The sequence below is a fragment of the Sporomusa aerivorans genome (assembly GCF_041428895.1).
Lineage (GTDB): Bacteria > Bacillota > Negativicutes > Sporomusales > Sporomusaceae > Sporomusa > Sporomusa aerivorans.
The window spans coordinates 130,172-360,857 of the sequence record NZ_CP156926.1 but is presented as its reverse complement, the minus strand read 5'-3'; the positions used below and the strand labels follow the sequence as shown (position 1 = coordinate 360,857).

At 49.7% G+C, this 230,686-nt stretch carries 206 protein-coding genes and 2 tRNA genes (2 of these 208 cut by a window edge); 37 read left to right on the top strand and 171 right to left on the bottom strand.

Features of this window, described 5'->3' with window-relative positions:
• Positions 1-1,105: the 3' portion of an ATP-binding protein gene (locus SATMO3_RS01565; protein WP_371376561.1), read on the top strand. It extends 686 nt beyond the left edge of the window; only the last 1,105 of its 1,791 coding nucleotides appear in the window; its start codon lies off the left edge, out of view; the stop codon is at positions 1,103-1,105.
• Between the two features lie 191 nt (positions 1,106-1,296).
• Here the strand turns inward: SATMO3_RS01565 and phoU are convergent, their stop codons facing one another.
• The 10 genes from phoU to SATMO3_RS01515 all read right to left on the bottom strand — a co-directional run bounded on the left by phoU (position 1,297) and on the right by SATMO3_RS01515 (position 12,286).
• Positions 1,297-1,953: a phosphate signaling complex protein PhoU gene (gene phoU / locus SATMO3_RS01560; protein ID WP_371376558.1), complete on the bottom strand. Its 657-nt coding sequence runs from the start codon at positions 1,951-1,953 to the stop codon at positions 1,297-1,299.
• A 15-nt stretch (positions 1,954-1,968) separates the two neighbouring features.
• The gene (gene pstB / locus SATMO3_RS01555) at positions 1,969-2,724 is read right to left on the bottom strand and encodes a phosphate ABC transporter ATP-binding protein PstB (RefSeq protein ID WP_371376554.1); all 756 of its coding nucleotides are present in this window, start codon (positions 2,722-2,724) and stop codon (positions 1,969-1,971) included.
• A 330-nt stretch (positions 2,725-3,054) separates the two neighbouring features.
• Complete coding sequence (locus SATMO3_RS01550; protein WP_371376552.1) at positions 3,055-3,747, bottom strand: response regulator; 693 nt, start codon at positions 3,745-3,747, stop codon at positions 3,055-3,057.
• A gap of 133 nt (positions 3,748-3,880) precedes the next feature.
• Positions 3,881-4,156 (bottom strand): HU family DNA-binding protein, encoded by a 276-nt coding sequence (locus SATMO3_RS01545; protein WP_371376550.1) that lies wholly within the window; start codon positions 4,154-4,156, stop codon positions 3,881-3,883.
• A 95-nt stretch (positions 4,157-4,251) separates the two neighbouring features.
• Complete coding sequence (gene mazG, locus SATMO3_RS01540) at positions 4,252-5,721, bottom strand: nucleoside triphosphate pyrophosphohydrolase (RefSeq protein ID WP_371376547.1); 1,470 nt, start codon at positions 5,719-5,721, stop codon at positions 4,252-4,254.
• A 1-nt stretch (position 5,722) separates the two neighbouring features.
• Positions 5,723-7,324: a polysaccharide biosynthesis C-terminal domain-containing protein gene (locus SATMO3_RS01535; RefSeq protein WP_371376545.1), complete on the bottom strand. Its 1,602-nt coding sequence runs from the start codon at positions 7,322-7,324 to the stop codon at positions 5,723-5,725.
• A gap of 143 nt (positions 7,325-7,467) precedes the next feature.
• Complete coding sequence (gene spoVT / locus SATMO3_RS01530; protein WP_371376542.1) at positions 7,468-8,034, bottom strand: stage V sporulation protein T; 567 nt, start codon at positions 8,032-8,034, stop codon at positions 7,468-7,470.
• A 139-nt stretch (positions 8,035-8,173) separates the two neighbouring features.
• Positions 8,174-11,512, bottom strand: a complete 3,339-nt coding sequence (gene mfd, locus SATMO3_RS01525; RefSeq protein ID WP_371376539.1) for a transcription-repair coupling factor — start codon at positions 11,510-11,512, stop codon at positions 8,174-8,176.
• Between the two features lie 106 nt (positions 11,513-11,618).
• The gene (locus SATMO3_RS01520; RefSeq protein ID WP_371376536.1) at positions 11,619-11,867 is read right to left on the bottom strand and encodes an anti-sigma-F factor Fin; all 249 of its coding nucleotides are present in this window, start codon (positions 11,865-11,867) and stop codon (positions 11,619-11,621) included.
• Positions 11,864-12,286: a hypothetical protein gene (locus SATMO3_RS01515; protein ID WP_371376533.1), complete on the bottom strand. Its 423-nt coding sequence runs from the start codon at positions 12,284-12,286 to the stop codon at positions 11,864-11,866. Before SATMO3_RS01515 ends, SATMO3_RS01520 begins: the two co-directional genes overlap by 4 nt.
• Before the next feature lie 172 nt (positions 12,287-12,458).
• Here SATMO3_RS01515 and SATMO3_RS01510 point away from each other — a divergent pair, with 172 nt between their 5' ends.
• Positions 12,459-13,397 (top strand): bifunctional UDP-sugar hydrolase/5'-nucleotidase, encoded by a 939-nt coding sequence (locus SATMO3_RS01510; protein WP_371376530.1) that lies wholly within the window; start codon positions 12,459-12,461, stop codon positions 13,395-13,397.
• Positions 13,398-13,564: 167 nt separating this feature from the next.
• Here SATMO3_RS01510 and SATMO3_RS01505 read toward each other — a convergent pair whose 3' ends face one another.
• The 5 genes from SATMO3_RS01505 to SATMO3_RS01485 form a co-directional block, all read right to left on the bottom strand.
• Positions 13,565-14,617 carry a peptidoglycan DD-metalloendopeptidase family protein gene (locus SATMO3_RS01505; protein WP_371376528.1) on the bottom strand — a complete coding sequence of 351 codons (1,053 nt, stop codon included), beginning with the start codon at positions 14,615-14,617 and terminating at the stop codon, positions 13,565-13,567.
• 293 nt (positions 14,618-14,910) lie between these two features.
• Positions 14,911-15,876, bottom strand: a complete 966-nt coding sequence (glpX, locus tag SATMO3_RS01500) for a class II fructose-bisphosphatase (protein WP_371376525.1) — start codon at positions 15,874-15,876, stop codon at positions 14,911-14,913.
• A 273-nt stretch (positions 15,877-16,149) separates the two neighbouring features.
• Positions 16,150-16,794 carry a fructose-6-phosphate aldolase gene (gene fsa / locus SATMO3_RS01495; protein ID WP_371376522.1) on the bottom strand — a complete coding sequence of 215 codons (645 nt, stop codon included), beginning with the start codon at positions 16,792-16,794 and terminating at the stop codon, positions 16,150-16,152.
• A 43-nt stretch (positions 16,795-16,837) separates the two neighbouring features.
• Positions 16,838-17,473, bottom strand: coding sequence for a hypothetical protein (locus tag SATMO3_RS01490; RefSeq protein ID WP_371376519.1), 636 nt, complete (start codon positions 17,471-17,473; stop codon positions 16,838-16,840).
• Between the two features lie 137 nt (positions 17,474-17,610).
• Positions 17,611-18,015 carry a response regulator gene (locus SATMO3_RS01485; RefSeq protein WP_371376516.1) on the bottom strand — a complete coding sequence of 135 codons (405 nt, stop codon included), beginning with the start codon at positions 18,013-18,015 and terminating at the stop codon, positions 17,611-17,613.
• 212 nt (positions 18,016-18,227) lie between these two features.
• Here SATMO3_RS01485 and SATMO3_RS01480 point away from each other — a divergent pair, with 212 nt between their 5' ends.
• Positions 18,228-19,976, top strand: a complete 1,749-nt coding sequence (locus SATMO3_RS01480; RefSeq protein WP_371376514.1) for a DUF6044 family protein — start codon at positions 18,228-18,230, stop codon at positions 19,974-19,976.
• Here SATMO3_RS01480 and SATMO3_RS01475 read toward each other — a convergent pair.
• The 9 genes from SATMO3_RS01475 to SATMO3_RS01435 all read right to left on the bottom strand — a co-directional run bounded on the left by SATMO3_RS01475 (position 19,973) and on the right by SATMO3_RS01435 (position 29,169).
• Entirely contained in the window at positions 19,973-20,554 is a 582-nt protein-coding gene (locus tag SATMO3_RS01475) for a Yip1 family protein (RefSeq protein WP_371376511.1), read from the bottom strand. The genes SATMO3_RS01480 and SATMO3_RS01475 overlap by 4 nt on opposite strands.
• Before the next feature lie 11 nt (positions 20,555-20,565).
• Positions 20,566-21,492, bottom strand: coding sequence for a signal peptide peptidase SppA (gene sppA / locus SATMO3_RS01470; RefSeq protein WP_371376508.1), 927 nt, complete (start codon positions 21,490-21,492; stop codon positions 20,566-20,568).
• Positions 21,493-21,552: 60 nt separating this feature from the next.
• Positions 21,553-23,169, bottom strand: coding sequence for a CTP synthase (locus tag SATMO3_RS01465; RefSeq protein ID WP_371376505.1), 1,617 nt, complete (start codon positions 23,167-23,169; stop codon positions 21,553-21,555).
• A gap of 177 nt (positions 23,170-23,346) precedes the next feature.
• Positions 23,347-23,775 (bottom strand): DNA-directed RNA polymerase subunit delta, encoded by a 429-nt coding sequence (gene rpoE, locus SATMO3_RS01460; RefSeq protein ID WP_371376502.1) that lies wholly within the window; start codon positions 23,773-23,775, stop codon positions 23,347-23,349.
• Positions 23,776-23,864: 89 nt separating this feature from the next.
• On the bottom strand, positions 23,865-25,532 hold the full coding sequence (gene argS, locus SATMO3_RS01455) for an arginine--tRNA ligase (RefSeq protein WP_371376499.1): 1,668 nt from the start codon (positions 25,530-25,532) through the stop codon (positions 23,865-23,867).
• Positions 25,522-26,010, bottom strand: a complete 489-nt coding sequence (locus SATMO3_RS01450; RefSeq protein ID WP_371376496.1) for a DUF1934 domain-containing protein — start codon at positions 26,008-26,010, stop codon at positions 25,522-25,524. Before SATMO3_RS01450 ends, argS begins: the two co-directional genes overlap by 11 nt.
• A gap of 203 nt (positions 26,011-26,213) precedes the next feature.
• Positions 26,214-27,080 carry a methyl-accepting chemotaxis protein gene (locus SATMO3_RS01445; protein ID WP_371376493.1) on the bottom strand — a complete coding sequence of 289 codons (867 nt, stop codon included), beginning with the start codon at positions 27,078-27,080 and terminating at the stop codon, positions 26,214-26,216.
• Between the two features lie 199 nt (positions 27,081-27,279).
• Positions 27,280-28,296: a SpoIID/LytB domain-containing protein gene (locus SATMO3_RS01440; protein ID WP_371376490.1), complete on the bottom strand. Its 1,017-nt coding sequence runs from the start codon at positions 28,294-28,296 to the stop codon at positions 27,280-27,282.
• A gap of 42 nt (positions 28,297-28,338) precedes the next feature.
• Positions 28,339-29,169, bottom strand: coding sequence for a VanW family protein (locus SATMO3_RS01435; RefSeq protein ID WP_371376487.1), 831 nt, complete (start codon positions 29,167-29,169; stop codon positions 28,339-28,341).
• 82 nt (positions 29,170-29,251) lie between these two features.
• Between SATMO3_RS01435 and SATMO3_RS01430 the strand changes: the two genes are divergently transcribed.
• Positions 29,252-30,745 carry a Mur ligase family protein gene (locus tag SATMO3_RS01430; protein ID WP_371376483.1) on the top strand — a complete coding sequence of 498 codons (1,494 nt, stop codon included), beginning with the start codon at positions 29,252-29,254 and terminating at the stop codon, positions 30,743-30,745.
• 4 nt (positions 30,746-30,749) lie between these two features.
• On the opposite strand, the gene SATMO3_RS01425 is transcribed toward SATMO3_RS01430, so the two are convergent.
• The 3 genes from SATMO3_RS01425 to SATMO3_RS01415 form a co-directional block, all read right to left on the bottom strand.
• Entirely contained in the window at positions 30,750-31,343 is a 594-nt protein-coding gene (locus SATMO3_RS01425) for a cytochrome b/b6 domain-containing protein (protein ID WP_371376480.1), read from the bottom strand.
• A gap of 35 nt (positions 31,344-31,378) precedes the next feature.
• Positions 31,379-32,227 (bottom strand): adenosylmethionine decarboxylase, encoded by an 849-nt coding sequence (gene speD, locus SATMO3_RS01420; protein ID WP_371376477.1) that lies wholly within the window; start codon positions 32,225-32,227, stop codon positions 31,379-31,381.
• A gap of 195 nt (positions 32,228-32,422) precedes the next feature.
• The gene (locus SATMO3_RS01415; RefSeq protein WP_371381651.1) at positions 32,423-33,292 is read right to left on the bottom strand and encodes a DUF2156 domain-containing protein; all 870 of its coding nucleotides are present in this window, start codon (positions 33,290-33,292) and stop codon (positions 32,423-32,425) included.
• Between the two features lie 141 nt (positions 33,293-33,433).
• Here SATMO3_RS01415 and SATMO3_RS01410 point away from each other — a divergent pair, with 141 nt between their 5' ends.
• Positions 33,434-33,655 (top strand): hypothetical protein, encoded by a 222-nt coding sequence (locus tag SATMO3_RS01410; RefSeq protein WP_371376474.1) that lies wholly within the window; start codon positions 33,434-33,436, stop codon positions 33,653-33,655.
• A 102-nt stretch (positions 33,656-33,757) separates the two neighbouring features.
• Here the strand turns inward: SATMO3_RS01410 and SATMO3_RS01405 are convergent, their stop codons facing one another.
• The 7 genes from SATMO3_RS01405 to SATMO3_RS01375 all read right to left on the bottom strand — a co-directional run bounded on the left by SATMO3_RS01405 (position 33,758) and on the right by SATMO3_RS01375 (position 43,155).
• Positions 33,758-34,126, bottom strand: a complete 369-nt coding sequence (locus tag SATMO3_RS01405) for a VOC family protein (protein WP_371376472.1) — start codon at positions 34,124-34,126, stop codon at positions 33,758-33,760.
• 3 nt (positions 34,127-34,129) lie between these two features.
• Positions 34,130-35,908 (bottom strand): ATP-binding protein, encoded by a 1,779-nt coding sequence (locus tag SATMO3_RS01400; protein ID WP_371376468.1) that lies wholly within the window; start codon positions 35,906-35,908, stop codon positions 34,130-34,132.
• Positions 35,909-35,927: 19 nt separating this feature from the next.
• Complete coding sequence (locus SATMO3_RS01395) at positions 35,928-37,058, bottom strand: ABC transporter substrate-binding protein (protein ID WP_371376465.1); 1,131 nt, start codon at positions 37,056-37,058, stop codon at positions 35,928-35,930.
• Between the two features lie 68 nt (positions 37,059-37,126).
• Complete coding sequence (locus SATMO3_RS01390) at positions 37,127-40,903, bottom strand: phosphoribosylformylglycinamidine synthase (RefSeq protein ID WP_371376462.1); 3,777 nt, start codon at positions 40,901-40,903, stop codon at positions 37,127-37,129.
• 177 nt (positions 40,904-41,080) lie between these two features.
• Positions 41,081-42,073 carry an anion permease gene (locus tag SATMO3_RS01385; RefSeq protein ID WP_371376459.1) on the bottom strand — a complete coding sequence of 331 codons (993 nt, stop codon included), beginning with the start codon at positions 42,071-42,073 and terminating at the stop codon, positions 41,081-41,083.
• Complete coding sequence (locus SATMO3_RS01380; protein ID WP_371376456.1) at positions 42,066-42,701, bottom strand: DUF47 domain-containing protein; 636 nt, start codon at positions 42,699-42,701, stop codon at positions 42,066-42,068. Before SATMO3_RS01380 ends, SATMO3_RS01385 begins: the two co-directional genes overlap by 8 nt.
• Before the next feature lie 109 nt (positions 42,702-42,810).
• Complete coding sequence (locus SATMO3_RS01375; RefSeq protein WP_371376453.1) at positions 42,811-43,155, bottom strand: SMR family transporter; 345 nt, start codon at positions 43,153-43,155, stop codon at positions 42,811-42,813.
• 336 nt (positions 43,156-43,491) lie between these two features.
• On the opposite strand from SATMO3_RS01375, the gene SATMO3_RS01370 reads away from it, so the two are divergent.
• A complete protein-coding gene (locus tag SATMO3_RS01370; RefSeq protein WP_371376450.1) occupies positions 43,492-44,193 on the top strand; it encodes a heparan-alpha-glucosaminide N-acetyltransferase in 702 nt (233 codons plus the stop codon).
• A gap of 93 nt (positions 44,194-44,286) precedes the next feature.
• Positions 44,287-44,859, top strand: a complete 573-nt coding sequence (locus SATMO3_RS01365) for a hypothetical protein (protein ID WP_371376448.1) — start codon at positions 44,287-44,289, stop codon at positions 44,857-44,859.
• Between the two features lie 368 nt (positions 44,860-45,227).
• Here SATMO3_RS01365 and gltA read toward each other — a convergent pair whose 3' ends face one another.
• From gltA to SATMO3_RS01345, 4 genes are all read right to left on the bottom strand, one after another.
• Positions 45,228-46,619, bottom strand: a complete 1,392-nt coding sequence (gltA, locus tag SATMO3_RS01360) for an NADPH-dependent glutamate synthase (RefSeq protein WP_371376446.1) — start codon at positions 46,617-46,619, stop codon at positions 45,228-45,230.
• Entirely contained in the window at positions 46,619-47,497 is an 879-nt protein-coding gene (locus tag SATMO3_RS01355) for a sulfide/dihydroorotate dehydrogenase-like FAD/NAD-binding protein (RefSeq protein WP_371376443.1), read from the bottom strand. Before SATMO3_RS01355 ends, gltA begins: the two co-directional genes overlap by 1 nt.
• Positions 47,498-47,616: 119 nt before the next feature.
• The gene (locus tag SATMO3_RS01350) at positions 47,617-48,285 is read right to left on the bottom strand and encodes a hypothetical protein (protein ID WP_371376440.1); all 669 of its coding nucleotides are present in this window, start codon (positions 48,283-48,285) and stop codon (positions 47,617-47,619) included.
• A gap of 14 nt (positions 48,286-48,299) precedes the next feature.
• The gene (locus SATMO3_RS01345; protein WP_371376437.1) at positions 48,300-49,268 is read right to left on the bottom strand and encodes a DUF1858 domain-containing protein; all 969 of its coding nucleotides are present in this window, start codon (positions 49,266-49,268) and stop codon (positions 48,300-48,302) included.
• 446 nt (positions 49,269-49,714) lie between these two features.
• Between SATMO3_RS01345 and SATMO3_RS01340 the strand changes: the two genes are divergently transcribed.
• Positions 49,715-49,939, top strand: a complete 225-nt coding sequence (locus SATMO3_RS01340; RefSeq protein WP_371376434.1) for a DUF1450 domain-containing protein — start codon at positions 49,715-49,717, stop codon at positions 49,937-49,939.
• Between the two features lie 105 nt (positions 49,940-50,044).
• Here SATMO3_RS01340 and SATMO3_RS01335 read toward each other — a convergent pair whose 3' ends face one another.
• The 14 genes from SATMO3_RS01335 to SATMO3_RS01270 all read right to left on the bottom strand — a co-directional run bounded on the left by SATMO3_RS01335 (position 50,045) and on the right by SATMO3_RS01270 (position 64,047).
• Positions 50,045-51,448 carry a DASS family sodium-coupled anion symporter gene (locus SATMO3_RS01335; RefSeq protein ID WP_371376430.1) on the bottom strand — a complete coding sequence of 468 codons (1,404 nt, stop codon included), beginning with the start codon at positions 51,446-51,448 and terminating at the stop codon, positions 50,045-50,047.
• A 153-nt stretch (positions 51,449-51,601) separates the two neighbouring features.
• A complete protein-coding gene (locus SATMO3_RS01330; protein WP_371376427.1) occupies positions 51,602-52,384 on the bottom strand; it encodes a LytR/AlgR family response regulator transcription factor in 783 nt (260 codons plus the stop codon).
• Positions 52,347-54,119: a LytS/YhcK type 5TM receptor domain-containing protein gene (locus SATMO3_RS01325; RefSeq protein WP_371376424.1), complete on the bottom strand. Its 1,773-nt coding sequence runs from the start codon at positions 54,117-54,119 to the stop codon at positions 52,347-52,349. Before SATMO3_RS01325 ends, SATMO3_RS01330 begins: the two co-directional genes overlap by 38 nt.
• An 85-nt stretch (positions 54,120-54,204) precedes the next feature.
• Positions 54,205-54,726 carry a 2-oxoacid:acceptor oxidoreductase family protein gene (locus SATMO3_RS01320; protein ID WP_371376421.1) on the bottom strand — a complete coding sequence of 174 codons (522 nt, stop codon included), beginning with the start codon at positions 54,724-54,726 and terminating at the stop codon, positions 54,205-54,207.
• On the bottom strand, positions 54,723-55,547 hold the full coding sequence (locus SATMO3_RS01315; RefSeq protein ID WP_371376418.1) for a 2-oxoacid:ferredoxin oxidoreductase subunit beta: 825 nt from the start codon (positions 55,545-55,547) through the stop codon (positions 54,723-54,725). The genes SATMO3_RS01320 and SATMO3_RS01315 overlap by 4 nt, the downstream gene beginning before the upstream one ends.
• Before the next feature lie 30 nt (positions 55,548-55,577).
• Positions 55,578-56,711, bottom strand: a complete 1,134-nt coding sequence (locus SATMO3_RS01310; protein WP_371376415.1) for a 2-oxoacid:acceptor oxidoreductase subunit alpha — start codon at positions 56,709-56,711, stop codon at positions 55,578-55,580.
• A 26-nt stretch (positions 56,712-56,737) separates the two neighbouring features.
• Entirely contained in the window at positions 56,738-56,923 is a 186-nt protein-coding gene (locus tag SATMO3_RS01305) for a 4Fe-4S binding protein (RefSeq protein ID WP_371376411.1), read from the bottom strand.
• Between the two features lie 32 nt (positions 56,924-56,955).
• Positions 56,956-58,332, bottom strand: a complete 1,377-nt coding sequence (locus tag SATMO3_RS01300; protein WP_371376408.1) for an FAD-binding oxidoreductase — start codon at positions 58,330-58,332, stop codon at positions 56,956-56,958.
• Positions 58,333-58,344: 12 nt separating this feature from the next.
• Complete coding sequence (locus SATMO3_RS01295; RefSeq protein WP_371376406.1) at positions 58,345-59,613, bottom strand: (Fe-S)-binding protein; 1,269 nt, start codon at positions 59,611-59,613, stop codon at positions 58,345-58,347.
• Complete coding sequence (locus SATMO3_RS01290; protein WP_371376403.1) at positions 59,613-60,776, bottom strand: FAD-binding oxidoreductase; 1,164 nt, start codon at positions 60,774-60,776, stop codon at positions 59,613-59,615. The genes SATMO3_RS01295 and SATMO3_RS01290 overlap by 1 nt, the downstream gene beginning before the upstream one ends.
• Before the next feature lie 237 nt (positions 60,777-61,013).
• Positions 61,014-62,597 (bottom strand): phosphoglycerate dehydrogenase, encoded by a 1,584-nt coding sequence (gene serA, locus SATMO3_RS01285; RefSeq protein ID WP_371376401.1) that lies wholly within the window; start codon positions 62,595-62,597, stop codon positions 61,014-61,016.
• Positions 62,598-62,802: 205 nt separating this feature from the next.
• On the bottom strand, positions 62,803-62,958 hold the full coding sequence (locus SATMO3_RS01280) for a hypothetical protein (RefSeq protein WP_371376398.1): 156 nt from the start codon (positions 62,956-62,958) through the stop codon (positions 62,803-62,805).
• A gap of 149 nt (positions 62,959-63,107) precedes the next feature.
• Complete coding sequence (locus SATMO3_RS01275) at positions 63,108-63,791, bottom strand: Crp/Fnr family transcriptional regulator (RefSeq protein ID WP_371376395.1); 684 nt, start codon at positions 63,789-63,791, stop codon at positions 63,108-63,110.
• A gap of 82 nt (positions 63,792-63,873) precedes the next feature.
• The gene (locus SATMO3_RS01270) at positions 63,874-64,047 is read right to left on the bottom strand and encodes a DUF362 domain-containing protein (protein ID WP_371376392.1); all 174 of its coding nucleotides are present in this window, start codon (positions 64,045-64,047) and stop codon (positions 63,874-63,876) included.
• Between the two features lie 200 nt (positions 64,048-64,247).
• Between SATMO3_RS01270 and SATMO3_RS01265 the strand changes: the two genes are divergently transcribed.
• Positions 64,248-65,804: a glycoside hydrolase family 26 protein gene (locus SATMO3_RS01265; RefSeq protein WP_371376389.1), complete on the top strand. Its 1,557-nt coding sequence runs from the start codon at positions 64,248-64,250 to the stop codon at positions 65,802-65,804.
• A 1-nt stretch (position 65,805) separates the two neighbouring features.
• Here the strand turns inward: SATMO3_RS01265 and SATMO3_RS01260 are convergent, their stop codons facing one another.
• Positions 65,806-67,470, bottom strand: a complete 1,665-nt coding sequence (locus SATMO3_RS01260; RefSeq protein ID WP_371376386.1) for a diguanylate cyclase domain-containing protein — start codon at positions 67,468-67,470, stop codon at positions 65,806-65,808.
• Positions 67,471-67,489: 19 nt separating this feature from the next.
• Positions 67,490-69,019, bottom strand: a complete 1,530-nt coding sequence (locus SATMO3_RS01255; protein ID WP_371376383.1) for a GGDEF domain-containing protein — start codon at positions 69,017-69,019, stop codon at positions 67,490-67,492.
• 119 nt (positions 69,020-69,138) lie between these two features.
• Here SATMO3_RS01255 and SATMO3_RS01250 point away from each other — a divergent pair, with 119 nt between their 5' ends.
• Complete coding sequence (locus tag SATMO3_RS01250; RefSeq protein ID WP_371376379.1) at positions 69,139-69,738, top strand: ferritin family protein; 600 nt, start codon at positions 69,139-69,141, stop codon at positions 69,736-69,738.
• Between the two features lie 95 nt (positions 69,739-69,833).
• Here SATMO3_RS01250 and SATMO3_RS01245 read toward each other — a convergent pair whose 3' ends face one another.
• The 17 genes from SATMO3_RS01245 to SATMO3_RS01165 form a co-directional block, all read right to left on the bottom strand.
• A complete protein-coding gene (locus tag SATMO3_RS01245; protein WP_371376376.1) occupies positions 69,834-70,184 on the bottom strand; it encodes a hypothetical protein in 351 nt (116 codons plus the stop codon).
• 4 nt (positions 70,185-70,188) lie between these two features.
• Positions 70,189-70,848, bottom strand: a complete 660-nt coding sequence (locus SATMO3_RS01240; RefSeq protein WP_371376373.1) for a hypothetical protein — start codon at positions 70,846-70,848, stop codon at positions 70,189-70,191.
• Between the two features lie 211 nt (positions 70,849-71,059).
• Positions 71,060-71,194: a hypothetical protein gene (locus SATMO3_RS01235; RefSeq protein WP_371376371.1), complete on the bottom strand. Its 135-nt coding sequence runs from the start codon at positions 71,192-71,194 to the stop codon at positions 71,060-71,062.
• A gap of 396 nt (positions 71,195-71,590) precedes the next feature.
• On the bottom strand, positions 71,591-72,814 hold the full coding sequence (locus SATMO3_RS01230; protein WP_371376368.1) for a radical SAM protein: 1,224 nt from the start codon (positions 72,812-72,814) through the stop codon (positions 71,591-71,593).
• 4 nt (positions 72,815-72,818) lie between these two features.
• Positions 72,819-73,379 carry an aminoacyl-tRNA hydrolase gene (gene pth, locus SATMO3_RS01225; RefSeq protein ID WP_371376365.1) on the bottom strand — a complete coding sequence of 187 codons (561 nt, stop codon included), beginning with the start codon at positions 73,377-73,379 and terminating at the stop codon, positions 72,819-72,821.
• Positions 73,380-74,198, bottom strand: coding sequence for a polysaccharide deacetylase family protein (locus tag SATMO3_RS01220; RefSeq protein ID WP_371376362.1), 819 nt, complete (start codon positions 74,196-74,198; stop codon positions 73,380-73,382). It lies immediately after the preceding gene.
• Positions 74,192-74,848 (bottom strand): GNAT family N-acetyltransferase, encoded by a 657-nt coding sequence (locus SATMO3_RS01215; protein WP_371376359.1) that lies wholly within the window; start codon positions 74,846-74,848, stop codon positions 74,192-74,194. Before SATMO3_RS01215 ends, SATMO3_RS01220 begins: the two co-directional genes overlap by 7 nt.
• A gap of 90 nt (positions 74,849-74,938) precedes the next feature.
• Entirely contained in the window at positions 74,939-75,886 is a 948-nt protein-coding gene (locus tag SATMO3_RS01210; protein WP_371376356.1) for a ribose-phosphate diphosphokinase, read from the bottom strand.
• A 5-nt stretch (positions 75,887-75,891) separates the two neighbouring features.
• Positions 75,892-77,259 (bottom strand): bifunctional UDP-N-acetylglucosamine diphosphorylase/glucosamine-1-phosphate N-acetyltransferase GlmU, encoded by a 1,368-nt coding sequence (gene glmU, locus SATMO3_RS01205; RefSeq protein ID WP_371376353.1) that lies wholly within the window; start codon positions 77,257-77,259, stop codon positions 75,892-75,894.
• Between the two features lie 248 nt (positions 77,260-77,507).
• Positions 77,508-78,728 (bottom strand): threonine ammonia-lyase, encoded by a 1,221-nt coding sequence (ilvA, locus tag SATMO3_RS01200; protein WP_371376349.1) that lies wholly within the window; start codon positions 78,726-78,728, stop codon positions 77,508-77,510.
• 54 nt (positions 78,729-78,782) lie between these two features.
• Complete coding sequence (purR, locus tag SATMO3_RS01195) at positions 78,783-79,601, bottom strand: pur operon repressor (RefSeq protein ID WP_371376347.1); 819 nt, start codon at positions 79,599-79,601, stop codon at positions 78,783-78,785.
• Positions 79,602-79,854: 253 nt separating this feature from the next.
• Positions 79,855-80,613, bottom strand: coding sequence for a nucleotidyltransferase family protein (locus SATMO3_RS01190; protein ID WP_371376344.1), 759 nt, complete (start codon positions 80,611-80,613; stop codon positions 79,855-79,857).
• A 20-nt stretch (positions 80,614-80,633) separates the two neighbouring features.
• Positions 80,634-81,317 carry a GntR family transcriptional regulator gene (locus tag SATMO3_RS01185; protein ID WP_371376342.1) on the bottom strand — a complete coding sequence of 228 codons (684 nt, stop codon included), beginning with the start codon at positions 81,315-81,317 and terminating at the stop codon, positions 80,634-80,636.
• 9 nt (positions 81,318-81,326) lie between these two features.
• Positions 81,327-82,187 carry a 4-(cytidine 5'-diphospho)-2-C-methyl-D-erythritol kinase gene (gene ispE, locus SATMO3_RS01180; RefSeq protein WP_371376339.1) on the bottom strand — a complete coding sequence of 287 codons (861 nt, stop codon included), beginning with the start codon at positions 82,185-82,187 and terminating at the stop codon, positions 81,327-81,329.
• 10 nt (positions 82,188-82,197) lie between these two features.
• Complete coding sequence (locus SATMO3_RS01175; RefSeq protein WP_371376336.1) at positions 82,198-82,671, bottom strand: chemotaxis protein CheW; 474 nt, start codon at positions 82,669-82,671, stop codon at positions 82,198-82,200.
• Positions 82,672-82,763: 92 nt separating this feature from the next.
• Positions 82,764-85,430, bottom strand: coding sequence for a cyanophycin synthetase (gene cphA / locus SATMO3_RS01170; RefSeq protein ID WP_371376333.1), 2,667 nt, complete (start codon positions 85,428-85,430; stop codon positions 82,764-82,766).
• Between the two features lie 16 nt (positions 85,431-85,446).
• The gene (locus tag SATMO3_RS01165) at positions 85,447-86,280 is read right to left on the bottom strand and encodes a cyanophycinase (RefSeq protein WP_371376330.1); all 834 of its coding nucleotides are present in this window, start codon (positions 86,278-86,280) and stop codon (positions 85,447-85,449) included.
• Between the two features lie 143 nt (positions 86,281-86,423).
• Here SATMO3_RS01165 and SATMO3_RS01160 point away from each other — a divergent pair, with 143 nt between their 5' ends.
• On the top strand, positions 86,424-86,909 hold the full coding sequence (locus SATMO3_RS01160; RefSeq protein ID WP_371376327.1) for a L,D-transpeptidase: 486 nt from the start codon (positions 86,424-86,426) through the stop codon (positions 86,907-86,909).
• On the opposite strand, the gene SATMO3_RS01155 is transcribed toward SATMO3_RS01160, so the two are convergent.
• From SATMO3_RS01155 to SATMO3_RS01145, 3 genes are all read right to left on the bottom strand, one after another.
• The gene (locus tag SATMO3_RS01155; RefSeq protein WP_371376324.1) at positions 86,871-87,674 is read right to left on the bottom strand and encodes a HipA family kinase; all 804 of its coding nucleotides are present in this window, start codon (positions 87,672-87,674) and stop codon (positions 86,871-86,873) included. The genes SATMO3_RS01160 and SATMO3_RS01155 overlap by 39 nt on opposite strands.
• Positions 87,675-87,895: 221 nt before the next feature.
• Entirely contained in the window at positions 87,896-88,855 is a 960-nt protein-coding gene (locus SATMO3_RS01150; protein WP_371376321.1) for an SPOCS domain-containing protein, read from the bottom strand.
• A 36-nt stretch (positions 88,856-88,891) separates the two neighbouring features.
• Positions 88,892-89,542, bottom strand: a complete 651-nt coding sequence (locus tag SATMO3_RS01145; RefSeq protein WP_371376318.1) for a DUF3794 domain-containing protein — start codon at positions 89,540-89,542, stop codon at positions 88,892-88,894.
• 445 nt (positions 89,543-89,987) lie between these two features.
• Here SATMO3_RS01145 and SATMO3_RS01140 point away from each other — a divergent pair, with 445 nt between their 5' ends.
• The 4 genes from SATMO3_RS01140 to SATMO3_RS01125 all read left to right on the top strand — a co-directional run bounded on the left by SATMO3_RS01140 (position 89,988) and on the right by SATMO3_RS01125 (position 91,911).
• Positions 89,988-90,284 carry a hypothetical protein gene (locus SATMO3_RS01140; RefSeq protein WP_371376315.1) on the top strand — a complete coding sequence of 99 codons (297 nt, stop codon included), beginning with the start codon at positions 89,988-89,990 and terminating at the stop codon, positions 90,282-90,284.
• A gap of 107 nt (positions 90,285-90,391) precedes the next feature.
• A complete protein-coding gene (locus SATMO3_RS01135; protein ID WP_371376313.1) occupies positions 90,392-90,706 on the top strand; it encodes a hypothetical protein in 315 nt (104 codons plus the stop codon).
• Positions 90,703-91,560: an IS3 family transposase gene (locus SATMO3_RS01130; RefSeq protein ID WP_371376310.1), complete on the top strand. Its 858-nt coding sequence runs from the start codon at positions 90,703-90,705 to the stop codon at positions 91,558-91,560. The genes SATMO3_RS01135 and SATMO3_RS01130 overlap by 4 nt, the downstream gene beginning before the upstream one ends.
• Positions 91,561-91,743: 183 nt before the next feature.
• Complete coding sequence (locus SATMO3_RS01125) at positions 91,744-91,911, top strand: hypothetical protein (protein WP_371376307.1); 168 nt, start codon at positions 91,744-91,746, stop codon at positions 91,909-91,911.
• 26 nt (positions 91,912-91,937) lie between these two features.
• On the opposite strand, the gene SATMO3_RS01120 is transcribed toward SATMO3_RS01125, so the two are convergent.
• Positions 91,938-93,743 (bottom strand): Eco57I restriction-modification methylase domain-containing protein, encoded by a 1,806-nt coding sequence (locus tag SATMO3_RS01120; RefSeq protein WP_371376304.1) that lies wholly within the window; start codon positions 93,741-93,743, stop codon positions 91,938-91,940.
• Positions 93,744-93,931: 188 nt separating this feature from the next.
• The gene (yabG, locus tag SATMO3_RS01115) at positions 93,932-94,819 is read right to left on the bottom strand and encodes a sporulation peptidase YabG (RefSeq protein WP_371376302.1); all 888 of its coding nucleotides are present in this window, start codon (positions 94,817-94,819) and stop codon (positions 93,932-93,934) included.
• Positions 94,820-95,003: 184 nt separating this feature from the next.
• Between yabG and SATMO3_RS01110 the strand changes: the two genes are divergently transcribed.
• The gene (locus tag SATMO3_RS01110; RefSeq protein WP_371376299.1) at positions 95,004-95,804 is read left to right on the top strand and encodes a glycosyltransferase family 2 protein; all 801 of its coding nucleotides are present in this window, start codon (positions 95,004-95,006) and stop codon (positions 95,802-95,804) included.
• A gap of 39 nt (positions 95,805-95,843) precedes the next feature.
• On the opposite strand, the gene rsmA is transcribed toward SATMO3_RS01110, so the two are convergent.
• The 6 genes from rsmA to metG form a co-directional block, all read right to left on the bottom strand.
• Entirely contained in the window at positions 95,844-96,704 is an 861-nt protein-coding gene (gene rsmA, locus SATMO3_RS01105; RefSeq protein WP_371376297.1) for a 16S rRNA (adenine(1518)-N(6)/adenine(1519)-N(6))-dimethyltransferase RsmA, read from the bottom strand.
• On the bottom strand, positions 96,694-97,275 hold the full coding sequence (gene rnmV / locus SATMO3_RS01100) for a ribonuclease M5 (RefSeq protein WP_371376294.1): 582 nt from the start codon (positions 97,273-97,275) through the stop codon (positions 96,694-96,696). Before rnmV ends, rsmA begins: the two co-directional genes overlap by 11 nt.
• Positions 97,276-97,468: 193 nt before the next feature.
• A complete protein-coding gene (locus SATMO3_RS01095; protein ID WP_371376291.1) occupies positions 97,469-99,187 on the bottom strand; it encodes an ABC transporter ATP-binding protein/permease in 1,719 nt (572 codons plus the stop codon).
• Positions 99,188-99,326: 139 nt separating this feature from the next.
• The gene (locus SATMO3_RS01090) at positions 99,327-100,316 is read right to left on the bottom strand and encodes a 3D domain-containing protein (protein WP_371376288.1); all 990 of its coding nucleotides are present in this window, start codon (positions 100,314-100,316) and stop codon (positions 99,327-99,329) included.
• Positions 100,317-100,592: 276 nt separating this feature from the next.
• A complete protein-coding gene (locus SATMO3_RS01085; RefSeq protein WP_371376286.1) occupies positions 100,593-101,360 on the bottom strand; it encodes a TatD family hydrolase in 768 nt (255 codons plus the stop codon).
• A gap of 1 nt (position 101,361) precedes the next feature.
• Positions 101,362-103,287, bottom strand: a complete 1,926-nt coding sequence (gene metG / locus SATMO3_RS01080) for a methionine--tRNA ligase (protein ID WP_371376284.1) — start codon at positions 103,285-103,287, stop codon at positions 101,362-101,364.
• A 280-nt stretch (positions 103,288-103,567) separates the two neighbouring features.
• Between metG and SATMO3_RS01075 the strand changes: the two genes are divergently transcribed.
• Positions 103,568-103,816 (top strand): AbrB/MazE/SpoVT family DNA-binding domain-containing protein, encoded by a 249-nt coding sequence (locus SATMO3_RS01075; protein ID WP_371376281.1) that lies wholly within the window; start codon positions 103,568-103,570, stop codon positions 103,814-103,816.
• A gap of 3 nt (positions 103,817-103,819) precedes the next feature.
• Here SATMO3_RS01075 and rsmI read toward each other — a convergent pair whose 3' ends face one another.
• From rsmI to SATMO3_RS01040, 7 genes are all read right to left on the bottom strand, one after another.
• Positions 103,820-104,674, bottom strand: coding sequence for a 16S rRNA (cytidine(1402)-2'-O)-methyltransferase (rsmI, locus tag SATMO3_RS01070; protein ID WP_371381650.1), 855 nt, complete (start codon positions 104,672-104,674; stop codon positions 103,820-103,822).
• An 8-nt stretch (positions 104,675-104,682) separates the two neighbouring features.
• Positions 104,683-105,432 (bottom strand): tRNA1(Val) (adenine(37)-N6)-methyltransferase, encoded by a 750-nt coding sequence (locus SATMO3_RS01065; RefSeq protein ID WP_371376277.1) that lies wholly within the window; start codon positions 105,430-105,432, stop codon positions 104,683-104,685.
• Positions 105,432-106,241 (bottom strand): stage 0 sporulation family protein, encoded by an 810-nt coding sequence (locus SATMO3_RS01060; protein WP_371376275.1) that lies wholly within the window; start codon positions 106,239-106,241, stop codon positions 105,432-105,434. The genes SATMO3_RS01065 and SATMO3_RS01060 overlap by 1 nt, the downstream gene beginning before the upstream one ends.
• A gap of 1 nt (position 106,242) precedes the next feature.
• On the bottom strand, positions 106,243-107,238 hold the full coding sequence (gene holB, locus SATMO3_RS01055) for a DNA polymerase III subunit delta' (protein ID WP_371376273.1): 996 nt from the start codon (positions 107,236-107,238) through the stop codon (positions 106,243-106,245).
• Positions 107,238-107,684 (bottom strand): YaaR family protein, encoded by a 447-nt coding sequence (locus SATMO3_RS01050; RefSeq protein WP_371381649.1) that lies wholly within the window; start codon positions 107,682-107,684, stop codon positions 107,238-107,240. Before SATMO3_RS01050 ends, holB begins: the two co-directional genes overlap by 1 nt.
• 218 nt (positions 107,685-107,902) lie before the next feature.
• A complete protein-coding gene (locus SATMO3_RS01045) occupies positions 107,903-108,583 on the bottom strand; it encodes a dTMP kinase (RefSeq protein WP_371376270.1) in 681 nt (226 codons plus the stop codon).
• A gap of 10 nt (positions 108,584-108,593) precedes the next feature.
• On the bottom strand, positions 108,594-110,066 hold the full coding sequence (locus SATMO3_RS01040; RefSeq protein WP_371381648.1) for an aminotransferase class I/II-fold pyridoxal phosphate-dependent enzyme: 1,473 nt from the start codon (positions 110,064-110,066) through the stop codon (positions 108,594-108,596).
• A gap of 266 nt (positions 110,067-110,332) precedes the next feature.
• Between SATMO3_RS01040 and SATMO3_RS01035 the strand changes: the two genes are divergently transcribed.
• A complete protein-coding gene (locus SATMO3_RS01035; protein ID WP_371376268.1) occupies positions 110,333-111,058 on the top strand; it encodes a polysaccharide deacetylase family protein in 726 nt (241 codons plus the stop codon).
• Between the two features lie 95 nt (positions 111,059-111,153).
• Here the strand turns inward: SATMO3_RS01035 and SATMO3_RS01030 are convergent, their stop codons facing one another.
• The 8 genes from SATMO3_RS01030 to SATMO3_RS00995 all read right to left on the bottom strand — a co-directional run bounded on the left by SATMO3_RS01030 (position 111,154) and on the right by SATMO3_RS00995 (position 118,271).
• On the bottom strand, positions 111,154-111,588 hold the full coding sequence (locus SATMO3_RS01030; RefSeq protein WP_371376266.1) for a HutP family protein: 435 nt from the start codon (positions 111,586-111,588) through the stop codon (positions 111,154-111,156).
• 120 nt (positions 111,589-111,708) lie between these two features.
• Positions 111,709-113,325 (bottom strand): diguanylate cyclase domain-containing protein, encoded by a 1,617-nt coding sequence (locus tag SATMO3_RS01025; RefSeq protein WP_371376263.1) that lies wholly within the window; start codon positions 113,323-113,325, stop codon positions 111,709-111,711.
• On the bottom strand, positions 113,325-115,202 hold the full coding sequence (locus tag SATMO3_RS01020) for a SpoIIE family protein phosphatase (RefSeq protein WP_371376260.1): 1,878 nt from the start codon (positions 115,200-115,202) through the stop codon (positions 113,325-113,327). The genes SATMO3_RS01025 and SATMO3_RS01020 overlap by 1 nt, the downstream gene beginning before the upstream one ends.
• The gene (locus tag SATMO3_RS01015; RefSeq protein ID WP_371376258.1) at positions 115,195-115,590 is read right to left on the bottom strand and encodes a DUF1987 domain-containing protein; all 396 of its coding nucleotides are present in this window, start codon (positions 115,588-115,590) and stop codon (positions 115,195-115,197) included. The genes SATMO3_RS01020 and SATMO3_RS01015 overlap by 8 nt, the downstream gene beginning before the upstream one ends.
• A gap of 10 nt (positions 115,591-115,600) precedes the next feature.
• Positions 115,601-116,146, bottom strand: coding sequence for a SiaB family protein kinase (locus SATMO3_RS01010; RefSeq protein WP_371376256.1), 546 nt, complete (start codon positions 116,144-116,146; stop codon positions 115,601-115,603).
• A 445-nt stretch (positions 116,147-116,591) separates the two neighbouring features.
• Positions 116,592-116,957: a zinc-ribbon domain-containing protein gene (locus tag SATMO3_RS01005; RefSeq protein ID WP_371376254.1), complete on the bottom strand. Its 366-nt coding sequence runs from the start codon at positions 116,955-116,957 to the stop codon at positions 116,592-116,594.
• Between the two features lie 69 nt (positions 116,958-117,026).
• Positions 117,027-117,902 carry an MBL fold metallo-hydrolase gene (locus SATMO3_RS01000; protein ID WP_371376252.1) on the bottom strand — a complete coding sequence of 292 codons (876 nt, stop codon included), beginning with the start codon at positions 117,900-117,902 and terminating at the stop codon, positions 117,027-117,029.
• Positions 117,903-117,932: 30 nt separating this feature from the next.
• Entirely contained in the window at positions 117,933-118,271 is a 339-nt protein-coding gene (locus SATMO3_RS00995) for a winged helix-turn-helix transcriptional regulator (protein ID WP_371376250.1), read from the bottom strand.
• A gap of 115 nt (positions 118,272-118,386) precedes the next feature.
• On the opposite strand from SATMO3_RS00995, the gene SATMO3_RS00990 reads away from it, so the two are divergent.
• Positions 118,387-119,043, top strand: a complete 657-nt coding sequence (locus tag SATMO3_RS00990) for a flavodoxin family protein (protein WP_371376247.1) — start codon at positions 118,387-118,389, stop codon at positions 119,041-119,043.
• Between the two features lie 64 nt (positions 119,044-119,107).
• Here SATMO3_RS00990 and SATMO3_RS00985 read toward each other — a convergent pair whose 3' ends face one another.
• The 9 genes from SATMO3_RS00985 to SATMO3_RS00945 form a co-directional block, all read right to left on the bottom strand.
• On the bottom strand, positions 119,108-120,367 hold the full coding sequence (locus SATMO3_RS00985) for a saccharopine dehydrogenase family protein (protein WP_371376244.1): 1,260 nt from the start codon (positions 120,365-120,367) through the stop codon (positions 119,108-119,110).
• A gap of 29 nt (positions 120,368-120,396) precedes the next feature.
• Positions 120,397-121,500 (bottom strand): carboxynorspermidine decarboxylase, encoded by a 1,104-nt coding sequence (nspC, locus tag SATMO3_RS00980; protein ID WP_371376241.1) that lies wholly within the window; start codon positions 121,498-121,500, stop codon positions 120,397-120,399.
• A 512-nt stretch (positions 121,501-122,012) separates the two neighbouring features.
• Positions 122,013-123,083: a hypothetical protein gene (locus tag SATMO3_RS00975; RefSeq protein WP_371376238.1), complete on the bottom strand. Its 1,071-nt coding sequence runs from the start codon at positions 123,081-123,083 to the stop codon at positions 122,013-122,015.
• Between the two features lie 141 nt (positions 123,084-123,224).
• Positions 123,225-124,358, bottom strand: coding sequence for a sensor histidine kinase (locus SATMO3_RS00970; RefSeq protein WP_371376235.1), 1,134 nt, complete (start codon positions 124,356-124,358; stop codon positions 123,225-123,227).
• Positions 124,359-124,436: 78 nt separating this feature from the next.
• Positions 124,437-125,648 carry a response regulator gene (locus SATMO3_RS00965; protein WP_371376232.1) on the bottom strand — a complete coding sequence of 404 codons (1,212 nt, stop codon included), beginning with the start codon at positions 125,646-125,648 and terminating at the stop codon, positions 124,437-124,439.
• A 157-nt stretch (positions 125,649-125,805) separates the two neighbouring features.
• Positions 125,806-126,876, bottom strand: coding sequence for a magnesium/cobalt transporter CorA (gene corA / locus SATMO3_RS00960; RefSeq protein WP_371376229.1), 1,071 nt, complete (start codon positions 126,874-126,876; stop codon positions 125,806-125,808).
• 60 nt (positions 126,877-126,936) lie between these two features.
• Positions 126,937-127,533 carry a DJ-1/PfpI family protein gene (locus SATMO3_RS00955; protein ID WP_371376226.1) on the bottom strand — a complete coding sequence of 199 codons (597 nt, stop codon included), beginning with the start codon at positions 127,531-127,533 and terminating at the stop codon, positions 126,937-126,939.
• A 241-nt stretch (positions 127,534-127,774) separates the two neighbouring features.
• Complete coding sequence (locus tag SATMO3_RS00950) at positions 127,775-129,544, bottom strand: sigma 54-interacting transcriptional regulator (RefSeq protein WP_371376223.1); 1,770 nt, start codon at positions 129,542-129,544, stop codon at positions 127,775-127,777.
• 209 nt (positions 129,545-129,753) lie between these two features.
• The gene (locus SATMO3_RS00945; protein WP_371376221.1) at positions 129,754-130,494 is read right to left on the bottom strand and encodes a beta-ketoacyl-ACP reductase; all 741 of its coding nucleotides are present in this window, start codon (positions 130,492-130,494) and stop codon (positions 129,754-129,756) included.
• Positions 130,495-131,079: 585 nt separating this feature from the next.
• Between SATMO3_RS00945 and SATMO3_RS00940 the strand changes: the two genes are divergently transcribed.
• From SATMO3_RS00940 to SATMO3_RS00895, 10 genes are all read left to right on the top strand, one after another.
• Complete coding sequence (locus tag SATMO3_RS00940; RefSeq protein WP_371376218.1) at positions 131,080-132,480, top strand: GntP family permease; 1,401 nt, start codon at positions 131,080-131,082, stop codon at positions 132,478-132,480.
• 93 nt (positions 132,481-132,573) lie between these two features.
• Positions 132,574-133,407: a methyl-accepting chemotaxis protein gene (locus SATMO3_RS00935; RefSeq protein WP_371376215.1), complete on the top strand. Its 834-nt coding sequence runs from the start codon at positions 132,574-132,576 to the stop codon at positions 133,405-133,407.
• 191 nt (positions 133,408-133,598) lie between these two features.
• The gene (locus SATMO3_RS00930; protein WP_371376213.1) at positions 133,599-135,152 is read left to right on the top strand and encodes an acyl CoA:acetate/3-ketoacid CoA transferase; all 1,554 of its coding nucleotides are present in this window, start codon (positions 133,599-133,601) and stop codon (positions 135,150-135,152) included.
• Positions 135,153-135,201: 49 nt separating this feature from the next.
• Complete coding sequence (locus SATMO3_RS00925; RefSeq protein WP_371376211.1) at positions 135,202-136,383, top strand: acetyl-CoA C-acetyltransferase; 1,182 nt, start codon at positions 135,202-135,204, stop codon at positions 136,381-136,383.
• 85 nt (positions 136,384-136,468) lie between these two features.
• Positions 136,469-137,608, top strand: coding sequence for an acyl-CoA dehydrogenase (locus SATMO3_RS00920; RefSeq protein ID WP_371376208.1), 1,140 nt, complete (start codon positions 136,469-136,471; stop codon positions 137,606-137,608).
• A 43-nt stretch (positions 137,609-137,651) separates the two neighbouring features.
• The gene (locus tag SATMO3_RS00915; protein WP_371376206.1) at positions 137,652-138,269 is read left to right on the top strand and encodes a hypothetical protein; all 618 of its coding nucleotides are present in this window, start codon (positions 137,652-137,654) and stop codon (positions 138,267-138,269) included.
• A 121-nt stretch (positions 138,270-138,390) separates the two neighbouring features.
• Positions 138,391-139,176 carry an electron transfer flavoprotein subunit beta gene (locus tag SATMO3_RS00910; RefSeq protein ID WP_371376204.1) on the top strand — a complete coding sequence of 262 codons (786 nt, stop codon included), beginning with the start codon at positions 138,391-138,393 and terminating at the stop codon, positions 139,174-139,176.
• Positions 139,177-139,192: 16 nt separating this feature from the next.
• Positions 139,193-140,392 (top strand): FAD-binding protein, encoded by a 1,200-nt coding sequence (locus SATMO3_RS00905; protein WP_371376201.1) that lies wholly within the window; start codon positions 139,193-139,195, stop codon positions 140,390-140,392.
• Between the two features lie 34 nt (positions 140,393-140,426).
• On the top strand, positions 140,427-140,846 hold the full coding sequence (locus SATMO3_RS00900; protein ID WP_371376199.1) for a MaoC family dehydratase: 420 nt from the start codon (positions 140,427-140,429) through the stop codon (positions 140,844-140,846).
• A gap of 87 nt (positions 140,847-140,933) precedes the next feature.
• The gene (locus SATMO3_RS00895; protein WP_371376197.1) at positions 140,934-141,791 is read left to right on the top strand and encodes a 3-hydroxybutyryl-CoA dehydrogenase; all 858 of its coding nucleotides are present in this window, start codon (positions 140,934-140,936) and stop codon (positions 141,789-141,791) included.
• Between the two features lie 98 nt (positions 141,792-141,889).
• On the opposite strand, the gene SATMO3_RS00890 is transcribed toward SATMO3_RS00895, so the two are convergent.
• From SATMO3_RS00890 to SATMO3_RS00880, 3 genes are all read right to left on the bottom strand, one after another.
• Positions 141,890-143,053 carry a type III PLP-dependent enzyme gene (locus SATMO3_RS00890; RefSeq protein ID WP_371376195.1) on the bottom strand — a complete coding sequence of 388 codons (1,164 nt, stop codon included), beginning with the start codon at positions 143,051-143,053 and terminating at the stop codon, positions 141,890-141,892.
• A 223-nt stretch (positions 143,054-143,276) separates the two neighbouring features.
• Entirely contained in the window at positions 143,277-143,903 is a 627-nt protein-coding gene (locus SATMO3_RS00885; RefSeq protein ID WP_371376192.1) for a DUF3793 family protein, read from the bottom strand.
• Positions 143,904-144,258: 355 nt separating this feature from the next.
• Positions 144,259-145,431 (bottom strand): M20 family metallopeptidase, encoded by a 1,173-nt coding sequence (locus tag SATMO3_RS00880; protein ID WP_371376190.1) that lies wholly within the window; start codon positions 145,429-145,431, stop codon positions 144,259-144,261.
• A gap of 147 nt (positions 145,432-145,578) precedes the next feature.
• On the opposite strand from SATMO3_RS00880, the gene SATMO3_RS00875 reads away from it, so the two are divergent.
• A complete protein-coding gene (locus tag SATMO3_RS00875) occupies positions 145,579-146,082 on the top strand; it encodes a flavin reductase family protein (RefSeq protein ID WP_371376187.1) in 504 nt (167 codons plus the stop codon).
• Between the two features lie 131 nt (positions 146,083-146,213).
• On the top strand, positions 146,214-146,951 hold the full coding sequence (locus SATMO3_RS00870) for a sulfite exporter TauE/SafE family protein (protein WP_371376185.1): 738 nt from the start codon (positions 146,214-146,216) through the stop codon (positions 146,949-146,951).
• A gap of 121 nt (positions 146,952-147,072) precedes the next feature.
• On the opposite strand, the gene SATMO3_RS00865 is transcribed toward SATMO3_RS00870, so the two are convergent.
• The 4 genes from SATMO3_RS00865 to SATMO3_RS00850 form a co-directional block, all read right to left on the bottom strand.
• Positions 147,073-147,774 carry a DUF2225 domain-containing protein gene (locus SATMO3_RS00865; protein ID WP_371376183.1) on the bottom strand — a complete coding sequence of 234 codons (702 nt, stop codon included), beginning with the start codon at positions 147,772-147,774 and terminating at the stop codon, positions 147,073-147,075.
• Between the two features lie 44 nt (positions 147,775-147,818).
• Positions 147,819-149,546: a thiol reductant ABC exporter subunit CydC gene (gene cydC, locus SATMO3_RS00860; protein WP_371376181.1), complete on the bottom strand. Its 1,728-nt coding sequence runs from the start codon at positions 149,544-149,546 to the stop codon at positions 147,819-147,821.
• Positions 149,539-151,278 carry a thiol reductant ABC exporter subunit CydD gene (gene cydD / locus SATMO3_RS00855; RefSeq protein ID WP_371376179.1) on the bottom strand — a complete coding sequence of 580 codons (1,740 nt, stop codon included), beginning with the start codon at positions 151,276-151,278 and terminating at the stop codon, positions 149,539-149,541. The genes cydC and cydD overlap by 8 nt, the downstream gene beginning before the upstream one ends.
• A gap of 236 nt (positions 151,279-151,514) precedes the next feature.
• Complete coding sequence (locus SATMO3_RS00850; RefSeq protein WP_371376176.1) at positions 151,515-151,712, bottom strand: H-type small acid-soluble spore protein; 198 nt, start codon at positions 151,710-151,712, stop codon at positions 151,515-151,517.
• 351 nt (positions 151,713-152,063) lie between these two features.
• Between SATMO3_RS00850 and SATMO3_RS00845 the strand changes: the two genes are divergently transcribed.
• Positions 152,064-152,246 carry a hypothetical protein gene (locus SATMO3_RS00845; protein WP_371376173.1) on the top strand — a complete coding sequence of 61 codons (183 nt, stop codon included), beginning with the start codon at positions 152,064-152,066 and terminating at the stop codon, positions 152,244-152,246.
• A gap of 110 nt (positions 152,247-152,356) precedes the next feature.
• Here the strand turns inward: SATMO3_RS00845 and SATMO3_RS00840 are convergent, their stop codons facing one another.
• From SATMO3_RS00840 to SATMO3_RS00710, 27 genes are all read right to left on the bottom strand, one after another.
• Positions 152,357-152,761, bottom strand: a complete 405-nt coding sequence (locus tag SATMO3_RS00840) for a heme-binding protein (protein ID WP_371376171.1) — start codon at positions 152,759-152,761, stop codon at positions 152,357-152,359.
• A gap of 22 nt (positions 152,762-152,783) precedes the next feature.
• Entirely contained in the window at positions 152,784-153,317 is a 534-nt protein-coding gene (locus tag SATMO3_RS00835) for a GNAT family N-acetyltransferase (RefSeq protein WP_371376168.1), read from the bottom strand.
• Positions 153,318-153,486: 169 nt separating this feature from the next.
• Positions 153,487-154,113 carry a 4Fe-4S single cluster domain-containing protein gene (locus tag SATMO3_RS00830; RefSeq protein WP_371376165.1) on the bottom strand — a complete coding sequence of 209 codons (627 nt, stop codon included), beginning with the start codon at positions 154,111-154,113 and terminating at the stop codon, positions 153,487-153,489.
• Positions 154,110-154,310, bottom strand: coding sequence for a DUF2997 domain-containing protein (locus SATMO3_RS00825; protein WP_371376162.1), 201 nt, complete (start codon positions 154,308-154,310; stop codon positions 154,110-154,112). Before SATMO3_RS00825 ends, SATMO3_RS00830 begins: the two co-directional genes overlap by 4 nt.
• 16 nt (positions 154,311-154,326) lie before the next feature.
• Positions 154,327-155,874 carry an AAA family ATPase gene (locus SATMO3_RS00820; RefSeq protein ID WP_371376159.1) on the bottom strand — a complete coding sequence of 516 codons (1,548 nt, stop codon included), beginning with the start codon at positions 155,872-155,874 and terminating at the stop codon, positions 154,327-154,329.
• Positions 155,875-155,886: 12 nt separating this feature from the next.
• Complete coding sequence (locus tag SATMO3_RS00815; protein ID WP_371376156.1) at positions 155,887-156,267, bottom strand: DUF1257 domain-containing protein; 381 nt, start codon at positions 156,265-156,267, stop codon at positions 155,887-155,889.
• 15 nt (positions 156,268-156,282) lie between these two features.
• A complete protein-coding gene (locus SATMO3_RS00810) occupies positions 156,283-157,587 on the bottom strand; it encodes a hypothetical protein (RefSeq protein ID WP_371376154.1) in 1,305 nt (434 codons plus the stop codon).
• Between the two features lie 19 nt (positions 157,588-157,606).
• Positions 157,607-159,706 carry a WD40 repeat domain-containing protein gene (locus SATMO3_RS00805; RefSeq protein ID WP_371376151.1) on the bottom strand — a complete coding sequence of 700 codons (2,100 nt, stop codon included), beginning with the start codon at positions 159,704-159,706 and terminating at the stop codon, positions 157,607-157,609.
• Positions 159,707-159,729: 23 nt separating this feature from the next.
• Complete coding sequence (cydB, locus tag SATMO3_RS00800) at positions 159,730-160,734, bottom strand: cytochrome d ubiquinol oxidase subunit II (RefSeq protein WP_371376149.1); 1,005 nt, start codon at positions 160,732-160,734, stop codon at positions 159,730-159,732.
• Positions 160,725-162,110 carry a cytochrome ubiquinol oxidase subunit I gene (locus SATMO3_RS00795; protein ID WP_371376146.1) on the bottom strand — a complete coding sequence of 462 codons (1,386 nt, stop codon included), beginning with the start codon at positions 162,108-162,110 and terminating at the stop codon, positions 160,725-160,727. The genes cydB and SATMO3_RS00795 overlap by 10 nt, the downstream gene beginning before the upstream one ends.
• An 11-nt stretch (positions 162,111-162,121) precedes the next feature.
• Positions 162,122-162,541 carry an Rrf2 family transcriptional regulator gene (locus tag SATMO3_RS00790; protein ID WP_371376142.1) on the bottom strand — a complete coding sequence of 140 codons (420 nt, stop codon included), beginning with the start codon at positions 162,539-162,541 and terminating at the stop codon, positions 162,122-162,124.
• A gap of 309 nt (positions 162,542-162,850) precedes the next feature.
• The gene (locus tag SATMO3_RS00785; RefSeq protein ID WP_371376140.1) at positions 162,851-164,335 is read right to left on the bottom strand and encodes a sigma-54-dependent transcriptional regulator; all 1,485 of its coding nucleotides are present in this window, start codon (positions 164,333-164,335) and stop codon (positions 162,851-162,853) included.
• Between the two features lie 12 nt (positions 164,336-164,347).
• Positions 164,348-167,254 (bottom strand): PAS domain S-box protein, encoded by a 2,907-nt coding sequence (locus tag SATMO3_RS00780; protein ID WP_371376137.1) that lies wholly within the window; start codon positions 167,252-167,254, stop codon positions 164,348-164,350.
• A gap of 131 nt (positions 167,255-167,385) precedes the next feature.
• On the bottom strand, positions 167,386-169,083 hold the full coding sequence (locus SATMO3_RS00775; RefSeq protein WP_371376135.1) for a methyl-accepting chemotaxis protein: 1,698 nt from the start codon (positions 169,081-169,083) through the stop codon (positions 167,386-167,388).
• A 77-nt stretch (positions 169,084-169,160) separates the two neighbouring features.
• On the bottom strand, positions 169,161-169,520 hold the full coding sequence (locus tag SATMO3_RS00770; RefSeq protein WP_371376133.1) for a response regulator: 360 nt from the start codon (positions 169,518-169,520) through the stop codon (positions 169,161-169,163).
• Between the two features lie 216 nt (positions 169,521-169,736).
• Positions 169,737-170,192, bottom strand: coding sequence for a chemotaxis protein CheW (locus SATMO3_RS00765; RefSeq protein ID WP_371376130.1), 456 nt, complete (start codon positions 170,190-170,192; stop codon positions 169,737-169,739).
• A 26-nt stretch (positions 170,193-170,218) separates the two neighbouring features.
• Positions 170,219-171,934: a methyl-accepting chemotaxis protein gene (locus tag SATMO3_RS00760; protein ID WP_371376127.1), complete on the bottom strand. Its 1,716-nt coding sequence runs from the start codon at positions 171,932-171,934 to the stop codon at positions 170,219-170,221.
• A 369-nt stretch (positions 171,935-172,303) separates the two neighbouring features.
• Positions 172,304-173,782 (bottom strand): sigma-54-dependent transcriptional regulator, encoded by a 1,479-nt coding sequence (locus SATMO3_RS00755; RefSeq protein ID WP_371376125.1) that lies wholly within the window; start codon positions 173,780-173,782, stop codon positions 172,304-172,306.
• Between the two features lie 3 nt (positions 173,783-173,785).
• Positions 173,786-174,955: a sensor histidine kinase gene (locus SATMO3_RS00750; RefSeq protein WP_371376122.1), complete on the bottom strand. Its 1,170-nt coding sequence runs from the start codon at positions 174,953-174,955 to the stop codon at positions 173,786-173,788.
• Positions 174,955-177,342: a response regulator gene (locus SATMO3_RS00745; protein ID WP_371376119.1), complete on the bottom strand. Its 2,388-nt coding sequence runs from the start codon at positions 177,340-177,342 to the stop codon at positions 174,955-174,957. Before SATMO3_RS00745 ends, SATMO3_RS00750 begins: the two co-directional genes overlap by 1 nt.
• Positions 177,343-177,529: 187 nt before the next feature.
• Entirely contained in the window at positions 177,530-181,036 is a 3,507-nt protein-coding gene (locus SATMO3_RS00740; RefSeq protein ID WP_371376117.1) for a bifunctional glycogen debranching protein GlgX/4-alpha-glucanotransferase, read from the bottom strand.
• Between the two features lie 18 nt (positions 181,037-181,054).
• Complete coding sequence (locus SATMO3_RS00735) at positions 181,055-183,496, bottom strand: glycogen/starch/alpha-glucan phosphorylase (protein WP_371376114.1); 2,442 nt, start codon at positions 183,494-183,496, stop codon at positions 181,055-181,057.
• Positions 183,497-183,568: 72 nt separating this feature from the next.
• Positions 183,569-185,005: a glycogen synthase GlgA gene (glgA, locus tag SATMO3_RS00730; protein WP_371376111.1), complete on the bottom strand. Its 1,437-nt coding sequence runs from the start codon at positions 185,003-185,005 to the stop codon at positions 183,569-183,571.
• 1 nt (position 185,006) lies between these two features.
• Positions 185,007-186,128 carry a glucose-1-phosphate adenylyltransferase subunit GlgD gene (glgD, locus tag SATMO3_RS00725; protein ID WP_371376108.1) on the bottom strand — a complete coding sequence of 374 codons (1,122 nt, stop codon included), beginning with the start codon at positions 186,126-186,128 and terminating at the stop codon, positions 185,007-185,009.
• Positions 186,129-186,170: 42 nt separating this feature from the next.
• On the bottom strand, positions 186,171-187,373 hold the full coding sequence (locus SATMO3_RS00720) for a glucose-1-phosphate adenylyltransferase (RefSeq protein ID WP_371376105.1): 1,203 nt from the start codon (positions 187,371-187,373) through the stop codon (positions 186,171-186,173).
• On the bottom strand, positions 187,363-189,342 hold the full coding sequence (gene glgB / locus SATMO3_RS00715) for a 1,4-alpha-glucan branching protein GlgB (RefSeq protein ID WP_371376102.1): 1,980 nt from the start codon (positions 189,340-189,342) through the stop codon (positions 187,363-187,365). Before glgB ends, SATMO3_RS00720 begins: the two co-directional genes overlap by 11 nt.
• A 127-nt stretch (positions 189,343-189,469) precedes the next feature.
• Positions 189,470-190,633: a glucose-1-phosphate adenylyltransferase gene (locus tag SATMO3_RS00710; protein WP_371376099.1), complete on the bottom strand. Its 1,164-nt coding sequence runs from the start codon at positions 190,631-190,633 to the stop codon at positions 189,470-189,472.
• Between the two features lie 142 nt (positions 190,634-190,775).
• Here SATMO3_RS00710 and SATMO3_RS00705 point away from each other — a divergent pair, with 142 nt between their 5' ends.
• Positions 190,776-191,165 (top strand): hypothetical protein, encoded by a 390-nt coding sequence (locus tag SATMO3_RS00705; protein ID WP_371376096.1) that lies wholly within the window; start codon positions 190,776-190,778, stop codon positions 191,163-191,165.
• Here the strand turns inward: SATMO3_RS00705 and SATMO3_RS00700 are convergent, their stop codons facing one another.
• Positions 191,166-191,882: a polysaccharide deacetylase family protein gene (locus SATMO3_RS00700; protein WP_371376093.1), complete on the bottom strand. Its 717-nt coding sequence runs from the start codon at positions 191,880-191,882 to the stop codon at positions 191,166-191,168. It lies immediately after the preceding gene.
• A 55-nt stretch (positions 191,883-191,937) separates the two neighbouring features.
• Here SATMO3_RS00700 and SATMO3_RS00695 point away from each other — a divergent pair, with 55 nt between their 5' ends.
• Positions 191,938-193,167, top strand: a complete 1,230-nt coding sequence (locus SATMO3_RS00695; protein WP_371376090.1) for a D-alanyl-D-alanine carboxypeptidase family protein — start codon at positions 191,938-191,940, stop codon at positions 193,165-193,167.
• A gap of 10 nt (positions 193,168-193,177) precedes the next feature.
• Here SATMO3_RS00695 and SATMO3_RS00690 read toward each other — a convergent pair whose 3' ends face one another.
• The 18 genes from SATMO3_RS00690 to hypA form a co-directional block, all read right to left on the bottom strand.
• Positions 193,178-193,957, bottom strand: coding sequence for a protein-glutamate O-methyltransferase CheR (locus SATMO3_RS00690; RefSeq protein ID WP_371376087.1), 780 nt, complete (start codon positions 193,955-193,957; stop codon positions 193,178-193,180).
• A 240-nt stretch (positions 193,958-194,197) separates the two neighbouring features.
• Positions 194,198-195,460, bottom strand: coding sequence for an exo-beta-N-acetylmuramidase NamZ domain-containing protein (locus SATMO3_RS00685; RefSeq protein ID WP_371376085.1), 1,263 nt, complete (start codon positions 195,458-195,460; stop codon positions 194,198-194,200).
• A 46-nt stretch (positions 195,461-195,506) separates the two neighbouring features.
• On the bottom strand, positions 195,507-195,773 hold the full coding sequence (locus SATMO3_RS00680) for an HPr family phosphocarrier protein (protein WP_371376082.1): 267 nt from the start codon (positions 195,771-195,773) through the stop codon (positions 195,507-195,509).
• 11 nt (positions 195,774-195,784) lie between these two features.
• Positions 195,785-196,948 (bottom strand): anhydro-N-acetylmuramic acid kinase, encoded by a 1,164-nt coding sequence (locus SATMO3_RS00675; RefSeq protein ID WP_371376079.1) that lies wholly within the window; start codon positions 196,946-196,948, stop codon positions 195,785-195,787.
• Between the two features lies 1 nt (position 196,949).
• Positions 196,950-197,705 carry a carbohydrate deacetylase gene (locus SATMO3_RS00670; RefSeq protein ID WP_371376076.1) on the bottom strand — a complete coding sequence of 252 codons (756 nt, stop codon included), beginning with the start codon at positions 197,703-197,705 and terminating at the stop codon, positions 196,950-196,952.
• A gap of 14 nt (positions 197,706-197,719) precedes the next feature.
• Positions 197,720-199,033, bottom strand: coding sequence for a 6-phospho-beta-glucosidase (locus tag SATMO3_RS00665; protein WP_371376074.1), 1,314 nt, complete (start codon positions 199,031-199,033; stop codon positions 197,720-197,722).
• A complete protein-coding gene (locus SATMO3_RS00660) occupies positions 199,021-199,362 on the bottom strand; it encodes a PTS lactose/cellobiose transporter subunit IIA (RefSeq protein ID WP_371376071.1) in 342 nt (113 codons plus the stop codon). The genes SATMO3_RS00665 and SATMO3_RS00660 overlap by 13 nt, the downstream gene beginning before the upstream one ends.
• The gene (locus SATMO3_RS00655; protein WP_371376068.1) at positions 199,359-200,627 is read right to left on the bottom strand and encodes a PTS sugar transporter subunit IIC; all 1,269 of its coding nucleotides are present in this window, start codon (positions 200,625-200,627) and stop codon (positions 199,359-199,361) included. The genes SATMO3_RS00660 and SATMO3_RS00655 overlap by 4 nt, the downstream gene beginning before the upstream one ends.
• A gap of 18 nt (positions 200,628-200,645) precedes the next feature.
• Positions 200,646-200,951 (bottom strand): PTS sugar transporter subunit IIB, encoded by a 306-nt coding sequence (locus SATMO3_RS00650; RefSeq protein ID WP_371376065.1) that lies wholly within the window; start codon positions 200,949-200,951, stop codon positions 200,646-200,648.
• A complete protein-coding gene (murQ, locus tag SATMO3_RS00645) occupies positions 200,948-201,868 on the bottom strand; it encodes an N-acetylmuramic acid 6-phosphate etherase (protein WP_371376062.1) in 921 nt (306 codons plus the stop codon). The genes SATMO3_RS00650 and murQ overlap by 4 nt, the downstream gene beginning before the upstream one ends.
• On the bottom strand, positions 201,807-202,802 hold the full coding sequence (locus SATMO3_RS00640) for an N-acetylglucosamine kinase (protein ID WP_371376059.1): 996 nt from the start codon (positions 202,800-202,802) through the stop codon (positions 201,807-201,809). Before SATMO3_RS00640 ends, murQ begins: the two co-directional genes overlap by 62 nt.
• Before the next feature lie 325 nt (positions 202,803-203,127).
• Positions 203,128-204,243, bottom strand: a complete 1,116-nt coding sequence (gene ald, locus SATMO3_RS00635) for an alanine dehydrogenase (RefSeq protein ID WP_371376057.1) — start codon at positions 204,241-204,243, stop codon at positions 203,128-203,130.
• Positions 204,244-204,518: 275 nt separating this feature from the next.
• On the bottom strand, positions 204,519-205,919 hold the full coding sequence (locus tag SATMO3_RS00630; RefSeq protein ID WP_371376054.1) for an amino acid permease: 1,401 nt from the start codon (positions 205,917-205,919) through the stop codon (positions 204,519-204,521).
• A gap of 375 nt (positions 205,920-206,294) precedes the next feature.
• Complete coding sequence (alr, locus tag SATMO3_RS00625) at positions 206,295-207,407, bottom strand: alanine racemase (RefSeq protein WP_371376051.1); 1,113 nt, start codon at positions 207,405-207,407, stop codon at positions 206,295-206,297.
• 34 nt (positions 207,408-207,441) lie between these two features.
• On the bottom strand, positions 207,442-208,800 hold the full coding sequence (locus SATMO3_RS00620) for an amino acid permease (protein WP_371376048.1): 1,359 nt from the start codon (positions 208,798-208,800) through the stop codon (positions 207,442-207,444).
• 67 nt (positions 208,801-208,867) lie between these two features.
• On the bottom strand, positions 208,868-209,062 hold the full coding sequence (locus SATMO3_RS00615; protein WP_371376045.1) for an aspartyl-phosphate phosphatase Spo0E family protein: 195 nt from the start codon (positions 209,060-209,062) through the stop codon (positions 208,868-208,870).
• Between the two features lie 11 nt (positions 209,063-209,073).
• Entirely contained in the window at positions 209,074-209,745 is a 672-nt protein-coding gene (gene hypB, locus SATMO3_RS00610) for a hydrogenase nickel incorporation protein HypB (RefSeq protein ID WP_371376043.1), read from the bottom strand.
• A 2-nt stretch (positions 209,746-209,747) separates the two neighbouring features.
• Complete coding sequence (gene hypA, locus SATMO3_RS00605; protein ID WP_371376040.1) at positions 209,748-210,089, bottom strand: hydrogenase maturation nickel metallochaperone HypA; 342 nt, start codon at positions 210,087-210,089, stop codon at positions 209,748-209,750.
• Between the two features lie 213 nt (positions 210,090-210,302).
• On the opposite strand from hypA, the gene SATMO3_RS00600 reads away from it, so the two are divergent.
• On the top strand, positions 210,303-210,596 hold the full coding sequence (locus SATMO3_RS00600) for a small, acid-soluble spore protein, alpha/beta type (protein ID WP_371376037.1): 294 nt from the start codon (positions 210,303-210,305) through the stop codon (positions 210,594-210,596).
• Between the two features lie 61 nt (positions 210,597-210,657).
• Here the strand turns inward: SATMO3_RS00600 and polX are convergent, their stop codons facing one another.
• The 4 genes from polX to SATMO3_RS00580 all read right to left on the bottom strand — a co-directional run bounded on the left by polX (position 210,658) and on the right by SATMO3_RS00580 (position 216,864).
• Positions 210,658-212,376: a DNA polymerase/3'-5' exonuclease PolX gene (gene polX, locus SATMO3_RS00595; RefSeq protein WP_371376035.1), complete on the bottom strand. Its 1,719-nt coding sequence runs from the start codon at positions 212,374-212,376 to the stop codon at positions 210,658-210,660.
• A 10-nt stretch (positions 212,377-212,386) separates the two neighbouring features.
• Complete coding sequence (locus SATMO3_RS00590; RefSeq protein ID WP_371376032.1) at positions 212,387-214,369, bottom strand: penicillin-binding protein; 1,983 nt, start codon at positions 214,367-214,369, stop codon at positions 212,387-212,389.
• Positions 214,370-214,794: 425 nt separating this feature from the next.
• Positions 214,795-215,484 carry a TerC family protein gene (locus SATMO3_RS00585; RefSeq protein WP_371376029.1) on the bottom strand — a complete coding sequence of 230 codons (690 nt, stop codon included), beginning with the start codon at positions 215,482-215,484 and terminating at the stop codon, positions 214,795-214,797.
• Positions 215,485-215,922: 438 nt separating this feature from the next.
• Complete coding sequence (locus tag SATMO3_RS00580; protein ID WP_371376026.1) at positions 215,923-216,864, bottom strand: dipeptidase; 942 nt, start codon at positions 216,862-216,864, stop codon at positions 215,923-215,925.
• Positions 216,865-217,027: 163 nt separating this feature from the next.
• Between SATMO3_RS00580 and SATMO3_RS00575 the strand changes: the two genes are divergently transcribed.
• Positions 217,028-217,801, top strand: coding sequence for an alpha/beta hydrolase (locus SATMO3_RS00575; protein WP_371376023.1), 774 nt, complete (start codon positions 217,028-217,030; stop codon positions 217,799-217,801).
• Here SATMO3_RS00575 and SATMO3_RS00570 read toward each other — a convergent pair.
• The 5 genes from SATMO3_RS00570 to SATMO3_RS00550 all read right to left on the bottom strand — a co-directional run bounded on the left by SATMO3_RS00570 (position 217,745) and on the right by SATMO3_RS00550 (position 220,757).
• Positions 217,745-218,359 (bottom strand): LysE family translocator, encoded by a 615-nt coding sequence (locus SATMO3_RS00570; protein WP_371376020.1) that lies wholly within the window; start codon positions 218,357-218,359, stop codon positions 217,745-217,747. The two genes, SATMO3_RS00575 and SATMO3_RS00570, sit on opposite strands and share 57 nt — an antisense overlap.
• A gap of 9 nt (positions 218,360-218,368) precedes the next feature.
• Entirely contained in the window at positions 218,369-218,824 is a 456-nt protein-coding gene (locus SATMO3_RS00565; RefSeq protein ID WP_371376017.1) for an Lrp/AsnC family transcriptional regulator, read from the bottom strand.
• A gap of 302 nt (positions 218,825-219,126) precedes the next feature.
• Positions 219,127-219,879, bottom strand: a complete 753-nt coding sequence (aroD, locus tag SATMO3_RS00560; protein WP_371376014.1) for a type I 3-dehydroquinate dehydratase — start codon at positions 219,877-219,879, stop codon at positions 219,127-219,129.
• Positions 219,880-220,514: 635 nt separating this feature from the next.
• Positions 220,515-220,605 (bottom strand) — tRNA-Ser (locus SATMO3_RS00555).
• Between the two features lie 63 nt (positions 220,606-220,668).
• A tRNA-Ser gene (locus SATMO3_RS00550) sits at positions 220,669-220,757 on the bottom strand.
• A gap of 629 nt (positions 220,758-221,386) precedes the next feature.
• Between SATMO3_RS00550 and SATMO3_RS00545 the strand changes: the two genes are divergently transcribed.
• Entirely contained in the window at positions 221,387-222,337 is a 951-nt protein-coding gene (locus tag SATMO3_RS00545) for a magnesium transporter CorA family protein (RefSeq protein WP_371376011.1), read from the top strand.
• Between the two features lie 61 nt (positions 222,338-222,398).
• On the opposite strand, the gene addA is transcribed toward SATMO3_RS00545, so the two are convergent.
• The 3 genes in view from addA to SATMO3_RS00530 are tightly spaced (each overlapping or abutting the next) and all read right to left on the bottom strand, a layout consistent with a single transcriptional unit that may run on beyond the window.
• Positions 222,399-226,154: a helicase-exonuclease AddAB subunit AddA gene (gene addA, locus SATMO3_RS00540; protein WP_371376009.1), complete on the bottom strand. Its 3,756-nt coding sequence runs from the start codon at positions 226,152-226,154 to the stop codon at positions 222,399-222,401.
• Positions 226,154-229,630, bottom strand: a complete 3,477-nt coding sequence (gene addB / locus SATMO3_RS00535; RefSeq protein ID WP_371376006.1) for a helicase-exonuclease AddAB subunit AddB — start codon at positions 229,628-229,630, stop codon at positions 226,154-226,156. Before addB ends, addA begins: the two co-directional genes overlap by 1 nt.
• A protein-coding gene (locus tag SATMO3_RS00530; protein ID WP_371376003.1) for an HD domain-containing phosphohydrolase crosses the window boundary here: on the bottom strand, positions 229,627-230,686 show its 3' portion. It continues 539 nt past the right edge of the window; the window shows 1,060 of its 1,599 coding nt (coding positions 540-1,599); its start codon lies beyond the right edge, outside the window; it ends in the stop codon at positions 229,627-229,629. Before SATMO3_RS00530 ends, addB begins: the two co-directional genes overlap by 4 nt.

The following is a 230,686-nucleotide window of genomic DNA, read 5'->3' as shown; positions in this document are numbered from 1 at the left end:
TCATGCCATTAACAATCTGACCTCAAGTCTTGAGGATAAAGTAAATGATATTGTTGCCCAGAACCGTAAGCTGGAGCTTATACTGGAAAACATGGGCGATGCCGTCATCTTGATGGACCGGTTCGGCAGGGTCACTACCGCCAATAAGACAGCCGTTGCCGTTTTCGGTATAACTGAGGAAATGCTGGGCATGCATAATATTCAAGTAATCGGCAATAGCCTGCTGGACCAGGCCGTTCAGGCTGCCATCAACCGGAAAGAAGGCCGGCTCATCGACCTCAAGACCAATATTCATGGCATGAAACGGGTATTTCAGGTGTTTCTGGCGCCTATAACCGCTGCAGAAAAGGACATCTCCGGCGTACTGGGCGTCTTCCACGATATTACCACACTGCAGAATCTGCATGACCGCCAGGCTGATTTTGTCGCCAATGCGTCCCACGAACTGGCTACTCCCCTTACTGCCATTAAAGGATTTGCCGAAACCCTCTTAGATGGGGCTTTAGCCCAACCTGAACTGAGTGAAAAATTCGTCCGCATTATTTATGACGAGGCCGACCGCATGCACCGCCTTATCCAGGATTTACTGCAATTAGCCCGTCTTAATGCCCAGGAATACCGCGAACAAATTAAACTGGAGCAAGTGCTTGTCGAACCTGTTCTCACAGCCGCCAAACAGGACATGGCGCCCCGCTGGCAGCAGAAGAACCAGTTGGTTAGCATAGCGTCCGATCAGGACGATCTTGCTGCCATCGCGCATCCGGACTGGCTCAAACAGGTTATTGCCAACCTGCTGGAAAATAGTATTAAATATACCCCGGCAGGCGGTAAAATAACCCTGCAGGCCTGGCACAGCAATGATCAGGTTAAAATTTCGGTAAAAGACTCGGGAATCGGCATTCCGGCCAAAGACCTGCCTCTCATATTTGACCGCTTTTACCGCGTAGACAGAGCCCGGGCCCGCACAGCTGGCGGCACCGGGTTAGGTCTGGCCATCGCCAAGTTCATTGTCGAAATGCTGGGTGGACGGATTGAAGTTGAGAGCGTTGTAGATGTGGGGACGACATTCATTATTACCCTGCCCGCTAGCGAAAAACGCTCATAGCACCTCGTACAGATTGCGTACTAATTCTACAGGGAGCGTCTTGCTTGCGCTGTAGGGTAGGTCACAATGAAATCAGAACGCTGCATCTGGGGCACTCTGAGCGTTTTTCGGCTTGTCGGCGTAGCTCCGTAAAAGCGGGATTGCCTGCTGCGATATGTATCGCAAGCAGGCAGTCCCGCTTTTTTGCGGTTCTATTTTTTCCGCCGGCGCTGGCCTGTCACAAGATAGATGGTCCATTCGGCAATATTAGTCGCATGATCGGCAATACGTTCCAGGTAGCGGGCGACAAAAATGAGCTGCGTGGCCTGCGAAATGGTTGACGGATCCTCCATCATATAAGTCAGCAATTCACGAAATACCTGATAATAGATATGGTCAACCTCATCATCATTCAAGCAAACCTGCTCAGCCAGAGAAATATCCAGGGTGGTATACGCCTCCAGTGAATCCTTTAACATTTTCTGCGCCAGCTGCGCCATGCGGGGAATATCCACAAGGGGTTTGATCAGCGGCTGATTGGCCAGGGTCAGGGTAATCTTGGCGATATCATACGCATGATCGCCCATTCGCTCCAAATCAGTCGTAATTTTAAGGCCTGTACCGATTACGCGCAGGTCGCGGGCGATGGGCTGCTGTCTGGCGATTAGCACCATACACTTGTCTTCAATCTCCACTTCCATCTGATCGATCCGGTCATCAAATTCCATGACCTTGCCGGCCAGTTCGGCGTCCTGCCTGGCCAGTGAAGTCACCGCATCCTCAATCGCCCCGGCAACTGCGTTGCCCATATCCAGCAAGTTCTGGCGCAAATGCTCCAGCTCCTGGTCATAACTATGCCTCATCGTCATTTTGCGTTGTCCTCCTTAACCGAAGCGGCCTGTAATATAGTCTTCCGTCCGTTTATCCTGCGGACGGGTAAAGATGGTATCGGTCTTATCATGTTCTACCAGATCCCCATTGAGAAAAAAGCCGGTATAGTCCGACACCCTGGCGGCCTGCTGCATATTATGGGTAACCATAACGATAGTATATCTTGCTTTCAATTCTGTAACCAATTCTTCAATCTTCATAGTCGAAATCGGGTCCAGCGCAGAACACGGCTCATCCATCAGGAGAACTTCCGGCTCGACGGCCAGCAGTCTGGCGATACACAGCCGCTGCTGCTGACCGCCTGACAGTCCCATCGCCGAAGTATGCAGACGGTCTTTGACCTCTTCCCATAGCGCCGAACCAGTCAGACTCTTTTCCACTATGGTATCAAGCACGCTTCGGTTGGTTTGACCATGAATCCGCGGGCCATAAGCAATATTATCATAGATTGACATAGGAAACGGGTTGGGACGCTGAAATACCATCCCCACCCTTTTTCTCAGCATAACCGTATCTATTTTAGGATGATATATATTTTCGCCGTCAAGCAGCACTTCGCCCTCGATTTTCACACTATCAACCAAATCATTCATACGGTTCAGAGTTTTAAGAAAGGTTGACTTACCGCAGCCTGACGGTCCGATTAGAGCCAGCACCCCATTTTCAGCAATATCAATGGATATTTTTTTCAGAGCCAGAACATCGCCGTAATATAATTTAAGTTTATTAACCTGGATTTTATAGTTCATAAGCCAGTCTAATCCTCCTGTCGTTTCTTATATGCAATATAACATAAAAATAGCGGTCTGAATGTTAATATCTTGTTAAAATTGTTTTATCGGCTAAGGGTGCAAGCCGGGCATAAACAGTACTGAGGCCCGGGCGGCCGTCATGCATAAGCGAAGGTTAAGCGCCAGCGGCGAAGCGTTGTATGACGGCCGCCTGGGCCGGATTTTGTATTTGACGCCCCTTGTTTGATTACTCCTGGGGCGACTCCCGAAACTTTCCGGTAACTAAAAAAAAGATTGCCGCATTGGAAGCGACAATCTCATTATAACCCTTTATGGAATTTTTAATTATTACAAATCCTTGAACCGGTAACCAACACCCCGCACAGTCTCAATGGCTTCAGCTACCTCATTGTCCTCCCCTAATTTAACGCGCAGATGCCGCACATGCACATCAACCGTTCTGGTATCGCCAAAATATTCATAACCCCAGACCTTCTCCAGCAGTTGCTCTCTGGTAAACACCTTACCTGTATTGGTTACGAATAGTTTAAGCATCTCATATTCTTTAGGAGTAAGCTCCAGTTTGGCGGAGCCCAGATAGGCTTCATAGCGGCTAAAATTAAGCCGAAGTTTCCCTAAGGTTAATTCGCCGCCTATGGTGCTGTCTTTTTGACTGCGCCTAAGCACAGCCTTAATTCTGGCTAAGAGTTCCCGCGGGCTGAATGGTTTAGTCAGATAGTCGTCGGCGCCCAGTTCGAGGCCGATAACCTTATCAATCTCTTCATTCTTGGCAGTCAGCATAATAATGGGGATGGCAGCTGTTTCGCGGGAGTTTTTGATAATGCGGCACACTTCAAGACCATCCAGACCTGGCAGCATAAGATCAAGCACAACAAGATCCGGTTTCTCCGTTCTTGCCATCGTAACCGCCGTCTGCCCGTCTGCCGTCTCCAAAACTTTATAGCCGGCTTTCTCCACATTAAACTTTATCAGTTCGCGAATATTAAGCTCATCATCAACAATTAATATTTTTCCATTCATGAATGATGTTCTCCTCATTACAGTCTCGAAAAGCAAATTGACAAAAATTTACTTTCCCGGCACCACTACCACAAAATGCTTATAAGCAAAAACCAGGTTTAGAAACCTGGTTTACAGTCTGTCCATATTGCAATTAGGCGTTTACAGTATCTTTTAACCCTTTACCTGCTTTAAATACAGGATTCTTGGAAGCGGGAATGGTAATTTCCTTGCCGGTTTGCGGGTTGCGTCCCTTACGCTCTTCACGGGTTTTGACTTCAAAAGTACCAAATCCAATAATTTGTACTTTATCATCTTTGGCTAAAGCTTCCTCAATGGCAACAAAAACTGCATTGATGGCTTTTTCTGCATCTTTCTGGGTCATATCAGCCTTTTGGGCTACTGCTTTGACAAGGTCGGTTTTATTCACAATCTTGCTCCCCCTAACGTAAATCGATTACGATTAGCTTTATTCGCTATGGATTTTTTTATTCCTGCTTTTATTAAAAAAAATGGTAAAAAAACTCAAGTTTGACCCTCTTTTTCTTTGGCTTCCTCCCATAGGGCATCAAGTCCGGCCAAATCCAAGTCTCCCCAGCGGCAATTTTGCTCCTTAATTTTGGCCTCGATATAATTAAACCGCCTGCGAAATTTGTTATTGGTGGCATTAAGGGCCGTTTCCGGATCAATTCCCATAAACCGCGCTAAGTTTACAACAGCAAACAAAACATCCCCTAACTCTTCTTCGGTTCTCGCGCCGCGAACATCGTCCGGCAGGGCTGCAGCTTCCTTTAGTTCAGCCAATTCCTCGGCGACCTTGTCCCATACCGGGCCAATATTATCCCAGTCAAAACCCACTTTAGCCGCTTTGGCCTGCAGCTTATAAGCCGTCATAAGGCTGGGTAAGCCGATGGGAATACCATCAAGCACACAAGTTCGTTCGCCTGCTTTTTCCCGCTTTTTTATCTGCTCCCAGTTCAGGACAACCTCCGCGGCATCCCGCACGGTTATTTGGCCAAATACGTGCGGATGGCGGCGCACCATCTTTTCCGTAACAGTATCAATAATATCCTGCATGGAAAAACCGCCGCTCTCTTCGGCGATGCGGGCATGGAAAACGATTTGCAGCAGCAGGTCGCCTAGCTCTTCGCATAGCTTTACGCCGTCGGCAAGCTCAATGGCCTCAAGGACTTCATATACTTCCTCGACAATGTAGCGGCGCAGGCTTTGGTGAGTCTGCTCAATGTCCCAGACACAGCCGCCCGGCGATCGCAGCCGGGCCATAACGTCAACTACCGGATCAAGAGAAAAGACCTTGCTCCGTGCCTGGCGGGCCGGTACATACACGCTGGTAAGATGATCAATAACCGCCAGTCTGTCAAGTTCAAACAGCATAACTGTGGTTATTTCCTCGTCAGGCATTCCCAGATTGCGGACAACCGTTACCTGATATTCATCACCGTAGTAATCCATAAGCGTCAACTTCGCATCGGAGGCCACCTGCCGGCTGTATACCTGGGTGATAACAAGCCCGGTAGCCAGATCAGGCGGCAGAACGGCCAAATCGGCGGCATCCACAATGGTTACGCCGGTTATGGGATCAATCCCCAGCCGGGTATAAAGCACTTCCAGAAAACTCATGGCCGGAATGACGTTCAGGCTTATTCCGGCTGCTCTTGCCTTACTACAGATCAGTTCTACAGTTTTTTCAGCTACCAAAGGGCTGCCAGGTACGGCATAGACGATTTCCCGGCCTTGCCGGGCCTCGCCAATAACGGCACTGGCGATCTGCTGATACAAATCGTCAAAACTGTCCGCCTGCTCGTAGAGATGATCAAAACTTGTAAAAACCACACCGCGCTCCTTGAGCCCCTCGACACAGGGATGTTTGGCCGTTCTAAGCAACAGCGTGCCGGCGCCGGTTAACAATTCCCAGGTTTCCAGCGTAATCTGCTTAAAGCTGCCAGGACCAAGCCCGGCAATCGTTATTCCCATATTATCTCCTCAACAGTCTTAATTTAGTCAACATAGCGGCCAGCTTACCGCCTACTTTGGGTATTTGCTCGATATCACGGGCCTGCACACCGCCTACCAGGAGCATAACAATGCCAAACACCGCACCTCCGGCCATAATCGACCCCAGTGTCGCCAGTGTGTTGTGCAAGGTATGGCTCATAAGGGAATCATACGCCAGCAGTACAACAGCGCCCATAACGGCTGACGCTACCACAGCCTTCATTGTATCCTTGACATCAAGACTAAACCTTACATAGCGGTAGACGAAAAACATATTCAGAAGGGCGGCTACCCCGAAATCAGCTACAGTGGCCCAGGCCGCGCCCATAATGCCCAGCGCCGGCATAGCGGTAAGCACCCAGCTCATAATAATTTTCACAACAGCCGAAAGCGCCATATTGATAACCGGAATGGCCGTATGCCCCAACCCCTGCAGTACACCGGTTGTAACCTGATGAATGCCTAACAGGAAAATACCCACCGCCAGGATTGCAATTGATGTACCCGCGTTAGGCGTACCGTACAGCATTAAGGAAATAGGCGTGGCTAGCAGCCACATCCCCACAAAGCTCGGGATGGTAATCAGATTGGAGATGCGCATGGCTGTCGCCGTGCGCTGATAAATCCGTTCCTTGTTGCCTAGTGTATAAGCCTCCGATACTGCCGGCACCAGGCCGACGGCCAGCGAAGCCGTAAGAATGGTTGCCAGGTTAACCAGCGGTACTGCCATGCCGGTAAGATAGCCAAACAGTTCGGTAGCCTGTTCAACAGTATAACCGGCCACTTCCAGTCTGGCCGGCACAATTAAAAGGTCAATATTGGAGACCACCGGCAGCATGATATTTGCTAATGATACCGGCAATGCCAGTTTGACGATTCTCGTAATAATACTTACACTGGATTCCTGGTTAATTTGCGGCTGAGTTTCCATCTGGTGTTTAAATCCGGGCCGGTGGCGCCAATAAAAATACAATAATACTAAAAGACCGGCAGCAGCACCCGGTCCGGCGCCAAAACTGGCGCCGGCGGCTGCGAATTCAAGGCCGCGCGGTAAGAGGATATAAGCAAAAGCAATCATGGTAATAACCCGGAACAGTTGCTCAAAAATCTGCGAAACAGCAGTTGGCGTCATCATCTGCAGACCTTGAAAATAGCCGCGGTAACTGGATAATACCGTGACAAAAAAGATAGCCGGCGCTAATGCGGCAATAGCATAGTAAGCCCGGGCGTCACGCACAAAGTGATTTTCAATCAGCCAGCCGGCGCCATAGTATAAAAGAAAGGTAAACAAAAGACCGGTGGCTGCCAGCACACCCAGCGATATGCGAAAAACCCGGTTGGCTCCCCGGTAATCCCTCAGCGCCAGCTTCTCGGCGACAATTATGGAAATAGCAACCGGAATGCCGGCTGAAGAAACGCTGAGCGCCAATAGATATATAGGATAAGCCATCTGATACAGGCCTACCCCTTCTCCCCCTAACAAACGGGACAAAAGAATACGGTTTACCGAACCGATAATTTTAACCACAATACCGGCAACCGTCAGAATAAGTGCACCTTTTAAAAATGTATCTTTACTCAACCGAGTCATTCCTCTCCAAAATTTGGCTTAATTGGCCACTTTTACTATTATAACAAAATCTCACTGCCAATAAAACATTAAATAAAAGTAGCGAACTTAACAAATTGTTATTGTCCGCTACTTACGCCATGAATGCTGTGATATTATTGAGCCATTTGTTTTGCCAGGAATCCTGCTGCTGTTTCGGCTAGTTTGATTTCCATGTCAGCCATTTGGACGCCAGGCTCTTTGGAACAGATAATTACAGCGCCGATAGCATCACCTTCAACAATAATGGGAGCAATGACTTCTGAGGTGAATTTGCAGGTTTCGTCGTCTTCGCACTGGGAGGCGCAGCCCTTACAATGTTTGTATTCACCCGGATTGCTAATAAGAACGGATTTGCGTTCCTCCATGACTTTCTCGACAGCTGGACCTAGGGGTTTGCTTAAAAATTCTTTCTTCGAGGCGCCGGCAACAGCTACTACATTATCGCGGTCAGCAATGAGAACTATATGACCGATAGCTTCATACAGCGAATCGGCATACTCTTTTGCAAAATCACCCAGTTCGCCGACCGGGGAGTACTTTTTGAGAATTACCTCCCCTTCACGATCAACGTATATCTCTAATGGATCCCCTTCACGGATTCTCAAGGTTCGTCTGATTTCCTTGGGTATTACAACCCGACCTAAATCATCAATTCTGCGTACAATTCCAGTTGCTTTCACCAGTATCCCCCTTTCTACAGCTTTAGCCAATGAATTTAGAATGAACAGCTAAGCGAATCGAAACAATGCGAAACTAAGTCATTGCTTAGGAAATATCCTAATCATTCATTGATAGTAGTATATATCCAGCAGGTAGGATTTATTCATTTTTCTGGCGCTGAAAAGAGGGATAAGTTAACACTTTTTCTTTATCGGTTAACATGGCTAGGGCTAAAAACAATTTCGTCAGGGCATCCACTACCGGAATAGTAAGGCGGGTGGTAACGAGCCGCATAGACTCCGGCGGTCCGGGCACAAAGGCCAGTTTGCCGGGAAACAAACTCTTGGCAGTAACAAGTCCGCCCTCAGCCACATGGGGATTGTCGCCAAAAACAATTTCCACGCGCCCGCCCCGTTCGGCAATCAGACGGATACCAATTCGCCGCGCCAGGTTCTTGATACGGGCCACTGCCAGGAGGTTGGTTACCGGCAACGGCGGCTCGCCAAAGCGGTCAATCAATTCGTCGGTCAGGTCGGCCAGGTGTTCTTCCTGGCGAACAGCGGCAATCCGCTGGTAGATTTCAATCTTATGCATAGCGTCGCTAATATATTCACCGGTAAGATAAGCGTCGATATTAAGTTCAATAATAGGTTCAGGCGGCGGTACGAATACCTTGCCTGTCTTAAGTTCTTCCACCGCTTCATCCAGCAGGCGGCAGTACATTTCAAAGCCGACACTGACAATATGACCGTGCTGCTCACGGCCCAGAATATTACCGGCACCTCTGATTTCCAGGTCGCGCATGGCTATTTTAAAGCCTGAGCCTAGTTCAGCAAACTCCTTAATAGCCTGCAGGCGCTTCTCGGCGACTTCGGTAAGCACTTTATCACGCCGGTAGGTAAAATACGCATACGCCATCCGGTGCGATCGGCCCACCCGCCCGCGCATCTGATACAATTGCGACAAGCCAAAGTGATCGGCATCATAGACAATAATGGTATTGGCATTAGGTACATCCAGCCCATTTTCGATAATACTGGTGCAAATCAAAACATCATCCCGGTTTTCATAAAAGTCCAGCATAACCTGTTCCAATAACTCTTCCGGCATCTGCCCATGACCTGTTTTGATGGTGGCATCCGGTAAAATCTCGCTCAGCCGCTGACGTACTTTATCAATAGTTTGCACACGGTTATAAACAAAATACACTTGGCCGCCGCGTTTTAATTCGCGAACAATGGCCTCCCGGATGATTTCCTCATTGTATTCAACCACATAGCTCTGTACCGGGAACCGGTCTTCCGGCGGCGTTTCTATAATGCTCATATCCCGCGCGCCTACCAGCGACATGTGCAAGGTGCGCGGGATGGGAGTGGCGCTTAAGGTCAGCACGTCAAGGTTAGCCCGCCAGCGTTTCATCTTTTCCTTTTGCGCCACACCAAACCGCTGCTCTTCATCCACAATTAAGAGGCCCAGGTCCTTAAAAACTACATCGGACTGAAGAATACGGTGCGTGCCGATAAGCACATCCACCTGGCCGAGAGCTAGTTTTTGCAAAGTGGCTTTCTGCTCCTTGGCGCTTCTAAACCGGCTGACAACGTCGACGACCGTGCCAAAACCGTTGAAACGTGAGCTAAAAGTCTGATAGTGCTGTTGAGCCAATACCGTAGTGGGCACCAATACAGCCACCTGCTTGCCGCTCATGACGGCTTTAAAGGCCGCCCGGATAGCCACCTCCGTCTTGCCAAAGCCAACATCACCGCACAATAGCCGATCCATAGGACGAGGCTGCTCCATATCGCGCTTGACTTCGCCGATGGCCTGCAGTTGGTCGGGTGTCTCCTCAAAGGGAAAGGCATCCTCAAACTCACGCTGCCAGGGCGTATCAGACTGAAAAGCATAACCTACCTGCAGCTGGCGCTCGGCATACAGTTCGATAAGCTCTTTGGCCATATCGGCCACGGCTGCTTTTGCCTTGGTCTTTACTTTGAGCCAGTCGCTCCCGCCCATTTTGCTAAGCCTGGGCACTTCGCCTTCTGCGCCGATATATTTCTGCAGCAAACCTACCTGATCTGTCGGTACGTATAACTTGTCATCACCGGCATAGCGAATATGCAGATAATCTTTATGAACCCCGCCGACTTCAAGGGTTTCTACACCAACATACTTGCCGATACCATGATTTACGTGAACGACATAGTCACCGAGATTGATATCACGGAAATAAGTAATTTGCTGATCTTTACCGACACGGGGCCGGCGTTTCTTCTTCTGCCGCCCGAAAATGTCGAGCTCGGTGAGGACAACCAGCTTAGCCTGAGGGAACTCAAAACCGCCTGACAAGACACCCGTGGATACAACCAGGGCCCCCGCGATAAGCGGCATATGACCTTCGCCGGCCATAATGGCGGTTATGCCTTCCTGGGCCAGGTTCTGCTGAATACTAACCGCTTTGTCCTGGTTAGGCATAAATAAAACAATGGTATATTTTTTATCCTGCCAGCCTTTAATCTCGGTAATCAGCATGTCAATTTGCCGGTGAAACGGTGCAATGCCCTTGGCGGTAACGCTGATGATCTCGGTTGGCTGAACATTGGGTATTTTTTGCAATAAAAGCGACAAATACACTACATTATATGCCTGACAGGCCGCTGTCAGGTCATTCCAGGCAAATACCCGCTTTTTAATATCGGGATTCTCTTTAACCAGCTTGGCCAGTTGTTCTCTGAACCGCGCCGGTTCATCGAACACAAGGGTGGCGCCCGGCGGCAGATAGGACACGAATACGGCAGGTTTGCCGCTATACTCCGGCTCAGTTAACGGCATAATATCGGCTAACTTAATATCCTGCACAGAACGTTGGCTGGCAGGCTCAAATTCCCGCAGGGAGTCAATGTCGTCGCCAAATAGTTCCGCCCGGAGCGGCAAACTCCGGTTAACAGCAAAAATATCAATAATGCCGCCCCGCACGCTAAACTGACCGGCGCTGTCTACCTGATCAACGCGCTCATAGCCAAAATCGACCAGCGAGTGAATGAGACTCTCACGATTGACCAAGCCGCCGCTAGTCAGCGTTATGCGGCTATTTAAAAATTCCTGTTTAGGCAACACCTTCTGCATGGCGGCTTCGGCAGTGGCCAGCACAATGATAGTTTCCCCCCGCGCCATGCGGCTTAAAATATCCATGCGTCTGGCCGCCAGCTCGACGCTCTTGGCGTCCGCTGAAAAAGTTACAATATCAATAGCCGGCAGTTCCAGCACCGTAACATCAGGCAGGAGCGTGGCAAGATCGGCTCTAAGTAATTCACTGCTCTCATGGCTGGCTGTCATAATGACAGTCGGCCGGGCGGCCTTCTGAAACGCGGCTGCCATCAGCACAGTCTTTTGTGCGCCTGTTACGCCATATACCAGACTTTGGGCGTTAGCAGCGGCCGCAAATGCAGCCTGCGCCTGTCGCAAGGCGGTATCGTCATGTAAAGCTGCAAAAAGTGTAAGCATAGTTTTCTCTCCCATACAAAAACCTCATCCCGGATAGTACCAAAAGGGCTTTAGCCTAGGCTAAAGCCCTTACATTATTCAGGTTCATCCAGACACAGAATCATTGCTAATGAGTATAGCCTTTATTAACGGCCGTCATCCCCAGCGCAACATTATCATCCAAACCCATAGCTGTTATACAATAGTCGCAGAGTGATTTCACATAGATGGCATTTTGCGCAGCATCAGTCTTAATTATATCCTGGCGTTCCTGGGCAGTCAAGCAATCAAAGCCAAACTTAGCCTCATCAACCTGATCTACTTCTAATGTATCAATAGGATCACCGCAATATTCACAGGTATAGAATATTTTCATGACTTATCCCTCCTTCCTCGGTTGCGGGCGCCTTTCTCGGCCAGCATTCTGACAACTGCCACATTATAGGCCAGATGCACCATAGTACCTGCCGCTAAGCCAAACCATATAATGCCGGTAAAATCCAGTATACCGGCAGTTACCGTTCCAAACAGGGCATGTCCGGCAATACTCAAAAGGGGCGCCAGCAACTGGCGGCTTTTACCGTCCTGGCACCAGTCATAGACGGCCTCAATTACACCAAATATCGCATGTACGGCAACAATTCCGGTTCCCATATAGTAAGCTAACAGCGTTTTGGCTGCTTCTTCCGCGAACGGACCGATACTAATGACAGTAACCGGTCCAACTGTCCGCATAAAAAACCGGTTAAGCAAAAAACTCAGACTGGCCATGAGCAGAGCAATGATATAGGCCATTATTTATCCTCGCAATCGTTCTGCGTGCATATATTATTCCCCGTAAGATCCGTACTGTATACTCCAGCCAAGATTCACAGTATTTTTCCGCCATAGCCGACAGGAAAAATTTGCTTACATGGCGAAATTAATTATTTTAAAGACAGATGACACATATTTTGGAGGGATAGTTTTGTACAAGTCTTGCAAACCGCTATTGCGCCTGACAGCCTTGGCACTTGCCGCTATCTGGTGCCTGCTGCCGTCTTTGGCCCTGGCTAAATCTAAGCAACCTGCCGCCCCGCCGGCTCCAGTTAAAGTGACCGTACTGGCTACAGCCGGAGTTAACGGGCAAATTATCAACTGGGATTATCAGTTTCCCCGCACCGCCGAATTCGGCCTTGTGCGCATTGCCAGCCTGGTAAAAAAAGAACGCCAGAATAATCCGTACACCTTATTGGTTGATGGCGGCAATATGCTCTCCGGTTCTGCCCTGACCAATTATTTTGCTCAGGAAACCACCAAGCTGCCTATACCTATGGTTACTATGTACAACGCATTGGGTTATGATGCCATGGTACTCGGCGACGGCGAATTCGACTACGGACCAGCTTACTTGTCCAAGGCGCTGACGCTGGCTAAGTTTCCCGTATTGGCTGCCAATACTTCTTCCGCGGATAAAACCTGGGCAAAGATTAAACCTTATACAATCAAGGAGTTTGATGTAGGTAAGGAGAAGAAGAAAAAGGAATTTATCCGGATTGGCATTATTGGCATATCCGCCATGGACGCACAAACCGATCCGCAAAGTCACACCGGCCTAACCTTTACCGATCAGGCGGCTGCTATTGACGCCGCTACTAAAAAATTACAAAAAAGCGTGGATGCCATTATTGTCGTAAAAAACAACGGCTTGGAAGTTAATGGCGTAGCTGCGGCAGTTCCTGGAAAATTTGGCAGCAGCCTGAGTAAGACCGATCTAACCTTTGAAAAAATAGGCAAGAAATGGGTAGTTACGCAAACCGATACTTCCAGTATCTTTGCTGTCACCGCTCCTCCCGACAAGGCTATGACGGATGCAGCGTGGCCTTATCATGATGCTACTTTGCAACACTTGGCCAAACGCCCATAGCGCCCCACCTGCTTCGTTGTCAGTCCGGCGCTTGCTAACGTACTTCCCAGTACGCCGCGCTGCACGTCCTCCTTCCGCCTCGCATCTGGGGCACTCTGGACGTTTGCGGCAATCCATAATAGACATGAAAAAGTCACGTCGCATGCGACGTGACTTTTTTCCTGTTACTATGGCAATAACCCCATCGGATCTACCGGCTGACCGTCTTTTTGAACTTCAAAATGCAGGTGCGGTCCGGTCGAATTACCGGTGTTGCCCATGGAGGCAATGCGTTGTCCGGCCCGGACGTATTGACCGACTTCAACAAAAAAGTCGCTAAGGTGCCCATACAGACTGACATAGCCACCGCCATGATCAATCATAACCGTATAGCCGTAACCGCCGCGCCACCCGGCCCAGATGATTCGTCCGGCTCTGGCGGCCATAACGTGGGTGCCAATATCATTGGCAAGATCAACACCGGCGTGGAGTCGCCCCCACCGCCAGCCAAACGGCGACGAAATCTCGCCCCGGGTTGGCCAAATAAAGCGGCTGAAAGAACCGCGCGCTACCTTGGTATCGGCTCTGGCCCAGCGCGCGCCTGGAATAAACAATTTCTCACCAACGTCAATGGTATCGGTTTCTTTACCATTGGCGGTTTTTATTGCATCTACCTGTATACCATATGCACGGGCAATATCCCATAAGGTATCGCCGCTATTCACCTGATGAATAACTCCCTTATTCGGTAAAATAATCAGCTCGTCGCCGGGATGAATAAGGTCGTCAATGCCAGGGTTGGCTGTCGTAAGTGTTTCAAGGTCAATGCCATATTGCTCAGCGATAGCCGATAAGGTGTCACCGGCTGCCACCACATGCTTGCGGACGGTTTGCAGACTCTGCTGAGGTCCGGCGGCTGCTTGCTCCGTTATTTGTTTCTCGGCAGCAGGTAATGCTGCAATAACCTCAGGCACAGCCTCCGGCGGCCTGCCCGGCGTCATCCATACTCCCGCCAAAATGGCAACCCCGCTCAAATAAGCCCATTGCTTAGCTTTGACTTTCGGCAGATTCAATGCCCTCACCTCGCTTACTGGTTTATTCATGGTTATCAGACTTAAGACAGCACATGGCTTGCCTGCTGCTTTGGCATTAAAGCAAAGCGCTGTTGCTGTACCGGACCAATGGCACATTCGCCCGGTCAGGTTTAGTCTGTTAACCGAAATGATCCCCAGTATTAGCATAAGCATTAAACCAGGAAAATATGCATAACTTGGATTATTTTACTGACAACTTACATATTGTGTGCCATCTTTATTAATTTATCCATAAAGAAAACACGGCTTGCGCCGAGCCTTGGGCGAAAGCGGAAGCCGATGTTGCCCTTATCCAGGCGAAAGTTATACTTTCTATCAGGACAAAAAAAAAGAGATCGTTTTATCATCTGCTCATATAGCCTTCTGCGCGAAGGTTATAATAAGAAGCTGACGAAACAATCTCTTCACCGGTTCTAAAAAGGCATCTGCAAATTTTTCTACTAGGCCCGTTTAATCGGCATAGGTTTCTTATCAAATTTATGAATGGCGTCGACAAACCGCACAGTACCGGTGGAAGCGCGCATCACAATAGAATGAGTACGGGCCCCGCCGCCAAAATAACGCACACCGTTTAACAAGTCTCCCTGAGTAATGGCAGTGGCCGCAAACATTACTTCATCGCCTTTAACCAGGTCGTCTAATGTAAATACTTTATTAATATCGGTAATACCCATGTTCCGGGCCCGTTCAATATCATTGTCATTTTCCGGCCAGAGCTTGGCCTGCATATCGCCGCCCAGGCACTTGATGGCGGCTGCCGCCAGGACGCCCTCCGGTGCACCGCCGATCCCCAGCAGCATATGCACGGCTGTTCCATCAATCGCCGCGTTGATAGCCGGGGAAACATCCCCGTCTGTTATGAGCTTTATTCTGGCTCCGGCGTCACGCGCTTCTTTAATTATAGACGCGTGACGGGGACGGTCAAGAATAACAACAACCATGTCTTCCACTCTGCGATCCAGCGCAGCCGCTACTGACTTGAGGTTTTCTCTTACCGGTGCGTTTATGTCAATTTTACCTCTGGCCCGCGGACCAACTGCAATTTTGTCCATATACATGTCAGGCGCATGCAAAAGACAGCCGCTGGGGGCGATCGCCAGAACAGCAATGGAACCGGGCAAACCTTTGGCCACCAGATTTGTACCTTCCAAAGGATCAACGGCAATATCCACCTCGCGTCCGCCGTGGCCTACCTTTTCACCAATATATAACATCGGCGCTTCGTCCATTTCCCCTTCGCCGATAACTACGCAACCACTGATATTGACTGTGTCAAAAGCAGCCCTCATCGCATCTACAGCCGCCTGATCTGCGGCAATCTTTTCACCACGGCCCATCCAACGGCCGCAGGCAATCGCAGCCGCCTCAGTCACCCGTACAAACTCCAGTGCTAATTCACGTTCCATAATGCTACATCTCCTTAATTCTTGATGGGGGGATAAAGAAAACACGGCTTGCGCCGAGCCTTTGGCGAAAGCGGAAACCGATGTTGCCCTTATCCAGGCGAAAGTTATACTTTCTATCAGGATAAAGAACACACGGCCGTAGCCGGGCCTTTGGCAAAGGCGGAAGACGATGCCGCCCTTATACTAAAAGATATTTGTACTTTCTTTCAGTAAAAATTATGCCGGGCACTCCGCCCGGCCTCCTCTATCTTCTGGAACTCATGACTCACAGTCTCACATGTTGGCTTTCTGCCAGTCCTCCAGAAAACGCTTAATGCCGGCATCGGTCAACGGGTGATTTAACAGCGATGACAATACCTTGGCCGGCACGGTTGCGATATGAGCTCCGGCCAGCGCCGCCTGCGTAACATGCAGCGGATGACGAATACTGGCAGCGATGATTTCAGTCTCAATACCATGTATGGCAAAGATATCAGCTGTTTCTTTTATAAGCGCAATACCATCCTGGCTAACATCATCCAGACGGCCGACAAACGGACTAACATAAGCAGCCCCGGCCCGTGCGGCCAGCAAGGCCTGGTTTGCGGAAAAAATAAGAGTCACGTTGGTTTTAATGCCTTCCGCTGCCAAAGCATGTACTGCTTTTAAGCCGTCTATTGTCACGGGTACCTTTATTACCACGTTCTCGCCAAGTTTAGCTAACTGGCGCGCTTCGGGCAGCATCTCTTCAAAACGGGTACTGATTACCTCGGCACTGACCGATCCGGTTGTAAGGGCGGCAATCTCTTTGATGACTGCCATAATATCTTGCTTTTCTTTGGCGATGAGTGAGGGGTTAGTAGTTATGCCAGCCACGACACCCATAGGAAGAATTTCTTTGATTTCGCCAATATTAGCTGTATCTAAAAAAAACTTCATGGATACTTCACTCGCCTTTTCTTGATAGTCCCGTCCCCGTCGGTTATTTACGGCTGGTACGCCGTAAGGGCGCCAGTTCAATAATCCCCGTTACCGAGATTCGGGCCAGATCCTGTTCATCCTTTGCCGATATGAGCAATCGTCCCTCACATTGGCTGCAGGACAATTCAACCGCGTCGACAAGTACATCAACATCAACGTCGGTATTGCCACAAGAGCAGTATACCCCTCCCTGTTCGGCAATATCATGAATTTTATTTAAAATCTCAAGTAAAATTTGCGAGTTTTCGATTCCTTGATCATCTGCCTGCTCATCCATTTCACTGGCCAGACTAGCTACCTCTTGCTTATGTCTCGCAATGGTCTCGGCAATAGCGTCAGGGTTGCCTACAAAACCAAGTTCCAGGTTAGACTGGGCACAATATATTTTGCTTGCCTTGGGCTGCCTAAACAGCTTGCTGTCAAGAAAAATCAGATGGTTTGTTTCGCAAACAACACACGGAATATCTAAGAGATACTGATGGCGACCAGCACCGGCGATACTCCCCTGTACTTGACCACAACTGCAGGCAAGCTGGCATTCAGAGTTATGAATAGCAAACCGGGAGACATTATGCAGTTCAATTTTGCCGCAGCGCGAACAATACAGCGCTAACGTCGAAACAGCGCTAATGACCAATTGATATCCCCCCTTGCTTTTTATATTTCGCCGCAGGCACAAAAAATCCTGCCTGGGCGTTGTCAAGTTGGCAGCATAAGGTAAAGAAAGGCAGTCAATAAGGAACCCGGGACTTTTGCCCCGGGTCTTACTGTCAATCAGCCAATCAATAACCGGCGATCCTCACTAAAGCGGTTGCCAATATTCGCTTCAATAATTTGACACAGAGACATAATATCAAAGGGTTTTGTTATATAATCACGCATGCCGGCCTCACGGGCCTCGTTAACCATATCCAGCTCGCCGTAGGCGGTCATCATAATAACCTGATCACCCTGCCCCTGTCGTTTCAGCTTTTTTAACGCTTCTATTCCGTCCATACCCGGCATTTTCATGTCCATCAAAATTACATTGGGGTGAACTTCCTGCGCAGCCTGTATGCCTTCATAGCCATTCGCTGCCGTAACGACTCTATACCCCTCATCCTGGAGAACCTCGGTAAGCAATCTCCGAATTCCAGGTTGATCATCAATCACAAGAATAGTTGCTTGAGAATTGCTCATATAATTTTGCACCTTGCTTTCTCCGTAGTATGTTTAAGAAACCCGTTTCTTTTTCCTAATATAACCATATTCGCAATGAATTAAAATTATCCTGCTAATTTTTGGAAGAAAATAGAAATTTCTTTAACTTTTTCTAATTTTAGTTAAATTATTTTAATTATCGCCAGATCTATGCTAAAATTTGTAATGAAATCTAAGCTACGAGGTAAATCATGGAATCCAAGAACTTTCTTCACCAACTCCTTCATTATAATAGGAATCGCAAGGCCGCATTATTTTTTACCGCAATAGTAGCGGCTTATCTGGCCCCTTTTGTAATCCTGCGGCAAAACGCCCATTTTACCATAAATGACAATCTCGACTGGATAACGGCCTGGATTGTGCTGGCAAAAAGCGGTAAGGTTTTTGCTTTGACAGGGACGGTTAATCAAATGCTGGGCGAATTGCCGCGCAGTTGTCTTCCCAGCGGCTTTAATGTCATTACCTGGCTGTATATGATTTTGCCACCCTTTCGCGCTTACCTGGTCAATATGCTGCTCGTACATATCACGGCCTTTATCGGCATGTATTTGCTGCTGAAGAACTACATCATTGCCGATAAACAACAGTCATGGCTTAGTTGGGCCGGCGCCGCCTCCTTCGCCACAATCCCGTTTTATACAGTTTATGGCTTGTCGATTGCCGGTCAGCCTCTACTATTTTATGCTATGCTGAACGCATTTTATGACAAAGGGCACCTGTCTATAAACGTCCTGATCATTTTCTTGTTCGCCCTATACTCATCTTTACCGCTGGTCGGCGTTTTCCTGCTGGCAGCGCTCGGGCTTGCCGCCAGCTACGATTATTGGCGCCATCGGATCACGCGTCCCAAGTTTTGGGCTGCGGTTGTCCTTTTAGCCTGCTCTTATACTATAACGGAAATTTGGCTGATATATAATGCATTCTTAAGCCCCGGCTTTGTCTCAAGCCGGGAAGAGATTAACCGGATTCTTTTAGGACAGGCCCGAGACTTTAGCGGCGTGCAGGCGCTCATTATGGAGAACTGGGTAAATGGACAATATCATGCGGTCAGCCTGCACAAGTATATACTCATGATCGCCGTGCCGTTAGCCCTGCTCGTTGGCTGGCGGCAGAAGCGGGAGTATAAACTCATCCTGCTGCTACTCACGATTGCATCGGTGCTATCGGTTCTCTACGGATTTCGCTATTGGGAGCCGTTCATGTCCGCCACTGCCGGCATCGGCTTTTTAAACTCCTTTCAAATTCAGCGTTTTCACTGGCTGCATCCGCTCTTGTGGTACACCGTCTTTGCATTATGCCTGGCGGTAATTGCCCGGCTCCGCTATGTGGGCAGGCTGCTGGCGGCGCTCTTAATCGCGCTGCAGCTTGGTTATCTGTTTGGCAACAATATTGAGTACCATTTAATTCTAAAAAAGCAAACAGACGTCTCGGTTATGGAGAACGCCTGGCTGTATGAAGACATAAGTTTTGGAGAATTTTTTGCCGACAGTCTGTTTAAGCAGGTCGACGAATATATTGGCCGTCCCAAGGAAGACTATCGGATTGCCGGTATCGGCTTCTATCCGGCCATTACTCAATATCATGGCTTTTATACCCTGGACGGTCGGCTTAATATTTACCCGCTGGCCTATAAACATGCTTTCCGGCAGATTATGGCCGGTGAGCTCGCTAAGAATCCGTTTTGGCAACGATATTTTGACAATTGGGGCATCACCTGCTATATCTTCCCGGCCGAGCTTGAATATTATCAGGTACGGCGGGCCTATAACCTAAAGCTCAACCAGCTTGAGCTGGATATTCAGGCGTTTAAAAACTTAGGCGGCGAATATATCCTATCCGCCGCCGAGATAACCAACTACCGGGAAAATGGCCTGGAATTCTTACATCGCTTTAACGATGGCTGGTCTGTATGGGAAATTTACTTATACCGGGTGCGCTAAATATGAAACGGTAAATTCATCAGCGTTGAACCGAGGAAAATAATAACAGCGGCGACAGCAGCAAGCATGGTTAACAGCGGCGCCACCAGCACCAGCACAGCTTTGGCCGCCGATAAACCGTGCGCGCCCCGGATGGCTGCAACATGCAACGATAAAGTCCAGGTAACTGCCAGCAGGCCGATTATCCCCAGCGCCAGGCCGCGCAGGCCATCAGGCAGTAAGGCGGCGATCACCCACAGCGGCATCACAGCTACCCTCGGTATATGAGCAAAGCCGAGCGCAGCAAACAATCCCACCGCGGTTCCCCGGCCTCCAGCCAGCTCGGCCACAAAGCTCAGCACAGCCGCACCAAGCACCCAAAAAACAAAACTACCGATAAAATGCAGGATGAACAGGAAGCCTAGGGCCGGAACGCCGGCTGGTTCCCTGATTCCTGTATATAACGCCCATACCGGAACAAGCATGCCGATAGTAAACATCGCCAGTGCCTGTCCGGTTAGTTTTTTTTCGGCAATATACTGCATGGCAGTGTTCGGCTTAAACAACACATCGTAGATGGTTTCCAAAAAATTGCCCATTACTCCACCCCCTAATAGCTCTGGGGTCTGGCGGCAGGATTGGCCGATATAATATCGGCAAGACGTTTAAGCAGTATTGGCCCCGAATCCAGGCTATCCTGGGCTCCGAATATTGCTTCCAGGGCATTCAATTTACCGTATTCCACAACACTCGGTTTACCTTGAATACCGGCCATAGCCGCCGCACCGTCTATAGCATCATACATGTTGCCCAGTTCATCCACCAGTCCAAGTTCTTTGGCCTGCCGGCCTGTGTAGATGCGTCCGTCTGCCAGCTGCCGGACTTTAGCCTGGTCAAGATGCCGCCCCTCGGCTATTACCTCCACAAACTGGTTGTACATGTCATCAACCATCTCTTGCAGGATGGCCCGCTCCTCATTTGTGAGCTCACGATCCGGTGATAAGATATCTTTATGCGGGCCGCTCTTGATTTTTTCCTGCCGGACACCAATTTTTTTGTAAAGTTCCTCCCAATTGGAATACGGCATATAAACCCCCAGACTGCCTGTTATGGTGGAAGGATTGGCATATATTTTATCCGTGCAGGCTGCCAGCCAGTAGCCGCCCGAAGCTGCCATATCGGCCATGGAAGTAATAACCGGTTTGCCGGTAGCCCGGATTTTTTTCAGTTCTTCCCCCACTTCCTGCGAAGCAGGTACAGTCCCCCCGGGGCTGTTAATTCTAAGGATGATGGCCTTGACGGCTGCATCGTCACGGGCGGCATGAAGCTGGCGGATCAGGCCGTCGGTGCCCCCGCCTTCGGAAAACAGGCCAACCTGTCCCCGGCCGCCGATGATCATACCGTCAACATAGATGACGGCAATTTTATCGCCGCCTGTCAGTTTACTCTGTTTGACTTTGGGAGCGATGAGCAGCCCGCCAAGCATCGATAAGCCAATCAGCAAGGCTAAAACGATAACTACCGATCTTTTAAACATAATTCCCTCCTTAGGTGCATTGAAAAGAAAACTGTTGGAGGTTATCCAACAGTTCTTTGACTATAGCTTGCCCTGTTTGCGCACCAGTGATGCCTTGACAAAATCCCGGAAAAGCGGGTGCGGATTTGTCGGGCGCGATTTGAATTCCGGATGGAATTGGGTACCAACAAACCAGGGATGATCCTTTATTTCCACAATTTCAACAAGGCGTCCGTTCGGCAGTGTGCCGCTGATGACAAGTCCGGCGGCGGCTAATTGTTCCCGGTACGCATTGTTAAACTCAAACCGGTGCCGGTGCCGTTCATAAATAATCTCATCCTCGTAAGCCTTATATGTCAGAGTATTCTCCATGACTTTGCAAGGGTACACGCCAAGCCGCATAGTGCCGCCCTTGTCCTCCACCGCAGCCTGTTCCGGCATTAAATCGATAACCGGATGCGGGGTATCGGGATTAAATTCCGAACTATGTGCGTCAGTCAGGCCGCAGACATTACGGGCAAATTCAATAACAGCCGTTTGCATTCCCAAACAAAGTCCAAAGAATGGCACTCGCTTCTCACGGGCATAGCGAATGGCTTTAAGTTTTCCTTCCACACCCCGGTCACCAAAACCGCCGGGAACTAAAATACCGTCTACATCACCCAGATAAGCATCCAGGTCGGCCTCAGCATCCTCAATGTCCTCGGCGTGAATCCACTTGATTTCAATGGCCGTATGATTGGCAATCCCGGCATGGCGCAAGGCTTCTGACACACTCATGTAGGCATCCTGCAACGCGACATATTTACCAACAATGCCAATACGCACCGTGTCGGAAGGGTTTAATATCTTATCAACCATATGCCGCCATTCAATCATATCAGCGCCGGTATCCTCAAGGTTAAGCTTTTCCAGAACAATTCGGTCCAGTCCTTCATTTTCCAGCATAAGCGGCACCTGATAGATGCTGGCGGCATTTTTGTTCTGAATAACGGCATCGCCGTCAATATCGCAGAAAAGCGCCAGTTTCTCTTTCATCTCCGGTGAAATTTCATGTTCTGTACGGCATACAATGATGTCCGGATGAATACCAATGCTCCTCAGCTCTTTGACACTATGCTGGGTCGGTTTGGTCTTAAGCTCACCGGCCGCCGAAATGTAGGGCACCAGCGTAACATGAATATAGAGCGAACCGCCTTTACCCACTTCCTTCTTAACCTGGCGGATAGCCTCCAGGAAAGGCAAACTCTCAATATCACCGACAGTACCGCCAATTTCGGTTATAACAACATCCGCGTTATCCTCTTTGCCTACCCGGTAAATGCGCTCTTTAATTTCATTGGTAATATGAGGTATTACCTGAACAGTACTGCCAAGGTAATCGCCCTTGCGTTCTTTATTGATTACAGACCAGTAGATTTTACCGGCAGTAACATTTGAGCTTTTGCTCAAATTAATATCAATAAAACGCTCGTAATGGCCGAGATCAAGATCTGTCTCACCGCCATCTTCGGTGACAAACACCTCGCCATGCTGGTAAGGGCTCATGGTACCCGGATCGAAGTTAATGTAAGGGTCGAACTTCTGAATTGTTACCTTGAGTCCACGGCTTTTTAAAAGTCGCCCCAGCGAAGCTGCCGTGATACCCTTTCCCAGGGAAGAAACCACGCCTCCGGTAACAAAAATATATTTAGCCATTTAAAAATCCTCCTACTGACTCTCCATGGTGGTTACTCATCCCGTTTTTACAATCCTAATTATGCCAAACAACAGCTATTTTTATTTATCCTGATAGAAAGTATAACTTTCGCCCGGATAAGGGCAACATCGGCTTTCACCTTCGCCAAAGGCCCGACGCAAGCCCTGCTCACTGTATTAGTTGGTTTCAAGCTCTTCTTCTTCTTGCTCAAACTCGCCATCGCCTTCCAGCAGAGTGGCGGTGTCAGATTCGCTGTCATTATCATCATGCTCAAAATCCTGCTGGATTGCAGCCAGCAGCTTTTCCCGCCGCACATCATCCTGGCTGGCAGCCGCCGTTTCTTCCGCTTCACGCAAATTAATCCGCTGCGGCGACCATTCGGTTAACCCCCACATGCTTTTCCCGGTATGAACAAACCGGCTGTCCAAATTAATTCTGGTATGAATCTCCGCAATAGTATGGGCCGACGGCCGGGATATACCGCCTTTTTCGGCAACAACCCGGTCAATTAACTCACGGTAATATAACGGATGGCCTGCTGTCTTTAAAATCTGATACGCTAGATTAACTTCATCAACATTGTTTTTTAATATATTATTTGACATAAATTCAACCTCCGCACTTAACAATCCGCGTTTTATATTCAACGTGCAGAGGTAAATTCCTCCCCGGCGTTATAAAACTTGCGCACAAATCACATTTTATCAGGCGCTGCTACTCCCAAAATTCCCAGTGACTGCTTAATGGTGGTCCGCACTGCCGTTACCAGCGCCAGCCGCGCACTTTGCAAGGCAGGATCTACACCGATAATCCGGCACTGATTATAGAAGGTATGAAACATACCGGCCAATTCATGCGCATAGCGGGCTATCCGGTGCGGCGCACGTTCCCTGGCCGCAGCGGCCACCTCTTCGGGAAACCCAGCCAGCTTCTTAATCAAGTCAGTCTCGGCCTGTTCTGTCAACAGTTCAAGCTTGACTCCATTCCAATCGTCAGGCACCGGAATGCCAGCGTCGGCAACCTGCCGGAAAATGCTGGCAATACGTGCATGCGCGTATTGGATATAATAAACCGGGTTGTCATTTGAGCTTGATTTAGCTAAATCCAGATCAAAATCAAGCTGACTGTCTATCGAACGCATAATGAAGAAAAATCTGGCCGCATCCCGGCCAACTTCTTCGATTAACTCACCGAGAGTAACGCCCTGGCCTGTCCTTTTGGACATTTTGACAAGTTCCCCGTTCTGGTAGAGACTGACCATCTGCAAAATAAGCACTTCCAGATTGTCAGGATTATAATCCATAGCCGCAATAGCCGCCTTAACCCGGCTGATATAGCCATGGTGGTCGGCTCCCCAGATGTTGATGACCCGGTTAAAGCCACGATCAAATTTATCGCGGTGGTAGGCAATATCTGCGGCAAGATAGGTAGGCACACCATTGTCGCGGATAACCACCCGGTCTTTATCATCACCATAGACAGTAGATTTGAGCCAGAGTGCCCCGTCTTTTTCATATATGCTGCCATTGTTTTTAAGAAACTGGCAGGTGGCTTCCACAGCCCCGGTATTATGCAGGGTGCGTTCACTAAACCATATGTCGAAATAGACGCCGAACTCTGCCAAATCTTCTTTCAAAGCAGCCAGCTTTTCGGTCAGGGCCAGTTCTTTGAATACGGCTAGCCGTTCAGTTTCTGGCATGGCAAGATATTTATCGCCATGGCGGTCAACAATGCGCTGCGCCGTGTCGATGATATCCCGCCCGTGATAGCCGTCCTCAGGGAATTGACAGGCCTGTCCTAAGAGTTCAAGATAGCGGGCATTGACGGAAGCGGCCAGATTATCGATCTGGTTACCGGCATCATTTATATAAAATTCCGCTTCAACCTGATAACCGGCCATCCGCAGCAAATTAACCAAAGCGCTGCCAAATGCCGCCCCGCGCCCATGACCAACATGCAATGGTCCGGTTGGATTGGCGCTGACAAACTCAACCTGAACACGTTCCCCCTGACCGGATGCGCCCCGGCCATAATCAGCACCGGCTGCCAAAATGCCGGCCAATTGCTGATATAATACATCTGATTTAAGATAAAAGTTAATAAAACCCGGGCCGGCAATTACGGCTTTGTCCAGCCAGGTTTCGTTAAGCCGCTCGATAATGGCCTGAGCAATACTGCGCGGATTCATTTTGGCCGCCTTGGCCGACTGCATAGCAAAGTTGGTGGCAAAATCGCCAAATTCCTTTTGCGGCGGTATCTCCAGCGCAATTTCCGGTAGTTTTTCGACTGTAAACACGCCGGCAGCAATGGCCGCTGCGGCAGCCTTACTAATGGCGGCAATTAACGCTTCCTTAATGTCCATTGTTTCTATCCCCCTGTACAGTGACCTTAAGCGTGTTGGCACTTTGCCACTGTCCGTCAATTTCGAGCTCGTACTCAATATTTATTCCGGTCACAGATTCTTCTCCCTGGGTCCGGCTGACTTCCAGCCGGGTTGTCCGCACACTCATATCAAGGACCCCATAAGGTGTACTATAGCTGGAAAAACTGCGTTCGCCAGTTCGAAATTCCTGACGTTGTTCCACAGCGCCCATACGCACCAGAATAACATGATCTTTATATATTTTTAAGAGCGTAGTGGCACCATCCATGCCGCTAATCTCGGTTTCCTGATAGGTTATGTAGAAAACACCGTTTTTCGTATAACGGCGCCCAGGGGTAACCAGCTTAATATTGTTTTCTTCACCTTGCGCATCACGTTGCGAACCGAGCACGGTTATCAGTACACTGTCAATAGCTGCATTGCCGTTTGGCGACTTGATGAGACTCAATCCCTTCATAGAACCTTAACTTTATTATTATAGCGTAGACAAGGACGGTTGCCAATATTCACTGTAAAAAAGTTGGTAAAAAAATTATAAAAAAAACAAAAACAGACTCTGGCATACCAAAAACTTCATGTATACCGGTGTCTGTGTTTTTATTATGTATTTGCCCGTAGCATAAGAATTACTCTTATCTTTACTTGCCAGCCAAGCATTTCTTATTTTCTAAAAGTTTGTACCAGCGCATTTGTCGATCCCTGCACAGATTCTACCATCTGAATGATTTCCTGCATGGCCCTGGCCTGTTCGGCGGACGCGGCTGCAGACTGGTTAATGCCCTCAATTACTGTCTTAATCGAGGCTTGAATTTCCCCTAAAATTGCATTAATGCTTTCGGTAGCCTCTGCGCTTAGCTGGGATAGCTTCTGCATCTCCTGGGCTACCACGGCAAACCCCCGCCCGTGTAAGCCGGCACGCGCGGCCTCAATAGAAGCATTCAGACTGAGTAGTTTAGTCTGAGTGGCGATACTGCGGCTCATATCAATAATTTTAGTTGTCTCCCGGACTTTTTTTACGGTATCGTCCGAAATTTTCGCCACCCTGTCGGTAGTCGATGCCATCTCTTGGGATGAAGCAGACATTTCTTCAATAGCAGCGGCTGCCTGTTCTACATTCGCCGATACCTGTCCCGCCACCTGCGCAACCTGTGCCGCGTCAGTAAGCGCCTTTAGCCTCGCGCTAAACAAAGCTGTCACTACCTTGGCGATAGGCTGCGTGTATTCCAGCTTGCCGGCAATCCCAAAAGTGCCGACGCGTACTCCATTCACAACAACCGGATAGTTTTGCCCTTCTTTCAAATCGGGGTTTTGGGCAACATCGCCGGCGCTGACAAATACGGCATCAACCTCCCCCCGCAAAATCCGTACTGCCCCGCTGTGGGTTATCCCCAGCCGGGTCCCGGCCGAATCGCCGATAATTACGGCATCCTGATCGCAAACAATGGTGTGATAACCCGTCTGGTCATATACAAACCGTGTTAGTTCACCGGCAAGTTCCCGGGTGATTCTATACTCTGCCACGTGCATATTCCTCCAGTAAAAGGGGTTTTATAATTATCTGATTTATTCGACATTTGCGGTCAAAATCCCTTTCCCGCGGGAAAATAAATCGCGCCGCCTGTCCGTGCGTACCAGACAGGCGGCGCAGTCCCCGGGAGGTAGCCGCCATACTACCTCGCGTAATTAATGTATGCAAAATTTAATTTAAAATTCACCTGATCTTATTCTATTGCCACAATTTTTTAACTTCGGCGCCAGGATAGTAATACCTGATTATATCCTCGGCCTGCTTGCCTTCTTTGGCAAACGTATAGGCTCCCCACTGGCATAAGCCGACCCCGTTGCCCCAGCCTAATCCTTGGAAGACAAAATTGCCGCCTTCATAGGTCATTTGGGTTACCAGTGTTGACTTGAGCCGGTCATACCCTACCGCCCGGCGAAAATCTGAACCGTACATTTTTTTATCACCGGCGCCAATATAAAGAATACGGCCGGAAGGGCCCTTCTCCAGTATTTTAATGTCGCCAGGATTGCCACTATAGCCAATAGCGGAGGCTACCTGCGATGCCGGAATTTTTACTGTCCAGGATTTAATGTTCTCAGGCGCATATTTAAAACAATCATCCTTAACCGGCTGAAAGTAGGGAGTATCGTGAGTTATCTCCTTAGGAAAACTCTCTTCCCTGGTCGCGCCTATCTGCCCGTTGCAGGAGCTGTAAATAGCATTAACAAGACCGCCGGCATATAACAAAACTTCGCCACGGGTGCGGGCGACCGCTTGCCGTACACTGTCATTAACCTTTTGCGGCGCAAAGGCTTGCAGTTCTTCTTTGGAAGTGCTTACATCCGCATTATGAAGTTTCTTGATCGTGCCGGCCTCGATAGCGCTGATAGTCAGCGTCCGCGAGGCGATGGCCTGGGCTGCCAGGGCTTCCAGGGGCCAGTCCGGTTCCATCTCCTGGGCTATGACCCCTTCAATGTACTTTTCCAGCGGCATGGTCTCAATCGAGCCCTTATCGGCCATGTATACCCTAACTTGCGGTTCACTCGGATACTTGGCAGCGTCAAAAGCCGGAACACCGGCAATGGGCTGCGGCGCCGGCGAGGGCGCCTGCTCGGCAGGTGCCGTTGGTGCCGGTGGTGCCGGTTTTTGGGCGGGAGGCTTGAGTACTGTATAAGCTCCCGTGATGAACAGCAGCAAAACGCCTATGACTAGTGCGGTATTCCATGTTTTATTTTTCATGCACTCCCACCTCACTGTTAGTATGTCTGGCCAAATATAAACTTATTCGTCCGGCAGCGCCCACAACTCGGCAGTTAATTCAGTATCGGCCCCATCTGTAAAGATACGGGTAATAATCCTTCTGCGGGTATTATTAACGAAACGAAAATCCTTGTCAGTATAGGTCGTGGCATCCTTCCCCGGCGCCACATAGTTTACCGGCTGAGAATGCGGATGCCGTTCCGTAACGTTAAGACCGGCCGCCAAAACGGCATTGTATAAAGTTGAACTTACCTGACACATCCCGCCGCCCAGTCCCTCTTCCTTTTCTCCGTTGTCGCCAAATACCGCCGCTTTCTGAAATCCCCTGGCGCTTGTCGGTTCCCCGGTTGCGTTGTTAAAAGAAAATTCCTGTCCGGGCGCAATAAGAGAATTATTGGTTAGTTTCGCGGTCAGCCGGATATTGACTGTCCTACCCGGACTTCTATCCAAAATAGGGGTGGTAAAACTACCCAGTCTGTGACTTTTTAGCAGGATGTCCCGGGTGATCTCAGGGCGAAACGGCTGATACACCGGCTTAATGCTGCTGCCGGCCGGTGCTGCTAATAAAGCACTCAGTGTGTCCGGCACGTTAATTCGCTGACCTGGCCGCTCCGGTACAACCTGCCCGCCAACCGGATCATAGCCGGCGTTTACGGCTGGCACATCTTTGACCTCGGCTAAATTGTTCAGCACCCTGCCGGCTTCCTCCGCCGTAAGATTCCCGACCGGCAAGCCCTCTATCGTTACATCCTCCGCTACTTGCCGGACTTGCTGCGGCTTGGGCGCCGGACTGTTTAATCCGCAACCGGTACTTAACTGCAAACCGCAAATTAGCAGTATCGCCAATTTCAAAATAAGATTTTTTATTCTAATTCACCCCCCGCTTATTGTGTGAATACCATAGATTATCTTATTTGCAAGAGGAGGAACGGCCATGTATTCGGTAGATGAACTAACCGGCAGGGCTACCGGAATTACTTGCCACTCGGATAAGGTGCAGCCAGGTTCTATTTTTGTGGCCATTCGCGGCCGGCTCACAGACGGTAACCGGTTTGCCCAGATTGCAACTGCCAGGGGAGCGTTGGCCATTGTCAGCGACAGTCCGCAGTCTATAGCACCTGTGAGCATCCCTGTTATTGCCGTTGATGATGCCAGACTGGCCCTGGCCCAGCTAGCTGCAGGCTTTTATAATAATCCGTCCCGCCAGTTAAACCTTACCGGTATAACCGGCTCTAACGGTAAAACCACCATTGCCTGTATGCTGGAACACATTTTTGCCCAGGCAGGCCTGATTGCCGGCCTGATAGGCACAGTGCGGGTCAATACAGGCAAAACTTGTGTTCCCAGCGCTCTGACAACGCCGGATGCCATCAGCCTCCAGCAATATCTGGCGCAAATGGTAAAAAACAAGGTAACGCACGCCGCTATGGAAGTATCGGCTCAGGGAATCGAAATGCACCGGGTTGCCCATGTACGGTTCGCCACCGGCGTACTCACAAATGTATGCGCCGACCATCTAGACTTCCACGGTAGCTTTGCCGCCTATCTGGAAGCCAAAGCCGGGTTTTTGAACTTGTTGGGCCCGGCAACGCCGCTTATTGTCAATATGGCTGACCCTTATTGCCAAGCCATAGCCAATCGTTTTAACGGCCAACTGATTTCTGCCGCCGTCAGCAGCCCGGCCGATATCGTTGCCCATATCGGCCACCTTTCTGCTTATGGCAGTTCGTTTACTTTGACAATCGGCAAACCGCTGACTACTGTCCATAATCAAGTATTGGCGGCAGACCGGTATGTCATAAACTTAGCCCTCCCTGGCCGTCATAATATTGAGAATGCCATGCTGGCGGCAATTGCCGCCTTAGTGCAGGGCATTAGACCGGAGACAATTGTACAGGCTCTTGGCAGCTTTCGGGGTGTGGAGCGACGGATGAATATCTTCCATGCTGCAGGGTTGACCATTATCGATGATACAGCCCTTAATCCAGGCAGTATCGACGCTGTCTTCGACACCATTGCCGCTTTCCGCTATAACCGGCTTATCGTCGTCAACGCCCTTCGCGGTCAACGCGGGCCAGCCATTAATACGGCTAATGCAACGGCACTTGCCCTGTGGCGCCACAAGCTCCCCTTTGAACTCATTGTAACCGCCGGTACCGATCAGGTTGGTCCGGCCGACATTGTAAGCAAACAGGAGCGGGAGGCTTTCTTAACAACACTTGCTACCCACCAGGCAGATTATAAGTACACAGATACTCTGGCGGCGGCTGTTGCTGCGGCTCTCGAGCTTTCTGTGCCCGGTGATTTACTTGTGCTGATTGGAGCGCAGGGGATGGATAACGGCCGGCAAGTACTGACTTCACTGTTAAAATTGCCGCTGAATTGCCGTCAGAATGTCTGGTACTATCCTCAAATTCACCTGGGCTAACAGGCTATTCCTGGCCCGGCTTGCATTTGGGTTCTTTTTTTACATAACCGGAAAACATGGCCTGAAGTTTGGCAGGCTCTTCTGTAAAAGCCAGGTATAAATGAAGGGGAATGGTCGCCAGAAAGAACATCATTATCCCATAGAAAACAATCCGGGTGCCCATTAGCCCGCCAAAAGGACGACCAAGCCAGGAAGCGTATTCGGAAAATACATACGGTAAAGCAGCCATGCCTGAGAGGATGACAGCCAGAGCCCACATGGTAAACAGCGCCTTTTGCCCGGGGTTATACCGGCCATAATTGGGATGATGTTCGGTAATGAACAGCGCATACCTGGAGAAGCTGCGTAAATTCGGCCAGTCATGCCTGGTAAGTATTATTTCGGTATACTTGCCGGTAGCCAGGTAATAGTATATCTGTCCCAGGAAATTCAATAGCAGGATAATGCCGGCAAGAGTATGGGTCTTGCGCACGACCCCGTAAGGCAGTCCGCTCCAGGGATCATGCAGGTATAGGCCTGTGGCGACCAGATACGATACGGAAAAAAACATAATCCAGTGAAAGATGCGTACAGGTAGAGGATGAAGTAATAGTTTCATAAAAATAAAATCCCCCATCCGGGGGATTTTCATGTCTACAATTTCAAATTCACTTTAGGAATGTTTTTCCCGTAAAAGATTTCGGCCATCTCTTTTTTCAGACGCTGCTTAATTTTTTTCTTTTCACCGGCCATGAGCTCTTTTTTTGCTGTACCAAACAGGTAGTTATCCAGATCAAATTCCTTCAGCAGCATCTTAGTATGAAAAATATTCTCCTGGTACACATTTACATCAATCATCTGGTACATATCACGATTTTCACTGGATATATAATTTTGAATCGAATTGATCTTATGATCGATAAAAAACTTTTTGCCATTTACGTCACGGGTAAAACCTCGTACCCGATAGTCCATCACGGCAATATCCGGATGGAAGGTATTAATAAGAAAGTTCAAGGCTTTAAGCGGTGAAATCTGACCACAGGTCGAAACATCGATATCGGCTCTGAAGGTGCTGATACCCTCGTCCGGATGACTTTCCGGATAGGTGTGAACAGTAATATGGCTTTTGTCCAGGTGGCAGACAACGGCATCCGGCAGTGGTTCGTTAAGTTCGCATTCTCCGCATTCTTCGCTGTTTAGTCCTGCCGCTTCTCCCGGTTGATGCATGGACTCCTCGGAAATCAGCATGGTTACACTGGCCCCCTGCGGATCATAATCCTGCTTGGCGATATTTAAGATATTAGCGCCAATCATATTGGCCACTTCTGTCAGGATATTGGTTAAACGCTCAGCACTATATTCTTCATCAATATACTCGATATAAGAATGGCGATGCTGCGGCGTTTTTGCATAGCAGATGTCATACATGTTAAAACTGAGACTTTTAGTCAGATTATTAAAACCATAAAGTTTTAATTTTTTAATTGACTTTATTTCCATCGTGCTTGTCCTTCTCCTCACAGATAGAGTAAAAATTAACCGGACCAGCGGACATAACAGCCGCCACTGACAATCCAACCAAAATCCTTTAAAAATTATACCACAATCAAACAAAAAGTATAGGTGTTTGCAAAAATTTAGGAATCCAGTCAGCCATTGCGCAATTACATGCAGTCTACCCGGAAACACTACCCGCTACTTGGGCTTTACATTAAACTTCTCCACCATTTTAGCCGGATAGTAGGATTCTTTAGCCTTGCGCAGCCCTTCAATCCCCATGTCTTCTTCCCTGTTGACGCTGGTCAGGTGCTGCCAGGCGTTCTCACAAAACTTCTGGTTAATGACCGGATATACGCCGCGAATGTCGGGGTTTCCCTTTTCCACGTGGATAACGGCTGTATCGGCGTTTAACTTTTCGCCAAAAGTGAAGGCTTCAACCTTGCCGCCGATGGTAATTAACCCGCCGGTCAACTTAAGCTCATCCCAATGGCTGAGGACTTCAATAATAGCGTCCCGTTCACTGCGAAGAGTGGGATCGTCGTCACAGCCTTTTTTTACACACCATTCATGTTGGTTTTCGATACAGCGGGCCGTCCACTCGGTTGTCAGCGGCCAATATTGATAATTACTGTAATTACGGTAAAAGCTGTTAATATGATTTTTCTTACTGTGGTATTTACGACCTTTTAATTCAATCAGATCCTTGGTATTATAAACATAGTCAAAGTTGTCACGATCGCTGGAAACAGCAAACTGCCCGGGGCGCCAGGTTTCCAGAATGCCGATCATGAATTTTTCGATGCCGCGCAGCTGAAACGTCAGATCGTGAGCCGTAAAATAAGCGGCCATTTCGTCGAGAGCCTTTGCTACGCCTTCATCAGGACCGATCGGCTGCAGCATAAACTGTCTGTTGCCGCTACCTGCCTTTATAAACAGGTACCCCTGGCTTTCAGCCCACTTGATTGAGTATATATTGCGCCACATAAATAAATTTGTAAAATTAAAATGAGCATTTTCATAACGGCGCTGACCAAAGTATTTATCAAATACTGGTTTCTGCGCCAGCGTAATATCTTGGAAATTGATACTAAGACCCCCTACTTAATTCTTACTACCTGCTGGCACTAAAAGGCAGCCGGTGTATTGTAGTACTTATTATTATATGCCCGGCGTTCAGAGCATGCAATATATTCAGGAGGTGAACTCATGCCCAGACGTGCGCCTACTATATTATATGGCGATTGCCCCCATCTTAACAAAAGGCACAGTATTATTGCCGTTTACGGGGAAACCCGGAAACCCGGCGAGGCAGTACCTCACTATCAGGTCGAAGAGATTGAATGCGATTTTAGCGACGAGTGCAGACTGAAAAAATGCCCCCTGGCCGAAAACGCACCCAAGCATCCTCCCGGTATAGGGTTTGCTTAACTAAGGGAAGCGGGGACGGTTTGTGAATGAAATGCGCCAACGCATTTAACTCACAAACCGTCCCTTATTTTACCGTAATTTTTCGCCCACTGTCCTGCCGCGCTATACCTTTTGCACGAATTCCAGCCGCTCGCCGTCAGGGCCTGTAAAGAACATAATCCTTTTGTTCCCTGTCAGCTTGGGCTGATCAAACAGCAAGGGCACATTAAACTGCTGCAGTCTGGCTATCTCCCTGTCGATATCCTGCACTAAAAAGGCAATATGGTCTACAAAACCAAAGCCCCGTGAGCCGGCAGGATCTTGTTTGTATTGGATTAACTCGATAGTTTGCTGGCCCGACTTAATAAATTCAAGCCGGATGCGGTCGTCCTGATAGCTTTCCTCCCGCTGGCAATCTAGTACGGTAGTATAAAAATTTACGGATTTGTCTATATCCTTGACGACAACGCCAATATGCGCAACTTCGTGCATATGCTACTCCTCCCTCCATACTTTAGGCCAGGCAAAAATAAATTTTGCTCCTTGGCCGGCAGACGACAATATGCGAATCCAGCCTCCCTGACTATCCACGATCTTCTTTACAAGCGCCAGCCCTACACCGGTACTTTCCTTGATATCACGGGACTGCAGCGTCTGGAACATTTCAAAAATTTTGCGGTGGTATTCCGGAGCAATCCCCGGCCCGTCATCGGCGACAGTAAATTCATAGAGCCCGTCACTATCCCGGACAGTGACAATGACTTGTCCTGCCGGTTTATCGTGGTGTTTTACGGCATTGCCGATCAGATTGGCAAAAACCTGCCTGAGCCGCAGCCGTTCGGTATACACGTCAGGCATTTCCGGTCCGATTACAATCTGAAAGCCTCCCGGCACAGTCAAATCTTCCACTACTTCAGCGATAAGTTCCCTGACATTAACCAGTTCCGCAGTTGTTTTAATCCTGCCAATGCGCGAATACTCTAAAATCCCCTCAATCAGGCTTTCCATACGCCGTACCCGGCCGCGCAGCAATTCCAGCTTGCGCTTTACATCAGCATCCAGTGTACCCTGGAAATCTTCCTCAAGCCATTGCGACAGATTGGCAATAGCCCTTAGCGGCGCTTTGAGGTCATGGGAAACAACATAAGCAAACTGATCCAGCTCCCGATTGCTGCGTCTGAGTGTCTGGGCGTACCTGGATAATTCCCGCTGCTTGCGGCGCAACTCCTCCTCACGACGGCGCACCGCCTCAAGCATGGCAAAAAAATGTTCGGACAGCTCATTGAGTTCAATATAGTCATAGCTTTTAAGCGGCAAATTATAATTACCGGCTGCAACCTGTCTTGTTTCTCCGGTTAGTTCACTTAACGGCGTAAATATTTTTTTCAGAATGCGCATGGCCATTAGCACAGCCAAAGCCAACGCCACGACGCAGCCAATGATAAATATGTTCCGGGTACCGCTCACCGGGGCAAAGGCCATGTCGGTATGCTGGGCAGCCAGCACCAGCCAACCGGTCGGCTGAGCAACAGTGAACGAAACCAGATACTCACGGCCGCCGTTCTTGACAGTAAGCGTGCCGGACTTTTCGTTCAGCGCCGCAGCAAGAAGTTCTTCATCTCCCAGGCTTTCCCGCTGATAAACCAGCCTTCTGTCAGAATGGCCGATGAAAGTGCCTTCGGTATCAACAATAGCAGTCCAGCATTCCGGGCTGATATTGCCTTCCGCCGCAATGTCATTCAGTTTACTTAAGTTGATATAGCCAATAACCATCCCATGCCGGGTCGGCTTGGTTACGGTCAGCGTCGGCTGGCCTGTGTGCTGGGATATAAAAGTATTTGACCAATACGTTCGTCCTGTTTCCCGGGTGTTGGCAACAAAAGGCTGACGGGAAAAATCCAAAGTTGCGTAACTGTGATGATAAGGCGCAGCAAATACTGACAAGCCGTTGTTATCCAGAATATGAATTGCCTCCAGATAAAGATGACTGGCCATGAGCGTATCCAGGTAATTCTGCATCTGTGCATCATTCAGTCCGCCGGTATCAACCATGGTTGCCGCCTGGCTCATCATGGCGTCTGCCGTTAACAGAAAGTCTTGCGTAGCGGTTGCCAAACCGCCGGACAGCTGAGTGTTATGCCGGATAACTTGCTCACCCATACTCCGGTTCAGCAATGTTACGGTAATAACGCTGATTACTATGATAGGCAATGTAACTGCTACTATGATGTTCAGCGTCATGAAGGTCTTAAGGCTGTCCATAAGCCTGTTCATATGCATCATTTCGCCTTACTCATTTCATTGTTATAAACTGACCGTTTTTTACAGTTATCGTCCGGCAGATACGTGTAACGTCGCCTGTGGCGTTAATGGCAATGTCGCCGCGCAGTCCCGAAAACTTCCCATGGGCGAGAATGGCTTTTTTTACAGCGAGGGGCGTGGCAGTGCCGGCTTTTTCGATACCGGTCAGTATGATTTGCGCCGCCTCATAGCCGTAGGCGGCAGCATAATTAGGCTGCATGCCGAACCGTTCCTGATACCTGCGCACAAACTGGCTATTGGCCGGACTGCTGTCATCCGGAGTAAACGGACTGCTAAATAAAACTCCTTCCACCGCCTGGCCGCCATGCTGGATAAAATCGGCGGTCATGGCCCAGCTACTGGAAAACAGGGGTATGTCGGGCTTGTTCTTTTTCAGCCATTGAACCAGCATGGCCGCATCCACGGCCCCGGCTACCAATAGTACACCTTCGGGCTGAAAACCGGCTGCTTCATTAGCCAGATTTTCGTACTCCACCTTGTTGCCGGATACAAAAGAAAGGGTTCTGACAATCCTGCCACCCAGTTGCTGGTAGGCTGCAGAAAACGATCTTACCCAATTTTGGCTGTACTCAGGATTGGATGTGTCATAGATGACCGCCATGCGTTTAACGGCAAATTGGTTAACGGCCGTAACAGCTTGTGCTTCGGCCATAACCCGGACCGGCGACATCACGGTAATCAGCATGTCATCGCGTTTTGTCAAGGCGTCCGCGGTGGCTGTCGGGGTAATAATTACGGCCTTGCCGCTATCGGCAACCGGCAGTGCGGCTACGGCGGTAACACTGGTCATATGGCCGATAATGGTTGTTACACCGCCATCTATCAGCCCTTCGTCAATCGACCGGACAAGCGCCGGGTCATTGCGGTCATCCTTAACAATGAGTTCTACCGGCCGGCCGCCGAGCCCGCCGGACTTATTCCTTTCCTCCACTGCCAAAATGGCGCCATTCCGCCCGGCAACGCCAAGGTCCGACTGGCGTCCTGTCAGACCGGCGACAAAACCGATTTTATAGGGGGCACGAAGGCTAAAGCTGGCTATAAGGAGCAAGCCAGTAATCAAGCTAACAATAATAATAAGCTGACGGTGGTTCGCAAGTGTCACATTCTCCCTCCATCCGACTTTATTTTATGTAATAATTAGTCGCCGGAGGGAGAATTTCCTTTTTTTCTTTATTTAAAGTAATTTACACCGGCGAGGAACAGACGCTGGTCTTTGCCGCCCGGGATATTCCTCGCCACATTGTCGCCAATTCGTTCCGAGTGACCCATTTTGCCCAGCACTCGCCCGTCCGGACTGGTTATAGCCTCAATAGCCTGGAACGAGCCGTTGGGATTAAAGGCAATGTCATAAGTCGGGCGGCCGGTAAAGTCCACATACTGGGTGGCAATTTGGCCATTGGCGGCCAGCCTTTCTATTTCAGCTGCCGTGGCGTAAAAACGGCCTTCACCGTGTGATGCCGGAATGGCAAATACTTCGCCGACCTCTACATTGCTCAGCCAGGGCGACAGGGTTGAAATTACCTTGGTATTAACCATAGAGGAAATATGTCGGCCAATTTTGTTGAAGGTTAGCGTGGGACTGGTATCTGTCAGATCGCGGATTTCCCCGTAAGGAACGAGGCCCAGCTTAATGAGCGCCTGGAAACCGTTGCAAATGCCAAGCATTAACCCGTCACGACGCTCAAGCAGGTCGGTTACAGCCTCCTTCACCCGGGGATTGCGAAACACAGTAGCAATAAACTTACCTGATCCGTCAGGCTCGTCACCGGCACTAAAGCCACCCGGCAGCATCACAATTTGGGCGGCGGCGATTTTTGCGGCCAGCGCGGCCATGGATTCTTCAATATGAACCGGGGTCAGATTGCGGATAACCAGTATTTCCGGGCTGGCGCCGGCTTCGGCAAATGCCTTGTACGAATCATACTCGCAGTTTGTGCCGGGGAATACCGGAATAAGTACCCGCGGCTTAACCGTACTGACTGCTGGACGGCTGCCGTTGCGTTTTGTGTAATACGCGAAGCTTGCAGGCTCATTATCAATGAGATTAGGCCTGGCCGGAAAAACTTCTTCCAGCGGCTGCCGCCAGGCTGCCAACGCTTCCGTTAAAGCAATGTGCTGGCCATTAACGCCGATAACAGGTTGAGCGGTTGTCCGGCCAATACATTTATAGTGAAGGCCGGCAAGCGCCTGCTCAAGTTCAAATTCTGCAGCAACCTCAAGAATCAGTGAACCGTAATCAGGCGCAAATAAAGCAGTATCCTTGACCTCGGCTGCCATCTCTATGCCGATTCGGTTGCCAAAGGCCATCTTTGTAACCGCCTCGGCGATTCCGCCCAGCTTAACGGTATGGGCGGCCAGTACCTTGCCGTCCTGGACGAGCCGGTAAACACAGTCGTACAGCTTGCCGGCAGCCGCAAAATCAGGCAATTCATCCTCGCCGCGCGGCAGGCTGAGCAGCACAACCTGGCTGCCCGCCTGTTTAAACTCTTGCGAGACTACCTTGCTGACATCGGCTGAGGTAACGGCAAACGCGACCAATGTGGGCGGCACAGTGATATCATTAAAGGTACCGGACATGCTATCCTTGCCGCCAATTGCAGGAATGCCCAGCTGCTGCTGCGCATAGAAGGCCCCCAGCAATGCACTGAAGGGTTTACCCCATTTGCCGCTGTCTTGTCCAAGTTTTTCAAAGTACTCCTGCAGTGTCAAACGGACAGTACGGAAATTGCCCCCCAAAGCAACCACCTTGGCGACGGCCTCGACAATAGCGTAAACGGCTCCGTGAAACGGGCTCCAGCTCGACAGGCCGGGATTAAAACCATAGGTCATGATGGTGCCGGTTGTTGTATTGCCGGCCAATACCGGCAGCTTGGCTACCATCCCCTCTGCGGGAGTATCCTGATACTTGCCGCCAAAAGGCATAAGCACAGTGCCGGCGCCAATGCTGCTGTCAAAACGTTCGACAAGCCCTTTCTGGCTGCCGATATTCAGATTTTGCAGCATATGAAGCCATGCGTCCTTGATATCCTGAGGGCCGCCGGCGACTTTCGATCCGGCAAAATAGCTTTCCCCGGCCGGAACCGCCACTGCCACGTCAGTGCGCTGCTTCACGCCGTTGGTGTTTAAAAACTCCCGGCTGATACTGACAATAGCTTTACTTCGCCACAGCATGGTCAGCCGCTCATCGGCGGTAACCTCAGCAACAACGGTCGCCTCCAGGTTTTCCTCATCCGCATAGCGAATGAAATCCCGGGCATTAGCCGCCGCTACAACAACGGCCATCCGCTCCTGCGACTCAGAAATAGCCAGTTCAGTCCCATCCAGACCTTCATATTTTTTGGGTATGGCATCCAGATTAATGGTAAGACCGTCCGTCAGTTCGCCGATAGCTACGGAAACGCCGCCGGCGCCGAAATCGTTGCAACGTTTAATCATGGTACTTACTTCTCTTTTACGGAACAGACGCTGGATTTTGCGTTCTGTCGGCGGATTGCCTTTTTGCACCTCAGCCCCACAGCTCTCCAGGGATTCTTCAGTGTGAGCCTTAGAGGAGCCGGTTGCCCCACCGCAGCCGTCACGGCCTGTACGGCCACCTACTAAGATAACAACATCCCCTGCCGCAGGCACAGCCCGGATCACATTCTGTCTGGGGGCTGCCGCCATAACGGCGCCAATCTCCATGCGTTTGGCGATATAACCCTCGTCATAGATTTCAGCAACCTGACCGGTTGCCAGACCGATCTGGTTGCCGTAGGAACTGTAACCGGCGGCCGCACTGGTAGTAATCTTACGCTGCGGCAGTTTGCCAGGCAGTGTGGCTGCAAGCGGTGCACGGGGATCGCCGCTGCCTGTGACACGCATAGCCTGATATACATAGGCCCGGCCGGAAAGCGGATCCCGGATACAGCCGCCCAGACAAGTGGCTGCGCCGCCAAACGGCTCGATTTCCGTCGGATGATTGTGCGTTTCATTTTTAAACATAACCAGCCATTCTTCGGCCCGGCCATCTACCTCGGCCTGGACAACAATGCTGCAGGCGTTAATTTCTTCCGATTCATCCAGGTCCTTAAGCCGGCCCTGCTTTTTTAACTTTTTCATGGCGGCAGTGGCAATATCCATTAAACTAACATCCCGGCTGCCCGCTTTATCACCATACACAAATTGCCGTGATGCCTGATAGGCCTGCCAGGCGGTGGCTACCGGCCGGGTAAAGCGGCTGTCTTCAATCGCTACCTGTTCAATCTTGGTGTGAAAGGTTGTGTGCCGGCAGTGATCAGACCAGTAAGTATCAATGACCTTAATCTCGGTAAGCGTTGGATCCCTTTTTTCGGTATCCCGGAAGTAGACTTGACAAAACGCTAAATCTTCCAGGCCCATAGCCAGTCCCCGTTCTGCCAAAAATCCGGCCAGTTCTTCTTGGTTCATACTGATAAAGCCTGGAAGCACGGCGACATCAGGCGGCATTTCGGCAGGCAGTGCAAGTGTCTCGGGTTTCGCCATCTGCGCTTCCCGGGCCTCAACCGGATTAATACAGTACTCCCTAGCTTTGTCAAGGTCGGCCTCTGAAAGCTCCCCTTCCAGCACCAGGACTTTGGCGGTGCGGATTACAGGCTGCTCCTTTTGGGTAAGAATCTGCACAGACTGAGCCGCCCAATCGGCTCGCTGGTCATATTGCCCCGGCAAATATTCCATGGCAAATACTTTGGCCTCAGCCGGCAGGGGAAAATGTTCAAGGTAAACAACATCAACCGGCGGTTCAGAAAATATTGTATGCAAGGAGTCGTTGAGCTCGGCGTCACTGATGCCGCTCACATCATAGCGGTGCAGAATACGCAGGCCTGTCAAACCTGTTATCCCCAGATGGTGCTTTAAATCCGAAAATACTCCTTCCGCCTCAACGGCAAAACCGGGTTTCTTTTCCACAAATATACGGCGAACAGCGCTCAAAACAAAATACCTCCTTAAATATTACAGGCAGGAGTAGGCCCTGCCCCTGAAATTCGTAAAATTAAGAGCAGAATATTATTATCATTATAATGAGTTACCCAAAGAATGGCAAGGTTAGCAAAAAGCAGCCCTTTGCTTACGCTGAGCTGCTATGAAATATCTATGTACTTTTTTATATTACATAAAAATTTTTAAAAATTTATACATAAGTGCACTGGTAGCGGCACTGAAAGGAATTGTCAATACCCAGGCAAACAGCATTTGTTGGGCGACACCCCAGCGCACAGCCGAAACTCGTTTGGATGAGCCAACGCCCATAATGGAACCGGATACCACGTGAGTAGTACTTACCGGCAGGTGAAGATTGGTAGCTGCAAAAATAACAAGTGAGGAATTCAGGTCAGCTGCAAAACCGCTAATCGGCTCCAGCTTAAATATTTTTCCGCCCATGGTCTTAATGATTTTCCAGCCGCCGGCCGCTGTTCCAAAAGCCATTGCCGTAGCGCAGGAAACCTTTACCCACAGGGGAACTTCCAGTGAAGATATATGTCCGGAGCTTAACAGGGCCAGGGTAATAATACCCATTGCCTTTTGGGCATCATTGGACCCGTGGGAAAAAGACATCATACTGGCCGACAAAAGCTGCATCTTTTTAAAACCGGAATTAAGCTTAACCGGTTCTTGCCGGCGAAAAATCCACATCAGGGCAATCATTATCAGATAACCGCCAGCCATAGCAATCACTGGAGACAGCACCAGGGAGAGGATTATTTTCTGAACACCGGCAACATTAATGGCATCAAAGCCCGCGCCCACGATTACCGCGCCAAGGACACCGCCGACCAGAGCATGGGAGGAACTGCTGGGAATACCAAACCACCAGGTGATTAAGTTCCAGACAATAGCCCCAAACAAGGCTGAAATGATAACCGGCTGGTTAACCTGGGAAGCTGCCTTTACAAGATCCCCGCCAATGGTTTTGGCCACTCCGGTACTATAGAGGGCACCGGCGAAATTGAGAATAGCGGCCAGAACGACGGCATACTGCGGCTCCAAAGCCCGGGTGGATACCGATGTGGCAATTGCGTTGGCCGTATCGTGAAAACCATTAATATAATCAAACGCCAGCGCAAAAAAAACCACAACATAAACCAGCGTAAAATCAGGCATATTTCACGACTACTCCCTTTAATAAATTGGCAATATCCTCACAGATGTCCAGAGTTTCCTCCAGATGAAGCAGGATTTCCTTCCACTTGATAATCTCGATAGGATCATTGCACTCTCTAAATAATTTGGCCATCTCCTGACGGTACAGCCTGTCACCCAAGGATTCGCATTCAATAATCCGGGCACAGCGTTCCTCAAGCTTGTCTCGCTGCTTTTTGATTTCAGGCAGAAGCGCGAAGGCTTTGTCAATATGTTTGGCGCTTTTGCCGACAAGTACGGCCAGTTCTTTGGCACCTTCGGACGCAGTGCCGGCATTGTATAATTCCATACGTTCAATTACACCCTGTATGCAGTCAATAACATCATCAAGCTTGTGGGCAATACTATAAATATCCTCACGGTCAAGCGGTGTGATGAATGTCTTATGCAACAGGCCGACAATTTTGGCCGTGTTAGTGTCAGCCGTTTTTTCCAGCTCGTCGATTTGAATCATTAATTCGGATAAGGATGAGTCACCATTTCTGTTTAACGCCTCTTGCAGTACATCCGCCGCATCACGAATAATTTTAGTATTGTCCAGCAGATAACTATAAAATTTTTCTTCGCGCGGCTTCAAGCCAAATCCCATACTCAGCCTCCTCAATTTGTCGGATTCAAACTGATTATAGCATATCATCACACTCTTTGTTAACTAACTGTAAAAAAATGTTAAGATTCGGTTAATTTGGTATTAACTATTAAGACTTAGCAACAAGAATAATTCCGCTCAGGATCAGCGCCATTCCTCCCAGCCGCAGCGGACCTATAGACTCATGAAACAAAAAGTACGAAGCCATAAAAACCAGAACATAGCCCAGACTGATAAGCGGATAGGCATAACTCAGCTCGACAGAGCGCAAGGCATAGATCCATAACAGTGTACTTATACCATAGAGAACCAGGCCGGCGCCTATCGGCCAGGCTGCCATCGCCTTATCTAAAAGCGGGCCTGCCTCCGGAATGCGCATAGCGCCAATTTTGAAGGCAATTTGCCCAACCGCGCCAAGCAGCACAGACACCAGTATTATGTAGATCGCTTTCACATCGACACCATCCTATTTGCATTACAGGCTCTGATCTAAAGGACAAGCCCGTCTGGTAGTATATTCCCCCCGTCCGCTGGTATTCCTGCCGGGCTAACTAAAGAGCTGGATAAATGCCCGGCTATTTTATTAATACCGGCCGTACCATAACAAAACAACACGACTATAGTGTGCCTGGAATCGTCGTATTCTTTCCTCCTTCCCAAAAATAAAATGAGTAGGAAATTAATTCAGCGGAACTGAATGCCGCAGCCTGGAATTGGGCGGCTTGACGGCAGGCAGCTGCCGTTATATTGTTTAGTCAGGGAAAATTCACCAAGGAGGGTTCTATATACTGTGCAGGCTGTCCGTATTGACGAAATCGATGTTCTCCGGGGAATTGCCGTTATTCTTATGATTATTTTTCATACCGTATTCGACCTGGCTTACTTTTATAACTGGCAGCTTGATTATCTAACCGGCTTTTGGTATTACCAGGGTAAAGCCTCGGCAGTGCTGTTTATGCTGGTATCCGGCATCAGTTCTCACCTTAGCCGCAATCCGGTGCGCCGTGGCTTTCTTGTACTGGGGGCGGGGCTTTTGATTACAGCCATTACTTATTTGGCAAGCCCGGCAGTCTATATCCGTTTCGGCATTCTGCACTTATTGGGAGTGGGTATGATCTGCACTCCCCTGCTGGCCCGGCTGAGCTCCCTATTGCTTATGCTGACCGGAACACTGCTGCTGGCACTTAATAATGTCCTCGCCGCATTCACGGTTACTACCTCCGTGTTTATTCCGGTTGGCCTGATACCGCCGGAATTTTCCTCACTTGATTATTACCCGATAATCCCCTGGCTGGGCGTAGTTGTCTATGGGATGACGGCAGGCAGGCTGCTTTATCGCCGCAAACGGCCGTTATGGCCGCAACTGAGTAAGCAAGCCGGTATCCAGCCTTTGACCTGGCTGGGACGCCGGTCGCTATTCCTTTATCTTATGCACCAGCCCCTGATCCTGACCGTACTGTACGCCATACATAAACTATTTTTCCCAAACTGATCAGATCAATCTCCGGCGTTTCTCGCAACGAATTCCATTATGTGCTAAAATTAATTATAATATACATTTTTACAGCAAAGGGAGCTGAGCCAAGTGAAAATGCTAAAAAAGCTATTGTTGGGCTATTTGTTTCTGTCCCTGACAATGGCAGTTTTGCCTGCTTATGCGATCACCCCTCAGGTAGTTGCGGTTTTACCGGTGATAAATACTGCAAGATACAGGTATCCGGAAGATCTGGCAGTAATTCAAAACACAATAATAAAGCCGTTTAAATACCCTTATTATACTTTGCTGCCGCTGAACACAACTGCTGATGCCGCCAGCATGTTTTTACAGAATAGCAGGGGACGCAAACTGTCTGAGCAAAAAGTTATGGCGGAACTTGCCGATGCGTTATCAGCCGATATTGTAGTTGTGGTTGAGCTATCCAGGATCAGGCTTGACAGGATTTATTCACGCAATTATGATGACACCTATATCTGCTCCGATGTATCACTAACAGGGTTCACATATGCGAAAGCGACAAAAAAATATGACCGGCTGACTGCTGTAAAATCTGAGTTGGAGTCGGAAAGTATCGATACAAACGCACCGGCGGTTTTGCAGGAACTGACAGAGGAAATTTTGGTCAAAATGCCTTACAAACGGATTCCTGTTTCCCGGTAACGGCGAAAGTGCAAGCCGCTGCTGCCTGATCCTATAGGGAATTATATTCTCTATCTTCCGGCAGCGAAAAATAACCACCGCCAATGAGCGGTGGTTACGTATTTAGCAGCGGCTAAGGGGCTCTTGGCCCCTTAACCTACTGCCAGGGATAGGAAACTCTATCAAAGTAAGCGACTGCCAACAGACATATACCAATTACAACCAATACCACAATTGCTATAGTCATTGCATCGGCCTCCTTTGCTGATACAGATAAGTTAAACTATCCCCATTCGTTAGTCTTTTGATTTAGAAATTATTTATGTGTGGCGGGGTATGGAAAAAAGTTGTCAGGGACAAAGCCCCTGACAACTTTTAGTTAAAAGAGATTATCTGGTTTCACCCGATAACATCTCATCAATAGCCTTAGCCGCCTTTTTACCTGCTCCCATAGCCAGAATAACGGTAGCTGCACCGGTTACGGCATCACCACCGGCATATACGCGTTTCCGGCTGGTAAGACCGGATTCCTCGTCGGCGACAATGCACTGCCATTTATTGATTTCAAGTCCCTGGGTTGTTGAAGAAATGAGCGGGTTGGGCGAAGTGCCCAGCGACATAATTACAGTATCGACGACCATAACAAATTCGGAGCTTGGCACCTCGACCGGTTTCCGCCGGCCGGATGCATCCGGTTCGCCAAGTTCCATCCGGATGCACTTTAAACCGGTTACCCAGCCTTTGTCATCCACAAGAATTTCCACCGGGTTTGTCAGTACATCAAAAATGATGCCCTCTTCCTTGGCATGGTGCACTTCTTCAACTCGGGCCGGCAGTTCAGCTTCCGACCGGCGATAAACAATATGGGTTTCGGCGCCAAGACGGGCTGCTGTTCTGGCCGCGTCCATAGCAACATTGCCGCCGCCGACGACCGCTACTTTTTCACCCACCTTAATGGGAGTTGAATATTCCTCTTTAAAGGCTTTCATAAGATTGTTGCGGGTTAAAAATTCGTTGGCCGAAAACACACCATTGGCATTTTCCCCGGCAATTCCCATAAATTTAGGCAGTCCGGCGCCTGAACCGATAAATACGGCGTCAAAGCCTTCCTCGCCAAGCAACTGATCAATGGTCAGCGTTTTACCAATGACAACATTTGTTTCTATTTGTACGCCCATCTTTTTCAGATTGGCAATCTCGCTTTTTACTACGGTGTCCTTAGGCAGCCGGAACTCGGGAATCCCGTACACCAAAACGCCGCCTGGCTCGTGCAGGGCTTCAAAAATTGTGACGGCATACCCTTTACGGGCCAAATCGCCGGCACAGGTTAACCCGGCCGGGCCGCTGCCGATCACAGCCACCTTTTTACCGTTTTGGGGCGCCGCTTCCGCGATATCAACCGGATTTTCCCGGGCCCAGTCGGCTACAAACCGTTCGAGTTTGCCGATGGCTACAGCATCCCCTTTTATACCGAGAATACATTTGCCTTCACACTGGCTTTCCTGTGGACAGACGCGGCCGCAAACGGCCGGCAGGGCGCTCGCCTGAGCAATAACTTTAGCAGCTTCGGCGATATCGCCTTTTTTTACATGTGAGATGAAGGCGGGAATATCGATAGCAACCGGGCAATCCCCAATACATTTGGCATTTTTGCAGCCTAAGCAGCGGGCAGCCTCGGCGACGGCTTCTTCCAGCGAATATCCCAGGCATACTTCGCTAAAGTTGCTTACCCGCTCCCGGGGACATTGCTCCCGTACAGGAACTCTGACTGCTTTGCTCATTATGACGCACCTCCGCAGCAACCGCCGGCATGGTTATTCTTTTCCATCGCCAGCAAATACTTGCCTTCTTCCGATTTATACATAGCCTGACGGCGCATCGCCTCATCAAAGTCAACCAGATGGCCGTCAAATTCGGGACCATCCACACAGGCGAACTTAATTTCTCCGCCGACAGACACGCGGCAGGCGCCACACATCCCCGTACCGTCAACCATAATCGGATTGAGGCTGATCGTGGTCCTGATATTATATTCTTTAGTCAGTCTGGCAACAAATTTCATCATAATCATGGGGCCGATAGCAATTACATGGTCATAACGGGTACCGTTGTCCACAAGTTCTTTCAGCACATCGGTAACAAGCCCCTTGCGGCTGTACGAGCCGTCATCGGTAGTAACATAGACATTGGCTCCAAGGGCTTTCATTTCTGCCTCCAGGATTACATGATCCCCGGAGCGCGCCCCGATGATAACGTCCACTTGAACGCCCCGCTGCTGCAGCCATTTTACCTGGGGATATACAGGTGCTGTGCCCACGCCGCCGGCAACAAAAACCAGCCGCTGCTCTTTCAGCGATTCAATGTCTTCATGAATAAACTCCGACGCTTCCCCAAGCGGTCCGGCAAAATCACTGAAGGAATCGCCTGTTTCTAGACTGGCCATCTCCATGGTTGACTGTCCCAGTGTCTGGAACACTATGGTAACCGTCCCCCTGGCAGCATCGTAATCACAGATGGTAAGCGGAATTCTCTCGCCTTTTTCGTCCATCTTCACAATAACAAACTGACCGGGCTTGGCTGATTTAGCCACCCGTGGTGCGGCCACATCCATCAAGTAAATCTGTGGCGCCAATTGCCGTTTTGCGACTATCTGGTACATCGTAATCTCCCCTTTTTGCATCGACATGTTCTGACAAAATTACACCATGAGAATTATATCACACTAGCCCGTGATTGGGAATAGAGAGGCCGCAGCCTTGACAGGCTGCGGCCTCAGGGTTAGACCCGGGTAATTTCGTAACGGTTAACGGCAGCTCCCGCATGGGTGTCGGCTGCTTGCCTGAAGGCAAAGCCCGGGTTGAGAACGCTGATAAAGGCGGTAAGCCATTCATTATACAGCTTTTTCATCATTTTACCGTCAGCCCCGGCCCGTTTCCAGTTAGGCTCCTGCAGGCAAACCTCACTTTCCCAGACCATGCGGTCAGCTGTGCTTTCCAGCACGGCATCGGCCTGATCGCAAGGCATACCGTTCAGGTAATAGTCATTGATGGCTTTATATAGTCCGAGTGCGCTCGCGGTATCATATTTTCCCTGGGAATCTGCGTGGCGGGCGGCATGTGCGCCGTGCTCCCGGAATGCCTTTTGGGCTACATCAATAGCGGCGTCACCGCAATTGTCAACCAAAGCCTGCACAAAAGCCGCTTCCCGGCTCTCGGCAATGTTTATCTGGCGCTGCAGCCAGCCATGAATATTGCTTTGATCAATATGTTCCTTCAAATCGGCATCCGGCAAGGGCTCACCATAGCTTTGCCAAGCCTGGGCACGCGCTTCTTCCGCGGTACCGCCGCAAAGCTCGCTGGCGGCTTCAAAAATCATTTGCTCACGCTCAATAACGTGGCGGATTTTGTTATATAACCAGTAATGGATAGGCGCTAAAAAGGCGCTCATTGTGTCTTCCCCCTTTATTTATTTGCTGGCACTACCTTATTCAAGGCAGCGATCAGTTCGGTTAAATTAAGCCCATGAATCTCGGCTGCCTGGGAAACTGGTTCGCCTGCCGAGGACGGGCAACCCAGACATCCCATGCCGAAAGAGCGGAATACCGGAATCGTCTGCGGATAAACCCGGATAATGTCACTAATAACACTGTCAGCTGTGATTGCATCACCAAACACCAAATTTCCTTCTGTCAGCCCGCCTGGCAGGGGTACAATTTTATCCCCGGCGTCTGACTGCGGTACTTGGGGTGCGGTGTCTGCGCTTTTCTCTCCATAGAATTCGGCCAGAACATCGGTCTTAAACTTGGCGAAACCTATTCTCTCAATAAATTGTCCGATACGTTCAATATCGGCATGCTTTTGGTAATAACGCATAACAATATCGATAATTCTTAGCGTATCATCATAATCCAGGCTTTCAATCAATCTATCCGCCAGCCGCGGATGAGAACCGGCGCTGCCGCCGACATAGACGTCCCAGCCGGCGTCAGTGCCAATGACCCCAACGTCCTTGACAACAGACTCGCCGCACGAGTTCGGGCAGGCAGAGACTCCCATTTTAATCCGGCTGGGCATCTCTTTTTTAATATAGCGCCGGTCCAGTTCCAGTCCCAGCTTAATACTGTCCTGTTTACCCCGTTTACAGAAAGCGTTGCCGGGACACACTTTAACGCTGCGGACACAATTGGCGAACCCCAGAGCCGGCTGCATGCCAAGCTCTTCCCAGATACTTTCAATGTCCTCGGCCTTGAGGCCGGTAATCATAATCCGCTGGGCTGATGTCAGCTTCATAGTACCACCGTATTTTTTGGTTACATCCACATATTTCTGCATTACATCGGGTTTGATAAATCCTCCGGGCACATGCGGAGTTATCGCATAAGTACGTTTGCCGTCACGAATTTTTTGCAGGTTTGCTCCTTTGGGCAGCATGCTGCCACCTCCTTAATCTTATTACATTATTTTTTACTGAAACAGGGGCTGTTATGAAAATTCTTTACTGCGAAATATATAGTAAGAATTTGTTTACAAATGCCTAAGTTCCTGCTCAGTGTTATCTCTTGTTACTATTGTAATATAATCCTTGCTGCCATTCGTTGGCAAATATCACAGACCGCCGTGATATTTGTCACGTTTTAAGGTTGTCACGGTACTAATAGCTTGTCAGCCCTAATCCAGTGAATACTGACGGTCTATTTTCCACACCCCTTCGTTGTCGTCAGTCAGCAAACGTCCGGTATGCCTCCTTCCTCCGCCTTGGTTTGCGAAAAATAGCCTCGCCATTATTCTACTGTTTTAGAACTGACAAGCTACTAGCTTACATAAATTGCCGGTATCCGGCTGAAACTAATGGCTGTAACAAAGAAGGAGGTAAAATTATGAATTCTGTGCAGTTCTGTGAAAACAACCTAAAGCACGAGGGTATGGAAGAACTTGTGGAAAAGTGCCGGGCTGAGCTTAAAAATGCTGAGATATCGGTAGAGCCCTGTTTGGGCGAATGCGGTGACTGTGCCGAAATGTATATTGCCAAAGTAAATGATAACTTAGTTACCGGCGATACTACCCATTATTTATACGAAGAAATTGCCAACCTGCTTGCCTAGCGCAACAGTAAGGCCATCGAAAGCTACGCATGCTTTCGATGGCCTCTCGCATTTTATCTATGCCTACACGCCGGATCCTGCCGGTTGCTCTTAAGGAACCTTCTATTACTGCACCACACCCAGCCAATTCCAATATGTTACTACCATAATGCTCATAACAACAGCCGCCAGGATGCTCATCACGGCGCCGGTTTTGATAATTTCGCCGGAAGTTACATGGCCGGTGCCAATGGCAATTGCGTTTGGCATATTGCTGACCGGCAGCAGATACTGATGCTGCATATTCATGCCTAAAATCAGCGCAAATGTCAGGGGATTGGCGCCAATGGCAGCCGCATGGGCAATAACAATAGGGGTCAGCGCCGTGGTTTTGGGACCGCCCCCGGTAAAGAATATCTGCAGCGCAGTTGCAATCCAGATAAGAACGATCATCTGCATGGAGTAAGACATTGAGGCTATAGGTCCAAGCATAGTGCCCGCCAGCCATTTGGCAGCTCCGGAACTTACCAGCGCAGTCCCCATGGAGAGACCGGCGCCATAGAGCACAAATATATTCCAGGGCACTTTTTGCTGGGCCTCTTTCCAGGCCATAATTCCTGATCCGGGCCATAACAGCAAGACAACAGAAACCATACCCACCAGCACAACATTTATCTTATGTACCGAGTCAGTAGCCCACAGCGCCAGGGTGATCAAAAATACCACCAGTGTGTATTTTTCCTGAGAACTAAGTTTGCCCAGCGCCTGCAATTCCTTATGTACATAATCCTGTCCCTGCCCCAGGCTTTTAACTTCCGGCACCCATATTTTTTGCAAGACAAATACCGAGATACCTGCCAGTAAAAAAGCGGGCGGCGCGCCGATTCTGAACCACTCGGCCCAGGAAATGCTTTGTTGGGTGGCTGCTTCAATCAAGCCCACCGTGATAGGGTTGCCTACATGGGCGGTAAGAATGCCGGCACTCATCATCGTCCCGCTCATGGCCACAATAAAGAGAAGTGCTTTAACAATATTGCTTTGTCCCTGCTTAGCGCCAAATGCCTGGCCGATACCCACGATGATCGGCAACATTAACAGCGTCCTGGCGGTAATGGATGGCACCAGGAAACTGGTGATTACCATAACCAGAGCTACGGCCCAATATACTTTTACAGCTGATCCCCGGGCCGAATTTACCAGGATGAGGGCAATTCGTTTGGACAAACCGGACTTTTCCATACACCCTGCCATTATAAAACCGATAACGATTAACCAGACTGCTGTATTGGCATAGCCGCTGAATGCATCGCCCAGTTTAGTTGCCCCCATAGCCGCCAGTAAAAACACAATAACAAGTCCGCTGATAGCATCATCCAGCGCCTGCGATACCCATACAATAATAGCAAAAATAGCAACGCCAATTGATTTTTTCCCGGCCATGCTGAGGCCTTTTATCTCCGGCGTCAGCCAGACTACCCCAAAAAGGCAGGCAAAGGCCGCCAGAAGATACAACCATTTCTGTTTACTCATACTCACCCTCCGTATTAAATATATATTGGGAAGCTTGACTAAATTCTAAATATTACAGCAACGGAGAGCTATTTTATTCTGACCAACAACACAAAAACGATTACCAGCGGATTATAGCAGCAACAAACAACGCATATGCAGGACTGGGTCCGTTCACAGCTCGATATACTCACGCAGCCGGGCTGCATATGCCCTGCCGACCGGAACCTCCATTCCTTTGCCGGCAGCCGTTTTTTGTAAAATCAGGAGATAGCCTTTGTTAAACCAATTGGCTATTTCCTTAATTTGATTGACATTAACAATATAATTGCGGTGACAGCGAAAAAAGCGTTCGGCCGGCAATTTTCCCTCAAATTCCTGCAGTGTAAGCTTAGTCCGGTAAATCTCACCATCGAGGGTTCTGATATATACCAACCGGTCTTTGGCAAAAACCAGCTCTATATTATCACTGCTAATAATCTCCATACGGTCGCCCTTTTCCACTGTGAACTTGCGGACTCCGGCAGCCTTAGGGCAATCACGCTGACTGCCGGCCTTGGTTTTTACACTGGCCCTGGCCAACATTTTCTCGAACTTTTTCATAACCCGTTCAACGTCGGCTTCATCATACGGTTTCAAAATATAGTCGATGGCGTTGACCGAAAATGCCGTTAACGCATACTCATCATAGGCAGTGGCAAAAACAATAGCCGGGGGATCTTCACAAGTCATCAGCCGCTCGGCAACCTCCAGGCCGGTCATGCCCGGCATTTGAATATCCAAAAAGAGTATATCCGGTTTATGGGCTTTGGCCAGTTTCAACACAGCTTCACCATCATGAGCCACTCCCGCAATACAAAGGTCAGGATACAGTTCAAGCAGCACGGAGCATAGTTCTGCCGCCATCGGTTTTTCGTCATCAGCAAGAATAATTTTGACATCCTTCAGTTGTGTCACTTTGTATCTCCTCCCGCCAGGGCAATCGAATGGATACGCAGGTCCCCCTTGCCGGGCTGCTCTCAATTCTTATGCCAAATTCATTGCCAAACAACCGCTGAATCCGGGCATGCACATTATTAAGCCCAATACCAACACCGCCGGTTAACCCAGCATCAGACTGCGGGTCTAACAGCAAGTCGATCTTATCAGAGGCAATGCCGACACCGTTATCTTTTACCATAATCTGCAGGATGCTGTCATCCCTCAGCACATGGATTTCGATGATGCCACCCTCAATTTTTGGAGAAAGCCCATGCTTAACGGCATTTTCGACAAGCACCTGTACTGAAAAAACCGGTACCTCCTGCTCATAAACTACCGGATCGACCACCTTGATAATACGGATGCGTTCCCCAAACCGGGCCTGTTCCAAAAAGATATATTTATCAATGAACTCAAATTCTTCCCGGATTGAATTCATCTCTTTTCCCGGGCGGATGTGCCGCCTGATAATCACCGACAGATCCTTTATCAAGGCCCTGGCCTGCTTGGGGTCTGTCCGGATAGTGGCCCGGATTGTACCCAGAATATTAAAAATAAAGTGGGGATGAATTTGAGCACGCAGTGAGTTATATTCCGCCTGAGCCAATAGCAGCGTCTTGGCTTCAAGTTCACCATGCAGCAGCTGTAAGCTCAGAAAGTCGGCAATACCCTGCACCAGCTCAGCCTCATAGGGAAGAATGATGCCTGTACCTGTTTTGTATACTTTAATACTGCCTGCAAAACGGTTATCGACAATTAACGGCGCATCGATGACCGCCGTAAGCGGGCAGGACGGAACCGGGCAGCCAATGCCGGCCTTATCGTTGGTTATGACTGTCTGCCGGCTTTGTATAGCGCGCTTGGTTGCCTGGGTAATGATAGGCTGACCGACAATATGATGATCGTCACCGTACCCGATAAAAGCCAGTACTGTGTCTGTATCGGTAACAGCGACGGCATCGGCGGCGATCTCCGCATAGATAGTCTTAGCCGCTTTTTGGGCTGAAACCGTGTTAAGACCGTTCCAGAAAATCCCGTTTGTCTTTTGAATAACCCGCATGGCCTGCTGGGCCGACTCAGCCTGAACCTTTTCCTGTTCCTGGTATACATCGCGAACTATGTATACAAACAGCATCACACCCAGACAATTGGCAAACGTCGTCGGGATGGCTATCACCCGTTCTAACTCCCAGGCGGCTTCCAATGAGCTGGAAAAAGTCAGGATCAGTACTTTCAAAATTACTTCGGCGCCGAACGACACTATCAGCGCCACTTTTACGCCAATATTGCGAACCCCGTAGCGATTGTAAACCAACCCGCTGAGATAGCCGACAATGATATTGGCCGCAATGCTGGGGAGGACGGTATACCCTCCTAAAAAATAGCGGGGAATTGCGCCAAGAATACCGGCCCCCAGACCAACAATCGGGCCTCCCAAGAGTCCGCCGGCCACGGCGCCGACAATGCGTGTATTGGCCAAAGCCCCCATTACCGGAATGCTAAGGTAGTTACCAATACCGGAAAATAAGCCGAAAATACAGATCAATACCAATTTATCCCTGAGCCGGTATTGCGACTGACTTAGCGCCCGGCGGAAAGGCGGCAGCTGGGTTGTCAGGTAGGCGGCTACCCCCAGGACCGCAATGTTTTTGATTACGTCACCCAGCAAACCAAGATACATTGTATCACCTCTAATAAAACTTGCAGACACAGGATTATATCCACCGGGCACAGTGTATTGGCAGCACGAAACATAACAACCCCTGGCAGATTAAAAGCCAGAGGTTGTTGTTGTATTATACTGCCTGATAACCTATCTGCAGAGCAAGTTTGTTCATTTCTTCAGTTCCTTTTGGCACACGGGCCAGAACGGCTTTCTCAAGAGCTGCAAAGCTGACAGAGTTGGTAAGTTTGGTGATTGTCCCCAGAGCCACAATGTTGGCAAATAATTCACGGCCGCATTTTTCTTTAGCCAACTGGGTGATAGGCACAGCATGGACATTTTTATATTTTTCCGGTACTTCCCGGACAAAAGTTGTATCAATAACCAGCAAACCGTCTTCCTGTAAATCGGTGCCGTATTTGTTCAGCGCCTCCTGCGTCATAGCCAGCAGAAGATCAGGATTTGTTACTTTAGGATAATGAATTTGATGATCGCTGATGATCACCTCGGATTTACTGGAACCGCCGCGGGCCTCCGGGCCGTATGACTGGGACTGGACTGCTTCCTTGCCGTCGGCAATGGCAGCTTCAGCAAGAATGATGCCGGCGAGAATGAGTCCTTGGCCGCCTGAACCACTTAATCTGACTTCCATCATATTACCGCCCCCCCTCCCATGGCTTGTTTGATAACTTTGGTATATTCGGCCGTATATTCAGGCGCTTCTTCCTGGTGCAGTAAGCCAATCTGGATTTTGCCGGCCAGTTGTTCGGGTTTTAGCTTAGCAGCCGCTTCAACCGGAACGGTGTTATCCCGCTGCCAGGCCAAGAGTGCAGCCGGTTTGGACAGTTTGTTCTGCCTGCCAAAAGATATCGGACAGCCGGTCAGGGCTTCCACAACGGCAAAGCCTTCATGTGTGATCGCCTTGGCGACAAGCTCGGAAAGCTGTTTGGCATGGTAAGTGGTGGATCTGGCAACAAAGGTTGCACCGGCGCCTTTAGCCAGCTGGGCTAAGTCAAACGCACGGTCCACATTGCCGTAAGGCGCAGTAGTTGCCTTGGCCATATGCGGCGTTAACGGTGAATACTGGCCGCCGGTCATACCGTAAATATTATTGTTATAGATAATAACAGTAAGATCAATATTGCGTCTGGCCGCGTGGATAAAGTGATTGCCGCCAATAGCCGAGGCGTCACCGTCACCGCTGATAACAATAACCTTGTGGTCCGGCTTGGCCAGTTTGATACCGGTAGCAAACGGCAGTGCCCGGCCATGAGCCGTGTGCAGGGTGTCAAAGTTCATGTAGCCGGGAGCGCGTGACGAGCAGCCGATACCTGAAACGATTGTTGTTTTGTCCTGGTCGAGTCCCAATTTATCAATGGCCTTAACAATGGCCGATGTTACAATGCCATTACCACAGCCCGGGCACCAAATATGAGGCAGCTTGGCGCGATAATATTTTTCCAGTAATTGTTCCATGGTTTTCCCTCCTTATTGGGCTAATCTCCGTTATTTAACTGCTGCTTTAATGGCTGCGGCCATTTCTGCAGGGGTAATCGGGTCATTATTCCACTTGGCCAGGGAAACCACGTTCGCCTGTCCGGCAACAATACGCTGCACTTCACCCACATACTGGCCGTAATTAAGTTCAGCCACAATGATGGTTTTAACTTTTTTCGCCAACGCTGTGATTTGTTTTTCCGGCGAAGGCCAGATGGTGATGGGACGGAACAGACCGGCTTTAATACCCTGTTGCCGGGCTGCTTCAATAGCAGCATAGGCAGTACGGGCTGTACCGCCGAAAGCAATGACAGCCACCTCGGCATCTGTGAGGTTCTGCTCCTCATAGGTAACAATATCATCAACATGATCATAGATTTTGGTGTGCAGCCGGGCAATCAGTTCCTGCGAAGTACTGTTGGTGCCACTGGGAAAACCGGTATAGTCATGAGCCAGTCCAGTAACGTGGAAACGGTAACCGTCCCCATAGGCCGGCATCGGCGGTACACCGTCCTCATCCGGCTTATAGGGCAGAAACTCGCCGGGTGGCAAAGCGGGCTTTTTCCGATTGACTATTGTCAGGCTGTCCTGGTCGGGGATCTCAATTTTTTCCCGCATATGGCCAATAATTTCATCAAGCAGCAGCACCACCGGTGTCCGGTACTTCTCGGCCAAGTTGAAGGCTTCTACTGTCAGTGTAAAACATTCGGGCACACTGGCCGGACTAAGCGCAATAACGCCCCGGTCGCCATGCGACCCCCAACGGGCCTGCATAACGTCGGCCTGGGCCGGTGAGGTCGGCTGACCCGTGCTGGGACCAACCCGCTGCACATTGACGATGACACAGGGAACCTCTGCCATAGAGGCATAGCCAATTAATTCCTGCTTCAGGGAAAATCCCGGACCGCTGGTAGCTGTCAGAGATTTAACCCCGGTCAGCGCCGCACCGATGGTAGCCGCCATACCGGCAATTTCGTCTTCCATCTGAATAAAACTGCCACCAACCTGCGGTAACCGTTTGGCCAATAGCTCAGCCACCTCAGTAGAAGGTGTTATCGGATAGCCGGCGAAAAACCTGGCTCCGGCGGCAAGCGCGCCTTCTGCACAAGCATGATTCCCCTGCATAAGTACTGCTTTTGCCATGAATACATTCCTCCGTTCGTTATAACTTATTTATCGGCAACTACGTAAATTGCATAGTCCGGGCATCTGAGTTCGCATTGTCCGCAGGCTATACAAGCGTCAGCGTCAGCAACCTCTATCTTACCCAGGTCGTCGAGTTTCAGTACTTTCTTGGGACAAAACTCGATACAGATTCCACAGCCTTTACAAAAGCGAGGCACGGTTTTTAGCATTTTTGTTCCTCCTATATCTTTTACCGGTAAGCTTATGCATTAAATAATTTACCGGGATTTAATAACCCATGTTGATCCATAACCTGTTTTAGTTTCTGCCCGGCGGCAAAACCGGTTTCCCCTGTCTCCCATTTTAAAAACGGCGCTTTCATATAGCCAATACCATGTTCACCCGACAGCGTGCCGCCGAGGTCTAAAGCCGCCTTGAAAAGCTCTTCCACGGCCTGTTCAACCCGCTCCATTTCAGCATGATCATGTTTATTGCTTAGTATATTGGGATGAAGATTGCCGTCACCGGCGTGCCCGAAAATAACCATTTTCAAATCATACTTTTTGGCTATTTCCCGCAGGCGGCGCACCATCGAGGGAATTTGACTACGGGGTACGGTCGCGTCTTCGGAAATCTTGGTCGGATTTATCTTGCCGCAGGCCGGCGAAATAGCCCGGCGGGCCTGCCATAGCTTGTCGATATCCTCCGGGGTAGAAGCAGCCTTAATCTCGGTAGCCCCACACTCTCTGCAAACCTTCATGACATGCTCGGCCTGTTTGGCAATAGCGGCCGCACTGCCGTCGACTTCAATCAGCAAAATGGCTTCGGCGCTGACCGGCAGTCCCACCTTAAGGTAATCCTCCACCGCCCGGATAGTCAGATTATCCATTATTTCCAAGGTTGTCGGAATAGTACCGGAGGCAATCATTTCACTGACAGTATGAGCGGCATCATCCAGGCTGCTGAAAATAGCCAGCAGCGTTTGCTTGGCGGCGGGCTTATCAACAAGTTTCAGATAAATCTTGGTAACGATGCCCAGCGTGCCTTCAGAGCCGACCAGCAGCATGGTCCAGTCCGGGCCGGCCATTTCACCATCAAATTTATTGCCAAGCTCAACAACGCTCCCGTCAGGCAGCACGACCTCCAGCCCCAGTACATAATCTCTGGTAATACCGTATTTAACCCCACGGGGGCCTCCGGCGCACTCGGCGATATTGCCGCCAATGGTAGACGTTTTGGCACTGGCAGGGTCAGGAGGATAGAATAAACCGGTCTGGGAAACGGCGTTTACAAAGTTCTCGGTTATAACGCCGGTTTCGACTACAGCTACCCGGTTAGCCGTATCAATCTCAATAATTTTGTTAAGCCGGGTTAAAACTAGGCTGATCCCGCCCTTTACCGGTACCGACCCTCCGGACAAACCTGTAGCCGCCCCTCTGGCGGTAACCGGAACATTATACTGAACAGCCAGCTTAACAATGGCAACAATTTCGTCAACACTACCCGGTTTAACGACCACATCCGGGGGAAAGTCCCGAAAGGTGGCATCGAATGAATAACAAATCCGATCTTCCAGCTGGTCCATTACATAACTTGCGCCAACCAACCGTTTTAATTCCGCGATCATTTGCTTTTCCAATTCTCGCACCTCCTAATCCAGACCGTAAGCTCTGGCAATAATTTCGGCAGTGTGTAACACCTTCATATTACTGCTTCTTTGCGCCAGGCCGTCAGTAATGTGCATGAGACATGCCGAACAGCCGGTTGCCAGGATGGAGGCACCCGTTTTTTCCGCATTATCCAATTTCCAGTCATTGATGGTCCGGGAAAGGTCATAGTAGGCCAGACTGAAAGTACCACCGGCCCCACAGCATTTGGCAGCATCTTTCATTTCGGCATATTCCACGCCGGGAATGGCCCTGAGGAGCTGCCGGGGCTCTTGGGAAATCCCCATGCCCCTGACAAGATGACAAGGGTCATGATAGGTTATTTTAGCTCTTACCTCCCGTAAATCCTGCTTGATTCCCCTATCTACAACAAATTGTGTAATATCTTTTACTTTTCCGGCTAAATTTTCCCAGGACTGTTTCACAGCCGGGTCTTCGATTATTGTCCCATACTCGTGCTTTAAAGCAGCGCCGCAGGATGCACAGCCGGTAATGATAGCATCATAATTTCCGGCAGCCAGAAGCTTAACATTTTCTTCTGCCAGATACCGTCCTATCCGGTAATCGCCGGAGGTAAACGCCGGAGTGCCGCAACAACTTTGCTTAGCCGGGATGACGACCTCGACATTATGCGCCTTTAAAATTCTAACAATGGCTTCACCTGCTTCAGGGTAGATATAATTCAGCATACAGCCTGTATAAAATGCCACCCGGGCTGTGGGTGAAGCTACTCGTGATACTTCCGGCAGCCGGGTCCTTAGAGGCGTGTCGGCCAGCGGCGGAATAATCCGCCGCTGGCTAAGCCCGGCACTGGGCATAGCCAGCCGCGCTACTTTCCCCCTGCCATTAGGGGCATCCTTAAATACTATCCCCTGGAAAACAGATCCCATTTTGAGTCCCAAATCAAATAACTTACGATAAGCAAGCCCGGTAAATGCCAGTTTTTTGGCCAAGGGCAGGCCATTTTTGTCCGCCAGGACCCGTCGGGCGCTTAAAAACAGTTCATCGGTTCTCACCCCGGACGGGCACCCCGGCACACAGGCTTTACATAGCAGACACTTGGACATTCGGGCCTGCAAGGCCGGTGTCAGTTCTAGCTTTCCCTCGCTAACCGCTTCTAACAGCTTCACCTTGCCGCGGGCGGTGGTATTTTCATTATCCGCTGCCTGAAATACCGGGCAAACAGATCGGCAGGTACCACAGCGGATGCACTTAACCAGTTGTTTTTGCCATTCATGGTGCTTATTCTCCATTATTTCACCTCCGCTGCCGCCGGGCGATTCAATATCTCTCGGGGATCAAACGCCGCTTTGGCCCGCTGCTCCAGAGCGGCCAGGACTCCGGCTGGCTTTTTGCCTGCCAGTCTGTCATATTTACCGGCACATATCCCGCCCGCCTTGCCAACCGCCGCAGCAACTTCCGCCAGGAAGCCTTCCGGCGGAAGAGCTGCATCCAGGGCAATACTCAGCTTACCTTCAGATACCTGGCCAAAAAGACCGGCTTTGAGGCCGCTTCGCTCTGCGGTTTGGTAAAAAGCCCTGATAAATTCTCCCTGGGCTGTAAAGGCCATTTTATATTCGTCGGTCAGTATATATTTGTCGGTTGGGCGATACAGTATGCTCCACCTTGCAGCGGTCTGCCCGCTGCCGTCCATTTCCTCCCGTACTGTCCCGCCATGCTTTTTAATAAGAATTGTGGCGATTTGGCCCTGTTCCGCGGTTTCTTCCTGTAAGCCGTCAAATTCCAGCAGCGCAAGCTGCCCCGCCACGGCGTCCTGAAAAATAGCTTGCACAACATCATCCACCCATACTTGATAAGCCGGAACCACCCGGCTGTCTTTCAGGTCCCTGGCAAAGGCCAGCAAGGCGTCCACCCCCGGAAAAACGACGGCTAACGCCCGGCGGGTCTCCGGCAGGGGTAATAATTTCAGCAAAAATTTAGCTGTAATACCGAAATCGGTGAACGGCGCATTAAAGAACCGGGTAAAATCATAGCCGGTGACATTCTTAACCGTTTTCCCTCCGGTAGTAAGCAGTTCACCGGTTGGCAACACCACCTCCGACCCCATTAAGAAATGCTTGGTACTGCCGTATTTTAGGCTGGATAAATTTGCACAGCCTTGATAAAATAACTCTCCTACCGTCCTGTCATGGTAAAACGGGGTATCTGCCGGTATGAACCTGAGTTTTTGTTCTGCCAGCATAGCAGCCAGTTTACCTAGTTTGACACCGGGACCGACGGTGGCGACAAGGTTGGCTGCGTCAATCTCCATTACTGCATCCAGCTTCGCTAAATCGACAGTTACTCCCTCGTGGCGGCCCTGGCGATAGACATTCAGCGGACTGCCGCCGGCGTGCGCTGTCCGCAGTAAGTGCTGTAACTCCTCGATAGTCTGAGGGGATACGGTTTGGCTCACTTTCGAATACCTCCTTCAAAAACCAGTTCTAATAGTATCCTAACGATTTACGTCTTATCAGCACATTGATTTCTGACCAAACGCAGGAATTAACAGACGAACCCCTGGAATCCGTCCACAAAAGGCGGTCCTTAAGCAGAAAAACACTCCTGAAGAGTGCTTTTCTTATCCTGGTACAGTTGCCGGCGCGGCCGCCATGCCAACACCCCTTGAGGACAGCCACGCCCGCGGGAAAAATTATAATTTTACAAAACGGACCCGCAAAATTCCTTCCACGCCGCCAAGGAATTGCAAAGTATCTTTCGAAACCTCCGAGTCGACAGCCAGTACCATCATAGCCTGCTGTTCGGTAAGTTTACGGCCAAGCTGCATTGTGGCAATATTTACTTTGCCAACGCCCAGTAAGGTCCCCATTTGGCCAACCACCCCCGGTTTATCTGTGTTTTCGGCAATGATCATGTACGGGGTAGGATTAATATCAAATTCATAGCCATTAATCTCAACAATTCTCAGTTCACCTTTGCCAAACGTAGTCCCGCTGATAGTAAACTCCTTGCCGTCATGGGATGTTACCTTAAGAGTAATCAGGGTCAAATAATTATTAGCCGAGGATTTTTTGCTTTCGGTTACCGCCACGCCTCTGCTTTCCGCAATAACATTGGCATTTACGTAATTAATTCTTTCCTTCAGAACCGGCTCGAATAAGCCTTTCAGGATGGCCAGCGATACGACTGAGGTTTCGAGAGCCGCGACTTCGCCCCGATACATGATTTCCACCTTTTCGACGGCGTCTTTTTCCAGTTGATAATACATTTTTCCCAAAGTCTCGCCCAGTTTTAAGTAAGCCTTAATCGCGTCTAATTCCTGGACAGGCAGGGTAGGCAGATTAACTGCATTAGGCACCATTTCGCCTCTTAAGGCCGAAATAACTTCCTGGGCCACGGTTATACCGACATTATCCTGGGCTTCGACGGTATCGGCGCCGGCATGCGGCGTTACAATGACATTGTCATAGTCTAAGAGCGGGGAAGTAGCATGCGGCTCTCCTTCCAAAACATCGATTCCGGCCCGTTTGACAATGTTGTTCTTGATGGCTTCCATCAGCGCTTCTTCGTTTATAATCCCCGCCCGGGCGCAGTTGATGACGGTTAAGCCTTTTTTAGCGGCTTTAAACTGTTCCTTGCCGATCATGCCATAAGTCTCCTCAGTCTTGGGGGTATGGACTGTTAAAATATCGCACTGGGCCATCAATTCTTCCAGTTTGTTTTTCCTCTCGACTCCGAGATTTTTAAACCGGCTGTCACTGATATACGGATCATACGCAATGATGTTCATACCGAAGGATTTTAACCGGGTAGCTACTAATGACCCAATCCGGCCCAGACCAACGATACCTACCGTTTTACCAAGCAGTTCCATGCCTTTTAAACCGGCGCGGTCCCATACCCGTTCTTTTAGCCGGTTGTGCAACTGCGGAATATTGCGGCAGGTCGCAAACAATAGACCGATGGTCAGTTCAGCTGCCGAGACAACATTGGACTCCGGGGTGTTAACAACAATAATGCCGCGTCTGGTGGCGCCTTCCATTTCAATATTGTCCACGCCGTTGCCGGCCCGGCCCACTACCTTCAGCCTGGCAGCCTTCTGATATAAGTCCTCGTTGACTTTGGTATTGCTGCGCACAATTAGAGCATCATACTCGCCAATGACGTCAAGCAATTCCTGACGCGTCAGGCTGGTCTTTACGTCGACGACGGCTCCTTCCTGCGTAAGTTTTTCCAGACCTTTTTGGGCTATAGGCTCCGATACTAATACCTTCATTTTTTTTACCCTCCGTTTTTTTAATCTGTGATAGCAGCCGGTCCGGCCGCATTCGAATCGATTTTGTCAAAAATTTGAGTAATAAAAAAACTCACCCCATACGATTGGGGCGAGTTTTTACCCGCGTTGCCACCCAGCTTAGACCGGAAAAGGTACAAATAGGCTGCAAAATAAAAAAAGCTCTCTATCCCTATAGGGACGAGAACTATTCCCGCGTTGCCACCCATGTTGCCTTCCGGCCAACTTTAGCCGCTATATTGGGCGGATCCCAGTCTGATTCATCACCAGCCACTCCCAGGCGGAACCTTATTGTCGGGTGTACCGGCTCACACCAGCCGCCGGCTCTCTGAACACCTTCCATTAGGCTTCCTGTTCATTATGTTTAAACTATGAACTTAGATCAAATTATACTGTGTACACAGCTATAAGTCAAGTGTCCATTTAATAAGATTTAATTATTTTATTTTGAAATATTTTTTTCATAAAACATGCATCAACTGTAACATCGTATTAGAATTCGCGATATCTTGCCAAACGATTCTCATCTAAAATAACTATCTGTTGCTCGGCAAAATCAATCACTTTATCTTTCTTCATAGAACTCAGCACCCGGCTGACAGTCTCCCTGGTCGTTCCAACTAAATTAGCCAGATCCTGGCGGGTCATGTCAATATCAATCTGGACTCCCCCGGGGACCGGCCGGCCGTATTGCTGGGACAACCGGCTTAAAATTTGCGCCGTGCGGGCCAGGGTGTCCGATAAGGCCAAGGTTTTTATCTTCAACTGCGCATGCAGCAGCTTCTTGCTCATAACCCTGATAATATGCAGGGCAATACGCGAGTTTTCCGCTACTACATTTTCCAAATCGTTATTTTTTATTATGCCGATAACCGAGTCTTCCATTGCAACCGAGGTGGCTGGATAAGGTCCGCGGTTAAATAGCAGCACTTCAGCAAAAACCTCACCTGGCCCTAAAATATTAATAATATGCTCGCGACCATCCTGAGCCATCTTCACAATTTTTACTTTGCCGCTTTTAACATAGTGAAAACCCTCGCCAGGTTCGCCTTCCATGAAGATAATCATGTTTTTTCTGTAGCGCCGTTCAATTGTAACCTGACTAATAGCCGCTAAATCAGCGGGCGCTAACTCCTCAAAGATAGGTATGTGCTTTAAGTATTCCAATTCCAGCATAAATACTCCTCCACCCATAAGCCGTTACATCATATATAGGTAAAAGTCCAGCCCGCAAGCTGGACTTATAGTCCCCAACAGGCTATTCACCCGGGCTGATAGCGCCAACCGGGCAGACGGCCGCACAGGCGCCGCAGTCAATACATAGTTTAGGATCAATTACGTATTGAATATCACCTTCAGAAATTGCTTCCACCGGACAAACCGATGCACACGCACCACATTTTACACATTCAGAGTTAATATTATAGGCCATTGTTTTTCCTCCCTTTGCAATTGTTGCTTGTAATATTTTACCTGTATACCTTCGTTTGCTGTGCAAATCAGGTTGTACAGGTCAGGCTTGTATATTAGTATTTGCACTTTACCGGCTTTTAGGTGGCTTTATGCTGAGGAAATTGTTGCTTTTTATGATATAATTGAGATGTTTTTCAGCTTGCAGTTAAGAGGGGATATATGATGTGTTATTTTTATCGTCTGCTAGCAGCCTTGTTGCTGGCCGCGCAATTAGCGGCGCCTGTCAGTGCCGATTCCATTATAAATGGCGAATATACCACCTATGCTCCCGGTCCCGACGACGATGTAAAAGTCACTTGCTATGTTGATGAAAACTATGACCGTTTTACCGACTATGCCAATGGCTATTCTCTAAATATTCCTCATGAGCTTACGGTAGATGCCTCCCGCTCGCCGGTGGTTACCGTCCTGGCAAACCAGAATCTGCGCATGGAAATCTTCTACGATAATTTTAAGGGTACACCGGCAACCGTTGAGGACTACATCCATTATAGCAACAAATTTATTGATAACACCAGGGACCATACCCTGCTGCATGACGAAACCTACCGGCAAAACGGCTTCAAAGTCCACCTTTTAAACTGGACACGCCCCAAGCTTGTCCATGTGCCTGACGACAAAAATTTTTACAGCAGTATTGAATTAATTAAAAACACCAATGAAGTGTATACCGTTATCATCAAATCTGCCAAGCCGATTACCAATGCCCAAGAAATTGCCGCCAGTTTTACGCTCACGGAACGCCGCGGCGCACCGCGCTTCAATCTGCCGGTAAAACAAAGCCATACGAGATTAAATAGCGAGACTCAAGCCTTCTATGAAAAATTCTTTGGTGTGAAAAGTCCCCTGCGCTGGGGTATTTTTGAGCCGGCCGCTCCCCAGACATTTGAAAAGCTGGATATCTTAGAGCAGCAGCTAAATTATACCTTTCCGGTACTCCTTCGTTATCAGTCCTTTGATGAGAACCTGCCGGTCATGGCCCTGAATGCAGCTTATGATCACGGCCGCGTTGTCGAGCTGACACTGCAGACTACCTACAATTTTCAGGATAACTCGGGCGCTATATATGACATCCTGACTGGAAAGTATGATGACTATTTTGCTTTGTACGCCAAACAGCTAAAGGAGTTTGGCCACCCTGTGCTGTTTCGCTTAAATAACGAAATGAACGGCGACTGGTGCTGGTACTCAGCCCATCACTACAGCAAGGACGCCGAGCTGTATAAGGCTATGTGGCTGTACATCCACAAAGTTTTTGATGAGAACGAAGTCGACAATGTGCTGTGGGTCTGGAATCCCCATGATTTATCTTTTCCGGATTTTAAATGGAACCATTATCTCATGTATTATCCCGGCGATGAATACGTGGATATTATTGGTTTGACAGGCTATAATACCGGTACCTATTTCGCTGGTGAGAACTGGCGGGAATTTGACCGCATATATCCTTCCGTCTATACCGAATATGACAAGTATTTTGCCAAGCCGTTCATGATAACCGAGTTCGGTTCCAACTCGGTCGGTGGCGATAAGTCAGCCTGGCTGTCCAGGATGTTTGCGCAAATCGGCAAGCTTGACAAAATAAAGGTAGCCATCTGGTGGAACGGTATCGACTACGACTCTGCCGGCAGGCCTGGCCGGGTTTATATTCTCGACGAAACCGAGGAAACAACAGCCGCTTTCCGGCAAGGACTGCAAAAATTCTCCCGGAATTAAATTACGAACGACCTTTGGCACGTTTGATAGACCACATAATAAACTTTCGCGCTTCCACGCGGTTCATGTTTTTATGCTTTTCCATGTCACGCCTGGCTTTATGCCAAACTTCCCGGAGACTTCCCCCCCGGTCCAAATTCGCCGCGCCGATGGTAATACTGAGCGGCAGCCCGGACTGGCGCAGATTATGGAGATCAATATAGTATTTAATATCTTTTTTGACATCTTCGATGCCGGCGGCAAAATCCGGCACCAACAGGACAAAGTGGTCACCGTCTGTCCGCGCCGCTGTACAGGCAGGTCCGCCTACGGCCTTAATAATATCGGCCGTGGCAAGAATAACAGCATCCCCTGCCGGCTCGCCCAAATAATCGTTGATGACTTTCATACCGTCAATACTTAGCGTTATAATTGCATCACCTGGCTGTCCATTGCGGGCAGCCAGTATTTTTTCGAAACCCGCTTGCACAAGTAAACCGGTAAGAGTATCTGTCTCAGGCTCAGGTTGCCCGGCCGCCGGTTCTTCGGCCGGCTCCGGGTGCAATGGCGGCTTTGCTGCCCGGAGACCGTTTAGAGGTTCCGGCATCTTAGCATCCGCCTCTATTGCCCGGATAGCCTGCTTGTCACCGCGCCGGGCCACAGCATTAAACTTGGAACCGGCAGGAATTTCTTCACGTACAGGCGTTTCTTGCCTTACAGCCGAGTCCTGCCTGGCTGCTTTATAAGCTGCCGTTGCCAGTACTCTGTCAATAACGACAGCCGGCGTAGGTTCAGGAGCCGGATCCGGTTGAAGCTGTACTTGCTGATGTTCTCTGACCGCGGCGATAGCCGCCTGTATCCCGGCCGTATCCTCATCCTGCTCAGCTGTTTTTATCTCCGGCTCGTAAACAAAGGCCGCGGCCTGCTCATAGGCCCGGGGTGCTGTCTGCCGTTTGTTACCAACATGTTTCTTGCGCACCGGCAGAGGTGATACCTGGTGAGCAGCAGCCGGTTCAAAGCCGCGGCGCACAAAATAAACCATAAATAAGAGCGGTATTACACCCAGTAGATAAACTCCGCCCAGCCAGGCAAACCAGCGTTCAATTCCCGGCTCACCGGCAGCATCGGGTATCAGTTCAATCGCCGCAACTTCGCTGGTTTCCTTAGGAATAACACCGTACACAATTCCGGTTGGCTCACCCTGAACAGATACAGGCACGGCAATCACAGTGACCGCTTTACCTAACTGCCAGTCGGCCGCCGGCGCCTCACCGACATATTCCCGCCCAGCCAGGGCCTCTAAAAAAAAGGGCATATCGCCAATATAGCGGCCGCCTGTCCCGTTATTTTCCACGCGAATCCGCCCGTCATGCCCGGCATAGCCTAACACGGCAAAGCCAGTACCTGCGTCAAGAAATGCCTGCAACTCTGCAGCCGCACTCTCCGTGTCACCGGTACTAATGCCTTTTAATTTGGCCATTCCCCGGACATACGCCGTTTGGTTTGAAAGCAAGGCGGCCGTAGCGTCGCCACGAAGTTTCGCCAGTGCATCCGCATGCGCCTGGCTGCTATGATTGACCTGCTGGATTTCGACGTAGGCAACCTCGGCAATAAAAATAACCGGCAGTAATATGGCTGCCCCCAACAGCATGTATATGTATTTTCTAAATTTATTTAAATGCAGCATGCCTTCCCTCCGCCAGATACTACTCAAGCCGTATTTTTGCAGCAGGACGTTGTTGAATTGCTTTTAGTACATACTCCCGGCTGCTTTTGCCATGAAGTTCCTTATCATGGTACATACGGCTGTCAGCTTCTTTAAAAATCTCCAGTATTCTCACTGGTTTAGCGCTGGCCGCCCAGCCAATGGACATTCCGACCGGAATGTCCGGCAGTCCGGCATTATAACCAGCCAACGCATTTTTCAGACGCTCGCCGGTTTCGCCGGCGGCATTTACCGGGCCCTCAGTCACAATAACTGCAAACTCATCGCCGCCAATACGGGCGGCAACGGCATTTGCCGGCACTGTTTCCTTTATGAGCCGGGCAGCCGCTAGAATAAACTGATCGCCGGCATCATGCCCCCAATTGTCATTTATCATCTTAAGTCCGTCTAAATCGCACACAATAATACCGGCAGGAAACCTTTGCGCTTTTTCAATCCTCTGGATTTCTTTTTCAAAATAGGCCCGGTTATAAAGACTGGTAAGCTGATCATGAAAGCTTAAGTACTCTAAATGCAATTTCAGGCGGGTATTATCAATGGCCGATGATGTTTGCATGGCAAAGATCTCAAGCATCTGAATCTTTTCCAGAATAATCTCGCTATCATTATTAATCTCAATAACGGCCGTAATGTTGCCGAAACAATTTAACGGCATAAGCAAGCGACGCTGGTTTTCCGCAAGTACATACTGCTTGGATGCAATTACTTTAGCAATAAGAGGATCGGTGATGGCTGTCAGGTCACCCAGCTTAAGTTCCCCATTCTGAAGACTGGCCCGCTGCATTTCACACTCTGACAGAATATACAGCGCGCCTTCCCGGAAGTCAAATCCCAGTGAGGAAGAAAGTGTTTGCAGGTACTTGGCGAGAACATCATAATAATTGCCGGCATCATGGATGGCTTTGGTAACGTAGTGCAGCATAACAAACTGGTCCAGTTGCCTTCCCAACAGTTCCTGGAAATGCCGCAGCTTTTCGTTTAGCATAATATTCTCGATGATAGCGGCAGTTTGTCTGACATAGACATCCAGTAGCTGTATATCCTCAAAAAAAATGCCCGCAGGTTTTTCGGCCAATAGAATGGCTTTGAGTCCGCCTGCTTTACCGATAATCGGCACGGCCGCCTTCAGATTGTCGGGAGTAGTCACTGAAGCTTTGACTTCTATGGCCTGACAGATATACCCGTCTGGTACAACAGCGGCTTCCCGGGCAAATTTCCCGTCTGCCAGCGACAGTTTGGCAGAAAACCGGTCGTTGTCATCAGGCAACAGCACAGCAACATTCTCATAGTTAAAACCGCAGTCACTCAGGTTATGCAAATATGTCTCCCATAACTCATCTGTGCTGTGGCAACCCTGAATATTGCTGGTAAGATAGTGGAGCATCAAGTAATTGTTATTTACTTCCGCTATTTTTTGCTGGGTCCCCTTCAACCGGTTGTTCTCCGACTGAAGCGCTTCCAGTTTAGCCGAAAGCTCCGCAATCAGTTGCCTGGTTTGTTGTTCGTCCATCGGCCCGCCTCTTCTTAAAGATATTCATGGTTTTATTTGACACTTTTGGCAAATATCCTGCCATGGTTAACGTCTCTTCCTCTACCGTCATATAATATAAGAGTAATGGAGGTGGAAGTATGGCTTTTCCGCGCGCATACAAAAAACGGCCTAAAGCCAAGACGCTTACCGCAGCTGAGCTTGCATGCTCGTCAGAAGCTTGTCCCAATGATCCGGACCTGTTGCTTTTGAGGGATGCTGCCGCCGATGAGCGCATTGCGATTGCCTTTTATCTGGAAGCCGCAAAAGGCTCCTGTCTGACCGATCTATTTCTTGGAGTTGCCGAAGATGAAATGCGGCACTACGTAGAAATCATGCGGGAAATATCCCGGTTAGATCCGGTACAGGCACAAATATTTAGAGACGCAGGGCTTGATTCGCTGGTAATGGCCCGACCGGCATTTGAGCCCAAACTCAATGCGGATATTATCCGCGAAACCACTGCTGAGGTGCAAATAACCCCACCCAGCCGTAAAGATATGCCGACAGTAGTTTTCTTGACCAAAGCCATAAGTGATGAACTTATGGCAATCAATAAGTATCAACGTTATATGCAGATGGCGGAGAATGCCTCCGTCCAGAGGTTATTTTGCCGTCTAATGAATGAAGAAAAGGAACATCTCGCCGAGTTTACTGCAGCCCTGTTCGATCTTACCCACGAACCGATATTGCCAGAATAAAACGCGGCTCGCGCCGGGCCAATGGCGACAAGCACAAACCGTTGTTGTCCTTCCGGCAAAAACAACCTCAACTAAAAGGATAGGGTCCCAACAACCTATCCTTTTAGTTTCCCCCCACGGTGTACAGGCTGTTTCCCCGCCGGCTCTTTAACTTTGGCGGGGACGGCTGCAAGCAGCACTTGATTGCCCTGGCAGGAAACTTTTATCTGATAGTCAACGACACCCTCTTTGTACATATTAAGTTTGAGTTCCAATAATGCTTTTCCTACCGCTGCCTTCAGTTCGGGGGTTAAATAGGCGCTGTTAATGTCCTCAGCCGGATCCTTGCGCAATGCTTTGACCGGCGGCCGAACCGGCTCATCCTCCGGTTCGGTTTCAAAAGTCGGCTGTTCCTGCCAGCCTTGAAGCATCTCGGCGTCACTTAAATTTTTCCTGATTCTACTCATACAATTACCTCCTGGAAAACATACCACTAAACTCTGCAACTACATCGGCAAAAATACAAATGATATCTTCGCGGTGATGTTCTCTAAGCGTCCGCGCTATTTCCACCTGAAAAGCGTTGTAGTTTTTTCCGTAGCCCGGATAATGCCGCCCTTCCCCCCAGCGGTGTGCCGCCAGGGAAGGATTGCCAACCCAGTGTTTATCAAAAATCACTCGTACCTCCGGCAAAGCCTGGCGCACCTTGTCCTTCAGCGTTTCGCCAAACCATTTTTTTACCCGCAGCGAACATGTCCGGCCGTAAATGGTACCTATTTCGATACAGAGCGGTCCGTGAATCTGATCTCTCATACCGTGAATGCCGACATGCAGATACGGCCTTGCCAGCTTACAGCTGTCAGGTGCTAATAAGCCCATATTATAAAGAAACTGACCGATAACCTCCCTGTATTCCCACACGGCTTCATCATTGTCCTGGTTAGGCGGACGGTTGAGATCGGCAATCGTGCGGGAAACGGTGCCGATAATGCCGGCGCAGCCTGTTCTTTCCATAATTCCGGCCACAATTTCATCGGTAAACCGGTCAGCTTTTGGTGAAGCGGCATGTACAGCGTCAACGTGACAGCAACGATGGCCATAGGCATATTTAATATAATTGCCTTTTTTCAAATTCCCGCCCCCCGCAAATTCTTTTCACCCTGTCGGGCGTAAGTGCAAGGATATTTTTTGCATTATCAGAAACTATATCCCTGTTTGAACAGCAACACGATCCGGTACTTAGTGGCAGCCGAATAAATTTAAATTCTTTACCTTTACCGGCAAATCCTGCAAAAAAACCAGCCGGAATTCCAGGTAAACTGAAATTCCGGCGATATTTACGTTATACAGCGCCTGATAAGCGTATTAGATTTTGGTCAACATCAGGATCGAGACTGCCTAATTCATTAAAATCTCCCGGATGGATATTCTCTTTGCCGGGTTTTGGCTCCACAATTCCCTGAACTTTTTCTGGCATAGCCACACCGCCTTTTTATACATTTACAAATTTACACTTAATATTGTATTCATTTATTTTTAATACATCATATAACTACATTTGTTCCGTGTCAAGATATAAGTTCATGAAAAAGACATCTGTTATATACATCCCCGCATTATGGATAAAATATAAGCAAACATGAGTTGCCAACACTTTGCTCCGGCAAAAATTGCGCACCGGTGTCACTGTTAAGGATAAGACGCCTGTGCCTGCTTAAAGCCAAAGACGTTCCGTACAATAGTACGAAACGTCTTTTCTGTATTTCCCGCTATAAAAGGAGAGCCGTCCGGCTCTCCTTTTATCCGATCCACTACCTTCAGATGGGGTTAAAACCTCGCCTGAAGCTAAGTCTACTTATTGCAGTTTTCATAGTCATAAGCTTTCGGTAAAGCTGCCTACCTTTATAGCCGGAAATCTGTCATGAATCCTGCGGATAAATTCTCCGATACCCGCCGGCCGCCCGCCTGCCGGCATAGCCGCCAGAAACGCATCAGGGTCAAAGTTAAGATTTCTCAGCTGGATCATGTCGACGCCCGTTTCTTCCAGAAAAGCATGCCAGGCCGCCTGTTCCTCGCCACGGTCGTTAAGTCCCGGGAATAATAACAGGTTCAGCGATACATACACTCCGCGCCGTTTGGCGTAGGCAATCGAGCTTTTTACATCTTCAAGACTGTACTTAGCCTGATAATAGGCCTGGTATGTTGCCGGCAGGGCACTGATTATACTGACCCGCATGCTGGTTAGCCCTGCATCAACAATGGTTTTAATGCCCTGTGTAAAACCGGCATTGGTATTAATATTAATCTGGCCGCGGGCCGTTTTCTTACGAATAAGGGCAATACCGGCGGCAATGGCGTCTGCGGCCAGGGACGGTTCCCCTTCACAGCCCTGGCCAAAGCTAATGATCGGGTCAGGAGCGTGTGTCAGATGATAGCTGCCAACAACAGCAATCTCCTCGGCGCCAGGCGCAAAAGCGATCCGGTTCTGCGGCGAAGGACAGCACTCGGCCGGCTGAAGAGAAATACAACCAAGACAATTGGCATTACAGGCGGGAGAAACCGGAATCCCTGCCTCCCAACGGCGGTAAAACAGATTCTGCGCCGTGCAGCAATGCCAACTGAGCGAACAGTTGGCCAGATGCTCCACCAAACGGTTATCAGGCAAATCCCGTTTGACTCTGGCAACCCGTTTTTTCAAATCAGGCGTATTGTAGCGGTAAGGATGCCATTTTGTATTGTCGGCCGATTTTACGGCAGCCACGTAAATTTCATCGTTATAGAGCGCGGCTGCCGTATACCCGTATAGCGGCAATTGCGGCGACTGGGGACGGCATTCATAAGCAGGCAGCATAGTTCGGGTATAGCCAACAGGCAGTATGGCCGCCACTGCCAGCCGCCCTTTTAGTTTACGGGGGACACCGCCATCCAGATAGAGCGCGTCCCGTCCGGGAAGAAACATCAGCTCGGCTCCATCCGGCAACGGAATCATGTCCTCGGGCTTAATAGCCTTAAAACTATCCCCCAGCCGCCCCAGGGCCTGACACCCGGGGGCATCATAGATTTCGCCGTTCTTATCGGCATAGAGCATTGTTATCATAGCATTACCCTTTGTTGAATTTATTCATGGCTTTGGCAAAGCCCTCTTTTACTACACATTCGACAGCATCGGCCGCCTTGGCAATGGCCAGTTCAATAACCGGAGCTTCTTCCTGTGAAAATCGCCCTAACACGTAATTCGCGGTTTCCCAGCCTTGCGGCGGACGGCCGATACCAATGCGTATCCGGGTAAACTCATCTTTACCGGACTCATAAAGCAGGGATTCGATTCCCCGGTGGCCGCCGGAACCGCCTTTGAGCCTGAGCCTGAGCCGGCCTGTTGGCAAGTCCAGATCATCATAAATAACAATAATATCCTCATAAGGCACTTTGTAAAATGCCGCCAGCGGCACAACGGCTCTGCCGCTCAGATTCATATAGGTCTGCGGTTTAACTAAGAGTACGGTTTCATCGCCCCGGTATTCGGCTACCAGCGCATTGTACCGTTCACGCCAGGAAGCAACCCCCCAGCGCTCCGCCAGCTTATCTACCGCCAAAAAACCGATATTGTGGCGTGACGCGCAGTATTCCTGCCCGGGATTACCCAGACCGACAATAATTTTCATTTAATCCTCCGGAACTTTAAGAATTTCATCAACGGTAACAAACATATAGCCTTCGGCCAGCAACCTGTCGATAATGATACGGGTCGCCGCCACCGTTTGGGACCGCGGCGCCGCAGCGGCAATACCGTCACCGTCATGCAGCAGTATAATCGAGCCGTTTTTGACCTGTTTCAATGTCCGCTCCGCAATCACTTCGGCTCCCGGATTGACCCAGTCACGGCTGGATACCGACCACTCAACCACCTTTAACCGGTACTCAGCCATGGTATCCATGACAACGGCATCCCGAAAACCATGCGGCGGACGAATTACATGCGGCGCATAGCCGACAATGCCGGCAATTACCTTGCTGGTTTTCTCAACCTCCTGGATAATCCCCTGACGATCAGCCTTTAGAAGGTCGACATGGCTATACGTATGATTTCCCAGCTGATGGCCCTCGCTGACAATCCGCCGCACAAGTTCAGGGTGTTTCGCGGCATTCTGGCCGATGACAAAAAAAGTCGCCGGTATTTGCCGTTCCTTCAGTATATCGAGTATCTGCCCGGTGTACGGCGGGTATGGCCCATCGTCAAAGGTAAGCGCAACTAGCTTTTGATTTGTTTTAATCTCGGAAAAAACAGGACCATAAAAATGATTGGCAGGCAGAACTGCATTCAGTGTAAGTACAAAACCGGCAACAATACCAAGCATGGCTATACTGAGACCAAGTCGCACGGGTCGCCGGAGTACCCGGAAATAATCCAGAACCAAACTGATAATGACCACAATTGTAATCAATCCCAGCATACTGATAAGCCGGACTTTGATGTCTAGCATGGTTTGTTAACCCCGTTTCCGCTAATTTCTTTGAACATAATCAGCCAGGGCCCTTGGGAATCATAGGTGGTACCGCCGGGATAATACCCCAGTTTTTTATAGACTTTGATAGCCGGGTAGTTGTCCGGGCGAACTTCCAGCCGTACCCGCTGAACCTGATTGGCACGAAAATACCTGTCGGCTTCGCTCATCAGGGCGCTGGCAATCCCCTGCCCGCGTGCGTCCGCCGCGACGGCAATGGATAATATCCGGGCGTTGGCAGCTTTGCCGGGCGCGGCTGCCGAACGAAGAAAGGCCAGCTTGTTAAGAATAATAACCTTGACCGGATGCAACCCGAACCCATATTGACCTGACAGCCAACGCCACGCCCATTTTACAAGGTGTCCGCCGGTAATGGCTTTTAGCCATAGACGTGGGATACGCACAGGCGCAAAGCAGTAGCCAATCAGCCGTCCTGCCGCATCTTTGGCAATAAGGGCCGCCTCTGGCTCGGCGGCATACACCAGGGTGAAGACATCCTGCATCGCCAAGGGTTTAGGCAACCGTCCGCCGCAATGGTGCAGCACACTTTCCAGAAAGCTTTCGGTAAACAAGTCGGCAATAGCGGCGATATCCGCTGTTTCCGCCCGGGTAATTCGAATATTGTCCATATAAAAGTTAATTCGCAAATAGGGCGCGAAGATCGCGCCCTATTTCACTACCTCCGTTATACGTCTTCAGTACCCGGTGAAAACCGGATTTTAGTCGTCAAACAATTTGCTGACGGACAACTCGCCAAAGATCCTGATAATGGCTTCGCCCAATAACGGCGCAACCGATAACACTTTAATTTTGGGAGTACATTTGGCTTCCGGCATAGGGATGGTATTTGTAACAATAAGTTCGGTAATATTGGATTTTTCAATCCGCTCAACGGCGGGGTCGCTTAAAACGGCATGCGTACAGCAGGCATATACCGCTTTGGCCCCCATTCTGGCAAGAGCGTTGGCTCCCTCGGTCAGCGAACCGGCGGTGTCAACAATATCGTCAACAATGACCGCTGTTTTTCCTTCCACACTGCCGATTAAGTTCATAACTTCAGCTACGCCCGGTGCCGGACGACGTTTTTCTATGATTGCGATCGGCGCATGCACACGATCGGCAAACAGGCGGGCTCTGGACACCCCGCCCAGATCAGGCGATACAACAACCAGATCCTCCAGATTCAAAGACATAACATATTCAGCCAGGGTTGGCACACCTGGCAAATTATCCACCGGAATATCAAAGAAGCCCTGAATCTGTCCGGCGTGAAGGTCCATGGTAACAACCCTGGTTGCACCGGCAACAGTCAAAAGGTTCGCCATCAGCTTAGCTGAGATAGGTTCCCGGCCACGTGTTTTCCTGTCCTGACGGGCATATGCATAGTAAGGAATAACAGCGGTGATATTTCTGGCCGAAGCCCGTTTAACGGCATCAATCATAATTAAGAGTTCCATCATATTATCATTGACAGGATAGCTGGTCGGCTGAATGATGAACACATCGGTACCGCGCACGCTTTCATCAATCATGACTTGTATTTCGCCGTTATTGAATCTGCCGACAAAAGCATCCCCTACTGTCAAGCCAAGATAAGCGGCAATTTCCTGAGCCAGAAGGGGATTGGCGTTACCGCTGAATATTCGTAGTCTTTTTGTGTCTTCCATTTTTCTTACCTCCGCTGTTTTTCCGCCCAGCCCTCGATATTGTTTTGCCGGGCGCGAGCTACGCCCAGTGAGCCAGGGGGAACGTTTTTGGTAATTGTTGAACCTGCCGCCACATAGGAACCGCGGCCAACCGTAACCGGTGCCACTAAATTGGTATTACAGCCGATAAAGGCGTTATCTTCAATGGTAGTGCGATGTTTATGAACACCGTCATAATTCACAGTAATTGTACCGGAACCAATGTTGACACCGGCGCCCATATCGGTGTCGCCGATGTAACTAAGATGAGGTATTTTACTTTTTTCACCGACAACGGTGTTTTTTACTTCGACAAAATTGCCGATTTTGACCCCGTCGGCAAGCACTGTCTGAGGCCTTAAATGCACATAAGGACCGACTGTTACCTGATTGCCGATAACACAGTCATGCGCATAGGTAAAATGAATGGTAGCCTGCGCCCCCACAACCGTGTCGGACAGCCGGCTGCTGGGTCCGATCACCGAGTTTGCGCCAATCTTGCTTTGGCCCTGAATCCAGGTGAAAGGATAAATAACAGTATCCGGCCCAATCTCCACCTGAGCATCAATGAAGGTGCTGTTCGGATCCATGATGGTAACGCCATTTTCCATAAGGATTTCCAGTTTGCGGCGCCTGATGATTCCCTCCGCCTCAGCCAGTTGCACCCGGGAATTTATACCCAGTGTCTCCCGGTAATCATCGGCGTTTACCGCCCACACTTTTTCTCCCTGATTGTTCAATATGGCAATAACGTCGGTAAGGTAGTACTCCCCCTGCGAGTTATTGCAAGTCAGGCTATCCAGCGCTTTAAGCAGAAGTCCCGCCGCAAAGCAATAGATGCCGGTGTTGATTTCCCGCACGGCCAGTTCAGCCGGACTGGCATCCTTATGCTCGACGATCTTAACAACCTGGCCGTCAGTATTGCGAATCACCCGTCCATAACCGGCCGGATCGGGCATAACGGCTGTCAGCACGGTTGCCGCCGCCTGCGCCTTAGTATGCTCACGATAAAGTTTTTGTAGAAGTTCACCTGTCAACAGCGGCGTATCGCCGCACAGCACCATAACCGTACCGTTAAAATTGGCCAATTGCGGTTTAGCCTGCATAACGGCGTGCCCTGTTCCCAATTGTTCAGCCTGAACGGCGAATTCCGCCTGTCCGGTCAAAGCCTCGGTAACGCTTTCCGCGCCAAAACCGACAATGACAACACTTTTGGCGGCACCGGCAAAATTCGCTGCTCCAAGCACATGCTGAACCATGGGCTTGCCGCCTACCCTATGCAGTACTTTAGGCAAAGTCGACTTCATCCTTGTTCCTTTACCCGCTGCCAGGATAACGGCCATCAGTTGTGACATCAAATATACCTCCATTCGCGATTGCCGTGTGCAATCTCTGGTTAGGTCAGTTGTAACCAAATAACTACTACCCTTTCGACAATAACGTCAAAAATCCTTTATAAATGAACATTTTTTTCGTTATTATCCTGGTAGCCAATAAAGATTTATTAATCAGTGTATTAGATAAAGCTGCGGTTAAACGTTAGCGCCAAGCGTTGCTAACACATTTTTAGAAGAAAATCTTTAGCGGCTTTCACCAGGGAGTATTAAATTATCCGTACATTATATCCTTCTTGACGCATTGATGCCATTATATGTTCGGTATGAAGAACATCGCGGGTTTCGAGCCCTATTTCAACAACTGCCTGCCCAAGAGGTACATGCCGTTCAACACGGTCATGGGATACATACAGCACATTGGCCTGTACCCGGGCAATAACAGCTAACAGACGCTGTAAGCTGCCAGGTCTGTCGACAACAACAGTCTGCAGGCGAACGCGCCGGCCAGCCTTTACTAACCCGCGTTCGATGATCCGCGATATAAAGTTGACATCCACATTCCCGCCGGATATGACACTGGCGATTTTTCCTTTTGCCGGTATTTTATCATGCAGAATTGCAGCCAGACTGGTTGCTCCGGCTCCCTCAACCATAAGCTTGGCCCGCTCCAGCAACATCAGAATGGTACTGGCAATCGCCTCATCGTCGATAACAACAATGTCATCGACATATTTATCAATCAGGGAGAATGTAATATCTCCCGGTACTTTGACAGCAATTCCATCGGCAAAAGTTTCGGCGTCCCGAGTAGTTTTTATGGTGTGCGCTTTTTTCGACATATACATGGCCGGCGCACCCTGCGCCTGAACTCCGTATATCTTGACATGCGGCGCCATTTCTTTTACGGCTACCGCAATACCGGCAATCATCCCGCCGCCGCCAATTGGTACGACAATAGCGTCTACATCCTCAAGATCTTTGAGGATTTCCAAGCCGATGGTACCCTGGCCGGCAATAACATAAGGGTCGTTAAAAGCATGGATAAAGGTCTGCCCGGTTTCGGCCTGAATCTCTACGGCTTTATTATAGGCCTCATCATATACGCCACCGGCCAAAACGACCTCGGCTCCATAGCCCCGGGTAGCCGTAATTTTGGACAGGGGAGCAATCTCCGGCATGACAATGGTAGCCTTAATTCCGGCCTGACTGGCGCCATAAGCCACCCCCTGGGCATGATTGCCGGCAGAAGCGGCGATAACCCCGTGAGCTCTCTCCTCAGGGGTTAGATTGTTTATTTTATTATAAGCGCCCCGGATTTTAAATGACCCGGTTTTTTGCAGATTTTCCAACTTTAAAAAAACTTCACAGCCAGTCAGCGAGCTAAATGTACTGCTTTTATCCAGTGTAGTATGATGAATAACACCCTGTAAGGCCTCACGGGCTTTTTCTATATCTGTTAGGGTTACAGCCTCTGTAGTAGCAAACACACTTTTTCCCCCTTACAAAATGGTAGTAGGGTAACTGTCTCACCCTGCGCAATATCAGCCGGTCGTTAAAACAGGCCTGATGTCTGTTACTTTAGTATGTTCATCAACAGCATGTAAAATGAGCAGCGCCAGATAGTCTTCCACCAATTTGTGTTCAGGCTCGGCAGTGGCCACCAGTACACCAATACCTGTTACCTCAGCGCCTACCTCGTGGGCAAGATCAACCATCCCCCGCGCCGTACCGCCTGCTTTCATAAAATCGTCGATGATGAGTACCCGTGCGCCACCCGGCAAAGCCCGTTTGGGCAGCGACATGGTTTGAATGCGCCGGGACGAGCCTGTCACATAGTTAATGCTGACAGCAGAGCCTTCGGTTACCTTGCTGCCGCGCCGTACTGTAATCAGCGGTAAATCAAAGGCCCGGGCCGTCATGAAAGCCAACGGTATCCCTTTGGTCTCAACAGTTAATATGTAGTCAGGCGACAAGTGGGCCAGCCGGTCCATAAAAATTTCTCCCACTTTGACCATAAGATGAGGCGTAAACAGTAAGTCTGACATATATAAGAAACCGCCGGGAATTACACGGTCGGGCTCGGCCAGCCGGCGGGCCATTTCATGCAGGATGCCGTCAGTTTCAGCGGGAGATGCCGTAGGGATGAAACGAACGCCGCCGGCAGCCCCGGCAACCGTCTCAATGATACCTAGACCAAAATGCCCCATGGTCTCTTTTATCGTAGTAATATCTTCGCAGACAGTTGATTTAGCAGCACCAAATAATTCACTGAAGTAGCTAAGTGAAAATAAATGCCGGGGGCGGTCTGCCATAATCTTGGTTAATGCAGCGACCCGTTCCATTTTCCGTACTTTATCCATGTTTACTGCCTCCACAATCAGGGAAATACCGAATATTTTCTCCTAAATATAGTTTTTTATTCACATTCTCTACAGATACTGCAATTCCTGCCATAGGCAAAAATTTTTATATATAGGAAATCCAATAAAACCTTTCTTCCGAGCAGGATATGGACTCCGCCGCCGACGCTTAACCTGCCCTTTACCAATACCCTGCCTGGTAAATCTTTATAGGTTACTATATATGCAAAAAACGCGGAAAACCCGCGTTTCGTCAACAACCTTGCGTAAAACAATTTCGAACTAACTCCAAATCACTCGGTTTATCAACATCAATTCCCAGTTCGGCATACTGGGAACGGATAACTGCACCCTTGATTCCCAGTATATCGCTTACGCGTTTTTCCACCTGATCAAGTTTAAGCAAACCAAAAATAAACTGTACAACAAAAGTCCAGCCTAACTGACAGCATAGTTTAAACGGATTTTTACGATTGGCAATAATACGCTCAGCAACCTGCATGCATTGGGGAACAATCCGGGGATTAACCAAAAAGATATTGCCGCCGGTAAACGTTCCTTCCTGCAAACGCACATAGGTTCGTTTGTTTCCCGGGAAACGCCGTTCGTTATCGGCTTTCGTAACGATAGGATAATACAAATCGGCACTGACACTGGCGCACTGATCTAAAAAATCATTGATAGCCGCCGGTGTCAGAAGCGGAATATCCGCCGTTACAACCAGCGCCAAATTTTCATGTCCTAATGCTTCCATACCTATACTGATGGTCTCCATGATTGTCCGGCCTCCGGTCAGAATGATAGTTTTAACCGGAAACGAACATTTAGCCAACTCCTCCGCCGGACCGGCTACAAAAATGCGGGAGACATGCGGACTGGCCGCTAGCGCCCAGGCCACAAACTCCACCATAGGCTTACCCGCTATATCAATCATAGCTTCATACGGCTGGGATGTATAGCGGGTTAAAGGCTCATTGTTTTCGCCACCAGCCAGGATTATGGCATCATACATTATGTACACTCCTTTGGGTACTAAGCGTGACGGCGTTCGTTCAAGTCCTGCAGCAGTGTCTGTTCCGAATTTTCCATGTGCTCACGGGCTATTTGCTGCGCCAGATCGGTATCGCGGCTGGCAATAGCCTCTACCAGACGCCGGTGCTCTTCCACCGATTTTTGCATCCGGCCTGGATACTGAATGGATATCGAGCGAAAACGGGTAAATTGCTCTCTTAGATTATTAATAATACCCACAAGTCGGTCATTACGGCTGGCCCGGTATAACACATCATGGAACTGGCTGTCGACTTCAACAATTTTATCGGTGTCATCGGTATCAAGCAATTCACCAATTTCAACCAGAAGCCGTTCGAGCTGCTCAAGCTCGTCTTCGGTAATCCGCTCCACAGCCAGTCCGGCTGCCAGCACATCAAGCGCCGTACGTATTTCAAAAACCTCGTTAATATCTTTTATGGATAAATCCGCCACATAGGTACCACGCCGCGGGAGCATGACAACAAAGCCTTCCAGCTCCAGTTTGCGGATAGCTTCCCGCACCGGCGTCCGGCTTACGCCCAATTCCTCGGCCAGCTGAATTTCCATTAAGCGCTCACCAGGGTTCAGTGTGCCATTGACAATGGCTTCCCGTAACGTTTCAGCCACCACTTCTCTGAGTGGTTTATAGCTGTCTAATTTGATAGGTACTAATCGCCTCTCCACAATTACTGATCACTCCATCTTCCAAACAGTTTCTGCCACAAATATCTCAGGCACTTTTTCGGCTTTAAGGCGGCTGGCAATAACTTCCGCCTGATCCTGACTGCCGGCAAGACCAAATACCGTAGGTCCGCTGCCTGACATCAGGGCTGCCATAGCACCGGCCTCAAGCATACATTCTTTGATCCGGGCAATTTCCGGATGAGCCGGAATTGTAACATTCTCGAGCACGTTAGCCAGTTTACCGGCCACACCGGCAAGACTGCCCTGTTCAAGCTCTTTACACATACCCGCGATGTCAGGCCGTACTGCAACCCGGTCAGCCTTAAACTGCTGATATACCCAGGCTGTCGGCACCTCTACCGGCGGCTTGGCAAGAACAACATAACAGGCTGGCATTGGCGGCAGCGGCGATAGGATCTCTCCCCGCCCGGTAGCCAGCATAGTGCCGTTACACAGGCAAAAAGGCACGTCAGAACCGAGCCTGGCGGCCAGTCTGCTGAGTTCCTCCCCGCTAAGCCCAAGATCCCAAAGGATATTAAGACCTTTGAGCACAGCAGCAGCATCCGCACTGCCGCCGGCTAAACCGGCGGCCAAGGGAATCTGCTTGTCCAGCGTAATGCAAGCCCCTTGCCGGCAACCAGTATATTCTTTAAGCAAGGCTGCCGCCCGGTAGGCTAAATTGCTGGCATCTGCCGGCAAATCAGCCCGACTCACGGTAAGGATAATTTCACCGGGATAACTGGTTAAACTTACCGTATCGCAAAGACTTACGGCCTGCATAACCATAGCTACTTCATGAAATCCGTCAGATCTTTTATAGAGAACATCCAGTGCTAAATTAATTTTGGCATAGGCTTTCAGTGTCAGCACGTCCGGGTTCCTACGCACTGAGCTGCCTTAATGCAATAGTTTCTTGCGAAGTGAGAATTTGATCAATCTCCAGCAAAATGAGCAGCCGTCCATCCAGCTTACCCACACCCTGGATATACTTGGCATCCAGGATAAATGTCGGCGGCGGCGGTTCTACGCTCGCGGCCGACAGCCTTACCACCTCGGCGACAGCGTCGACAATTATACCGACAGTCTGCCCGTTTACTTCTACGATAATAATCCTGCTATCGTCGTCATAGTCGGAAACCTCGAGCCCAAAACGCTTTCTAAGATCGACCACAGGAATAATACGCCCGCGCAAGTTGATAATTCCTTCCATAAACACCGGTGTTTGCGGGAGCTTAGTAATAGGAACCAGACGGTTAATTTCTTGTACTTTGGTAATAGGCAGGCCATATTCTTCCTGGGCCAGCCGGAATATTACCAATTGCAGTTCCTGATCGGCAGTTGTATTGATTTCCATCCGGAACACCTCCACAGACAATCTATATTACTATATTCTACCTGTTCAGACCATTGCCTGCAACTGTCAACCAGGTTTTAGCAATTTTTTCGTTAACCTTCCGCCCTTACACCCGCAACAACCAATTCCTGATAGGGAGGTATTGGCCCGGTATTGCCAGGCCTTTGTTCCATAAACTCGTTTATCGTACCCATAACCGTTTCGTACTGCTCGAAGAACACGGCAATCAAGTCGCCTGCCTGCGCCTGCTTAAGAGCGGCAGCCACAGCGTCCCGTTCATTAAGCACTGTGATAATATGATCGGGGGCCAGCCCGGCTTCCCGCACTCCTTGCATTAACAAAGCTGCAGTCTCTCCGGGCTTTCGTCCGCGTAAATCATAATCCTCTTTAATGTAGACAATGTCAAAGCCCCGGCCTGCGGACCTTCCCAGGCTCACAATAACATCATCGCGCCGGTCACCCGGTGCGGCAATCACTCCGACCAGCCGGCCGGGATTAAAACGCTGCAAAGTGCTGACAAGCGCCTGGCAACCGGCAGGATTATGCGCATAATCAACGCAAACCTGAAAATCATTTACATCCATAAGCATCAGTCTGCCGGGATTCTCACAGAAACTTATCAAACCTTTGCAGATAATTTCCCGTCCTATTCCCTGCGACCAACAGGCAGCAGCGGCAATTACCGTGTTTTGAATATTATGCTGCGCATACCCCTCAAGCGTCAGAGGCACATCCACTATTTTAATAATGGCTTGTTCACGATTGCCATCGGCGAAATAGATCATGCCATTCTTTACAAAACAAGCCTTGCCGCCTTCCCCCAGATGGCGTCTGACAATTATATTGTCTGGCCGGATACTGAAATATACAATCTTAGCTTTCGCTCTTGGTCTGAGGGCGGCAACCCGGCTATCATCCGCATTTAGCAGCACACAACCATCCGGCAGCACGGTTTCAATCACCAGAGACTTTACATAGGCCAAGTCTTCCATGTCCTCTATGCCATCCTGGCCAATATGATCTTCGGTTATATTGGTAATTATACCAACATTGGCGTTGTCATAGCCCAGTCCACCCCGGATAATGCCGCCGCGGGCCACCTCCAGAATGGCCGCCTCTACAGCAGGATCTGCCAGAACAATAGCTGCGCTGGCCGGACCGGAGGTATCGCCATGAGCCACACATTCCTGATCAACATAGATACCGTCAGAACTAGTCATGCCGGTCTTATACCCTGCTTGTCGAAAAATATGTGTAATAAGCCGGGTAACGGTTGTTTTACCATTTGTACCGGTAACGGCTATAATGGGAATCCGCCCGTCAGAGCCGGCGGGAAACAGATAATCAACAATCGCCGCGCCAACATCGCGGGCTGTTCCTATGCTTGGATATTGATGCATTCTTAAGCCCGGGGCGGCATTAATTTCAATGATAGCCCCATTGCCGTCAGCAAGCGGCTGAGAAATATCAGGGATAACCAAGTCAACACCGGCCACGTCCAGATCAATCAGCCGCACGGCTCTTTCAACCTGTTGTACCGTTTCCGCGTGGATAAAGTCTGTGACGTCTTGTGCCGTAGCACCTGCGCTCAGGTTGGCGTTGTCACGGATATAAACGGTTTGGCCAGCGTTTGGCACAGAATGCTGAGTCAGCCTTTGTTTGGCCAGCGTCAGGTTAGCGGCATCATTGATTTCCAGCCTGGTTAGCGGGCGGCTGTGGCCGCAGCCGCGGGCCGGATCCTGGTTGACGATAGCTACGAGTTCGGCAATGGTATGCCGGCCATCGCCGATAACATGCGCCGGTATCCGCTCAGCGCCTGCCGCTAATCTCCCATTAACAACACATAACCGGTATTGACGACCGGTTACATATTCTTCCACAAGGACCCGGCCGTCATATTCCGCAGCTAACGCAAAGGCCTGTTCAAGCTCGTTTTGAGAAAGAATATTTAACGTAACTCCCTTGCCATGATTCCCGCCTGCCGGCTTGACCACAACAGGTGGGCCAATATCGGCAAAGGCCGCAATAGCCTCGTCCTTAGTGCCAACAACTACTCCCGCCGGCACCGGCACGGCATTTTGCCGCAGAATCTTATTCGTTAAGAATTTGTCACCGGCCAGGTCAACGGCCACCGAGCTTGTCCGACTGGTAGTAGAGGCCCATATTCGCTCCTGCTTGCTGCCGTAACCTAACAGGAGAAAATTGGTGTCATAATCCGGGCGAAAAACCGGAATGCCACGTCGCCGGGCCGCCTCGTAAATTGCCTGTGTACTTGGTCCCAGCTTTGCATCATCGCCAGTTTTTTTTAGCCGGGCAATCCATTCGGAAACATTAAAAGCCTGGCCGGCAAGTACCGCCGTAAGCAACTGGTAGGCGCCTTCGGCGGCAGCCAGTCCAACCGGGCCCGATCTGGAGCCGAATACAATATTATAGACCCCCCGGCGGCCTGCGCCGCGTGTCTTGCCAAAGCCTGACACGTACTCGTCTCCAGCCATTGCCTGCATTTCCAGCGCCACGTGTTCAAAAATATGCGCCATATAGGTACCCTCCTGCAGGCGTTCCACAAAACCACCCGGGTATCCCCGCGAACAGGCGTGCTGGGACAATCCCGGCAGTAATAATAATAACCGATTGACAAAGCCAACAATGGCATTGCTCGCTATTTCATCATAGACACCGATATCAAGTATCACCTTAATGACTGGCCGGTAGCTATAGATATTTGGACCGGTGATATGGCGGGCAGCAAGTAATTGCATGATAAATCCCCCTAAGTTAGTTGGAATCAAACTCGATAGGCAGCCTCAGATTGAGATCAAAGCCAAAACCTGAAGGTAAAATATGCAGCAGAACATTGGATATTGCCAAAGGCTGACTGCGGTTAGACTCGGAAATATTAGAGTAAATTATATGTTTGCCGTCAAGAATAGTCACCGACTGTGAACCAATGACCGAGCATACCAGATCAGGGCCGACCACCAAGGCCGTATCTTCATCAATCCCAATCCCCAGAACGTGTGGATTCTGAGCTACAGCGGCTAAAAGACGGTTAATCCGTCCTCGCTGGGCAAAATGCTGATCAATAACAGCCTCACTCAGAAATCCCATACCATGAGCCATACTCAGCGAAGACTTTTTCGGAGAATCATTAGAATGGCCACCGACAATCATAGTCTCACTCATGACTGACGCTCCCGCGCTTGTGCCGGCAATAACGGCTCCCTGCCTGTAGACAGCACGAAGAGCGGCGTCTACTGCCGAGCCTCCCAAAATACTTGTCAGCCGCAGTTGGTCGCCGCCTGTAAAGAATATGCCGCTAGCATTTTTTATTATCTCGGCCTGTTCCTTTTGATTGGCCGTTTCCCGGTTGGCAACCGCCATGATTTGAACGGCTGAAGCACCCATGGAAGAAAATAACTCCCGGTATTCATTACCAACCGTACGCGGTTGACCGGTTGCCGTGGCGATAACCACAATGCGGCTGTCCCGGCCGCCGGCCATATCGATAAAGCGCCTTAGAATCAGACAAGCACCGGATTTATCTTCATGCCCCCCAATAATCAGCAGACTACCTGATACAGTATTATTTGTTTCTGTTTTTTCAGCCATTTTCTCTTAGAGCTCCTGTTTTTTACCTTTACTCCTATTTTTACCAAGAATATACACTCTTTATACAACAGGTTTGCTAACCAATTTAATGAGCACAGAATATAATGAAGCAGAAATTAGGATAAAACGGAGGTTGGAGCGCTATGAAAGTCAGGACAATATATTTACCCGGTTCTTTAAGCAGACTCACTTTTGCCGAAGGTGAGAATTATGTAACATATTGCCAGAGTCAGCCAGCCAGTACAATGGAGGTAACCCCTGTCCCCACAACTGCCAGAGCGAACTTTACCCTGTCGCGGGCAAACATTTTACTGGTAAAATCACAACGCCAGCTTACTTTATTTGATGGCAACAGCCCGGTCCGTCAATACCCTGTCGCAATTGGCAAGCCTGCTACGCCAACCCCGGTGGGCAATTATGCCATCGCCACAAAGATTTCCAATCCCGGCGGCGTCCTGGGCACGCGCTGGATGGGACTGAATTATGACGCTTACGGCGTTCATGGTACCAACGCTCCCTGGCTAATTGGAAAAATGGTTTCTAACGGCTGTATACGAATGCACAATGCCCATGCAGAAGAGTTGTTCACATTAGTGAATATTGGAACGCCGATTTATATCAGGGATTAGCTCAGATAACTTTTCGGCCACCCAATAAGCTTTGTCGCTCCGGGCGGTAATATACTCGAGCAACGCCTGGCGTTCCTCCTGCTCGGGGAGCCATTCCCTGGGAATATCCTGAACAAACTGCGAAAAAAGTTCCCGGGGAATCTCGGTAACTTTCTTGGCATACTGCAGAAACTGTGCGGAATGCAAATAATATTTCAGCAGTACGCCATAAGAGCGGCGGTGATTTATCGTAATTGTATCTGTCAGTTCCCGCAGCATACCGATAGTCCATTTGCCGCGGCGAAATAAATGAGAATTATCAATAGCATACAGTTTATACCCATCCCGCTCCCTTCGTATAAGAAGGTTCTTGCGGTTTATGGTACGGTCGGGGTTATGGAACAAGTGGTCAAACAGCATGACGCCGGCCATTTGTTCTTTATTTGTTGCCCGATGCAAATTATATTTATTTACATAGCCCGCCCTGCTTAAATATTCACAGCCAAAATGCAGCCCCGGTTTGACGCCCGCGGCCGTCAAACGCCGGCTTTTTTTCATAACTTCCGCCGGTATTTCAATAATTCCGCCTGCCGGGAAACACAATGTCAGCCACTGGCCAAACCTCGCAGCCAGTAATTCATTAACCAGCACCTTATAACCAAGCCGGTTGGCAGACAGCTTAACTACGCAGACTTTTCTCTCACCGCCGGCGGTTTCCGCCCGGAACAACTGGGGCGATGTAGCTCCCAGACCGACCGGGCCTAAGTATTCCAAAGCTCGAAACATGGAGTCCACTCCTCTCTTCCTAACTCTAAAGAAACGGTCATGTCCACCGAACACAGGCCGATCCGAAAATAGCGTCCAAAAGTATTTCCCAGAAAGCATAGCCAGTGCCGGACCTCCTGGCAGAGCCGCAAGCTCAAACCGGTATTGCGATTATTTTTATTCAGGAAAACAATACCCAGGGATTTTCGCTATCCCTGGGTCGTTTCTTTTACCCTTATTGATTAACCAGCCGCACCAGTTACCAGCCAGCTGGCGATCCAGCCGGTAGTTGAACCATCGGGTAATACCACTTTGTACCAGCCAAAAGCCTGTTCCTTAACTGTTAATGTATCATTTCTTTTCACCTTGGCGACTACCGGGAAATTTGTACCCGGACCTGTGCGGACATTAACCACATTACCGCTGACAGTTACTGCGCCGCTGACACCGGTAGGCTTGCCTGCCGTTGGCGTCATGGGGCCTGTAACGAGGAGATTTTCCTCACCGAAAGCTTCTATGTTGCCGCCTCCCGTCTCAGCGGCCGATACAGTCTCATCACTAAATTTGCTGGCACTGGCATGATCTGAACTGGAGGTACTGGCCGTAGTATTCTCTATAATGCCGACTTCATCAATAGGGCTCAGGGCATAAACATCCATTTCGGTGGTAGTTACCACTCTGACCCAAACTTTTAATACAATGGTAATGTGTACTTTTCGCCTGTCATGGTGGCAATGAAAATCATAGTCGACAAATTCCACCACTACGTCGGCTGTTGCCTTCATATCCGGCTCGGCGCCGTCAACTTCAATATCCCGGGTCCAGCGGATGTGTTTCTTCTCATAGGCGTGAACCGGTTCATCCGGCAAATCAGCCACATACATGACCTTGACTTCTAAATCGCCGCGTACAATAACCTTATCCCGGATTACATCAATCTTCTTTATTTCCAGGTCTTTTACATAAACGTCAATAACCTGTTGAATATCTGGTTCTCCTGCGGGGACGAACATATCCAGCTCGACGACCCGTTGCGCCATTTCCGCACCTAAGACCTGCTCAACCTCAATTGTTTCCGGTCCAGGTTCCGGGCAGCCGCATATCAGTTCAGCACTCTCAACCGTGGTAGAACCTGTTACAACTTTCGTCGTTGTATTTAACGTATCGGTTGAGGCCGAAACCACTCTTGTTTTTTCGTCCATTGTCTCCCCCCCCTTTTTGTGATAATGCTATTTCGTTTAGCCTTTCGGTTTGGTCGGCAGAGTACCGGTTCCGATTGTTACTTCCCGGTCGGTCATAACTTTGGCGGTGACTTTGAGGATAACCGATACATCAAACTCGCGGCAAATATGGTGGTGATGGTGGTGGTGATGATGGTCGTCGCAGTCCTCATCTTCGGAATCGCTGTCATGGTCATGGCAGTCGTGGTGATCGTCATCATCTTCTTCATCACAATCAATGGGATCAAAATTCTTATACTTGTAGGCCCGATAATGATCATCCACATCATAATCAACAAACTCGACAACCACACTGGCTTCGGCATCCATGCCGCGGCGTGCTCCTGGAATGTCAATATCCTGTGTCCACTTGTAATGCTTGATATGGACGGCATGAACAGGTCGATTCGGCAGATCTGCCACATAGATGGCCTTGATTTCAAATTCTCCCCGTACAATAACTTTATCCGTAATAACGTCAATGCTATTTACTTCCACATCTTTAACAAACACATCGACAATTTGTTCAATTGAAGGCTTATTTTCCGGCACAGTTATATGAATATCCAGAGCTTTTTGCTTCTCTTTTTCTCCCACTATCTGCCGGACAATAATCGTACCTGTTTGCGCTCCCAGGGTGCACTTGTCGTTAATGGCTCTATCGCTCATGCAGATTCCCCCCTTTGTATATTCTAGTTATATATATGCCTGCACTAATTTTTATGTGACAACAAATCAAAAAATGGCAGAAGGCGGTACATCCTTAAGACTATTCCTCCTACAGGCAATTTCTAAATTATAACTATGATTCTTTGCAGCAAAACATGACTTAAGAAAGCGGTATATTGGCAAAAATAATCGTCCAATACCGCAAAGCCAGTGCCTGTCTGCCGAATTTTGCTAAAGAAAACACCGCTTCCGTCCCAGCCCTGGCAAAACCAAGAGCTATATTGTTCTGATGCTAAAAGAAATGTACAGTCTTTCAGCAAAAAGTTAGGACCGGGTTGGAAAACTACATAACACTTTTCCGGTACTTTTCATAGGATATAACAGATACTTTCCTCTTCCGGGTGAAAGTCTGCTACTTAGTTAATATAAGGAGGTACTGTGATTGATGAAGGCTTACAAAAAGTCTCCCTATTGGAAGCATGATGACAACTATTCCAAATATGGCTGCATGGACAAATACGGTGACATGGACAAATGCGATACCGACGATTGCCAGGATATGGATATGTCCTGCTGCGTTCCCCAAATGGAGTGCCAGCCAACAAAAGAATGCGTAAAAACCTTCAAATGCTATTACAAGCTTTATAGACTCTGCACTTACCGGCTATATAAAATCTGTCCTTGCTGCGGCCATGAATTCGATTATCACCTCCATCGTGGCGGCTGCCCGAAGTGCATGTAAAAGCAAAAATGAAAAACCCGCGTTCCTGTGAAGTGAACCAATAAAAACGGACATTGCAAAAATACCCCCAGTTGTAGAATAATCAATCTATGACTGGGGGTATTAGTATGTCAGGAAAAAAAGGCACAAAGCATTTTGGAGAAGCGATTATAAAAGATGTTCTTCAAATGAAAAGTGAGGGCAAAACAAATAGAGAAATTAGCGAGTATTATAAGTTCAAGGATAAGTATGTAATCAAACAGCTCATAGCCAGAAATAACCGAAAGGAAAAAATGATCCAGGTAGGTATTGTTCCGCGGCGAAAAGGTAGACCACCGAAAGGCTATATAGCCACAGCCGATGAGAAAGATAATGAAATTAAACGCTTGAAGATGGAAAATGAACTATTGCGTTCTTTTCTTCAAATCGTTGGAAGGAAGTGAGGCCATCAACAAAATACCTGGCCATTTATAAAAACAAAAGCAAATACTCCATTGCAGTATTGTGTACATTTTTCGGAGTATCTCGCAGTGGATACTATGGTTATGTAAATCGTATGGGTAAGCCTGATCGGAATGAAAAATTAGTAGCAGAAATTGCATCATGTCAGAAACAATCCAATAGAACGTATGGATATCGTCGAGTTTATTTGTGGCTGCAGCAAAAGAGAAGTCTTTATCTCAATCCTAAGACAGTTCTTCACTTGATGAATAAATACAATTTATTATCGCAGATACGTAGACGTAAAAAGTATAAGCAAATGGGGCAACAACTTCATAAATATGAAAATCTACTCAACCGCAACTTCGAAGCAACTGCACCGAATCAGAAATGGGTTACTGATATCTCGTACATTTGCACCAAACAAGGTGTCCTGTACTTATCTATGATACGAGATGCATTCGATCGAAGTATTGTGTCATACAAAACAGGAACAGAGCAAACAGTAAACTTGGTTCTTGAGACCGTTAAAGCGGCTATGAGAAAGGAAAAGGTCACTACGGAGCTGCAACTCCATAGTGACCAAGGGTTCCAATACACTTCTCATGGGTATTTTAACCTAACTAAAGAATATGGCATTACGCCGTCTATGTCAAGGCGTGGAAATTGTTATGATAATGCATTGGCTGAAAACTTCTTTAGCATCTTGAAGTCAGAATGCATCTACAGAGTACGGCCAAAGACGTTTAATGAAGCTAAAGAACTTATCGATGAATACATCTATTTTTATAATTATGAGCGTATTCAACTAAAAACGAAACTGACACCCTATGAAAAACGATGTCAGTTTGCGTAATTTAAAGCTTTTCTACTTCTGGGGGTTCTATTTTCTGTACGTTTCTTCTGGTTCTGTTCACTGAACGCGGGTTTTTCATTTTTGCAGCAGCTATTTATTTGCCAATAAACGCCTGAACAACATAGACAAAACTAAATTTGCCAGCGCTGAATGGGGCACACTAGCAACCAGGAGGTGATTAGTATGGGCAACATTTACGACAATAATCAAAAATCCCCCCATGGCCCTTCGGGTCAGCCGCAGAATCAACAAGGACCGTACGGCGGCAAAGACACCGATAGCCTGACTAGTAAAAAAGCTGCTGCCGTAATGCCCCCAACGAAGGATATCAAGGCCCGGCCCAAACAATAATAGGACGACAAAAACGGGAGAGGACGTCATATCTGACGTCCTCTGCGTTTTTGTCGTCCCAAAAGCATGCCTGCTTCCCCATTGTTATACAGGTGTTCAATATGGGCAATATCACTAGCCGGTAATCCATATATTTCATAAATCACCTGATTCATCTGATTGTATACCTCAGTAAACTCTGTCAACAAACGGCAGCTATCCGGAGTTTTCTCTGCGTATGGCGTGAGACCGGCTGTAAGAGTTTCTAACTGCCCGCCTATCCGGGTCAGCTTGCCGTGCTGCCCGGGATTAATTACAAGCGGCAGCTTTTCCACTGTCTCAATATCAACCTGCGCCATGGGGCGGCCTTTTTCCAGCGTCACAGTATGGTAATAAAAATTCAGGAGCCGGGAATTCAGGAGACAAACCAGGTATTCCAGGCTAATACCAGCCTGTAAGACGGCAATCGAATGAATATTATTCAAATGATATAAGCCAGAGCAGTCCACCGCGGCAATCAGGCAATCCCCTGTTTGCCGCAAAAAAATCTTATTGCCGGCCATAACAGTTGCATCCCAGCCACCTTTGTTTAGTTTCGCCGGGTTAACATCAAGCCAATCCTCCTGATACACCAGGCCGAATGGTATAATTTGCGCCGATGACGTAAGCCCCGGCCGCCAGGTATCTCCCAGTTTATTTTTACTTTTTATATCTGCTTGCACGCTAAGCGAGCGCATGCCTGTCCTGATTTTGGTTAAGTCTCCAAACCGCCGGGGCGCTTGTTCCATCTTTTCGACAATAGCTTTGTCCTGCGCGCTAAAAAACAGTCGAAACCGTTTATATACCTGTTCTGAAAAATAGTTCTGACTGTATTGAAAAGAAATGACCGGCCGGTCACTATCAGCCAGTTTTGTTATTAAAACTGTGTCTGCCGGTTTAGCTGGCACGGCAGTGTTTTTCCGTAAAATCGTAATAGCCGGAACACCGACCAGTACCCCATTAAATACCTTGTCGGCAACTAACGTAAGTTCCTGTATCGAACAAGTAGCCAAGATATACTCGCGAATTTTGGAATAGTATCGCCCTAAGAGGTAACTGTCAGGGGTAATAAAACCCAAGAAACCTCCGGACTTTAGCGCCGTAATGCCTCTTTCCAAAAAAAGGGCGTAATAACTCAGCTTGTACTGGGCCGAATACGGATACTTCGCCCGCAAGTAAGCAGAGTGATCGGCAGTCATTTTACCGACCCGGTTCAAACCGAAACTGACATAGGGCGGATTGCCAATAACACAATCATACTGCCGAGTCCAAAATTCGGCCAGGCGATGCTGCACAGCGCCTGCAGCATCCTTCCGGGAGACATCTCGTGGGTTTTCCCAGCGGACCAAACTATCACAGACGATAAGATTGTTACTTGCCAATTCGCACCAGCGGCCGACATCTTTTTCCCCAAGCCTGCGCTCAGCCTGCCGTACAGCCTGCTCATCCACATCGGCCCCGAACAGACAGTGGCTGATAATATGATAATGCAGGTTTTCCCGGCGCCAGTAACGCCGGCCGTCAAGCGACGCGATGTCTGAACCGCTGCGAATCCGATATTGCCGGGCGGCATACCGATCTTGCAATACCGGCAAGTTATCGGTCAGTTTGGCAAGCAACATATCATAAGCCCGCACTAAAAAATTTCCTGAGCCACAGGCAGGGTCCAGCACCTTAGGCGCCGGGTTCTGCACTATATCATGCTTTGCCAATGTCCGCTCCAAAATATAGTCGACGATATGAGTCGGCGTGTAAAAAACGCCTGCGGCTTTGCGGGCACTGCGACAGAGGGTGGGATTATTTCCTGCTGGCAATTCGAAGCCTCCTGACACCAAAACTATAAAAAAATAGTTCGCCACAATTCCATTTGTTCCTGTTAGTGCTAATGCCGAGAAATAAAATGGTTTGCGCCGAGGCTTGAACGAGAGCAAAAAAAAGACTTGGCTGGTGCCAAGTCTTCACGCCGGCGGAAACCTTAGTTGTTCTTATATAACGCAGTTGCTTATTTAATCGGGGTTTTGGGCATTCCCAGCCGGAATTTCCCCCTGGTTTCAAGACCGCCCACGCCGTCAACCCCTGTTACGGATGCTGTGATAGCGTCACTCACGTCGACGGTTTTATTAATGGGGGTGAAAGCGACTTTCTCAGCAATAAAAACCGGGTCATAGGCGTGGATAAAAATACGGTTGGGCGAACTGGCAAAATTAGCTCCAGATGATAAAATAGCCTCAAAATGAGACTGACAGGCACCTGCAAAAATAACCAAGTCATCACGGGAGGGCTCAAATGTACGGGCTTTTTTCACTGCTGCAACAAAATGCTTGGAATTGCGGTAGTTGTTAATGTCGCTAATATCTTTCTCCTTCTCCTTCTTTCCATTTCCCGCCAGGGCATCATGACCGGTAAGTACTAAAATATCCGGCCGGATTTCTTCCAATAAGCCGATAACTACTTCAGGCTGTTTGGATTCTTCAACCCAGCGCCCCTCAGCCTCAATATTAAGCTGACTATACGTCTTCAGGCACATTCTCATATATTCTTCGTCGCCGTCCAAATGCAGCACCCGGCCGGGCAAATCGAAAAAAGAGAATTTTTTAGTGGATTCCGCTCGCCTTAATTCCAGTTGCTCGCGTTCACGGCTCCGGCGAACCATAACCCGGCGCAGGGTTTCATTATGAATGCTCTCCATACGGATAATTTCATTCCGCAAATGCTCAGCCTCTATTCTTTCCAGATCATCTATGGGCGAATCAGCCATTAACCTTAGGTGCAGGCCTTTTAAAACACAGTGGGTTTGCTGTGTATTGTCAACAAAGATATCAGCAACCTTAAAAACAATATCGCCGCCATGCGACTTCCTGATGACTAGGTCACCTACTTGAATGTCCACTTGGTTTCCCCCCTCAGCTAGCCTATAACTATTACATCCTATGTAGCGGCTGACTATTATGCCACAAAATTACTATTGCAGGCGGGTGTCAAACCTCTTATCTCCACTATATACTATAGTGAGCCCCCATGAGACTGCTTTCATTGTGGCATATTACACGCATTCTTACTCCGAGGTGATGGACGTGATTTGCGTGGTCGTTCCGGCCAAAAATGAGGGAGGGCGCATTACCACCGTTCTGCAAAATTTGGGAACTTTGCCTATTGACCACATCATCTTGGTAGCCAATGGTTCCAAGGACAGCACAATGCGTGAGGTTTTAGCAATGCGTCTCCCTAAACTACAGATTATCTATTTTCACGAATGTTTAGGAATTGATATTCCCCGCGCGATCGGCGCTAAGGTGGCTCTTGCTCTAGGCAGCGATGTCGTAGCTTTTGTTGACGGCGACATGGTTGGAACATTCAACGAGAATTTGATGGAGCTGGTTGACGGTGTACTGTTAAAGCATCTGGACATGGCACTAACCAACTGTTACCCTTCCCCGCCGCGTCATATCGAACGGTATAACCCCACTTTTCAGTGGCGGCTTACGCTAAACAAGGAACTGGGGCTGGATAAAAAAATCAGCCTGGCCAGCCCGGCCCATGGTCCCCACGCAGTGTCCCGCCGTCTTCTGGAAACAATCTCATTGCGCGAGTTGGCTGTTCCCCCGGTCACTATGGCGCTGGCGCGTCTGCACAAGTTAAAAATAGATGTAGCAACAACAATCCCCCATTACCGTCTGGGTTCATCAGTAAAAAATCAAATTCATACCAACAAAATTATTGATACCATCGTCGGCGACTGTCTGGAGGCGATTGCGGCTTTTCATGACCAGAGCCGCAATCGCCAATGGCAGAGCAAAACTTATTTAGGTTATCATATTGACCGCCGTTTTGATTTATTAGACCTGTTTTTGAACGAAAAGCCCTGCTCCAAATGAGCAGGGCTTTTGTCTTATTCATAAAATAAGCTCGCATTATTACGAACTCGCCAGATCGCTCCAGGCATTGGCAACAGCAGCAAATTCCTCGAGCGAAAGTTGTTCGCCGCGACGAATACCATCAACTCCGGCCTGACCGAGTACCTGATCAAGGGCATCCTTACCCAGGCCGCCGGCTTTAAGTGCATTGGCCAGTGTCTTGCGCCGCTGGGCAAAGGCTGCTTTAACCACGCGGAAAAACATCTTTTCACTGGTCACCTGCACAGGCGGCTCGTTGCGCACAGTACACCGGATAACGGCCGATTCTACCGCCGGTGGCGGAATAAAGGCGGTTGGCGGTACAATAAACATAATTTCCGGCACAGTATAATACTGGACAGCAACTGATAATGCCCCGTAGTCTTTACCGCCCGGCTTGGCTACCATCCGTTCGGCGACTTCTTTTTGAACCATGGTAACTAAGAGTTCGACAGGCAGTCGCTCTTCCAGGAACTTCATGATAATAGGTGTCGTAATATAGTAGGGCAAATTAGCGACAACTTTGTAGTTTGCTTGACCTATTTCCCGGGAAATGTCAATTTTTAAAATATCCCCATGTACAACTTTGACATTATTATACCCTTCCAGCGTTTTGGCAAGCACACTGAGCAAACGGCGATCCAGTTCCACTGTCGTCACCGCAGCGCCACTTTCGGCCAATCCTTGGGTTAAGGTGCCAATTCCCGGTCCTATTTCCAAAACGGTATCGCCCTGTTCAACTTGTGCCGCGGCTACAATACCATCAACAACATTACCGTCAATCAGAAAATTCTGTCCTAGCTTTTTGCTCATGTGGATGCCAAAAGTCTTCAGGATGTGTAAAGTCACATCTTTTTGGGCAATACGCGGCTTAATCGCCATAAGCTGGTTCCTCCGCATCTGTACTTGGGCTAATTGCTCCATCCAGGCTATGTAATGCTTGCTCAAATTCTTTACGGGTAATGCCATAATGATTCAGCCGGTATAAAAAACTCTTAGCATTGGCATAGCCAATGCCTAATTTTTCACCCAGTGCGGCACGGCGGACCGTTGCATCAGGCACGCCGTTCAGACTGGCAGCCATAATATCCTGCCAGTCAAACTCACTGGCAGGCTGCCATTCATGCAGCCTGACTTTACTCAGTGCATTTTTGATAGCAGCCGGACTGGCCTGCTCAATGCCGATATCATTGTTAGCATTTGCTTGCTCTCTCGGAACAAAGGCATGTTTGGCGTCAGGGAAGCGGGTAGTTAAATATTTTCGAATACGTTCACCGGCGCTATCCGGATCTGTAAGGATGATAATTCCCCGGCGCTTATAAGCGTCCTCAATCCTGCTCAAGGTCCGCGGCAGGAGGTTAAAACCTTCAGTAGCAATACATTCGGCATCCACTGCCCGTTTGACAGCGGCAATATCCTGCTTGCCCTCTACGACAATTACTTCTCTAATCATGATACACTCCAAATAGTAACTTCATGCAATATGAATATATTACCACACTTACTTGCTTTTTATCTACTTTATATAAAGAAAACACAGCCTAAACCAGCCCTTGGGCGAATGCAAAAGACTATGTTGTTTTAACCCTGGAGGAGTTAAAACAACATCGGCGCCAAACTGCACCAGGCATTTGTATTGATTATATCTATAGATTAAGAATCGTCCAGCGCCCAGTTCCGTCCAGGGTCAATTTCTTGCTATGATATTGATTTAGTGTTCCCCTGTGGCCAACGCTGATCATGGTCGTACCCGGCAGCCGTTCCCGCAGCAGGGTATATAAGGCCCGCTCGGTTGGTTCATCCAGAGCCGATGTCGCCTCGTCCATAAACAGCCATTCCGGCTGCTGAATAAGAGCCCTTACAAAAGCAATACGCTGCTGCTCACCTAAAGACAGCACATGTGACCAGTCGGCAACTGTGTCAAGCCGTTTCTGTAACCGCTCCAGCTTGCAAAGCGACATTGCAGTACAAATTTCCTCGTCGGTAACCGAACTGTTTGTGCTGGGATACAGCAGCACATCCCGCAGCGTTCCCAGCGGCAAATAAGATTTCTGCGGCAAAAATAAGCAATCCTGGTTTGCGGGTATCTCAATTGACCCCTGAGCATACGGCCATAAACCGGACAGCGTTCTAAGCAGCGTACTTTTGCCGCTGCCTGACGGTCCGGCCACCAGCAGCGAATCACCGGCCGTCAGCTTCAAAGTAAGGCCGGACAGCAGCTCATGTCCATCAGGCAGGTGGATGCTAATGTCTGTAACAGTCAGAGCCGGAGCAGATGCTTTCGTAACAACAGAACCGGCATCAGGCAGCTCTCTGACCTTATTCATATTGCCGGTAAAACCGCTAAGACGGTCGACGACCGATTTCCATTCGGCCAAAAGCGGATAACTGTCAACAAAGAAGGATAAAGCATCCTGTACCTTGCCAAAAGCCTGCACAACCTGCAGCAAACCGCCAAGCTGAATTTCTTTGGCGAAATATCTCGGAGCACCTACGAGGAATGGAAAAATTATAGCGATTTGCCCGTAGCCGGAGGTAAACCAGGTCAGTTGTTTCTGCCGTTGCATGATCTGCCAGAAATTCCTTAAAACGCGATCGAAACGATCCATAAATCCTTGACCTTCTTTGGCCTCACCGCCGTAAAAGGCAATACTTTCACTGTTCTCTCTGAGCCGTACCAGACTGAAACGAAAATCAGCCTCAAAACGCTGCTGGTCAAAATTAAGCCTGGTCAACGGCTTGCCGATTTTATGTGTGAGCCAGGTACCGACAATGGCGTACAGAATAGCCACCCACACCATGTAGCCGCTGATTGTGATTTCTTTTCCACCGAGCGGAATAGTCAGCGACCCGGATAGTTCCCACAAAATAGCAATAAAAGAAACCAGCGTAACAACAGCCTTTAACAGCCCCAGTGACAATCTCAGGGTATAATTAGTAAACAGGCGCAGATCCTCACTGATACGTTGATCAGGGTTATCTGTTTTATCACCGGTAAGCTGCAACCGGTAGTAAGTCCGGTCCTGCAGCCAATTGTCCAGATACTTTTTGGTCAGCCAGCGCCGCCATTTTATTTCCAGCATCTGCTGCAGGTAAAGCTGGTATACGGCCACAATAATATAGATAGTGGCCAGTATGGCAAATTCCCCCTGGGCACTGAAAAATTCATCCAGGTCCAAATTCTGCAGAGAGTTATAAAAACGGTTATACCATTTGTTGATTAGTACCAGTATGTAAACATAAGCTAAGTTAAGGGTCACAATGACCGCGGTAAGACCCCGGGCGCGCCACTTTTCCTCCGAATACCAGTAATCAATAATGAGCGCCCAGCTGCTTTTCAAAAAATCGAGATTGAAATTGGCCAATAATACCAGTCCCCTCGCCACTGATTATATTGTGGATAGTTCGCTGCCGCTTCAAGCGACTCCTTCCATAGGTTTCAAAAATAAGCACTGCCCGGATGAAGAAAAAGTGGCAGGGCCGTTGCCCTGTCACTTTTCTTCTTTACTCAGCCAGCTCATACACTTTTACTGTCCTGCGGCCAAACCGCCAGGCTTCACTGGCATTTTCCATACACAAGTCAATCTTCTCCCCTACAATGGCTCCGCCGGTATCGGCAGCAAGACCTAAGCCATAGCCGGGAATAAATACCCGGGTTCCAAGGGGAATTACATCCGGATCAACGGCAACAATACCGCGCCGGGCAGCAATCCCGGTAGCCGTCAGTCCCTGCGCAGATCCATCAGTCGGCAGGTAGGCCGAAGCTTCCATATAACGGACGTTGCGAAATCGCATGGTTCCGCGCGAAGTATCGATTGTATCCCGCGTACCAACCCGAATAATCTGTGGTTTGGAACTAACGGCGACAATCTCGGAAAGCACATCGGCACTAACCCGGGAGCCATCCTCAAACCGGACACGAACAGTCGCCTTCTTGACACCGTTCTCACCGGCTTGAACAGTTTCTTCCACGCCCTTTTCCAGGGTCGGATCAGGCTGACGGATAACCTGGTACAAATCAGGAACTTCTTGCTCTTCGATTTTTTCCGATAACGCGACGGCCTTGACAACCATGCCGCTTACCGGCCTGGAATCCTCTGCCGGCGTAAGCCGGACTTTGTCCCGAGGTATACCCGCCTGATCGGCAACCTCACGTATAGTAGGCTTGCCTGTAACCAAATTAATGGATTTTCCTTGATAATTGACCGTTACCGGTACTGCGCGAAATACTTCAATTACTGTTCCAGTAGTTACGCTGGCTGTTGATAACCTGAATTCGTCGTCAGGGTTTAGCGTAATTCCGGCTTGTTTTAAAATTTTATACGGACTTTTGTACAAGGTATTAACTGTATAGCTTTGACCGTCTGTAATAACCTGTACCTTTTCATGCGCCCAAACAAATCCGGTTGCCAGCAGTGATGCCAGTAGCAGTGCGACAATCAGCATTGCTCTGCCTTTGCCATGTTTCTCCAACATGGAATTTCCATCACTCATGAATACCCCCCTTTCTCTGAGCCTAGCAATTATACCATAACATGGTTATATAGTCAAACAATCCCTTTATTTTTCCCATGATTATCCATTTGTTAATAACAGTATTTCCAATATATGTAATTATTATACAGCAGCAATTACAGTTGTCTGGTCCGAACAGGTAATTTTGACCAACAAAAAAATTCAGCGAACATTACATTACTGTAAAATATTCGCCGAATTTCCATTTTATTCCTTGTTGAGCTCTGTTTTATTTCCATAAAGGAAACTTGAACTTTATTCAGGTATACTAAACAACCGCTTCGTATTGGCTGTAGCCGCCGCTGCCAGAACGCCAAAATCCATCCCCCTCGCCCGCGCAACTTCCTCGGCGGTATAACGTACGTAAGCCGGTTCATTGCGCCGGCCACGGTATGGCTGGGGTGTCAGATAAGGGCAGTCAGTTTCCACAAGCAAGCGTTCCAGCGGTATGTTTGCCGCCACTTCTTTGAGTTTACCGTCTTTGGCATACGTTACCGGCCCGGCAAAGGAAACGTAGAAACCCAGCTTAATGACTTCTTTCGCCATCTCCAGACTGCCGGAAAAGCAATGAAACACACCAGTAACGCCTTTGGCTTCTTTCTTGACAATGGAAAGCACATCCCCATGAGCATCACGGTCATGAATAATAATAGGTTTTTTAAGCTGTTTTGCCACATCAATCTGGCGAATAAATACCGCTTGCTGAATCTCGCGGGGTGACAAATTATAATAATAGTCAAGACCGATCTCACCAATGGCCACAACTTTAGGTAACAGACTCCAGGCTGCCAGCTGTTCATAATCGCTGGCCTTAGCCCCTTGGGCATCATGCGGGTGAATACCGACTGCAGCGTAAATCAGGGCATTTTCCTCGGCCAGGGCAATGGACCGGGCCGAGGATTCCATGCAGGCCCCGGCATTGATAATCCCTACAAGTCCGGCCTCGGCCGCCCGCTGGATAACCTCGGTACGATCGGCGTCAAATCGTTTATCATCGATATGGGCGTGAGAATCAAACAGCATCTTACTTCACCTTGCTGCCTGGCGGCATGTCGGCAGTAACCAGTTGCAATTTGTCATCACAGGAAGCGGCCAGAACCATTCCCCGGGATTCAATTCCCCGGATTTTAGCCGGTTTCAGATTAACTACCATAACGACATTCTGGCCGACAAGCTGCTCCGGCTCATAATGTTTGGCAATTCCGGAGATAATCGTACGTTGCTCGCTGCCCAAATCCACAGTTAGCAGCAGTAACTTATCGGCCTTTTTTACCTTCTCGGCAGCTAACACCCTGGCCACCCGCAAATCAACTTTTGCAAACTCGTCAATAGTAATTTCCGGGGTTGCGGGTTGAGCAGGAGCCGTGACAGCGATAGCCGCCTCTGCCGGCTGGGCCTCAGCCTCGGCGATCGGTTGTTCTTCAATACGCGGGAAGATAGGCTCCGCTTTAGCAACTACCGTTCCTGCCGGTAACCGTCCCCAGGCCTGAGCATCACTTAATTTTATGCTGGCAAAGTCGTCTTTTAGACCAAGCTGCTGCCAAATTCTCGGGGCAGTAAGTGGCATAAACGGTGAAATTAAGACGGCAACCATGCGCAGCACCTCTGCCAGGTTATACAGCACAGTATTAAGCCGGCCTTTTTTCGCCGGGTCTTTAGCCAATGCCCACGGACCGGTCTCGTCAATATATTTGTTGGTACGTCCAATCAGCGCCCATACTTCTTTTAATGCAGTATTAATATCCTGATGCTCCATATGCTTTTCGTACTGAGCAGCAGTGCTGCGCGCCAGTTCGATAAGCTCCTGGTCAATGGCCTCCACATCACCGGGAGCCTCAATAACTCCGCCGTTAAAGCGGCCGATCATACTGAGACTGCGATGCAGAAGGTTGCCAAGATCATTGGCCAAATCAGCATTTATCCGGTTAATCAATGCGTCGCGCGAGAAGTTGCCGTCAAGCCCCAGGGTAATTTCCCTAAGCAGAAAATAGCGGATGGCGTCGGCGCCAAATTCATCAATCAGGGCGATAGGATCAATTACGTTGCCCTTAGATTTGGACATCTTATCGCCTTCTACCACCAGCCAGCCATGACCGTACACCATTTTCGGCAGCGGAGCGCCCAGCGCCATCAGGATAATCGGCCAGATAATACTGTGAAAACGGACAATTTCCTTACCTACCAAATGAATATCAGCCGGCCAGTATTTATCAAACTTTTCCCGGTCATTCAGATAACCGGCAGCCGTGATATAGTTGGTCAAAGCATCAAACCATACATAGACAACATGCTTGGTGTCAAAAGGTACCGGGATGCCCCAGTCGAATGTTGTCCGCGAAACACACAAATCTTCCAGGCCGCCCTTAATGAAGTTTATCATTTCGTTCCGCCGGGAAGTCGGCTGAATGAAGTCAGGATTTTCTTCGATGTATTTGAGCAGACGGTCCTGGTATTTGGACATGCGGAAAAAGTAGCTTTCTTCCTTGACAATCTCGACAGGGCGGCCGCAATCCGGACATTTGCCGTCATTTAACTGCCGCTCCAGCCAGAACGTCTCACAGGGTGTACAATACCACCCCTCATATTCGGCTTTATAAATATCACCCTGATCATAAATTTTCTGAAATACGGCTTGCACCAGCTCATGATGGCGGCGTTCGGTGGTACGGATAAAATCGTCATTGGAAATATTAAGTTTTTCCCATAAATGTTTGAACGAAGCTACAATTTTGTCCACATATGCCAGGGGGGTCGTATTGTTCTCTTCGGCCTTACGTTGAATCTTCTGACCATGCTCATCAGAACCTGTTAAAAAGAACACATCAAAGCCGGCCAACCGCTTATACCGGGCAATGGTATCGGCAATTGTGGTGCAGTAGGCATGCCCAATATGCAGCCGGTCACTGGGGTAATAAATGGGCGTTGTAATATAAAAGGGTTTTTTCGACATAATGTCCTCCTTCAGCAAACGTGTTTAATATATTTTACCAATTATAGACATTGGTAATTTGATTGTCAATAGTTGTATTTTTCGACATAAAGTAGTATTATATGACAGGGAATAGTAGTTTTATACACATTAGCTACCAATTTTTTAAAAAAATTTTATAATCTGTAAAAAACTGGGTTGACAAGCATTGTAACATTTGGTATTATTTAGTTGAGCGGGTTTTGTCGAATATTGTTAGTTAATTGTGATTTTACTATGTAGCGTGAAGGGAGAAAAAGAAATGAAATCAACTGGGATTGTACGTAAAGTGGACGAGCTGGGTAGGGTAGTTATTCCTATCGAATTACGCCGCACTCTTGATATCGAAGAAAAAGATGCGCTGGAGATCTATGTTGACAGCGACCGCATCATCCTCCGGAAGTACGAGCCGGCTTGTGTTTTCTGTGGTAATGCCGCCGATGTAACCAACTTCAAAGGCAAAAATGTCTGCAAAGACTGCCTGGAATCCATGGGTCAAAAAGCTGTATAATATTTAGATCAATTCACTTTCTAAAACAGCCTGGTAGACTTGCCTTTTAGGTAAACCTTTTTGAGATGCCACCTCACGGATGGCGTCTTTTTTATTTATCCCCTGCTGCATCAGATGTTTGACAGCAGCTACCATGGCAATGCCGGTCACAACCTCAGGTTCTTCGGCCAGCTTTGCCTCGTCCGTTTTTCCGCCGACAACCAGGGTAAATTCGCCGCGCGGCGGTGTTTCGTCAAAATGGCTGCTTAAACTTACCAGCGTACCATGGATAAACTCCTCGAACTTTTTCGTCAGTTCCCGGGCAGCTACGGCCTGTCGGTCCCCCAGGGCAGCAGCAAGCTCAGAGAGCGTATTTTTCAGCCGGTGCGGTGCTTCGTAAAAGATCATGGTATACGGGTGTCCGGCGAGTTTAGCCAATAGTTCCCGTCGGTGTTTATTGGTTTTGGGCAAAAAACCGATAAACGTAAACATGGTGGTGTCCAGGCCTGAGGCAATAAGCGCCGTAAGCGCCGCATTGGGGCCGGGCAACGGTACTACCGGCACATTATGCGCTAATGCCAGACGCACCAGGTCAACACCTGGATCCGATATGCCGGGCATTCCGGCATCACTCACCAAAGCTATGGTCTCCCCTTTAAGGAGACGTTCCATAATTTCCGGTCCCCGCGCCGCCTTATTATGTTCATGATAACTTATAAGCGGCGCATGAACGTCAAAATGATTAAGTAATTTTAGCGTATGCCTGGTATCTTCAGCAGCAATGGCTGCCGCTTCCTTAAGTACCCGGACAGCCCGGAAACTCATGTCCTCCAAATTTCCCAGCGGTGTCGGGCAAAGATACAGTGTACCCGGATTTATCACAGCATTCACCTGTCCTGCCTGTAGAACTTCATAATCTCTTCGCTATAGCAGCCATTATTAGTATATACAATGAGCGGCGGTAATACATCCAGCCCCGGCTTGGCGCCGCGCACACCTTCAATCAGCACCATATTAGGCTTTTTATTGCTGGCCGGGTAGACTAACTGCAGCCGTTTTGGCTCAATACCGGCCTGGCACATAGCCAATGTAATCTCAGCCAGCCGTTCAGGCAGATGCACCATTGCAAACCGCCCGCGGTACTTGACAAGGTATTTAGCGGCAGCAACCACTTCTGTCAGGTTTGCCGTCACTTCATGCCGCGCCATGGCTACCCGGTCATTAGGACTTATGTACCCGCCCCCTACGGAGCGGTATGGCGGATTGGAAACAATCAGCTCATAGTGACCACCGGGCAATAATTCTTTAATTCGGCGCAAATCACCATGAATAATAGAAAGCCTGTCCTCAAGCTTATTAAGACAGGCTGACCTGCAGGCCATATCGGCCATATCCGCACTAATCTCGATGCCGGTTACTGCCTGGGCACCGCGCGCCAGCAGCAATAACCCGGCAACCCCGGTGCCGGCCCCCAGATCAACCGCAGTTCCACCGGGGCGAAGGCTGGCAAAATGGGCCAGAAGCACAGCATCCAGCGAGAAACAAAACTCGTCCGGATGCTGAATCAGTTTCAGGTTATTAATAATAAGATCATCCACCCGTTCACCAGGCTTTAGCTCAATATTATCAACTACCATTATTCTTTTTCCACAACTTCGTCCCAGGGAATGATTAAGGTTTTACCTTCCGGCAAACTAATGGTTGCCGTACGCTTCTGCTGATTGATGGAAATTACCTTCCCCTCGCCGTCCACAGTAACTACCTCTTTGCCAACCGTCGGCGGCAAGACTTTTTTGGCGCAGCAGCCGCCATAACAATCATTTTCATATTTCAGGCAGCACATCAGCCGGCCGCATATGCCGGAAATCTTAGTTGGATTGAGTGATAAGTTTTGATCCTTTGCCATCCGGATGGAAACCGGTTCAAAGTCTCCCAGAAAAGTAGCGCAGCATAATGACCGGCCGCAGCAGCCAATACCGTTCATCAGTTTGGCTTCGTCTCTCACGCCAATTTGTCTAAGTTCAATGCGGGTGCGAAACACACTGGCCAGATCTTTAACCAGCTCACGGAAGTCAATCCGGCCTTCTGCCGTAAAATAAAAGATAATCTTATTTACATCAAACGTGTACTCTACATCGACCAGATTCATAGGTAAACTATGCGCCTGGATTTTTTGTTCGCAAATTTTAAAGGCTTCTTTTTCCTTTTTGCGGTTGTCTTTAACCTTTTCCTGATCTTCCGGAGTTGCCTGGCGAAGTACCGGCTTTAACGGAGCAACGATCTGGCTGTCATCTACCTGGCGCGGTCCGATAACAACATCGCCAAATTCAAGCCCTCTTGCCGTTTCGACAATGGCATGATCACCGGCGGCAATTTCAATCCCGCCCGGATCGAAATAATATATTTTACCCGCCTTTTTAAAGCGGATACCCACGACTGTTAGCATGTCAATCTCCTTTTTCCACTAAATCCCTTAGTTTGATTAGCAATTCTTCCAGCGCCAACCGGGTATTGGCATTCCCCCCGATAGCCCGGATTGTATCCCTGACAGCTGACAAAGCAGCCATACAGGCGTTTTCGGACCATATGCCCGCCCAGGCGGCAAGTTTGGACTCCAGGTCAATATTATATATAAGTTGCTCGTCATAGCGGCCAGCGACTAATAACACATCCCGCAGCAAGTATAATACAAATTCCAATACAATAACAATATCTTTATTGTCAAGGCTCTCAAGTCTGGCGGCCTGCTCCCAGACAGCCATCCTGTCCCGGTTGTAAAGACAATTGATTAGTTCAACTGCCGTAGTCCTTGACTCTAATCCCTCGGCTTTTATCAGACTTAGCGCTTTGCCCATTCGTCCACCACTTAGCCGGGCAGCAACGACCGCAGCATCAGACGAATACCCTTGGTTCACCAGCGCCTGCGCCAGTACATCAGCCGGCAGCTGCTGAAACGAAATTTTCCGGCAGCGGGACAAAATTGTTGGCAACAACGGCTTGGACGTTCCGGCAACTAAGATAAAAACAAAACCGGGCGGCGGCTCTTCCAGCAATTTGAGCAGACTGTTGGCAGCCTGAACCGTCATTAGCTCAGTATCTTCAATAAGACAGACCCGCCCGTGGCTGATAGCCGGGGATAAAGCTGCAAAATGCTGCAGCAGCCGGATCTGGTCAATCTTAATATTGGCGCCATCCGGGCGCACGAGGATAAAGTCAGGATGTGCGCCACGGTTAAATTGCATACAAGACTGGCAATGACCACACGGTTTATCATAGTCACTGCTGCACAAAATACCTGCCGCCAGAATTTGAGCGATCAGGCTTTTGCCCACTCCCAACGGACCGGTAAACAGTAACGCATGGGGCAGGTTACCGCTGGACAGCATGGCTTTAACCATAGCCACTACTTGCTGGTGGCCAATTATTTCATCCCAGTTAAGCATTAGGTATACAAATCAACCAGCATGCCGCGAACGGCGTCATGCTTAGCCATAATTGACAATTGACGGTCCTGTCCGGAACGCACATCCTCGGCCATCTCGGCCAGTTTTTCATCAATCTGCCTAATTGTTGTATACATTTTCTGTCGTCCATGGCGATCCCAGCCGGCACGGGATTCGAGGGTATACATGCGGGACACGGCCTCACCAATAAACTTGCGGATATGTTCCCGGTATGACTTAAGCTCACTATAAGTTGGCATCTGTGATAAACGGCGGCCGCTTTCATCAATATCGGCCAAAAGCATCTGCAAGCGTTCGTCCGAATGCTTTTCCTGTGTTTTTAGTAAATCAGAAGCAAAATAGTCGCCTGTCTTTTCGGTTTTGCTGCCCTGGTCGCGATCACTTAAGATCGGCTGATTGCTTAAACCAAAATTATTAACTTTCATGCTCATGTAAACTTAGTCCTCCTGCCCTCAAATGCCTATGGCAGATTATTATCTTCTTATTTCTTAAATTATAAATGGTTTCAATAAAATAATCAAATATTTGCCAGGAAAATACAAGAAAACACAGTCCCAGCCGGGCTTAGTGAAAGCTTAAAGCTAAGGTCGCCCTTATCCAGGACGAAAACTATACTCTTTAAGGACAAGTAAAGGCAGAGCCCTTAGTATGCTCTGCCCAAAAAGTCCCTCACTGCTTGATAAATTTCAGAGTGAATCTGTTCGATGGTTTTAATAGTTCCGTTGTGTAAACATTCGATAGTATGCCAGTTATATTGTTCGGCAATTTCACAGGCATTAGCAAAACAATAGGCAAGATACTGGCTGTCCTGCTCGTGAATATCCTGTGTACCGCCGCTTTTTTTCTCCCGTCCGCATAAAAGCTCCTGACTTGCCGCGGGCGGCATTGCCAGAAAAAAAACTTTGTCAGGCACCGGCAAGCCGCACTTGGCAAACTCAAAATCCCATAACCAGTCCAGATAGCTCTTTTTTGCGGCTTGATCGGCAATTTTTACGGCCTGATGAATCATATTGGAAGTGGTGTACCTGTCGGCAATAACTACGCCGCCGTTTAGATAAAAATCCTCCCAGTCCTTCTTATAAGAAGCAATCCTGTCCACCGCGTAAAAGGCCGACGCGGCATACGCATTAACAGCCTCCGGGCGGTTGCCGAATTCACCGTTTAGATACATCTTGACCAAAGCCGACGACTGACTCTGGTAATTCGGATAATCCACCTTACGCACAGGTACCCCCTCGGCCGCCAGCCGGACGCTTAGCTGACCGGACTGAGTAGCTTTCCCGCTGCCGTCAGTACCTTCAATTACAATGAGCTTTCCTTTCATGGCGCCTCCGCTAATCCACAACTTTAATGGTTTTCAGCAAATAGTCCTCCGGTCCGGAGATATGCATGTCTGCATTCTGTAAAGCATGGCAATAATCAATGATCTCCTGGGTAATTCTTTCCCCGGGGCAGAGAATGGGAATACCCGGCGGATAAAAAGTAACAATCTCGGCGCAAATCATGCCGGCCGCATCAGTGAACGGCACCATACAGGTATTGCCGAACAAAGCGTCCCGGGGGGAAATCACTTGCTCGGGCGGTTCAGGATATTTGCCGGCGGTATAAATTTCGCGAATAGCAGAAAAATCTCTGGTCCCATGGTGTGTTGCCGCCATATCCCGCAAGGCGGCAACAAGGGCGTCGACCTCCCGTTCACTGTCCCCCAGAGTTATCAGGAATAAAATATTATAAACATCCGACAACTCCACCTGAATTTTATACTGATGCCGCAGAATCCGCTCAGCTTCGGCGCCTTTTAATCCCAATCCCTTGACAGTAACCGTTACCTTAGTCGGATCCATACTGCATACGCCGGGATTACCCAGTTTTTCTTCCCCGAAGCAATACAGCCCGGGAATCTTATTTATCTCTTGTCTGGCCTTGTTAGCCAGATCAACCGCTTTTTCGATCAGTTCACGGCCTTGTGTCGCCATTTGCATTCTGGCAACATCCAGCGAGGCCATAAGTATGTAATTTGGGCTGGTTGACTGTACAAGCTGCAGCATGGCCTTCAGGCGCGGCACCCGAATTCGGCCTTCGCGGCAGTGCACTAACGAGCATTGCGTTAAGGCGCCAATTATCTTATGAGTACTTTGCGCCACAATATCAGCGCCGGCATCCAGCGCCTGAATAGGCAGCCTGTCAGAAAATTTCAGATGCGGCCCGTGCGCCTCGTCGACGACAACCGGAATATTGCAGGCGTGTACAATATCAATGATTTCTTTCAGATTGGTGGCTACGCCGTAGTAGGTAGGATTGATAATCAGCACACCCTTGGCGTCCGGATGCTGCTTGAGCGCCGCCGAAACCGTCTCCGGCGTAACCCCCATAGCCAATCCCAGGTCATTGTCAACCTCAGGCTGAATAAAAACGGGGATGGCGCCACTTAAAATAATGCCCCCGATGATAGAGCGGTGGGCATTACGCGGCACAATGATTTTGTCACCGGGACCGGCAATAGTGAGAATCATGGCATAAATGCCGCCGGTTGTACCGTTCACCACCAAGTAACTGTGATCCGCCCCATATAGATCAGCTGCCAAATCCTGCGCCGCCTTAATCGGCCCATGCGGTTCATGCAGGTCGTCAAGCTCAGCCATCAGCGCCAAATCAAGCGCCAGTGTTTGCAGCGGCATTAAGTCGCCTAAAACCCGGTGCATGCCTTTGCCCATTTTATGTCCGGGCGTATGAAAGGGAATAACATCATCATGTACATATTTCTTCATCGCTGCCAGTAATGGCACTTGCGTCTGGTCAAGCATCACGCCACCGCCCTTTAGGTTCATTACCCTAGTATACCCTCACAAACTGTAAATATTTTAGCACACACCCACCGCTGGTACAAGCTGCCAAGGGAAAAAAACCGGCAAAATGCACCTTGCTGCTTGCCTGCCAACCTGCCGCAAGCTAGGAATTGTTAAGAAATAAAGAAGTATGATTTGGTGGTTAGTGAATATATTTAGACTATTGAAAGACCGGTCAGAAAAATGCCTATCGGCTTATAAAAGAATAAATAAGGAGTGGACCCCTGATGAAAAACTATCATTTCGTTTTTTATGTGGTAGTGCTTTTGACAGCTATAACCGGAGTGGTCCATGAATATGCCGCCGACAGCGCCCAGGCAATTTCCAGAATTCCCACTACGCAGAAAGTAGTTGCGCTGACAATTGACGACGGGCCGCACAACAAAGTAACTCCGGAGATTTTGGCTATTCTGCGTGAGAAGCATATTAAAGCAACCTTCTTTGTCCTCGGAATAAACGCCGACCATTTTCCCGCCATTGTGGCCCAGGAGGTAGCTGACGGCCATGAAATCGGCACCCATACCTACAGTCACCCTATGCTGCCTAACCTGAGCCCGCAGAAAGTTGCCGAGGAATTTGACAAAGCCGAGCAGGCCATTTCGAAGGTCGCACCTAAGCCCACCTTATTCAGGCCGCCGGGGGGAATTTATAACAACAAAATAGTTGAAGCCGCACATAAAAAAGGTTATTCGGTAATTTTGTGGTCAATTGATCCGCAGGACTGGAGCTGTCCCCCAACCGAACAGGTTATTAACAAAGTGGTAAAAGAGATCAAGCCTGGCAGCATCATTCTGCTTCATGACGGACAATATCCGCTGCCGACACCAAAGGCGCTCGGAGTAATTATTGACCAGTTGCAGGCCCAAGGCTATGAGTTTGTTACAGTAAGTGAGCTAATGCAATATAACGAACTCAGGCCTTCGATAAAATCCATCTTCCTTCCTTTTTGGTAATACCCGGCCCCTCCCCTGATAAGCTTTCAAATGCAAAGCGGACAAACTCTGCAGAGTTTGTCCGCTTTTTCAACCTTATTGATCCGCATTACCAATCAGATCGGATTCATCCCCAGGCCAAGCACCTCGTGCTCAAAGCCTTTCATGGGAGCTCCCATATACCCATACATAGTAACCGCTATCCAATCCCCGTCATCCTGGTTACCAGGTGTACGGGGACCGCGGGCGATACAAAATAGCAAACCGGCGCTGCGCATCACATTGCCCAGGCCTGAATGTCCCCGGCAGATCCCCTGGTAGGCTTCCAGAATACTATGATACAATGCATGTTCTTCCCGGTAATTACTGCTGATAAATCCCTCACGCTTCGCGGCTGTTTCCACTGCGGCAAAAATTTTAGCCGAATCCATCGAACCCACTTTGCCTTTATAGATCCTATATCCTAAAACATTACTCCGTTGCCGGAGCAGGGCTTCTTCCGTTTCATCCTGTAAAACAAGTAAGATTGCCAATTTTCCCAAACTAATCATTTGCCTGTACCTATTACTTTCCTTTATTGGAGTTACCAACTCACGACGCTATATTCGTTAATCCCGGTTATGGAAGGATATACCCGCAGCCTAAGCCACAGGCTTAGGGTTATCACGGTACTAGCGTCTTCTGATGAATTCCACAAAGCGCCTTGTCAACCCTGGGTCAAACTGCGAGCCGCTGCCTGACTCGATTTCCTGCAAGGCGGCGAACTTATCCATAGCCGCCCGGTAAGGGCGGTCATGGGTGATTACATCATATACCTCTATAAGCGAAAAAATACGCGCCAGGAGGGGAATCTCGTCCTTTTTCAGCCCGTAGGGATAACCACTGCCGTCCCAGCGTTCATGCAAAGCAAGCAAAACATCGGCCACAGCGGCCTCGCCAATAGACTGAGCCATCCGGTACCCTATATCGCTATGACTTTTCACAATTTCCCACTCACCCGGTGTCAATACTCCGGTCTTAGCCAGTACCTCCCGTGGCACGGCAACCTTGCCGATATCATGAAGGGTTGCCAGCTGATCCAACAATTTTACTTCACTTGAACCGGAACCAAACCCCAGAAATTCTGCAAACTCAACGGCCAGCCGTCTTACTCTGCCGCTATGTTCGTCACTTTCGAAGCACTGTTCGCGCAGCTTCCCTTCCAGACTGGCAACAATGCGTCTTCTTACTTCCCGCCCTTGTATTATCTTATCACTATACATACGGCTTTCGGCAATATTGAACATTTCCTCAAAGTGAATACTGCCTGCAGCCTGCGTCGCTGCGCCTATAGCGATACTCAGAGGAATAGCGCAGTTGTCAACCAGCTCACAGGCGCAGCGAATACGTTCGCCAATTATGCCACACTCCTGTTGGCTGGCACCGGGCATTAAAATCAAAAACTCATCACCGCCCCAGCGGGCGGCAATATCCTCCTGACGGCAGACTTGTTTTAACACGGCAGCCAGTGAAACCAATAACAGATCGCCCTGCTGATGACCAAAAACATCGTTAACCAGCTTTAGCCCGTTCATATCTAACAGGATAATACTCACAGGCGAAGCTTGCAGCTTCTCCAGTTCCGGGAGTGTGGCTTCCACATGAGCCCGGTTATAAAGAGACGTCAGTTTGTCATGATAACTGAGGAAGCGGATTTGTTCCTCAGCCCGCAGGCTTTCCGTAATATCAGTCAGGATCATCATCACCAGCGTTTCGACAGTCGCCTCTCCTGTCCGGAATATTACTTTACACTCCACCCTGATATCTTTCTCATTTATCCGAAAAATAGCCGGCAGGTCCTGCAGCACCTGCTGGCCATACCGCTTGGGTTTAGCCAATACTCTGGCCAGCACTGCTTGCAACTGGGTCTGCAATACCGGGCTTCCCCCGCCCAGAAGATCGGTAATATCCCGCCCTGCAATTTTTCTGCCAAAAATCCTGGTACATTCGGCGCTGTGCTGCCGGTCGATCTTAAAGTCCCGGCCAAACGTCAGAAAGCCCTGGTTGGCATTGTCCAATAAATTTTGCAGTTCACTTTGATGCCGCTGCAGAACCCGGCCCTGACTGTCACTAATCAGAAAAACTTTTCTTGTGGCTCTTAGCAGTTTCTGGTAATGGTTGACCAAAACCGCATATTGGGGAAAAAGTTCATTTTCCCGGTATTGTTCATTGGCCAGATTAGCTACGGCTTGCTGCAGCACTCTTGTTTCAATCTCAAATAAGCTCTCATCAATATTGGTTTTGCTCATTACCCTGCACCTGCCCGGCTTTCGTCACAGGAAAACCCTATCATGGCAATATCATCCCGTTGCTGCTCGCGCCCCATATATTCGCGCAGAGCAGCGATAAATGCGGCTTGCTGTTCAGACAAATCCCGGGAGTCTTGCTCCAGAATGAGCTGAGTCAGCCTTTTCCTGCCAAACGAATAATCTTTGCTGCCGCCATTCTGGTCAGTATATCCGTCTGTTGTCAGATAAAACCGGTCCCCTGTCTTTACATTCCAGCAATGGGCGGTAAATTGCATATCCGGGTTCGAACGCCGGTAACCGATACTCTGTCTATCACCCTTTAAGATATGTACCTGGCTGTCCCGGTAAATAAAGAGGGGGATTTTTGCCCCGGCAAATACCAGTTGTCTCTGTTTATGATTAATACAACAGATACCGATGTCCAGCCCATCATCGGTTATGTCCCCGCGACGATTCCGGTGCAATATTTCTTTCAGCCGGCGGTTTAGTTCAGCTAAAATCTGGGCAGGTTCCGTGCAGTCCTGGTCAACAATGTGTTTGAGAACCGAGTTAACAGCCATGGTCATAAACGCGCCCGGAACCCCATGCCCGGTGCAATCTCCCACGGCAACAAGGCTCTTGTCCGGACTAACCGGCCGCACCCAGTAAAAGTCACCACCGACTATGTCCCGGGGCTGCCAAAGAATAAAATAGTCATTAAAAATCGCACTTATTTCGGCCGGTGTCGCCAGGATGGATTCCTGCAGCCTTTTGGCATAATCTATGCTGTCGACAATCTTCTGGTTTTTCTCAGATAGCTCCCGGGTACGTTCCTCCACCTGCCTTTCCATCTCTTTTGTCAGGCGCAGCGCCCGCTTTAGCGGATCGGCAATACGGTAGGACACAAAATAAAAAACAAATATCATTAACACCAGAGTCAGCAATCCGGCGATAGCGGCATTAAGCTTAATACTGTCCAGCAGGGCAATGCTCTCGCTGCGGGGTACCTGGAACACAACCTTCCAATCAGTCGATTTTGTGGACTGATAGGCCAGATCCATGGTTTCTCCGGTGGCAGCCGTATATTCAATCACCTTGGGGTCGGTCGACTGCCGGTCCATATCCTGCACAACAAGCGCGCAAACCTCTGTTGGCAAAAAATCATTGAGGTATCGGCCATTGTGGCTAAAATCGTCGGCTAAATGAATTTTTCCCTCACTGTCCACCAGCCACAAATTACTGCGGTCAGCCGCTTTGTATCTTTGAAATTCAGCGGCAATGGACTTGAGGCTTAGCCCCACACCGGTGACGGCAACCGGCCGCTGCCCGTCCTTTACCAGCGCATTGACAAAAACATAGGTATCCTGCCGGCCTGTATTATAGTCTATATTTAAGTCCACAGCCTTATCTGACTGCAGCATGTCATAAAACCATTTGTCATGGGGACTGGTTTCAGACATAACCTGAATTAATTTCGAACCTTCCGCCCAGTAATGTTTGGTAATGGCACTGACAATAAAGGAATTGGCATAATCATAGTTTTGCGCGATATCATTAATCTTCTTCCGGGAATATTCACCTAGACGCTCGTCAGCTTCCGCACTTGCAACCCATTGAATTATCGTTGGGTCTTGGGACAAGATCAGCGCTGTTTCCTTGGCCCGCTCAACGCGGCCGTCAATTTTGGAGGTAATTGATTTGAGAGCATAAACAAGATCCCGGGATTTTAGTTTATCTACAACGGCATCGCGGGTTATAAAGTAACCGACGCTGCCGGTAAGCACGACGGCCAGAACAATAATTACACAAGCAAAAACAACGACCTTAATCGTCCCGCTGTCATAAGTTCCATCCTTAATAGCTGGCTGCGGTTCCCGGTCGCCGTTTATCTTATTCATTTACTTCCTCCACCGGATGAATCTCAAACGGCAGAATTACATCTTCCTGAAATTCTTCCGCACATTCCAAAGCTGTCTCATTATCAGCGTCATAATACCAGCGAACGGCTACCTTTTTTCCCTGCTGGTAGGCGTTCTCCACTTTTTCCAGCAGCATCATCACACATTTTGAGCTGCTGGTATTTATATACGGCATATGAAAATATATCTCCAGCACCACTGCTTCTTCCAGTTGCTGCAAATACTCATCCAGCCAGTTAAACAGCACTTCATAAAACTTAAATGCGTTTTCGGGATAGGATTGTCCTTCAATTCTCAACGTATTGCATTGAGGGTCGAAGCATATCTCAGGTGTTGATTTGGTTTTTTCAATATATAACCTGTCCATGTAGATCCTCCTAAACGTAGGCCTTCAAAGTAAAAAATGAGATTGTTTCATCAAGCGGCACCACTGAATAATGCAATGGTTTGCTGGCACGGCGTGCCATATCAATAAGACCCAAACCTGCGCCAGAACAGCCTGGCGGTATTTCCTTCTTTAATTGCTCCTTGTAGAGCTTCTTTAGCCCAGTCTTATCCAATGACGCAATTTCGTCCAGCCTTGCTGCAAGCAAGGCAACATCCCCGGTAGCCACAAGATTCCCTGACGATACAAAATAGCCTTCCTCCGATTTGCCAATAGCGACAATCCCGGAATTGGCTATCCGTTCCCCGGCCAGTGAACTGCTTTGCAATGAACTATAGTTTTTAATGTTTTGCGTTTGCTCGATAAATACGGCAAAGACATTGTATGTATCATTCTGCGAGGTAGCTTCTGTTTCTAAATATTTTTTCACAGCACCGCCAAGTTCCTCAATAATTTCCTGTGTGAAGCGACCGGAAAAACTTATGAGCACTCCAAAATTTTGTAATAACTTTTGGAGATCCAGTAAATCCATTGTCATAAAATATAACCCCCTAAAACTAATTAGGCTGTTCAATAACGGAATATATTTCGACAATCTTTTCCACTTCCCTGCTTTTTGGTAGACGATAACAAAATCCTGCTGCTTATTTTTGCGTTAAAAACTAACCCCAAATAATGCTGGTCTTACTCCCCCTGTCCCGGTCTGAATGATTGGGCTTCAGCCTGACAGAATAAAAATGCAACAACTGGCCAATAGAAAAGAACAAAACCCTCAGAAGAGTTTTGCCCTCTACTATCTCATATACAACGCATTAAAGTCTTGCAGGCTGGCGGTGTGTTGGCATGCCTTACTGCCGAATATATAGTGACTATAGGCACTCAAAGCTTCGCTGCACAAATTACTAACCGTTAACCTGTTTAAAATTCTAACAATTATTGCGTCAAGCCTTTTTTTGCTTCACAACAAGCCGGGCCTAAGTCAGCTACTTATACCTGCTCCTGCGCCAGGCATGGGCGGCCAGGATTACTCCCAGGATTGACGTCAGAATTTGATACTGCTGAATTGTGGCAAAAGTCATGAGCACATACAGCATAGCTATGATCGTCGTTATCGAAGCCAGCTCATAAGCTTTTCGCCACAGGCGACCCTTGTCGAGGGGCGTTTTTCGCAGAGGAACCAGCGCAGACCACGGCAAGGAAGCCACCTGCTGTTTAGTTCTGCTTAAAAAGGCATCATCAATAACAGGTAAAGGCCTGGTATCCTCCAGCCGGCCAATTAGCAACCGGCCGCAATGCCGGCAGTATTTCACATTTGTACTAAGCTGCTTGCCACAAAAATCACAATACATGACTATGCCTCACACCATATCCTTTCTCCTCCTAGTGTGCCCAGATCCATAGCCATTTTTTCATGCTCGTTACAATTGTGGCAATTCTGCCAAATACTGCTGCAAATTCTGGTATAATATCGCGTAATCAATTTCTTTCAAATCGCCAAAGCTACTGCGGAAAGCCATATAGTCAAACCTACTGCCCAATTTGTCCCTGATCAGTTGCTCGTATCGCAGGAACAGCTGGTTATTGATATTAAAATTATGTACCTGCGGGCATTGCCCGTAAACGGCGGGGTCAACTGTTTTTCCCGCTTGGACGGCCTTTATGTAGGCAATATTAGCCTCAATCAGTTCCCGGCTGACAATTCCTGAGTGGGCTGACACCATAGTCTTAGCAGGAAATTCTTTAAGATAGGTAAGCGTATTAATATATCTGGCCAAATCGGCGAAATCCAGATAAGGAATCGGATATTCGACCAGATCGCCGATAAACAGAACGGCATCCTTGTGGTCAAAGCAAAGTGCAGAATCGGCAGTGTGTCCGGGAGCATGGATAAATTCAATTTGCTCCGCTGCGAAGGCCATTTTGTCGCTAAAGGTCACATTGGGTAATACCAATTCGACTGAACCCTGGTGAAATGCCTTCAGCTCGGACAGTTCATAGCCGCCAATTTCGCTCAGCCTTTTCCGGCATAGTTCGTGACCTACAATGATATCGCCGGCAAATGCGCAATTTCCCCAGACATGATCCCAGTCCGAATGGGAATTAAATACTATCATTCTTTTGTTACCGGCTCTGCCGGCCAGATACTTCTTTATATAATCCATAGATAGCGGTCCCAGGTGCGTATCACACAAGAACCAATATTCGTCTGCACAAATCAAATAAACCGAGATATTATCTTCAAAGGTAAACACAACGCCGCGGCTGCCCACGGTTCCGATATTCTTGACACCCATACGTCTTCTCCCTATTACCCAGTCTTTTTTCTACTCGCCGGACGTTTTCGGCGGCCGGTTAAGCATCCCCCACTCACGCATCAATTCGAGAATCGGCATGAGTGTCTGGCCTTTAGTTGTGAGTGAATACTCCACTTTGGGCGGAATCTGCTGATATTCTTCCCGGCGAATTAGCGCCTGCGCCTCAAGCTCTTTGAGCTGATGGCTTAGCATTTTGTGCGTTATCGCAGGCAATAGCTTTTTTAGTTCACCATATCTAAGCACCCCCTTGTCGGCAAGCATGTAGAGGATAAGCCATTTCCATTTACCGCCGACAACAGACAGGGTATAAGTAATAGCACAATTGCAGTCTCCCGGCCAGTTTGCCATCTCTACTCTCCTTTTGTATAGTATCTACCCAAAAAGTGCATACTTCCTATTCTAATAAAATAATATATAATTTAAAGCAGACGATCAAGTAGCAATATAACAGGAGGTATCGCGTATGAATGTATTAGCTGTTAACGGAAGTCCGCGAAAAAACTGGAATACGGCCACATTACTCAGCAAGGCCCTGGAAGGAGCCGCTTCGCAGGGAGCCGGCACCGAGCTCATCCATCTATATGATCTTAATTTCAAAGGCTGTATAAGCTGTTTTGCCTGCAAGCGCAAAGCTGGCAAAAGCTATGGCAGATGTGCGTTCCAGGACGAGTTGACGCCAGTCCTGGAAAAAGTGGCGAATGCCGATGCCATTATTCTGGGGTCACCCATCTATCTCGGGAATGTCACGGGTGAAATGCGTTCATTCCTTGAACGCATGGTATTTCAGTACTTAGTATATGACACCAATTATTCTTCATTGTTTCCGAAAAAGATCCCTATTGGCTTTATTTACACCATGAATGTTGATGAAACCAGAATGCAAACAATGGGCTATCCACAAAATCTCAGCGCAGTCGAAGCAGCCTTGGGAAGAACCTTCGGAGCGTGCGAAGCCTTATATGCAAACGATACATATCAGTTTGACGATTATTCTAAATATGTTGTAACTGCTTTTAATGAGGCTGATAAGGCCAAATCCAGACAAGAGAGATTCCCCGCTGACTGCGAAAAAGCTTTTAGCATGGGAGTACGCTTTGCAGCTAAAACAACCGGCTTATAAAAAATTAGTAAAGAAATAGACGAAGGGGCTGCCTCAAGTTCATTGAAGCAGCCCCTTATTATTGTCAGACAGACTCTAATGATTCAATAACCGGCGGTTCGAAAGGTACAGGGGCCTCGCTAACCTCGGTAGGCAAGCCCATGGTGTCCAGTAACGCGATAAACGGCTTGGGATCCAATTCTTCGACGTTCACCATATGTTTGACATCCCAGTCACCGCGGGCCACTAAGATGGCGGCGGCGGCGGCCGGTACCCCGGCCGTATAGCTGATGGCCTGGGACTCAACTTCCCGGTAGCATTCCGCATGATCACAAGTATTGTAGATAAAAATAGCCCGCTCTTTATTATCTTTAGTTCCCCGGATATAATTGCCAATACAGGTTTTGCCGGTATAGCCGGGCGCCAGGGAAGACGGATCAGGCAGTAAGGCCTTTAATACCTTGAGAGGCGCAATCTCCACACCATCGGCTATCTTGATGGGTTTTTCCGAAGTAAGACCGATATTGGTCAGCACGGAAAACACATTTAGATAGTGATCGCCAAAACCCATCCAGAAACGAATCGAGTTAGCGGCAATATTCTTGGAAAGAGAATGCAGCTCATCATGTCCGGTCAAGTATACCGGGCACTTACCAACAACCGGAAAATCATAGTCCATACGTATGGAGTGAACCTTTTGCAACACCCATTTCCGGTCTATCCAGGTCCATACTTTTCTAAACTCCCGGAAATTAATCTCGGGATCAAAATTAGTGGCAAAATATTTGCCATGACTGCCGGCATTAACATCCAGGATGTCAATGGTGTCAATGGTGTCGAAATACTCTCTTTGGGCCAGGGCGCACCAGGCGTTAACAACTCCGGGATCAAAGCCGATACCCAAGATAGCGGTAACGCCTTTTTCTTGGCAGCGTTCTTGGCGTTTCCACTCATAGTTGGCATACCAGGGCGGATTTTCGCAAACCTTGTCCGGCTCTTCATGAATAGCGGTATCCATATACACAGCCCCGGTCTCGATGCAGGCTTCCAAGACCGACATATTGACGTAGGATTGACCGACATTAATAACAATCTCTGATTGCGTTTCCCTGATCAGTTCAATCAGTTCCGGGATGTTCAGCGCATCCACTTTGCGGGAATACAATTTTTTCGACGGATCTTTCAGATGATTCTTGCGCAGTACGCTTTCAATAATGGCATCACATTTTTGCTGGGTACGCGAGGCGATGCAAATATCACCCAACACATCGTTATTCATCGCACATTTGTGGGCAACAACATGACTCACGCCGCCAGCACCGACAATTAGAACATTTTTTCTCATTTTTCTCTCCTTTACTTGTAAAAAAATATTTATGATAAATTATTAATGAAATCTGTATAAGTAAACGTCCGGACAACTTGTATACTGCCATCCAGCCGCCGCACGGCAATGGCCGGCATCTGCAGGCCGTTGAACCAGTTCTTCTTTACCATAGTATAACCAGCTGCATCGGCAAAACGTATTTCACTGCCGATTTTAAGCTTTTCAGTAAAATTGAATGTGCCAAAAACATCGCCGGCAAGACAGGAGCGTCCTGCCACCATATACCTATAATCGCCGCCGTCGCCATTTTCCATTTTGGCTGCTAAACGGTAAATCAGAAGGTCCAGCATATGTGCTTCTACAGAAGCGTCAACAATGGCTATATCCATCTCATTATGCACCAGGTCGACTACACTTGTAACCAGCTCGGCACTGCCGGTAATAGCGCTTTCTCCCGGTTCCAAGTATATTTGGAGATTAAATTCAGCGGCAAACTCCCGCAACTTACTGCAGAACTTTTCCACCGGGTAGCCCTCTTTGGTAAAGTACAGGCCGCCGCCAAGACTAATCCACTGCAGTTCTTTGAGCAGGTCGCCATAACAGCCGCCAAGGAAGTCCAGCTGCCTGGAGAAAATATCAAAATCATCATTTTCACAGTTATAATGAACCATTAAACCGCTGAGGCGGGGAAGCTGCCGTACAAGTTCAGCCTTATTCACCACACCCAACCGCGAAAACTTCCGCGCCGGATCGGCGAGATCAAAATGCGAGTGGCTGAGTCCGGGATTGACACGAAGCCCCACTTTGGCAGACCGGGCAATATCATAATACATCTCTAACTGGGAAACCGAGTTAAAGATAATTTTATCGGCAAATTGAGCGACAGCCTGGATGTCTTCCGGTGAATAACCGACACAATAAGCATGTGTCTCCTTACCGAACTTCTCATAACCCAGTTTGGCTTCAAACAGTGAGCTTGAGGTCGTACCATCCATATACTGGCACATTAAGTCGAACACACACCAGGTGGAAAAACATTTTAGCGCCAAAACCGACTTAGCCCCGGAGAGCTGGCGCACCTGCTCAATAATTTTTAAATTACGCATCAGTTTCTGTTCATCAATCAGATAGTAAGGGGTGGCAAGTTTCATGTTATTACTCCTGTTTCGTTGGTAGTCTCCTGCGAGCCGCTCCGGCCCGGAGGAACAATATCAAAATAAGCCGCCTCGCCCCATCAACCCTGGCGGATTCGAAGAGAACAAAGCAGCAATGGTAGAAATTAATTACCCTCCAGTCAAGGGTAGGCTCATCAACTGATAATTTTGCATCCCAATTTTTTTCTACGACACTAATAATAGCAAAATCGAGCGCATTTGTCGATTATTCTTTAAAAACAATCGAAAATTCCTGCAAAATATCATTTTTCTCCGCTATAATATGTCTTACTGATGCAGATACCAACACCTGCCATGCAAACAGATACGTCTCCCCGGCCGCCGGCCGCCTGTGCTGAAGCAGCCTAACTCGCAACAACTTACTCCGTGCCTGGACGAAAGCTGTAACTCATTATTTATTAAATTCAAGCTGACAAGCCTTTTTCCTTGAGATTCCTGTTATAGAAATGTAAATTTCAGCTAAAGATTGCAGGCGAATTAATTTACCCTTATTGCGGCACAACAATAATTTTGACCGGCAGATTAGAGGCCCCCGGCGGGCTGAAGGTAAAGGACAAAGGGTCCCCGCTTTCATATGTACCTAAAAATGCAAACTCGCTGCGATGCTTGTTTTCACCGAAATATAGCCGTCCCTGTGGCGTTGCAACCGGGCTCCAGCTTACTTCAGGATGAGTAATACCGATGGCGCCGGCGTAAGATCCTCCTAAGGGGGTTAGGTAATAGGCTACTTTCCCGCCGGTCTTTGAGGGCAGCATGATCTGATAAACCACGCCATAATTGCCATAGTTAATAACCGGCGTATTGTCGGTAGCATCGATTCCCCGCAAATAAACATCCAACTGGTTGTCGGCCAGCGTCAGCCCCAGAACCCCGTCGGTTTGCGGGTCATATGCCCTGGTTGGTGAAATTATGCGGTTAGCGCCTTCAAAGGTACCGCGCAGCCGCCACTGGTCAGCCGGCAGTACGGCTGCCGTCCGGGAAAACTTCCGGCTGTCTTCAGTCACCGGCAGCATCATAACCTTAACAGTTACCGGGTGGTCAGCAGTCAGGTCATATATTCCGTTGATCAACATATTGGGCAGCATGGCCGTCCGGCTGATGTCCGCCGCTAGCGGCAGGACCCCTCCCGGCGGAATAGTAAGCTGACAAGATTGATTAGCGGCCATGTAGGCCGACTGCGCTTCCTTGCCTGTTGCCATCCAGTCATACCCCGGACCGCCTAAGCTTGCCTGACCGACAGTCACCCGAACAGGCTCATGACCGTTATTTTCCAGAAGAACATCCAGTTTTTTTACATCATTGGTGGCGTTAACATGGTAAAAGAAAAGGCGAACACGGCCTGATACCGTATCCTGGTACAGAATGCCGTCTGTATATACCATCTCAGGGCTATCGGAAAGCAGTAATTTCCCGCCAAAGGAAGTGCTTTTGGCTTCCCATTCCGGCAGGTTTTCTATATTCATACCCTGTAATCCCGCGGCTGCCGCTATTGACTGACCTCCCAGACCGGCCAGACACAACCACATCATAATAAAAATAATCTTTGCTGTGTAGTACATTTGTTACCTCCAACTGACAACATATGTTTTTTAATCTGCTTCTCAACAATAAAGAACCCTGCAAGCTCACCAAGAACCTGCAGGGTTTTGCCTTCAATACAACTTTGTTGTAACTTAAACCCGTAGTCGCTATGAGCCATTCTATTGCTTGAGCGGAACTGTGATAAAAACCCGTGTCCCCTTGCCGGCTTCGGATTTTACACTAAGTTCACCCCGCAAAAGATTAATACGTTCCCGCATACCCATCAGGCCAAAACTTTCCTTACCGACCGACTCGGCTGAATCAAATCCCTGGCCGTCATCCTCAACTACTGCCGATACCACACTGGCACGAAAATCAATACGTACCCAGGCGTTTGCAGCCCGGGAATGTTTTTCGACATTATTAAGCGCTTCTTGTATGATACGGAATAGACCAATCTCAACATGCGCGTCCAGCCGCTTCTCCTGCCCCAGAATCTTAAGTTCGGTAAAAATTAAGCTGCGTTCTTTGACGGTTTCGAGCACGCGGCGAAGAGTGGGCACTAACCCTAAATCATCAAGGGTCATCGGCCTGAGATCAAAAATAATCTTCCGTGTTTCCCTGAGGGCCACCCTTACCTGCTCTCGCAAATCGGACAGCTCCTCTTTGGCCCTGACAATATCTGTTTCTATCAGGCGTTCACAGACCTCGGCCCGGAAAACAATATTGGCCATGGACTGGGCAGGACCATCATGTATTTCCCGGGCCACACGCCGCCGTTCTTCTTCCTGGGCTTTAATAATCTTGGCCCCAAAGACCTGGCTGGCCTGGAGCGTTTCAAGCTGGCTCATAACCGTCCCCATCTGGCTGCCTAAATAGCCAAGTACGGCGCCCACTTGTGAGACCAGGCTTTCGGCCTTCTCCACAGTACTTTTGAGTGCTTTAAGCCGCAGTTCACAATCATCGCGCTGGCGCCGTAAATTCTGCTCCTGCAGCCTGGCCATGGCCAGTTCAAGCTGAACATTACTGGTATCCTCGTAAGCCGCTTTTATGTCCGCTTCAGTATATTTCCGGAAATTACGACTGACCTCCATCAGCCTCAGGCGTGACCGGCGCTCCCGTTTCTCCAATTCATCCACTCTGAAAATAATATCAGCCGTTTCCTGTTTGGTTCGCTCGACATCCTGCCGGATTTTTTCTGCTTCAGCCCTGGCTGCTTCGTATATATCGAATATTTGCGATTTACTTTTTTCAACTGCTGCGATAGTATTTTTTACAATTTTATCTAAAACCTTTGCGTCAAGGTTTATCATCCTGTCACCACTCTTGCTATCAATGCATATAAAGCACATTCGCCATATCGGGCGCATATCCTGCCGGACTTCTCACAACTAACATAACAGTCGCTTAATAATATCAGCAGCCCCGAGCAGCGGAGGTTCCTGTTCCCGCCAGGAGCTGCCGGCAACCAGCCGGGCTAAGTCAAATAAACTATGTGCTACCGGTGTGTCTGGATGACTGAACACAAAAGGAACGCCGCGATTGACCGAAGCCACAACAACCTTAGTATCGTTGGGTATCGTTGCCGTTACCTTATACTGCAGGCTTTCCTCGATCTCATCTATATTGATACCCTGCTCGGCAATATCCACTTTGTTAAGAATTACTTTTACTTTCCCCGGACTGTGTTTACGTGACTCCATTACCTCCAAGCATAGTTTGACATTTTTTATCGTTGGCAAATCCAGGGCGGCAACCACCAGTACGATATCGGCAGCGTCAAGCACCGCCAGCATGTTTTCAGAATATGCCGCAGCCGTATCAATAACCGTATATCTGAACTTTTTGCGCATAGTCTCTAAAATAGCCGTCAAATGACTGCCTGTTATGGTTGCTGCCTGCTCCGGCCGGTTAGGAGCAGGCAGCAACTGTACGTCACGGTTAAAATAAGATAGGTAGCCTTTCAGATCAGGTCTGTCCGGCTTTTCGATATCACACACTAAATCAGCTATGGTCGCCCGGGGTATAAGGCTTAGGAATAAGGCGACATCACCAAATTGCAAGTCGGCATCCACTATACCGACTTGCTCACCGGTCTCTGCCGCGAGCGCCACAGCTAAGTTTGTGGCAATCGTCGTTTTGCCGGTCCCGCCTTTGGAACTGTATACCGTAATAATTTTCCCCTGCTCTTCCCGCCGGTTCAATGGCTCACCACCGTCTCCCTGCCGCTCCTTGGCATAACCCGCTTTGATGGTAGAGAGCAGTTTTTCGGTCATAAACGGCTTAATCAGGAAGTTCTTGGCGCCAGCCGCTATAGCTTTCTTAATATATTCCAGCTCTCCCTGAACACTCATAACAACAATGCAGGTATGGGGATTTTCCGCCGCAATCTGCCTTGTCGCCGTAATTCCATCCATACCCGGCATATTAATATCCATCAGAACAACGTCCGGCTGCAGCGTTTTCACCATTTCCACCGCCTCCGCCCCTGTCGCCGCCTGACCTACAACCTGAATGCCCTTATCTAAAGCCAGCAGCTCACATATACTTTCCCTGGTTGCTGCCATATCATCGGCAATAAGTACATTAATTTTCGCAGACATCAGAGTTACCCCCTGAATGGGTTTTCTTTCACAAACCAGTTCACTTACCGGTAATTAAATTTTATATGCAAATGGATGGAAAAACCACCAGGGAAATGATCCTATTTTCTTTAGGACTTATGGCAAAGCTCTTGCAAATTACAGGACTTGGGTCCTATTACAACCATTTCCTTTTCTGGAAATACCGCAGCATCAATAAACTCATTATCAGCATTACCGCTAATATCAGCGGGTAGCCATACTGCCATCTTAGCTCCGGCATATAGTCAAAATTCATACCATACACCCCGGCAATAAAGGTAAGCGGAATAAAAATTGTCGAAATAATCGTCAGCATCTTCATGACTTCGCTCATTCGGTTGCTTACACTGGATAAATAAATATCCAGCATGCCGGAAAGCATATCACGATAAATTTCGACTGTTTCAATAACCTGGACAATATGATCATATATGTCCCGCAAATAAATCAGCGTGGTCTCCTGAATAAGGGCCGATTCCCCCCGTTCCAGGGCGCTGACCAACTCCCGTACAGGCCACACGGATTTTCGCATGAATAGCATGTCTTGCTTGAGCGCATGCAGTTCACCCAATAATTCCGGGCGCGGCCGGGCAGCGATTTGTTCTTCCAGCGTTTCAATCTTTTCGCCTAGGTGTTCCAGCGCCAGGAAATAATGATCAACAAGACTATCCACAAGAGCATACAACAAATAATCGGCTCCCAGGCGGGCAATTTTACCCCGTCTGCTTTTCACTCGCTCATACACATTATGTAAGACATCATTGTCTTCCGGCAGGCTCTCCAAAAAGGAAATGACATAATTCGGCCCTAAAATCAGGCTTACCTGTTCAGAGTTATAATCGATAGTCCCAGCGGTAACCACCAGTGATTTCAGAATAACCGCAAGATAATCGCCATAATCGCTAAATTTGGGACGCTGGTTAGTATGCAGGATATCCTCCAGCACCAGGGGATGTATGGCAAACTGCCGGCCAATTCCTTCGACACTTTGGGCGGTAAGCCCCCGGACCTGAATCCAGGTAACGCCCGGCTCGGCAGTCAGTTGCGCCAGACTAGCGATATTGACATCGTCGTACTCTGCCAAACTGTCTTCATTATAATGAATCACACGGATATGCGCTTTGTCAGCGCGCATATCCCCGACATGCAATAACGTACCTGGCGGCAAGCCGACTTTGGAGGCCAGGTTTCCGGTGATTTTTGCCATAAAGCACCTCATGCAAATATAAGTTAGAAGGAAATATTCTCCCTTGCAATCTAGCTGCCCTTATAGAATCAGATCATATTCCATACGTCTGGCGGTTGCCAGCGCCACCTCTTCACCCACCAGTTTTTTCAGAATGTAAAATGACATGGTTATTCCGGCTGAAATGCCGCCCGCAGTGATAACGGCACCTTCATCTACATACTTTACGTTCCGCTGGACTAAAACTGCCGGAAACTCGGCCGCCAGGCGATCAATATCCAGCCAGTGGGTAGTCGCTTTTTTGCCGTCCAGGATTCCTGCCTTGGCCAGCAGGAAAGCGCCTGTACAAACCGACGCCAGTATAAAAACTTTACTTTGCTCTCTTTTAATCCATTCAAGCACCGCTGCGTTATGTATTTCAATTTCTTCCGCCCCATAGCCGCCGGGAATGATTAAGATATCGAAAGCCGGCGCACTCGCAAAGCTGTATTCGGGTTTGACCCTTAAACCAGTGCGGGCCCGAATCCATTCCCCTGTTTCAGAAACAGTAGCGACCACAAAAGGCTTTTCTTGTCGATCCGGTATTGCGGCCAGCGAAAAAACCTCAAACGGCCCGGCGAAATCGAGCACTTCCACTTCATTAAATAATAATATGCCTACACGCCATGCCTTATCCATATCTCACACCCCTTTTAGGCAGGATATTCTCCATATCCCGGTCAAAATCCTTGCCGGCGGCATGACTTATCAAGCATTATGGCAGCACTGGTTATCCGCCACTAAAAATTCTTTCATTAAATACGCCTGAAAAAGGCAGGGAAGCACTTAGCAATTGCGCTCCCCTGCCCAAGTTCATAACTTTCTGCTATTAAAACTGCTATGCCGCATCGTTTGGCAAGATATCCACCCGGCTATTAACTCATGAATTCAGCAGGTTATACTTTTGCATCTTCTGATAAAAACCGGAGCGGTGAATTCCCAGTATCCTTGCCGCTTTACTCTTGTTGCCGCCAGCTGCGGCCAACGCCCTTAGTATAGCCTGTTTCTCCGCATCTTCCTTAATCTCGGACAGGTCTGACGAGCTTTCTCCCTCCTCTCCTTCCGTCTTGCTGCGGTTTACCCGTTTAAGCATGGGGGGCAAGTTTTCCGCCGCAATCATAAAACCGTCATCCATCAAGTTAATGGTACGTTCAAGCACATTTTCGAGCTCGCGGACATTTCCCGGCCAGTTGTATTGCATCAACAAAGTCAGTGCTTCCGGTGTAATCCCCTCCACCCAATGCTCTACCTGATTGTTTATTTTTTTGAGAAGCATTTCGCAGAGCAGGGGAATGTCCTCAGTCCGCTCCCTCAGCGGCGGAATGTTTAAGATAAATATATTCAAGCGGTAATATAAATCCTGACGGAATTGATTCTCGGCAATCATTGCTTCCAAATCGCGGTTGGTTGCCGCAATAACGCGAATATCCAGTTTCGTTGTCTTAGTACCGCCCAGACGCTCCAATTCCCGTTCCTGTAATACCCGTAAGAGCTTTACCTGCATAGCAAGAGACATTTCCCCAATTTCATCCAGGAAGATGGTACCGCCGTTGGCCAATTCAAATTTACCCGGCTTGCCGCCTTTACGCGCACCGGTAAAGGCGCCTTCCTCATAACCAAACAACTCAGCTTCCAGCAATTGTTCCGGAAGCGCCGCACAATTAACCTTAATGAAAGGACCTTGCCGGCGCTGGCTGGCATTGTGTACGGCATGAGCGAACAGCTCCTTGCCTGTGCCGCTTTCTCCTAAGATTAATACGGTTGATGTCCCCCTGGCCGCTTTGGCGGCTACCGACCGCAGCCACTTCATCTTCTCACTGTCGCCAACAATATTGTCAAACGTATATTTCCCGCCATAGGCTTTGTAAAGTTCTTCTTTATAATATTCAAGCTCCGATTCAAGCTTTCTGATTTTACCGGCAAGCGATTTCAATTCCTTAATATCTTTAAATACCACGTTGCCCACCGCGCCAATGACTTCACCGTCTTTGACAATCGGGATCCGGGTAACAACGCAAGTATTATTCTGGATCTTCTGTATATCGGTAACTTCAGCCTTACCTTCCTGCGCTACAAAATGCATGCGGGTATTGGGAATAACCTCAGTAACATGCTTTCCTACAACGGAGTTCGGGTCAAGAGCCAGAAATTCACCATAAGCTTTATTCATCCTGGTAATATAGCCGTCTTTATCAACAACGACAATGCCTTCATGCAAACTTTCCAAAATGGACTCCAGGGTACTTGTAAGGCATTTTACGTCTTCGAGCTGCGAAACCACTTCGTTGAATTCGGTAATATCCTGAAATATGGCCACGGCGCCAACAAGGATATTATCTTTAATAATGGGAGCACGGCTAGTCAATATTTCACAGTTGCCTACATTTTGACGCTGATTAATTTCCTCAGCGCCTGTCTTCAACACCCGGATAAGACCCGTATTAGGAATGGCGTCATCCACCATCTGTCCGATAACATTTTTTGCTTTTAGACCAGTAATCTTCTCGGCAGCAGTATTAAAAAAAGTAACAATACCGCGGGAATTAACCACAGTTACACCGTTAGAGACCGAATCAAGCACAACCCGCATTGCCGCTATATCGGTCGACGAGAATGCTCCAGTCAAATCTTTTCCCTCTTCTTCTTGCATCCCGAGACCTCCCGTCTATATCTTTGAAAAGCAAGTATACTCATTAAAGACATTATAGAGCGTGTCCGGGTTGCTGTCCACAGGAAAAGTCACAAGAATTGGAAAATTACCGGCAACGAAACTCAAAAAAAGATAACAGGGAGGAAAATCCTCCCTGTTATCTTTTTATCACTCAGCTAACCGTATTTTAAATACCAACTGCGGTTACTCTATAATGTACATGCACCATCAACGCTAAGCACGGTTCCATTAATGAATTTAGCATCATCTGAGGCGAGGAAGGCAAAAGCAGCCGCGATTTCTTCCGGTTCACCCAAGCGGCCGGCCGGTACTTTTATTAATATTTTTTCCTGTAATACTTGCTCTGGTATTTTCTTTACCATTTCGGTTGCAATAAAGCCTGGCGCCACGCAGTTGAATCTAAGACCGTTCTTGGCCATTTCCTTGGCCCAGGATTTGGTCATGCCAATAACCCCCCATTTGGTGGCAGCATAATTGGTTTGACCAAGATTTCCATATATACCCACAACCGATGAGGTAGTCAACACAACGCCGGATTTTTGCTCAAGCATTTGCGGCAGTACGGCAGATGTACAATTGAACACACCTGTCAGATTTACATTGATGACAGCATCCCAAGACTCTTTGGTCATTTTTTTCATCATGGCGTCTTTGGTTATGCCGGCATTATTAATCAGAACATCCACCTTACCGAATGCCTCTATCGTTTTGTCCACCATACCCTTGACACTGTCTGGATCGGTGACATTGACTTGTACATAGATAGCGCGCACACCGTTTGCCTGCACTTCAGCAACAGTAGCCGCGCCATCGGCAAAATCGGCAACCACAATGTTAGCGCCCTCTTGCGCAAAACGCAGGGCTGTTGCCTTGCCAATGCCACTTGCCGCGCCTGTAATAATGACAACTTTGTCTTTTAAACCTTTCATAGAAAATACCTCCCCGTTTTGAATTAAACTATGTTTATAATCACATACCCTTCAGCGATCACTTTTATTTATGTTGCAAATATCATGCCAAGACTACAGTGCAATGGCTTACAGACCGGTACGGTTGCAGAATCTTCCTGACTTAAATTGTTTAACGGTTTATGATAATAGCTTGTAAAGGGGTATTTCCGGGTGTTCGTACTGAAAAATCTTAAGCCCGGCAGCGGGCGCTGCATCTGTCTGGGTCAATCTAAAGGAGTGGACATAGACAGCGCATGTCTTGCTTAATAAACACATTGTCTATTTATCTGTACACATTCCTGTTTGTTTCATCTGCTCATCTTCAGTAAAGCTTCAGTAAAGCCTAACCGGTTTTGACAGAAAACAGTGATTTTACAGCTTTTAAATATTGTCATCTGACTATTGGCATGATACTTGCTTATAATTAATTTGGAGTTTCATTTGGCCAGAAAGGAGGCGGCTGCTATTCTCTAGATACTTTGCCATCAGAAAAAACAGTATTTTCTGATGCATAGAAAAATTGTGTTATGTAATGAACATTCTAAATATTTAGGAGGTTACAACATGGAAGTAATTGGCATTCTCCTTAGTTTATTCCTGCTTATGTTCTTCGCCTACCGTGGTTTTTCCGTAATTTTATTTGCGCCTGTATTTGCCCTGCTTGCCGCTTCGCTGTCCGGGTTATCCCTGATGCCGGCCTATACCGAGTTGTTTATGGCCAAAGCAGTTACCTACATTAAGTCCTTTTTCCCGGTATTTCTGCTGGGTGCGGTATTCGGCAAAATGATGGAAGATACCGGCTTAGCCAAAGGTATTGCCCATGCCATTATTAAAAGCCTGGGTAAAGACCGCGCCATTTTGTCCATTGTATTGGCAGGCTGCGTACTCACCTACGGCGGTGTAAGCCTGTTTGTTGTGGTGTTTGCCATCTACCCCTTTGCTTCGGCGCTATTTAAAGAAGCAGATATACCCAAAAGATTATTGCCCGCTACCATTGCGCTTGGTGCATTTACTGCCACTATGGACAGCCTTCCCGGCACACCGCAGATTCAGAATCTGATTCCTACAAACTTCTTCGGCACCAATATTTACGCTGCGCCTATTCTGGGCTTGTTAGGCGGCTTTGCTATCTTGGGATGCGGAATTTTGTGGCTGGAACACCGCCGGAAACAAGCGGCCGCTAAAGGCGAGGGTTACGGCAATCATACCTTAAATGAACCAGAAATCAAAACTGATACTAAGCTTCCCTCCTGGCAATTGGCCGTTCTTCCGTTGTTAGCCGTTCTTGTAGTAAACTTCCTTATGACAAATATATTCACCTGGAATCCCGACATGCTTGAACCTTTCAAAGCCATGAAACTGCCGATGACAGCTCCCGCCGTTAAAAATGTCATCAGTATCTGGTCGCTAATTATTGCTCTTGTTACCGGTATTGGCTTGGCAATCGCCTTAGGTTACCGCAACCTCGGTTCGACCGGTATGCTCGCCAAATCACTCAACGCCGGTGCGATTGGATCGCTCCTGGCAATCATGAATACAGCTTCAGAAGTAGGCTATGGCAATGTTATCGCTTCTCTCAGCGGTTTCAAATCCATCTCCAGCGCTTTGATGAGTATCAAGGTGGGCGGTTCCCCGCTGGTATCGGAAGCCGTAACGGTTAATGTGCTTGCCGGCGTGACCGGCTCAGCCTCCGGCGGTATGTCGATCGCTCTGGATTTAATGGCCAAAGACTGGCTTGCCTGGGCCAATTCCATCGGTATGTCGCCGGAAATACTGCACCGGGTAGCTTCCATGGCGTCGGGCGGTATGGATACCCTGCCGCATAACGGCGCGGTTATTACCCTGCTCGCAGTCTGCGGCCTCACACACAAAGACTCTTATGGCGATATTTTTGTTCTAACCTGCCTGAAAACCTTCATGGTGTTTGTAGTCATCTTCCTCCACTCAATAACCGGCCTGCTGTAATATAACAACAAAAGACCTGTGTTGCCAAACACAGGTCTTTTGTTAAAGATAATCCAAACTGCAGCAGCATCGTTACTGAGAAGGGAGCGGCCTATGGCAACCTCAATCTTAGATCATTTTACCAAAGTAATTTCCTACTTGCCGGATTTGTCGACAGGAGATATCGGCGTAAGTTTAACAGACACAGAAAAGTATCTGTTTTATAAGCCAGGCAAGACACTTAATCTGGCAGTGCAAATCGGCTCGGCGTTAAAACCGGGCAGCGCCGTATACCGTGCCGTACACGAAGGCCGGCGGGTGGTTATAAAGGGTGATAAGGCCTTATTGGGCCAGCCCTATATTGCGGTTGCCGTACCAATTTGGAATGCGGACCGCAAGGTAGCGGGCGCCGTCTGTATTCAGGAGGCAGTAGACCGGCAGGAAGCCTTAAAGGAAATGGCGGCTCAACTATCCGCTACCATAAGCAGTTTAGCCGCAACTTCACAAAATATTTCGGCCCAGACCCAGGAATTGTCGGCTGTAAGCCAGACATTGACCAAATCCTCGCATGAATCAGCGGCCAGAATGTCCGAAAGTGATCAAGTGCTGCGTTTAATACAAAAGATCGCCGCCCAAACAAACCTGCTGGGTCTTAACGCCGCCATTGAAGCGGCGCGGGTAGGCGAGCAGGGCCGGGGCTTCAGCGTTGTCGCCGAAGAAATCCGTAAACTGGCGACGAATAGTTCGGATTCCATCAAGCAGATCGACACCCTTATTAAAACACTGCAGACCGACAGCCACAGCTTGAACTGCCAAACAGAATACATTAGCCAGGTATTATCGCAAGTAGCGGAAGCCGTCACCAGCATTGCCGGCTCAATTCAGCAAATCGGCAGCATGGCTCAGGAGCTGGATACAATTGCCGATAGTCTATGCCATGAACGCTAGCAACAGCAAAGGTAGACGGTGTACAAAAAAATAGACGCATGTGTTTAAAACACTAAACACATATAGACCTTATAAGTATGAAATCACCGGAGCCAGATCAGATAACTGGCCTTATCCTGCAAGGAATACAACTTTGGCACACTCCTTGCATTAGTATAGAACGAACCATTTTTAAAAGGAGAGTGAGCATATTGGCAAAAATAGTCAGTGCACAGGATGCTGTTCAACTCATACAAGACGGTAAAACTATTGCAACCAGCGGTTTTGTCGGCAACGGCCATCCGGAGGCCCTTACCGCCGCGTTGGAAGAACGTTTTATTGCAGAAGGCACTCCGAAAAATCTCACACTGGTATACTGCGCCGGACAGGGCGATGGCAAAGACCGCGGTCTTAACCACTTTGGACGCGACGGAATGGTTAAACGGGCCATCGGCGGTCACTGGAACCTCGCCCCCAAACTGGGGAAACTGGCAGTTGAAAATAAAATAGAGGCCTATAACTTTCCGCAGGGAACCCTTACTCACTGGTTTCGCAGCATTGCCGGCCGCAAGCCTGGCGTAATCACCAAAGTTGGCTTAAACACCTTTGTCGATCCCCGGATTGAAGGCGGTAAAATCAGCGATATTACCACCGAAGACCTGGTAGAGGTTATTGAGCTTGGCGGTGAAGAATGGCTGTGGTACAAGCCTTTCCCCATTGATGTTGCCATTATCCGCGGCACCAGCGCCGATGAGCGCGGCAATATCACAATTGAGCATGAAGCCGTTCATGTGGAAATGCTGGCGCTCGCCCAGGCAGCCAAAAGCTCCGGCGGTATCGTAATTGCCCAGGTAGAACGGCTTGTTGCCAACGGCAGCCTCAAGCCTATGAATGTAAAAGTCCCGGGAATCAGCGTCGATTATATCGTCGTAGCCGACCAGCCCGATCAGCATATGCAAACATTTTCCGAGCAATATAATCCGGCCTATTCAGGCGAAACCCGCGTGCCGCTGTCGGGGATACCGCCTATGCCGCTTGATGAACGCAAAGTCATTAGCCGGCGCGCCGCTCTTGAACTTATTCCTGACGCCAAAGTAAATCTCGGTATCGGTATCCCCGAAGGCGTAGCCATGGTAGCCAATGAAGAAGGAATTGGCAATACGCTGACATTGACGGTAGAAGCCGGTCCCGTCGGGGGCGTTCCGGCCGGTGGACTGAGCTTTGGCGCAGCCAGCAACGCCGAGGCCATCTTAAGCCAGCCCGAGCAGTTTGACTTTTATGACGGCGGCGGCCTGGACCTTGCCTTCCTGGGACTTGCCGAAACCGATAAACAAGGTAATATCAACGTCAGCAAATTCAAGGGCCGGGTTGCCGGCTGCGGCGGGTTTATCAATATTACCCAAAATGCCAAACGGGTTTTCTTCTGCGGCACCTTTACCGCCGGCGGCCTCAAAGTTCTGGTCGAGGATGGCAAACTATCCGTTCTGAATGAAGGTAAAGCCAGTAAGTTTCTCGAACAAGTAGAACAGATTACCTTTAGCGGTCAATATGCTCTGAAGGTAAAACAACCGGTCATGTATATCACCGAACGCGCTGTGTTCGAACTAACGGCCAACGGCATGACACTTACCGAAATTGCCCCTGGCGTTGACCTGCAAAAAGATATTTTGGACCTGATGGACTTTAAACCTGTTATTTCGCCTAATCTTAAAACCATGGATGAACGCATTTTCCGGGCTGAGCCTATGGGCCGTGCGTCTAAATAGGTAAACCAAATCACAACACTTACAAACTAAGGATGGTGCAATTACAATTATGAATGAAGCAGTCATTGTCAGCGCAGTCCGTACAGCCATTGGTAATTTTAACGGTTCGTTAGCCTCTGTAGCCGCTACCGATCTTGGCGCCTTAACCATTAAGGCCGCTGTCGAAAAAGCCGGTATTGAAGCAGCCTCAATTGACGAGGTCATTTTCGGCAACGTACTGCAAGCCGGCCTCGGGCAAAATCCGGCCCGCCAGGCAGCTATAAAAGCCGGACTTCCCTTTGAGGTTCCCTCCTATACCGTTAACAAGGTTTGCGGTTCCGGCCTGAAAACGGTTAATTTGGCAGCCCAGGCCATCATGACCGGTGATGCCGATATTGTTGTAGCCGGCGGCATGGAAAATATGTCCCAGGCGCCTTATCTCTTAGATAGTAAAGCCCGCTGGGGACTCAGGATGGGTAACGCCAAACTCACCGACGTTATGATCCATGACGGCCTCTGGTGCGCCTTTAACGATTACCATATGGGCATCACTGCCGAAAATGTAGCCGCAAAATTCAACATCTCCCGGGAAGAACAGGATGAACTGGCCGCCCAGTCGCAGGCCAAAGCCTTGAAGGCCATCGAAACCGGCGCCTTTAAGGAAGAAATCTGCCCGGTCGTCATCAAAGGTAAAAAGGGAGATATCACGTTTGCTACCGATGAGTATCCCAAAGCCGGTACAACCGCCCAATCCTTATGCGGCTTGAAGCCAGCTTTCAAAAAAGACGGCGTGGTTACGGCCGGCAATGCGTCCGGTATTAATGACGGTGCTGCGGCCTTAATTATTATGTCGGCCGATAAAGCCAAAGCGTTGGGACTCAAACCGCTGGCCCGCATTCGCTCCTTTGCTTCCGGCGGCGTCGATCCCTCCATAATGGGCATGGGACCGGTACCGGCTACACGCAAAGCCCTGCAGAAAGCCGGCCTGAGCATTGCCGATCTCGACCTGATTGAAGCCAATGAAGCGTTTGCGGCCCAATTCCTGGCAGTTGGCAAAGAACTTGGGTTTAGCAAAGAAAAGCTTAATGTAAATGGCGGCGCTATTGCCCTTGGCCATCCAATCGGCGCCAGTGGCGCCCGCATCCTTGTTACCTTGCTGCATGCCCTCAAGGCCAGAGATGCCAGGCTGGGTCTGGCAACACTGTGCATTGGCGGCGGCCAGGGCGTGGCCACCATCGTCGAACGCTTGTAATCATTAGGTTAAGCTGCCACCTCCCATTCTCCCCGGAACGGGAGGTGGTATATTGCATTTTTCAAAATACAAAGGAGGTCCTATTATGTTATTTGAACTTACCGAAGACCAAAAGATGACACAAAAGCTGGTCCGTGAATTTGCTGAAAAGCAGGTTGCGCCAAGTGTAGCCGCCCGGGATGAGCACAGCGAATTTTCGCGCGAGCTGTTTGATGCCATGGGAGAAATGGGTCTGACCGGCATTTGCTTTCCGGAGCAGTATGGCGGCGCTGACGGTGATGTGTTAAGCTACATCCTCGCAGTAGAAGAACTCTCCAAAGTGGATGATGGTATCGGCATCACCTTGTCGGCCACTGTTTCACTGTGCGCCTGGCCGATTTTCGCCTACGGCACCGAAGAACAAAAGCAAAAGTATCTGGCCCCGCTGCTTGAAGGTGCGAAAATGGGCGCTTTCGGCCTGACCGAACCTAATGCCGGCACTGACGCCGCCGCGCAGCAGACCGTTGCCGTCCTGGAAGGCGATCATTACGTCATAAACGGCAGCAAAATATTCATTACCAATGCCGGCGAGGCCGAAACCTATGTCATTTTCGCCATGACCGACAAAAGCAAAGGCGTACGAGGCATCTCAGCCTTCATCATTGAGAAAGGCATGCCGGGCTTCACTTTCGGTAAAAAAGAACACAAGATGGGTATCAATACCTCCATTACCATGGAGCTGGTATTCCAGGAGCTGAAAGTGCCGAAGGAAAACCTGCTGGGCAAAGAAGGCGACGGCTTCAAAATTGCCATGTCTACCCTGGACGGGGGCCGTATCGGCGTTGCCGCTCAAGCCCTTGGCATTGCGCAGGCTGCGCTTGATCATGCCGTAAAATATTCTAAAGAACGGGTACAATTTGGCAAACCCATTGCCAGCAACCAAGCCATTGCCTTCATGCTGGCCGACATGGCCACCAAGGTGGACGCAGCCCGGTTGTTGGTATATCGCGCCGCGTATTTAAAAGATAAAGGTCTGCCGTATTCCAAAGAAGCCGCCATGGCAAAACTGTACGCTTCCGACGCTGCGATGGCCGTCACTACCGATGCCGTCCAAATCTTTGGCGGTTATGGTTATAGCCGCGAGTATCCTGTTGAGCGTCTCATGCGCAATGCCAAAATTACGCAGATTTACGAAGGCACCAATCAGGTCCAGCGCATGGTCATTTCCAGCGCTGTTCTGCGGTAAAGTAGACACGGCTTGTGCCGAGCGTCAGCGAAAGCAGAAGCCGATGTCGCCCTTATACCCGGAGCGGTGTAAAGTAGACACGGCTTGTGCCGAGCGTCAGCGAAAGCAGAAGCCGATGTCGCCCTTATACCCGGAGCGGTGTAAAGTAGACACGGCTTGTGCCGAGCGTCAGCGAAAGCAGAAGCCGATGTCGCCCTTATACCCGGAGCGGTGTAAAGTAGACACGGCTTGTGCCGAGCGTCAGCGAAAGCAGAAGCCGATGTCGCCCTTATACCCGGAGCGGTGTAAAGTAGACACGGCTTGTGCCGAGCGTCAGCGAAAGCAGAAGCCGATGTCGCCCTTATACCCGGAGCGGTGTAAAGTAGACACGGCTTGTGCCGAGCGTCAGCGAAAGCAGAAGCCGATGTCGCCCTTATACCCGGAGCGGTGTAAAGTAGACACGGCTTGTGCCGAGCGTCAGCGAAAGCAGAAGCCGATGTCGCCCTTATACCCGGAGCGGTGTAAAGTAGACACGGCTTGTGCCGAGCGTCAGCGAAAGCAGAAGCCGATGTCGCCCTTATACCCGGAGCGGTGTAAAGTAGACACGGCTTGTGCCGAGCGTCAGCGAAAGCAGAGCCGATGTCGCCCTTATACCCGGAGCGGTATAACACGTTTATCTTAATCGGTGAGTCAAGACTCCCGCTCTATAGGCGGCGTCAGTTCGGGTGGAGCTGACTCTCCACCTGAGCCCCCGACGTTTCAGCTCTGCTGAAACGAGTTCACTAACAGGAGGCAAATTATTTATGGAAATAGTAGTTTGTGTCAAGCAAGTGCCTGACACTACCGAAGTAAAAATCGACCCTACCACCAATACCCTGATCCGTCAGGGTGTGCCCAGCATCGTCAATCCCTTTGACAAAAATGCAGTCGAAGCCGCCTTACAGCTTAAAGATAAGCACGGCGGCAAAGTAACCGTCATTTCCATGGGACCGCCCCAGGCCAAGGATGCGCTCAAAGAGTGCCTGGCTATGGGCGCTGACGAGGCTATTCTTTTAAGTGACCGGGCCTTCGGCGGCGCCGATACCCTGGCCACCAGCCATACTCTGGCTGCCGGCATAAAAAAACTGGGTAAAGTAGATGTAATTCTGTGCGGAAAACAAGCCATTGACGGCGATACCGCCCAGGTTGGGCCGGAAATTGCCGAGCACCTGGATATCCCCCAGGTAACCTATGTTGCGAAGATTGAGGCTGAAGGCGACAAACTCCGTGTAGAGCGGGAACAGGAAGAAGGCTACGAAATTATTGAAGTCTCTACTCCTGTTATGCTGACAGTGGTAAAATCCATCAATATTCCGCGCAGCCCAACAGTCAAAGGCACCATGAAAGCCAACCGCAAAGAGATTCCTGTCTGGACGGTAAATGAAGTTACAGTAGAAGCCGAAAAAATCGGCCTCAAAGGCTCTCCTACCCAGGTACGCCGGATCTTTACCCCCAAGCAGCGTACTCAGGGTGAGATTATCCAGGCGGATACCGCCCGCGAAGCGGCTCAGCAGCTAATCGAAAAATTATCAGAGGCTAAGATTGTCTAGGGGGTATTAATTAATTATGGCTGTAAAAGTAAACGCAGAACAATGTATCGGCTGCACTGCCTGTGTAGGCACCTGCCCGTTCGGCGCGATTGTCATGGAAAATGATAAGGCAGTAATCACGGAAGCGTGTACGGCCTGCGGCGCCTGTGTGGACGTCTGTCCGGTAGGAGCCATTGTCCGGGAAGTGGAAGAGAAAACGGTTGCAGTCGACAAAAGTTTGTATAAAGGTGTTTGGGTGTATATCGAGCAGGTAAACGGAACCATCCGTAATGTAAGTCACGAGCTCTTAGGTGAAGGCCGCAAGCTGGCCGATGCTATGGGACAGGAACTGGCGGCCGTATTAATCGGCCATGAAGTCGCCGGCTTAACCAAAGACATTTTTGCCAGCGGCGCTGACAAAATCTACCTGGTGGAAGGCCCGGAGTTTAAGCACTATTCAACAGACGGCTACACCATTACACTGACCGATTTAATTTCCGCCTACCGCCCCTCGGTTATTCTGATGGGGGCAACCAATGACGGCCGTGATCTCGGTCCCCGTGTTGCCTGCCGGGTAGGTACTGGTCTCACCGCCGATTGCACCAATCTGGATATTGATGAGGCTACCGGTCTGGTTGCCTGGACCCGGCCGGCCTTTGGCGGCAATATTATGGCCACCATCCTGTGTCCGGATCACCGCCCGCAAATGGGTACAGTACGTCCTAAAGTTTTTAAACGCCCGGAACAGGATTTCTCCCGCACCGGCGAAATCGTAAAAGTTGCCAGCAAGGTTAAGCCGGAAGATATCCGCACTAAGCTGATCGATGTGCTTCAGGTGTGTACCGCTTCCTGCAATCTGGAGGAAGCCGAAATCATAGTTTCCGGCGGCCGCGGCATGTGCAAGCCGGAAAACTTCTCACTAATTGAAGAATTGGCAAGTGCCCTGGGCGGCGCTGTGGGCGCTTCCCGCGCAGCCGTTGACGCCGGCTGGATACCGGCCTTAAACCAGGTTGGTCAAACAGGCAAAACCGTTGGTCCGAAAATTTATTTCGCCTGCGGTATCTCCGGCGCCATTCAGCATCTGGCTGGCATGTCCTCATCCGACATCGTAATTGCTATCAACAAAGATGCCGATGCGCCCATCTTCAAAATGGCCGACTATGGTATAGTCGGCGATGTACTGGAAGTAATCCCGGCCCTTATTGCCGAGGTTAAGAAGCTCAAGGCCGCCAATTAGGCCGGTCGCCATTCTATAACAAGGGGTGTTTTCTATGGTGCAAGATGTAAAGTTCGCCGACATTAAGGTTGGCGATAAGGCCAGCATGGCCAAGACAGTGTCCGAGTATGACGTTTATACTTTTGCCGGTGTCAGCGGCGATTTTAACCCGGTCCACATTAATGCCGAGTTCGCCAAGACTACCATGTTCAAAGAGCGGATTGCCCATGGCATGTTGTCGGCCGGATTCATCTCGGCGCTGCTGGGCACAACCCTACCCGGCGCCAATACCATATACCTTGCGCAGGAACTGGCCTTTAAAGCACCGGTAAAAATCGGTGATACCGTAACCGCCACAGTAGAAGTTATAGAAAAGATCGAAGCCAAAAACCGGCTTATCTTAAAAACCACAGTTACCAATCAGGACGGTACCCTGGTCATTGACGGCAAAGCCACTGTAATGAAAAAAGACTAATTGAAAGCAATAGGCGTTGTTTTTTGCAAAAACAACGCCTATTGTATCCTTAGCATATCATGATAACCAATCCGGGAGGGTATATTCATGGAAATTAATAAAGTATTAATCATCGGCGCCGGCCAAATGGGCAGCGGTATTGCCCAGGTAATGGCCCAGGGAGGACTCACTGTCATTTTGCGGGATATTAAGCCCGAGTTTGTCCAAAAAGGACTGCAGTCTATTGAAAAAAACCTGGCCAAAGCCGTGGAAAAGGGTAAATTAACCGCTGACAGCAAGGACGCTATTCTGGAACGAATCTCAGGTGTTGTTGAACTGGATGCAACAGCCTGCCAGGTAGATTTAGTCGTTGAAGCGGCTGTTGAAAATATGGCCGTCAAACAAGAAATTTTTAAAACACTGGACTCCCTCTGTCCTGAGCATGCCATCCTGGCAACCAATACCTCCTCCCTGCCGCTCACAGCGGTAGCCGCAACGACCAAGCGCGCCGACAGAGTAATCGGTATGCATTTCTTCAATCCGGCGCCGGTTATGAAGCTGGTTGAAATCATCAGCGGGCTGGCAACCAGTAAGGAAACCCTTACCCGTATCGAAACACTGACCCTGAAGCTTGGTAAAACGCCGGTTAAGGCCGCTGACTATCCCGGTTTTATCGGTAACCGGATTATGATCCCGATGATCAACGAGGCTATCTATGCCCTAATGGAAGGCGTAGCCAGCGCAGAAGATATTGACGCCGTAGCCAAACTGGGCTTCAATCACCCGCTGGGCCCCCTGGCTCTGTCGGATTTGATCGGCAATGATACCGTGCTTTCCATTATGCAAGTCCTGTATGAAGGCTATGGCGACCCTAAGTACCGCCCCTGCCCTCTGCTGAAAAAAATGGTACAGGCTGGCTATCTTGGGCGTAAAACCGGTAAAGGCTTCTTTGATTACGCACAGTAACAGCCTAACAAGTCTGTTGTCCGGCTGACGCAAAATAAACAAACTACCTTCAGGCGGTTTTAACCCTGTCTGAAGGTAGTTTTGATTTTAAATACTATTTAGCCGGCAGAAGCCAGTTCAAGCTTGGCCTTGATCTCTTCATACACTTCTTCCCATACGACTATAGGCGTTTTGGCAAAGCCGTTGAAAACAGTGGAAGATGCTGAAGTATAGGCGCCGCAGTTAGGCACCAGGATTAAATCACCAATTTCCAGTGGTACGGTATGCTTATCACGGAACATAATGTCTAAAGAATCGCAGCTTGGGCCGGCAAAGGTCGCCGGAATTTTTTTGCCTGTTTTAAAAGTCTCAAGCTCGAAGTCCCAATGATCAAAGATTACACCGGAAAAAGTGCCGTACAAGCCGTCATCCAGGAAATACCACTGCTGATTGTTGCGCAGCTTGGTGCCAATGACCTGGGTAATGAGATTCATAGCCGTGCCGCAAATATAGCGGCCTGGTTCGGACCAAATCTCGGTATCGGGAAAATATTGTTTAATCGTTTTATAAATGCCTGCGGCCATAGCGGCCACATCAGGCTCTTCAATAAGAGTAGGTATGGGGAAACCGCCGCCAATATCAAGCGTTCTAAGCTTCATGCCCCTTAGAGCGGCCGCATCAAAGATATTCCGGCAGATTTTAAGCGCATCCATATAAGCCTCATGTCCTGTTGACTGGCTGCCCACATGGAAACACAAGCCGGCGACATCCAAACCCGCCTGCTGCGCCTTAGTCAGCAAATCAAGCGCCTCGTCAGGATGAGCGCCAAATTTTTTATTAAGATCAACAAGCGCCCGGGGATTGTCAACCCGGATTCTTAGCAGCACCGCACCGCCAGGTATGGCAGCAGCCATTTTTGCGATTTCGCTTTCACTGTCAAAGGTAAACTTATTAACACCAATAATCCGGGCTACATTCAGACCGCTTGCCGTTTTCACAGGATTGGCGTAAACCATGCGCTCTGAGTCAATGCCCATCTGATTCAGCATGCGCATTTCACCATCAGATGCGACATCAAAGTAGCCGCCAAGGCTGCTGAGCTTGCGGATTATCCGTTCGTCAGGGTTGGCCTTGACCGCATAGTATATTTTAACGTCCGGCATGTTTTCTGCCAGCAGTTTATAGTTGAGTTCAATTTGTTCCAAAGACAGCACCAACAGCGGGGTACTGTAGGTATCAGCCAGCGCCTTTACAGCATCCTGGGATAACCTAAAATATTTCACTTATCATCGCTCCTTTTGACTACCGTTAATTTGAAAATTACTATATGATTGTAACATAACTGAACCAAAGTGCAAGTAAAACTTTTTTTACAAAAAACAGACTGGTGGCTTAGGGCTTAAACCCTAGAGACGCCGCTGGATTTCAGCTCAATTGCCGATAAAAAATAAAATCGCGTACCCCAATAGGATACGCGGGAAAATTACTTATTAATCGCTATATTCGTTATGCAGTTTTACTCTCTTGTTCAAGTAAAATACGGCGCGGATTTGTGCCGTTGTTTAGCAGTCCGGCGGCGTACATTTTACTGGCGTCTATCTTTGCCATAACCTGTATGGAAGGTCCGGGATCGCCATAAATACACCACATTCCCCGGCAACTCAGACACTCCTCTCCCCGTCCCATAAAGCCCAGTACATCTTTGAGCGGTATACCCAATAATAACCCGATTTCATGGGGGCATCCGCTTTGATACCGGCTCCTCAAGCATTCCATAGTTTCACATAAAGAGCATTCCGGCTTGTAACCAAACTCGGCAAGAAAACGGCAGTGGTCGGTTTGCCTTATCCAGGACGCCAAACTATGGGGGTGATAAAACAATATTGTCAGACAGCTCTTTGTCTCCCGGACTACCATCCACTTAATAGTAGCACCGCGAAGAAAGACAGCGCCGTATTTACGCCAAAAAGTCTGGCGGGGAAATCTGCGACTGTCGGCAAACGTTAACAGCGTTGCCGGCTTTTCTCCCAAAATGGTGGGGGCCAATTCCACTGTCAGCCATTTAAAAAAATAGCAGGGCATACTCTGACTCTCTAAATTCAGTAGGGATTCCCCTGTTTGCATTACCATCATATCGCCACCCCCTCGCTACAGTACTTTATTACATAGTATATGCATTTATTTTATGCACTGATTGTGTAATGATTATCATTATCATTTATATGGGAATTATATCCCATTCCTTTTTAGTTGTCAACAAGTCTTATATACAGTAGCCTATAAAAGTTTACAGACAGTATTGGTAACCAGCGTGTTTGAGCGCCAGCACCTGCCTGACAGAAAATCTTTATCCGGCGGCAAGCCCGCTCTAAGACTCCTGCTTCGCCAAGTGGGAGTTCTACCTCTACGGGCACAGGCGAGCGGCTAAGCCCCTGGATAAGGGTGACCTATAGAAAAGGGTTTGGCTTCCGCCAAACCCAAAGACAGACTAGTTACTTAACAAATTCAAAGCCGCTCTTGCCAGCACTTCCATTCCCCCAACAAGCGCCTGTTCATCAATATCAAATTTGGGGTGATGATGCGGATACGTGATACCTGCCGCCGGATTACCTGCGCCGATAAACATAAAGGCTCCCGGTACCTGTTCCAGATAATAGCCGAAGTCCTCTCCCGCCAGCACAGGCCGGAAAGGAACCACACCAGCCGCTCCGAGCGTCTGCCGGCCGGCATTTACCACAGCGTCTACGACGGCAGCCGAGTTATTAATTACCGGTGGATAACCGGCACACAATTCCACTAGGCAGCTGGCTCCAGCCGCCTGGCAGATGCCGGTGGCAATCTCCTCAATACGATGAAATATCGCTTGACGCAGTTCTGTGTCAAAAACACGGACCGTGCCGTGAATGAATGCGCTATCGGCAATGATATTGGGAGCCTCACCGGCCCTAAACACGCCTACCGATACCACTGCCGCCGCTTGTGGATCAACACTGCGGGCAACTACTGTATTAAGCGCCGCAACAATCTGGGCGCCGGTTAAGATGGCATCAACCGTCTGCTGCGGCATGGATGCATGGCCGCCCCGCCCCTGAACGGTAATAGAAAATTGGTTGGCGGAAGCCATAACCGGTCCGGTCAGAACAGCCATACAGCCACTGTCCAGCGGCTGCCAGAGATGAGCTCCCAGTATGGCATCAACCCCTGTCAGCGCTCCCTCGGCAATCATGGACGACGCACCGCCGGGAAAGTTCTCTTCGCTGGGTTGGAATACTAGCCGTAATCTTCCTGGCAGCTCATGCCTTTGGGCGGTAAAAATTTTTGCCAATCCCAGCAGCATGGCCATATGCCCGTCATGCCCGCAGGCATGACAGACACCGGAATTTTGCGACTTATAACTTGTGTCCAGTTCTTCCGCCAAAGCCAGCGCATCCATATCAGCCCTAAGCGCCACGGTTTTTCCCGGCAGGCCGCCGGCAATATCAGCAATAACCCCGGTTCCCGCAGCCGGCCTGGCGGCAATTCCCATGGCCGCTAGCTCGGCCAAAATTTTTTGCTGGGTACTGAATTCCTGGCCGGAAAGCTCAGGGTGGCTGTGAAAAAGCCGGCGCAAACCCTGTACATAAGAAAATTGTTGTTCTATTAACTGTCTAAGATTATCCAAAATAGCAGCCTCCTTACCTTTTGCTTCGCTGCCGGCAGGTAAAATCCTCCCCCTGGATAATGGTATAAAAGCTGTTGAGCTTATAACAAATTCAGGATAAAATGTAGTTATAACGTCAAGCTAAACCTAAAATCAAGGAGGAATATAATGATAACCAAGCTGAACTATGAGCAATATTCGGCCCAGGCCGCCGAGCTCATTCCGAAAAATGCCTTTATGACAACAAGCCATAATAATAAAGTCAACACTATGACAATTGGCTGGGGCAGTGTAGGCGTAATCTGGCGTAAACCTATTTTTACAGCCCTCGTACGCCAGTCCCGTTTTACCAAAGAGCTGGTAGAGCAAAGCGGCGAGTTTACCGTTACTCTGCCGCTAACCGAGATGAAAGAAGCCTTGGCGCTCTGCGGCACAAAATCAGGCCGCGATATGGACAAAATTACAGTTGCCAAACTAACCCTGCTGCCCGGGCAGGCTGTCGCCACACCGGTTATTGCCGGTCCCGGCTTACAGCTCGAATGCAAGGTAATCTATAAACAAACCATGCTGCCGGAAAACCTTGCGTCCGCCGATAATAAAGCATGTTACGCCGAAGGCGACTACCATACTATGTATTTCGGGGAGATTGTCGCCGCTTATAAAACCGAGTAAGCTAGCGAGACGCGCCTCGAAGGCGCAGGCGTGATTCCACCACATGCTTCATTTTGTAACACCGGAACGAAGCAAAGGATCTGTCTGCGCTTTCGTTCATTTTCTAAAAAAAAGTAAAGGTCGCTGATATATTGTTCACGGCAGCAGCATTCGCCATCTTTATTATTACCCTGTTTTCCAGCTTTCTGCAGACAATCACCGGCTTTGGCTATGCACTGGCGGCAGCCCCGCTCCTCACTCTGGTTATGGCCCCCAAAGATGCCATTATGGTTGTCCTGTTTACCGGTATTATAACCAAGCTGGCCCTGCTATACCATACATGGCGGCAAGGCCGTTTCGCCGATATTGCGCTCATTTTTACGGCCAGTCTGCTTGGGGCGCTGCCGGGGGCTTATGTCTTAAAAATTATTAATAACGGCACCTTAAAAATCAGCATCGGCATAGTGCTCATTATCATAGCCGCTGCTATGGCCGCCAGGTTCCGCGTTACCATCCGTCAGCCAAAGTTAGCCAAGACTACTGTCGGCATTGTCAGTGGTTTTTTATCAACAACTACCAGTCTAAGCGGGCCGCCAATCGTAATGTACTATCTTAACGAGCAAACCGGCAAAGAACAAGCCCGCGCCAATTTAACCCGGTACTTTATCATGAGCAATGCCGCAGCGCTGGCTATATCTTATTTTTTCGGCACGCTTAATCTGACAGTACTCGGCACTAACACGCTGGCCGCCCTGCCAGCCATTCCGCTGGGTGTATGGCTGGGGGAAAAGTTATTCTGCCGCTTCAATGCAGAATCCTTTAAAAAATTAGCGCTGGCAGTAATTGCAGCCAGCGCGGTTGTTAGTATTGTTTCTAGCTTATACGCTTAGTAAGTATATCGCATTTCACGTTTAAATTAAAAGTGTAGTGTAACAAACCTTGCAAGCAACAAGGTTTGTTACACTACACTTTAGCTAATATATCCGGTCAGAAAGCATTATGCCGGCTGCATTATTCCCCGCCGACACCGGCCTCTTTACCCTGATCCCTGGCCGCCCTGGCCTCATGCCAGGCATCGCGCGCCAAACTAACGACCCTGGGTTCCAGCTTGGCAGTTGGACTTCCCACTACTTTTCCCAGGTAAAGCAGCGCTTTTTCATGCTGGCCAACCCGCCGGGCCAGTTCGCCAATCAGATAAGAAACGGCCGCTTCGCTCAAGGTACCGCCAATCGGCAAACGTTCCCTGATCAAAGCTTGTTCGTAGTACTCACCGGCTTTGGTAAGGGCGGCTTGTTCTTCCTCCGCATCCTCTCCCTCCCGGTACAGCCACCCCAGTTTCAGGTATAATTCCGCCAGGCGGCTGGCCGGTGCGGCAATAAGATCAGCGAAAAAAATAGCCAGCTTATAGGTGGCGATAGCCTGGTCCCGCGTACGCTCACCGCTATAGTTTACGTTAACCTTCCGCGCTGTAAGAAACTTCGCAATCTTATCCTTAGCGGCTACTGACAATTCATCGAAATAGGTATCGGCAGCGGCATAACCGCAGTTAGAGCATACCCAAATCGTATAATAGTAAGGATTTATCCCTTGAAAATGAGAGCATAGATCGCTATCCTGTTTCACTAGCACCTGTCGGCCACGCGTCCGGGTAACATTAAATTTTTGTTGGCACACAGGGCATTCTTTCTCCACCGAGTATGTCGGCTCTGCCATATTATCGCCTCCATATTATACCTTACCATAATCACAACTAAGCCTCAAGAAATATTTAATAAATCCTGCTGCAGTGTCCGCATTTGATAAAATGTTCCCTGGGCGGCGAGCAGCTCTGCCGCTGTCCCGCGTTCTACTACCTGTCCGTCTGCCAGTACCAGTATTTCATCCATATCTTCCAGCCCAACCAGGCGGTGAGTTATCAGGATGAGAGCGCGTGATCCGGCTGCCCGCAGGATATGCGCCATGACTGCGGCCTCGGTTTGTGCGTCCAGGCCGGCAGTCGGTTCATCCAGCAGCCATACTGGCGCATTTTTTAAGAGCGCCCTGGCCAAAGCAATTCTTTGCCGCTCTCCCCCCGAAATTGCCAAGCCGTTTTGGCCGGTCCGGGTTGCCAAGCCCTGCGGCAGCTTGTCAACAAATTCAGAAAGCATGGCGGCCTCAATGACAGCCTGAAAATCAGCAGGATCAGCATCCGGTTTGGCCAGAAGAATATTATCGCCGACAGTAGCATTAAACAAATACGTATCCTGACTAACCACACTAAAAATTTGGCGGACAGACTCAGGCGAATATGCGCTGATATCGCAGTCATTTAGTCGGAGCATCCCCTGTTCACAATCCCAGAACCTAAGCAGCAGTCCAGCCAGCGTGCTTTTACCGGCCCCGCTTGCGCCCACAATAGCCAAGCGTTTTCCCGGTGACAGACAAAACGTTATGTCTGTCAAAACCGGAGCTGAATGCGGCGCGTAGGCAAAAGAAAGTTTATCGGCTGAAAGCTGCAATGCATTGGCAGGCACCGGCGTTTCCCCGTTAGCGGTACCTACCGGCGCCTGAACGGTGATAGCGTTAATCCGAGCCAGCGCAGCTGCGCTTTCCTGAAGATAGTATACCACTGCCGGTAAAGGGAGAATGGCTTCAAACCCGGCCTGAACGGCAAGCGCTACTACGGCGAGATATACGCCGTCCAGTTGCCCGCCGTTCACCAACGGCGCCGCCAGCACAATAGCACCAATGACTGTCAGATTCATTCCCAGTACACCGGCGGCCTCCGCCGCAGCTGTTATGCGATTGGCTTGCTCCTGACTGGTTGTTAACCGGTCATTTTCCAGCAGAATTTTTGCAGTCTGGTTTGCAGCCTGGCCGAAGGCTGCAAGTTCAGTCAGACCGTCAATACTATCAGCCAGTACACCGTGCAGCCGGCTACGCGCGCCAATAACCCCTTGGCCGGCCTGCCGGCTAAGCCGGCTCAAAACCACAGGCAAAACACAGCCTGTTATCAGATAGGCGGCAACCACCGGCCAAACCAGCCAGGGCGCCAGCCATGCCAGCAATGCAGCGGTGGCTGCAGTTACCAAAATAGCAATAACAACCGGAAACACCGCCCGCAAATAGAAGAACTTCAAAGTTTCTACATCGGCAACTATCCGGCTGAACAAATCACCTTTGTCCAAACCGGCTAACCGGGCCGGCGCCAAGGGTTCCAGCCGGGCGTACAGCCATACCCTGATATCTGCCAGCAGTCGAAAAGTGGCATCATGGCTTGTATACCTTTCGGCATAGCGGGCCACAGCCCGCGCTAATCCGAAAAACCTTACACCAACAATGGCTACAGATAACTCTGCTACCGAAGGATGCAGGGCGGCGGCACAAATCAGCCACGCCGAAGCTGCTAAGAGTCCAATATTGGCATACACCGTTATACTGCCAAGTACACAGGCTAGCGCAGCAAGCAGCAGCGTACGCCGGCCGCCAAATAAGAGCTTAACCATCTGCCGCCCCCCCTGTCAGGGAAGCAGTCACCAACTGCCGGTATAAGCCGGGTCTGGCCACGAGCTCGCTGTGCGTTCCCATGTCAGCTATATAGCCTTCAGTCAGTACAATAATCTTATCGGCCTGCCGCACGGTAGTCAGGCGGTGGGCGATTATGATTGCCGTTCGGCCTGATAAGAGCCTTGCCAGCGCACTATCCAGCCTGGCTTGAGAGGCAATATCCAAACCACGGGCCGCCTCATCCAAAATAACAAGTGGCGCATCCTGGAGAAACGCGCGGGCAATTGCCAGTCGCTGGCGCTCTCCGCCGCTAAGTCCGTGTCCGCCATCCCCGATCAGGGTAGCATAACCGTCAGGCAGGCGCAGAATAAAATCATGCGCTCCGGCCGCTTTAGCGGCTTCCATCACTTCCGCCATCCCGGCCTCAGGCCTGGATATACGGATATTATCGGCAACCGTGGCCTGAAATAAGTGCGGCCGCTGCGGTACAAAGGCGACGTGCGGCAGCCAGTCGGCTACCCGCAGCTCACGTAAGTTCCTGCCATTGACTAAAATTTCTCCGGAACTAGGAGCAATAAAAGCCAGCAGCAATGCCGCCAGCGTACTTTTGCCGGCGCCGCTTGGGCCAACGACAGCCAAATGCTGCCCGTCAGCCAGATCAAAAGAAATTCCCCGTATTGCCGGCTGTCCTCCCTGCTGATAAACAGCATCCACATTCCTAAACGCCAGGCTAATCCGACGCTGCCTGGGCAAAGAGACCGAGCCGCCTGCCATTTTGTCCCTCTTTAACGCCAGCAGTTGGAAAATATCTGCCGCTGCGGTTTTGCCTGTCATCCCGGCATGAAACTGACTGCCCAGCATTCTGAGCGGCAGATAATATTCCGGCGCTAACAAGAGGACAAAGAAGGCTTGTGTGAAAACTACTTCGCCATATACCAGCCTAAGGCCTACCGTCACGGCCACCAGCGCCGTGCTGATTGTTGCTAATAATTCCAGCGCCAGCGCTGACAGAAAAGCCACTTTGAGCACATCCATAGTGGCATCGCGAAAGTCTTTGCTTACCCGGGCAATCACGGTAATTTGCTCAATACTGCGGCCAAACAGCTTGAGTGTTGTCAACCCTGACAGCACATCGAGGAAATGGGCGCTTAAGCCGCTCAGCGTCTCCCATTGTCTGATATTCATTTTTTTCGCCATCTTGCCAATAAGCACCATAAATATAGGTATCAGCGGCGCCGTAACCAGCATGATTACAGCGGAAGTCAAATCAAGCGGCCAAACAGCCAGCAATATAAAGACCGGAATGAAAGCCGCCTTGGCCAATTGCGGCAAATATTTGGCAAAATAGGCCTCCAGATTTTCCACACCTTCGCCAACAATATTGATAAGCTCGCCGGAAGGCTGCAGGGCTAGATTTACCGGTCCCAGTCCCAGCATATGCTTTACCAGACGTTCCCGCAGGCTGGTTTTTATTGCCGCCGCCAGCCTAAAGGCCCATACACCCTCCAAATAGATAGCAAGTGACCGCAAAGCGGCAATGACTGCTAACAGCCACAGAAAATCAGTGACAGCGTCTAACCCCTGTCTGCCTAAAAATATACGGTCAATCACCTGGGTAAGATAAAAGGCTTGCGCAATAGCCAACAAACCGCCACAGGCCCCCATTCCCGCCACGAGGAACAACAGGAACCGCTGTCTGCCGGCCTCCTGCCCTAAATGCCTGTCAATCATATCATTCACCCCCACACGGCTTGCGCCGGGCTTTGACGAAAGCTTAAAACCGCTGTTGCCCGCGCTTACAGAAAAAGAAACCGCCCTACAAGGCGGTTTCGCGCTATAGCTCTGAGCAATATATACTACAATTCCTTCCGGATTCCTGCAGAATGCAGTTTCCATTTCTAAAAACTGCTCATTTTTACCTTCCTATACTTCCTTAAGGGAGTCCTGCCGCGTTCTTGCCGCTGCGATCAATGCAAATAACTGACCGGACCGGTTTCTTCCAGTTGCTCAATCGATACATGCAAAGTGTTACGTTTCTCCAGATACGTTACGTGGGCCGTATTACGGCCTTTATCGATATCTTCAATCCAGACATAATTATCGCGATACTTTACACCTATAGTCTCGGGTGACCGCATGATTTGTTCGGCACGTGATGCGTCCATCAATACCACTCCTTTAAAAAGTAGTATTTCACTCGGCCGAGGGTTTATACTTTGACCTTACCAGGCTTTTTAGCAGCCCGTAACCAGTATTTATTTATGCGTCGTCATTTGCTACGAAATCCATGATTTACGCAGATTTACCTGCCGTATTTTTACTCAGCCTGGAAATACTAATATCGGAGGTGAATTACTTTGGAAGAAACTGTTTTTAGCGGCAGCAAATTATCCCGCATTATATCGTTAAACCGTGGTTCGGCCCGCACACCTCAAGCTGACACAAGAGTACAGCGCGATATAAAAAGGACCAAGACCAGGTAACTAACCTGAACTGCTTTACGGGGGGTGATTTTTTTGCAAGGTTCCGGAAACTACGGTGAAAAATCTGATAAGAAATTGCCCGAAACAAAATTTACTACCGGTAATGTCGGCGTTGAGAAAACTTCGTCAGCCTCCGAAAAGAAAGAGCAGCATACTATAGAACCCCGAAGGTTTCCACGCAACATTACTAGCCGGCGCAATGCCGGCTTTTATTAATGCCGGCTGCTGCAACCATATTTGTTCTTATTTAGCCACTTTGTAACGGAGTGAGATTATATCTTAAAAAAAGAGCCGGAAACTACGGCTCCTTTACTCATGCGTTTTTGCTAAAATTCCAGCCGCGCCGCCCTGACAGCCAGTTGCTGATCCTCCGCCGACGGACGGCCGCTGATGCCTACCGAGCCAATTACACTCCCGTCCTCCGCATAAATTGGCGCCCCGCCGGGCAAGGGGGTAAGATCTGGGTCACAGAAAAAGTGTATATCCAGATTTTCCTCTAGCAACCGGTCCTGAAAAGCCGCTGTCGTTGTCTGCATCCGCGCCGCCGTATACGCTTTATGTCTGGCGAAATGCACACAGCGTGTGGGGATCCCATCCATTTTCAGCAAGCCCACCAGAAATCCTTCCTGGTCACACACAGCTACAGCCACTGGTTTGCCGCCGTCAGCCGCCGCCTTTTGTACTACTCCGCTGATAATCTGCCGGCATAGCTCCATAGTCAATTTTTTCATATGATCAACTCCCAGCCCTCAACTATACTAACAGCGGCGGACAGTCCTCCCGCAGCAGCCCCAGAAGTTCAAGGTCAACATATTTGCCGGCCAGAAAGGCTGCTTGCCGCAGCGTACCCTCATAACGGTAACCACATTTCTCAGCCACCGCCCGGCTGGCCTCATTGCCGGCTACCACAGTTAGCTGCAGGCGGGGAATGGGCTTAGACTCAAACAAAAACGCGGAAAATAAGGCCAGCGCTTCCGACATATAGCCTTTTCCCCTGTTCTCCCGTCTAAAAATCTGATAACCCACTTCATAACCGGCCCGGTAATCGGCATTACGGAAATAGATTATCTCGCCAATAATTTCGCCGGTCTTATCCAAAATAAGCATCCGCCCGAAATTTTCATGCCAGAAGCCCCTTTCGTTAAAGCCCCGCCGGAACGCAGGCTCAGCCGGAATATCCAGCAGCCAGTGCTCCCCTTTCTCCGACACATCTGTCATCAATCTATAAATTAGCTCAAGATCAGATTCCCTTACTGTCCTGAGACATACCTTATTGCCCTGAAGCACACAGCCACACCCCACACCATCAACGCCTTTCTTTCTGCTACCTTATATGTACTTATATATACTTCTATAGTATTCCTCATTATCTAATATTATCATAAAAAAGTAAACCCCGGCAAAGCCGGGAAGCGATCAGGCAGCAAAAAGTTTATCCGGCGACTAACCTTCGGAGTTAAAACCCCGCCTGAAGGTTAGTCTGCTTTATAATATCTCCCCCACCCAGGCCGGTGGTCGTAACATTACCGTCCTTATCAACTGTAATCTCCAGCAACTGTTCCGTCCGCCCCAGAGTGTCCGGGTGTCCTTTTAGCGTATCTGTCAGGAAAATAAGTTCCTGATTGGCAGATCCCAGCAGGTATTCTGTGGACGGCAGCTCGCGCTTAAACGGCCCGGCAATCAGTAAATCGGCAGCCGCCAGCAGCCTGTTCCAGGCGTCATCCTGCCCAGCTAACAGTTCCTGATACGTATAACCGGTGAATACAGCAATATTTAATCCCTGTCCGCTCAGTATATCGGCCAGATCGGCCAAAAGAGCCGCCTGGGCAAAAGGTTCACCTCCGGAAAAAGTAACCCCCTCGATGCCGTCAAGCGCCAAAATACGGTCAGCCAGTTTTTTAGCAGACACTGGCTGGTTTTCCCGGAAAGCCTGCATATCCTCATTGAAACAGCCCGGGCAGCAACGGTGACAGCCCTGCACCCAGACAACGGCTCTGAGTCCGGGACCGTTGACGCGGGACTTGGGCAAAAAGGCGGCCATATTGATACGGCCGCCTCCAGCTTGCTGGTTCTGGTTATTCATCGCTGGTTATTCCTTACCTTGCCGGGGTCAGTCGTTTGTTCGTAGTATTCAGGCATCATCTCCCGTACCTTAACCTCTCCCAGCGCTTCTTCAATAGGTTTGGTGATATCCAGGCATTTGCCGCCTTTGGCGCCGGCCACCTTGATACTAACCTGACCTTTCGCGTCAATGGTAATTTCCAGTTCCTCCTTGTCCATAGCCTGCCATCCCTCCCTAATCCTGATCTTCTATTTCCAGGAAAACCTGCCCTGAGCCTGTCTCGCCGGCATATTCACCCGGATAAGACGCCGACTGGGCACGTCCCTCCTGCAGCCATTGCCGGAGGTACTGAATGTTTTCCCGCTGAGATACCGACAGCGGCACTTGCCGTTTTAACGAAACCACAATATCTTCGGTGGTAATTTCCCGCATATTATCGCTAAAAGCCAGATACATGGCATCAATAATAGCCTGCTCGATCTCGGCGCCTACATAACCGTCAGACTCTTTCACCAGCCGTTTGAGATCAAATTCACGCGGATTGCGGTTGCGCCGTTTTAGATGGGTGACAAAAATTTCACGGCGTTCAGCCATGTGCGGCAAATCGAGAAAAAAGATTTCGTCAAAACGGCCTTTGCGCATCAGTTCAGGCGGCAGGGCGGCAATGTTGTTGGCAGTGGCGACAACAAAACACGGCGCCTTCTTATCCTGCATCCAGGTCAGCAATGTAGCAAATACCCGCTGGCTGGTGCCTGCGTCCCCGGCGCCAAAAGCAAAGGCTTTTTCTATCTCATCCACCCACAGAATGCAGGGAGCTATCGTCTCGGCAATATTCAGCGCTCGGCGGGTGCGGTCTTCGGACTCACCGACATAAGCGCCAAACAGCGCCCCGACATCAAGCCTGAGGAGCGGCAATTGCCACAGGCTGCTGATCATCTTGGCAGTCAGGCTTTTACCTGTACCGGGAATACCCACCATGGCAATGCCTTTGGGCGCTGGCAAACCATAATCGCGGGCATCTTTGGTAAAAGCCATTTCTCTAAGACGCAACCAGTCTTTCAATACACCCAAACCGCCAACGTTTTCGGCTGTCTCAGTGGAATTCAAAAATTCCAGAGCCTCACTCTGGCGGACAAGCTGGGCCTTTTCCTCGGTAATCAGGGAAATGCTCCGGTCGTCCAGACAACCGCAGGTTACGATAGCTTTCGAGAATACCCGGCGAGCCTGACCGGCCGTCATTCCCATAGCCGCCTGCACTACTTTTTCCCGGCCGTTATCAGTCAAGTTTATTTTTACATTGGCGCCTTTTAAGAGGCCGTCAAGCACGTTATCGAGCTCTTCTCCGTTTGGCCGGCGGAGGTGAATGACAATAGCCTCATCCTGTAATTCGTCCGGTATTTGCCCGGTAGGGGTTGTAATAACAATAGAAGTCCGGGTCTGGGTCAGCCGTTGAACCACACTTCTCAGCTTGCGCCGTACTGGCGGATTGCTCCAAAAGTCGTGGAAATCCTTGCAGACAAATATCGCCCCGGTATTTTCCATGCCGGTCTTTTCCATCAGTTCAAGCGCCACCAGCGGATCGCGGCATTTTAAATCAAGTGAAGTTTTGCCGGCTAATACAGTAAAACCATCGGCCACATCCCAGGACAGGCAGGTACGGTTTTTTTGCTCGCAAACTGTCCTGACATGCTCGATAGCCCGCTGTTCCTCGGGCGTCACAATAACAATCAGTGTTACCCGTGCCCGGATATAGGTATCGAATAGTTCCGCAAAATTATCCATTTTTATCCCCCCCTACACCCATCTTCTCACCGTCAGACGAATCTGCCCGCTGGCATCCCGTTCCTGCCCGACTACATTAAAACCCTGCCGCCGCACCTGTTCCATTACAGTGGTAAGTGCATATTGCTGCTGGACTTTCGTGGTAAATTCCTGCTCGCTGGTGCCCTGCACACCAAACCAATCGGTTACAAAACTGTACGTACCGTCCGCTCCCAGGACAAAACCGATATCATATCCCTGTTTCATACGTACGGCAATGTCGGCTGCCGTCTCCTGACCGCGGTAGCCTTTAATGAAAGTCTTCTCCTCCACCTCATAACCCAATTCCTTTAAACAGGCTAGTAACATCTCTTTATTGTTAATTTTTGTTGCCACCTGAGTAAAATGCGACATTAGCGCACCTCCTGCTTATACAAGTTTGACAACCGGCGCATGGTCGGCCAGCACCGCCCCGCTGCATTCCTCAATAGCTGTTGCGATCAACTGTCCGGCCCCGTCCATACTGACACTGACTCTAATTACGTCTTGCCCCCGGACAACAGGCTCTGAAACCTTGAGAATCAATGGCCTATCCTCATTGAGACACTGCGTGCCGTCATCCAGCCGGTAAATAAACAAAGCCACTTCCCGTTGTCCGTCATAACTGGCTTTTATAGCAAATTCAGCTGCCGGGCGGTCGCTGGGATAGAAGCTTCCCGCATCAATCAGCGTCCGGTACCGGTACCCGTCCCCTGCCAAATAACGTATGCCGTAACTATGCCGCAGGCACCCGCAGGTGTCGGCGCCGGCACTCAGGGCCATTGCGCCGCAGGCGGCGGCAGCTAGCGGGCATTGATCAAAAACAGGAACACCGGTAAAAAAACTATGGACTGCCGCTAAAATCCCGTCTTTGGCGCCATCGCCGGCAACTACAGCTCCAGCCAGATTAGCGGCTGAATATCCCAGCAAAGCAGCCTGGCGCAGCGTTTGCTGCAGGGTAATGATTGCCTGCTGCTCCTCCCCGCCGTTGGTTTCGTCAGGTACAATAAAATTCTGCTTATGACTTAACACCCGGATGTTTTGTCCTCTACCGTCACCGTCGCCGGGAGTGGCTTGCACGATAACGGCTTCGATCATGCCGGTATTTACACTCAACACCAGATAAACATCCCCCGGTCTAACCGGCATACCGGCTCCCCAGGCGGCCGCCCACGGCTCTTCCACAAGCTCCAGCCGGCTAAAACCTGCCTGCCGTACCGTCCCTTCCAGCCATTGCCGGTACCGCTGCCAGACCTGGGGAAACAGGCAGGCGGCGGCAGGCATAACAAAGGTAATGACGGCTTCCCCGACAAGACCTAGAGCCTGACCGGCGCGGCTGATGACCGCAGCTAAATAGTCTCTTGCAATATCCTGTACGCTTAAGCGTCGGCTGCCCGTTTGGCGGAAAACACGTTTGCCGGCAAGCACATCAGACTGCAAGTTACCAAATACCGCCAGGCCATCAACCAGGCCGCTCATGCCCTCGGCCGCCTCCTGGCCGATCAGCCAGGGTGCGGCCTGGCCGGTACATTTATAACCAATCAGCGTAGGCGCCAGATACACCCTTTTATCCCTGTCGGCAGCCGGGCGCGTAATGCCCGGAATATATAAGACCTCTGCCCGGCAGAACTCCTGCCGCCAAAAGGCTGCCAGCGTGTAGCTGTTGCCAAAATTAATGGTCAGCCGTCCAGCCATTGGCACACCTCCCAAAATACTACAACATGATATCATAGCGAAACTTCGCGGTAAGCAAGCTGTGCAAGAATGCTATGGCCTGCCTGGCTGCCGGTTCATCTGCCGGCATGGCGGCATCGGCGGTCTGCCGCCAGTCAGCATGCGTCGCCACAGCCAGCGGCTTAGTCATCCGCAACTGATATATTGCAATGCTGTCCCGGTCGCTCTGTACCGCCGCCAGCGCGGCATCAGGGCTTACGGCAAGCAGCCGGCCTGAGATCTTCTTGCTCCAGAGCAGCATACCGTTATCGGCCTGCCATATCTTCAACATGCCGTCAGCGCCGCAACTGACCAACAGCCGCCCTGGTCCGTCAAACACCAGCGCCTCGACCGGGCAGTTATGGGCTGCCCATAACCGATTTCCACCGTGGCCGCCGGCCAGTGCATACGAGCGGAGCTTACCGTCCCGGCCGCCGCCCACGGCGCTTCTGGCCTGCAAATTTACCGCCATTGTATAAAACAAACTACCCGGGTATTGTCCCTGAATCGTCATATCTGCACCATTCCAGGCCCAGACTCTGACCGGCGCTGCGCCGCCGGCACAGGCGGCAACCAACAATTCTCCGTGATTGCCGGCAGCCATGGCTGTCACCAGCCCCGTCTGTCCGTACACGCTGCTTACCCATTTAATATCAGGCAATTGCCAGATATGTACTTTACCTTCTTTGCCGGCTGTCGCCAGATAGCGTCCGTCAGGCGTGAAGGCAACGGCAGTAATACTGTCGGCATGGAGATCAACCGTTCGCCACAGGCTGCCGCTGGCAACCTGCCACAGTCTAAGCCGTCCGTCGCTGCCGCCGCCAGCGGCAATACGCCCGTTGGGATGAAAAGCCATTGACATCGTATCTGCATAGAATCCCGGGTTTTCCAAACTTACAATATGCCGTCCGTCAGGTACAAATAATCCCCGGACAATTTTCGGACAAGCAGCCACTATTTGCTCCCAGTCAGGACGTTCCCAGTCCTTAGGCTGCCAACCGGCACTGCTGAGTGTCAGTACAATCTCGGCCGCCCAGCCAGCCGGCGCTTTGTAGGCCAACCGGTATAGTTCAGCCCATCGTTCCTGACCAGCCAGCATATCCAGCATCGCTTCCCAGTCGGCATCGGTAATTTCCTCATACTCGTCGCATTGTCTGCTTTCCAGCAGCAAGCCGGCCAGCAAAAAGCTGTGACCACTGTGACGGGCGGCAGTAAGAAACAGCTGCCGCTCAGCCGGTGTTGCCTCACTGTACCCTTGAGTTAAAAGCGGCCGCGTTTCCTGCCAGTCAAGTGCATAATATTTATCCCACTGTCCGGTGATGCAGTAATAAAGCGCAGCCCGGCTGTCGCGAGCCGGAGCATACCGGGCAATGATCGCCCAATTCTTCAAACGTTTGTTTTCTCCAGTCAGAACTAACTGACAAACAGCCTCAATCGCCTGCCGGTCAGTCAGGGTTAACAGCATTCTCCTGGCCCTGCCGGCAATAACCCTGTCGCCATCATCCACGGCTGTTAACAGTGCCTGGACCAGTTCCGGGCTCTCAGCCAGCATAAACCTGTCAGCGCCTGTTTTCAGCACTGTCAACAGCCTGAGATCAAGCGGGCGTGAGGCCAAATAGCCGGCGTTACAGAGTATTTCTTCCAACTCCGGTCGGCGCGATTCGGCCCATAACCGGCACAAAGCATCGATGGCGCCACCGTCATTCAGCCGGCCAAGAGCCGCCTGCGCGGCAATAGCAATTCCATGGTCAGCACTGTCGAACGCTTCTGCCAACGGCAATACGGCTTCCGGCCCCATACCGGCCGGAATAAGGTGCTGGCCGGCGCTAAGCGCAGCCAGCACCTTATCCCGTACAGCTTCTTTTTCGGCCTGAGCGGCCATGGCGGCAGCTTCATCAAGCTCCGGTGAGGCGCCTTCAGCCTCGGCCTGAAGCTTTGCCATAATGCCCCAGACAATTTCCCGGATATTCTGGCGTTCGCCGGCTGCCTGCTGTTCCCTGATAACCTTTTCAGCCAGCAGCTTAAGTTCAGCTACATACTCACTGGGATAAACCCAGGCAAGCTGCCGCAAAAAGTCATTATCATCGTCACGCAGCGCCATATGTTCACCACCTGTACCCGCAGTTAATATTCAAGATCTTTGGCTGTAACCCGCTTACGGAAGGTCCAGTACACCCACCCCTGATACAAGAGGATGACAGGCACCAGCGCCAGTGCGGCTACAGTCATAATTTTCAAAGTGTAAGGCGTTGATGAGGAATTAGTAATTGTCAGGCTCCAGGCCGGATTGAGACTGGAAACCATAAGCCGGGGGAATAAACCCCAGAAGAAAGCAATTGTTGTCAGGGCTACCGTCAAGCTGCTCAGAATAAAACCAAGCCCGTAACGTTTAACAAATACTGCGCCATACGCCCCGACAAACATTACCACAGCGCCCCACAGCGTTATCCCGGCGCCGGTGCTGGCAAATAAATCAGTATTGGTATAGGTCATGCCGACGAGAGCCAGACAGAATACGGCCGCCAACGCTCCGGCTTTAACAGCCGCGCTGCGGGCCCGGATCACCAGGTCTCCTTCAGTCTTAAGCGTCAGGTACATTGCACCGTGGAAGATAAACACCAGCAGGAAAGCTACCCCGCCCACCAGGGTATACGGGCTGAGCAAATCGAAAAAGGTACCGACATAATGCATTTTGGCATTAATGGGAACACCTTTAATCAGGTTTGTAACCGTCACTCCCCATAACAGCGCCGGTACGGCGCTCCCGAAAAAGATCAGCCAATCCCAGGTATTGCGCCAGGCAGGATTCTCATCCTTGCTGCGAAATTCAAAAGCCACGCCCCGGCCAATAAGCGCTACCAGCATAAGAAACAGCGCCAGATAGAACCCACTGAACAAAGTGGCATATACATGCGGAAAAGCGGCAAACATAGCGCCTCCGGCCGTAATCATCCAAACCTCGTTGCCATCCCACACCGGCCCGATTGTGTTAATCAGTATCCGGCGCTCGGTATCATTTTTCCCCAGGAAAGGAAGCAGCGTACCCACTCCATAGTCAAATCCCTCCAGGAAGAAAAAGCCGATAAACAGAACAGTCAGCAGAATAAACCATAATACGCTCAGCTCCATAACGCCGCCCCCTTTGCTGCCGGTTTATTAGGAGTAACAGAAGGTTCCACAGGCCCCTGCCGGACAAACTTTTGTACAAGGTACACGGCGGCTGCGGCCAGTAAGGCAAATACCAGCGTAAAACCGGTTAAGGAAAGCCAGATACTGCCGGCCCCCACATTAGGCGACACTGCCTGTTCCACCTTCTGCAAGCCAAATACAATCCAGGGCTGTCTGCCGGCTTCCGCCACAAACCAGCCGCTTGAATTGGCAAGGTACGGTAAGGGCAAGCTCCACAACACGGCTTTTAATACCAACGGATTGGATTCCAATTTGCCCCGCCACCACAGGAATGCAGAAACCAGCACAACAAGCAGCATCAGACTGCCTGACACGACCATCATCCGGAAGCTCCAGAACAGTGGTGTCACGGCTGGAATATAATTACCCGGACCGTATTGGGCAATGTACTCTTTTTCAAGTTCGTTAATGCCTTTTACCGGCGTATTGGGATTATCGTGAGCCAATAGCGACAACAAGGCCGGAATTTTTATTTCTGCTGTATTGGTTTTATTTTGCTCATCAATAACAGCAGCAACGGCAAACGGCGCCGGACCGGTTGTTTCCCAAAGCGCTTCGGCAGCGGCCAGTTTCATCGGCTGAACCTTGGTAATATACTGGGTTTGCGTATGACCGCTGCCCATCACCAGCAGCAGGCCGGCAGCCGCCCAGATCAGGCCCAGTTTAAAAGATGTCCGGAAGAAATCGACATGGGTTTTACGGATAAGATGATACGCACTGATGGCTAAGACAAAAAAGCCGGCAGTAACTACGCCTGACAACACAGTATGCGGAAACTGGTAAAAAACATAGGGATTGGTGATAAGTGCGACAAAATCGGTCATCTCGGCACGGCCGTTTTGAATTGCATAGCCTACCGGGTGCTGCATAAATGAATTGGCAATTAAAATCCATAAGGCGGAGAGATTGCTGCCAAGGGCGACAATCCAGATGCTGGCCGCATGTAACGCTTTTGGTATCCGGTCCCAGCCAAAAATCCACAGTCCCAGGAAAGTAGATTCGAGAAAGAAGGCGGTAAGCGCTTCCAGGGCCAGCGGCGCGCCGAAAATATCCCCCATAAATCGGGCGTATTCCGACCAGTTCATACCGAAATGGAACTCCTGAATAATACCGGTTACGACACCCATAGAGAAATTGACAAGAAATAGTTTGCCCCAAAACTTAGTCTGTCTCTTATACATTTCATTGCCGGTGCGGACATAGATGGTTTCCAGAATAGCTACAATGAGTGATAACCCCAGTGTCAACGGCACAAAGAGAAAATGATAGGTTGATGTTATCCCAAACTGCCAGCGGGACAAGATTAATTCTTCCATATTCCAACCCCCTAATTAAGTTTTGAATTCGCAGCCAGCGCCGCAAAATCAATACTGGATAAATCGGCAGCCAGCCGCTCTTGCACAGCCGCCAGCGCCTGGTGAACCGGACATTCCCTTTCGCAGCTGCGGGTACAGACATTTCGTTCGGCAAGACAGCGATGAATGCCGAGCGGTCCCTCCATGCCTACTATGATATCTAGCAACGAGATTTCCGCCGCCGGTTTTGCTAGGGAAAAGCCCCCTTCAACGCCGCGATATGACTTTACCAGCCCGGCTGTCATCAAAGAACGCATAATCTTCTGAATAAACCGCCTGGGAATATTCTGGCTTTCCGCTATGGTAACGCCGCTTATCACCTCCCCTGCCTGCAGCCCTGCCAGATAAAGTACAATACGAAATGCGTAATCTGTGGCCTGATTTAGCTGCACACCCTCACCACCTTTTTCTAATACATACCGGACCAGTTTGGTATTAATTTCATTTTACTGCTGTCAGGGATTTTTTGTCAATAGTTATTGATTAGAAAAGCATTTTAATTAAGAATTATTTCTTGTTATCGACAGAGATTTTCAGTTGCTTCTTATACCTTAGTACTTATGCACTGCCATGGCACTGTTTCCCTGGTTGTCATAGCGATAGGCCATTTACAGCACGACTCCTTAAAATAAAATGCCTCTCGCCGGGCTTTTTGGCCTGCAGGCGATAAGCATTGTCACACTGAGCTGGTATTTTGTTTACTAGCTTTCCGTTCTTTCTATTTTCCGGATCCGCATCTGCTCCAAGCGATAGCAAAAAGCTCTTAGCGACATATCCAGGTACTTGGCTGCAGCCGTCTGATTACCTGCATGAGCGTCAAGGACAGCTTGTATGATCAGATCGTTATATTCTTTTATGGATAACCCTGTAGGCGGCAAGGGCAGTGTAAAGCCGGTACCGGCGAAACTGTTCCGCCCCTCCTGTGCAGCCGTCGCCGCAGGCCCTTTGACTATTGACTCAATATGTCCTGGCTGTAGCTCCCTGGCATCATACATAAATACGGCCCATTCGATGATATTGCGCAATTCCCGTACATTTCCCGGCCAGGAATACGTCTCCAGAAATTCACAAGCTTGGCGGGAAATGTCGATAAACTGCTTTTTCTTAGTCTGAGCGAACTCCCGTAAAAACATCCTTGCCAACGGCACAATGTCTGCCGGCCGTTCTCTCAGGGGAGGGATAACCAGATGACCGACTTTCAGCCGGTAATACAAATCTTTGCGAAACGAGCCGTTCGCCATTTTTTGGTCCAGATCTACATTAGTGGCACAGATAAAGCGGACCTCTGCCCTGATTTTTTTCAGGCCGCCGATCCGGAAATATTCCCTTGTCTCGATTACGCGGAGCAGTTTAGCCTGTATTTCCGGGGGCATCTCGGCGACTTCGTCCAGAAAAAGCGTGCCGCTGGCGGCTGCATCCAGCTTGCCCTTCTGACCTCTCACCAAGCTGCCGCTAAAGGCGCCTCCTTCGTAACCGAACAGCTCACTCTCAAACAAATTATGCGGAATGGCTGCACAGTTTAGTTCCACTAACGGTCCAGGAGCCGATTTAAGACTTGAGCCATAATGAATAATGCGGGCAATAACTTCCTTGCCAACCCCGGTTTCCCCTTGAATCAGCACCGTCAGCGAACGGTCTTCATGATACCGCTGTGCCAGTTCGGCTACATCCCTCATTTGAGGTGAGAAAAAGCCGACATTCCCCATTACACTCTCAGCCACCACTTTCCGCATACGGCTTAATTCCTGCTCAGTGCGCAGCGTGGCTTGCGTAACCTGAGCAGCAAAATTTTCAGTTAGCTCCCTGTTTTCCCGCAAGAGCGCCTGATGCTCGGCAACCCGTTGGACAATAGCCGCCATCTCCCGGGCATCGACCGGTTTCAGCAAATAATCATAAGCGCCGGCCCGCAAAGCAGCCACAGCTGTTTTCATATCGCCATAACCGGTAAACAACACCACGTCCGTACGCCAGCTATCAGTTTGGCTGGCAATGGCTTCAGCCAGTTCAATCCCGGACATCCCCGGCATCTTAATATCGGAAAGCACCAGCGGATAATCCGCCTGTTTCCATTCTGACAGCGCTGTTTTGGCGTTATCGCATTCAGTTACCGTATGCCCCTGCTCACGCAGAAACCAGGCTACAGAAGCCCGGCTATACCGGTCATCATCAACTACCAATATTTCCATTTCTGTAGCCTCCTACACGAATTCTTCCCGGGCGACGGGAAAACTGATCAAAAAAACAGCACCTTCATTCTCACCGGATACAAGCTCAATAGTTCCCTGACAGGATGCAACAATTGACTGGACGATGAATAAACCCAGACCAAGATTATCACCGCCAGGTTTCGTGGAAAAAAACGGCTCAAACACTTTTGTTTTATGATCATCAAGTATCCCTGGCCCCTTGTCTGCAATCCGAAGATAGATAGTATTCGTGTTAGCCCAGGTTCGAATAATCAGCTGTTTGCGCTGATAGGGCACAAACTCCATAGACTGTATGGCATTACACACCAGATTGACAACAAGTCCTTCCAGAGCAGTCGGCACAGCATAAACCAATAGCCGCGTATCGGCTAATTCCAGCTGCACCTGAATTTTGTTGACAGTAAGCTGACTGCCTATTATTTCAAGAGAGTTTTTCACAGCCTGGTTGACATCGCAATAAGTAAACTGGGCATTGCCCCGGCGAATAAAACTGCGCAAATGCATGATAATACTGTTGATACGATCCGCCTGATGAGATATTTCTTCAACATTCCGCATAATATCAGCCACCGGCCGCTCCTTGCCGTTATGGTAGGCATAAACCATGCCGCTTGCTAGCATTTTGATAGAATTGAGCGGTTGATTAATCTCATGAGAAAGTCCGGCAGCCATGGTTCCCAGCGAAGACAGCTTTTCGGCCTGAGTTCTGATCTCATTAGCCTTAACCATAGCCGCTGCCGCCAATTTCTGTTCGGTTATATCCTCTTTTATGGCGATAAAATTAATAATTTCCCCGCAGCTATTGCATACCGGCGTTATTGTCATAACTTCATCATAGAAACTGCCATTTTTCCGGTAATGGGCAAACTCGCCGCGCCATGCCTCAGTACGGGCATTGAGCTGTTGCCAAAAATGCTGGCGGAAAGACTCGTCCTGATAACCTGACAATACTAAGAGGTTTTGACCGAGAGCCTCTTGTTCCGTATACCCTGTTTGACTGGAAAAGGCCGGATTGATCCATTCAATACTACCGTCCCGGCCGGTAATGACAATGGCGTTGGCGGCAGCTTCCAAACCGGCAATCAAAAGTCTGAGACGCTGCCGGTCACTTGCCGCACTAATGGCCATAGTCATCTGATCAGAAAAACGCCGCAGCCTGGCTATGATGCGTTCATCCCAATAGTCGGGCTTGCTGCTTATGAGATAAAACGCACCGACTGTGCGGTCTTTGAGAACAATAGGCATGGCAATCTCCGCCTGGATCTCGGTTCTGTCCACCTGCAACTCGTCAATTAGTTTCTCCTGCCAGGGTGATAACTTATTCCTGCGCTGCACTACCTGCAGTATGCCTTTTTGAATAGCCGCACTGCTTAGCGAATCTTTCTCCTTAGAGTTTAGATCACTATCTTGCCGCTTCACCGCCAGCTTGCCGGCCGCAACACTTATTTTAACGTTGTCGCCATCCTCTGTCAGTATTACCCTTACTAAAGTGATCGGAAAAGTGGCAACCAGTTGCTCGCAGGTGTATCTAAGAATAGATTCCATGCTTGCTTCAGCAAGCACTCTTGCTGATATTTCCGTTAGCAAACGTTCGCAGGCTTCGTCCTGCTTCTGTTCAGTAACGTCACGCACAATAACTAATATCTCGTCCTTTTGGCTTACAGCCATACGGGATTCATAGTCTCTTTTAGCACCATTGACTGCCAGTTGATACTCCACAGTTGCCGGTTCACCGGTAGCGAGCACTTTTTCCCCGGTCTCAATGAGCCTTTGACAGACAGCGTCCGGTAACACATCGGTTATGTTTTTGTTTAGCATTTTATCGCGCGGCCGATACAACTCCCCGGGATTTTTTACTTCAATATCCAAAATCACCCCTTCCCGGCTTACCCTCAGCAATTTGTCAGGAACGGCAGCCAGCAAGGCGGCCAGCCGCTGCTCACTCTTCAGCAGTGCCTGCCCGGTTTGTTCGTGCTGAAAAACGGCTATTTCCAGTTGTTTATTTTTCAGCAGAAGTTCCCGGGTTTTCTCCGCTACGGCCTGCGTAAGCCAGGTTTGCCTGCGCAACATAGTATTATGGAGCAAGAGCAGTAGGATAAGTACACTGCTGCCTAATCCCCAGATTAGACCGCGGATATAGATGCTAGGCCGCGGCGGACGGCTCCAGCCGGTTTTTACCAGCCATTCGGTATCGGCAACAGCAACAATGAAATTCCCGACAGGCGAGTCGGGCGCCAGTTGATTGAACTCATAGAGCAATCCGCCGTCTTTCGTGCTGATTTCAATATAATAGTTTCCCGCGTTACTCGCTATGGAGGGGTCTACTTTAGCGAGTGCTTCCCGGATAGTCTTTTCAGGTGCAAAAGATGTCCAGACCATCCCCCGAAACTGATTGCCGTGAAAAAGCGGCGCCCGGAGTCCAAAAACAGCTTCGCCCTGCAGACTGCGGACAGGCATCCGATTAATTGTTACAGTCTGCTCCTGCCGGGCCTTGCCCGCCGCAGTGAGAAAATAAGGGTATTTACCGATAGCGGCCAGATCGGCGCCTTCCTCGGTTACGGCAGGCTTTACTGCATAAACATAGCGCACAATATTATTTTCATCCGAGTAGGCCATATCCATAATTTCCGGATAATGCGTTAGTGAGCTGGCCGCAAAGCGTACAAAGGCTTGCTCATCTGGCAGCGCTTCACCCGCCAGCATGAATGCCTGCAAATTCTCAACGCTATTCAGACTTTGCTCTATATCCTCCTGCAAATTTCTCTCCAGACGTTCGTTAAACCGGTCAAATACCCAGGCATAGCGCTCAGTTTCCTGTTCGCAGTAAATCCGGTCAAAACTGTATATACAAAACAGGCCCACACCAAAAACGATTAACAGAATCCAGCGTTTACCCATTTTTACCCCCATTTTTTCCACATGCAATCTATGGATACTACTTCGTTATAGATATACGGAATCCTTGTAAATTTCGTCCGCCGGGCAACTGGAAAATAACAACAAAAAATAAGCGGGCCAGCCGCTTATTTCTACTTAACCCTGAATTGAGCCACTATACCGTTTAGCTCAGTCGCCCTCTTGGCCAGTTCGTCGGCACTGGCATTAATTTCCTGCATGCTGGCATTTTGTTCCTCGGCAGACGCCGCTACGGTCTCGGTACTTGCTGTTGTCTCTTCGGCGACGGCACTTATGCTCTGCACGCCGGCGACAATGGTTTGCATGCCTTTGGCTGTTTCATCAACTGACAATGCGATTTGCTCGATACCAGCCTTAACATGACCCAGCTTGGCAATAATAGCCTGATAGCCCCGCTGCGCTTCGCTGGTTACCGTCTTTCCGGCCGCCACTTCTTTGTTCGCAGCATCCACACTCTGGACTGCCAAGCTTATGTCTGCCGTCATTTTTTCGATAATTTCCCCGATGTGATTGGTGGCTGCCGCACTTTGTTCGGCCAGTTTCCGCACTTCATCGGCCACTACGGCAAACCCCCGCCCGGCTTCACCCGCCCGGGCCGCCTCAATGGCTGCATTTAGAGCCAGCAGATTGGTTTGTCCGGCAATATTTCTAATAACAGTTACAATTTCCTGAATATCGGCAGAGCCTTTGACCAGTGAAGCCGCTATCCGCGTAATACCGGACATTGTAGTTTCGATAGTCCCGTTTTGCTCGACAACCTTTTGGATCAGGCTGACGCCATTATTGGCGTCAGCCACCGCATTAAACGTATTCCGGTTAACTTCAGCCGCATTGGCGCTCATTGTTTCCGTCCCGGCCGAGACTTGTTCAACTACAGCTGAAATATCATTGATATGATTGGTATTTTGCACAGATCCGGTTGCAATTTCATTTATTGTTCCGGCTATCGCCTCTGTCCCCCGCAATTGCTCTTCCACTGTGGCCGTTAGCTCCTCGCTGGACGCCGCCAGCGTATCGGCATTATTTTTTATCTGATAAACCATGGCAACTAACGCTTTTTTCATAGCTGCCAAATCGACAGTAATGTCACCGATTTCATCATTTCTTGCCGGTTTAAGTTCCGCGGTGGATAGATCCAGATTGCTGATAGCCGCCAGCTCGGCCTGAACGTTCTTAATCCTTTTTACGGTATTCAGGCTGTACCAGGCCGCCATCGCAATAGCCGCAATACTTGCCACCACACTGAGAGTCAAAAACAGGATTACGTCCCGGGAAACGTCTGCAAGCAAAGACGACGTCTTGGCTTTTAAGGTTTTGTCCTGAGCTTCCACCGTTTTATCAAACTGCTGGTCAATTTGCCCGGCAAGCGTCGCACCCTGAGTCAGCATACCGCCAAGACCGGTATCATTGGTCCGTTTGGCTACAATCAGCTTCTCAAGTAATACGATGTACTCGTCCAGCATTTTTTCCAGTTTTTCAGCTTCCGGCCTGGTTTCTGCCGCTTTAGTGGTAACTGTAAAGTCTTTGATAGCCTCATAGCTTTTTGCCACGTCCGCCTTGGCCATTTTTTCAAATTTATTGTCAGAATCATTCACATATGCCCGGGCACTGGCTAAGCTGCTGCTAAAATCATTTTGCGCTGTTTTAATGACCATCGTACGCACCACAGTATGATTGAACAACTGACCAAACTCCTGGGCAGTTTTGTGGTAATTATAAACAAGTGTTCCAATCGCCGACATCAGCAGTAAAATAGCTATCCCAAACATAGCACCCAGCTGCATCACTATCGGAATTCTTTTCCTAGTCATAATATACCCGCTCCCCTATGTATAGTTTGCTACGTAATACCAATACCTGTTACTTACAGCGTTTTGCACAAATTCGGTTAATTATTATCCTTTATGCTTGTTTCGAATTCTTTTAACTGCTGAAAAAAATCCTCACCCAATGGCTTTTGCAGAAATATATAAGGCTGGCCTTCGGGCTTGTCTGTGAAATTGGCGCACCCCGAAATAATAATAGCCCTGAGCGCCGGACTCTTAGCGCGAATTTTCCTCAATACCTCGAAGCCGTTTAAACCGGGCATTTGATAGTCAATAACAGCGACATCGTATCTCTCGGGCAAATATTTCGCTACCGCTTCCACAGGACACAAGTAATCATCACAGCAATACCCCATCATTTCAATCGCAAATTTCATGCCTAACAAAGAACCCTCGTCATCATCAATTAATAATACATTCATAATCTACTCCTATATCTTATTTAGAAGCATTACCTGCGTATAGTGCAATAAGTGTGCCAAAAATTAAGCACCGTAAGAAAACACGATTCCCCGGGAATATAGCATTCCCCGGGGAATCAAAATTTTCAAAAACTGCATACCAATGCAAATTTTGTTGTTATTATTTTGCATTGTCAGCACCAAATGAAGCCTAGCGTCTTGACTACTAGCAGAACATCAACAGGCGCGCTTACCCGCATCTCGCAGCGCCGACATTTCCGCTTGGTTAAACAGTATATCCAAATCCAAGATGATCAGCAGTCTTTTGTCCACCTTGCCTATGGCGCTGATATACTCCTTGGACTGTGCTATTCCGTTAGCTGCTTCGATTGCATTTGCCTCCAGCCGTATTACTTCGGTAACAGCATCTACCACAAGCCCCACTTCCTGGCCTGCCGCCTCTACAATAAGCACTTGCCTGTCAAGCTTTTTTTCAAACAGCAGCGCAAACTTACCAATCAAATCCACAACCGGAATTACCTTGCCGCGCAGATTTATAATTCCGGCCATATAGTTAGGTGCAGCCGGCAGCTTAGTAGCGCCGTTATAGCGGATAATTTCCTTGACCTGTGATATGGAAACGGCATATTCCTCTGCTGCCAGCTGAAAAATAACGAATTGTTCAGATGCCATGGATATTCTCCGTCCTTTCCCTATAACTAAACCCGGAAATGGCTGACTACTGTCTGGAGCTGCTGGGCCAGGCTGGCCAGACTCTGGCTGGATGAGGCGATTTCCTCCATAGTTGCCGATTGTTCCTCTGTGGCCGCCGACACCGTCTGGGCTTGGCCAACGGCTTTTTTACTATGCCCGTCAATTTCTTTGACCGATTCCACGATTTGCTGACTGCCGCCGGCCATTTGCTGGATAGCCGCCGAAATTTCCTTGACCTGTTCTGATACGCGCAATACCAGTTCGGTAATTTCCTTAAAGGCGAGGCCGGCCGTTGTCACAACTTCGGTCCCTACTTTAACCTCGCGGGTCCCTTCATCCATGGCTACAACCGCCTTGTTTGTATCTCCCTGAATTTCACCAATCAGCGTAGAGATTTGCTTGGCCGCATCTTGCGATTGCTCTGCCAGCTTACGAACTTCCTCGGCGACAACGGCGAAGCCTCTCCCTTGCTCACCCGCTCTGGCAGCCTCAATAGCGGCATTAAGAGCCAGCAGGTTTGTCTGCCCGGCGATACCGGATATAGTATCGACAATCTGGCCGATTTCTTTGGATCTCTCGCCCAATTTTGAAACAACCTGCGCTGAATTGCTGACTGTCTGCTCAATCTGCGCCATTTGGCCGACGGCCTGCTCCACAGATTTATCGCCTGCTTTCGCCCGGTCAGCGGCTTGCGCTGAATTGCCGGCTACCTGGCTGGCACTGGCGGCAATTTGCTGGATGCCGGCTGACATTTGCTCAACCACGGCGGAAGTTTCGTCCACTGCCTTTAACTGCTCTTCTGCGCCTTTGGCCACATCACTAATGGATTGAGCTACCTGCGTTACGGCCTGAGCCGACTGTTCAGCGCCAGCAGTCAATTCTTCCGAGGAGGCCGCTACCTGCTCGGCCGATTCATTAACCTGTTTCAGAACAGTCCGGAGACTGTTTCGCATACTGACCAAAGCCTCGGCTAGCTGACCGATTTCATCTTTTCGCAGCAGTTGGTGAGATTTATCGCGAAAATCCCCGGCAGCAAGTTCTTCACAAATGGTTACCATCATTTGCAAGGGCCTTGTTATCAGTCTGCCAATAAACAAACCGCTTAGGCCTAATAACAAAAAGGCTGTGACGATAACCCCTATTGAGATGTTTGTGGCCTTTGCGGTTGTCGCCTGATTTTCAGCATTCATCTGTCCGGATAATTTGGTATAATACTCGGCAAGATTGCGTAAATCCACAACATACTCGGTCGTTAACGGGCTGACAACATTAACATAGAGCTCATAGGCTTCCGCATTTTTGTTTTGCATGGACAATTCGAGGACCTGACTTCTGGCGGTACTGTTCTTTTGCCTTGATGCCTGTAATTTTTTCAATAAATCGCTCGCTTTTGCATCCAGCGGCAATTTTTCAACTGCGGACAGGTTATCTGCGATTATTTTTGAATTTTCATCCATTCGTTTTTTCAATTCTTGGTTTTTCTTAACATCGGTGGCCAGCATCAATTCCAGTACCGCCCCGTTAACGGCCCGGACACATGCCACAGTCTCGCCGAGAAGCTGAACCGGCACCAGCCGTTCATCATACATAGTATTCATATCCGTACTGGCCTGCCGGAGATAGTAATATCCCGTCCAGCCTACGGTACCTAACGACAGGAAGGCAACAAGAATTAATATACCCAATTTTTGGCTTACTTTCATATCAGCAAAAAAGTTCATGTCATCTTCTCCTTTTATCGATCGTTCACTAGCTGCGTTGATCCTTCCTGAGACAGTTACTCCACATTAAGAATCCCTGCTCTTTCTGCTTTTAAGCTGTACCTGCCGCCTGCATCAATCGCCACCCCCTTGTATTGTGAAGCACGCCGTTAAACCAGTTATAAAAGCAAAAAGCGTGCCACACCAGGCACGCTTTCCCGAATAATATTTTTATACTATAGCTATCGCCTGTCTTTTCAGTACATGTTTAAAGTAGTCCAATAAAAAACCACTGTTTCGGGGAAGCACTAAACTTGCAGATTTGTACAAATTTGTACAAATTCATACAAAAAACTGCAGTAGTACTGCAGTTTTTGCATGAAGGTACCTTCACAGCGGTTTTCTTTTTTCTTTAAAACGCTTTTTTTGCAGGCGGTAAAACAAGGCCCGCAGAGAAATTCCCAGATAACCGGCGGCGGCGGCATGGTCGCCGTCATGAGCAGCCAAAACCTCGTCCACAATATCATCACAAAAACTCTTTAGAGAATATCCGCCGGCGGGAAAAGGCAGAATCATATGCCGCTTTGCTGGCGGCTGCCCGTCCGTCCGGCTCCGGTTCTCGACCCGCAGCAGTTTGCTAAGGTGGGACGCCTGCAATTCCTCCGCATCATAAGCAAAAACCACATATTCGAGAACATTCTTTAATTCTCTTATATTTCCCGGCCACAGATATTCTGCCAGCAAACCGGCAGCAGCCGGAGAGATCCGTTGGAACCGCTTCTTTTTTTGCCGGGCGTTGTCAAGCAGAAAAGCCGTAGCCAACGCCACTATCTCTTCTTTTCGCTCCCGTAAAGGCGGAACGACGATTTGGCCAACTTTCAGGCGATAGTAGAGATCCCTGCGGAAGGTACCCTTTTCAACTTGTTCTTCAAGAGATAAATTAGTGGCGCAAATAATCCGGATGTCGGTGGCAATCTTTTTTAAGCCGCCCACCCGATAAAACTCTTTTTCCTGGAGTACCCGCAGCAGTTTGGCCTGTAAGTTGAGCGGAATTTCAGTGATTTCATCAAGAAATAACGTACCGGTCTGCGCTATGTCAAATTTCCCTTTTGCGCCTCTGACCTGACTGCCGGTAAACGCACCGGGTTCATAACCAAACATTTCGCTTTCAAACAGCGAGGGGGTCAAAGCTCCGCAATTAAGGTCCACAAAAGGCCTGCTTTCCAATTGGCCTGTTGTCGTTCCGTAATGAATGGCTTTGGCGATGATCTCCTTCCCGACGCCGGTTTCTCCTTGTATAAGCACCGGCATAGACCGGTCGGTATGAAATTTTTGTGCCTGCGCCATCAGGCCGCGGGTAATTTCCCCGAAAACCCCCACTTTACCGATGCTGGATTCTGCCAGAACCTTTTTCATCAGGGAAAGCTCGCGCCTGGTTTCTTCCGTTGCCGCACAGACTTCATCCTGAAACCGGTCAGTAAGCTTTTTGTTCTCTCTGAGCAGAGCCTGATGCTCGGCCACCCGTTCAATTGTCACTGCCAGTTCCTGCGCATCAACCGGCTTTTGCAGATAATCATACGCTCCGGCCCGCAAAGCGGCAACGGCAGATTCCATATCCGCATAGCCGGTAAAAAGAATAATATCTGTCCGCCAGCCATCCGGCAGTTGTTTGATAGCTTTTGCCAGATCAATGCCTGACATGCCCGGCATATGGATATCGGACAGCACCATTGGATAATCCGCTCTGTCAAATTGAGACAGCGCTTCAGCCCCACTGGCGCATTCGGTCACCTCGCAGTGACGGTCCTGTAAAAACCATTTTACAACAGCCCGGCTGTCCCGGTCATCGTCTACTAATAATACCCGCATGTTTTACGCCTCCTTGCCTACGGGAAAAATAACCCTGAATACAGTCCGGCTCTCAGCACCGGAAACCAGCTCAATCCGGCCTTTATAAGAAGATATGATATTATTGGCAATCGCAAGACCCAGGCCCAGATTATCAGCGCTATTTTGGGCAGAAACAAAGGGCTCAAAGATTCTTGTCCTAAGCTCAGATGCAATTCCCGGGCCATTGTCCATGACTTCCAGTATGATATCCCTGTTCATATATGTCTTTACAGTAATGCTCCTATCAGATGGTTCCAGCGTACCCAGGGCGTGCATGCTGTTAATCAGCAGGTTAATCAAGACAGTCTCCAAGCCAGTGGTTGTCGCCCATATGTCCGCCAAATCTTTTTGCAGGCTAAGCGTAATACGAATACCATGACTGTTTAGTTGCTTGCCCACTATTCTCAGAACGTTGCCAATAACGGCATTCAGGTTTAAGGAGTGCAAATGCTTGCGGTCATTGCGGATAAAAGCGCGCAGATGCTCAATGCTGTCTTTGATCCGGTCTGCCTGACGCGATATTTCCTTCATATTATCAACATATTCACTAATATCCCGTTTTCTCCCCTCAGCATGCGACAGCACCAGATTACTGGAAATTAGTTTGATGGCATTCAGCGGTTGATTAATCTCGTGTGCAATGCCTGCGGACATAACACCGACTATGCTTATTTTTTCCGCCCTGGCTACCTTCTCCTGAGCCTGAGCAAGCTCACAGGCCTTTTTCTCAATCATTACTTCCAGGTAGCGCTGATAAAGATTGAGCTTAATATGGGTCTCCACCCGCGCTTCCACCTCGGCGCAATGAAAAGGCTTGGTGATATAATCCACGCCGCCGGCGGCGAATGAACGCAATTTCCCCTGCGTGTTGTTCAGAGCGCTGATAAATATAACCGGTATGGATCGCCAGGTTTCATGCTCTTTTAACCGCCGGCAGACCTCGTACCCGTCCATATCCGGCATGGAAATGTCAAGCAGGATTAAATCCGGCTGAGTACGCGCGACAAACTGCAGCGCCAAGCGGCCGCTGGGCGCAATCCTGATCTGATAACCACGGGCCTTGAGCATGGTTGCAAGCACTTCCAGATTAGCCGGAGTATCATCCACAATCAAGATCGTGGCTTCATATTGGTTCTGCAGAAAAGTTTGCATCAAAATTCTCCTCCTGATAATAAGTCTATGAGTTGCTCAAACTGATATTGTTGAGTCATTTGCTTAAGCTCGTCCGCTAAGTTAGGTTCATAAAGCCTCACCTGCTCGGCCAGCGCAAGCATTCCATAATAATCGCCTTCTAACACTGCATTTCGCAAACTACGAACAAGCCCGGACGGCAATGTACTCAACCGTTCCGGCTTCAGAGTGAAGTTTCTTTGTATGTCCTGTGGGCCAAGCTCATCCGCCGGAATGGTCTCATACTCATATTCCACATGGAGAATATCGCCAATTTTTTCGAGCAGCTCGGCTTCCTCGAAAGGCTTGCATAAAAACGCATCAGCACCCGCATCAATAACCCTTTGCCGTTCTTCTTCAAACGCACATGCTGTAACAGCAATTATCGGCACTTGCCCGATTTCGCTACTGGCCCTGATCCGGTGAATAGCCTCAAACCCATCCATCACCGGCATTTTCATGTCCATAAGTATTATATCCGGCCGCCAGGCCGACGCGGTTGCAAGGGCTTCCCGCCCATTGACAGCCTGCCGGGTCTCAAAGCCTAATGTTTCAAGCCAGACGGTTAAAAGCGATCGGTTTAATTCGGCATCATCCACAATCATGGCCCGGTGGACAACCGGACCGCGCACCCCCTTAACCCGGCGCGTTTCTTTTTTGGCCGGCAAGGCTCTTGCATCTGTTTTTTGCGCCAGAATGTGAAACTTAAAAATACTCCCTTTCCCCTCCTGACTGCTGACAGTAATATCCCCCCGCATCATTCTGACAATCTCCTGACTAATGGCCAAACCTAAGCCGGTACCGCTGCCGGCCGCCAACCCGGCCTGTGCCTGCTCAAAGATTTGGAACAGACGTTTCATATCCCGGGGACTAATCCCGCACCCGGTATCTTCAATAACGAATTCCAGCCGAAGGTCGTCACCGGCCAGGCAAAAAACGCGCGTCCGCAGGGTAATTGTGCCTTCCTTGGTGAATTTTACAGCATTCCCCAGTAGATTGATCAAAACTTGCCGCAGTTTTCTTTCATCAAGTATAGCCATATAAGGCAAGTCATCCGGTATATCAGCGATTAACTCCAAACCTTTGGCCTTGGCCCGCAGACTAAATATTTGCTTGATATCCTGGACCAACATTCGCAAGTCTGCCGAAGCAAGCCGCAGCGTAAGCCTTCCTGCTTCGATTTTTGACATTTCCAGAATATCGTTAATTAGGTCAAGCAGGTGCAGACCGGCAAAGACAATACTGTCCAAGTATTGCCTTTGCTGTAAACACAGCTGGGTCTCCCGCTGCATTAATTGCGCAAAACCCAGGATGGCGTTCATCGGCGTTCGGATTTCGTGTGACATATTGGCAATAAAAACGCTCTTTGCCCTGGTAGCGGCATCAGCCGCCTCTTTAGCCTGCTTCAATTCCTCATTGATTGACAGCACCTCTGCATTCATCGCTGTCAATTCTTCATTAAAACAGGTTAACTCATTTGTCCGTTCTTCAACTTTTATTTCCAGCAGTTCATTTGCCTCCTTCAACGCCTGCTCCGCGCGCTTGTGTTCGGTAATATCATGGCTGTATACAGCCACTGCCGCCTCCTTACCATCTATATAGACAGGATTGAGGGTGCATTCAAAAAATTTATCACTTTTATATGCCGAATATTCCATTACGAATGGCCCGTCCGCCAAAGCCCTTTGATACATTCGCTCCCAAAAATGAAACAATTCCGGCGGCATTACGGCCCGCAATCTTTTCCCGTCGTCAAGCTCTACATCATAATGGGTAATATGATGATCCTTCAGCGCCTGATTACAAAATATCAAGTTAAAATTCTTATCAACGGCCCAGATAAAATCCCGGGTACTGTCAAAGATGGCTTTCATATTTGCGGCCAGCAATCGGGTTTCCCGCTTGCTGCTTGCCAATGCCTGTTCTGCGCTTTTGCGCGCAGTGACATTAGAAAAGCTGATGACAGAAACAAGTTCACTCCGCATTGAAAAATTAGCGGCTTTTATTTCTGCGTAAAATTCAAGTCCGCTTCTATGTATACACTTTATCTCTGCAGCAAGGGGTATGTTCTTTCCCTGAGTACCCTCTAGTACATATCGCGAAACTTGCTCACGATATTCAGGCGCAACAAATTCCCCTACCGGCATACCAATAAGCGGAACTGCTGTCTCATAACCAAACAATGCTAAAAATGCCGGATTAACATAGCTAATCCTTTCTTGTTGGTGTAACATAATGGCGTCACTGATGAAATCCATGATTTTTCTGCAGCTTGATTCACGGTTATTAAAAAACCTGGTTACGGTCTCTCGCGATTTGTACTTAAGAAAAAGACTCCTGTTAGATCTTCTGCCCGCTCGCTTTTCCACACTGTTTCCTCCTTCCATGTACACGCCCTGCCCGAAGGACGGTTGGCTTACATATTATTGCAATTACTGTGCCAAAATCGTAAGATTCCCTAAGAACGCAGATTACCTGGAAACGAATCGTTTCCAGGTAATCTGCATTTTTCGAAACTTGCATACTGATGCAAGTTTTGTCGGTATTTCTTTTATCTTATTCTCCGGTCTTTATCCGCCCACCCAGCCTTACCCAGCCAGCCAAACGTCCGGCTGCTTCAGCCGTAATCAAGCCGGGCGCCAACCGCCAGCGCCAGTTACCGCCCACCGTACCGGGGGTATTCATCCGGGCATTGCTGTCCAGCATAAATACATCCTGCAGCGGCACAATCACTGTGTTGGCCTGGCTCATATACACTAAACGGATCAGCAATTCACACACACCCTGATCACTTTCGTCGCTGCTCAATGCCAGCTTCCGCAAATGGTTAAGTATACGGCTCTGTAATTGCGGATCCTTTGCCGGCAGTTTTTGCCACCAGCCCAGCAGGGTGTCATTATCGTGCGTACCGGTATAGGCGATGGTATTAGTTCCTGTATTCTGCGGAAAATCCGGTGCTGCTCCCTGACCAAAGCTGAACTGCAAAACCTTCATGCCCGGATAGCCCAGTTTGTGTTTCAGCCTGTTAACACCGTCGGTAATGACACCCAGATCTTCCGCTACCAACGGCAGTTTACCCAGATACTTTTCCAGCACGGCAAAAAAGCCGGCGCCCGGTCCGGACACCCACCGGCCATTGACGGCCGTTTCATCGGCGGCAGGGATTTCCCAGTAAGCTTCAAACCCGCGGAAATGGTCAATCCGGATCAGGTCCGCCTGTGTCAGCAGTACAGCCAGACGCCTTCGCCACCAGCGGTAGTCATCCCGGGCCATAGCCTCCCAGTTATACAGCGGATTACCCCATAACTGCCCGTTGGCGCTAAAATAATCGGGCGGCACACCGGCCACTTTAGTCGGATTACCTGCCATATCCAGGGTAAATAAAGCGGAATTGGACCATACATCGGCACTGTCATGGGCAACGAACAGCGGCAAATCCCCGAACAAAAGAATACCCTGGTTATTGGCGTATTCCTTTAGCTCCTGCAATTGTTCCCAGAAGGCAAACTGCAAAAAAGCCTGATAGGCAATCTCTTGCTGCAGCGCATGCCGGTAATACCCCAGAGCAGCCGGATCCCGCAGCCTGACAGCCTGATCCCAATCATTCCAGGGCAAACCCCGGAAATGATCCTTCAGGGCTATAAACAGGGTATAATCGTCCAACCAGTTGGCAGTCTGTTCCACAAACCGGTTATACCGCCCGTCATTGCTTAAGCGCTGGAAGCGTTCAAAAGCCAGACGAAAAATCTGCTCCTTCCAGATCTTAACCTTGGGAAAATCAATATAGGCCGGCTCATGCTCCGCAAAGGGGTGTGTAGTCAAATCCTGCGGCTTCAGCCAGCCGGCCGCAACTAATTTTTCGGGCGAAATTAATAGCGGGTTGCCGGCAAAGGCTGACAGGCATTGGTAGGGGGAGTCGCCATAGCCTGCCGGGTTAAGAGGCAGGAACTGCCAGATTCTTTGATTCCCGGCAACCAGGAAGTCAACAAACCGGTAGGCCTCCGGCCCCAGATCGCCAATGCCGAACGGCGCCGGCAGGGAACTCGGATGAAGGAGAATACCGCTTGAGCGAGGCTGCTCTAAAGCCGGTCCTTCCAACGAGGTCATCAGAATACGCCCGGTTAGCGGCGGCAAGGATAATTCCAACGGTCCCCCGTCCGGGAGTACCAATTTTTCTCCTGACAACGCATCTATGACATAAGCCTGACCGGCAAACCAGCCGGCAGGGTCAATACTCACACCGGCATGCCGGTCCCGGCTGCGGTTAAGGATAATAAGCGCCGTGTTGTCGGCTGCCAAATCGCCGAATACATCCTGCCCTCCCCGGATGCGCCGCACATAACCGTAGACATCACCGGCCGCAGCAAAGAGCAGCCACTCGCCGGTCCGCAGGACAGTGTAACCGCGCCTGAGACCGACCAGCTTTTTGTACCAGGCCAGAAGCTCCTCATCTTCCCGGCCCCAGGGGTAGGTTCGGCGGTTTAAAGGATCGCTGAAGCCTTCCAGTCCGGCTTCATCCCCGTAGTAAATACACGGTGCTCCCGGGAAAGTCAGCTGCCACAAGATGACAAGTTTTAGCCTGGCCAGCCCCAGTTGCCGCTGTTCGGGCGTAAGCCGGTGTTTAAATGCATTTAATTTGCTCTGGGTGTCCTCAGGCGGCGCTTCAGCCAGCAAAGTAAGAATGCGCGGTACGTCATGGCTGCCGATGATGTTCAAATTCGCATAAAAGTTTTCTATGGGATAATTCTCATACAGGCTGAACAAATCGCGGTGTACGGCTTCGGCGTCCCGCCAGCCAAGCATAAAATCCAAAATAAGCTTCCGGAAAGGATAATTCATAACAGAATCCAGTTCCGCGCCGTCGAAATATTGCCGGAGACTGCCGTAAGCCACCTTATGGGATGCGTCTTCCCATACCTCGCCGATCAGGACCGCGTCCGGATCTATTTCTTTTAGCGTTCTATAGAACTTTTTCAGGAAAGACTCCGGCAACTCGTCAGCCACATCCAGCCGCCAGCCCTTGACACCAAGCTTAAGCCACTGACGGAGGATGCTGTCAGGCCCGTCAATGATAAATCGCTGATAGGACGGATCTTCCTCATTGACATTGGGTAAATTGTCAATTCCCCACCAGCTTTCGTATTCGTCCGGATACTCGGTAAACTTATACCAGGAATAGTAGGGAGAATCCTTGGACTGCCAGGCGCCGGCCGCAGCATAGGTTCCCGCCTGATTGAAATAAATACTGTCACTGCCGGTATGACTGAATACACCATCCAAAATGATGGCAATGCCCCGTTCGCGCGCCCGGGCGCACAACTCGGCAAACAAGGCGTTGTCCCCGAACATCGGATCAATGGTTCGGTAATCAGCCGTATCATATTTGTGATTCGAGGGAGAAGCAAATACCGGATTAAAATAGATGGCCGTAATCCCTAAGTCCTCCAGATAAGGCAGTTTGGCAATCACTCCGGCCAGATTGCCGCCAAAGAAATCATACGCCAAAATGGCGCCTGTATCCATGGCCCGGGTATATACCGGCGTATCCTGCCAGTCGGCATGAAGCAGGCTGCCGGACCGGGGCTTTAGGATTTGGCCGTCAGGCAGGCCGTTATAAAATCTGTCGACAAAGATCTGATACACAACAGCATGCTTAAACCAGCGGGGAGTAACAGTTCCCGGCAGGTAGGTGCTAATCTGATACGACGGCGGCGGGTAGTCGGTAATCTGGCCCACGCCGCCGGTTGCCGCCGCATTATTGCCGTAATAATACATCAGTCCGTTCCGCCTGACGATAAAATAGTACCAAATAACGCCGGGCGACGCCGGTGCGGTAATAACAGCCTCATAGTACCGGCAGCCATAGGCTTCCCTGACAAACGGCATATCGAGGACGGTTTCCCCCACCCCTTCCCGCCATAAGCGGAGCAGTACCGCCTCAGCCCATGGCGCTTCACTTGTTAGCGATATTGCCAGCCTTATCTTGCTATGACAAGCAACAGCCCCAAAGGGGCTGCGAAAGTCTGCATCATGAGAGTCATGCAGAATCCAGCGCTGATTCATGACCAGCCACCTCCGGTATTAAGCTTCCCGGATTACTACCGGTTTAACCCGCCAAATGCCGATAGCATATTCCGAAACCGTACGGTCACTGGCAAACCGGCCGGAAAATGCAATATTATTAACGGCCATAGCCTGCCAGCGTGGCTGCTCGCGATACAAAGCGTTTATCTTTTCCTGCGCCGCCGCATAGGGTATAAAGTCTTTTAAGACAAAATATTCATCATTGGTACGGAGCAGCGAATGATGAATACTGTCAAATTCATCCGGACTGGCTGGCAAAAAACCGCTTACTATCTGGTCAACCACCGTCTTGATGCGGGAATTGCCGTGATATTCGTCAAGTACATTATAACCGCCGTATTTGTAGTAGTTTAATACTTCATCGGCCGTCAAACCGAAGATCACAATATTCTCGCCGCCGACCTCCTGGCTGATCTCAATATTGGCGCCGTCTAATGTACCGACGGTAACAGCGCCGTTCATCATAAACTTCATGTTGCCTGTACCGGACGCCTCCCTGCTGGCGGTGGATATTTGCTCACTGACATCAGCCGCCGGGATAATGAGTTCAGCCAGCGAAACACTGTAATTTTCCAGAAAAACCACTTTTATTTTACCGCCAATAGCCGGATCATTATTAATAACCTGCGCCAGTGTATTAATGAATTTAATGATCCGCTTGGCCAGATAATAGCCGGTAGCTGCTTTCCCGGCAAAAATAAAAGTCCGCGGTTCAATATCGAGACCCGGATTTTCCTTAATGCGGTTATATAAATCCAGGATATGCAGCGCATTTAACGTCTGCCGCTTATAGGCGTGAATGCGTTTGACTTGCACGTCAAAAATGGAGTTAATATCCACGGTTAAGCACATTTTATCCTTGATATATCTGGCCAGCCGTTCTTTATTAGCCTGCTTAACCGCTCTAATACTGGCCTGAAACGCCGGGTCATGCGCGTAGCGGTGCAAATTCGACAGCTCACCGGGGTGAGCCAGCCAGCCTTCACCAATGCTCTCACTAATCAGGGCCGCAAGCTCCGGATTGGCTTTGGCGAGCCAGCGCCGGTGAGTAACGCCATTGGTTTTATTATTAAAACGGTGCGGGTAAAACTGGTGGAAGCTGGCCAGCACTTCAGTTTTGAGAATGTTGCTGTGTACTTCGGCCACGCCGTTGACACTGTGACTGCCGACAACAGCCAGATGAGCCATATGCACGTACCCGTCGCTGATGATGGCCATGTCCCGGATTCGCTCCCAATCCCCGGGGTACTTTTCCCAAAGAGCCGCGCAAAACCGCTCGTTAATCTCACGGATGATCATATACATCCGCGGCAGGAGGGTCTCTACCAGCTCGACAGGCCACTTTTCCAGCGCTTCCGGCAAAATGGTATGGTTGGTATAGGAAATGGTCTGCCAAGTGGCCGTCCAGGCCTCATCCCAGCCTAGTCCCTCTTCATCCATCAGGATACGCATCAGTTCAGACACAGCCAGCGCAGGATGGGTATCATTAATATGAATGGCAATTTTTTTATGAATTTTAGCCAAATCGGCCGGTTTACTCCCGTGGGTTCGCTTATACCGCCGGACAATACTTTGCAGCCCTGCAGAAACAAAAAAGTACTGTTGTTTAAGCCGGAGTGTCCTGCCTTCCGGATAATTATCGTCAGGATACAGAATCTGGGAGGTAGCCTCCAGTGAATATTTTTTCTCTACGGCTTTTAAAAAATCGCCTTTACTGAATGAAGAAAAATCAAAATAATTATTTTCGGCGCTCCATAGCCGCAAAGTATTTACCGAGTTGCAGTTAGCGCCGACAATCGGCACATCATAGGGTACGGCCAGTACCGGCTCGTAATTTTCATGAATGGCGGCAAGACGGCCTGCTTGCTCCTCCAGCCGGACAGAACCGCCAAATTTTACGGTAACCGCCCTGTCGGCCTTGCGGGTCTCCCATACATAACCGTCCCGCAACCAGTTGTCAGGCAGTTCGATTTGATAGCCATCAATAATTTTTTGTTCAAACATGCCGTGGCGGTAGCGAATGCCGGTGCCATGCCCGGGTAGTTGCAGTGAGGCCATGGAATCCAGAAAACAGGCCGCCAGGCGTCCAAGACCGCCGTTGCCCAGGCCGGCGTCATGCTCCACAGCCTCCATGTCGGCCAAATCAATACCAAGCTCATTCAAGCCCTGCTGACAAACTTTAGTCAGATCAAGATTGAATAAATTGCTGCCCAGCAAACGGCCCAGCAAAAACTCCATCGAAAAGTAATATACCTGTTTCTCCTTGCTTACACGATACTGCCTGTTAGTCTCATACCAGCGCTTGCTGATCGTTTCGCGCAGCAGGGTGCTAAGGGCGGTGTACTTATCGTTGATAGATGATTCATCAAGACTTTGCCCGAACAGGGTCTGCAGTTTTTCAATAAACGCCTGTTTGAATTCCTCTTTGGAAATAAACATGGCAGCCACCCTCCCCTACTAAACATTTTATTTGGCGGGGAATCCCCCGCCGGCATATATATATGCACCGGACTAACCGGCGGTCAGACTCTCATACAGCCGGCGATACTCGGCGGCGGAAGACTGCCAGCTATAGTCGCCCCGCATAGCTGTTTTGACTAATTTCGCCCACTGGGTCCGATCCTTGTATAATTCTGTTGCAGCTTTGACTGCATTCAGCATCTCATGCGCATTGTAATTAAAAAAAGAAAAGCCATTGCCGGTACCGGTTGCGGGATTAAACGCCGTAACGGTATCTTTCAGACCGCCAACTTCCCTGACAACCGGAATACTGCCATACCGGAGGGCAATAAGCTGCCCGATGCCGCAGGGTTCAAAGCGGGACGGCATCAAAAACAGGTCTGAGCCGGCGTAAATCTTATGGGCCAATTCATCGGAAAACATAATATTGGCCGATACCTTTTGCGGGTGACGTTCGGCAGCCTCACGAAACAGGTGCTCAAACCGCTCCTCGCCTGTTCCCAGCACTACCAGCTGCACTTCGCTCGCCAGCAAATCCTCCATAACATGGGCGATCAAATCTAACCCCTTGGAGCTTACCAGCCGGGAAACAATCCCAATGAGCGGTTTATCCGTTCCCGCCGGCAATCCCAGTTCGGCCTGCAGTCTGAGCTTATTTGACAGCCGTTTGGTAGTTCCGCGCCAGGTATAGTTAGTGTAAATGGCCGGGTCACTTGCCGGATTATACAGATCATAGTCAATTCCGTTTACAATACCGTGGATATCCGCCTGGCGCCTGGTCAGAAAACCGTCCAGCCGCTCACCGCAATAAGGCTGCTGAATCTCACGGGCGTAGGACCTGCTGACTGTCGTGAGAACGTCACTAAAAGCCAGACCGCTTTTTAAAAAGTTAACCTGACCGTAAAATTCCAGGCCGTCAGCGGTAAAAACACCGCCCGGCAGCCCTAGCAGATCGCCCAGAATTTCGCGGGGAAAAATTCCCTGATACATCAAGTTATGAATGGTAAATACAGTTTTAACAGCCGAATAATCTTCCCTGGCAAGATACTGCTCTTTAAGCATGGCCGCCAGCGGTCCTGTCTGCCAGTCATGACAGTGGATAATATCCGGAATAAAATCAAGCTCGGGCAAAGCCTCAAGGACACTCCGGCAAAAATAGGCGAACCGCTCGGCCTCATCATAGTGGCCGTACAAACCGTCGCGCTTAAAGTAGTATTCATTATCGACAAAGTACCAGGTAATTCCCTGGTACTCAAGTTCATAAACACCACAGTACTGACGCCGCCAGCCGATCGAAACGGTAAGTTCAGCTCGTTTGATCATCTGTCCGGTATACTCCGCGGAAATGGCACTGTACATAGGCATGATTACCCGCACATTGACAGCCTGCTGCTGTAACGCCTTAGGCAAAGAACCGATTACATCGCCCAGACCGCCTGTTTTGGCAAAAGGTGCCGCTTCGGAGGCTACAAAAAGTACTTTTAGCATGTCAAATCACAGTTCCCTTCTCAATGACAAATGGGTGATTCCACTCGCCCTTAAGTTTTTTGCCGGCAGAAATTTTAACGTCTTTGTCACAAATAACATTTTCCACAACGGCTCCTGGTCCGATTTCGCCCTTTTGCATAATGATGCTGTTAATGACTCTGGCATCCTTATGCACTCTCACGCCCCGGAACAGGATACTGTTCTCGACTTTTCCCGCAACCACCGAGCCGTTGGCGACAAGGGAACACTGCACATTGGCATCCTGCTGATATTTAGCCGGAGCTTCGTCCTTAACCTTTGTGTAGATGGAGCCATTGGCAAAAAAGAGCTCCTGCCATATATCCGGATTTAGCAGTTCCATACTGTGATCAAAATAGCTCTGGACAGAACCGATGCGGGCCAGGTAGCCGGTGAAGGGGAAGCCGTAGATTCTGAGATTTGCCAGATTTTTTATAAAGCAATCCCTGGCTACATTTGTTCCGCCTCTCGACATGCTGGCATCCACTAATTCAATCAACAGCTGCCGGTTAATAAAATACATTTCCAGCGACAGCTTGTTGCTATGGGCATTAACAGGCCATATCTCCATATCCACAACCAGCCCGTCGTCAGCCGTTGACAGCATGGTAGCCTGAGTGAAAGACTTGGCGTCCGCCGGGCTATATTCCTTATAAAGAACTGTTATATCGGCATTCTTCTCCAGATGGAACTGGTAGGCAGGCGAAAAATCAATATTGCAGACTGTTCGGCTGCCTGCCAGCAGGACATCGCGCTGCCGGCTGCTGCGGATATAGTCGAGATTGTTGAAAAAATCGGCTAAATCATTAGGAAAGGCGCCCTGCACGTTTCCGGTCTGCAAGGAAGGCAACATGAACAGGCCATCCCGCTTACGGGCTAAATCCCACTCTTTGCCTGAGCGGATATGATCCATAAGCGAGCGGGAATTGCCTGCCGTTACTATACCCACATTGGTTACGCCGGAATTGATAAAATTTGACAAAATAAAGTCAATCAGGCGATACCGGCCGGCGAAGGGAATAGCAGCCAGCGGCCGGTGTCTGGTCATCTCCCGCAGCATGTCAAAGCTTTCATGCAGATTAATAATACCCATTATATTCTTCAAAAAAAATGCCTCCCTTTTTACAGCACTGCTTGGCACCGGGAGTTAAGGACGGGCAAGCAGGGAATTGCGCTTAATCCTGGTTTCGCTGGTAATGGTGAGGTTGTCGCCAATTAAGGTTATGCCGGAAAACCACCGGCTGCTCTCAGGCTCGCTCATATCTTCCATACCGACCTGTGCGCCACCTTCCACAACTGATTTACGGCCAATGATGGCTCTGTTAATAACCGCGTTGGCGCCAATGGAAGTATACGGCATAATAATAGAATCTTTGACCCTGGCCCCTTCGCCGATACGAACACCGGGGAATAGCACCGACCTTTCCACCTCGCCAAAAACCTGACAGCCTTCGGTAATCAGCGAGCAGGAAATCCGGGCAGTATCGGCGATAAACTGCGGCGGCTGCGTGGGATTGACTGAATAAATTCGCCAGGAGGAATCATACAGATCCAGCGCCGGCTCATCGCTTAAGAGGTCCATATTGGCTTCCCAGTAGCTTTCCACTGTGCCAACATCTTTCCAGTAGCCGCCAAAGCGGTAGGCAAATAAGCGTTCACCGGCGGCAAGCATTCGCGGAATAACATTTTTGCCGAAATCATGACTGGAACTATTATCGACAGAATCAGCTGCCAGATAAGCCCGCAGCGCCGGCCAGCTGAATACATATATTCCCATGGAAGCCAGGTTATTCTTTGGTCTTTTTGGTTTTTCCTCAAATTCAGCAACACGGTCTTCTTCGGCTGTATTCATTATGCCAAAGCGATCGGCCTCAGCCCACGGCACCTCAATAACAGCAATGGTAACATCCGCCTGACGGCTTTTATGATAATCAAGCATGGACGAGTAATCCATTTTGTAGATATGGTCGCCGGACAGAACCAATACATATTGGGGATTAAACATTTCAATAAAATTGAAGTTCTGGAAAATAGCGTCCGCCGTGCCTTTATACCATTCACCGCCTTTTTCGCGGATATAAGGCGGCAGAACATAGACGCCGCCGCTTCGCCGGTCAAGATCCCAGGCACTGCCGATACCGATATAGGAATGAAGGGCCAGCGGCTGATATTGCGTTAGCACACCGACAGTATCAATGCCGGAGTTGTAACAATTGCTCAAGGGAAAATCGATAATCCTGTATTTACCGCCGAACGGCACAGCCGGCTTAGCCAGCTTTTTGGTAAGTGCTCCCAGGCGTGTTCCCTGACCGCCGGCCAAAATCATCGCCACGCACTCTTTATTTGGCAAGATGCTCCACTCTCCCTTTCGTATTCCGCTTTAGCCTGCTGCCAAACTTACGACTGCAATGCGGAGGCTGTTTAGCCCGGGTTACGCCGACAGGTTTTAAATATACAGCTGCCAGGGGCGGCAGAGTTATTACCAGTGAATTAGCCTGATTATGCCAAGGAGTGGCTTCCGGTTTAAGCTCGCCGGGATTGGTCTGGCCTGATCCGCCATAACGCTGGCTGTCGCTGTTTAATATCTCAAGATAGTACTGGGCTGCCGGTACACCGATCCGGTACGCCTGCCTGACAACCGGCGTAAAGTTTAGTACGGCAATTATAAAATCGCCTTCATTCTGTCCCTGCCGTTTGAATACAATAACACTTTGCGGACTGTCCTGACAGTCTATCCAGGAAAAACCCCGCCAGTCCCGGTCATTCTGCCACAAGGCCGGACTCTTCAAATAAAAATGATTAATATCCCGGACATAATTATGCAGTTTATGATGCATTTCGTAATCAAGCAAATGCCAATCCAGACTGTCCTGATACTTCCACTCGATAAACTGGCCAAATTCCCCGCCCATAAACAGCAGTTTCTTACCGGGATGGGCCATCATATATGCATAGAAGCAGCGAAGATTAGCGAATTTCTGCCAGTAATCCCCCGGCATTTTGTCTAAAAGCGACCGCTTGCCATGGACCACTTCGTCATGGGACAAAGGCAGGACAAAGTTCTCGGAAAACGCATACATAAAAGAGAACGTAACCAGTTGGTGGTGAAACTGGCGGTGGACAGGATCCAATTCCATATACCGGAGCATGTCATTCATCCAGCCCATATTCCATTTAAAATTGAACCCCAGCCCCCCTGCATGGGTAGGATGGGTAACCAGCGGCCAGGCAGTGGAATCCTCGGCAATCATTAAGGCCTGCGGATAGGCTGCAAAAACAGCTTCATTGAGGCGTTTCAGAAATTGAACCCCCTCAATATTCTCGGTGCCGCCCTGGCAATTTGCTTCCCAGTCTCCGTCCTCACGCCCGTAGTTGCGGTATAGCATATTGGCTACTGCATCAATCCTGAGTCCGTCGATATGGTACACATCCAACCAGAAGAGTGCATTGGAAATTAGAAAACTAATCACTTCCGGCCGGCCTAAATCAAAATTCAGTGTACCCCAGCCGCGGTTTTCGCTCCGGCGGGAGTCGTTATATTCGTATAAGGTTGTACCATCAAAACGGGCCAGGCCATGCGCATCTCTGCAAAAATGGCCGGGCACCCAATCCAAAATAACACCAATTCCTTTTTGATGGCAGCAATCTACCAAGTACATAAAGTCTTCCGGCCGCCCATACCGGCTGGTTACCGCGTAATACCCCGTTGCCTGGTAACCCCAGGAGCCGTCGAAGGGATGCTCAGCTACCGGCAGCAATTCGATATGGGTATAACCCATAAAAGCGGCATAGTCTGCCAGTTGTTCGGCAATTTCACGGTAAGAGAGTGATTGCCTGTCATCGCTCCGCTTCCATGAGCCTAAATCAACTTCATAAATATTCAGCGGCCGGTCATAAGCTGTCCGCCTGTTGTTCCGCCAAGCCTGATCCTGCCACTGGTAGCCGGCCAGACCGGCTACTTTTGAGGCTGTATTTGGCCGCAGTTCAGCGGCAAACGCATAAGGATCGGCCTTATGCAAAACTTCCCCCCAGGAGGTTATAATTTCGTACTTATATAAAGCACCGGCTGCTACTCCGGGAATAAATAATGCCCAAACGCCGCAGGTGCTTGCTTTCGTCATGACATGGCCGCTGCCATCCCAGTCATTAAAATCGCCGATAATCCGGACAGCCGCCGCATGCGGCGCCCAGACGGCAAACCAAACCCCGGGAATGCTGCCTTCTGTTTCCAGATGCGCCCCCAGTTTGCTATAGCTGCGGACGCTGCAGCCCTCATGAAATAAATAATTGTCGTAATCGGTAAGCCAAACTGATACCATTCGTTTCGACCATCCTTATACAATGTAAATTTTTGGAATGCAACTATCTTCGCTGCTTCTATAGAAAATTCCTGTTTAACGATAAACGTTCTTATATTAAATATTGTTAAATTGGTATAGCCGACGGTTACCCGGCGAGCGAGACTTGGACCAGGCTATTGACCGCAGCGGCATTCCGCTGTCCGGGTACGAAAATGACCCCTTCTTCCTTACCGGCCACAGCAGCCGTACTGAGCACCGTCCCGGGTATTACAATAGCTTGTTGAATACTGATACCGCCCTCAACCCGCACCTGGTGCAAAATAACACTGTCCTTAACCTTGGCCCCGGCCCCGATATAGACTCCGGGGAAAATGACGGAATTCTCCACTTCACCTAAGATAACGGCCCCGCCGGCAATCAGGGAGCCTCGCACTTTAGCGCCGCTACCGTGGTAGTGGGGCGGCAGACTCAACTGGGGCGAATAGATCGGCCATTCCGGATCACTAAGTGTCAGCCGCGGCGCCTCACACAGCAAATCCATGCTGGCTTCCCAGTAGGTTTCAATTGTCCCGGCGTCTTTCCAGTAACCATGAAATTGATACGTATAGAGCCGGCGCTTGTCTGCCAGCATAGCCGGTATTACGTCTTTACCGAAATCGTGGGCGGACTTGGGATTGGCGGCATCTTGCTCCAGGTATTGTTTTAGCACTTTCCAGGAGAAAATATACACGCCCATGGCGGCCTGGCCGCCGTGAGGATGCGGCGGTTTGTCCGCGATGCCGATTATGCGTCCATTTTCGGCAATTTCCATAATTGTATACTTACCTGTTTCTGTCCATGGCAGCTGGATTACACCGGCAGTTGCATCAGCCTGGCAAATGCTATGGTAATCAAGCATTTGCGCATAATCCAGCTTATAAATTTGGTCACCGTACAGGACTACTACGTATTCAGGCTCATACTGTTCGACAAATTCCCTGTTTTGATGCACGGCGTCGGCGGCTCCCTGATACCAGTGACCGCCGTCTTCCCGCACATAAGGCGGCAGGATATGTACGCCCCGTCCCGCCCGGTCAAGATCCCAGGCACTGCCTTTGCCTACGTAAGCATGCAGCATCATTGGCTGATACTGGGTCATGATACCGATAGTATCAATCCCTGAATTGCGGCAATTGCTTAACGTAAAGTCAATTAGCCGGTATTGACCGCCAAACGGCACAGCAGGCTTAGCCAGTTCTTTAGCCAACGCCCCCAGACGGGTTTCCTGCCCATCTGCGAGTACCAGCGCAAGCCATTTTTTGTTACCCATAACACTCCCCCTTCAGAAATATGCCATCCGACAGACAAATTAGCTTATGCGCGAAAAGAAGATTATAGAACAAGTTTTCATTTTTTTGGCACTCATTATATCTGACCGTTTTTTCGGACACAATAGGGGCGGAGGGATGCACATGAATGAAATAGTATGTATGAGCTGTCACAACTGTTTACAGCCCGATGTAACCGCCTGCCCTGGCTGCGACAGCGAGATTGTCCTTGATGGCGATGGCAAAAATGTAATCGACCGGCTGCAGCCCAACTGCCTGATTCACAGGTATGAAGGCTCCGATCTGTTAGAGCCGGCCGTGATTATCAAAGAGACCAAAGCCAATTGTAAAGTAGCCACAAAGCTTAAGGAATACGCCAAACCGTTAACAGTTCCCAAGGAAAAGGTGTACGCCTTCGATCAGAAAATACTGGGAGCCATTCAAGCACTCCGCAATGAGCGCACCGCCACCATGTACCGGTACGATCAGCTAATTGAGGCCCACTGGCAAAATCTAAAATCCTATATACCCTGATTAGCCGCGATTTTCCTCATAATATTGCATCAGCTCACTCATTGTCACAAACTGATAACCCCGACTGCGCAGTTGATCAATAATCAATGCTGCCGCTTGCGGTGTAGGCAACGGATATTGTCCGTCATGCATCAGTATAATACCGCCCGGTATTGCATTCTTAACAGCCGTCTCTACCACCTGGCCGGCAGGCGGCCGCCGCCAATCGCCGGTATCAATCGACCACAGAACCGTTGTATACCCGAGCTCGCGGGCCAGCTTTACAATGGCATCATTGTACGCTCCGTCCGGAGGGCGAAAAAAGGCGGGTTTGGGAGCCACCGGGCTGATGATAGTTTCAAAGCGGTCAAACTCCGCCGCCACTTCAGCCTGTGTCAGCTTATTTAAGCGTTTATGACTGTAAGCGTGCGAAGCAATTTCGTGGCCGTCGGCTACCGCCTGGGCCACGATATCCGGATGAGCCTCTGCATTAGCCCCCAGTATAAAGAAAGTTGCCTTCACCTGCTTTTCCCTGAGGACTGCCAGCAATTCGGGGGTTGTTTTATAGTGCGGTCCATCATCCACAGTAAGAGCAATGACCTTATGAGTGGTTGGTATTTTCCGTATAACCCGGTTAGCATCGTCTAGTACTGCGCTGGTCTCGTAGATCAGGCTCAATGCCAGCCCCAGGACCAATACTGTTATATTAAAAAAACTGCGGCGCAGCGAATTTTTCATATAACTCCCCCTCTATTGTGCTTCTACTGGATAGTACGCCAGCCGGGGGAAAACTATGACAGAAAGAAGCCTGCGTAAAGAAACATCTAAGCCAATTCAGGCCTATCAGAAAGCAAGGAGGTATTCCATGGTCCGCAGAACATTCCGGTTGGTGGCTTTAACAATGGTGCTCTTAGCGCTGGCCACCGCCACGGGTTATGCCGCACCGCCAATCATGTCCGCTCAGGGAGCCATACTGATGGATGCCAAGACCGGCCAGGTGCTGTATGACAGAAATATTCACAAAAAACTGGCACCGGCCAGTACGACCAAAATTATGACTGCTATCATCGCTATTGAAAGCGGCCGGCTGGACGAAATGACCCGGGTAAGCGCCCACGCCGCCTCAACAGGCGGGTCCTCACTTAATTTGTATCCTGGCCAAAGCATAACCCTGCGCGAGCTTGTTACCGGCCTTTTACTCCGGTCCGGCAACGACGCGGCTGTCGCCATTGCCGAACATCTGGCAGGATCGACAGACGCTTTTGTCGATATTATGAACCAAAAAGCCGCCAGTCTCGGCGCCGTGCATACTCATTTTCGCAATCCGCATGGTCTCAGCGCCCCTAACCATGTATCCACAGCCTTCGATCTGGCCTGGATAGCCCGCTATGCGTTAACCAATCCAACCTTTGCCCAGATTGTCAGTACCAAAGAAACTAACATCGAGTGGCTTGACCGGAAAGGCGGCAGCCAAGAACGGAATCTTCGCAATACCAATAAACTCTTATGGATGCTCGAAGACGCCGATGGCGTCAAAACAGGCACCACCAACGCCGCCGGTCCCTGTCTGGTATCCAGCGCTACCCGCAATAACCAAAAGCTGATTGCCGTTGTACTCCATGACCACTCGCGCTGGTATGACTCGATGCAGCTCTTAAAATACGGCTTTGATAACTACGATTTGTACGAATACATTGAGCAGGGCGCCGTACTGGCCGCGCTGCCTGTAGAAAATGGCATGACCGGTATTGTCGATGCCCTGGTTGCCGAGCCCGGGTCCCTGGTAGTAAATGCCGCCGATTATCCGTCTGTTGCCGTAGAAATTGATTTGCCGGAAAAAATAAAGGCCCCGGTATACCAGGGCCAAAAAATTGGTGAAATCATTTTTTATGTTCAGGATAAGGCTGTAAAAACAGTAGATTTAGTTGCCGGCAATGCCGTGGAGGAGAGTACCCTTAGCAAGATCCTCCTCACCCATTGGCTGGATACCATGCGGCGTCTGTCCGGCTGGGGGCTGCTGTAGCATTCTTAAGCTACACGGGTTTTCGATAAAAAAACGGCAGGTAGTGGCTAAACCCAATATCCCGGAAATTCAAAATAGCCTCAGTTCCGCCGACAAACAGCACGCCGCCAGGCTTCAGGGCGGCAAAGAAACGGCGGTACAATCCGTCTTTGGCTTCCTCGGTAAAATAGATTACCACATTGCGGCACAGGATGAGATCAAAACCGGACTCGAATTTATCGACAAGCAAATTGTGCCGCTGAAACTCCACCCGGGATCGTATGTCCTCATTGATGGTAACTATGCCGTCTGCCTGCTTGAAATATTTCGTGAGCCGGGCAGGCGGTATATTTTTAAGCTCGTTGGTCGTATAAGCCCCCTGCTTGGCTTTGGCCAGCATCTCCACATCCAGGTCTGTCGCCAGAATACGATGCTTGGTATGCGGTGTCAGTTCATTGAGCATGATGGCCAGGGAATACGGCTCGGCGCCGATGGAACAGCCGGCGCTCCAGATAGATAACCGGGAACTTTGTTTTAAAAGATCAGGAATTACTTTTTTCTCAAGCTCATCAAACTTTTCCGGCGTCCGGAAAAATTCCGTCACGTTAATGGTAAGAAAATCGATAAAGTCTTTATATAGCTTCTTGTCTGACTCCAGCTTACTGAAAAAATCCAGGTATCCGTTAGCTCCATGGCGGCTCATCATGTTGCCGATACGGCGCTGCATTTGTGCCGGTTTGTAATCATTTAAATTAATACCTGATTTTGCGTGGAGCTTCTGCTTAAACAAATCCCAGTCCTTGTCGCTCATGGAAAACCCCCTGTTATTTCTTCTATAGATAGCAATAATCCTTGGAATTGCTAAATTCGACACAAGCAGGCCATTTTCCTACTTATTCAGACCACAGGCGGCAAGTTACTTATAAAGTAAACTAACCTTCAGGCGGGGCTTACCCCCTCTGAAGGTTAGTTGGTCTTATCCGGGAACTTATCCGCTCATCCGTTTCCGCAAAGGTCAAAGGTATAACGCCCGCCTGCCGTAGCGGGGGTTTTAACGCTGGTTGGCCACAGGATAAAGATAATAAGCCTGTGACAGCTCTTTAAATTTTTTCGCTTCCTGCTCCCAGGCCAGCAGGAACTCCTCTGTGGTATACCGGCCCAGACGCAAGGCATCATCACCGACAATAAGATCCATCATGGGCGTGCCTGTTCCATACCGGTAACTAAATTTATCGCCGCTTAATTGCTGGACAATGGTAAGGAGACTCATACCTGTTTTGACAGGACGAAAAGCTTTGCGGTCGGTAATGTGCAGTTGTACGCCGCTCACGGTCTCCCCTGCGAAATTGCCAAACCGGGGAACGTAGGTAGCCGGGCGGAAGATTACGCCGGGCAGTTTCAGATTATTCATGGCCGTAGCCAGAACTTCGGCGTCAAGCCAGGGAGCGCCGACAAAATCAAAAGGCCGGGTTGTGCCTACGCCCTCCGATATGTTGGTGCCGCCAAAAATCCCTGTGGCGGGGTAGACCAGGGCCGTATCCGGTGTTGGTATGTTGGGCGATGTCATTACCCAGGGCAGGCCGGTTTCATCAAAATACATGGTGCGTTGCCAGCCGGTCATAGGAATAACCACAAGCTCACAGCCAATACCGAACTCCTTATTGAACAGCCTGGCCAGTTCCCCTACTGTCAGGCCATGCCGGATCGGAATAGGATACATACCGATAAAGGACTCAAAGCCCGGTTTGATTACGCCGCCTTCTACCTCTACCCCGCCAACCGGATTAGGCCGGTCGAAAACGACAAAGGTTTTGCCGTTCTCTTTAGCAGCCTGCATAGCATAAGCCATAGTATAGATATAGGTATAAGAACGTGCGCCGACATCCTGAATGTCAAAAGCCAGAATGTCCAGGCCCTCAAGCATCTGCGGAGTCGGCTTCTTGGTGGCGCCATACAGACTGTTTATCGGCAGTCCTGTCTTGGCATCTGTCAGACTGCCGACCTGATCACCGGCGGGAACCGCGCCGCGAATACCGTGTTCCGGTGAAAACAGGGCGACAAGGCTGGTCTTGGCGTGCAAAACGTCCACAGTGCTTTGATACTGACTGTTCATCCCGGTGGCGTTGGTAATAAGGCCAACCCTTTTGCCGGTAAAGACATCCAGATGCTTATCGAGATTGTCGATGCCCAGTTTAACGGGAACCCGCTCACTGCGTGAAGGGTTTTCCGTCGTCCGGCTGGCATTCGCCAGGCCGCTTAGTACAAACACAATAACCAGCAGGATCACGATCTCTACATAGGACCGGATTCGCAAATGCTACTCCCCCTTGCAATTAATTTTACAGGCATTTCCTATGCCGTCATTTTTCACCGAAGCCGCCTTTTATGAGCAGAGCCACAGCAGCCACAGCCGCTTCTTCCCCCTCACCGGTCGCCCGGATTGTAACGGTATCATGCTGCTTAATGCCGGCACTCATAACTGACAAGATGCTTTTGGCATTAAAGGTCTTATTATCCTTTACCAACACAATTTCACAGGCGAAGCCGCCTGCTGTTTTGACCAACAGGGCGGCCGGGCGAGCATGCAACCCGATAGCGTTTGTTATCATAACATTTTCTTCGACCATTTCAGCTCTCCTTACAACAATATTTTTCCCATAATCACTGGCTTGACGGCCCCGGTAACGGCAGGAAGGTTGTTTGTCCTGCCGCTTACCGTTTCATTGGCCAGGATGGCAAAGGCGACAGCTTCTTTGGCATCACTGGAAAATCCTGCTTCCTCCTGCGTGCGGACAGGAATGTCCGGCAACTGGCGCCGGAGCATAGCCAAGAGTACCTGATTGTGGCTGCCGCCACCGCTGACAATAACCTCATCCACAGTATAATACGGCAGGATAAACAGGCGGTAACTGCCGGCAATACTTTCAGCGGTAAATGCGGTCAGAGTGGCCACAATATCCTCCCCGCTCATGCCCCTGGCAAGGTGTTTACCAACCAAACCACCGGCAAAAGGTTCGCCGAACAGTTCACGGCCGGTAGACTTGGGCGGCTGTTGCGCTAAGTACGGATGGGCCAGCAGCTCGGCCAGCATGCCGGCATTCACCCGACCGCAGCCGGCCATGCGGCCGGCGTCATCAAATGCAAACCGACCGCCGGTTATCCGGCTCACAGTATAGTCAATCAGCATATTTCCCGGCCCGGTGTCAAAAGCCGTTACCGTTTCGGGGCCGCAACCGGCCGGCAATACAGTAACGTTGGCAATACCGCCGATATTTTGCAGGAGACGCGTTTTCCGGTTATCCCGGTACAGCACATATTCGGTGTAAGGCACCAGCGGCGCTCCCTGGCCGCCGGCGGCCACGTCCCGCACCCGGAAATCAGCTACGGTGATAACGCCGGTTCGTTCGGCTATCACTGCCGGCTCACCGATCTGCAGTGTGCTGCTGCCGGGAATATGCCAGATGGTCTGCCCGTGGGAGCCAATGAGATCCAGCTCGCCAAGGTCCACTCCGGCCTCCTGGCAGACTTCGGCCACGGCGGCGGCAAACCGTTCTCCCAGAGTAAAATTCAGTGCACAAATATCGGCCACACTGGCGCTGTCTTGCCGGCACACTTTGAGGATAGCCTGCCGCAGCCCCTGTTCATAGGCAACTGTTTTAAATGCTACTTGCTTAACCCGGCAGCTGGGTCCGCTGCCTTCAATCCGGACAAGGGCCGCATCGATACCGTCCAGGGATGTCCCGGACATCAGGCCGGCCACCAGCCGCTGCTTTTTATTGCGCAGTCGTAAGAGCCGTTCCATGTTAGTCTCTCAGCGCGTCAAAACCGATAAGACTGACGCCCTGTTCCCTAATAAAATTGCGCATTGCCGGCGAAGTTAATATGGTCAGTTCATTTCCCCGTACTGTATTGTAGGTGCTTAACTGCATAAGCGTATTGTCCACTACCGCCGGATGGCTCATAATCTCCAGCGTCCCCTGCCGGTGCCCCGCAATTACGGTCTCTAGACCGGCCAGGCTAACCCCCTGACTGTAAAAATCAAGAGAAAAATAATCGGTTGTCGGCACACCGGCCTCCCGGATCTGCTGTCGCACCGCCTCGCTGGTTTGGCGTAAAGGGACAGCCAGCTTTTTAGCCAGCTTAATGACTATATAGAGAATCTCCGGATAACCATGAGCATGGTGATGGCTGTCCAGATGCGTCAGACCCAGACCGGTAGCCTGAAACTTTTCAACCTGGGCATAAAGTTCCCGTTCAATCTCCTCAGGCAGCATAGCCGCCGCCACCGGCGCAATGCGGCGATGAAACCTGCCGCCGTCACCCACAAGGCTTGGTACCTCCCGGGCCGGCAGAACCGGTTTGCCCAAGGTAAGATTGAGGTGCAGGCCAACCCGGGAAATACCCTTTTCTTTAAGCTTGGCCAGCGCATCCTCTGTGTAGCCGGCATTAACCAGCAGGGTGGCGTCGGTTACGATTCCCTGGTTCAAAGCGGTGATAATGCCGTCATTACAGCCAGGCGTCAAACCTAAATCATCGGCATTGATAATTAACTGCAGCATGTTTTCCTCCTGCCTCACAACGCAAATTGCGGCAGATATTCGGCGTTTATAGTTAGCAGTTCGTCCAGCAAGAGTTTGGCAACTCCGGCCGACGGGACGAGAGGATGATTGGCCAGCGCCTGCAGGGCCTTATGCCGGCTACCGGAGACGCCGGCCTCAATGGCCAGTCTTTCATAGGCTTTTACATGCTGAATGAGCCCGGCAATTTCCGGCGGCAATTCACCAATTGTCAGCGGCCTGGCGCCCGTCCTGCCCACAACGCAATTAGCCTCAATTACGCAATCGGCAGGCAAACCCGCGATCGTCCCGTTATTAACGGTATTAACGGTATGGATTTCCCGTTTGTCATTATAGATAGCGCTGATCAGGGAAACGGCTGCATCCGAATAATAAGCGCCGCCCCGTTTTTCCAGTTCGGCCGGTTTATGCGTTAGTTCAGGCTCCTGATAGCGGTCAAACAACCGCTTTTCCACCTCCTGGACAATTTCAGCCCGGGTACCGGCTCCGTCCGGCGCCGCCGCCGCCAGTTCCTCGGCCAGAATGGTATCTGTCATATAATAATAACGGTGATAAGGACAAGGCACCATTCCCAGTGAGTTGAGAAAATCTTTATCCCATTTCAGGTCAGGAACATTTTTCATGCTAAGCGCAGCCCCGTCCTGCAGCTTCGCCAGCACAGCATCCGTGACATCCTGTCCCTTGCACCATACCTTGCGGCCCCAAACCAGATGATTAAGACCGGCAAAATCAATAAATATATCCCCGGCATCTGCATCCAGCAGCTTGGCAATGGTCATTTTTAGATGAATAGGTACATTGCAAAGGCCAATACATTTCACCCGGGTATACTCAAGAACCGTTTCGGTGATCAGGCCGGCCGGATTGGTGAAATTAATCAGCCAGGCCTCCGGACACAGCTCGCTGATATCACGGCAAATGTCAAGCATCACCGGAATGGTGCGCAAGGCTTTGGCCAAACCACCCGGACCGGTGGTTTCCTGTCCCAGCACACCGTATTTTAGGGGAAACCGTTCATCCTGAGCCCGGGCCGCCAGTCCGCCAACCCGCAGCTGAGTCACAACAAAGCCGGCTCCCTGGAGCGCTTGCCGTCGATCCAGGGTAGCTGTCACCCGGATATTGAGGCCCGCCGCCGCTACCATCCGCCGGGCCAGCTGGCTTACGATTCTTAACTTTTCCTCACCGGCCGGTATATCTACAAGACATATTTCAGCAGCCGGCAGTTCGGCGGCCCGCTTAATAAATCCGTCAATAAGCTCCGGCGTATAGCTGCTGCCGCCGCCAATAACGGCAACCTTTATTCCTGACATGTGACGGCCTCCAGTTTATCGGTAAGCTGCCTGATGGTTTTGTGCATCTCAACCATGTTTTCAATCAGTGTCTTCTCCGCCAAGGCTGTCATCAGATGATCCTGGGCATGGACAATCAACAGCGAAATGTCTGTTTTTTTCCCTTGCGCTTCCTGCTGCAGCATATCGGCCTGCACCCGGTGAGCCGCACTGATTTCAGCCTCAGCCGCAGCCAGATGGCCGGCTGCTTTGGGGAAATCACCGGCCTGCGCCGCGCGCAAGCCGTCATAAGCTTCTGCCCGGGCATTGCCGGCATGGAGTATAATTGCAAAAATCACTTCTTCTGTCATTTGGTTTCCTCCTCACTGTCACCGGCTGCACCTTCGCGAATGAGTTTGCGTTCATACGCCTTGAGGAACGGGAAGTACAGGCAGGTGACAATTGCGATGTTCACTATAACCAGAATCACGGCCCGCCAGTCACCGCCGGTGGCCAGATAGGCCCCGACAGGCGCCGGCAGTGTCCAGGGAACAAGTATATAAGGCTTGCTAACCAAGCCAAACAGCATGGTGAAATAGGTAAGCACGCCAATGATAACCGGCCCCAGCAGAAACGGCACAAACAATAAGGGATTCAGCATCACCGGCACCCCAAAAATAATAGGCTCATTGATATTGCAGACTGCCGGCAGGAACGCCGCCCGCGCCATGCTTTTAAGATAAGGGGCCCGGGAAAATAACATGCCCAGTACCAAGCCGATAGTGGCGCCTGAACCGCCAATCCAGACAAACCATTGAAAAAACGGTTCAGGGGCAATGTTAGGCACCGGCTGTCCGGCGGCAGCAGCGGCAATATTCTGATCCAGCAACACTAACCATATTGGCCTGGCAACACTGCCGACAACCGAATCGCCGTGAATGCCGGTAGCCCAAAGCAAAGTGATGATGATAATGGGCGTCAGCACACCGGCCAGCGTATTGCCGGCCTGCACCAGCGGCTGAAAAAGTTCGAGAACAAATTGGTGGATATCAAAGCCCACTAAGTCCCGCACGGCCCACACAACCGGAATAATGATAGCTGCCGGAATGAGGGCTTCAAAGGACCTTGCCACAGACTCAGGCACTCCCGCCGGCATTTTGATGGTAAGCTGCCTGGTTTTGGCGAACCGCAGTACCTCGACGGCAAACAGAGCCATAACAATGGCTACAAACATGCTGCCGCCGCCCAAATTTTCCATCAGAAGCGCCAATCCCTTGTCCTGATAGGTTACCGGCACGCTTGTCAGCAAAAAAGCAGCCATGGCTAAGAGTCCCCCGGACACACCATCCAGTTTATAAGACTTTGCCAGATGATAGCCGATACTGTGGCAAGCATATAAAGCCATTAGCCCCATTGTTAAGCGGAAAGGCAAAAGAATCTGCCCGGCGTACGGCTTAACAACAGCAGCCAGGGCGGGTAAAGGCGGGAACGCGATAATTAAGAAAAAGCTGCCGACAATAATGAGCGGTATGGTAGAGACGATACCATCACGCACAGCGCGGAGATGGCGTTGTTCTGACAGTCGCGTCATAACAGGCAGCAAATACTTATCAAGTAAGGCAAACAGTTTATACATTCAATAGTCTCCTGTCTGCTAGCCCAGATGCTTTCTAATCTCGGCCAGGACAACGGCTCCGCCCAGCGGACTGTAACCCTGGGGCGGCACCACAACTACCGGAATATTACTACCGGCTGCGGCCTCCTGGAAAAAGGCCAGGCGGTGACGCACCTGCGGCGCAACCAGGGCAATATCCCAGCCGCTTTTGACCTCCTCGGCAAACTCGCCGCTGCCTACCGACTTCACCATTAGCTCTAAGCCGGTTTTCGCCGCCTCTTTTTCAATGGCTTTAACAATAATTGCACTGGACATACCGCCCGAACAAACTAATAATACCTTCATGCTTTTAGCTCCTTTTCATCAATGCTGAGCGCCCTGGCCACATAGCCGCCGGCAGCCGCCAGATAGCGGGCGGCCTCTCCGGCCGAACACTGCCGCTTAATCATGACAATGGCCGTTTTGGGGTGAAGCCCGGCCGCTGCCAAAAATTCGCCGGCCTCTTCCCGGCTGATGCCGGTGGCGGCGGCTACAATCCGCTCAGCCCGCTCTACCAGTTTGGCGTTAGTAGCCTGAACATCCACCATCAGATTACCGTACACTTTACCCAAACGAATCATGGCCGCTGTTGATAGCATATTCAGCACCATTTTTTGAGCAGTACCGGCCTTCATCCGGGTGGAACCGGCAATCACCTCAGGCCCTACCAGCGGCGTAATGGCTAGTTTTGCCACCTGCCCCACAGCCGGCTCCGGCGTACAGCTGATAGCCACAGTAAATGCGCCTCGCTCATTGGCATAGGCCAGACCGCCGATAACGTAAGGAGTGCGGCCACTGGCCGCCAGGCCAACCACCACATCCTTGTCCGTTAGCGTCAGCGCAGCCAGCTGGGGTATCGCTCCCTCACTTTGATCTTCCGACCCTTCCACCGCTTGCACCAAAGCCGTCTCGCCGCCGGCGATCAGGCCAATAACCTGCCCGGGGTTGAGCCCGAAGGTGGGCGGACACTCGGCGGCATCCAATACGCCAAGCCGGCCGCTGGTCCCGGCGCCGATATAGATGAGCCGGCCGCCGTTTTGAAAAGCGGCGACGATTGTTTCGACCGCTGCCGCAATGCGTGGTATCTCCCGGGCTACTGCGTCGGCTACGGTTTTATCTTCATCATTAATAATCCGCAATACTTCCTGTGTATCCATCGCATCAATGCCAACCGTGCGGGAATTTACCGCCTCGGTCAGCAAATGCTCCAGTTTTACCGCCAAGTCCATCGCTCCTTACGCTTTTCTCCTGTAGCCACTCAATTCCCATTTGTACAGCTCCCTCTGCCGGTTCTTTACCGGCGGGAACTATACGTACCATTTCTCCTAGAACAGTGTTGAGGCGTCGGCTTATAAGCGGAATATGATTGACAACACTGCCGTAGGTACAAACGGCAACATCCGCCTCTGTGGCAAAGCCGCGTGCAAGCACCGATTTGACCAGTCCGGCCAGTTCATCAGCCGCCTGCTCCAAAAGTTCAATGGCGACCCTGTCCCCCTGACCGGCAGCCGTTGCCACCACGGTCGCCGCCGAGGCCACAGTTGCCTTGGACAGGTTCTTACTGTTAATAAAACAGATGAGTTCATCCCAGCCTGTCAAGCCGAAATGGTCCATGATCATAGGCAATAAGCCGGTGGCCTTGTCCCGCTCCTCGGCAGCCCGGATTCCCCGCATAAGCGCCTGTCTGCCGAGAAAATAGCCGCTGCCTTCATCGCTGGCAAGATGACCCCAGCCACCGGCCCGGCTGACTTCTCCCCGGCTATTTATCCCATAGGCAACCGAGCCCGTACCCGCAATCAAAACAATCCCCTGTTTTTTTCCCAGACCGGCGACCAACGCCGCCTCCGCGTCACTATGGATCAGGTAGTGGCAGTTATAGCCTAGGTCCACCAGGGCCGCCAGAATAATTTCCTTATCCCTGGGGCGATCGGCGCCGGCCAGACCCAGACTAACCACTTTTAAATCAGCTACCGGCAAAGCACAGATTCCGGCAAGTTCCTGAATGATACCGGCAATCACTTGTTTAAACCCGTCAATACCGGCAGTATGATAATTGCCAGGCCCTTGTTCGACCCTGCCTAAAATCCTGCCGGAAAAATCAGCGGCGCAGCCTACCGTTTTGGTGCCGCCGCCATCGATTCCTATCAGCCATCCCATATGTATCACCTGACACAGATTCAGAATTTGTTTGTTATATTATTCAATAAAAATTTCCGACAGTGTGTTAGAAAAAGATAATATCTACTCAGCAAGTATTTGACATCCACGCCCGCCTTTCCTGTTACCGTCCGTCGAAAAGCTTGCTGGAATTTTCTCCAATTTGGTATTAAAAGAACTAGGTTGAGCTGGGGCTCTGGTCCGAGCCCCAGCCGGTATTGCCCTTATTTTATACTTTCTTAAGTAAAACCAAAAACCCTCTGACTCCTGAAAGAGACAGAGGGTTGGCAGATCTTAAGCACTGCGTTGAGGAAAAGCGTTTTTCCTAGGCCAGAACTTCATCAACAGAGGTAAACGGCATACTATGCGCTTCGGCGACGCCTTTAAAAGTAACCTTGCCATCATACACATTGAGGCCTTTTGCCAGACCCGGGTCAGCCTTAAGTGCTGCCTTCCAGCCTAGGTTGGCAATTTGCAAGGCATAATCAATGGTAGCATTGGTCAGGGCGAAGGTAGATGTACGGGCCACAGCTCCCGGCATATTGGCTACTGAGTAATGTACTACGCCGTATTTAACATAGGTAGGATCACTGTGAGTTGTCACGCGGTCAATGGTTTCGACCGAACCGCCTTGGTCAATGGCAACGTCGACAATAACCGAGCCTGGTTCCATCGTTTTAACCATGGCTTCGCTTACCAGTTTCGGTGCTTTAGCACCCGGCAGCAGGACAGCGCCCACGAGCAGGTCGGCTTTCTTCACCCAAGTGGCGATGTTATAGCTATTGGACATTACAGTTGTTACCCGGCCGCCAAAAATATCGTCAAGATAAGCCAACCGTTCGACCGATTTGTCGATAATGGCGACACGCGCTCCCATGCCAAGAGCCATTTTAGCAGCGTTGGTACCGACAATCCCGCCGCCAACGATAACTACCTGAGCGGATTCAACCCCGGGAACACCGCCAAGCAGGATGCCTTTGCCGCCAAACGGCTTTTCCAGGCAATGGGCCCCGACCTGCACGGCCATGCGGCCGGCAACCTCGCTCATGGGCGTTAACAGCGGCAAAGTCCGGTTGCGTTCAATGGTTTCATAGGCAATACCAATGACCTTTTTAGCCAATAAGGCTTTAGTCAGTTCCGGTTCAGGGGCCAGATGCAGGTATGTAAACAGGATTTGTCCTTCATGGAACAGGTCATATTCGGGAGCCAGAGGTTCTTTAACCTTCATTATCATTTCGGCTTTATCAAACAATGCTTTTTTGTCGGCAATAATTTGCGCACCGGCTTTTACATAACTCTCATCAGAAAAACCGCTGCCAACACCGGCACTTTGTTCCACAAGCACAGTATGGCCGGCATTTTTTAGCGTTTCAGTACCGGCGGGAGTGAGAGCCACCCGGTTTTCATTGTTCTTGATTTCTTTTGCTACACCAATAATCATAATTTCAACCTCCTTATAATTGTAAACGCTTAATGTAGCGTTGACTGTTCTTACGTATTTCATTGCAATTGTCGTGCCAACAGCGCGGTTATAGCGAACTTTTCTGCAGGATACCCGCCTAAGCACCGGTGTAACTGGCATCCTAAAAATATAGATCAACTCATTTGCTAAGTACTACGCCGACTAGTGGAAACTAAAGTCACCATTGTTTTGGCAACTAATTGCACCATTCGTAAACTTTTAATTCCAGGATGGTTGTTTTTTGTATACATAATTTATTTTGAGGGAGTAACATCCTGCTTATCATTCGCAACGGTATTCCAGCCGAACATATAATAGGCGGCAACAAGGAGAATTAACCAAATCGGCCCGACGATCATCGCCACCAGGGTATCAGGATCAAAGCACATGACCACTGCCACAAAGGCCAGAAAAGCCAGACAGAGCCAGTTCATGACAGGATATCCGGGCATGGGATACTTTAACTTGCTTTGCTGCTCGGGTGTAAGCTCCCGGCGGAATTTCATCTGCACCAGGACAATAATTGCCCATACCCACAATGCGGCAAAGGTGCCAACACTTGTAACATAGGTAAATACTTTACCGGGAACGACATAATTGAGCACAACACCGATCAGTAGGAACACCGCCGATACCAGTATTCCGTTCATAGGCACTTTACGGCCGCTTAGCTTGCCAAAAAATGCGGGCGCGCGACCTTGCAGCGACAAATTGTACAGCATGCGGCCGGTACTGAAAATACCGCTATTGCAGGAGGATAGGGCTGCTGTCATGACAACAAAATTAATAATGCCTGCTGCCGCCCTCACGCCTAGCTTTTCAAAGGTCAGGACAAACGGGCTGCCAATAGTTCCCAGCTGATTCCAGGGATAAAGCGACATAATAACAAACAAAGCGCCTACATAGAAAATAAGTATCCGCCAAAATACTTTGTCAATAGCGGCCGGCAGAGTTTTCTCCGGATCTTTGGCTTCACCGGCCGTTACACCGACCAGTTCGATACCGACATAAGCAAACATAACCATTACCAGCGCCATTATCATGCCTGTCAGGCCTTTGGCGCAAAATCCGCCGTAGGCCCAGAGATTGGATATGCCAATGGGTATGCCGTTATTGCCGATACCGAATATAATCATCCCCAGGCCTGCAACAATCATAACGATTATCGTCAATACTTTGATCAAGGCAAACCAGAATTCAAATTCACCATAAGCCTCTACAGCGATCAAGTTAACGGTAGTCATACATAGCAATGCTGCCAAAGCCGGAACCCACTGCGGCACTTCCGGAAACCAGAACTGCATATACACGCCGACCGCCGTAATTTCCGCCATACAGGTAACCACCCACATAAACCAATACGTCCAACCGGTAAGATAGCCGGCTAATGGTCCTAAGAACCGGTTGGCATAGGCACTGAATGAGCCTGAGACCGGGTAGGCTACCGCTACTTCTCCCAAGGCGCGCATGATATAGAATATGATAATACCGCCAATTAAATAGGACACCATCAAGGCCGGACCGGCTGTTTTGATTGCTGTAGCCGAGCCAAGAAACAGCCCGACACCAATGGCGCCACCGAGGGCAATCAGTTGGATATGCCTTTCCTGTAGACCACGGTGCAGATCTTCATGTAAACCGTCTTTTTTAGTCATACATTTTTCCTCCTAATCTTAATAATGTCCTTAATTGTATAGATACCGGCAGACTATCACCTCCACAATTTGTGTACATTTTACCACTTTGTATCCCATGCAAGAACTATACCAGATTATGGATAATAATTTTATTGAGTACTTATTCCTGTTTTTCACTCTACCGAACATAAATAATCCACATTTTGGAAATATATATTTCCAAAATGTGGATTTAAAAGTTTCCAACTGGAATTTTTAATTTCCAGACTATATTGTAAAATTAAAATATTTAAAATTATCTGTATGACAAAACTGTATTCATCAACGCTACCGGATGTAAAGTTTCCTGGTCAAAACAAAGCAGGCCTCCTCACCGGAAAGCCTGTCTAACTATTAAACATTCATGTAGGTACGCGGCACTCGCTTGCCCACCATACATACCAGCTCATAATTAATTGTTCCTAAGATACCGGCTATCTCATCGGCCGGAATCTCCGGAGCTCCGAACAGAGTCGCGGTATCACCGGGTTCGACGTCAGGAATCCCGCTAACATCGGCCATGCATTGATCCATACAAATTCTCCCGACCAACGGCGCTCGCCGGCCACGAATAAGTACACTGGCTCTGCCGGACAGCCGCCTTGTCCAACCGTCGGCATACCCAAGCGGCAGTGTGGCAATTGTACTTGCCTGAGCCGTGGTAAAGGCTCGTCCATAACTAATGCTGGTTCCGGCATTCACGGCCTTAATATGGGCAATCTGGGCCTTCAGCTGCATGGCCGGAGTCAGGATAATATTCCGTTCAACCTGGTCTGACGGCCATAACCCGTACAGAATAATTCCCGGCCTGACCATATCCAGATGGGTTTCCGGCATTTCCAGGGTAGCCGCACTGTTGGCAATATGTCTGACAGGTATAGATATACCCTTAGCAGCAATCCGGTCCAGCGCTTCGGCAAACCGGGCAAACTGTTCCTTTGCATAGGTCTTGTCGGCTTCATCGGCGGTGGCGAAATGTGAAAATACACCCTCCAGTTCAAGCCCGGGCATGGACGATACAGCTGCGGCAAACTCTCCTGCTTCCTCAGGCAAAACGCCAATGCGGCCCATGCCGGTGTCAACTTTTATGTGTATTTTGACTTTTTTTCCGGCCTCTACGCCGGCCGCCGATAAAGCACGGGCATCCTCCAGCGAAAAAACAGTCTGCGTAATACCGTAAGCAGCGACCGTCCGGGCTTGATGCGGCGGAGTATAACCAAGAATCAGTATCGGAACTAACAAACCGGCTTTTCTAAGCTCTACGGCCTCTGCCAGAATAGCTACCGCCAGGCGGTCGGCGCCAGCGGCTAAAACGGCCCGCGCCACAGCTACCGCGCCGTGACCGTAGCCATCAGCCTTAACCACGGCACAAAACCGGACACCGGGTTTCAGGCCTTTCTTTATTGCCTCCACATTCTTCTTAATAGCTGTTAAATTAATTTCAGCCCACACAGGACGATCAAACATACTATCGACTCCCCTCGCTGTTTCCTTGGAACAGCTAGCGTTTTACGCCTAGATGATAGGACACAACCAGTGCAAAAAGCCATATAGGCCCCACAATGAGCGCAAGCATAGTATCTGCATCCTGGCTCATAATAATAGCCACCCCTGCCAGCGCTGTCAAACAAAAAATTCCAGAGAAGGGGTAATAGGGCATTGGATAAACCAGCTTGTTTTCAGCTGCGGGCGACAGACTGTGCCGGAACCGAAACTGAATAATAATGATAGTAGCCCACACCCAGAGGCAGGAAAACGTCCCAATACTTGTGACATAGGTAAATACCTTCGCCGGAACAAAATAATTAAGCACAACGCCGGTCATCAGGCATACGGCTGATACCAATACACCGTTCACAGGCACCTGATTGGCGTTAAGTTTTCCTAAAAAAGCCGGGGCCTCGCCCTGACCGGCCAAGGTGTATAACATCCGTCCGGTACTGAACACACCGCTGTTGCAGGCCGACAATGCGGCAGATAACACAACAAAATTCATAATGCCCGCAGCATCACGTATCCCCAGTTTTTCAAATACTGCGACAAACGGGCTGCCGACCGAGCCAAATTCTGTCCAGGGATAAATCGACATAATCACATATAGAGAACCAATATAAAACAATATGATCCGCCAAAAAACCTTGTCAATAGCAGCCGGAATCGTCTTAGCCGGCTCCTTGGCCTCTCCGGCGGTTATGCCGATAACTTCAATACCGACATAGGAGAATAATACCATGGCTAAGGCCATAATTACCCCGCTTACGCCATAGGGAAAAAAGCCGCCATGCTGCCAGAGATGGGCTATGCCCACAGGCACGCCGCCATTGCCAACCCCCAGTATAATCATGCCCAAGCCACTGAGAATAAAGAGCACGATAGCTATCACCTTAACTAATGCAAACCAAAATTCGAACTCTCCATAGACTTCAACCGCAATAAGATTGACAGCCGTCATGACGGCCACGGCCGCGAGTGCCGGAATCCACTGCGGCAGTTCGGGCAGCCAGAAATTTACATATACACCCACTGCCGTAATTTCGGCCATGCCGGTCACAATCCACATGAACCAGTAGGTCCAGCCTGTTAAATAGCCGGGCAATGGTCCCAAAAAGGTATGTGCATAGGTACTGAATGAGCCTACTACCGGATAGGCTACCGCGAGTTCGCCCAAGGCCCTGAGCAGGCAGAAAACCACTATCCCCCCTAAAAGATAAGCCACTAACAGCGACGGCCCTGCCACCTGAATAGCGCTGGCTGACCCCAGGAATAGCCCGACCCCGATTGAGCCGCCAAGAGCTATGAGCTGAATATGCCGTTCTTTAAGCCCGCGTTTGAGTTCCTGCTGACCATTCTGCCTGCGCACGTCTATCCCTCCGCCGCCTTAAAATTTACTACTGTCTCTTAGTAAATTTATAATGGCGGCAGCCAGATTAGACCTCTGTTTTCTCTCTGCCTTTTACCTGACGGATCGTGGCAAGCTCATATTCGACAATAAGTCTGTCCAACTGACTGCTAAGGGCGGCTACCTCCCCGTCTGCGAAATCGCCCTGTTTTTGTGCCACCAAGAGGTGCAGCCGGTCACGAACCGCTTCGATTTCCCGTTCTTTATCCGCAAGAATGGCCACAATAGCCCCCCCTAATCATTATTTGCCTGATTACGAACAGACTTTACCTGTTCTTTAAGCCAATCCGCCCAACGGTCCAGCCCCTCGCCGGTTCTACAAGAGGCTTTAAGTAAAAAGGCCTCCGGATTTAGGCCATTAATATCCCGCACGGCGCTGTCTAAAGCAAAATCTGTATAGGGCAGCAAATCAATTTTATTCAAAATAACCGCCTGTGACTGCCGGAACACCAGCGGGTATTTCAATGGCTTGTCCTCTCCCTCGGTAATACTCAGCACCACCACTTTAGCATGTTCCCCGACGGCAAACTCGGCAGGACACACCAGGTTGCCGACATTTTCAATAATAAGGAGATCAATGGCCGCTAAGTCGAGGCTTGCCAGCGCAGTTTTAACCATAGCGGCATCTAAATGACAACCGCCCTCAGTATTAATTTGCACAACCGGCGTTCCTGCCGCGGCTACCCTGTCGGCATCTTTGGATGTATACAAATCACCCTCAATTACAGCAAGTTTTAATTGTCCTTTCAGCAAATGCGCGGTACGTTCTACCAGTGAAGTCTTGCCACAGCCCGGAGATCCCAGCAGGTTAATAACAAAAATGCCTTTGCTGGTTAAAAGCGCATTCAGTTCTGCGGCAGCCGCTTCATTCTTGCCCAAAATATTGCTCATTACGGTAATCTCCAAGACTACTCTACCTCCACACTCTCTACTGTCAGCTCACGCCCCGACACAATGTCTATGGCCGAAGAGCCGCATTGCTCACAAATAAACCGATATTTACTAATGTTGTCCAGCTGCCCGCAATCCCGGCAGCGGCCCATTAACGGAATAACCTGCACCGCCAGACAGGCGCCGGCGGCTATTGTGCCTGCTGCCAGGGCGTTAAAGCCAAAATCCAGTGCTTCAGGCACAACTCCGGTCAGTTCGCCGGCCAACACTCTTACCCTGGTTATTTTGCCAGCTCCATGACTGGCAGCTGTATCTAGCGCAATCTCAAGAATGCCTTGTGCAATTGCCATTTCATGCATTGTCCATATCCGCCGCCCACCCTAAAAATTCAACTCTCTTGCTATTTATTATTTCTCTGCGTTTCCTGTTAAATCCTTCCATAGAAAATTCGGCCATCTTTTGATCTTTCTCCCCTGGAAGGTTTTTACTAAATTAACATAAAGTTTATAGGATAATGACTATTAACCCCGTAGATACTAGGATCATAAAACATTCAGGAGGTGCTTTATTTAATGGCTAGAAGCAGAAAACCTGTCAATCCTGGTTCAGAGAATGCGCTGGACCGCATGAAAATGGAAGTAGCCAGCGAATTGGGAATTAGCGAACGCGTTAGCAGCCAAGGCTGGTCCACCATGACTTCAGCTGACTGCGGCCGGGTCGGCGGCCATATGGTCCGTCGTATGATCGAACAATATGAATCCACTTTAGGTGGCCAGACTACTGCTACCAGTTCCACTACCTCTACCACCGGGATGACCTCAACTGCCGGCACTATGACTTCACAGTTTGACATTAACAGCAAATAACCTTGTTTAAGTAAAGAAAAGGCGGCTATAGAAACCGCCTTTTCTCATTTTCAATATTACGTTAGCGTTTACACTGTAATAACTTGAGAACCTCAGGATATGGCCGGGAGTTAATAATATCACAGGCCGTCAATGCAGCTTTACGGGCGGAGGCCAGTCCATAGCGCAGGTGTTCAAATTCGCTTACAGCATGAGCATCCGGGTTTATGGCCAGCAGCACACCCTTCTCTTTGGCAGTCCGGCACCAGCGCCAGTCCAGATCAAGCCGGTACGGGCTGGCGTTAATTTCAATCATCGTGCCACTGCCGGCTGCCGCCTGTATTACTTCAGCCAGGTTAACAGCATACCCTTTACGTCCCAGTAACAGCCGCCCCGTCGGATGCCCCAGCATAGTTACATACCGGTTTTCTACCGCCCGGATAATGCGTCGGGTCATATCGGCCTCACTTTGCCGGAAGGCCGAATGTACAGAGGCCACAACAAAATCAAAGCTTGCCAGGATTTCATCCGGATAGTCAAGCGTCCCGTCAGGCAATATGTCGCTTTCGATACCCGTTAAAATGACAAATCCGGAATTGGCGGCATTTAGTTTTTCAATTTCCCTACGCTGAGCCAGCACGGTTTCCACCCTGAGGCCCCCAGCATAAACGGCAGTCTGGCTGTGGTCGGCTATCCCCAGGTACTGCCAGCCTCGCTTATGTGCTGCGGCAGCCATGTCAGCCAGACTGTTGCTGCCATCGGAATAGGTGGTATGAACATGAAAGACACCCCGAATATCGTCTATTGTTACCAATGGCCGAGCCACCGTTCCCGCCGGCGATAAAACAGCTTCGTCTTCCCGCAGTTCCGGTTCGATGTAACTTACAGCCAAGGCAGTATAAATGTCCTGCTCAGCCGCTGCCGGAACAGGTCCCCCGTCAGCTTTACAAATACCGGCAGGCGAAAGCTGCAAGCCTTTAGACTCAGCCTGAACAGCCAGTCTGGCTATATGGCCTTCACTGCCGGTATAATAGAACAATGTCTGAACAAATTCAGCAGGAGCGGTAATATAAACACGGCAGCCAAGACCATTGCTTAGAGTCAGGGCAATGGTATCATTAGCCTGGGTGCCAGCCTGCGAAACGCCCGGCATAACAGTCAGGGCAGCGGCCAGCATAGCCGGTTCACTACAGGCTGCAACAATTTCAATGTCACGGATAATCTCTAAGCCGCGGCGAATATCGCCGGCAACTGCTGCTTGCACCACTCCGGGCTGCAGTTTAATAAACTCCACAATTAGATCAGCAACCGGCCAGGCATCGCCAAGAATAAACTGTCCCTGGAATTTCTTCATGTCTTCAATCCCTTGTAAGATCCTTTCCTGGGACTTCTGCCCAAATCCTTTCAAGGAAACGAGCCTGTTTTCCCGACAGGCGTATTCGAGCTCTCCCAGGGAATTTACACCAAGCTGCTGCTTAAGTACCAAGGCCTTTTTAGGCCCAACACCGGGAAGTTTCAGGAGGTCAAACAAAACCGGCGGCAAACTGGTTTTTAGCTCCTCATAATAGGTTATCCGCCCGGTAGTAATGTATTCAAGAATTTTTTCTCTGAGTACCGGACCAATTCCCTTAGTTTCAACCACTTGGGCTAACCTGCCGTCAGCGGAAAATTCTCCGTTCAACTGGTCAATCAGGCGGGCTGCATTTTGGTAGGCGCGGATCTTAAATGTACTTTCACCGCTAAGTTCAAGCATAACCGCAATCTCGGCCAGGAACCGGACCAGTTCATTTTTATCTGCCATTAGCGCCCTCCTATCTGGACTCAAAGTAGACTACTATTTCGGTTCCCGGAACAACCGGGACATTCGGACTGATACTTTGTTTTACCGCCGTACCTGTACCGACCGGCACAAAAGCTAGCCCCAGATTATGCAGTTCATCTGCCGCCTCCCGGATTGTTTTGCCGTTGAGCGCCGGCATCAGCACGTGCCCTGCCGGCACTTGCGGCGGCGGGACCTTTACAGCAGGCGCTGCTGCCGACGTTCCGTTCCCGTCAGCAGCCGGTTTGACCGGCGGCAGCAGGCTGTTGCCGTCTTGAGGCCTTACATTCAGATATCGCATAACCTGCGTCATAATATCATTAAAAACCGGTGCGGCAATTTCACCGCCATAATAAATACCATCCGGGTCATCCAGGACAATAAGGGCGGCGATCTGCGGGTCCTCAACAGGACCAAAGCCGGCAAAAGATGCAATGTAATGACCGGCCAGATAGCCCTGCCCATTAGGATCGGGCTTTTCAGCCGTGCCCGTTTTGCCGGCAAAACGGTAGCCTTGCACAGCCGCCCGTTTGCCGCCGCCTTCGCTGACCACCTTTTCCAGCAAGGTAGTTAATGTGCGGGCCGTTTCCGGTGAAATGGCCTGTCTGACAATAATCGGATCAAAAGCTTCGGCCAATGTACCGTCATTAAGACGGTACTCCTTAATAATGCGGGGTTTTAACAATACGCCGTCATTGGCAATCGCCGAAATGGCGGTAACCAGTTGCAGCGGGGTAACCGCTATACTTTGGCCGATGGACATAGTAGCCGTATCACTGTCACGCATTTCTTTCGGGTCAAACAAAAGCCCTTGCTCTTCGCCCGGCAGTTCAATGCCTGTTGCCTTACCGAAACCAAACGCCTGCACATAGCTGGTCAGCTTGGCAGCTCCTAACCGTAGTCCTATTTCTACAAAACCGGTATTGATCGAGTTTTTAATAATATCTACAAACGATATATTGCCGTAACTGTCACCACTCCAGTTCTTAATCCGCCTACCGGAAATTTCTACATATCCCTTGTCTACAAAACGTTCGTCAGGCCTTACCTTGCCTTCCTGTAATGCGGCGGCGGCAACAACAGCTTTAAACGTCGACCCAGGCTCATAGACAATGGACACGGCCCGGTTCTTCCACTCTACGGGGCTGTAGCGTTCAAATTGATTGGGATTGTAGCCGGGACGGCTGGCCATAGCCAGGATTTCGCCGGTCTTTGGCTGCATAATGATAACAGTGGCCGCCTTAGCTCCCGTTTGCTCCATTGCCCGGTCCAGCGACCGTTCGACTATGTACTGAATCGCGCTGTCTATTGTCAGGTAAACAGAACGACCCTGTCTTTCCGGCAGAAATGAAAAAATCGATTTGTATATTGGCGTACCATAGCTGTCTGTATCAATAACCTGTTTGAGTTCTCTGCCTTTAATAGTTTTATCAAGCGCCATCTCCAGACCCTCAAGCCCAACGTCGTCCGTACCGACAAACCCCAGGATTTGAGCAGCCAGAGAGTCATTGGGATAATAGCGTTTGCTTTCTTCTACAAACCCCAGACCGGTAAGATTGTGTTCCTTGATAAGCGCGGAAACAGCTGCTGCCTGCTCCGGTTCCAGGGTGCGCTTAATCCACACAAAACCGGCGCCGGCTGTCAGCCGTTCTTTAATATTTGCCGCGTTCATGCCAACAATAGGCGCCAGCAGGCTGCTAAGCGTATCGGCATCATTTATCTCCCGCGGATTGGCGTACAGGGATTTATTCAGACTGCTCACCGCAAGTTCGCGGCCGTTACGGTCATAGATGGTACCGCGAGGCGACTGCATAACCCGGCTTTCCCGCAGTTGCGCCTGTACTTTGGCACTTAACCGCTGTCCTTCCCCGAACTGAATCCAGGCAATGCGCCCGGCCAATCCAATTAGTGAAACTATTGTCATAATAAGAAATAAAGCCAGTCTTCTTTGAATACGTACCGGCATTACGGCCATGTCTTGTCAACCCTTCCCAGAACTCGAATTTCACATAAAGAAAACACGGCTTGCGCCGAGCCTTTGGCGAAAGCGGAAGCCGATGTTGCCCTTATCCAGGCGAAAGTTATACTTTCTGTCAGGATAAGAAAAGACTTGGCTTGTACCAAGTCCTTCAGGACGCCGGCGGAAGCCTTAGTCGTTTTACATTATCAAAAAGCCTACTTTCTGATAATGTAAAAACATTCGCCACCTGTAAGCATTTACCCTGCTATCATACCACAGCTAGCTTGCACAAACCATTCCCCGGCTTGCCGAAATAAAGAATAGCCAACGTGCGCAGGGCCCAAGCGATAATGGCAGTCGTTACGCCCCTGGGTCGGCGGACCGGACAGAAAAAGACACTGCCCGCAGGCAGTGTCCTCTCATTCACATAAATTTAAATTCTATCGGGCCGGGTGACTTACTTTAGAACAGGCTTCAGCAGTGTCCTTGTGATTTTTCTTCCACCAGAAGCCCACTGCCAGCACCCCCGCCGTAATAGCCGCCGGAATTAACCATCCAGGTAAAGCAGCATGAATGACCGGCCCAATTTTATGATCGGCCATCATCATCTCACCGGCAGTCCAGGCAATCAGCGCAGCACCGGCATACACGACTATCGGGAATTTATCCATTATCTTAATAATGACCTGACTGCCGAATATAATCAAGGGTATACTGAGCCCAAGACCAAGCCCCAGCAGCAAGTAATCGCCCTTGGCTACGGCGGCAATGGCCAGTGTGTTGTCAAGGCTCATGACTAAATCGGCAATAATAATTGTCTTGACAGCGGCCAGGAAGGAGGTTCCAGCCTCGATGTTTTCTTCATCGGTATCCTCCATAAGCAATTTTGCAGCAATCCAAACAAGCAATAAGCCGCCAATAAATTGCACATAGGGAATCTGCAAGAGCACAACCGCTACAAGTGTTAACACCACCCGCAGCCCTATCGCCCCCGCGCTACCCCACAGGATGGCCATCTTTTGCTGCTTCGGGGGCAAACAACGGCTGGCCATGGCAATGACCACTGCATTGTCGCCGCTAAGCACGATGTTCACCATCATGATACTAGCTAGCGCTAATAAAAACTCCATTCTTCTGCACTCCTTTTAGGATAAATTACTGTGCCGGCAGCCAGATAAGCCAGCCGTCACTTCTTTATATCTAGTTTTAGTACCAGATATAAAACCATTGAATTAAGATTATTGTACCAATCTCCATCAAAATGCGCAAGTCCCTGCCTAACAAAATATTGTATACATCACCCTGTTAATTTATTTTTATTCCTTATTTTGGTGATTAATCAACAAATTCCCCGATGAATATTGCCCTCTGCATCTGCTGCACTAAACAAAAAACAGGCAGTCTCATAATGTTCACTGCCTGCATACATGAATAATTATACATATTCTACATCGTTTCACTTAATACCTGATATTATATTTAGATCCTATTACTTAAGTCTTTGCTAAGGTCCCACTTGAAATTCATGTCTTTTTCCACATGCCAACTGTATTTATCCAATGGCAAATCTATTTTAGAGTATCCCTGATAACTCTCAGAGCATTGCGCCAACAGATTTTTTCTATTTCATCCTGACGGAAACCGCCACCTTCCAAAGCCTGGACAAGTTTATGCATTTCCCCGGCATGAGCCAGTTCCAACTCCGGCTCGATACCGTCAAAATCAGAGCCAATAGCAATAACCTCGATTCCGCCTACCTTGCGGATATGCTGCAAATGGCGCACCATATCGGCAATCCGGCTAACACCAGCATCTCCCAGAAAACTTCTCTCAAAATTAAGTCCCATGACACCGCCTTTTTCAGCCAGTACCCTGATCATATCATCGGTTAAGTTTCGGGGATGCCCGGTCACGGCGCGGGCATTGGAGTGTGAGGCTACAAAGGGCTTTGTCGCCAGCCGGGCAACATCCCAAAAACCGCCGTCCGACATATGAGATACATCGACAAGCATGCCGAGGTCATTCATAGCGGCCACCACTTCTCGGCCAAAGGCTGTAAGCCCGCTGCCACTGCCTTCGGGACGGCAGTTGGGATAACCCAGCTCATTGGGATGGTTCCAGGTCAGAGTAATCAGTCTCACACCCAGATGATAGAAGTTTTCCAGATTAGCCAGGCTGCCGTTCAGCACCGCCCCTTCCTCGATGGTTAAAAAAGCCGATATTTTACCGCCGGCTTGATTCTCCATCAGTTGTCCATAATTTTTGGCGAGAGCTATATGCTGTTCATTTTTCTCAATCTCCCGGAAAAACCGTTCGGCCATAGCATTCGCCCGCGCGAGCGGATCCGGCGTTTTTTCTTTATTCACAAATAGTGCAAAAAATTGCGCCTGCACCTGCCCGGCCCGCAGTTTTTCAATATCTACACTAAACGAATTGCGGTACAGATTCGCCTGCTCACCCTCCTCCACAAGTTTCCAAACAGTATCACAATGTAAATCAATAAACTTCAACCCTTTCACACTCCTTCCGTTATATTGCAGCCAGTAAACCCTGCACCCCGGGCAGCTGACTGTCTTGCTGCAGAATATCGGTAAATCTCCTATAATGAATATACTGGATAAAATGAATAAACCCTGCCGGCAATTGGCAGGCAATACTGTACCGGAGGGGATTATGATGAAACAGATTGTTATTCCCAATAACGGCAAAAACATAGCCGGCGTGCTTCATCCGGCAAGCCGTCCCCAGGGAAAAACCCTTATTATCTCGCATGGCTTTCGCGGCACCAAAGACGGCGGCGGACGGGCGGTAGCCCTGGCGGAAGCGGTAGCAGCCATTGGCTTTAACGTAATCCGGTATGACTTCACACCACTACAAAACTTATCCTGTCAAATCGCGGAATTGACTGCTGTTGTTAGCCATGTCCGGCAATCAGCGGAAGAAGTCTTTTTGTTAGGCCGCAGCATGGGAGGAAGCGCCTCCCTGGCGGCGGCGGCAGACCAAGCCGTAAACGGCCTTATCCTTTGGTCTACTCCCTGGGATTTGGCCGCCACTTTCCGGCAAGCACTCGGCGTTCACTATGAACGGCTGACGGCCGGTGAAACGGTATCCCTGACGGACAATTACGGCCGCCTGATGCTTACACCTGATTTTATTCAGGATTTTAGGAGGTATGATCTGCTTGGCGCCGTCAGCAGCCTGAGGCATGTGCCGCTGCTTATTTTACAGGGTTCGGCCGACAGTCTTGTTGCCGTCAGCCAGGCCCAGGCTATCTATTCCGCAGCTCCCGGTCCCGTCAGACTGATTATTTTTCCGGCCGGCGATCATCACCTGACAGATCATGCCCAAGAAGCCGGTAATACCATAATTGCCTGGTTAGAACAATTAACACTAGACTGCACTCGCCAGAGCCATGGCCCCGAATACGGCCAGAACAAGTCCGGCTAGTTTGTTAATAAACCCGAGGCGGTCAAGATGAAGCCGTTCGCGCAAAGCATCTACAGCGCCACACAGCAGTAGCCACCATAGCATAGATCCTGACCATACGCCAAGTACCAGCAAAGCTGAAGAACCGTAACTCCCTGAATCCCCGCCGATTCCCAGTCCGGCAAACACTCCGGCAAAGGATATGATGGTCATAGGATTTGTCACTGTCAGAAAAAAAGTCGACACAAATGCTCTGGGGATGCTTTCTGCTTTAACAGCAGTACTACGGGTTGCCAGTCCTAAGCGGTAAGTGGAATACCCGAGATATAGCAGAAATAATCCGCCGCCAATTCTTAAGACCAACTGTGCATCCAGCAGGGCGCCGGCGATAGCCGTCAACCCAAAGGCGGCGATACTGCCATACAGGGCATCGGCCGTGGCAGCCCCCAGCCCGGAAGTCACCCCGATTAACCTGCCGTGGCCTAATGTTCTTTTGATGCACAACAACCCAATCGGCCCCACCGGCGCTGCAATGGAAAACCCCAGAATCAGCCCTTTTAAAAAAACCAGCCATTCCATATCCGTCCCTCACTCAATAACCAACGGCAGCACAGGCGTCTCTTTAACAGTGGACAAGATAACCGTCGTGCGCGTTTTGATAACACCGCAAATACCTTTAATATCATGGCTTAGTAGCTTTTCGAGATGCCGGGTGTCTTTACAGCATACTTTAAGGATATAGTCCTCATCACCGGCGGTATGGTGACATTCCTGAATTTCGGGCGTAGCGCCGACGAATTGCAAAAATTCCTGCCGGTGTTCCGGGCGTTCCAGGGTGACCGAAACTAAAGCGGCCAGGTTCAGGCCTACGCGGTTGGCCTCAATTAGCGCCGTATAGCCGCGGATGATCCCTTGCTGTTCCAGTTTATGGACCCGTTCGGCCGCGGCCGGAGCCGATAAGCCGAGATAAGCGCCCAATTCGGCCCATGTTGCCCGTGCGTTGTGCATCAGTTTATAGATTGCTTTTAAATCCAAATTATCCATCTTATATCTCCTTCAATACATTTGTTTACAAGCATAATATCATTATATTATTAAGTTTTCAATAGTTTCCAGCGTGACTATCTGATAGTCGGCTAATTTTAAGCTTATATTCGCTAAGGCGATTAATACCAAAAGCCGACTATTGACGTTAGGTCAATAGTCGGCTCATACTGCGAATTAAAGAAGGCATTCTAAAACACGGTATTAATAAATCATGAGAATGGACGCCTTTTTTATGTGCTTATCCCCTCACAAGACAGTAAGCACTTTTGTTTTATCGGCTTTCATTATTAACAATGTTATCAAGCGCCCATTGCCTTAGTGATTATCGGCAGGGTGGTTTTTAAGTCCTCAATTGGCAGTTGCCCCGGCGCAGAGGCATGTGAGCCCACGCCAAAGGTCAGCGCAGAACCGAAAACACCGCCAATGATCCGGCTTACTGCACCGTATTTTCCCATAGATATCGCAATAACAGGAATACTTATCTTTGTTTTGGCCTCCAGCGTAGCTCCGAGTAAAGTTAGGACATCCTCCAGGCACTGCGGCATCACGGCCACCTTGGCGACATCCAGACGATACTCAGCAGCCTGAACAAACTTTTCTACTAATACTTCCCGGCCTGGTGTAAACACAAAGTTATGAAAGGAACCGATGATTTTTGTTCCTGTTGCTTCGGCCACAGTCTTAAGACTCCCGAGGTGGTCAGCTTTATTACAAAGCTCGCAATCTACATACTCTATTGATGTATTACGGCAAATGGACATGTTTAATTCCACAATCTGCTCTGCCGAAAGCGGAATCGGCTGACCGCCCTCACATTCAGAGCGAATAGTAAAGATTGCGGGTATGTTCCCCGCGGTTTGTTTTATCGTCTCTGCAAGAGCAAGTACCTTAGCCGGCTGAGAAATCTGCGCAAAAAAATCGGCCCGCCATTCAATTATATCAGGCTGTTTTGCTAAAATACCGGCCAACTCCAGTAAAATTTCATCCTGGCTGCCGGCAACCAGCGAAGCGCAAATCAACGGCTGGCCGCTTTGACCAATACTGTTTTTCAATTCCGCTCTCCCCTTTTTTCTTTTTTACTGATTATGAGTTAGTCCGCTAAGTAATTGTAGCGGTAGAAAGAACATCCAGCGAGAAAGCGATTAAATAGCTGCCCTTGAAACTGCCTACGGATAAACGACAGCAGAATCCATTGAGGTAGGCCTGGAATTCAATTCTTCCATTGCGGGGGACAAGCGAACAAAAGAGCAGCATTTTCTTTCTCAAGTCTTCCATGGAATGATTTCCGCTTTTACCCCAGCGATTATCGGCTTCATCGTTAATCCAAGCGGGCTCTTTCTTAGCCCTTATTATACTACAAATTGCAAGATTTTAGGTTAACGCCTATACGGCGATTCAGTGCATTTTTTGCACTTTTTTTGTAGAAATTCCATTCATGTTGTAAAAAATCACTCACCAAACTCAAGTTGCGATAATAAAGAAAACACGGCTTGCGCTGAGCCTTTGGCGAAAGCACAAGCCGCTGTTGCCCTTATCCAGGCGAAAGTATACTTTCTATCAGGACAAGAAAAACCAGGGACTGTCTTCCTGCCCCTGGCATATCTGCGACACGCTCTAAGACTTCCTTTAATAATTGCCATAATAGAAATAGGACTTTGGAGAATTCTCCAAAGTCCTATTTCTATTATGGCGGAGTGGCAGGGATTTGAACCCTGGCGGGCCTCACGACCCCTAACGATTTAGCAAACCGTCCTCTTCAGCCACTTGAGTACCACTCCGTGTTTAAACTGAACATGTTAGATTATACCAAAAGCCCGCCATGAAGTCAATTGTATACTTTATGGCGGAGGGGGTGGGATTCGAACCCACGGTCCCTTGCGGGATCACTGGTTTTCAAGACCAGCTCCATAAACCACTCGGACACCCCTCCATGATCCGGCACAATAAATATTATAGCAAACGCCAAGAGGGCTTGTCAACAAACCAGCCCCAGGTAATTTTATCTATAGGATTAGTATACTGTCACACCACTTATTTGCCGGCTGTGTTCTGCAGGGTGTCCGCTTCCAGCTCCCGGACGAATTCCGGCAAATCCCGGAGCAATTCTTCTAATTCTTCGGCCGTCAGGGCTGCCTCTATTGACAAATCCACTTTATTCCCTCCTTTCGCCTGCGCACCTCTAAACTGGCTGAATAATACAATAATACATAGAATATGGGATTTAGTATCATTCTAGCATACAGAGGCTCGGGTTATGCTAAGACTACGTAAAAAACCTGTTAATTTTCAATAAAAAGGTTGACTATTAACGCAAACAGAATTATAGTCTTTATAGAGATATTCAAAGATAATCTCTAATAATCTAAAGGTAGGTGAGATAGATGGATGTAGACCGACCTAGCGGGCCTGTTTTGCATAATTTGATAATAATTAGGGGAATATTCCATTTTTCTCGCCTTTATTTGTCTTAAACAACATGTTGGTCAGTGCTGCCAACCAGCATAAGATACATAAAGGGTGATTTGGCATTCCCCCAACCACAAGAAAGGGGGATTCATCATGCTTAAAATTTATCGCAGCAACTGCACCCATCTATATGAGCTCACTTTCCAGACACTGGAGAAAGGGGCTTGGTTTAATCTTATAAATCCTACACCGGAAGAATTAGAGCGGGTAGCTTCTGTCACCGGCAGTCCGCTTGATTTTCTTAAGGCGGCTTTGGACGAAGAAGAACGATCCCGTATTGAACTCGACGAGAACCACATGCTGGTAATAACCAACATTCCGGTCACCCGTGGCCACGACAGTTATGACGCGCTGCCTCTGGGCATTGTGCTGACACCCGAATACATTATTACGGTTTGCCTGGAAGCCAACGAGATATTAGCCGACTTTAATCCGGATAATCCCCGCGTGTTCAGCACCTTCAAAAAGACCCGCTTCTTATTCCAGATTCTTTACAAATCCGCTACCTTATTTCTGAGATACCTCAAGCAAATCAATCGCCGTACTGACGAAATCGAACGTTACCTTCGCCGCTCCATGCAAAACGAGGAAATTTTTCAACTGCTTGAACTGCAAAAAGGTCTAACCTACTTTGCCGCTTCACTGCGTTCTAACGGAATTGTCCTGGAAAAGCTGCTCAGGCTAAGATCGACCAGCCAGGTCCAGCATCTCATCAAAATGTATGAAGAGGATGAAGATTTGCTGGAAGATGTCATTATTGAAAATAAGCAGGCTATTGAGATGGTGGAGATGTACAGCCGCATTCTAAATGGCATGATGGACACCTTTACTTCCATCATATCCAATAATCTGAACCGGGTCATGAAATTCCTGGCCTCCATGACTATCATCCTGGCCATTCCAACGATGGTCTCCAGTTTTATGGGCATGAACGTGGATATACCTCTTGGAGGAACAGCCGGCGGTTTTGCCGCTACCTTGCTCTTCGCCGCAGCCGTAACCGCCCTCAGTGCCTTTGGCCTATGGCGCAAAGGCATGTTTTAAAGCTTTCGAATATGTGACACCCCGGGGAAAATTCCCCGGGGTGTTGCTTTTTATTTTGCTATTATCCCAGCGTTTCCAACCGTATAACACGCCCCAGGGCAAAAGTATAAAGGTACCGTTCCTTGACCGGACGCCCCAAAATACGTTCAACAGCAGCAGCATACATACTTAGCTGAACCGAGTATTTGGCAATAAACTCCTCTGTGCTGCCTGCCCGGTCGGTTTTATAATCTAAGAGCACCAGGCCGTCGTCTTCCGCAAACAGGCAGTCAATAACTCCCTGGACAAAAATTTGTTCCCCGCAGCCGGCAAGATCGGCATAAAACTTTTCGGCCGGCAGCATCAGACTAAAGGGCATTTCCCGCCATACCTCACGTGCGCTTTTTATTCTCTGTCCCAGCCCGGAAGATAAAAAAGCGGCAACTAAGGCGGCATCGGTTTCCCTTGCCTGGCCGTCAGGCAGTATCTGCCGCGCTTCCAGCGAACGGATTTGCTCGGTAATGGCTGCCGGCGTAGCTTCACCGTCAAACCGGATGTGCTGCATGACAGTATGCATCATAATCCCGTACTCTACCGGCGTCATCCGGGTAGCCGCCTGCAGAAAGCGCGGCCGGGTATGGATAACCGGCTGACCTAACAGCGGTTCGGCCTCTGCGTCTACAGTAAGTTCCATCCGGCTTTTAATCTCCGATACCGACAGTTTAGCCGGCTTAGTGACAGCAGCCGCACAATCATACTCCCAGGTCAGGAGCGGCTCCACCCAGTTGGTATCTGTCCCTGCATCAACCGGTTCCAACCGGTGGACGGCTGCCAGCAGTGCATCGTCGGCCTGTACAGCCTGCTCCGGTATCGTGATATCGGCCGCATTATAGATGCTGACCTCCCAGGCCGAAGGATGGCCGGCCAGTTCGGCCACAGGCGATTCGACGCCCCCGCCATACTGCCTGATGCAATCGCCATCCGCGTGCCGGGCAACGGACATGCCGATCCAGTCCAGATAGCTCTTGGCTTTAATCACCTGAGCAGCCGGTAATTTTTGCGCCGGGTCAGCCACATTCCGGCACCACGCGGTGCATTTTTGCCTGAGTTTTTTAGCCGAGCCAACCAGGATGAGTTTTTCCCGGGCCCGTGTCAGAGCCACATACAAGACTCTAAGTTCTTCCGCTTTTGTCTCAAGTTCAAGCTTGTGCATGATTCCCCAGCGTGCCGGCGAGGGATAGCGGAACCTATGCTCCGGCAGAGTAATATACGGACCCACTCCCAGTTCCTTATGACACAGTACCAGGCCGGTAGTATCCTGCAGGTTAAAGTTTTTACCGGCATCTGCAAGTATAACTACCGGAAATTCAAGTCCCTTACTCTTGTGAATACTCATTACCCGGACAACATCTTCACTTTCGCCCAACGCTCTGGCAACCGACAAATCCGAATCTTTTTCCTTTAATCGCTCAACAAACCGCAAAAAGCGGAACAGACCGCGGAAATCCGTAGACTCGTACTGCCGGGCCCGGTCATACAGCGCCCTTAAGTTGGCCTGCCGCAGCACTCCGCCCGGCATGCCGCCGACATAGTCGTAGTACCCGGTATCGTGATATATCCGCCAGATAAGTTCAGATACTCCCTTGCGCCGCGCCAAATTGCGCCAGGTTTCCAACTGATTGATAAAGCGAACTGTTTTTTCGTTCGGATTCTCGCTCTGGCTGTACGCCTTAAGCGCCTCCCACAGATTTTCCTGCCGCTCAGCCAGGCGGATTTGCGCCAGCTCATCGCCGCCGAGACCCAAAAACGGTGAGCGAAGTACAGCCGCTAACGGAATATCCTGATAGGGGTTGTCGATAATTTGCAGCAAGGCCAGCATCACAGCAATCTCAGTTTCGGCAAAATAGCCGGAGTCCAACTCAGCATAACAGGGAATGCCGTCTTGCCGCAATTTATCCTGCAAGGCCTGGGCTTTGCCTTTTACCGACCTTAGTAAGATTACAATATCCCGGTACAGGAGCGGCCGGTAGCCGCCGGCCTGCTTGTCGAAGGCCTGATAGCCGGAGCGCATTAAGCCTTGAATCCGCCGGGCAATGAGCACGGCCTCCTGTTCAAAGGCGCTCATTTCTTCTTCCTGCGCGATACTGCTGTCCGTCCTGCCGGCAGCACTCTGCTCAGCCTCTTCCGCCGGCGGATTTTCGGCTTCCATATCCGTCTCCTGTCCGTCTGCCTCGGCTTTATCCCGGTCAACAATGATGAGTTCCACCGGCCCTGCCAGACTGCTTAACTCTGTCGCCGGATAATCGGGGCCAGGATTAAGTTGTTCTGCCTGACCGTAATCAAGTTCTGCCGTCCGCTCACTCATAAGCTGTCCAAACAGGAAATTGGCAGCATAGAGTACGCCTGCGCGGCTGCGAAAATTCCGGCTCAAATCAATCCGGCGGCAACCGGCCAAATTATCCCCCTGGTATCTATGGTACTTTTCCATAAACAAGGCAGGCTCGGCCAGCCGGAAGCGATATATACTTTGTTTGACATCGCCTACCATAAATAGGTTTGGCTGCGTTTCACTGGCGACAAGCCGGATTATTTCTTCTTGCACCCGGTTGGTGTCCTGATACTCATCGACCATAATTTCACTGAATCTTGCTTTTAGCCCCAGCGCCACGGCCGAAGGTTTGGACTCTTCGGGGGAAGCCGCTTTGTCCCGCAATACGGCCAGACAAAAATGCTCCAGATCATTAAAATCGACAACTCCTTTGGCCTGCTTGGCGGCGGCGTAGCCTGCCGCGAATTTTTTGACCAGTTGGACCAAAGCCTGAACAAGCGGCTGAACCTGGCGAAGATCGGCGACAAGCTCGGCGCCGCTGCGTTCAAAATAGGCCGCACGGGAATCGTTTATCTTCTTTTTGGCTTTATTGCGCTGCCCCTGGAAATGGTCTTTTATCTCTTTGGCCACTTCTTTGCCTACCGAAGCAATCCGGGGGAAGCTGACTGCTTCCAGCGCGATGGCCAGGGCAGTCCAGGACTGCTTGGCCGCCTGCAGGAGATTGTCAATTATATTGATATCCTCAGCCAGCGTTGCGCCATAAGCTGCCGGGTTGCCCGGCTTGCCGGTTTCGGCCATAAGTGCGGTCAGCGCCTGCCTGGCGTCCTCTAAGTCCAGGGAAATTTTATCGCGGACTAAGTCCGACCAGGGTGTTGCATCAAACCCGGCGTCAGCCGGAAACTCAAATGCCTCGGATAGACCGTCCAGCCAAGCTTCCGGCCAGGGGTGACTGCGCGAGAATTCGTAGAGTTTTAGTACCAAACCGGCCAGGGAATAGTCCCCATCTTCATCACCATAGTGTTCAATAAGCATTAGAAACTCGCCATCAGCACCGGTATAGCCGTCTTCAAACACAACCTCCAGCACATCGCTTTTGATAAGCGTAATTTCGGTGTCATTGGCAATCCGGAAATTCGGTTCAATTTGCAAGAGATAAAAATACTGCCGGACAAGGCTTTGACAGAAAGCGTGCAAGGTAGAAATACTGGCGGCATTTAAAAGCACCAACTGACGTTCGAGATGCCGCTTTAATTCCGGGTCGGTAAGAGCCGGGTCGGCAAGTGCCGCATTCAGTGCCTCGCCAATACGGCTGCGCATCTCATTAGCGGCGGCGTTGGTAAAGGTAACAACAAGGAGACTGTCGACACTCAGCCGCTCCTTAGGATCCATAATACGGCTGATAATGCGTTCGACCAGTACCCAGGTCTTGCCGGACCCGGCCGCTGCCGCCACTAAAAGATTATGATTGCGGGTTTCAATGGCGGCCTGTTGTTCAGGTGAGCATTGCATCACTTTCCGCCTCCTTTCCGCTGACGGAGAGTATTCATGATATCCTCATCAGCGATTTTAGGCAATACCAGATATTCGTTTTCCGGCAGATTATGGTCAAACTGGCAAACCGGCCGGAAAATGCAATAGCCGCAGGGAGTCGCCTTATCCAAACGATAGGGCCTGATCGCTGTCTCACCGCTTAAAATAGCCGAAGCCACAGCCACAAGCTCCTGTTCTACATGTGCGAGCAGCAGCTTAAACTCTTCGCCGGTTTTGAGTTTATCCATACAGCTTTCATAAAAGCCGCTTTTGCCGAGGGCTATCCGGAAAAAATCCGACCAGCCGTTCATATCCTTATCCAGCAACCCGGCAATATTGGGATCTGCCAGCAGCCAGCCAGGCATTTTAAGCCTGGCGTTAATACTTTTTTCAATTTGTTCCGGCGTTTTAAGGGTAGTTCCCGACACAACCGGATTCTTCAGGAAATAATACAATACCCCGGCTGGCAGACAGCCATTCGTACCGGCCTGCGTACTGACAGCGACCAGTAGGTATGTTAGCAGCTGCAGTTTAAGCCCGTAATAAACCTCGGTTAAATCCAGCCAGGCCCCGCCCGACTTATAGTCAATCACCAGTACATAGCGCTGGCCTTGGTACTGGCCAATATCAAGCCGGTCGATCTGGCCGGCTATCTCCAAAACAGATTCCGGCAAGGCCAGTTTTAATGCCGGTAAACTGCCCGCCCCTTGTCCAAAGGACTGCTCCAGCGCCACCGGCTTGAACAGACTGGCCTGGGCCCAGGCGGACAAACGGTTGGCAGCCCGGATGGCCCGCCGGGTAATTCGCGTTACCAAATGTTCATGCTGCTTGCTGCTGAGCAGAATCTCATTTTGCAGTTTAGGGGCCAGTTCAATGACAATCCTGGTGCACAGCTCGTTGATCTCCGGCGGGGTAACCTCCCCCCAGTTTTGCCCGCGCTTGGCTAAAGTGTCGCCAAATTGTTTAAGGACGGCATGCAGAAACTGTCCCAAATCAGGCGCCTGCAGCTGATACACAGCCCGCTCTTTAAGTCCCAGCCCATACTGGGCAAAATGTTTAAAAGGACAGGCGCGAAATGCTTCAAACCGGGTTACGCTGCCCCGCAGCACACCGCTCTGTGCATATAACCGCTGCGGCATGCTGGCCGAGAGCCGGCCAGGCTGGTTGTAATGAAACAATCCGTTCAGCGCTGCTGCCAGCTGGCTTCGCCAGCGGCTCTGCTCAAGGGCCCAATTGTAGACATCCCACCAGACCGGACTAATCTGCCCGGTTTCCTTATATAGCCTGAGAGAGCGCGCCAATACCGCAAATGCCCGCTCCGGCCTGACAAGATACTCGGTCTCCCGTCCGGCCGGCGGTTCTATAGGCAAAGCCACCGGCTTAGCGCCGGTTATTTCCTTAAGCCGCCGGATAACGGCAGATGGCGCCAGCGCCTTCCCCTCGGCGTCAGCCAAAGGATAACTTACCCAAAGACGCCGGCTGGCCCGAGTAAAAGCCGTATACACCAAAAACTGCTCGGCAAAAACGTCGGCAACAGCTCCGCCGCCCAGCTCAATTCCCAGATTTTTCAATAGTTCCCGTTCACTGTCGGTTAACAGGCCTTCCTCCCGCCGCCGCTGGGGTAAAACACCGTCACTGACTCCGGGAATAAAGGCTGCCTTTATTTTTAATCTCCTGGTACGTTCCAAAGCGGCAATTGTGACATAATCAAGACCTGGCGGAATCAGACTGAGGGTGGTGCCTTCCAAACCTTCACTAATTATCGCGGCGAATTCCTCCAGTGTGAGTGGCTGGTCGCCAAATGTATCAACAAGCTGGTCGAATAGCTCTATGAGTTTAGGCCAAATTTGCTGATGCTCCCGGGCCTGCTCCAGATCCCCCGCCTTCTCAGCCGCCACTGCCCAGACCGCCAGCGTTTCTTCGGCCTGCAGGCCTGTCAGAAATTCATAGACAGCCTTAACCAGTGCCACCGGCGGCAGCCCTTCCCGCACAGCCGGAGTCAGTTTGCCAGCCAACGTTACCAGTCCGCCTGTTCCCTGCCGGCGAATAGTATTAATCTTTTGCAGATATTCCTGTTTGCGGCTATCCGGCTCATCCCCGGCCCACTCATCCTCCGCCAGCGAATACCGCCGGCGGAACTGCCAATCCTCAGGGTTTGTCCACCGCGATCCCCGGATGCCAAATTCCAGACAATAATTCTCCAGAATGTCCACATCATCCCGGGACACAGGCAGTAAATCGGTTTTTAGACAACGAAAAACAGGCTCATAGCTCCATTTCTCCAGAATTATATCCAGCGCCGATCGTACCAGTTCAGCCAACGGATGGTGAATAGCCGGCCTGCTGTTGTCCCGAAAAAAGGGAATCCGGTAGTCGGCCAGGATGGTAGCGGTTAAATCGGCATAACTATCCATATCCCGGATAAGAATGGCCATATCCCGCCAACGCAGTCCCTCCTGACGGCTCAGTCTGATAATCTCACAGGCAATAGCCTCTATCTCCGTCCGGCGGTTGGCTGCCTCAGCCAGCGTAAAATCTTCCCCGGCGGCAGGGCCTGCAGCAATTCGACCGCCAAAGAAATTACGCTCAATCTCCCCCAGTACCGGTTGTCTGAACCGCTGGGCCGTTATGAGCTCCAGTTGCTCAATTTCAGCTTCAAGTTCCGCAGCCAGCTTCTTCAGCTTATGATACGTTTCCCACTGGCGGTGAAACAGGGTCTCCTCCCGGGCATGCAGCGGGTTATCCGGGCTATCAAGACAAAGCGTGACGGTAACAGACTGCGCCGTTTGCAAAACAGCTGTCAGTACGGCATATTCCTGTGGCGTAAACCAACTGAAACCGTCAACCCAAACTTCCGCCTGCCTGAGCAAAGAAGACTCCGGAATCTTTTCCGCCAGCAAGGCCAGATAATCTTCCGGATCAATGTACCGTCCGGCGAGAAAATCCTCAAATCCCTGAAAAAGAATCGCCAAATCATGCATTTTTCCGGCCAGCGCCTGGCTGCCCTGACATTCCTCCCGGCCAGCCGTTGCCGTCAGCATATCAGGCCTAATCCCGTAGGCCTTAAACTCTTTTACCAGCCCTTCTACCGTAGCGGCAAACTTTTTTTCCGACGCAGCCCGGGCCAGCAATTTGAGTTTATCCCTGTTTTCCATCAACAGCCTACTAAAAACCATGCGTTTGCCCAATTCCGAAATATGAGGCCTGGCGGCGCCGCCTGTTTCATTCAGCACCCGGTGGGCTAACCGGCGAAAACCAAGCACATGAGCCCTGACAAAACCGCCCGCCGGACTGGCTGCGGCCAAAGCCCGCTCAACCTCATAGGTTGCCTGTTCCGGCACTATAAAAATAAGCGGCCGGCCATCAGGCGATTCGGCCAGCCGTTCCAGTATGTCGTTAAAACATCGCCAGGTCTTGCCGTACCCGGCCCGTCCCAGCAAAAAACTAAGTCTCATATGACTCTCTCCTCTAGGTTTTGGCTTAACAGCTCACAGAAAAGGGCGACAAGCCCGGGGTCAAACTGACTGCCTGCCCGTCGTTTCAGTTCGTCGACAGCCGCCTCGGCCGGCATGGCTTTGCGATACGGACGGTCACTGGTCATGGCATCATATGCGTCAACAATGGCAATAATCCGGCACTCAAGCGGGATTTCCTCGCCTGTCAGACCGATTGGATAGCCATTCCCGTTCCACCATTCGTGGTGCTTGAGGATAAAGTCGGCAATTGGAATAAGATCGGAAACCGATTGGGCAATCCGGTAACCGATTTCAGCATGCCGTTGCATTTCAACCTGTTCCTTCAGCGTCAGCTGATCCGGCTTAAACAGTATCCGGTCGGGGATTCCCACTTTGCCGATATCATGGAATTGCGCCAGCAGTTTGATATCGGCGGTTCGTCGTTCCGATAACATAAGCACAGCTGCTACATTAGCAGCCAGAAACTGCATTCTGTCGCCATGTCCCTCAGTGATAAAATCGCGTATTTCCAGCGCCTTCAGCAGTGCTTTGACGATAGCGCTGCGGCTGCTGCGGCTCCGGTGCAGTTTTTCCCGATACATGTTATCGTCAGCTTCCCGGAACAATTCATTCATGCTTACAAGTTCACCGTCATCGGCGCCGCTGGCGGCAAAACCGATAGACATGCTGAGCGGCAATTCCAGGTGAGCGGCATTATATTTATCTACGGCATAACGGATCCGCGCGCAAACATCTTCCAATAGATAACAGTCTGCCTTAGGCAGCAGGATTGCGAACTCGTCGCCGCCAATACGGGCGACAATATCATCAGCGCGCACGTGGCCCTTAATGATATCGGCTGCCGCATTAAGCAAAGAGTCGCCCTGCTCATGCCCTAACGTATCATTGATAAGCTTAAGGCCGTCAACATCACAAAGCACAATACCTATCGGCTTCGGCTTCGCCGCCTCCAGCCGGGACATCTCCCGCTTAAAAAGCGCCCGGTTGCACAAACCGGTGAGCGCATCATGATAACTTATATATTCGAGTTTTTTT

Coding starts and splice junctions, on each gene's coding strand:
- SATMO3_RS00865 (WP_371376183.1), bottom strand. CDS start 147,774: ATGGCAGAGCCGACATACTCGGTGGAGAAAGAATGCCCTGTGTGCCAA.
- SATMO3_RS00995 (WP_371376250.1), bottom strand. CDS start 118,271: ATGGCAAACTGGCCGGGAGACTGCAATTGTGCTATTACTTATACCCTG.
- SATMO3_RS00680 (WP_371376082.1), bottom strand. CDS start 195,773: ATGGTCGAAGAAAATGTTATGATAACAAACGCTATCGGGTTGCATGCT.
- SATMO3_RS00950 (WP_371376223.1), bottom strand. CDS start 129,544: ATGCAAGAAGAAGAGGGAAAAGATTTGACTGGAGCATTCTCGTCGACC.
- SATMO3_RS01505 (WP_371376528.1), bottom strand. CDS start 14,617: ATGCTAATACTGGGGATCATTTCGGTTAACAGACTAAACCTGACCGGG.
- SATMO3_RS00905 (WP_371376201.1), top strand. CDS start 139,193: ATGGCTGTAAAAGTAAACGCAGAACAATGTATCGGCTGCACTGCCTGT.
- SATMO3_RS00915 (WP_371376206.1), top strand. CDS start 137,652: ATGTCGCCCTTATACCCGGAGCGGTGTAAAGTAGACACGGCTTGTGCC.
- SATMO3_RS00650 (WP_371376065.1), bottom strand. CDS start 200,951: ATGAAGGTATTATTAGTTTGTTCGGGCGGTATGTCCAGTGCAATTATT.
- SATMO3_RS00770 (WP_371376133.1), bottom strand. CDS start 169,520: ATGAATGTATTATTAATTGATGATGACGAGGGTTCTTTGTTAGGCATG.
- cydD (WP_371376179.1), bottom strand. CDS start 151,278: ATGATTGACAGGCATTTAGGGCAGGAGGCCGGCAGACAGCGGTTCCTG.
- pstB (WP_371376554.1), bottom strand. CDS start 2,724: ATGAACTATAAAATCCAGGTTAATAAACTTAAATTATATTACGGCGAT.
- SATMO3_RS00655 (WP_371376068.1), bottom strand. CDS start 200,627: ATGTATAAACTGTTTGCCTTACTTGATAAGTATTTGCTGCCTGTTATG.
- SATMO3_RS01440 (WP_371376490.1), bottom strand. CDS start 28,296: ATGAAAAATAAAACATGGAATACCGCACTAGTCATAGGCGTTTTGCTG.
- SATMO3_RS01280 (WP_371376398.1), bottom strand. CDS start 62,958: ATGGAAGGTGTTCAGAGAGCCGGCGGCTGGTGTGAGCCGGTACACCCG.
- glmU (WP_371376353.1), bottom strand. CDS start 77,259: ATGTCACAACTGATGGCCGTTATCCTGGCAGCGGGTAAAGGAACAAGG.
- SATMO3_RS00805 (WP_371376151.1), bottom strand. CDS start 159,706: ATGGCGCTGCGTGACGATGATAATGACTTTTTGCGGCAGCTTGCCTGG.
- SATMO3_RS01385 (WP_371376459.1), bottom strand. CDS start 42,073: ATGCCTGATTTTACGCTGGTTTATGTTGTGGTTTTTTTTGCGCTGGCG.
- SATMO3_RS00740 (WP_371376117.1), bottom strand. CDS start 181,036: ATGAATCAGCGCTGGATTCTGCATGACTCTCATGATGCAGACTTTCGC.
- SATMO3_RS00630 (WP_371376054.1), bottom strand. CDS start 205,919: ATGACTAAAAAAGACGGTTTACATGAAGATCTGCACCGTGGTCTACAG.
- SATMO3_RS01045 (WP_371376270.1), bottom strand. CDS start 108,583: ATGAAAGGAAAGCTCATTGTAATTGAAGGTACTGACGGCAGCGGGAAA.
- SATMO3_RS00760 (WP_371376127.1), bottom strand. CDS start 171,934: ATGAACTTTTTTGCTGATATGAAAGTAAGCCAAAAATTGGGTATATTA.
- SATMO3_RS01175 (WP_371376336.1), bottom strand. CDS start 82,671: ATGGAAATCAATACAACTGCCGATCAGGAACTGCAATTGGTAATATTC.
- SATMO3_RS01320 (WP_371376421.1), bottom strand. CDS start 54,726: ATGATGGAAGTCAGATTAAGTGGTTCAGGCGGCCAAGGACTCATTCTC.
- rpoE (WP_371376502.1), bottom strand. CDS start 23,775: ATGTCAAATAATATATTAAAAAACAATGTTGATGAAGTTAATCTAGCG.
- SATMO3_RS01060 (WP_371376275.1), bottom strand. CDS start 106,241: ATGCTAACAGTCGTGGGTATCCGCTTTAAAAAGGCGGGTAAAATATAT.
- SATMO3_RS01255 (WP_371376383.1), bottom strand. CDS start 69,019: ATGGACGAACAACAAACCAGGCAACTGATTGCGGAGCTTTCGGCTAAA.
- addB (WP_371376006.1), bottom strand. CDS start 229,630: ATGAGACTTAGTTTTTTGCTGGGACGGGCCGGGTACGGCAAGACCTGG.
- SATMO3_RS00970 (WP_371376235.1), bottom strand. CDS start 124,358: ATGATAAACCTTGACGCAAAGGTTTTAGATAAAATTGTAAAAAATACT.
- argS (WP_371376499.1), bottom strand. CDS start 25,532: ATGGACATTAAGGAAGCGTTAATTGCCGCCATTAGTAAGGCTGCCGCA.
- SATMO3_RS00665 (WP_371376074.1), bottom strand. CDS start 199,033: ATGTCAGGAATAAAGGTTGCCGTTATTGGCGGCGGCAGCAGCTATACG.
- SATMO3_RS00875 (WP_371376187.1), top strand. CDS start 145,579: ATGATAACCAAGCTGAACTATGAGCAATATTCGGCCCAGGCCGCCGAG.
- SATMO3_RS00755 (WP_371376125.1), bottom strand. CDS start 173,782: ATGCGGGTATTATTAGTAGACGATGACCGGGACAGCCGGGCTGTTGTA.
- SATMO3_RS01245 (WP_371376376.1), bottom strand. CDS start 70,184: ATGAGTAGAATCAGGAAAAATTTAAGTGACGCCGAGATGCTTCAAGGC.
- SATMO3_RS01135 (WP_371376313.1), top strand. CDS start 90,392: ATGTCAGGAAAAAAAGGCACAAAGCATTTTGGAGAAGCGATTATAAAA.
- SATMO3_RS00795 (WP_371376146.1), bottom strand. CDS start 162,110: ATGGAAGAATTAATCTTGTCCCGCTGGCAGTTTGGGATAACATCAACC.
- alr (WP_371376051.1), bottom strand. CDS start 207,407: ATGTTTGATCGTCCTGTGTGGGCTGAAATTAATTTAACAGCTATTAAG.
- glgB (WP_371376102.1), bottom strand. CDS start 189,342: ATGGTATCAGTTTGGCTTACCGATTACGACAATTATTTATTTCATGAG.
- SATMO3_RS00935 (WP_371376215.1), top strand. CDS start 132,574: ATGGCAACCTCAATCTTAGATCATTTTACCAAAGTAATTTCCTACTTG.
- SATMO3_RS01445 (WP_371376493.1), bottom strand. CDS start 27,080: ATGCACGTGGCAGAGTATAGAATCACCCGGGAACTTGCCGGTGAACTA.
- SATMO3_RS01515 (WP_371376533.1), bottom strand. CDS start 12,286: ATGGCCTATATCATTGCTCTGCTCATGGCCAGTCTGAGTTTTTTGCTT.
- SATMO3_RS01340 (WP_371376434.1), top strand. CDS start 49,715: ATGAATTCTGTGCAGTTCTGTGAAAACAACCTAAAGCACGAGGGTATG.
- metG (WP_371376284.1), bottom strand. CDS start 103,287: ATGTCGAAAAAACCCTTTTATATTACAACGCCCATTTATTACCCCAGT.
- SATMO3_RS00955 (WP_371376226.1), bottom strand. CDS start 127,533: ATGGATAAGGCATGGCGTGTAGGCATATTATTATTTAATGAAGTGGAA.
- fsa (WP_371376522.1), bottom strand. CDS start 16,794: ATGAAGTTTTTTTTAGATACAGCTAATATTGGCGAAATCAAAGAAATT.
- SATMO3_RS01550 (WP_371376552.1), bottom strand. CDS start 3,747: ATGAATGGAAAAATATTAATTGTTGATGATGAGCTTAATATTCGCGAA.
- SATMO3_RS01425 (WP_371376480.1), bottom strand. CDS start 31,343: ATGAAACTATTACTTCATCCTCTACCTGTACGCATCTTTCACTGGATT.
- SATMO3_RS01030 (WP_371376266.1), bottom strand. CDS start 111,588: ATGATTAGTTTGGGAAAATTGGCAATCTTACTTGTTTTACAGGATGAA.
- SATMO3_RS01025 (WP_371376263.1), bottom strand. CDS start 113,325: ATGAGCAAAACCAATATTGATGAGAGCTTATTTGAGATTGAAACAAGA.
- SATMO3_RS00815 (WP_371376156.1), bottom strand. CDS start 156,267: ATGTCGCATTTTACTCAGGTGGCAACAAAAATTAACAATAAAGAGATG.
- SATMO3_RS01265 (WP_371376389.1), top strand. CDS start 64,248: ATGATGTGTTATTTTTATCGTCTGCTAGCAGCCTTGTTGCTGGCCGCG.
- SATMO3_RS01140 (WP_371376315.1), top strand. CDS start 89,988: ATGAAGGCTTACAAAAAGTCTCCCTATTGGAAGCATGATGACAACTAT.
- SATMO3_RS00545 (WP_371376011.1), top strand. CDS start 221,387: ATGCTTAAAATTTATCGCAGCAACTGCACCCATCTATATGAGCTCACT.
- SATMO3_RS00785 (WP_371376140.1), bottom strand. CDS start 164,335: ATGGAAATATTGGTAGTTGATGATGACCGGTATAGCCGGGCTTCTGTA.
- SATMO3_RS01475 (WP_371376511.1), bottom strand. CDS start 20,554: ATGGGCAATTTTTTGGAAACCATCTACGATGTGTTGTTTAAGCCGAAC.
- SATMO3_RS01010 (WP_371376256.1), bottom strand. CDS start 116,146: ATGACAATGGATTTACTGGATCTCCAAAAGTTATTACAAAATTTTGGA.
- SATMO3_RS01465 (WP_371376505.1), bottom strand. CDS start 23,169: ATGGCTAAATATATTTTTGTTACCGGAGGCGTGGTTTCTTCCCTGGGA.
- SATMO3_RS01235 (WP_371376371.1), bottom strand. CDS start 71,194: ATGCCAGAAAAAGTTCAGGGAATTGTGGAGCCAAAACCCGGCAAAGAG.
- SATMO3_RS01165 (WP_371376330.1), bottom strand. CDS start 86,280: ATGGCTGAAAAAACAGAAACAAATAATACTGTATCAGGTAGTCTGCTG.
- SATMO3_RS01155 (WP_371376324.1), bottom strand. CDS start 87,674: ATGTTTCGAGCTTTGGAATACTTAGGCCCGGTCGGTCTGGGAGCTACA.
- SATMO3_RS00575 (WP_371376023.1), top strand. CDS start 217,028: ATGATGAAACAGATTGTTATTCCCAATAACGGCAAAAACATAGCCGGC.
- SATMO3_RS01085 (WP_371376286.1), bottom strand. CDS start 101,360: ATGCTGTTTGATTCTCACGCCCATATCGATGATAAACGATTTGACGCC.
- SATMO3_RS01315 (WP_371376418.1), bottom strand. CDS start 55,547: ATGGAACAATTACTGGAAAAATATTATCGCGCCAAGCTGCCTCATATT.
- corA (WP_371376229.1), bottom strand. CDS start 126,876: ATGGCAAAAATCACCGGAAACCTGGCCTCCAAAGTCGGCTTGCCGCCA.
- SATMO3_RS01450 (WP_371376496.1), bottom strand. CDS start 26,010: ATGAAGGGATTGAGTCTCATCAAGTCGCCAAACGGCAATGCAGCTATT.
- SATMO3_RS01405 (WP_371376472.1), bottom strand. CDS start 34,126: ATGCACGAAGTTGCGCATATTGGCGTTGTCGTCAAGGATATAGACAAA.
- SATMO3_RS01250 (WP_371376379.1), top strand. CDS start 69,139: ATGGCTTTTCCGCGCGCATACAAAAAACGGCCTAAAGCCAAGACGCTT.
- SATMO3_RS00700 (WP_371376093.1), bottom strand. CDS start 191,882: ATGAAAAATTCGCTGCGCCGCAGTTTTTTTAATATAACAGTATTGGTC.
- speD (WP_371376477.1), bottom strand. CDS start 32,227: ATGGAAATAAAGTCAATTAAAAAATTAAAACTTTATGGTTTTAATAAT.
- SATMO3_RS00925 (WP_371376211.1), top strand. CDS start 135,202: ATGAATGAAGCAGTCATTGTCAGCGCAGTCCGTACAGCCATTGGTAAT.
- SATMO3_RS01295 (WP_371376406.1), bottom strand. CDS start 59,613: ATGGAGAATAAGCACCATGAATGGCAAAAACAACTGGTTAAGTGCATC.
- SATMO3_RS01160 (WP_371376327.1), top strand. CDS start 86,424: ATGAAAGTCAGGACAATATATTTACCCGGTTCTTTAAGCAGACTCACT.
- SATMO3_RS00910 (WP_371376204.1), top strand. CDS start 138,391: ATGGAAATAGTAGTTTGTGTCAAGCAAGTGCCTGACACTACCGAAGTA.
- cydC (WP_371376181.1), bottom strand. CDS start 149,546: ATGGTTAAGCTCTTATTTGGCGGCCGGCGTACGCTGCTGCTTGCTGCG.
- SATMO3_RS00750 (WP_371376122.1), bottom strand. CDS start 174,955: ATGCAAACTTTTCTGCAGAACCAATATGAAGCCACGATCTTGATTGTG.
- SATMO3_RS01150 (WP_371376321.1), bottom strand. CDS start 88,855: ATGGACGAAAAAACAAGAGTGGTTTCGGCCTCAACCGATACGTTAAAT.
- SATMO3_RS01260 (WP_371376386.1), bottom strand. CDS start 67,470: ATGCTGCATTTAAATAAATTTAGAAAATACATATACATGCTGTTGGGG.
- SATMO3_RS00840 (WP_371376171.1), bottom strand. CDS start 152,761: ATGAAAAAATTGACTATGGAGCTATGCCGGCAGATTATCAGCGGAGTA.
- SATMO3_RS01310 (WP_371376415.1), bottom strand. CDS start 56,711: ATGGCAAAAGCAGTACTTATGCAGGGGAATCATGCTTGTGCAGAAGGC.
- SATMO3_RS00735 (WP_371376114.1), bottom strand. CDS start 183,496: ATGTTTATTTCCAAAGAGGAATTCAAACAGGCGTTTATTGAAAAACTG.
- gltA (WP_371376446.1), bottom strand. CDS start 46,619: ATGAGCAAAGCAGTCAGAGTTCCTGTACGGGAGCAATGTCCCCGGGAG.
- SATMO3_RS01075 (WP_371376281.1), top strand. CDS start 103,568: ATGAAATCAACTGGGATTGTACGTAAAGTGGACGAGCTGGGTAGGGTA.
- SATMO3_RS00810 (WP_371376154.1), bottom strand. CDS start 157,587: ATGGCTGGACGGCTGACCATTAATTTTGGCAACAGCTACACGCTGGCA.
- cphA (WP_371376333.1), bottom strand. CDS start 85,430: ATGCAATTACTTGCTGCCCGCCATATCACCGGTCCAAATATCTATAGC.
- SATMO3_RS00920 (WP_371376208.1), top strand. CDS start 136,469: ATGTTATTTGAACTTACCGAAGACCAAAAGATGACACAAAAGCTGGTC.
- SATMO3_RS00820 (WP_371376159.1), bottom strand. CDS start 155,874: ATGGATAATTTTGCGGAACTATTCGATACCTATATCCGGGCACGGGTA.
- SATMO3_RS01125 (WP_371376307.1), top strand. CDS start 91,744: ATGGGCAACATTTACGACAATAATCAAAAATCCCCCCATGGCCCTTCG.
- SATMO3_RS00775 (WP_371376135.1), bottom strand. CDS start 169,083: ATGACTAGGAAAAGAATTCCGATAGTGATGCAGCTGGGTGCTATGTTT.
- hypA (WP_371376040.1), bottom strand. CDS start 210,089: ATGCATGAAATGGCAATTGCACAAGGCATTCTTGAGATTGCGCTAGAT.
- polX (WP_371376035.1), bottom strand. CDS start 212,376: ATGGCAGATAAAAATGAACTGGTCCGGTTCCTGGCCGAGATTGCGGTT.
- SATMO3_RS00825 (WP_371376162.1), bottom strand. CDS start 154,310: ATGGACAAGGAGGAACTGGAAATTACCATTGACGCGAAAGGTCAGGTT.
- SATMO3_RS01190 (WP_371376344.1), bottom strand. CDS start 80,613: ATGTATGATGCCATAATCCTGGCTGGTGGCGAAAACAATGAGCCTTTA.
- SATMO3_RS01350 (WP_371376440.1), bottom strand. CDS start 48,285: ATGAGCGCCTTTTTAGCGCCTATCCATTACTGGTTATATAACAAAATC.
- glgA (WP_371376111.1), bottom strand. CDS start 185,005: ATGCTAAAAGTACTTTTTGTAGCCTCCGAAGCGGCACCTTTTGCCAAA.
- SATMO3_RS00640 (WP_371376059.1), bottom strand. CDS start 202,802: ATGGGATGGCTGATAGGAATCGATGGCGGCGGCACCAAAACGGTAGGC.
- SATMO3_RS00765 (WP_371376130.1), bottom strand. CDS start 170,192: ATGGCATCTGAACAATTCGTTATTTTTCAGCTGGCAGCAGAGGAATAT.
- SATMO3_RS00670 (WP_371376076.1), bottom strand. CDS start 197,705: ATGCTGCAGTTAATTATCAATGCCGATGATTTAGGTTTGACGCCTGGC.
- SATMO3_RS00945 (WP_371376221.1), bottom strand. CDS start 130,494: ATGAAAGGTTTAAAAGACAAAGTTGTCATTATTACAGGCGCGGCAAGT.
- SATMO3_RS01015 (WP_371376258.1), bottom strand. CDS start 115,590: ATGGACAGGTTATATATTGAAAAAACCAAATCAACACCTGAGATATGC.
- SATMO3_RS00975 (WP_371376238.1), bottom strand. CDS start 123,083: ATGTACTACACAGCAAAGATTATTTTTATTATGATGTGGTTGTGTCTG.
- addA (WP_371376009.1), bottom strand. CDS start 226,154: ATGCAATGCTCACCTGAACAACAGGCCGCCATTGAAACCCGCAATCAT.
- SATMO3_RS01410 (WP_371376474.1), top strand. CDS start 33,434: ATGCCCAGACGTGCGCCTACTATATTATATGGCGATTGCCCCCATCTT.
- glpX (WP_371376525.1), bottom strand. CDS start 15,876: ATGGAACGTGAATTAGCACTGGAGTTTGTACGGGTGACTGAGGCGGCT.
- SATMO3_RS01050 (WP_371381649.1), bottom strand. CDS start 107,684: ATGAAAGTTAATAATTTTGGTTTAAGCAATCAGCCGATCTTAAGTGAT.
- SATMO3_RS00690 (WP_371376087.1), bottom strand. CDS start 193,957: ATGAGCGACAAGGACTGGGATTTGTTTAAGCAGAAGCTCCACGCAAAA.
- SATMO3_RS00585 (WP_371376029.1), bottom strand. CDS start 215,484: ATGGAGTTTTTATTAGCGCTAGCTAGTATCATGATGGTGAACATCGTG.
- serA (WP_371376401.1), bottom strand. CDS start 62,597: ATGAAGGTATTAGTATCGGAGCCTATAGCCCAAAAAGGTCTGGAAAAA.
- SATMO3_RS01485 (WP_371376516.1), bottom strand. CDS start 18,015: ATGAGCAATTCTCAAGCAACTATTCTTGTGATTGATGATCAACCTGGA.
- SATMO3_RS01230 (WP_371376368.1), bottom strand. CDS start 72,814: ATGATAACAATGCTCTATGCCGATAAGAACGGCGAAATCTATGATGCC.
- SATMO3_RS01215 (WP_371376359.1), bottom strand. CDS start 74,848: ATGGACAATATTCGAATTACCCGGGCGGAAACAGCGGATATCGCCGCT.
- SATMO3_RS00600 (WP_371376037.1), top strand. CDS start 210,303: ATGGCTAGAAGCAGAAAACCTGTCAATCCTGGTTCAGAGAATGCGCTG.
- SATMO3_RS01210 (WP_371376356.1), bottom strand. CDS start 75,886: ATGGAAGACACAAAAAGACTACGAATATTCAGCGGTAACGCCAATCCC.
- SATMO3_RS01480 (WP_371376514.1), top strand. CDS start 18,228: ATGGAATCCAAGAACTTTCTTCACCAACTCCTTCATTATAATAGGAAT.
- cydB (WP_371376149.1), bottom strand. CDS start 160,734: ATGGAGCTGAGCGTATTATGGTTTATTCTGCTGACTGTTCTGTTTATC.
- SATMO3_RS01380 (WP_371376456.1), bottom strand. CDS start 42,701: ATGGGATTTGGCTTGAAGCCGCGCGAAGAAAAATTTTATAGTTATCTG.
- rnmV (WP_371376294.1), bottom strand. CDS start 97,275: ATGATTAGAGAAGTAATTGTCGTAGAGGGCAAGCAGGATATTGCCGCT.
- SATMO3_RS01090 (WP_371376288.1), bottom strand. CDS start 100,316: ATGAGTGATGGAAATTCCATGTTGGAGAAACATGGCAAAGGCAGAGCA.
- mfd (WP_371376539.1), bottom strand. CDS start 11,512: ATGCTTACACTTTTTGCAGCTTTACATGACGATACCGCCTTGCGACAG.
- SATMO3_RS01520 (WP_371376536.1), bottom strand. CDS start 11,867: ATGAAAATATTCTATACCTGTGAATATTGCGGTGATCCTATTGATACA.
- nspC (WP_371376241.1), bottom strand. CDS start 121,500: ATGAAACTTGCCACCCCTTACTATCTGATTGATGAACAGAAACTGATG.
- SATMO3_RS00710 (WP_371376099.1), bottom strand. CDS start 190,633: ATGGGTAACAAAAAATGGCTTGCGCTGGTACTCGCAGATGGGCAGGAA.
- SATMO3_RS01065 (WP_371376277.1), bottom strand. CDS start 105,432: ATGGTAGTTGATAATATTGAGCTAAAGCCTGGTGAACGGGTGGATGAT.
- SATMO3_RS01000 (WP_371376252.1), bottom strand. CDS start 117,902: ATGGGTGTCAAGAATATCGGAACCGTGGGCAGCCGCGGCGTTGTGTTT.
- SATMO3_RS01305 (WP_371376411.1), bottom strand. CDS start 56,923: ATGCTAAAAACCGTGCCTCGCTTTTGTAAAGGCTGTGGAATCTGTATC.
- SATMO3_RS00780 (WP_371376137.1), bottom strand. CDS start 167,254: ATGGGTAAACGCTGGATTCTGTTAATCGTTTTTGGTGTGGGCCTGTTT.
- mazG (WP_371376547.1), bottom strand. CDS start 5,721: ATGGGAATAACGATTGCCGGGCTTGGTCCTGGCAGCTTTAAGCAGATT.
- SATMO3_RS01430 (WP_371376483.1), top strand. CDS start 29,252: ATGTATTCGGTAGATGAACTAACCGGCAGGGCTACCGGAATTACTTGC.
- SATMO3_RS01035 (WP_371376268.1), top strand. CDS start 110,333: ATGAAAAACTATCATTTCGTTTTTTATGTGGTAGTGCTTTTGACAGCT.
- SATMO3_RS00985 (WP_371376244.1), bottom strand. CDS start 120,367: ATGAGAAAAAATGTTCTAATTGTCGGTGCTGGCGGCGTGAGTCATGTT.
- SATMO3_RS01270 (WP_371376392.1), bottom strand. CDS start 64,047: ATGGCCTATAATATTAACTCTGAATGTGTAAAATGTGGTGCGTGTGCA.
- sppA (WP_371376508.1), bottom strand. CDS start 21,492: ATGTTTAAAAGATCGGTAGTTATCGTTTTAGCCTTGCTGATTGGCTTA.
- SATMO3_RS01005 (WP_371376254.1), bottom strand. CDS start 116,957: ATGTATTGTGATTTTTGTGGCAAGCAGCTTAGTACAAATGTGAAATAC.
- SATMO3_RS01220 (WP_371376362.1), bottom strand. CDS start 74,198: ATGCTAGACATCAAAGTCCGGCTTATCAGTATGCTGGGATTGATTACA.
- SATMO3_RS00885 (WP_371376192.1), bottom strand. CDS start 143,903: ATGATGGTAATGCAAACAGGGGAATCCCTACTGAATTTAGAGAGTCAG.
- holB (WP_371376273.1), bottom strand. CDS start 107,238: ATGCTTAACTGGGATGAAATAATTGGCCACCAGCAAGTAGTGGCTATG.
- SATMO3_RS00895 (WP_371376197.1), top strand. CDS start 140,934: ATGGAAATTAATAAAGTATTAATCATCGGCGCCGGCCAAATGGGCAGC.
- SATMO3_RS01355 (WP_371376443.1), bottom strand. CDS start 47,497: ATGTACCAGATAGTCGCAAAACGGCAATTGGCGCCACAGATTTACTTG.
- SATMO3_RS00565 (WP_371376017.1), bottom strand. CDS start 218,824: ATGGATAATTTGGATTTAAAAGCAATCTATAAACTGATGCACAACGCA.
- SATMO3_RS01145 (WP_371376318.1), bottom strand. CDS start 89,542: ATGAGCGATAGAGCCATTAACGACAAGTGCACCCTGGGAGCGCAAACA.
- SATMO3_RS00705 (WP_371376096.1), top strand. CDS start 190,776: ATGAATGAAATAGTATGTATGAGCTGTCACAACTGTTTACAGCCCGAT.
- SATMO3_RS00900 (WP_371376199.1), top strand. CDS start 140,427: ATGGTGCAAGATGTAAAGTTCGCCGACATTAAGGTTGGCGATAAGGCC.
- SATMO3_RS00850 (WP_371376176.1), bottom strand. CDS start 151,712: ATGGACGCATCACGTGCCGAACAAATCATGCGGTCACCCGAGACTATA.
- SATMO3_RS01345 (WP_371376437.1), bottom strand. CDS start 49,268: ATGCTGCCCAAAGGAGCAAACCTGCAAAAAATTCGTGACGGCAAACGT.
- SATMO3_RS00965 (WP_371376232.1), bottom strand. CDS start 125,648: ATGTCTGCGAAAATTAATGTACTTATTGCCGATGATATGGCAGCAACC.
- SATMO3_RS01335 (WP_371376430.1), bottom strand. CDS start 51,448: ATGAGTAAACAGAAATGGTTGTATCTTCTGGCGGCCTTTGCCTGCCTT.
- SATMO3_RS00695 (WP_371376090.1), top strand. CDS start 191,938: ATGACAGAAAGAAGCCTGCGTAAAGAAACATCTAAGCCAATTCAGGCC.
- ald (WP_371376057.1), bottom strand. CDS start 204,243: ATGATTATTGGTGTAGCAAAAGAAATCAAGAACAATGAAAACCGGGTG.
- pth (WP_371376365.1), bottom strand. CDS start 73,379: ATGAAAATTATTGTCGGTCTGGGTAATCCCGGGCAGGAATACTGCGCG.
- SATMO3_RS00660 (WP_371376071.1), bottom strand. CDS start 199,362: ATGACAGAAGAAGTGATTTTTGCAATTATACTCCATGCCGGCAATGCC.
- phoU (WP_371376558.1), bottom strand. CDS start 1,953: ATGACGATGAGGCATAGTTATGACCAGGAGCTGGAGCATTTGCGCCAG.
- SATMO3_RS01020 (WP_371376260.1), bottom strand. CDS start 115,202: ATGAATAAGATAAACGGCGACCGGGAACCGCAGCCAGCTATTAAGGAT.
- SATMO3_RS00590 (WP_371376032.1), bottom strand. CDS start 214,369: ATGGCCGTAATGCCGGTACGTATTCAAAGAAGACTGGCTTTATTTCTT.
- SATMO3_RS00830 (WP_371376165.1), bottom strand. CDS start 154,113: ATGAATAACCAGAACCAGCAAGCTGGAGGCGGCCGTATCAATATGGCC.
- SATMO3_RS01400 (WP_371376468.1), bottom strand. CDS start 35,908: ATGAACAGGCTTATGGACAGCCTTAAGACCTTCATGACGCTGAACATC.
- purR (WP_371376347.1), bottom strand. CDS start 79,601: ATGGATAAAGTACGGAAAATGGAACGGGTCGCTGCATTAACCAAGATT.
- SATMO3_RS00990 (WP_371376247.1), top strand. CDS start 118,387: ATGAATGTATTAGCTGTTAACGGAAGTCCGCGAAAAAACTGGAATACG.
- rsmA (WP_371376297.1), bottom strand. CDS start 96,704: ATGGCGATTAAGCCGCGTATTGCCCAAAAAGATGTGACTTTACACATC.
- SATMO3_RS00940 (WP_371376218.1), top strand. CDS start 131,080: ATGGAAGTAATTGGCATTCTCCTTAGTTTATTCCTGCTTATGTTCTTC.
- SATMO3_RS01275 (WP_371376395.1), bottom strand. CDS start 63,791: ATGCTGGAATTGGAATACTTAAAGCACATACCTATCTTTGAGGAGTTA.
- SATMO3_RS00675 (WP_371376079.1), bottom strand. CDS start 196,948: ATGGAACGGCTCTTACGACTGCGCAATAAAAAGCAGCGGCTGGTGGCC.
- SATMO3_RS00570 (WP_371376020.1), bottom strand. CDS start 218,359: ATGGAATGGCTGGTTTTTTTAAAAGGGCTGATTCTGGGGTTTTCCATT.